The organism is Vibrio rhodolitus (assembly GCF_003350325.1).
Classification (GTDB): domain Bacteria; phylum Pseudomonadota; class Gammaproteobacteria; order Enterobacterales; family Vibrionaceae; genus Vibrio; species Vibrio rhodolitus.
Genome location: NZ_QLYZ01000001.1, coordinates 1 through 230,686, shown reverse-complemented (window position 1 = coordinate 230,686; position 230,686 = coordinate 1). Strand labels below are relative to the sequence as shown.

197 protein-coding genes, 4 tRNA genes, 2 pseudogenes and 1 riboswitch (1 of these 204 cut by a window edge) are annotated in these 230,686 nt (G+C 45.1%); of the genes and pseudogenes, 101 read left to right on the top strand and 102 right to left on the bottom strand.

Annotated features, from left to right (window positions below; genetic code table 11):
- On the top strand, positions 1-1,080 hold the 3' portion of the coding sequence (gene purT / locus DPF93_RS01010; protein WP_114764355.1) for a formate-dependent phosphoribosylglycinamide formyltransferase. The gene continues 96 nt to the left of window position 1, outside the view; only the last 1,080 of its 1,176 coding nucleotides appear in the window; its start codon lies beyond the left edge, outside the window; it ends in the stop codon at positions 1,078-1,080.
- 116 nt (positions 1,081-1,196) lie between these two features.
- Here the strand turns inward: purT and DPF93_RS01005 are convergent, their stop codons facing one another.
- Positions 1,197-1,844, bottom strand: coding sequence for a thiopurine S-methyltransferase (locus tag DPF93_RS01005; protein WP_114764354.1), 648 nt, complete (start codon positions 1,842-1,844; stop codon positions 1,197-1,199).
- A 1,586-nt stretch (positions 1,845-3,430) separates the two neighbouring features.
- Between DPF93_RS01005 and DPF93_RS01000 the strand changes: the two genes are divergently transcribed.
- A complete protein-coding gene (locus DPF93_RS01000) occupies positions 3,431-4,207 on the top strand; it encodes a nucleotidyltransferase family protein (RefSeq protein WP_114764353.1) in 777 nt (258 codons plus the stop codon).
- A gap of 106 nt (positions 4,208-4,313) precedes the next feature.
- Entirely contained in the window at positions 4,314-5,300 is a 987-nt protein-coding gene (locus DPF93_RS00995) for a DUF3187 family protein (RefSeq protein ID WP_114764352.1), read from the top strand.
- Here DPF93_RS00995 and DPF93_RS00990 read toward each other — a convergent pair.
- Entirely contained in the window at positions 5,297-6,040 is a 744-nt protein-coding gene (locus DPF93_RS00990; RefSeq protein WP_114764351.1) for a sporulation protein, read from the bottom strand. The genes DPF93_RS00995 and DPF93_RS00990 overlap by 4 nt on opposite strands.
- A 210-nt stretch (positions 6,041-6,250) precedes the next feature.
- Between DPF93_RS00990 and hutC the strand changes: the two genes are divergently transcribed.
- The 6 genes from hutC (at position 6,251) to DPF93_RS00960 (ending at position 13,666) form a co-directional block, all read left to right on the top strand.
- Positions 6,251-6,961 carry a histidine utilization repressor gene (hutC, locus tag DPF93_RS00985; RefSeq protein ID WP_114764350.1) on the top strand — a complete coding sequence of 237 codons (711 nt, stop codon included), beginning with the start codon at positions 6,251-6,253 and terminating at the stop codon, positions 6,959-6,961.
- A gap of 230 nt (positions 6,962-7,191) precedes the next feature.
- Complete coding sequence (hutI, locus tag DPF93_RS00980) at positions 7,192-8,430, top strand: imidazolonepropionase (protein WP_114764349.1); 1,239 nt, start codon at positions 7,192-7,194, stop codon at positions 8,428-8,430.
- Positions 8,423-9,421 carry a formimidoylglutamase gene (gene hutG / locus DPF93_RS00975; protein WP_114764348.1) on the top strand — a complete coding sequence of 333 codons (999 nt, stop codon included), beginning with the start codon at positions 8,423-8,425 and terminating at the stop codon, positions 9,419-9,421. Before hutI ends, hutG begins: the two co-directional genes overlap by 8 nt.
- 21 nt (positions 9,422-9,442) lie before the next feature.
- Positions 9,443-11,140: a urocanate hydratase gene (gene hutU / locus DPF93_RS00970; RefSeq protein WP_114764347.1), complete on the top strand. Its 1,698-nt coding sequence runs from the start codon at positions 9,443-9,445 to the stop codon at positions 11,138-11,140.
- 10 nt (positions 11,141-11,150) lie between these two features.
- The gene (hutH, locus tag DPF93_RS00965; protein ID WP_114764346.1) at positions 11,151-12,683 is read left to right on the top strand and encodes a histidine ammonia-lyase; all 1,533 of its coding nucleotides are present in this window, start codon (positions 11,151-11,153) and stop codon (positions 12,681-12,683) included.
- 257 nt (positions 12,684-12,940) lie between these two features.
- A complete protein-coding gene (locus DPF93_RS00960) occupies positions 12,941-13,666 on the top strand; it encodes a DUF3581 domain-containing protein (RefSeq protein ID WP_114764345.1) in 726 nt (241 codons plus the stop codon).
- Positions 13,667-13,741: 75 nt separating this feature from the next.
- On the opposite strand, the gene DPF93_RS00955 is transcribed toward DPF93_RS00960, so the two are convergent.
- Positions 13,742-14,656, bottom strand: coding sequence for an alpha/beta hydrolase (locus tag DPF93_RS00955; RefSeq protein WP_114764344.1), 915 nt, complete (start codon positions 14,654-14,656; stop codon positions 13,742-13,744).
- A 318-nt stretch (positions 14,657-14,974) separates the two neighbouring features.
- Here DPF93_RS00955 and artP point away from each other — a divergent pair, with 318 nt between their 5' ends.
- The 4 genes from artP to artM all read left to right on the top strand — a co-directional run bounded on the left by artP (position 14,975) and on the right by artM (position 17,868).
- Entirely contained in the window at positions 14,975-15,703 is a 729-nt protein-coding gene (gene artP, locus DPF93_RS00950; RefSeq protein WP_114764555.1) for an arginine ABC transporter ATP-binding protein ArtP, read from the top strand.
- A gap of 71 nt (positions 15,704-15,774) precedes the next feature.
- The gene (locus DPF93_RS00945) at positions 15,775-16,512 is read left to right on the top strand and encodes a lysine/arginine/ornithine ABC transporter substrate-binding protein (protein ID WP_114764343.1); all 738 of its coding nucleotides are present in this window, start codon (positions 15,775-15,777) and stop codon (positions 16,510-16,512) included.
- Between the two features lies 1 nt (position 16,513).
- The gene (artQ, locus tag DPF93_RS00940) at positions 16,514-17,203 is read left to right on the top strand and encodes an arginine ABC transporter permease ArtQ (RefSeq protein WP_114764342.1); all 690 of its coding nucleotides are present in this window, start codon (positions 16,514-16,516) and stop codon (positions 17,201-17,203) included.
- Positions 17,200-17,868, top strand: coding sequence for an arginine ABC transporter permease ArtM (gene artM / locus DPF93_RS00935; RefSeq protein ID WP_114764341.1), 669 nt, complete (start codon positions 17,200-17,202; stop codon positions 17,866-17,868). The genes artQ and artM overlap by 4 nt, the downstream gene beginning before the upstream one ends.
- Before the next feature lie 83 nt (positions 17,869-17,951).
- On the opposite strand, the gene DPF93_RS00930 is transcribed toward artM, so the two are convergent.
- Both DPF93_RS00930 and ydiJ read right to left on the bottom strand, forming a co-directional pair.
- Positions 17,952-18,413 carry a methyltransferase family protein gene (locus DPF93_RS00930; protein ID WP_114764340.1) on the bottom strand — a complete coding sequence of 154 codons (462 nt, stop codon included), beginning with the start codon at positions 18,411-18,413 and terminating at the stop codon, positions 17,952-17,954.
- A complete protein-coding gene (ydiJ, locus tag DPF93_RS00925) occupies positions 18,413-21,439 on the bottom strand; it encodes a D-2-hydroxyglutarate dehydrogenase YdiJ (protein WP_114764339.1) in 3,027 nt (1,008 codons plus the stop codon). Before ydiJ ends, DPF93_RS00930 begins: the two co-directional genes overlap by 1 nt.
- Before the next feature lie 268 nt (positions 21,440-21,707).
- Here ydiJ and DPF93_RS00920 point away from each other — a divergent pair, with 268 nt between their 5' ends.
- From DPF93_RS00920 to DPF93_RS00900, 5 genes are all read left to right on the top strand, one after another.
- Positions 21,708-22,388: a DUF3334 family protein gene (locus DPF93_RS00920; protein ID WP_114764338.1), complete on the top strand. Its 681-nt coding sequence runs from the start codon at positions 21,708-21,710 to the stop codon at positions 22,386-22,388.
- Between the two features lie 184 nt (positions 22,389-22,572).
- Complete coding sequence (locus DPF93_RS00915; RefSeq protein ID WP_114764337.1) at positions 22,573-23,256, top strand: DUF2786 domain-containing protein; 684 nt, start codon at positions 22,573-22,575, stop codon at positions 23,254-23,256.
- A 274-nt stretch (positions 23,257-23,530) separates the two neighbouring features.
- Positions 23,531-24,199 (top strand): YiaD family glycine zipper/OmpA-like lipoprotein, encoded by a 669-nt coding sequence (locus DPF93_RS00910; protein ID WP_114764336.1) that lies wholly within the window; start codon positions 23,531-23,533, stop codon positions 24,197-24,199.
- An 81-nt stretch (positions 24,200-24,280) separates the two neighbouring features.
- Complete coding sequence (locus tag DPF93_RS00905; RefSeq protein WP_114764335.1) at positions 24,281-25,312, top strand: J domain-containing protein; 1,032 nt, start codon at positions 24,281-24,283, stop codon at positions 25,310-25,312.
- Positions 25,313-25,488: 176 nt separating this feature from the next.
- Positions 25,489-25,674, top strand: a complete 186-nt coding sequence (locus DPF93_RS00900) for a hypothetical protein (protein WP_114764334.1) — start codon at positions 25,489-25,491, stop codon at positions 25,672-25,674.
- Positions 25,675-25,734: 60 nt separating this feature from the next.
- On the opposite strand, the gene maiA is transcribed toward DPF93_RS00900, so the two are convergent.
- Genes maiA through hppD form a run of 4 tightly spaced genes read right to left on the bottom strand, consistent with a single transcriptional unit; the run spans position 25,735 to position 29,610 of the window.
- On the bottom strand, positions 25,735-26,397 hold the full coding sequence (gene maiA, locus DPF93_RS00895; protein WP_114764333.1) for a maleylacetoacetate isomerase: 663 nt from the start codon (positions 26,395-26,397) through the stop codon (positions 25,735-25,737).
- On the bottom strand, positions 26,394-27,404 hold the full coding sequence (locus DPF93_RS00890) for a fumarylacetoacetate hydrolase family protein (RefSeq protein WP_114764332.1): 1,011 nt from the start codon (positions 27,402-27,404) through the stop codon (positions 26,394-26,396). Before DPF93_RS00890 ends, maiA begins: the two co-directional genes overlap by 4 nt.
- Positions 27,405-27,410: 6 nt before the next feature.
- Positions 27,411-28,544, bottom strand: a complete 1,134-nt coding sequence (locus tag DPF93_RS00885) for a homogentisate 1,2-dioxygenase (protein WP_114764331.1) — start codon at positions 28,542-28,544, stop codon at positions 27,411-27,413.
- The gene (gene hppD, locus DPF93_RS00880; RefSeq protein ID WP_114764330.1) at positions 28,537-29,610 is read right to left on the bottom strand and encodes a 4-hydroxyphenylpyruvate dioxygenase; all 1,074 of its coding nucleotides are present in this window, start codon (positions 29,608-29,610) and stop codon (positions 28,537-28,539) included. The genes DPF93_RS00885 and hppD overlap by 8 nt, the downstream gene beginning before the upstream one ends.
- 380 nt (positions 29,611-29,990) lie before the next feature.
- On the opposite strand from hppD, the gene DPF93_RS00875 reads away from it, so the two are divergent.
- From DPF93_RS00875 to copI, 6 genes are all read left to right on the top strand, one after another.
- Positions 29,991-31,097, top strand: a complete 1,107-nt coding sequence (locus DPF93_RS00875) for a M20/M25/M40 family metallo-hydrolase (RefSeq protein WP_114764329.1) — start codon at positions 29,991-29,993, stop codon at positions 31,095-31,097.
- A gap of 137 nt (positions 31,098-31,234) precedes the next feature.
- Positions 31,235-31,639 carry a hypothetical protein gene (locus DPF93_RS00870; protein ID WP_114764328.1) on the top strand — a complete coding sequence of 135 codons (405 nt, stop codon included), beginning with the start codon at positions 31,235-31,237 and terminating at the stop codon, positions 31,637-31,639.
- Positions 31,640-31,787: 148 nt separating this feature from the next.
- A complete protein-coding gene (locus tag DPF93_RS00865) occupies positions 31,788-33,158 on the top strand; it encodes a TolC family protein (RefSeq protein WP_244204651.1) in 1,371 nt (456 codons plus the stop codon).
- Positions 33,159-33,168: 10 nt separating this feature from the next.
- The gene (locus DPF93_RS00860) at positions 33,169-34,872 is read left to right on the top strand and encodes an efflux RND transporter periplasmic adaptor subunit (RefSeq protein WP_114764326.1); all 1,704 of its coding nucleotides are present in this window, start codon (positions 33,169-33,171) and stop codon (positions 34,870-34,872) included.
- Entirely contained in the window at positions 34,869-38,057 is a 3,189-nt protein-coding gene (locus DPF93_RS00855; protein WP_114764325.1) for an efflux RND transporter permease subunit, read from the top strand. The genes DPF93_RS00860 and DPF93_RS00855 overlap by 4 nt, the downstream gene beginning before the upstream one ends.
- Positions 38,058-38,060: 3 nt before the next feature.
- Positions 38,061-38,603, top strand: coding sequence for a copper-resistant cuproprotein CopI (copI, locus tag DPF93_RS00850; RefSeq protein WP_114764324.1), 543 nt, complete (start codon positions 38,061-38,063; stop codon positions 38,601-38,603).
- 155 nt (positions 38,604-38,758) lie between these two features.
- On the opposite strand, the gene DPF93_RS00845 is transcribed toward copI, so the two are convergent.
- The 4 genes from DPF93_RS00845 to DPF93_RS00830 all read right to left on the bottom strand — a co-directional run bounded on the left by DPF93_RS00845 (position 38,759) and on the right by DPF93_RS00830 (position 40,996).
- Positions 38,759-39,322: a dienelactone hydrolase family protein gene (locus DPF93_RS00845; RefSeq protein ID WP_114764323.1), complete on the bottom strand. Its 564-nt coding sequence runs from the start codon at positions 39,320-39,322 to the stop codon at positions 38,759-38,761.
- Positions 39,323-39,355: 33 nt separating this feature from the next.
- A complete protein-coding gene (locus DPF93_RS00840; RefSeq protein ID WP_114764322.1) occupies positions 39,356-39,784 on the bottom strand; it encodes a VOC family protein in 429 nt (142 codons plus the stop codon).
- A gap of 148 nt (positions 39,785-39,932) precedes the next feature.
- On the bottom strand, positions 39,933-40,322 hold the full coding sequence (locus tag DPF93_RS00835; RefSeq protein ID WP_114764321.1) for a ribosome recycling factor family protein: 390 nt from the start codon (positions 40,320-40,322) through the stop codon (positions 39,933-39,935).
- 92 nt (positions 40,323-40,414) lie between these two features.
- Positions 40,415-40,996 carry a TfoX/Sxy family DNA transformation protein gene (locus DPF93_RS00830; RefSeq protein ID WP_114764320.1) on the bottom strand — a complete coding sequence of 194 codons (582 nt, stop codon included), beginning with the start codon at positions 40,994-40,996 and terminating at the stop codon, positions 40,415-40,417.
- 373 nt (positions 40,997-41,369) lie between these two features.
- Here DPF93_RS00830 and DPF93_RS00825 point away from each other — a divergent pair, with 373 nt between their 5' ends.
- The 5 genes from DPF93_RS00825 to DPF93_RS00805 all read left to right on the top strand — a co-directional run bounded on the left by DPF93_RS00825 (position 41,370) and on the right by DPF93_RS00805 (position 46,748).
- Positions 41,370-42,290 carry an HDOD domain-containing protein gene (locus DPF93_RS00825; RefSeq protein ID WP_114764319.1) on the top strand — a complete coding sequence of 307 codons (921 nt, stop codon included), beginning with the start codon at positions 41,370-41,372 and terminating at the stop codon, positions 42,288-42,290.
- 16 nt (positions 42,291-42,306) lie between these two features.
- The gene (locus tag DPF93_RS00820; protein WP_114764318.1) at positions 42,307-43,212 is read left to right on the top strand and encodes a LysO family transporter; all 906 of its coding nucleotides are present in this window, start codon (positions 42,307-42,309) and stop codon (positions 43,210-43,212) included.
- A 66-nt stretch (positions 43,213-43,278) separates the two neighbouring features.
- Positions 43,279-43,791 (top strand): hypothetical protein, encoded by a 513-nt coding sequence (locus tag DPF93_RS00815; protein ID WP_114764317.1) that lies wholly within the window; start codon positions 43,279-43,281, stop codon positions 43,789-43,791.
- 170 nt (positions 43,792-43,961) lie between these two features.
- The gene (gene panP, locus DPF93_RS00810; protein WP_114764316.1) at positions 43,962-45,611 is read left to right on the top strand and encodes a pyridoxal-dependent aspartate 1-decarboxylase PanP; all 1,650 of its coding nucleotides are present in this window, start codon (positions 43,962-43,964) and stop codon (positions 45,609-45,611) included.
- Between the two features lie 282 nt (positions 45,612-45,893).
- The gene (locus DPF93_RS00805; protein ID WP_114764315.1) at positions 45,894-46,748 is read left to right on the top strand and encodes a MurR/RpiR family transcriptional regulator; all 855 of its coding nucleotides are present in this window, start codon (positions 45,894-45,896) and stop codon (positions 46,746-46,748) included.
- Positions 46,749-46,798: 50 nt separating this feature from the next.
- Here DPF93_RS00805 and DPF93_RS00800 read toward each other — a convergent pair whose 3' ends face one another.
- The 3 genes from DPF93_RS00800 to DPF93_RS00790 form a co-directional block, all read right to left on the bottom strand.
- Positions 46,799-48,049 carry an iron-containing alcohol dehydrogenase gene (locus DPF93_RS00800; protein WP_114764314.1) on the bottom strand — a complete coding sequence of 417 codons (1,251 nt, stop codon included), beginning with the start codon at positions 48,047-48,049 and terminating at the stop codon, positions 46,799-46,801.
- 372 nt (positions 48,050-48,421) lie between these two features.
- Complete coding sequence (locus tag DPF93_RS00795) at positions 48,422-48,958, bottom strand: hypothetical protein (RefSeq protein ID WP_114764313.1); 537 nt, start codon at positions 48,956-48,958, stop codon at positions 48,422-48,424.
- 49 nt (positions 48,959-49,007) lie between these two features.
- Positions 49,008-49,550 carry a hypothetical protein gene (locus DPF93_RS00790; RefSeq protein ID WP_114764312.1) on the bottom strand — a complete coding sequence of 181 codons (543 nt, stop codon included), beginning with the start codon at positions 49,548-49,550 and terminating at the stop codon, positions 49,008-49,010.
- A gap of 330 nt (positions 49,551-49,880) precedes the next feature.
- Here DPF93_RS00790 and DPF93_RS00785 point away from each other — a divergent pair, with 330 nt between their 5' ends.
- The 4 genes from DPF93_RS00785 (at position 49,881) to DPF93_RS00765 (ending at position 53,296) form a co-directional block, all read left to right on the top strand.
- The gene (locus DPF93_RS00785) at positions 49,881-50,351 is read left to right on the top strand and encodes a TetR/AcrR family transcriptional regulator (RefSeq protein ID WP_114764311.1); all 471 of its coding nucleotides are present in this window, start codon (positions 49,881-49,883) and stop codon (positions 50,349-50,351) included.
- A 170-nt stretch (positions 50,352-50,521) separates the two neighbouring features.
- Positions 50,522-50,722 (top strand): hypothetical protein, encoded by a 201-nt coding sequence (locus tag DPF93_RS00780; protein ID WP_114764310.1) that lies wholly within the window; start codon positions 50,522-50,524, stop codon positions 50,720-50,722.
- Between the two features lie 414 nt (positions 50,723-51,136).
- A complete protein-coding gene (locus DPF93_RS00770) occupies positions 51,137-51,400 on the top strand; it encodes a GrxA family glutaredoxin (RefSeq protein ID WP_075648868.1) in 264 nt (87 codons plus the stop codon).
- A gap of 213 nt (positions 51,401-51,613) precedes the next feature.
- Positions 51,614-53,296, top strand: coding sequence for an aspartate:alanine antiporter (locus DPF93_RS00765; protein WP_114764554.1), 1,683 nt, complete (start codon positions 51,614-51,616; stop codon positions 53,294-53,296).
- Positions 53,297-53,395: 99 nt separating this feature from the next.
- Here the strand turns inward: DPF93_RS00765 and metE are convergent, their stop codons facing one another.
- Positions 53,396-55,678: a 5-methyltetrahydropteroyltriglutamate--homocysteine S-methyltransferase gene (metE, locus tag DPF93_RS00760; RefSeq protein WP_114764308.1), complete on the bottom strand. Its 2,283-nt coding sequence runs from the start codon at positions 55,676-55,678 to the stop codon at positions 53,396-53,398.
- A 256-nt stretch (positions 55,679-55,934) separates the two neighbouring features.
- Here metE and DPF93_RS00755 point away from each other — a divergent pair, with 256 nt between their 5' ends.
- Complete coding sequence (locus DPF93_RS00755) at positions 55,935-56,846, top strand: LysR substrate-binding domain-containing protein (protein WP_114764307.1); 912 nt, start codon at positions 55,935-55,937, stop codon at positions 56,844-56,846.
- Positions 56,847-56,894: 48 nt separating this feature from the next.
- Here the strand turns inward: DPF93_RS00755 and DPF93_RS00750 are convergent, their stop codons facing one another.
- Together DPF93_RS00750 and DPF93_RS00745 are read right to left on the bottom strand one after the other, a co-directional pair.
- Positions 56,895-57,095, bottom strand: a complete 201-nt coding sequence (locus DPF93_RS00750; protein WP_114764306.1) for a DUF4250 domain-containing protein — start codon at positions 57,093-57,095, stop codon at positions 56,895-56,897.
- Between the two features lie 106 nt (positions 57,096-57,201).
- Positions 57,202-57,879 (bottom strand): hypothetical protein, encoded by a 678-nt coding sequence (locus DPF93_RS00745; protein WP_114764305.1) that lies wholly within the window; start codon positions 57,877-57,879, stop codon positions 57,202-57,204.
- Positions 57,880-58,135: 256 nt separating this feature from the next.
- Here DPF93_RS00745 and DPF93_RS00740 point away from each other — a divergent pair, with 256 nt between their 5' ends.
- The gene (locus tag DPF93_RS00740; RefSeq protein WP_114764304.1) at positions 58,136-60,535 is read left to right on the top strand and encodes a YgiQ family radical SAM protein; all 2,400 of its coding nucleotides are present in this window, start codon (positions 58,136-58,138) and stop codon (positions 60,533-60,535) included.
- Between the two features lie 399 nt (positions 60,536-60,934).
- Positions 60,935-62,554 (top strand): methyl-accepting chemotaxis protein, encoded by a 1,620-nt coding sequence (locus DPF93_RS00735; RefSeq protein ID WP_114764303.1) that lies wholly within the window; start codon positions 60,935-60,937, stop codon positions 62,552-62,554.
- 98 nt (positions 62,555-62,652) lie between these two features.
- Here DPF93_RS00735 and DPF93_RS00730 read toward each other — a convergent pair whose 3' ends face one another.
- From DPF93_RS00730 to DPF93_RS00720, 3 genes are all read right to left on the bottom strand, one after another.
- On the bottom strand, positions 62,653-63,231 hold the full coding sequence (locus DPF93_RS00730) for an HdeD family acid-resistance protein (protein WP_114764302.1): 579 nt from the start codon (positions 63,229-63,231) through the stop codon (positions 62,653-62,655).
- Between the two features lie 296 nt (positions 63,232-63,527).
- The gene (serC, locus tag DPF93_RS00725; protein ID WP_114764301.1) at positions 63,528-64,610 is read right to left on the bottom strand and encodes a 3-phosphoserine/phosphohydroxythreonine transaminase; all 1,083 of its coding nucleotides are present in this window, start codon (positions 64,608-64,610) and stop codon (positions 63,528-63,530) included.
- A gap of 264 nt (positions 64,611-64,874) precedes the next feature.
- On the bottom strand, positions 64,875-66,143 hold the full coding sequence (locus tag DPF93_RS00720; RefSeq protein ID WP_114764300.1) for a DUF945 family protein: 1,269 nt from the start codon (positions 66,141-66,143) through the stop codon (positions 64,875-64,877).
- 216 nt (positions 66,144-66,359) lie between these two features.
- On the opposite strand from DPF93_RS00720, the gene DPF93_RS00715 reads away from it, so the two are divergent.
- The 3 genes from DPF93_RS00715 (at position 66,360) to DPF93_RS00705 (ending at position 69,521) form a co-directional block, all read left to right on the top strand.
- Positions 66,360-68,303, top strand: coding sequence for an ATP-binding protein (locus tag DPF93_RS00715; RefSeq protein ID WP_114764299.1), 1,944 nt, complete (start codon positions 66,360-66,362; stop codon positions 68,301-68,303).
- Between the two features lie 3 nt (positions 68,304-68,306).
- Positions 68,307-68,804, top strand: a complete 498-nt coding sequence (locus DPF93_RS00710) for a response regulator (protein ID WP_114764298.1) — start codon at positions 68,307-68,309, stop codon at positions 68,802-68,804.
- A 171-nt stretch (positions 68,805-68,975) separates the two neighbouring features.
- Positions 68,976-69,521 (top strand): hypothetical protein, encoded by a 546-nt coding sequence (locus DPF93_RS00705; protein WP_114764297.1) that lies wholly within the window; start codon positions 68,976-68,978, stop codon positions 69,519-69,521.
- Between the two features lie 69 nt (positions 69,522-69,590).
- Here the strand turns inward: DPF93_RS00705 and DPF93_RS00700 are convergent, their stop codons facing one another.
- Positions 69,591-70,331 carry a chromosome partitioning protein ParA gene (locus DPF93_RS00700; RefSeq protein WP_114764296.1) on the bottom strand — a complete coding sequence of 247 codons (741 nt, stop codon included), beginning with the start codon at positions 70,329-70,331 and terminating at the stop codon, positions 69,591-69,593.
- A gap of 18 nt (positions 70,332-70,349) precedes the next feature.
- Complete coding sequence (locus DPF93_RS21225; protein ID WP_164675278.1) at positions 70,350-70,508, bottom strand: hypothetical protein; 159 nt, start codon at positions 70,506-70,508, stop codon at positions 70,350-70,352.
- 249 nt (positions 70,509-70,757) lie between these two features.
- Between DPF93_RS21225 and DPF93_RS00695 the strand changes: the two genes are divergently transcribed.
- A complete protein-coding gene (locus tag DPF93_RS00695; protein WP_114764295.1) occupies positions 70,758-71,096 on the top strand; it encodes a 50S ribosome-binding protein YggL in 339 nt (112 codons plus the stop codon).
- Between the two features lie 332 nt (positions 71,097-71,428).
- A riboswitch (glycine riboswitch) is annotated at positions 71,429-71,526 on the top strand.
- Between the two features lie 118 nt (positions 71,527-71,644).
- Positions 71,645-73,015, top strand: coding sequence for an alanine/glycine:cation symporter family protein (locus DPF93_RS00690; protein ID WP_114764294.1), 1,371 nt, complete (start codon positions 71,645-71,647; stop codon positions 73,013-73,015).
- A gap of 81 nt (positions 73,016-73,096) precedes the next feature.
- Here DPF93_RS00690 and DPF93_RS00685 read toward each other — a convergent pair whose 3' ends face one another.
- Complete coding sequence (locus DPF93_RS00685; protein WP_114764293.1) at positions 73,097-73,726, bottom strand: LysE family translocator; 630 nt, start codon at positions 73,724-73,726, stop codon at positions 73,097-73,099.
- Positions 73,727-73,850: 124 nt separating this feature from the next.
- On the opposite strand from DPF93_RS00685, the gene DPF93_RS00680 reads away from it, so the two are divergent.
- Positions 73,851-75,341 (top strand): carboxypeptidase M32, encoded by a 1,491-nt coding sequence (locus DPF93_RS00680; RefSeq protein WP_114764292.1) that lies wholly within the window; start codon positions 73,851-73,853, stop codon positions 75,339-75,341.
- Positions 75,342-75,441: 100 nt separating this feature from the next.
- On the opposite strand, the gene DPF93_RS00675 is transcribed toward DPF93_RS00680, so the two are convergent.
- The 3 genes from DPF93_RS00675 to DPF93_RS00665 all read right to left on the bottom strand — a co-directional run bounded on the left by DPF93_RS00675 (position 75,442) and on the right by DPF93_RS00665 (position 77,728).
- The gene (locus DPF93_RS00675; RefSeq protein ID WP_114764291.1) at positions 75,442-75,909 is read right to left on the bottom strand and encodes an ASCH domain-containing protein; all 468 of its coding nucleotides are present in this window, start codon (positions 75,907-75,909) and stop codon (positions 75,442-75,444) included.
- Between the two features lie 112 nt (positions 75,910-76,021).
- On the bottom strand, positions 76,022-76,615 hold the full coding sequence (locus DPF93_RS00670; RefSeq protein ID WP_114764290.1) for a hypothetical protein: 594 nt from the start codon (positions 76,613-76,615) through the stop codon (positions 76,022-76,024).
- 378 nt (positions 76,616-76,993) lie between these two features.
- On the bottom strand, positions 76,994-77,728 hold the full coding sequence (locus DPF93_RS00665) for a hypothetical protein (protein WP_114764289.1): 735 nt from the start codon (positions 77,726-77,728) through the stop codon (positions 76,994-76,996).
- 451 nt (positions 77,729-78,179) lie between these two features.
- Here DPF93_RS00665 and DPF93_RS00660 point away from each other — a divergent pair, with 451 nt between their 5' ends.
- A complete protein-coding gene (locus DPF93_RS00660; RefSeq protein WP_114764288.1) occupies positions 78,180-78,698 on the top strand; it encodes a lactoylglutathione lyase family protein in 519 nt (172 codons plus the stop codon).
- A gap of 66 nt (positions 78,699-78,764) precedes the next feature.
- Here DPF93_RS00660 and DPF93_RS00655 read toward each other — a convergent pair.
- Positions 78,765-80,876, bottom strand: a pseudogene (locus tag DPF93_RS00655) (methyl-accepting chemotaxis protein).
- 361 nt (positions 80,877-81,237) lie between these two features.
- On the opposite strand from DPF93_RS00655, the gene DPF93_RS00650 reads away from it, so the two are divergent.
- Positions 81,238-82,266 (top strand): metal-dependent hydrolase, encoded by a 1,029-nt coding sequence (locus DPF93_RS00650; RefSeq protein ID WP_114764287.1) that lies wholly within the window; start codon positions 81,238-81,240, stop codon positions 82,264-82,266.
- 55 nt (positions 82,267-82,321) lie between these two features.
- Here DPF93_RS00650 and DPF93_RS00645 read toward each other — a convergent pair whose 3' ends face one another.
- The 9 genes from DPF93_RS00645 to DPF93_RS00610 form a co-directional block, all read right to left on the bottom strand.
- Positions 82,322-93,664: a retention module-containing protein gene (locus tag DPF93_RS00645; RefSeq protein ID WP_114764286.1), complete on the bottom strand. Its 11,343-nt coding sequence runs from the start codon at positions 93,662-93,664 to the stop codon at positions 82,322-82,324.
- 383 nt (positions 93,665-94,047) lie between these two features.
- The gene (locus DPF93_RS00640) at positions 94,048-94,671 is read right to left on the bottom strand and encodes a LysE family translocator (protein WP_114764285.1); all 624 of its coding nucleotides are present in this window, start codon (positions 94,669-94,671) and stop codon (positions 94,048-94,050) included.
- A gap of 151 nt (positions 94,672-94,822) precedes the next feature.
- Positions 94,823-95,221, bottom strand: a complete 399-nt coding sequence (locus DPF93_RS00635) for a VOC family protein (RefSeq protein WP_114764284.1) — start codon at positions 95,219-95,221, stop codon at positions 94,823-94,825.
- Between the two features lie 150 nt (positions 95,222-95,371).
- Positions 95,372-95,521, bottom strand: coding sequence for a hypothetical protein (locus tag DPF93_RS21220; protein ID WP_164675277.1), 150 nt, complete (start codon positions 95,519-95,521; stop codon positions 95,372-95,374).
- Positions 95,522-95,670: 149 nt separating this feature from the next.
- Positions 95,671-97,296 (bottom strand): acyl-CoA synthetase, encoded by a 1,626-nt coding sequence (locus DPF93_RS00630; protein WP_114764283.1) that lies wholly within the window; start codon positions 97,294-97,296, stop codon positions 95,671-95,673.
- 55 nt (positions 97,297-97,351) lie between these two features.
- Positions 97,352-98,722 (bottom strand): solute carrier family 23 protein, encoded by a 1,371-nt coding sequence (locus DPF93_RS00625; RefSeq protein WP_114764282.1) that lies wholly within the window; start codon positions 98,720-98,722, stop codon positions 97,352-97,354.
- Positions 98,723-99,056: 334 nt separating this feature from the next.
- Positions 99,057-100,280, bottom strand: coding sequence for an ABC transporter substrate-binding protein (locus DPF93_RS00620; RefSeq protein ID WP_114764281.1), 1,224 nt, complete (start codon positions 100,278-100,280; stop codon positions 99,057-99,059).
- Entirely contained in the window at positions 100,277-101,686 is a 1,410-nt protein-coding gene (locus tag DPF93_RS00615) for a sigma-54-dependent transcriptional regulator (RefSeq protein WP_114764280.1), read from the bottom strand. The genes DPF93_RS00620 and DPF93_RS00615 overlap by 4 nt, the downstream gene beginning before the upstream one ends.
- Positions 101,670-103,394 carry a sensor histidine kinase gene (locus DPF93_RS00610; RefSeq protein ID WP_114764279.1) on the bottom strand — a complete coding sequence of 575 codons (1,725 nt, stop codon included), beginning with the start codon at positions 103,392-103,394 and terminating at the stop codon, positions 101,670-101,672. Before DPF93_RS00610 ends, DPF93_RS00615 begins: the two co-directional genes overlap by 17 nt.
- A 233-nt stretch (positions 103,395-103,627) precedes the next feature.
- On the opposite strand from DPF93_RS00610, the gene DPF93_RS00605 reads away from it, so the two are divergent.
- Positions 103,628-104,173: a DUF2301 domain-containing membrane protein gene (locus DPF93_RS00605; RefSeq protein WP_114764278.1), complete on the top strand. Its 546-nt coding sequence runs from the start codon at positions 103,628-103,630 to the stop codon at positions 104,171-104,173.
- Positions 104,174-104,252: 79 nt separating this feature from the next.
- Here DPF93_RS00605 and DPF93_RS00600 read toward each other — a convergent pair whose 3' ends face one another.
- Positions 104,253-105,461, bottom strand: a complete 1,209-nt coding sequence (locus DPF93_RS00600; protein WP_114764277.1) for a NupC/NupG family nucleoside CNT transporter — start codon at positions 105,459-105,461, stop codon at positions 104,253-104,255.
- 456 nt (positions 105,462-105,917) lie between these two features.
- On the opposite strand from DPF93_RS00600, the gene DPF93_RS00595 reads away from it, so the two are divergent.
- From DPF93_RS00595 to DPF93_RS00580, 4 genes are all read left to right on the top strand, one after another.
- Positions 105,918-106,826 carry a glucosaminidase domain-containing protein gene (locus DPF93_RS00595; RefSeq protein ID WP_114764276.1) on the top strand — a complete coding sequence of 303 codons (909 nt, stop codon included), beginning with the start codon at positions 105,918-105,920 and terminating at the stop codon, positions 106,824-106,826.
- 84 nt (positions 106,827-106,910) lie between these two features.
- Positions 106,911-107,336, top strand: coding sequence for a DUF3429 domain-containing protein (locus DPF93_RS00590; RefSeq protein WP_114764275.1), 426 nt, complete (start codon positions 106,911-106,913; stop codon positions 107,334-107,336).
- Positions 107,329-107,709 carry a thiol-disulfide oxidoreductase DCC family protein gene (locus DPF93_RS00585; RefSeq protein ID WP_244204648.1) on the top strand — a complete coding sequence of 127 codons (381 nt, stop codon included), beginning with the start codon at positions 107,329-107,331 and terminating at the stop codon, positions 107,707-107,709. The genes DPF93_RS00590 and DPF93_RS00585 overlap by 8 nt, the downstream gene beginning before the upstream one ends.
- 101 nt (positions 107,710-107,810) lie before the next feature.
- A complete protein-coding gene (locus DPF93_RS00580; RefSeq protein ID WP_114764274.1) occupies positions 107,811-108,161 on the top strand; it encodes a rhodanese-like domain-containing protein in 351 nt (116 codons plus the stop codon).
- 101 nt (positions 108,162-108,262) lie between these two features.
- Here the strand turns inward: DPF93_RS00580 and DPF93_RS00575 are convergent, their stop codons facing one another.
- Both DPF93_RS00575 and DPF93_RS00570 read right to left on the bottom strand, forming a co-directional pair.
- Positions 108,263-108,646 (bottom strand): DUF2541 family protein, encoded by a 384-nt coding sequence (locus tag DPF93_RS00575; RefSeq protein ID WP_114764273.1) that lies wholly within the window; start codon positions 108,644-108,646, stop codon positions 108,263-108,265.
- Between the two features lie 282 nt (positions 108,647-108,928).
- On the bottom strand, positions 108,929-110,041 hold the full coding sequence (locus tag DPF93_RS00570; protein ID WP_114764272.1) for an NADH:flavin oxidoreductase: 1,113 nt from the start codon (positions 110,039-110,041) through the stop codon (positions 108,929-108,931).
- Positions 110,042-110,573: 532 nt separating this feature from the next.
- Between DPF93_RS00570 and DPF93_RS21215 the strand changes: the two genes are divergently transcribed.
- Positions 110,574-110,738: a hypothetical protein gene (locus DPF93_RS21215; RefSeq protein WP_164675276.1), complete on the top strand. Its 165-nt coding sequence runs from the start codon at positions 110,574-110,576 to the stop codon at positions 110,736-110,738.
- Positions 110,739-110,968: 230 nt separating this feature from the next.
- On the opposite strand, the gene DPF93_RS00565 is transcribed toward DPF93_RS21215, so the two are convergent.
- Positions 110,969-111,298: a DMT family transporter gene (locus DPF93_RS00565; RefSeq protein WP_114764271.1), complete on the bottom strand. Its 330-nt coding sequence runs from the start codon at positions 111,296-111,298 to the stop codon at positions 110,969-110,971.
- Positions 111,299-111,368: 70 nt separating this feature from the next.
- Positions 111,369-111,665, bottom strand: coding sequence for a hypothetical protein (locus DPF93_RS00560; protein ID WP_114764270.1), 297 nt, complete (start codon positions 111,663-111,665; stop codon positions 111,369-111,371).
- Positions 111,666-111,894: 229 nt separating this feature from the next.
- Here DPF93_RS00560 and DPF93_RS00555 point away from each other — a divergent pair, with 229 nt between their 5' ends.
- Positions 111,895-112,227, top strand: a complete 333-nt coding sequence (locus tag DPF93_RS00555; protein WP_114764269.1) for a PBPRA1643 family SWIM/SEC-C metal-binding motif protein — start codon at positions 111,895-111,897, stop codon at positions 112,225-112,227.
- 96 nt (positions 112,228-112,323) lie between these two features.
- Here DPF93_RS00555 and phnR read toward each other — a convergent pair whose 3' ends face one another.
- Both phnR and DPF93_RS00545 read right to left on the bottom strand, forming a co-directional pair.
- The gene (gene phnR, locus DPF93_RS00550) at positions 112,324-113,022 is read right to left on the bottom strand and encodes a phosphonate utilization transcriptional regulator PhnR (protein WP_114764268.1); all 699 of its coding nucleotides are present in this window, start codon (positions 113,020-113,022) and stop codon (positions 112,324-112,326) included.
- A 151-nt stretch (positions 113,023-113,173) separates the two neighbouring features.
- A complete protein-coding gene (locus DPF93_RS00545) occupies positions 113,174-113,530 on the bottom strand; it encodes a DUF3316 domain-containing protein (RefSeq protein ID WP_114764267.1) in 357 nt (118 codons plus the stop codon).
- A 608-nt stretch (positions 113,531-114,138) separates the two neighbouring features.
- On the opposite strand from DPF93_RS00545, the gene DPF93_RS00540 reads away from it, so the two are divergent.
- Positions 114,139-116,136 carry a methyl-accepting chemotaxis protein gene (locus tag DPF93_RS00540; protein WP_114764266.1) on the top strand — a complete coding sequence of 666 codons (1,998 nt, stop codon included), beginning with the start codon at positions 114,139-114,141 and terminating at the stop codon, positions 116,134-116,136.
- Between the two features lie 112 nt (positions 116,137-116,248).
- Here the strand turns inward: DPF93_RS00540 and DPF93_RS00535 are convergent, their stop codons facing one another.
- The 8 genes from DPF93_RS00535 to DPF93_RS00500 all read right to left on the bottom strand — a co-directional run bounded on the left by DPF93_RS00535 (position 116,249) and on the right by DPF93_RS00500 (position 124,337).
- Entirely contained in the window at positions 116,249-117,310 is a 1,062-nt protein-coding gene (locus tag DPF93_RS00535; protein ID WP_114764265.1) for a YjhT family mutarotase, read from the bottom strand.
- Positions 117,311-117,312: 2 nt separating this feature from the next.
- Positions 117,313-118,473, bottom strand: a complete 1,161-nt coding sequence (locus DPF93_RS00530) for an N-acetylneuraminate epimerase (RefSeq protein ID WP_114764264.1) — start codon at positions 118,471-118,473, stop codon at positions 117,313-117,315.
- Positions 118,474-118,633: 160 nt separating this feature from the next.
- Positions 118,634-119,467, bottom strand: a complete 834-nt coding sequence (locus DPF93_RS00525; protein WP_114764263.1) for a MurR/RpiR family transcriptional regulator — start codon at positions 119,465-119,467, stop codon at positions 118,634-118,636.
- 97 nt (positions 119,468-119,564) lie between these two features.
- Complete coding sequence (locus tag DPF93_RS00520; RefSeq protein ID WP_114764262.1) at positions 119,565-120,434, bottom strand: N-acetylneuraminate lyase; 870 nt, start codon at positions 120,432-120,434, stop codon at positions 119,565-119,567.
- Between the two features lie 102 nt (positions 120,435-120,536).
- A complete protein-coding gene (locus DPF93_RS00515; RefSeq protein WP_114764261.1) occupies positions 120,537-121,433 on the bottom strand; it encodes a dihydrodipicolinate synthase family protein in 897 nt (298 codons plus the stop codon).
- 60 nt (positions 121,434-121,493) lie between these two features.
- Entirely contained in the window at positions 121,494-122,777 is a 1,284-nt protein-coding gene (locus tag DPF93_RS00510; RefSeq protein ID WP_114764260.1) for a TRAP transporter large permease, read from the bottom strand.
- Between the two features lie 6 nt (positions 122,778-122,783).
- Positions 122,784-123,305: a TRAP transporter small permease gene (locus tag DPF93_RS00505; protein WP_114764259.1), complete on the bottom strand. Its 522-nt coding sequence runs from the start codon at positions 123,303-123,305 to the stop codon at positions 122,784-122,786.
- Between the two features lie 66 nt (positions 123,306-123,371).
- Positions 123,372-124,337 carry a sialic acid TRAP transporter substrate-binding protein SiaP gene (locus DPF93_RS00500; RefSeq protein WP_114764258.1) on the bottom strand — a complete coding sequence of 322 codons (966 nt, stop codon included), beginning with the start codon at positions 124,335-124,337 and terminating at the stop codon, positions 123,372-123,374.
- 220 nt (positions 124,338-124,557) lie between these two features.
- Here DPF93_RS00500 and DPF93_RS00495 point away from each other — a divergent pair, with 220 nt between their 5' ends.
- The 3 genes from DPF93_RS00495 to nagA are packed head-to-tail and all read left to right on the top strand — an operon-like array spanning position 124,558 to position 127,285.
- Positions 124,558-125,283: a putative N-acetylmannosamine-6-phosphate 2-epimerase gene (locus DPF93_RS00495; protein WP_114764257.1), complete on the top strand. Its 726-nt coding sequence runs from the start codon at positions 124,558-124,560 to the stop codon at positions 125,281-125,283.
- On the top strand, positions 125,283-126,158 hold the full coding sequence (locus DPF93_RS00490) for an N-acetylmannosamine kinase (RefSeq protein ID WP_114764256.1): 876 nt from the start codon (positions 125,283-125,285) through the stop codon (positions 126,156-126,158). The genes DPF93_RS00495 and DPF93_RS00490 overlap by 1 nt, the downstream gene beginning before the upstream one ends.
- Positions 126,152-127,285 carry an N-acetylglucosamine-6-phosphate deacetylase gene (nagA, locus tag DPF93_RS00485; protein ID WP_114764255.1) on the top strand — a complete coding sequence of 378 codons (1,134 nt, stop codon included), beginning with the start codon at positions 126,152-126,154 and terminating at the stop codon, positions 127,283-127,285. Before DPF93_RS00490 ends, nagA begins: the two co-directional genes overlap by 7 nt.
- A gap of 56 nt (positions 127,286-127,341) precedes the next feature.
- Here nagA and DPF93_RS00480 read toward each other — a convergent pair whose 3' ends face one another.
- From DPF93_RS00480 to DPF93_RS00465, 4 genes are all read right to left on the bottom strand, one after another.
- Entirely contained in the window at positions 127,342-127,950 is a 609-nt protein-coding gene (locus tag DPF93_RS00480; RefSeq protein ID WP_114764254.1) for a sugar O-acetyltransferase, read from the bottom strand.
- 39 nt (positions 127,951-127,989) lie between these two features.
- Positions 127,990-128,556, bottom strand: a complete 567-nt coding sequence (locus DPF93_RS00475; RefSeq protein ID WP_114764253.1) for a GNAT family N-acetyltransferase — start codon at positions 128,554-128,556, stop codon at positions 127,990-127,992.
- 69 nt (positions 128,557-128,625) lie between these two features.
- Positions 128,626-129,327, bottom strand: coding sequence for a DUF4336 domain-containing protein (locus DPF93_RS00470; protein WP_114764252.1), 702 nt, complete (start codon positions 129,325-129,327; stop codon positions 128,626-128,628).
- 89 nt (positions 129,328-129,416) lie between these two features.
- Positions 129,417-130,361: a LysR family transcriptional regulator gene (locus DPF93_RS00465; RefSeq protein WP_114764251.1), complete on the bottom strand. Its 945-nt coding sequence runs from the start codon at positions 130,359-130,361 to the stop codon at positions 129,417-129,419.
- Between the two features lie 123 nt (positions 130,362-130,484).
- Here DPF93_RS00465 and DPF93_RS00460 point away from each other — a divergent pair, with 123 nt between their 5' ends.
- The 3 genes from DPF93_RS00460 (at position 130,485) to DPF93_RS00450 (ending at position 133,459) form a co-directional block, all read left to right on the top strand.
- Positions 130,485-131,813 (top strand): MATE family efflux transporter, encoded by a 1,329-nt coding sequence (locus tag DPF93_RS00460; protein ID WP_114764250.1) that lies wholly within the window; start codon positions 130,485-130,487, stop codon positions 131,811-131,813.
- Between the two features lie 78 nt (positions 131,814-131,891).
- Complete coding sequence (locus tag DPF93_RS00455) at positions 131,892-132,341, top strand: hypothetical protein (RefSeq protein ID WP_114764249.1); 450 nt, start codon at positions 131,892-131,894, stop codon at positions 132,339-132,341.
- Positions 132,342-132,529: 188 nt separating this feature from the next.
- Positions 132,530-133,459 (top strand): DUF7916 family protein, encoded by a 930-nt coding sequence (locus DPF93_RS00450; RefSeq protein ID WP_114764248.1) that lies wholly within the window; start codon positions 132,530-132,532, stop codon positions 133,457-133,459.
- A gap of 36 nt (positions 133,460-133,495) precedes the next feature.
- On the opposite strand, the gene DPF93_RS00445 is transcribed toward DPF93_RS00450, so the two are convergent.
- Entirely contained in the window at positions 133,496-134,494 is a 999-nt protein-coding gene (locus DPF93_RS00445; RefSeq protein WP_114764247.1) for a LacI family DNA-binding transcriptional regulator, read from the bottom strand.
- A gap of 237 nt (positions 134,495-134,731) precedes the next feature.
- Between DPF93_RS00445 and DPF93_RS00440 the strand changes: the two genes are divergently transcribed.
- Positions 134,732-135,652 carry an aminoimidazole riboside kinase gene (locus DPF93_RS00440; protein ID WP_114764552.1) on the top strand — a complete coding sequence of 307 codons (921 nt, stop codon included), beginning with the start codon at positions 134,732-134,734 and terminating at the stop codon, positions 135,650-135,652.
- 63 nt (positions 135,653-135,715) lie between these two features.
- On the opposite strand, the gene pheT is transcribed toward DPF93_RS00440, so the two are convergent.
- Both pheT and pheS read right to left on the bottom strand, forming a co-directional pair.
- Positions 135,716-138,121: a phenylalanine--tRNA ligase subunit beta gene (pheT, locus tag DPF93_RS00435; protein ID WP_114764246.1), complete on the bottom strand. Its 2,406-nt coding sequence runs from the start codon at positions 138,119-138,121 to the stop codon at positions 135,716-135,718.
- Positions 138,122-138,139: 18 nt separating this feature from the next.
- Positions 138,140-139,123, bottom strand: a complete 984-nt coding sequence (gene pheS / locus DPF93_RS00430; RefSeq protein WP_075649911.1) for a phenylalanine--tRNA ligase subunit alpha — start codon at positions 139,121-139,123, stop codon at positions 138,140-138,142.
- 250 nt (positions 139,124-139,373) lie between these two features.
- On the opposite strand from pheS, the gene DPF93_RS00425 reads away from it, so the two are divergent.
- Positions 139,374-139,856, top strand: a complete 483-nt coding sequence (locus tag DPF93_RS00425) for a GNAT family N-acetyltransferase (RefSeq protein WP_114764245.1) — start codon at positions 139,374-139,376, stop codon at positions 139,854-139,856.
- 54 nt (positions 139,857-139,910) lie between these two features.
- Here the strand turns inward: DPF93_RS00425 and DPF93_RS00420 are convergent, their stop codons facing one another.
- The 5 genes from DPF93_RS00420 to DPF93_RS00400 all read right to left on the bottom strand — a co-directional run bounded on the left by DPF93_RS00420 (position 139,911) and on the right by DPF93_RS00400 (position 146,563).
- On the bottom strand, positions 139,911-141,026 hold the full coding sequence (locus tag DPF93_RS00420; RefSeq protein WP_114764244.1) for a GGDEF domain-containing protein: 1,116 nt from the start codon (positions 141,024-141,026) through the stop codon (positions 139,911-139,913).
- Positions 141,027-141,194: 168 nt separating this feature from the next.
- Positions 141,195-142,406, bottom strand: coding sequence for a hypothetical protein (locus DPF93_RS00415; RefSeq protein WP_114764243.1), 1,212 nt, complete (start codon positions 142,404-142,406; stop codon positions 141,195-141,197).
- A 6-nt stretch (positions 142,407-142,412) separates the two neighbouring features.
- Positions 142,413-143,210: an outer membrane lipoprotein-sorting protein gene (locus tag DPF93_RS00410; RefSeq protein ID WP_114764242.1), complete on the bottom strand. Its 798-nt coding sequence runs from the start codon at positions 143,208-143,210 to the stop codon at positions 142,413-142,415.
- A 39-nt stretch (positions 143,211-143,249) separates the two neighbouring features.
- Positions 143,250-145,616, bottom strand: coding sequence for an efflux RND transporter permease subunit (locus DPF93_RS00405; protein ID WP_114764241.1), 2,367 nt, complete (start codon positions 145,614-145,616; stop codon positions 143,250-143,252).
- A 164-nt stretch (positions 145,617-145,780) separates the two neighbouring features.
- Positions 145,781-146,563, bottom strand: a complete 783-nt coding sequence (locus DPF93_RS00400; protein WP_114764240.1) for a TetR/AcrR family transcriptional regulator — start codon at positions 146,561-146,563, stop codon at positions 145,781-145,783.
- Positions 146,564-146,798: 235 nt separating this feature from the next.
- Between DPF93_RS00400 and DPF93_RS00395 the strand changes: the two genes are divergently transcribed.
- A complete protein-coding gene (locus DPF93_RS00395) occupies positions 146,799-147,875 on the top strand; it encodes a PQQ-dependent sugar dehydrogenase (RefSeq protein ID WP_114764239.1) in 1,077 nt (358 codons plus the stop codon).
- Here the strand turns inward: DPF93_RS00395 and DPF93_RS00390 are convergent.
- The 9 genes from DPF93_RS00390 to uvrY form a co-directional block, all read right to left on the bottom strand.
- Complete coding sequence (locus DPF93_RS00390) at positions 147,851-149,356, bottom strand: sensor domain-containing diguanylate cyclase (protein WP_114764238.1); 1,506 nt, start codon at positions 149,354-149,356, stop codon at positions 147,851-147,853. The two genes, DPF93_RS00395 and DPF93_RS00390, sit on opposite strands and share 25 nt — an antisense overlap.
- A 20-nt stretch (positions 149,357-149,376) precedes the next feature.
- Positions 149,377-149,889, bottom strand: a complete 513-nt coding sequence (locus tag DPF93_RS00385) for a hypothetical protein (protein ID WP_244204647.1) — start codon at positions 149,887-149,889, stop codon at positions 149,377-149,379.
- 362 nt (positions 149,890-150,251) lie between these two features.
- A tRNA-Gly gene (locus DPF93_RS00380) sits at positions 150,252-150,327 on the bottom strand.
- Between the two features lie 30 nt (positions 150,328-150,357).
- Positions 150,358-150,444 (bottom strand) — tRNA-Leu (locus DPF93_RS00375).
- 88 nt (positions 150,445-150,532) lie between these two features.
- Positions 150,533-150,608: transfer RNA gene (locus DPF93_RS00370), tRNA-Gly, on the bottom strand.
- A 4-nt stretch (positions 150,609-150,612) separates the two neighbouring features.
- A tRNA-Cys gene (locus DPF93_RS00365) sits at positions 150,613-150,686 on the bottom strand.
- A 264-nt stretch (positions 150,687-150,950) separates the two neighbouring features.
- Entirely contained in the window at positions 150,951-151,508 is a 558-nt protein-coding gene (gene pgsA, locus DPF93_RS00360; RefSeq protein WP_114764237.1) for a CDP-diacylglycerol--glycerol-3-phosphate 3-phosphatidyltransferase, read from the bottom strand.
- 74 nt (positions 151,509-151,582) lie between these two features.
- Positions 151,583-153,415: an excinuclease ABC subunit UvrC gene (uvrC, locus tag DPF93_RS00355; RefSeq protein WP_114764236.1), complete on the bottom strand. Its 1,833-nt coding sequence runs from the start codon at positions 153,413-153,415 to the stop codon at positions 151,583-151,585.
- Positions 153,415-154,059 (bottom strand): UvrY/SirA/GacA family response regulator transcription factor, encoded by a 645-nt coding sequence (gene uvrY / locus DPF93_RS00350; protein WP_114764235.1) that lies wholly within the window; start codon positions 154,057-154,059, stop codon positions 153,415-153,417. The genes uvrC and uvrY overlap by 1 nt, the downstream gene beginning before the upstream one ends.
- Before the next feature lie 363 nt (positions 154,060-154,422).
- Between uvrY and DPF93_RS00345 the strand changes: the two genes are divergently transcribed.
- From DPF93_RS00345 to DPF93_RS00335, 3 genes are all read left to right on the top strand, one after another.
- Positions 154,423-154,908, top strand: coding sequence for a DUF3015 domain-containing protein (locus tag DPF93_RS00345; RefSeq protein ID WP_114764234.1), 486 nt, complete (start codon positions 154,423-154,425; stop codon positions 154,906-154,908).
- 129 nt (positions 154,909-155,037) lie between these two features.
- Positions 155,038-156,891, top strand: coding sequence for an Lnb N-terminal periplasmic domain-containing protein (locus DPF93_RS00340; protein WP_114764233.1), 1,854 nt, complete (start codon positions 155,038-155,040; stop codon positions 156,889-156,891).
- Between the two features lie 170 nt (positions 156,892-157,061).
- A complete protein-coding gene (locus DPF93_RS00335) occupies positions 157,062-159,425 on the top strand; it encodes a DNA polymerase II (RefSeq protein WP_114764232.1) in 2,364 nt (787 codons plus the stop codon).
- Here the strand turns inward: DPF93_RS00335 and DPF93_RS00330 are convergent.
- Both DPF93_RS00330 and DPF93_RS00325 read right to left on the bottom strand, forming a co-directional pair.
- Complete coding sequence (locus DPF93_RS00330; protein WP_244204646.1) at positions 159,411-161,492, bottom strand: EAL domain-containing protein; 2,082 nt, start codon at positions 161,490-161,492, stop codon at positions 159,411-159,413. The two genes, DPF93_RS00335 and DPF93_RS00330, sit on opposite strands and share 15 nt — an antisense overlap.
- A gap of 152 nt (positions 161,493-161,644) precedes the next feature.
- The gene (locus DPF93_RS00325) at positions 161,645-162,412 is read right to left on the bottom strand and encodes a nucleotidyltransferase domain-containing protein (protein WP_114764231.1); all 768 of its coding nucleotides are present in this window, start codon (positions 162,410-162,412) and stop codon (positions 161,645-161,647) included.
- A gap of 169 nt (positions 162,413-162,581) precedes the next feature.
- On the opposite strand from DPF93_RS00325, the gene efpL reads away from it, so the two are divergent.
- Together efpL and DPF93_RS00315 are read left to right on the top strand one after the other, a co-directional pair.
- Positions 162,582-163,151 carry an elongation factor P-like protein YeiP gene (gene efpL / locus DPF93_RS00320; RefSeq protein ID WP_114764230.1) on the top strand — a complete coding sequence of 190 codons (570 nt, stop codon included), beginning with the start codon at positions 162,582-162,584 and terminating at the stop codon, positions 163,149-163,151.
- Positions 163,152-163,153: 2 nt separating this feature from the next.
- On the top strand, positions 163,154-163,474 hold the full coding sequence (locus tag DPF93_RS00315) for an HI1450 family dsDNA-mimic protein (RefSeq protein ID WP_114764229.1): 321 nt from the start codon (positions 163,154-163,156) through the stop codon (positions 163,472-163,474).
- A gap of 138 nt (positions 163,475-163,612) precedes the next feature.
- Here DPF93_RS00315 and ihfA read toward each other — a convergent pair whose 3' ends face one another.
- A complete protein-coding gene (gene ihfA / locus DPF93_RS00310; protein WP_114764549.1) occupies positions 163,613-163,909 on the bottom strand; it encodes an integration host factor subunit alpha in 297 nt (98 codons plus the stop codon).
- A 609-nt stretch (positions 163,910-164,518) separates the two neighbouring features.
- Between ihfA and DPF93_RS00305 the strand changes: the two genes are divergently transcribed.
- From DPF93_RS00305 to DPF93_RS00275, 7 genes are all read left to right on the top strand, one after another.
- The gene (locus DPF93_RS00305) at positions 164,519-166,999 is read left to right on the top strand and encodes a hybrid sensor histidine kinase/response regulator (protein WP_244204645.1); all 2,481 of its coding nucleotides are present in this window, start codon (positions 164,519-164,521) and stop codon (positions 166,997-166,999) included.
- A gap of 104 nt (positions 167,000-167,103) precedes the next feature.
- Positions 167,104-167,325: a hypothetical protein gene (locus DPF93_RS00300; RefSeq protein WP_244204644.1), complete on the top strand. Its 222-nt coding sequence runs from the start codon at positions 167,104-167,106 to the stop codon at positions 167,323-167,325.
- Between the two features lie 114 nt (positions 167,326-167,439).
- Positions 167,440-167,979 (top strand): septation protein A, encoded by a 540-nt coding sequence (locus tag DPF93_RS00295; RefSeq protein WP_114764227.1) that lies wholly within the window; start codon positions 167,440-167,442, stop codon positions 167,977-167,979.
- A 132-nt stretch (positions 167,980-168,111) separates the two neighbouring features.
- Positions 168,112-168,510 carry an acyl-CoA thioester hydrolase YciA gene (gene yciA, locus DPF93_RS00290; RefSeq protein ID WP_114764226.1) on the top strand — a complete coding sequence of 133 codons (399 nt, stop codon included), beginning with the start codon at positions 168,112-168,114 and terminating at the stop codon, positions 168,508-168,510.
- Between the two features lie 105 nt (positions 168,511-168,615).
- Positions 168,616-168,912, top strand: coding sequence for a YciI family protein (locus tag DPF93_RS00285; RefSeq protein WP_114764225.1), 297 nt, complete (start codon positions 168,616-168,618; stop codon positions 168,910-168,912).
- Between the two features lie 2 nt (positions 168,913-168,914).
- A complete protein-coding gene (locus DPF93_RS00280) occupies positions 168,915-169,304 on the top strand; it encodes a GspS/AspS pilotin family protein (RefSeq protein ID WP_114764224.1) in 390 nt (129 codons plus the stop codon).
- Between the two features lie 282 nt (positions 169,305-169,586).
- Positions 169,587-169,808, top strand: a complete 222-nt coding sequence (locus DPF93_RS00275) for a hypothetical protein (protein ID WP_114764223.1) — start codon at positions 169,587-169,589, stop codon at positions 169,806-169,808.
- A gap of 11 nt (positions 169,809-169,819) precedes the next feature.
- Here DPF93_RS00275 and DPF93_RS00270 read toward each other — a convergent pair whose 3' ends face one another.
- Entirely contained in the window at positions 169,820-170,077 is a 258-nt protein-coding gene (locus DPF93_RS00270) for a DUF1289 domain-containing protein (protein WP_114764222.1), read from the bottom strand.
- Between the two features lie 144 nt (positions 170,078-170,221).
- Between DPF93_RS00270 and DPF93_RS00265 the strand changes: the two genes are divergently transcribed.
- From DPF93_RS00265 to DPF93_RS00245, 5 genes are all read left to right on the top strand, one after another.
- Positions 170,222-170,668, top strand: coding sequence for an META domain-containing protein (locus tag DPF93_RS00265; RefSeq protein WP_114764221.1), 447 nt, complete (start codon positions 170,222-170,224; stop codon positions 170,666-170,668).
- Between the two features lie 192 nt (positions 170,669-170,860).
- The gene (locus DPF93_RS00260) at positions 170,861-172,003 is read left to right on the top strand and encodes an ABC transporter substrate-binding protein (protein WP_114764220.1); all 1,143 of its coding nucleotides are present in this window, start codon (positions 170,861-170,863) and stop codon (positions 172,001-172,003) included.
- A 33-nt stretch (positions 172,004-172,036) separates the two neighbouring features.
- Positions 172,037-173,737 carry an ABC transporter permease gene (locus DPF93_RS00255; RefSeq protein WP_114764219.1) on the top strand — a complete coding sequence of 567 codons (1,701 nt, stop codon included), beginning with the start codon at positions 172,037-172,039 and terminating at the stop codon, positions 173,735-173,737.
- A complete protein-coding gene (locus tag DPF93_RS00250) occupies positions 173,703-174,383 on the top strand; it encodes an ATP-binding cassette domain-containing protein (protein WP_114764218.1) in 681 nt (226 codons plus the stop codon). The genes DPF93_RS00255 and DPF93_RS00250 overlap by 35 nt, the downstream gene beginning before the upstream one ends.
- Entirely contained in the window at positions 174,373-175,005 is a 633-nt protein-coding gene (locus DPF93_RS00245; protein ID WP_114764217.1) for a CDP-alcohol phosphatidyltransferase family protein, read from the top strand. The genes DPF93_RS00250 and DPF93_RS00245 overlap by 11 nt, the downstream gene beginning before the upstream one ends.
- Positions 175,006-175,050: 45 nt before the next feature.
- On the opposite strand, the gene DPF93_RS00240 is transcribed toward DPF93_RS00245, so the two are convergent.
- The 8 genes from DPF93_RS00240 to DPF93_RS00205 form a co-directional block, all read right to left on the bottom strand.
- Complete coding sequence (locus DPF93_RS00240) at positions 175,051-175,986, bottom strand: class I SAM-dependent methyltransferase (RefSeq protein WP_114764216.1); 936 nt, start codon at positions 175,984-175,986, stop codon at positions 175,051-175,053.
- A gap of 8 nt (positions 175,987-175,994) precedes the next feature.
- Positions 175,995-176,690, bottom strand: a complete 696-nt coding sequence (locus tag DPF93_RS00235; RefSeq protein WP_114764215.1) for a TIGR01621 family pseudouridine synthase — start codon at positions 176,688-176,690, stop codon at positions 175,995-175,997.
- A 59-nt stretch (positions 176,691-176,749) separates the two neighbouring features.
- Complete coding sequence (locus DPF93_RS00230; protein WP_208638740.1) at positions 176,750-178,366, bottom strand: methyl-accepting chemotaxis protein; 1,617 nt, start codon at positions 178,364-178,366, stop codon at positions 176,750-176,752.
- Positions 178,367-178,635: 269 nt separating this feature from the next.
- A complete protein-coding gene (locus DPF93_RS00225) occupies positions 178,636-179,490 on the bottom strand; it encodes a LysR substrate-binding domain-containing protein (RefSeq protein ID WP_279628039.1) in 855 nt (284 codons plus the stop codon).
- A gap of 376 nt (positions 179,491-179,866) precedes the next feature.
- A complete protein-coding gene (locus DPF93_RS00220) occupies positions 179,867-181,306 on the bottom strand; it encodes a Na+/H+ antiporter NhaC family protein (protein WP_114764213.1) in 1,440 nt (479 codons plus the stop codon).
- 63 nt (positions 181,307-181,369) lie between these two features.
- Positions 181,370-182,389: a D-cysteine desulfhydrase family protein gene (locus DPF93_RS00215; protein WP_114764212.1), complete on the bottom strand. Its 1,020-nt coding sequence runs from the start codon at positions 182,387-182,389 to the stop codon at positions 181,370-181,372.
- A 49-nt stretch (positions 182,390-182,438) separates the two neighbouring features.
- The gene (locus DPF93_RS00210; RefSeq protein WP_114764211.1) at positions 182,439-183,179 is read right to left on the bottom strand and encodes a sulfite exporter TauE/SafE family protein; all 741 of its coding nucleotides are present in this window, start codon (positions 183,177-183,179) and stop codon (positions 182,439-182,441) included.
- Between the two features lie 209 nt (positions 183,180-183,388).
- Positions 183,389-184,198, bottom strand: a complete 810-nt coding sequence (locus DPF93_RS00205; RefSeq protein ID WP_114764210.1) for a sulfite exporter TauE/SafE family protein — start codon at positions 184,196-184,198, stop codon at positions 183,389-183,391.
- 161 nt (positions 184,199-184,359) lie between these two features.
- Here DPF93_RS00205 and DPF93_RS00200 point away from each other — a divergent pair, with 161 nt between their 5' ends.
- Entirely contained in the window at positions 184,360-184,989 is a 630-nt protein-coding gene (locus DPF93_RS00200) for a Crp/Fnr family transcriptional regulator (RefSeq protein ID WP_114764209.1), read from the top strand.
- A 109-nt stretch (positions 184,990-185,098) separates the two neighbouring features.
- On the opposite strand, the gene DPF93_RS00195 is transcribed toward DPF93_RS00200, so the two are convergent.
- Positions 185,099-186,529, bottom strand: a complete 1,431-nt coding sequence (locus tag DPF93_RS00195; protein ID WP_114764546.1) for a sodium-dependent transporter — start codon at positions 186,527-186,529, stop codon at positions 185,099-185,101.
- Positions 186,530-186,945: 416 nt separating this feature from the next.
- Here DPF93_RS00195 and cls point away from each other — a divergent pair, with 416 nt between their 5' ends.
- On the top strand, positions 186,946-188,400 hold the full coding sequence (cls, locus tag DPF93_RS00190) for a cardiolipin synthase (RefSeq protein ID WP_114764208.1): 1,455 nt from the start codon (positions 186,946-186,948) through the stop codon (positions 188,398-188,400).
- Between the two features lie 295 nt (positions 188,401-188,695).
- Positions 188,696-189,901 (top strand): cystathionine beta-lyase, encoded by a 1,206-nt coding sequence (locus DPF93_RS00185; RefSeq protein ID WP_114764207.1) that lies wholly within the window; start codon positions 188,696-188,698, stop codon positions 189,899-189,901.
- Between the two features lie 128 nt (positions 189,902-190,029).
- On the opposite strand, the gene DPF93_RS00180 is transcribed toward DPF93_RS00185, so the two are convergent.
- From DPF93_RS00180 to pspA, 7 genes are all read right to left on the bottom strand, one after another.
- Positions 190,030-190,587, bottom strand: coding sequence for a DNA-3-methyladenine glycosylase I (locus DPF93_RS00180; protein WP_114764206.1), 558 nt, complete (start codon positions 190,585-190,587; stop codon positions 190,030-190,032).
- A gap of 31 nt (positions 190,588-190,618) precedes the next feature.
- Positions 190,619-193,717 carry an efflux RND transporter permease subunit gene (locus tag DPF93_RS00175; RefSeq protein WP_114764205.1) on the bottom strand — a complete coding sequence of 1,033 codons (3,099 nt, stop codon included), beginning with the start codon at positions 193,715-193,717 and terminating at the stop codon, positions 190,619-190,621.
- Positions 193,710-194,792 carry an efflux RND transporter periplasmic adaptor subunit gene (locus DPF93_RS00170; RefSeq protein ID WP_114764204.1) on the bottom strand — a complete coding sequence of 361 codons (1,083 nt, stop codon included), beginning with the start codon at positions 194,790-194,792 and terminating at the stop codon, positions 193,710-193,712. Before DPF93_RS00170 ends, DPF93_RS00175 begins: the two co-directional genes overlap by 8 nt.
- 1 nt (position 194,793) lies before the next feature.
- Positions 194,794-195,828 carry an efflux RND transporter periplasmic adaptor subunit gene (locus DPF93_RS00165; protein WP_279628036.1) on the bottom strand — a complete coding sequence of 345 codons (1,035 nt, stop codon included), beginning with the start codon at positions 195,826-195,828 and terminating at the stop codon, positions 194,794-194,796.
- A 154-nt stretch (positions 195,829-195,982) separates the two neighbouring features.
- Entirely contained in the window at positions 195,983-196,399 is a 417-nt protein-coding gene (gene pspC / locus DPF93_RS00160; protein WP_208638739.1) for an envelope stress response membrane protein PspC, read from the bottom strand.
- Entirely contained in the window at positions 196,362-196,595 is a 234-nt protein-coding gene (gene pspB / locus DPF93_RS00155) for an envelope stress response membrane protein PspB (RefSeq protein ID WP_114764202.1), read from the bottom strand. Before pspB ends, pspC begins: the two co-directional genes overlap by 38 nt.
- A 76-nt stretch (positions 196,596-196,671) precedes the next feature.
- Positions 196,672-197,340: a phage shock protein PspA gene (pspA, locus tag DPF93_RS00150; RefSeq protein WP_114764201.1), complete on the bottom strand. Its 669-nt coding sequence runs from the start codon at positions 197,338-197,340 to the stop codon at positions 196,672-196,674.
- Positions 197,341-197,524: 184 nt separating this feature from the next.
- Here pspA and pspF point away from each other — a divergent pair, with 184 nt between their 5' ends.
- From pspF to DPF93_RS00120, 6 genes are all read left to right on the top strand, one after another.
- Positions 197,525-198,517: a phage shock protein operon transcriptional activator gene (gene pspF, locus DPF93_RS00145; RefSeq protein ID WP_114764200.1), complete on the top strand. Its 993-nt coding sequence runs from the start codon at positions 197,525-197,527 to the stop codon at positions 198,515-198,517.
- A 122-nt stretch (positions 198,518-198,639) separates the two neighbouring features.
- Positions 198,640-200,256: an ABC transporter substrate-binding protein gene (locus DPF93_RS00140; RefSeq protein WP_114764199.1), complete on the top strand. Its 1,617-nt coding sequence runs from the start codon at positions 198,640-198,642 to the stop codon at positions 200,254-200,256.
- Positions 200,257-201,219 (top strand): ABC transporter permease, encoded by a 963-nt coding sequence (locus DPF93_RS00135; RefSeq protein WP_114764198.1) that lies wholly within the window; start codon positions 200,257-200,259, stop codon positions 201,217-201,219.
- Entirely contained in the window at positions 201,206-202,093 is an 888-nt protein-coding gene (sapC, locus tag DPF93_RS00130; RefSeq protein WP_114764197.1) for a putrescine export ABC transporter permease SapC, read from the top strand. The genes DPF93_RS00135 and sapC overlap by 14 nt, the downstream gene beginning before the upstream one ends.
- Positions 202,093-203,088, top strand: coding sequence for a peptide ABC transporter ATP-binding protein (locus tag DPF93_RS00125; protein WP_114764196.1), 996 nt, complete (start codon positions 202,093-202,095; stop codon positions 203,086-203,088). The genes sapC and DPF93_RS00125 overlap by 1 nt, the downstream gene beginning before the upstream one ends.
- On the top strand, positions 203,085-203,870 hold the full coding sequence (locus DPF93_RS00120) for a peptide ABC transporter ATP-binding protein (RefSeq protein WP_114764195.1): 786 nt from the start codon (positions 203,085-203,087) through the stop codon (positions 203,868-203,870). Before DPF93_RS00125 ends, DPF93_RS00120 begins: the two co-directional genes overlap by 4 nt.
- A gap of 93 nt (positions 203,871-203,963) precedes the next feature.
- On the opposite strand, the gene DPF93_RS00115 is transcribed toward DPF93_RS00120, so the two are convergent.
- From DPF93_RS00115 to DPF93_RS00100, 4 genes are all read right to left on the bottom strand, one after another.
- The gene (locus DPF93_RS00115; RefSeq protein ID WP_114764194.1) at positions 203,964-204,512 is read right to left on the bottom strand and encodes an RDD family protein; all 549 of its coding nucleotides are present in this window, start codon (positions 204,510-204,512) and stop codon (positions 203,964-203,966) included.
- 153 nt (positions 204,513-204,665) lie between these two features.
- Positions 204,666-205,151, bottom strand: a complete 486-nt coding sequence (locus DPF93_RS00110) for a porin family protein (RefSeq protein WP_114764193.1) — start codon at positions 205,149-205,151, stop codon at positions 204,666-204,668.
- Positions 205,152-205,319: 168 nt separating this feature from the next.
- Entirely contained in the window at positions 205,320-209,249 is a 3,930-nt protein-coding gene (gene hrpA / locus DPF93_RS00105) for an ATP-dependent RNA helicase HrpA (RefSeq protein WP_114764192.1), read from the bottom strand.
- A gap of 107 nt (positions 209,250-209,356) precedes the next feature.
- On the bottom strand, positions 209,357-210,676 hold the full coding sequence (locus tag DPF93_RS00100; protein ID WP_114764544.1) for a MipA/OmpV family protein: 1,320 nt from the start codon (positions 210,674-210,676) through the stop codon (positions 209,357-209,359).
- A gap of 98 nt (positions 210,677-210,774) precedes the next feature.
- Between DPF93_RS00100 and DPF93_RS00095 the strand changes: the two genes are divergently transcribed.
- The 4 genes from DPF93_RS00095 to DPF93_RS00080 all read left to right on the top strand — a co-directional run bounded on the left by DPF93_RS00095 (position 210,775) and on the right by DPF93_RS00080 (position 215,661).
- Complete coding sequence (locus DPF93_RS00095) at positions 210,775-211,170, top strand: VC1380 family protein (RefSeq protein ID WP_114764191.1); 396 nt, start codon at positions 210,775-210,777, stop codon at positions 211,168-211,170.
- A 31-nt stretch (positions 211,171-211,201) separates the two neighbouring features.
- A complete protein-coding gene (locus DPF93_RS00090; RefSeq protein ID WP_114764190.1) occupies positions 211,202-213,127 on the top strand; it encodes an alkaline phosphatase D family protein in 1,926 nt (641 codons plus the stop codon).
- A gap of 57 nt (positions 213,128-213,184) precedes the next feature.
- Positions 213,185-213,640 carry a tellurite resistance TerB family protein gene (locus DPF93_RS00085; RefSeq protein ID WP_114764189.1) on the top strand — a complete coding sequence of 152 codons (456 nt, stop codon included), beginning with the start codon at positions 213,185-213,187 and terminating at the stop codon, positions 213,638-213,640.
- A 317-nt stretch (positions 213,641-213,957) separates the two neighbouring features.
- Positions 213,958-215,661 (top strand): methyl-accepting chemotaxis protein, encoded by a 1,704-nt coding sequence (locus DPF93_RS00080; RefSeq protein WP_164675273.1) that lies wholly within the window; start codon positions 213,958-213,960, stop codon positions 215,659-215,661.
- Between the two features lie 86 nt (positions 215,662-215,747).
- Here DPF93_RS00080 and DPF93_RS00075 read toward each other — a convergent pair whose 3' ends face one another.
- Together DPF93_RS00075 and DPF93_RS00070 are read right to left on the bottom strand one after the other, a co-directional pair.
- Entirely contained in the window at positions 215,748-216,278 is a 531-nt protein-coding gene (locus DPF93_RS00075) for a 3'-5' exonuclease (RefSeq protein WP_114764187.1), read from the bottom strand.
- A gap of 97 nt (positions 216,279-216,375) precedes the next feature.
- A complete protein-coding gene (locus DPF93_RS00070; RefSeq protein WP_114764186.1) occupies positions 216,376-217,905 on the bottom strand; it encodes a sensor domain-containing diguanylate cyclase in 1,530 nt (509 codons plus the stop codon).
- Positions 217,906-218,207: 302 nt separating this feature from the next.
- Here DPF93_RS00070 and DPF93_RS00065 point away from each other — a divergent pair, with 302 nt between their 5' ends.
- From DPF93_RS00065 to DPF93_RS00045, 4 genes are all read left to right on the top strand, one after another.
- The gene (locus DPF93_RS00065) at positions 218,208-218,840 is read left to right on the top strand and encodes a DUF2760 domain-containing protein (protein ID WP_114764185.1); all 633 of its coding nucleotides are present in this window, start codon (positions 218,208-218,210) and stop codon (positions 218,838-218,840) included.
- Positions 218,840-220,783 (top strand): Hsp70 family protein, encoded by a 1,944-nt coding sequence (locus tag DPF93_RS00060; protein WP_114764184.1) that lies wholly within the window; start codon positions 218,840-218,842, stop codon positions 220,781-220,783. The genes DPF93_RS00065 and DPF93_RS00060 overlap by 1 nt, the downstream gene beginning before the upstream one ends.
- A gap of 57 nt (positions 220,784-220,840) precedes the next feature.
- Positions 220,841-223,654 (top strand): Hsp70 family protein, encoded by a 2,814-nt coding sequence (locus DPF93_RS00055; protein ID WP_114764183.1) that lies wholly within the window; start codon positions 220,841-220,843, stop codon positions 223,652-223,654.
- Between the two features lie 536 nt (positions 223,655-224,190).
- Positions 224,191-224,790 (top strand): thiol:disulfide interchange protein DsbA/DsbL, encoded by a 600-nt coding sequence (locus tag DPF93_RS00045; protein ID WP_114764181.1) that lies wholly within the window; start codon positions 224,191-224,193, stop codon positions 224,788-224,790.
- A gap of 64 nt (positions 224,791-224,854) precedes the next feature.
- Here the strand turns inward: DPF93_RS00045 and DPF93_RS00040 are convergent, their stop codons facing one another.
- Positions 224,855-225,316 carry a DUF2938 family protein gene (locus tag DPF93_RS00040; protein ID WP_114764543.1) on the bottom strand — a complete coding sequence of 154 codons (462 nt, stop codon included), beginning with the start codon at positions 225,314-225,316 and terminating at the stop codon, positions 224,855-224,857.
- A 93-nt stretch (positions 225,317-225,409) separates the two neighbouring features.
- On the opposite strand from DPF93_RS00040, the gene DPF93_RS00035 reads away from it, so the two are divergent.
- The 3 genes from DPF93_RS00035 to DPF93_RS00025 all read left to right on the top strand — a co-directional run bounded on the left by DPF93_RS00035 (position 225,410) and on the right by DPF93_RS00025 (position 227,818).
- Positions 225,410-225,817, top strand: a complete 408-nt coding sequence (locus DPF93_RS00035; protein WP_114764180.1) for a helix-turn-helix domain-containing protein — start codon at positions 225,410-225,412, stop codon at positions 225,815-225,817.
- A complete protein-coding gene (locus DPF93_RS00030) occupies positions 225,814-226,500 on the top strand; it encodes a DNA-3-methyladenine glycosylase I (protein WP_114764179.1) in 687 nt (228 codons plus the stop codon). The genes DPF93_RS00035 and DPF93_RS00030 overlap by 4 nt, the downstream gene beginning before the upstream one ends.
- A 130-nt stretch (positions 226,501-226,630) precedes the next feature.
- Positions 226,631-227,818 (top strand): alpha/beta hydrolase, encoded by a 1,188-nt coding sequence (locus DPF93_RS00025; RefSeq protein ID WP_114764178.1) that lies wholly within the window; start codon positions 226,631-226,633, stop codon positions 227,816-227,818.
- A 50-nt stretch (positions 227,819-227,868) separates the two neighbouring features.
- Here DPF93_RS00025 and DPF93_RS00020 read toward each other — a convergent pair whose 3' ends face one another.
- Positions 227,869-228,354 (bottom strand): VOC family protein, encoded by a 486-nt coding sequence (locus tag DPF93_RS00020; RefSeq protein ID WP_114764177.1) that lies wholly within the window; start codon positions 228,352-228,354, stop codon positions 227,869-227,871.
- A gap of 257 nt (positions 228,355-228,611) precedes the next feature.
- Between DPF93_RS00020 and DPF93_RS00015 the strand changes: the two genes are divergently transcribed.
- From DPF93_RS00015 to DPF93_RS21420, 3 genes and pseudogenes are all read left to right on the top strand, one after another.
- Entirely contained in the window at positions 228,612-229,451 is an 840-nt protein-coding gene (locus DPF93_RS00015; protein WP_114764176.1) for an AraC family transcriptional regulator, read from the top strand.
- A 49-nt stretch (positions 229,452-229,500) separates the two neighbouring features.
- A complete protein-coding gene (locus tag DPF93_RS00010) occupies positions 229,501-230,139 on the top strand; it encodes a LysE family translocator (protein WP_114764175.1) in 639 nt (212 codons plus the stop codon).
- Positions 230,140-230,566: 427 nt separating this feature from the next.
- Positions 230,567-230,686, top strand: a pseudogene (locus DPF93_RS21420) (IS4 family transposase); the annotation flags it as partial.

Sequence of the window (230,686 nt, the reverse complement as noted above, 5' to 3'; positions counted from 1 at the left end):
GGCTTGGAAGTCATTGCCTGTGACCGTTATGAAAACGCCCCTGCAATGCAAGTCGCACACCGCAGTTACGTATTGGACATGCTCGATGGCGATGCACTAGCAGAAATCATTGCCAAAGAAAAACCAGCTTACGTCGTACCAGAAATCGAAGCCATTGCGACTGGCAAACTGGTAGAGCTCGAAGCTAAAGGACTAAACGTTGTTCCGACAGCGAACGCGACCAAACTGACCATGAACCGTGAAGGCATTCGCCGCCTTGCTGCTGAAGAGTTGAAGTTAACTACCTCCCCTTACCGCTTTGCTGACAACTATCAAGACTTTACTGCGGCTGTAGAAGCGGTTGGCATTCCATGTGTGTGCAAGCCAGTAATGAGTTCATCAGGTAAAGGGCAAAGTGTTATCAAAAGTGCAGACGATGTCGAAAAAGCATGGCAATACGCACAAGAAGGCGGACGTACTGGCGCAGGACGCGTTATCGTTGAGGGCTTTATCGACTTTGATTATGAGATCACTCAGTTGACTGTACGTGCCGTCGATGGCGTGCATTTCTGTGCACCCATTGGTCATCGCCAAGAAGATGGTGACTACCGTGAGTCATGGCAGCCACAAGTGATGTCAGATAAAGCTCTGAGAGCGGCACAAGATGCGGCAGAAAAAGTGGTTAATGCGCTTGGTGGTTATGGCATTTTTGGTGTTGAGCTGTTTGTTAAAGGTGACACTGTCATTTTTAATGAAGTCTCTCCTCGCCCACACGATACTGGTTTGGTTACACTGCTTTCACAAGATATGTCTGAATTTGCGCTGCACGTTCGTGCTTTTACTGGCATGCCGATTTCTGCGATTACCCAATACGGTCCTTGCGCCTCTGCGGTCATTTTAGGGCAAGGCACTTCAAGCAATATTCGTTTTGAAGGCTTGGCTGATGCGTTAAATGCACCACAGACTCAAGTGCGCCTATTCGGAAAGCCTGATATTGATGGTCGCCGCCGACTAGGTGTGGCGATTGCACAGCGCCCTACCACAGAGCAAGCGATCGAAGATGCCATCACTGCGGCAAACAAAGTTAAAATAATTTACTAGACTCACCCTATTATCCTAAGCACTTAGGGTAACGTGAATCTATCAAAAAACGCTTGGCGACTTATCATCACCAAGCGTTTTCTACATTTTTATATATACCGAAAAGTGGTCAGGGATTAACTCTCAATCAAATACACTTCTTCGGCAAATCGACTTAAACCATTGCGTACGATACGTGGGTGGTTTTCATCCCCTTCGTCACGGTAAAGCTTGGTAATTTTGTAATCGGCAAAATGACGACGCACTTCAAGCTCAGGTACAGAGAATGGGGGACCTGCCATTTCCTCTTGTACATAATCTAGTGTGACAAGCAAAATACGCGCACCGGGGTTTAGTAAACTCTTAAGACGGGCAACATAATCATTACGCATCTCTTCCGGTAGCGCCACCAGCGCCGCGCGATCGTAAACAATGTCGACAGGTTTGATCGGCGCGGTGAAGTAGTCACCCACGTAAATCGAGAGCTCATCAAATTGGAACAACTCATGCTGACCATTGATTGGCATCACCATTGGTGTATAGAAATGTTCGGCGAAAAACGCACGTACGGCAATGTTGCTCAGCTCAACGCCCTGCACATCTTCATGCTTGGTTGCAAGCCATACCAAATCTTCTGACTTACCACACAACGGGACAAACACTTTGTCACTGTAGTTCGGCTTAGTCTCTTGCCAATAGTTGATCAGCAGCGGATTCACGTCTTCAAGGTGGAAACCAATCTGGTTGGCAGCCCATTTGTTGTGCCAAAATTCACTGTGAGCCATAAAAGATCCTGTTTCAAAATATAATACTCTTATGGTACATCAAACACGGGCTAGATACATAGGAGGGATAGGTTTACTCCGTCCTTAGCTTTTTAGTTCATTGTATGAATCACATTCATCAGCCCACCTTTCAGACTCGGAAACAGCGGAAAAGCGATCTGAGCATGTTCTAGTTCAATATTAAAGTATTACGCCAAAGACCTCGCCCCTTTGTAAAGAAAGCACACCAACTTGGATCTGTATCAGGGCTATTCTTTAAGAATGGAGCAAACATTGATTTATTCACAGTAAATGATGAAATTTCAGTCAACCCATAAAGCCCCCATGGATGAGCTAAGTTCATGCATTTTTAGGAGTAAATCAGTGCTGAACTATTGCTCCTTCCTACCGCACATAAAAACTGTAAAAGCAGTATTTGAATACAACCAGTCTACCTATTGGCTCACATATTTTAGAGCCATGATTTGACTAACTTTTTTTGCCTAAGATCAAGATATTTTTTTTTCGTTATGGTTAACAAAGAACCGAATCCAAAACTGATTAAACATACAGTCTTAGTACGTCTCGCTCCATCAATTAGTATTCACTTACAGATTTTTTTAAATTCACTAGTTATCCACAGGAACTGCAAGATCTTGAGCTTGAAAACCTCTGTTTATACCACTAATCTGGCTTCCGGAGTGAAAACAACCGCTTTGAAACCAATTGTTGTATTTACGTTAATAAACACACTAATAAGTATGGTGTATTTGAGAGCTACGCAATAAAGATCGCCTAATGTTTAAAAAAAAACATTCAAGCGAGAAAAATGCTTGTAAGATCAAATCAAACTTCAGGAGGGACAATGTTAAAATGCAGATAAACAAAAGCCTCAAGTGATACGCCAATATCAAATGAGGCTTAGATGAACAACTCGGCGCTGCGTGCTGTCCATAACTGTCATGTGGTAATATAGCACCCATCGTCGATTCTCGTAACCACTAAAAGAAAAAATGTGACCTAATAGTCACTAAGGAATATTTATGAATCGACTAAAAACACACCACTGGGAAGTTATCAGGCTTGTGGTTACAGCCTTAATCCAGTTGATTAGATTATAGTTACGAGGGGTGTTCTCACCCCTTTTACTTTACCCTACTAGCTACCACGTAAACCGAACTCATTCCCGTCTGTAGGATCTGCTCGTTCTTGATGTGCCCCTCCCCCCAAAAAAACTCGCCACACTTGTCAATTTCGAAACACAGTTTATATACATCTCACCCCAACTCCATTTGTTCGTTCTTAAGAACTGAGTTGCCACTGTCCGTATACAGCCCAACAAAATTAAACATAAATTCAGATTAGGTTCATTTTCGTTCGATATACTTAGTTACATCTTAAGGGTGAACTTCTGCAAATAAAGCCACTCAAAATCAGTACCAATAGTAACAACTGAGATCTAGTTAAAACTTTTGAACTACGACTATTTGCTAGGATTGAGTTTGCTCAGTCAGCCCCCATAACTAGGGTAACGAACTGTTTTGTTTAGGCGTAATTACTTTTTTAATTCCCTTTTTTCTAAGCAACGACAATTCTGAGGAGAGTGAATGAGCTTATTCCTACGCACCACGGCACTAATGCTTTTGATGCTGAGCCGTTCTCCAGCTTTTGCCGCGATGCCGATGCCATCTCCAACCAATGATGGCAGTCGAAGTGCAAACCAAGATCAGGTTTGCTCTAAAGCCTTCAAACACAATTTAAGTGGTTTGTATGGCATTTCTTCAACCGATACTCAACCACTACAGCCTTACTCTGATTTCGATGTGCTTTACAGTAAAGCGCACCAAGCTCAATTCGAGCTGGAAACTATCTGTAAAAGTACTGCCCTACTCACTGGCACCGACGCTTACTTTGCAGGCGTAAAATCTTCGCTGCGTGCCCAAGAAAAAATTGCCTTAGAACTGGACGGTCAAGTGAACCGTATCACCGACTTGGCTCGTGCAACGATTGTTGCTGATGATGTAGCGAGTTTAATGGAAGCGTACGAAGTGTTAGACCGCGAAACCACTATTGTTAAGGTAAAAAACCGCTTTAAGAAACCAGCACAATCAGGCTACCGTGACTTGAACGTGTTAGTAAAATTGCCTAAAACCAACTTAGTCGCTGAAGTACAACTGCACTTAAAAGCAATTGCTGATGTTAAATCAGGCCCTGAGCACAGCCTATATGAACAAATTCAGCGAATTGAACGAACTGCCGATACCGAGCAGCGCGCCATGACTGAATTTGAAACTGCGCAAATTGAGAATATGCGTCGTCAATCTCGTCAGCTCTATCAAGATGCTTGGCAACCCTACATAACAACGCACCTAAGCGCTGCATAATCCAGAATCAGGCTGATCACTCAGCCTGTTTTTTTATCTGCGACATTCCACTCTTTTATCTTTACTAAACTATAGTTTTATCAAGAACAACAATAATAAGAATGATATGGATAAAACTCTACTCTGGGCGGGCGCGCCGTTAGTTTTCGCACTCAATGCATGGGCAAGTCCCTCCCAACAAGCGCAATATGGACCGTTACAGACCTATGCTCAGTCGCCGTTTATCACCAATGGGCTCGCACCGCAGCTTCGTTCTGGTTTTTCTTTACCACAAGAGCAGATTGAATTGTCCGCCGCTTTAACCGCAGCAAGCATCTGGGCAAAAAACGGGCTTTATGAACTTGATTATTACCAAAACCAATTACATCTTGGTGCCAAATGGCAAGTGAGTGCACATTGGCAATTTGAATTAGGTTATCGCTGGAATTACGCCGCCGATAATGGTCTCGACTCACTGACTATCGCATTTCACGATTGGTTTTCTATCGATCAAAATGGGCGCGATCAGGTCGACAATGATCGCTATATCATCGATGCACCTGAGTTTGGATTTGATGAGCGAGATTTTCGCAATGAGATGCTCAGCCAAGGGCTTTACAGCTATCTACAATACCAGCTGTATCAAAGTGAGCGCCACGGTTTATCTGCGGGGCTAAGTCTCTACTACAGTGACATCGGCAGTGGTTTTTTCACCCATAGCGATTGGGAACAAGCGTTACAGCTCAATTATGGCTACTTGAATGGCAACCATGGTTTTGATGCAACCATTAGCCAAACCTTTCGTGATACACCCACCAACTTTGAACAAATGCCCTATCGAGCCAGCAATTGGTTTGTTGGTAGCAGCTACCGCTATCAGTGGTTAAGCAATCATTATCTGGTTTTACAACTAGGGATTTACCAAGGCATTTCAACAGAGGAAGATGATTTTTCGAAAGTCGCGACAGAAGTAACGCTTGGCTATCGCTATCAGATGGAGCAATCTGCGTTGGAGTTTTCCGTAATTGAAAATATGATCAACGCAGACAACAGTACCGACATCGCGTTTACTTTCGCTTACCGGTACCGTTATGGTGCTGGGGGTAAAGATTAGATAGACAGTACGCGAGCTACCGCCGATTTTACTTCAGCGTCTGATGCGCCGCGCGATAGCGTAAATGAAACATACTGATCGCCACGTAAACCAAGTGAACGGTCAACTTCCGCTAAACAATGAACCACGCTGCCTTCCAGCACAAATGACAACTCAATCTCTTTTTTATTGATAAAGCTGCCGCCTCTAAACTCGATCTCTTGGTAACAGCCCGATTTCGACGCAAAGTTACTGCCACGTAAATAGCCTTTTTCTACATCCGCCTTAACCATTTCAAAGCCATTGCTTTGGATCATACCAATCACTTTTGCCACTACCGGCAATGGCTGCACTTCGACATAGTCGCGATCTTTTGGGTCAATCGCAAAGTCGATGTCCAAAGTGGTCTCAACCCACACGTGACACTGGTTTTTAATTGCATTAAGCGCGGTTACCGGCGTTTCGTCATGCAGTTTAAACTCAAATGGGACCTGCTTATTCTCGTTTGGCGCGATAACAAATGGTTGCACTGCTTGTAACTTACCAAGGATAAACTCTTGGTAACTCACGCCATTGTCAGACTCCACTTTCATTTCGGTACAAAGTTTTAAGTTAATCGCATCGATCTGCTGCTCTACATCGCCGCCTTGGATATGCACTACACCCTTGATGCTCTCGCCCTGCATAACCGCCATGCTATCTAAAACCGTATCAACTTTTGCTGCACCAATACCCAGCGAAGCTTTTAACTTTGCAAACATTCGAATTTCCTTTTGTGACTTTTTATTCTGCCGCTTAATTGACTGCGGCACTTATATCATCGGTATCTCATATCCAACGCTTATCTATCAAGTACTTTACTTACAGATTGCGCCCTATCTCATTCGTTTGCTTGGATTTTAATCTTCCCTTGCAATTTTAGCGCTATTGCCATTACATTTGTATATACCTAAATAAGTTAAGATCCTCTTATGACTGCAGCTCCGCTCTATCAGCAAATTAAGCAATATATCGTTGACCAAATTGAGTCGGGCAAGTGGTCTGTTGGACAACGTATCAGCACCGAATTAGAGCTGACTGAACAGTTTAGTGTCAGCCGCATGACGGTAAACAAAGCCATTCGCGATTTAGTAACGCAAGGAAAGCTTGAACGAAAACCTCGCTTAGGAACTTTTGTTTGCCAGACGCAAGATAAAGCCGAGTCACCACTGCTGGACATTCGCAACATTGCACTGGAAGTTGCAGAACGAGGTAAGCGCTACAGCAACAAAGTATTGGTACAATCACAAATCAGTGCCGATGAGAAGATCGCGACTCAGCTTGGTGTGATGCGTGGTAGTAAAGTGTATTACAGTGAAATTATTCACTACGCAGACGAAATGCCAATACAGCTTGAGTTACGTTGGGTAAATCCGGAGCATGCTCCCGATTACCTCAAACAAGATTTTAACCAGCAAACACCAACCCAGTATTTGTTTGAAGCTTGCCCACTGTCGGCAATTGAACACAGCGTAGAAGCTGTCATGCTCGATGAATCAAAGCGACAGCAACTCAATCTACAAGAGTACGAACCATGCCTGCTGCTCAATCGTCGTACTTGGAGTGGCAATTATTTAGTCAGTAGTGCGCTGCTTTACCATCCTGGCTCTCGCTACAAACTCAGCTCAACGGTTAACCTTTAACCCTGCATTTTCACGCTATAGTTCCGCATTGTGGTAAGCGAGCAATAGTGCACCATCAAACCCATATAAAAATCAATTAGTTAACCCTCTAACCTAAAATTCGCGACTCTTTTGACGTCGCATTTCAGATAATAACTCCATAATTTGATCACAATTCCATTACATAATCGTTGATAAATCACCCACCACCAACCATTATTTGTATATACATTAAATAATGGATTGTAACGATGACCCTCTCAACACAAGATTTTGCATCACCTCAGTACGACTTACATTTAGCCAATGTACGTTTTGTTTCTATGATGCCTAATGATGAGGGCTATCAAGTTCAACAAGGTCATATTTATATTACGCAAGGTAAGATTGCCGCGATTTGCTCATCTCCTTTGCCAGACAAAGCCCAACACTCTCTGGACTGCCAAAATAAGTTGGTTACTCCGGGCTTGATTGATTGCCATACCCACTTAATCTACGCTGGTAATCGCGCCAATGAGTTTGAGATGCGCCTTAACGGCGTTCCGTATCAAACAATTGCCAAGCAAGGCGGTGGTATCCTCTCGACGGTAAAAGCGACCCGTCAAGCCAGCCAAGAGCAATTAACCGAACTCGCCCTACCTCGTCTTGATGGTTTGCTGGCGAGCGGTGTGACCAGCATAGAGATCAAATCTGGCTACGGCTTAACGCTAAAAGATGAAGTCAAAATGCTGCGCGCGGCAAAAGCATTGGAAAGCTATCGCAAAGTGCGTGTCTCGACCACATTATTGGCTGCACACGCGGTACCACCTGAGTTCACCCACGAACCCGATCAATACATTGATTTAGTCTGTAGCGAGATTATCCCTTATGTTGCGCAAGAGAAACTTGCCGACAGTGTTGATGTGTTCTGCGAATCAATTGGTTTTGATCTTGAGCAAACTGAGCGTGTATTCCAAACCGCTCAGCAGCACGGGCTCGCTGTCAAAGGTCATACTGAGCAGCTTTCTAACCTTGGTGGTAGCGCGCTAACCGCTCGCTACGGCGGCTTGTCTGCCGACCATATCGAATTCCTTGATGAGCAAGGCGTTCAAGCGATGGCAAAAGCAGGCACCGTAGCCACCCTCTTGCCTGGGGCATTTTACTTTTTACGTGAAACGCAATTACCACCGATTGACTTGTTACGCCAGCACCACGTGCCTTTGGCTCTCTCCACCGATCTTAACCCAGGGACTTCACCGTTCGCAGATTTGACTATGATGATGAATATGGGCTGCACCTTATTTGGCTTAACGCCAGAGGAAACGCTCAGAGGCGTCACCTCGGTTGCGGCTCAAGCACTCGGAGTGAGCAATAGTCGCGGGCAAATCGCGCTTGGTTTTGATGCCGATCTGGCGATCTGGGATATTGAGCACCCCGCTGAATTAAGTTACCTGCAAGGCGTAAAACGGCTCTACGCTCGACTCATTCAGGGAGAAGTCAGTTATGTCTAACTTACCGATTACCCAGCAAGATTTTCACTGGCAAGGTCGCATTGACGAAGAAGATGGCGCAGCGGGTAAACGCGTGCATAGCGTAATCAAAACCATGCAAGTGAGTGAGCTGCAGCCCTATCGCAACGCCGTCAGTCTACTCGGTTTTGCCAGTGATGCAGGGGTTGCCAGAAATAAAGGACGCATTGGCGCACGCAAAGCACCAGATTTAATTCGACGTGCGCTCGCCAATATGGCGTGGCACAAAGAGAATCATTTAATAGATTTAGGCACTGTGGTGTGTGATGACGATTTGCTTGAACAAGCACAATCTGATTGCGCGAAGATCATTGCCATTGCATTGCGCTCAACCCCAGTTATTACTCTCGGTGGCGGGCACGAAGTCGCTTGGGCATCGTTTCTTGGCTTGGCGCGCTACTTTGAGCACATCAACCCAGCTCAGCCCCCACGGATTGGGATTATTAACTTCGACGCCCATTTTGATTTGCGAGCTTTTGAGCACAGTAGCATCAATATAAAACCCAGCTCAGGTACGCCATTTAATCAAATCCAACAGTATTGCGAAGAGAAACAGTGGCCATTTCACTACGCTTGTTTGGGCGTCAGTCGCGCCAGTAATACTGCTGCGCTGTTTGAGCGTGCCGATGAGCTCAATGTTTGGTATGTAGAAGACAAAGATCTTTCTCATCTCAATCACGTTTACCACCTCACTCAGTTACAGCACTTTATCGACAATTGTGACTACATCTACCTGACCATTGACTTAGATGTATTTCCAGCAGCCATCGCACCGGGGGTGAGTGCCCCCGCAGCCCGTGGTATCAGCCTAGATACCATCAACCTCTTTTTAGAGCGCATCTTGCACTACAAAAACAAATTGGTGATCGCTGATATCGCCGAATATAACCCGACATACGATGTCGATAGCCAAACCGCTCGGCTTGCCGCCCGGTTGTGTTGGGATATCGCCAACGCATTTTCAGAGAAATAGTGAAACACAAGGAGTCTTCTTATGACGGAACGCAGCAGTAACGACACGCGTCTCGACACTCAACGAACCATTCGTGCTCCCCATGGAACGCAGCTGCGTGCTCGTTCTTGGTTAACCGAAGCACCTTTGCGCATGTTAATGAACAATTTAGACCCAGAGGTTGCTGAGCATCCCCACTCACTTGTGGTATACGGTGGAATTGGTCGTGCAGCGCGTAACTGGGAATGTTTTGATAAGATCGTTGAAGTGCTTGAACGTCTCGAAGAAGACCAAACCTTGCTTGTGCAATCAGGTAAACCTGTTGGCGTATTCCCAACTCATAAAGATGCACCTCGCGTGTTGATTGCTAACTCAAACTTAGTCCCGCACTGGGCAAATTGGGAGCACTTTAACCAGCTCGATAAACAAGGGTTAATGATGTACGGTCAGATGACTGCCGGTAGCTGGATCTATATTGGTTCGCAAGGCATTGTCCAAGGTACTTATGAGACCTTTGTTGCGGTCGCTAAACAGCATTTTCAAGGTGAAGCCAAAGGACGCTGGATTTTAACTGGTGGGCTTGGCGGTATGGGCGGCGCACAGCCGCTGGCGGCAACTATGGCAGGTTTTTCAATGTTAGCAGTTGAATGTGATGAATCACGCATCGATTACCGACTACGTACTGGTTATGTCGACAAAAAAGCCACCAGCTTAGATGAAGCTCTAGAAATCATCTATAGCACAGAGACGCCGGTTTCAGTCGGTTTACTTGGCAATGCCGCGGATGTATTCGCCGAATTGGTCGAACGCAATATCACCCCAGATGTGGTTACCGACCAAACTTCTGCCCATGACCCGCTTAATGGCTACCTCCCACAAGGCTGGAGCATGGAGCACGCGGCAGATATGCGCGCCGTCGACGAAGCTAAAGTGGTTGCTGCAGCAAAGGCGTCAATGGCAATTCAAGTAAAAGCAATGCTAGCACTACAATCTCGCGGCGCAGCTACACTCGACTACGGCAACAATATCCGTCAAATGGCGCTCGAAGAAGGCGTTGAGAACGCGTTTGACTTCCCTGGTTTTGTTCCTGCTTATATTCGCCCGCTTTTCTGTCAAGGCATCGGGCCATTCCGTTGGGCAGCACTGTCTGGCGACCCAGAAGATATCTACAAAACCGACCAAAAAGTCAAAGAGCTGATCCCTGATGATCCGCATTTACATAATTGGTTAGATATGGCTCGTGAACGGATTCAGTTCCAAGGGCTACCCGCGCGAATCTGCTGGGTGGGGTTAAAAGATCGAGAGCGCCTAGGTCAAGCGTTTAATGAAATGGTGAAAAATGGCGAGCTAAAAGCACCAATCGTAATTGGACGTGACCATCTCGATTCTGGCTCGGTAGCCAGTCCAAACCGCGAAACAGAAGCCATGATGGATGGCTCGGATGCGGTATCCGATTGGCCATTGCTTAATGCGCTGCTCAACACCGCTGGCGGTGCAACTTGGGTTTCACTACACCATGGTGGTGGCGTCGGTATGGGCTTCTCACAGCACTCAGGTATGGTCATTTGTTGTGATGGCAGTGATGACGCTAGCCGTCGTATTGCACGCGTACTGCACAATGACCCTGCAACTGGCGTGATGCGCCATGCCGATGCGGGCTACGATATAGCCAAACAGTGTGCAGCCGAGCAGCGCCTCGATCTGCCGATGCTTAATCAAGAACTGGCTAAACTGCGTTAGGAGAATAAAGATGTTAAACCTCGTTTTAAAGCCAGGTCATTTAAGCCTGAACCAGCTGCGCCAAATTAGCCGCTCACCAGTCAACCTCAGTTTAGACAGTGCGGCATTTGAGGGTATTAACCAAAGTACCGCTGTAGTCGAGCAAGTTATTGCCGAAGACCGCACCGTATACGGCATCAATACTGGTTTTGGGCTGCTGGCTAATACACGTATCGAGCCGCAAGATCTTGAAGTTTTGCAAAAAAGTATTGTCTTGTCTCATGCGGCAGGCATTGGCAAATTTATGTCCGATGAAACCGTACGTTTGATGATGGTACTAAAAATCAATAGTCTCGCTCGCGGCTTCTCAGGTATTCGCCTCTCTGTGATTCAAGCATTGATTGAGCTGGTTAACGCACAAGTGTATCCATGTGTCCCGCAAAAGGGCTCGGTTGGCGCCTCCGGCGACTTAGCTCCCCTCGCCCACATGAGCACCGTGCTGCTTGGTGAAGGTCAAGCGCGCCACAATGGCAAAATTCTCTCAGGCGTTGAAGCATTGGCGATTGCAGGGCTAAAGCCGATTACACTCGCGCCAAAAGAAGGCTTAGCGTTGCTTAATGGCACGCAAGCCTCTACTGCCTTTGCCTTAGAAGGTCTGTTTGCCGCAGAAGATCTTTATGCCTCAGCCACGGTGTGTGGTGCGATGTCGGTTGATGCCGCCCTCGGCAGCCGCCGCCCGTTTGATCCTCGTATTCACCGTGTGCGTGGTCATCGCGCACAAATGGACGCAGCAAGTGCCTATCGTTACATGCTGGATAACACCAGTGAAATTGGTGAATCACATACTGAATGTGAAAAAGTGCAAGACCCTTATTCACTGCGCTGTCAGCCACAAGTGATGGGCGCATGCTTGCAACAGATCCGCAATTCAGCAGACATTCTTCAAGTCGAAGCCAACTCGGTATCTGATAACCCGCTGGTGTTTGCCGATGATGGTGACATTATCTCCGGCGGTAACTTCCATGCAGAGCCCGTTGCCATGGCAGCTGATAACCTAGCCTTGGCGATTGCTGAAATTGGCAGTTTATCAGAGCGTCGCATGGCGCTGCTGATTGATAGTGCACTGAGTAAATTGCCGCCATTTTTAGTCGATAATGGCGGGGTGAACTCAGGCTTTATGATTGCTCAAGTGACCTCAGCAGCATTGGCGAGTGAGAATAAAACGCTGGCACATCCAGCATCGATTGATAGTTTGCCAACATCAGCGAACCAGGAAGATCATGTATCGATGGCGACATTTGCGGGTCGGCGCTTAAAAGATATGGCAGAAAATACTCGCGGCATTTTGGCGGTTGAATATTTAGCGGCTGCGCAAGGTCTAGATTTTCGCGCACCATTAAAGTCATCAGGCAGAGTTGAGATTGCCAAGCAAAGACTTCGTGAGAAAGTGCCGTTCTATGATAAAGACCGTTACTTTGCACCTGATATTGAACAGGCCAACAGCTTACTCAAACAAGCAATCCATAATGACTTGATGCCATCTGGCACCCTAACCAGTATTTAAGGCTGAAATCAGATAACCAATTAAATTAAAAACATCGCGCAGTGAAAGCTGCGCTTTGTTGTTTTTGTCAGACGGTAATTTTTGAATTGCATAGACCTATCAATAACCACTTACTGAGATCGACGCTTTCCTCGTTAATTGCGTTTTCTCACCAAATGCGCCGCCACTCTCCTCGCGCAAGCGTTGTCACTGGATTGACCAGTCAAAAAAATAACTCATATATAATCGCTGGCAGTTTTGGCTACTAAGCGAAAGATATGTTTCTAACACCTTATTTTTCTTCACAAGAAGAACAGTTCCAGTTCACTCGTCTACAAGCAAGTCACTTTGCTAAAAAGGTCGCAGGCGATTTCAACCCAATTCATGACGAAGACAGCAAACGCTTCTGTGTACCGGGCGATTTACTCTTTGCTGTGCTTCTTAGCAAGCAAGGCATTAGTCAAAAAATGCGCTTCGATTTTTCTGGAATGGTCAGTGATGGTGTTGCTCTGCATGTGGAAAATAAATGCAGTAAAGAAGCCTCTGTAGTCGATGCCAACGGTAAAGAATACCTACACATGAGCCGTGAAGGTGAAGTTAACCTAAACCCTGAGTTTATCGAGCATGTTGTGACTAACTATGTTCAATTCTCTGGTATGAACTTCCCACACATCATGGTACCGCTAATGGAAGAAAAGCAGATGATGATTAACTGCCAACGCCCACTAGTGATCTACGAAAGCATGGAAGTGGAATTTTCTCGCTTAGATATCTCTGCACCAGAAGTAAAATTTGCTGGCGCAACGTTTGATGTTGAAGGTAAACGCGGTTTGGTTACGCTTAACTTTGACTTTATTCAAGATGGTGAAATCGTGGGTAACGGTATCAAACGCATGGTGGCAAGTGGCTTAAAGCCATACACCCAAGAGGATATTGACGACTTAGTTAATCGCTTCAATGAACGTAAAGACAATTTTCTAGCCCAGTTTGATAAAGCGGCTTGAAAGTAACGTTCTGCCTCACACAGAATATTAGCGCCCCGCAAAATGCGGGGCGTTTTTTATGTAGCAACCGGTCACTTAGCTACAAATATCAGCCGCCACACTAAGTAGGCAGCGCTGAGCTGATACGCTAACCGCGCCGAGTTGGAAAAAGCCGTGAATCGTCCCTAAATAACGCTGACAGTAGACCTCGACACCTTGTTGACGCATAAGACGATAGAGCAGCTCTCCCTCATCGCGCAAAGGATCAAATTCCGCAGTAATTATGCTGGTTGCGGGCAGCCCTGAAAAATCGGCTTCGAGAAGGTTGAGCTCTCGGCAACTACGCAAAAGGACATCATCGCCTGCATACATCTCAAACCCAGACAATAACATTCGTGCAGTAATAATGTAGTCCGAACCATTATCCTTGTAACTTTGTGAAACTCCTTGAGTATCGAGCATCGGATAAATCAATATCTGCTTTTTCGGCAACCAGGTTTGATGCTGCTTTAAACGTAAAGTTGTCGCCAAGGCAAGTTGCCCTCCCGCGCTATCACCGACAAAGTAAATCTTGCTGTTATCGCCACCATACTTGTATCCATGCTGATGAATTCTCAGTGCCGCTTGATATACATCGTCGTGCGCACACGGATAAGTGTATTCAGGCGCTAAACGATAACCAATACAGAACACGATTGATTGAGATTGATGCGCAAGATTTCTCAACTGAACATCATGGGTATTAAATCCCCCACTAATAAAACAGCCCCCATGAAAATAAACCGTAATTGGAAGATTCGTTCCAGCTGTCGGTTTATAGATCTTCACATTAATTCCATCGAGGTCTTCAACGAACTCTTGATGCATTTTTACATCATCCCCTGCCAACACAGTGCTAGCGACATAACCTTCGCGACGACTCGCTATATCCATATTCGCAGGGCACAAGGCACCATTGGCAACAAACTCTTCTACTAGCTCTTTTATGCCTGACTCTAAGCTATTTATCATTTCATCACTCGACCAATACTAAACCGCGAACATAATAGTTAGCAGGTCAGAGCTGTATATAAAAACAGTCCAATTATGTGACTAAAAATTAAATTAGCTATTTCTTATACACAAATTATCGCAAGCAAAGTCACCCCTACAGACTCTCGCCTTCAAAAAAAACACATAGTTGCATATCATCGGTCAGTGAGATCTATCGGTTCAACGCTCAATAATTATACATAACTTCGACAAAATAAATTTATATACATTTTTATTGCATAATTCGTCAGTTTAGGTAGTATGAATGCCATGTGGTAATTAATGCAGTTTTTAAGCATGAGTATTCAAGTAAAACAAATCAATAAATCTTACGGTACGACCCAAGTTCTGCACGATGTGAGCTTCGAATGCAACAATGGCGAAACCTTAGTACTGCTTGGTCCAAGTGGTGCAGGTAAAAGCTCACTACTCAGAGTACTGAACCTGCTTGAAAGCGCTGATAACGGACAGTTGTCGATTGCAAAACATGAGTTTGATTTCGCGGCACCAATTGCTGAAAAGCAACAAATGGAATTGCGTCGTAAAGTCGGCATGGTATTTCAACAGTACAACTTGTGGCCGCATATGACCGTAATGCAAAACTTAATCGAAGCTCCGGTTAAAGTTGCCGGCATGTCTGTTGAGGATGCTAAAAGCCAAGCGATAGAAATACTTACCACGCTCCAGCTTGCAGATAAAGCCGACACGTGGCCATTGCAACTCTCAGGTGGACAACAACAGCGTGTGGCGATTGCTCGCGCACTGATGATGAAACCCGATGTGCTGCTGTTTGATGAGCCAACTGCAGCATTGGATCCAGAGATCACCACACAAGTGGTCGAGATCATAAAAAAATTAAGTGCCACTGGCATTACTCAGGTTGTCGTAACCCATGAAGTCGATTTTGCTAAGAAAATTGCTTCACACGTACTTTACCTAGAAAAAGGTCGCATCGTAGAACACGGCACTCATGACGTATTTACCAATCCGCAAACCACACAGTTTGCTGATTATTTGAAACACTAATTATTCATTTTTAGTCACACGTTCGCTGCCCATTGACGGAGTCAGCAATTGTAATTTTATGGAGTAATACAATGAAAAAAGTTCTTCTCGCTTCGTTAATCGGTTTAGTTTCTACTCACGCTTTAGCTCAAGATGAAATCAAGTTTGTGATGGAAGCGACCTACCCTCCGTTTGAGTACATGGATGAAAACAACCAAATCCAAGGCTTTGACGTTGATCTTGCTAATGCGCTTTGTACTGAGATGCAGGCAAAATGTACTTTCCATAACCAAGCATTTGATAGCTTGATCCCTGCACTGAAATTCAAGCGCTACGATGCGGCAATTTCAGCAATGGACATTACTGATGCGCGTCTTGAGCAAGTGGCTTTCTCTAACGCTTACTACGACAACGCAGCAGCGTTTATTTCGCTGAAAGGTAAAGTGGCGGATCAAGCGGCATTAGAAGGTAAACGTGTTGGCGTACAAAACGGTTCTACTCACCAAAGCTTCCTTATTGAGCAAATGCCTGGTGTGACAGCGGTGCCTTACTCAAGCTACCAAGATGCATTTATTGATATGAAAAACGGTCGTATCGATTCTGTCTTTGGTGACAACGCAGTCGTTGCTGAGTGGTTCAAAGGCGACAACGGCAGTGAACTGGCTTACGTAGGTGACAACATCACTAACGCTAAATACTTCGGTAATGGTTTTGGTATCGCGGTTAACAAAGATAACCAAGCGTTGGTTGAAAAGCTGAATAAAGCGCTAGAAAAAGTGGCTAGCAACGGCGTTTATCAGCAGATCCACACTAAGTACTTCGGTAACTAATATGGCATTAACGGGTTATTCTCTATCGCTCGTTCAGGCAAGCTGGATGACTATCCAGCTCGCTTGCGCAAGCTTAGTTGTTGGGCTAGTCCTTGCGGTTCTTTTTGCCACTGGTGAAATGTCTCGTCGAGTTGCCTTCAAATGGCCAACAACTGCGTTTGTTACCATCGTTCGTGGTTTACCTGAACTGCTGGTGGTTCTGTTTATCTATTTTGGCTCAACCCAAGTACTGTTTCTTATTACTGGTGAGTTTATTGAGATAAGCCCGTTTATCTCTGGTGTAATTGCTCTTTCGCTGATCTTCTCTTCATACGCCTCACAAACTATTCGTGGCGCATTAAAAGCAGTCAATAGAGGACAAAGAGAAGCGGCATTAGCCCTTGGCATGGGACAAACCCATACTTTCTTTAGAATTGTATTACCGCAAGCGGTACGTCATGCCCTTCCGGGTTTAACCAACCAATGGCTAGTACTGCTTAAAGATACCGCACTGGTATCATTGATTGGTGTCACTGACTTGCTTAAACAAGCTCAGCTAACCTCCGCGTCGACCCATGAAGCCTTTACGTGGTACGCAACCGCAGCTGCCATTTATCTAGTGATCACTCTGATTACTCAATATTTGGTCAAAATCATCGACAACAAATTTGCCATCAAAGGCATGGGTGAACTGAAAGGAGCCAAAGCATGAATCAAGCGCATCTAATGCAAATGCTAGACGGGTTGGTCACCAGTTTCCAACTTACCGTGGCTTCACTACTTGTTGGCTGCTTACTTTCTCTTTTGATGACGGTTATCTTGGTGATGAGCACGCCAATACTCCATTGGCTCAGCCGTGGTCTCATCATCCTATTTACTGGCACACCGCTATTAGTACAAATTTTCCTGGTCTACTACGGTCCCGGTCAATTTGAATGGATACGTGAAAGTATACTTTGGACTTGGTTAAGCCAACCCTGGTTCTGCGCGATGTTCGCATTGGCACTCAATACCGCGGCATACAGTACGCAACTGTTTAAAGGCGCGTTTAACACCATTCCAAGTGGTCAATGGCAAGCGTGCAAAGCCCTTGGCATGAGCAAAGCACAGAGCTTGAAAGTACTGTTGCCTTACGCTCTGCGCCGCGCCGTGCCAGCTTACTCAAATGAAGTGATCTTAGTATTTAAAGGCACATCACTCGCCAGTACCATCACGATTATGGATTTGATGGGTTATGCGCAGCGTATTAACGCGCAAACCTACGATACGTTAACCGTATTTGGTATCGCTGGTTTGTTTTATCTAGTCGTCAATGGCGTACTTACTTTGTTGTTCCGCCAACTGGAGAAAAAAGCCCTCGCATTTGAAGCGGCATAACGCTGCTTATTTACGATGCATCGCTTTTTAAACCACCAGATACGAGAAGAGCCGCATAATGCGGCTCTTCTTATTAGCAATCACTATATCCAGCGCCTGACGCGCTTTTTGTAGTCGAGATACTGCTCACCAAATAGATCTTCCAAAGCTCGCTCTTCAGGTAAAATCTGAAAACGATTCATATAGAAAACAAAGCCAATTGGCAGCAGTAGACAAACCATATTTTGCTGCCAGTAACCAATACCAAACAGTAAAATCAGCAGCGCTAAATACATAGGATTACGGGTATAAGCGAAAATACCCGTATCAACCACTGTGCTCGCACTATCAACTTTAACCGGGTTGACCGTGGTTTTCGCTTTGCGAAACTCGTTAACACCAGCAAGTCCGATAAAGCCGGACAGCAATATCGAAGCTATCAGCACCCACCATGGAAAAGGCAATACCGCCGCAAAGCTCAAGAGCAAGTGATCAAATCGCACCATCACCACAATAAAGATGATAAATAGTGCGACCGGTGGGATTTTCCTTTCCAATACTTCCATTAAATAATCTCTAGCAATGCTTGCAGTGGATGTTTAGTTTTAATGTGTTCGAAACGTTTAACCTGACTACGGCATGAGTAACCCGTAACTAAGCAGCGCTCAGCAGGCAATTCTTCCAAGCGTGGTTTCCAACTTAATCCATAAATATCTTTCGACATTTCCAGTTTATCTACTTCATGACCAAAAGTACCCGCCATACCACAACAGCCAACCGGAACCGTATTTAGCTTAGCACCAAAGTGAGTAAAGATAGTGCCCCACTCTTTCTCTGCATTCGGCAATTTGGTCTTTTCTGTACAGTGCGCTAATAAATGCCACGGCTCGCCTTGCGTTTCGATTTGTTCAAACTCACTCAGTCTTGGCAGTAGCCATTCATGCACAGTTAAAACATCGAATTCGCCGCGCTTATCACCCAGTATTTCGCTGTATTCATCGCGATAGCACAGTACTAAGGCAGGGTCGACCCCCACCATTGGAATTGACAGATCGGCAACTTGTTCAAGGAACATTGCGGTGTTTTTCGCACTTTTCGCGAACTGCGCCAAGAAACCTTTGATGTGTTGCGCTTTACCATTTGGCTTAAATGGCAACAGCACTGGAGTTTTGCCCAGTTTGATAATTAACTTGGCAAAATCATCAACCACATCTGCGTCATAATAGGAGGTAAATGGATCTTGGACGATAAGTACATGATCCGCTTTCTCTTCTTTCGACATCGCGGCTAATGCTTGCATGTCGAATGGCTTAAGCTGTTTAACACGTTTGGCTAACGTAGGCACCGAAAGCAAAGGTGCGTCAACATAACCAACGGTTGATGCCGTCAGGCTCTGTACCCATTTTTGCTTTAAGACCCCATTCACTAACGTTGGCGCTTTTGCCATCATTGGCAGCATGGTTTCAATGTTTGCCACCAAGTAATCTTTTGCCGGACGTTGATAACGGCTGTAATAGATATTTAAAAATCGCGATCGAAAACTTGGCACGTCCACTTTAATCGGACACTGGCTTGCACAAGCTTTACACGCCAAACAGCCGTTCATCGCTTCATAAACTTCGTGCGAAAAATCGTAGTGATGGCGTTTATTAAAGCTATTGCGCACACGATCAAGCATGGTTTTTACCGACGCCGTTTTAAGTGCTTGTTGCTCTAAATCGAGAATATCAATGCCTTGCTCTGTTAGTTGGCGCAACCACTCACGCACCAGCCCCGCTCGTCCTTTAGGTGAGTGACGGCGATCGGCTGTCACCTTCATCGACGGGCACATTGGTGAAGCCGTGTCATAGTTAAAACACAAACCGTTGCCGTTACACTCCATCGCTTGCTTAAAGCTATCGCGCACCTCAACATTGATTTGACGATCGTAGAAACCGCGCTTGGTGTCGGTGACTTTAACCAACTCATCGCCACTTTCTAATGGTGTACAAATCTTGCCCGGGTTCATTTTGTTGTGTGGGTCAAAGGCAGACTTCACGCGGCGAAGCTCGGTAAACAACTCTTCACCAAAGAACTCAGGTCCATACTCAGAGCGGAAGCCTTTACCGTGTTCGCCCCACATCAGACCTCCATATTTTGCCACCAGCTTGACGACTTCATCAGAGATCTCATGCATCATGCGCTCTTGCTGCGGATCGCACAGATCAAGTGCCGGTCTCACATGCAGTACCCCAGCATCAACATGACCAAACATCCCGTATTGCAGTTGCTTGGCGTCTAACAGCTCGCGAAACTCAACGATAAAGTCAGCCAAATTCTCCGGTGGCACACAAGTATCTTCCGCAAACGCCACTGGTTTCGCTCGACCTTTTGCCGCGCCTAATAAACCCACCGCTTTTTTACGCATGTTGTAGATCTTGCCGATGCTGGCAACATCGCTGCAGACTTGATAGCCGATAATGCCAGCCTCTTCTGCTTCAAGCATTTGCTCCAAACGGGCAGTTAACAGCGATACTTGCTGCTCAACTTCTTGGATATCTTGTCCAGCAAATTCGACCATATTGATACCAAGCATTTCTTTGCCCGGAACATCAGTTAACAAATCACTGACCGTGTGCCAAACAATGTCCTCTTTGGCAAGGTTTAGGACCTTTGAGTCAACTGTTTCAACCGATAGCGCGTTAGCCTCAACCATTAATGGTGCATTACGCAGAGCGGCATCAAAGCTGTTGTATTTGATGTTCACTAGCGTACGCGCTTGCGGGATTTTGGTCAGATTGAGCTTCGCTTCAGTGATAAACGCCAGTGACCCTTCCGCGCCGCAGAGTACGCGGGTGAAATTGAAACTATCATCTTGTTCATTAATGGCATTTTTTAGATCGTAGCCCGTCAAAAAGCGGTTAAGTGGCGGGAACTTATCACAGATTTGCTGACGCTTATCGCGGCAAACTTGCTCAGTCACCTTAAGCGCTGTCGCGGCATAACTGCCTTCATCCGGTATGCCATGAGACAAGTCACTTTCCAAAATCGAGCCATCGGCAAATACCGCTTGCAGAGACAAAACGTGATCAGAAGTTTTACCGTATTTCAGTGAACCTTGCCCAGATGCGTCAGTATTTATCATACCGCCCAAAGTAGCACGGTTGCTGGTAGAGAGATCTGGCGAGAAGAAATACCCGTAAGGGCGAACAGCGTCATTAAGTTGATCTTTGACTACGCCGGTTTGTACCCGTACCCAACCTTCTTGCTCATTAACCTCAAGCACCTTATTCATATGGCGCGACAAATCCACCACTACGCCTTGAGTCAGTGACTGACCGTTAGTACCAGTACCGCCGCCGCGAGGAGAGAATTTTACCCGTTCGTAAACCGGTTTAACTGCGATTTTGCCAATCAACGACACATCGTGGGTATCACGCGGATGAACCACCGCCTGCGGTAATTGTTGATACACGCTGTTATCGGTCGCGACAGCAAGCCTGCTTGAGTATTGAGTTTCGATATCGCCGCGAAAACCTGCGTTTTTCAGTTCATCTAAAAAACTCAGTACAACATGGTCAATATCTTGATGAGAATGAAGTCTTGGTAACATTGCGTCCTGCCCCTACAACACTGATCCAATCAGCTTTGGGTTGTTATTCTTTTGAATTTCGTCACTTTACAACATTTAAAAGCGTGATTAAAACAGAATTACAGTGCCAAAATAGAATTTATGGCGAATACTTATGCCCAACTTTTGTCGCCTTGTATTCAAAGGACTTTCAAACTAACCGCAATGACCTTTTTTGTGAAAGCTGCTCCAAAAATCAGGGAATTAGATTGCGGTTGGGTAAATCTTCAGCAGCGTTAGAACCGAGCAAATGAAAAAGAGCAAAATCGTTACTACAGAAGACATCCTTCTTAAGCTATGTCAGTCGGTGTCTGGGGTGCTAAGTTCAGCAACGGACTCCAACGTTTCCTACTCTGCAATGGTACAGAAAATCAACAAAACCAGCCTGAAACCTGACTTTGGTTGCTTTGTACTATTCGATGGTGGTTTCTCTGGCTTGGTTGTCATTAACTTTACTGCCAAAGCTGCCTTAGAGTTATATACGAAGTACATGCAGCATATGGGCATCCCAGCAGAAGAGTTAGCCATCGCCCATACTTCTGACGAAGTGGGTGATGTACTTGGTGAACTGATGAATCAATTAGTTGGCGATTTCACCAATAAGATCCGCAAAGAATTGCAAACGCATATCACCCAGAACCAGCCGAAGATGCTATCACTGAACAAACAAGTGATTTTGTCAGTCGATACCAACTTAGATCGCCCACAGGCGCGTCGCGTTACTTTCTCAACCGAAAACCACAATATCTTCTACCTTGAACTGGCGATGGATAAAACCGAGTTTATTCAGCTAGAAGACTTTGAAATGGACGATGAGAATCCTGATGAAATTCTAGAAAAAGCGCAGCAACAAATGCGCGAAAAAGAAGAGAAATCTAAAGCAAGTAGCCACTCTGATGCCGACGATCTTCTGAGTGAACTTGGTCTGTAACCCAACTAGTTCTTTTCCTAAGCCCCTATTTTTTGGGGCTTTTCAATTCTTTGCTTCCTACCTCTTTAGCTATCCACAAAATAATCATTAATCCATTAATTGATCGGCACTAAGGTTGCGACTGACGGCAAGAACACGGTAAAATAGCCGACTTTGTTATTTTTAATGAGTTTTGTCGCTGTCAATGGATAAACAAAAAGCCCTTAAAAAGATTGCTAAGTGTCTAGAACTTGGTAACTCAGCCAACGTAAACGAAGCTGCGAATGCGATTAAAATGGCGCACCGCCTTATGCTCAAGTATGGCTTGGATAAGGATGATATTGAGTTTATCAAGATGGGCAAAACCCAATCGACTCACCTTCTGCCAACGAACATTAGCTCAACCTTACTGCGCGTTATTCGCGGTATTAACACCCGCTTTGGTGTAGAAGCTGTGCTGCTTAATCACAAAGGCTTAAAGCGTGTCGAGTTTATTGGCGAGGCAGATCGCGCCATCTTTGCCGCGTTTGCGTTTGATATCGTCTATCGCGAACTCAATGAACATACTGGGAAATTCCGCAACAGCTTTGCCGGCAGTGGTACTTCTTCGATGGAAGTAAACCGCCGCGTTAACTCATTTGTTTCCGGTTGGGTGGAAGGCGCGCTTGAAAAGCTGCCTGTTATCTCACCAGATGAAGAATCAGCTAACAAAATTGAAGATTACATCGATAAAGAGTTTAAGAACATCGATCGTGAAACCTTCAAACAGCAATTGCGCGAAGCGATGAAAAACCTGACCGACGACTACGAAGTCGGACTTAAAAAAGGTCGAACTCTGTCTGTTAGCCGTCCAATCGACGGTGCGCAAGCGCCAAAACTCCTGCGTTAAGTTACCCTCTACCGCTTTCAGTTGGCAGGCAAATTTTGTCTGCTAATTGTAGATTTTTGATTTCTAAATGAACACTTCATTCAGCACTTGTTAATCTTACGTCAAATATAGTGATAGCTGTTTGACATAAAGCACGCCATGGGGTTTATTGGCACCCATCAATTTTCCATATGTATAAACAAGCTTTTAACCTTTCTTGTGCTGAGCATTACGCTCGAAAAGAAACGCTAAATTACTTGGGAACATGTAACACTTTCACACGGAGAGATTTTCTGTGAAAAAACTTACTCTAGCACTTGCACTAACAGTGGCTCTAACTGGCTGTCAGGCAACTCAACGTCAAAACGCGACTACTGGCGAATCTGAAACTAACTCTGCAACTAAAGGTGCGCTAATCGGCGCTATCGCGGGTGTTGCGGTTGGTCTAGCAACGGGTGACAACGCAAAAGAGCGTCGTAAGAATGCTCTTATTGGCGCAGCAGGCGGCGCAGCCATCGGTGGTGGTGCAGGTTACTACTTTGACCAACAAGAAGCTGCTCTGCGTAAGCAACTGTTAGATTCTGGTGTACAAGTTGAACGTGTGGGCGAAAACCAACTGCTACTTCGCCTAGAAAATGGCATTGGTTTCCAATCAAGCTCATACCAACTAGACCCTACGATTCACCGTACTCTAAGCGGCGTGGCACGTATCTTAGTTGAATACCCAGATACTAGCTTAGTGATCGAAGGTCACACTGATAGCACGGGTAACGAATCGATGAACCAAACGCTGTCAGAGCGCCGTGCAGAAGCGGTTCGTAGCTACCTTGTTCAACAAGGCGTAGCAGCAGGACGTGCAATTTCTCGTGGCTACGGTGAGCGCTTCCCACTGTGTTCAAATGACACAACTGCTGGACGTGCGTGTAACCGCCGCGTTGAGATTCAGATCCTGCCTCTGAAATAATCATCCTGTTCAATATACCCAAGTAATCTTGCTGTTACTTGGGTATACTTGTCTCCTCTTTTGGATAGGATTCCGCGAGTTATGATCAAATTACTCTCTACCTTGTTGATGGTTGTTTCGTCATTCGCCTTTGCACAGAATTCTCACTCGTCATTTTCTGACTTACTCAGCCAAGCGGAGCTCAATAATCCTCGCGCTCAATACCAAGTTTCGCAAGCCTATCTTTCAGGTGATGGCGTCAAGCAATCTGAACAAGAAGCCTTCTACTGGCTAGAACAATCCGCACTGAATCACTACAAGCTTGCCCAGTATGATCTGATTGAGCAATATCTTATTGGTGGACTTATTGAACCCAATTTAGATAACGCCATATATTGGTTAACTAAGTTGGCGATCTCGGGTGATGACAAAGCGCAGTTTGAACTGGGACAGCTCTATGAAAAGCGTGCTCAGCTTGTCGATACACAATCCCAAGCCAAACTCTGGTATCAAATTGCCTCTGCAACCAACCCAGATGCCGAACAAGCCTACACCAAGCTGCTAGAAAAAGAATTTAACCAACAAAGAGCTAAGCAGCTCGCTCAGTTTGAAAAGCTTAATCAGCAAAGTGCAGATTCAGCAGCAAACAATGCGGTCTCTTTGAGCACCTCGACGCTATTTGGATTAGTGGGGCTTGTGACATTAAGCTTAAGCTCGGCAATGTGGTTTGGCTATCGCAGTAAGAAGCAGCAAGTGTCGGTCAACAATGCTGCTACAACGCAAATCGACCATCGTTTGGAAGAAAATAGAAAGCTTAAATCTCAACTTGCGCAGCAAAGCCAAGCAATGCAAAAGCAAAAACAGCAACTCGAACTGCTGTATAGCGAGTTTAAGAAGCAGCAAGCCGAAAACAAACAGCCACTACAACCACAAGTCAGTGCCCCCTCTTCACTAGCGCTGGCTTGCTCGATGTTTGGCTTTGAAAGCCAACATATACCTGACGTCGCTAAGGTGAAACATCGCTACAAGCAATTATGTAAGATCTATCATCCTGATCTTAAGGGAAGTGACGATGAAATGAAGCGACTCAATCACGCACTGAAAGTTATTCTTGCATACAAAAAACAAGGTTAACATTTTGTTGCAATTTAATCTCAACCCCTAATGACATCGGCGACAAAGCAGACAAACACTTACCTGCGCAATCGATAACCCTCTCGCTTCAAGTAACAAATAGTTAACGTCTAATAACTATATGTGTCATAATGCACCCATAGAATAACTCTTGGTGATAACGGTAGGAGCGTTACATGTACACGATTGAAGGCATTTGCGACTGGTGTAAAAAACCAAGCTTACTAACCAAACATGAATATGTTGATGGTTTGTGTCACCACTCCTGTAAAGAGTGCTATGACTTCGCAGTAATGGATGTACGTGAATTTAATATTGGTGAACTACAACAAAGAGAACGTCAATCTCAAGCAATGCGCTAAAAGATTCTCGTCTGCATTTAGTCAGCATCACCAATATACCAAGGACGATAACTAAACCACCTACTCAACTAGGTGGTTTTTGTTTTGTGGCGAGTCAGGTTGATGCTCCGGAGCAGCAAGATTAAACGCCGGATGCTCGTTGAGCGAAAAATAGAGCCTTTCGATTGTTGGATATTGGCTAATATCAACATCAAAGCGCAATGCATTATAGACCTGTGGCACGAGACAAACATCCACCAGCGAGACCTCAGAACCCACCGCATAAGCCCCAGACGTATCACGTAACTTGTCATCTAAAGCCGCAAAACCAACGGTGATCCAGTGTCGCAGCCAATTAATTTCATCTTCTTTATCAAAATCGTATTGATTGATTAAGTACTGCTGCACACGCAAGTTGTTTAATGGATGAATATCAATTGCGATATCTTGCGCGAGTTCTTTGATTTTATAGCGCCGCTCGCCACTAAGTGGCGTTAACAGTGGCTCTGGATAATGGTCATCTAAGTAGTCAATAATAGTCAAAGACTGACTAATGCGATTTGAGCCATCGAGCAAGACAGGAACGAGCTCATTAGCATTGATACGGTGAAACTCTTCAGTGTGTTGCTGACCGCCATCTTTCAATAGATCGACCGCGAAGTAGTCATAACGAATCTGTTTTAAGTTGAGTGCAATTCTTACTCGGTAAGCTGCTGACGAACGCCAATATCCATATAGTCTCATCGTTTCTCCACCACTTTCTGTTGTATGGCACCAAATAAGCTATTGCCCTGCTCATCAAGCATTTCAATTTTGATCGTGTCACCAAAGCGCATAAACGAGGTGCTTGGCTTGCCATCTCGGATGATCTCTATCATGCGTATTTCCGCAATACACGAATAGCCAACGCCACCTTCAGCAATAGCGGTACCAAAATCGGTGCCTTGTTTATTTGATACCGTACCTGACCCAATTATAGTCCCTGCTGACAATGACCGAGTCTTCGCGGCATGTTGGATAAGCTCGGCAAAGCTAAATGTCATATCTTGACCCGCGTTAGGAAAGCCAAAGGGAGTTTGGTTGTAATGGCTAATCAGCGGTAAATGAACTTTGCAATCGCGCCAGGCATCGCCCAATTCATCAGGGGTAATCGCAACCGGTGAAAATGCCGAAGATGGCTTAGATTGATAAAAGCCAAATCCTTTGGCGAGCTCTGCCGGAATTAAATTTCGTAGCGACACATCATTGACTAACATCACTAAGCGCACGCACTGCGCAGCTTGATCTGGAGAGCAGCCCATCTGCACATCATCGGTGATCACCGCTACCTCAGCTTCAAAATCAATGCCCCACTCTTCACTCAAACACTCGATGTCATCTGTCGGTCCGATAAAGGTATCTGAACCACCTTGATACATGAGTGGATCAGTCCAAAAGCTCTCTGGCACTTCTGCACCTCGCGCCCTGCGTACCAACTCAACATGATTCACATAGGCACTGCCATCCGCCCAATGGAATGCTCTTCGAAGCGGTGATTCACAGTGGCTCGGTTCAAACGCCATCCCCTCAATCACGCCTTGGTTTAAATCTTGATAGATCGCTTCCAACAAGGGAGCGCAGTGCGCCCAATTATCCAAAACATGCTGCATCGTGTTGGCAATATTAGGCGCAGCGACACAACGCGTCATCGCACGGTTAACCACTACAAGCTGACCATCTCGGGTTTGATTTTTTAACGTCGCAAACTTCATCTTGCCTCACTTTTTCTCTCGCCAACTGTAGACATACTCCGCCCACTCAACTTGCTCTGCCTGCTCAGAAAATTCCAGCGCATGTCGCGTATCTATCATTACTGCGACTTCGTCGGTTTGCTTTTTCTTGTGGGCAAGACCTGCAGCAAAGGCTTTGGGATGAGGACCATGGGTAAAGCCAGCCGGGTGAAATGTCACCATGCCTGCTTCAATATTGTCACGGCTAAAAAAATCCCCTTGGTGATAAAACAGCACTTCATCATAGTCATCGTTGTTGTGGTAAAACGGCACTTTCAACGCGCCGGGATCACTCTCTATTGGGCGCGGCACAAAAGTACAAACGACAAAACCATCACCCACAAAGGTGGTATGTGCGGAAGGCGGCAGATGATAACGGTGCGACATCAGCGGACGGATATCTTGCCAATTCAAACGCACCACGGAAAGATCACCATGCCAACCAATCGCATCAAGCGGATTAAATGGATAGATAATGGTACTTATCTCACCATGACGTTTAACCTTAACTTGAGTCGTTCTCTCGCTGTATTGCGCTTGAAACTTTGCATTAATCGCAGGAACATCAAGTGCAGCTGGGTCAAACACGGCATGCTGGCCGACGATGCCTTTGTCAGGGAGGTTATACTCGCCGTCAGTATTTTCAATCATCAGAATGAACATCGGCTGATGGGGTTCTAAACGCCAATTGGTTGAGCGCGGGATCACCACATAGTCACCAGTGACTAAAGTTAAGTGCCCATAGTCACAAAACAGTTCTGCACTACCTTGGTGAATAAACAGCAGCTCATCACCATCAGCATTGCGGGCGAGAAATTCCATCGATTCATGCAACTGCCAAACGCGGATTTTGCAATCTGAGTTAGAGAGTAAATCCGGCACATCCCACGGCGAACTTTGCTGGCTAGCATCAACATGATTGAAGTTAAACGCGCGTGGTCTGAGTTTTCCCTGCCATTCACTCCAGCCGGTCGGCGCATGACGATGATGAAAGTGACTCGCCGGTCCAAAAAAACCAGCACGCCCAGCCTCTCGCTCATAAATTCCTTGCTCAGGAAAGTCAGCGTGAGCTTGTTTTGAACAGGTACCTTCACGATGAGGGTAAGTGATCCGTCTACGCATCTTTTAATACCCCGCGCCTGATCTGATCTTCCTCTATCGATTCAAACAGCGCTTTGAAGTTGCCCTCGCCAAAGCCTTGATTCCCTTTGCGCTGAATAATTTCAAAAAACACCGGACCTATCACCGTTTGAGTAAAAATCTGCAGCAGGATGCCATCCTTCATTGGTGCGCCATCAATTAAGATCCTAAGAGCCTTAAGATGCTCAAGATCTTCACCGTGACCTTCGACCCGTTGATTGACCTTCTCATAGTAAGTATCCGGCGTTGGCATAAATTCCATGCCCCGTGCGCGCAGCGTTTTCACCGTGTGATAAATATCATCGGTGCTCATCGCGATATGTTGGATGCCTTCACCGTTATACTCGCGAATAAACTCTTCAATCTGCGATTTGTCATCAGAGGATTCATTGATTGGAATGCGTATTTTGCCGCAAGGTGCAGTCATTGCGCGGCTGACAAGCCCAGTTAGTTTGCCCTCGATATCAAAGTAGCGAATCTCTCTAAAATTACCGATACGCTCATAAAAGCCCGACCAAGTATCCATATGACCTTGCTTTACGTTATGGGTTAAGTGGTCAATTTCGAGCAGCCCAACTGAGCACTCATCCCGCTGTTTTTGTGCGTCATCATAGAAGCAAAAATCGACATCATAGATGCTCTGTTCACCATAGCGGTCAACAAAATAGATCAAGCTGTCACCGATCCCATAAATTGCCGGTATCGAAAGCTCCATCGGTCCCACCTCAGTGACGTATCTGCTTGCACCATTCACCAGTGCATGTTCCATCGCTTTCCCACTGTCTTTGACCCGAAACGCCATGCCACACACCGAGGGACCGTGCTCTTTGGCAAACGCCTCCGCTTGGCTATCAGGCTGTGCATTGACGACAAAACTAATGTCCCCCTGCTGATAGAGCCACGCCTGTTTTGAGCGATGTTTTGCCACTTCAGCAAAGCCAAGTGACAAAAACAGATCCTTCAACGCAGCAATACCCTGATCATCTGCCGCGGTATATTCCACAAACTCAAAACCGTCAGTCCCTAGTGGGTTTAGGTACTCATCCATAATCACTCCTTGCGGTGTTGCTTGATATGCCAGTAACGCACAGGTACTGATATAAACATGAGCAATAACAGCCAATAAGGGTAATTTTCGGGCAAAAAAGCAGCGCTATTAAAATCTTATCTCTGTGTAAAACTGCGCGTTTAATTTTTATAAATTTATACTAAGCATCTCATTATTAAGCTAAAGCTCAATCTGAGCGATGTAACAATTATTTTACATTTGATTTTTGACTATCTCGTTCGTCGAGAATCTAAACGCACAAGGATTAACCAATGGAACAGGCTAGTTTGCTTTTACACGTGAAAATTGATTTACCGCAGGTTTGAGCTCAAGACTTAGCGGTATGTTAACCGCCTCTGTTCCTACAGTAAGGTATAACAATGACACAAATTAACCGTGAGCGATTGGTCGAGCACTTCTGCGAACTAATCAAAATTGATAGTGAAACTGGCTTTGAAAAAGAGATTGCTGAGACTCTTGCTGAGCAACTTGGCGAGATGGGTTTCACTGTGCACAAGCTGCCAGTGCCAGAGCAGTACACCAACGGCTTCAATGTTTACGCTCGCCTCGATGGTAAAATCGAAGACAGCGTTGTACTAAGCTGCCATATGGACACGGTAACGCCGGGTAAAGGCATAGAGCCTGTTATTGAAGACGGCATTATCCGCTCAAAAGGCAACACAATTTTAGGTGGTGATGATAAATCTGGCATCGCAGCTATCATGGAAGCGGTTCGTTGTATCCAAGCTGAAAATCTTGACCACAAGACCATCGAAATCGCGTTCACTGTTCATGAAGAAGGCGGTCTACACGGCTCTGAACACTTCGATATGAACATGATTAAATCAAACAAAGCCATCGTGCTGGATACCGGTGGTCCTATCGGCACTATCGTTAATGCCGCGCCTGGTCAGCAAAAGATCGTTGCGACGATCAAAGGTCGCCCTGCTCACGCAGGTCTTGCACCTGAAGAAGGCATTAGTGCGATCAGCGTAGCTGCAGACGCGATCACGCAAATGAAACTACTACGTATCGATGAAGAAACCACCGCCAACATCGGTATTGTCGAAGGCGGTAACGCGACCAACATCGTTATGCCTGAACTAAAAATTGTTGCTGAAGCGCGCTCGCTAAACGATGACAAGCTGACTAAACAAGTTGATCATATGATTGAGACTTTCCAAGCAGCAGCGGCAAAACATGGCGCAGAAGTGGAAATCGAATCAACCCGTGCTTACAACGCATTTGTTCTTGCCGACGATCACCCGCATATTGAGCAAGTAAAAGCGTCGTTTAGCGCAATCGGTGCAGAGCCATTCACCAAAGCAACTGGCGGTGGTAGTGATGCGAATAACTTTAACAAGCTTGGCTTAACCACAGTTAACATCTCAACCGGTATGGCAAAAGTGCACACCACTGAAGAGTTCATCGCTATCGATGACATGGTAAAAGTAACTGAGTTTGTTAAGCATTACTTAACGCACTAATACGCTTACAACGTATACGAAAAGCCTGATAGATTAATATTTATCAGGCTTTTTTATTGACCTTACCCCAGGGGTAAGGATTAAGCTTAACGCTCACACTCGGTTAATTTTTCATTTGAAGTAGAATTGGTATCCATATGCACGCGACCTCTCTGCGTACAATTTGGTTAGTCTTGCTTACGGCTTTGGCGCTGGTTGCGTCAAATATGGCGTCAAGCAAAACTCTCATGCCACTTCAAATGCTGCAAATGAGCCAGTCAGCCAGCAGTCATTGCTCAGATGAAATGATGCCTAATATGGATATGGCGGCTATGTCTCACCATGTCTCTGGCGAAAAGCTGGCAAATATTGAGATGGATTGCGCGAGCGGAAGTTCAATGCAGCACGAATGTTGCGATACCACTTGCGTGACCGTAGTTGCGACGCTCACGGCAGATCTACCAAGCTTTAGCCCTTCATTTGATATCCAAACCTATCCTATCGAACCAACCCGCGATACTGTCGAGATCTTGAGTTCGCTCTATCGCCCGCCTACTGCTTAACTTCAATTCATACATTAGACATTTAGCAGCACCCCTTACCTGCTAATTACTATCAGCCTGATAGCGACTCCTCGCATCAGCAAGATCAATATTCCAACCGCTCGCTTAGCGATGAGTCGGCGTTTGGTATTTGAAAATGGATTGTAATGTGAAAGCAAAATACAACTTCCTCGCGCTCAGCCTATTTTTGGCTTTCAGCGCACCTGCGTTGGCACATAGCACACTTGAACCAGCGACAAATTCAGCTCAATCAAACACTGCGTTGCAAGACTCTAGATTGACGCTAGAACAAATCATTTCGATTGCTTTGCAACAAGATGCGAGTCGCGAGCAACTATTCGCTCAGTCTCAAGCGACCCTCAGCAGTGGCAAAGCAAAAGCAACACTAATGGACCCGACAGTAAAATTTGGTTTTGGCGGTGTGCCTGTCGATAGTTTTCGCCTCGATCAAGACCCTATGAGTAACATCTCATTAGGCGTGATGCAGAAGTTCGATCGTGGCAATACCATCGAGTTACAAGCATCTCAGGCAGAGCAGCAATCTCAAGCGGTGCTGCAACAAGCTAAAGCCCGCGAGCACGAAGTGATTACAGCCGTGACCGCTCTGTGGCTTGAACTTGGTTACAACCAGAAAGCCAAATCACTGCTACTTCAGCAAGAGAAATGGCTGACGCAACTCATTGATAATCAAGACTCCAACTATGCGCTTGGTATTGGCGAGTCCCAAGATGTGATTGCCGCACAGCTTAAGTTGAGCCAATTACAACAAAAGCTGGTTAACAACTCGCAAATGCAGCTTAAATTAGCCGCCCAGTTATCTGAATGGTTGGGTAATGCGTGGTTTGAACAAAATGGTGCTTTACACGCTTCCAATCAATTGGATTGGCATGAGTTACAACAAACGCTAGCAAGTAACACAACGTCACAGTTGCGTTATCAGTTACTAATGCGCCACCCAGTGATTCAATCTTTAGATTCATCGCTGCAGAGCGCGCAAACGCAAGTCTCCATTGCTGAAGAAGCATATGCGCCTCAATTTGGCGTCGAGGTGATGTATGCGCACCGTGAGGCAAACAATATGCGCGGTGACCCTGCTCCGGATATGGTGAGCGCCTATTTAACCGTCGACATCCCTCTTTATACCGGTAGTAAACAAGATAAGTCACTAGAAGCGGCGCAGTATCAGGTTGGTGCAGCGAAATCCCAGCGGGATGCATGGCTTGCTCGCATGGGTGCGCAATTGACTGGGCTTATTTCTGATAAAGACCATCTCCAACAGCGTATCTCCCACTATCAAAGTCAGTTACTCAAGCAGGCAAAAGCACAACTAGCGGCGGTTGAGCGCGGGTATCAAAATAACAGCGCCAGCTTTGGTGACATTGTCACGTCATCCATTACTCAGATCACTATCGAGCTAGAGCTTGAGCGCCTAATCACAGACCTCAACCTAACCAATAATCAGATCGCTAACCTGATTGGCGATTATGCAACAGACAGCCTCAATAAAGCCCAGCGCTAGGAGAAAAATAATGAAAACAATCAAAGTTGCGACTGTTGCCCTTGTTGTGGGCACGGCTTTAGGTTTTGCGGGTAATCAATGGCTTATGCCTGCCCATACTATGACGTCATCGCCAGCAACTAGCGCGGCATCTGATGAGCCTTTGTATTGGGTTGCACCAATGGATCCAAACTATAAACGTGATAAACCGGGCAAGTCTCCGATGGGGATGGATCTTATTCCTGTCTACGCCGAGGACCTTGACGGCAGTGTGCAAGAGGCTGGCACAGTGACCATTTCAGCGGCAGTAGAAAATAATCTTGGCGTAAAAACCGCTCTTGTTACCAAACAACCACTACAACCCATCATTGATGCGGTTGGCTACATCGCCTTTGATGAAAGTACGCTGTGGCAAACCAACGTACGCACCAGTGGTTGGGTCGAGAAGCTCTACGTCAATGCAGTGGGAGAGAAAGTCTCGCGGGATGATGTCTTGTTTACCTTCTATTCACCGGATCTCGTCAAAGCACAAGAGGAGCTGCTCAATGCCAAGCGCACTGGTAGAAAAACGCTCATCCAAGGGGCGAAAGAAAGGCTGTCATCACTGGGCGTTGACCAACAGCAAATTGAACAAATTTATCGCTCCGGTCAAGCCAAACAGCAAGTCGAGATTAAAGCGATTGCTGACGGTGTCATTGCGAGTTTGAACATTCGCGAAGGTGGTTATCTGTCCCCTGCTCAAACCGTGATTAGTGCAGGTCCACTTGGTCATGTCTGGGTCGATGTTGAGCTATTCGAACGCCAATCTCATTGGATTAAAGCTGGTAGTGAAGCGGAGATGATTCTTGAGGCATTACCCGGCAAAAATTGGCAAGGTCAAGTTGATTACGTCTACCCTATCCTTGACCCACAAACTCGTACGCTACGCGTACGCCTGAAGTTTGACAACCCTAATGGCGAGCTGAAGCCGAACATGTTTGCCAATATCAAACTTAAACCTATCAGCGATCGAGCGGTTCTTACCATTCCACGTTCGGCGGTGATCCGCTCAGGAGGGATGACTCGTGTGGTACTCGCTTTAGGCGACGGCAAATTCCGTTCAGCACGCATTGAAGTCGGTCGAGAAGCTGGTGAACAGGTTGAAGTTTTACAAGGACTCACAGAGCAAGACCGAATCGTTACATCTGCGCAATTTATGCTTGATTCAGAATCTAGCCAAAGTGCCGACCTATCACGGATTAATGGTGTTGAAGGGCCAACCGAACGCGCATGGGCATTTGGCACGATTAACGACGTTATGGTCGATCATCGCATGCTGACTATCAACCACCAGCCAGTGCCCGAGTGGAATTGGCCCGGTATGGTAATGAACTTTACTTTAGCCAACGGTGTTGAATTGCACGCATTTAAAGCGGGTGACACGATTGAATTTGAAATGGAAAAAACCGACCAAGGTCAGTATCAAATCACCGAGATTAAACCAGCGGTAGCTGCTGCAAGTGAAATGTGGATAGAGGGTGAAATCACAATGCTGATGGCTGATTTCGGTATGGTCACGCTTTCTCATCAAGCCGTTCCTGAGTGGCAGTGGCAAGCCGGCGAGCAAAACTTTTCTGTTAGCGATAACTTTGAGCTTTCACCTTTTAGTGAAGGGGAAAAAGTCCGGTTTCTAGTCGAAAACCACGCTGGTGAATGGACTCTCAAGCAAATTGAGACCCTAGGAGGCGAACAATGATTAGCGCGATTATTCGTTGGTCAATCAACAATCGTTTCTTGGTCTTAGTCGCTTCAGTTTTGCTGACGTTAGGCGGTTTGTATAGCGTGAAAAACACGCCTGTTGATGCGATCCCCGATCTGTCAGACGTACAAGTGATCATCAAAACCAGCTACCCAGGACAAGCGCCGCAAGTGGTTGAAGATCAGGTCACCTACCCGCTTACTACCGCGATGCTCGCCGTACCTGGTGCTGAAACTGTACGAGGCTACTCGTTCTTTGGCGACTCCTACGTTTACATCATCTTCAACGATGATACCGATATGTATTGGGCTCGCTCACGTGTATTAGAATACTTAAGCCAAGTTGCGCCCAATCTGCCCTCCCAAGCCAAACCAACTTTAGGACCAGATGCAACAGGTGTGGGCTGGATATACAGTTATGTTCTGCAAGACAAAACCGGACAGCATGATTTAGCGGAGCTACGCAGTTTACAAGATTGGTTTTTGAAATATGAACTGCAAACGGTCGCGGGTGTTTCGGAAGTAGCAACCGTCGGTGGTATGGTCAAACAGTATCAAGTACAAATTGATCCAGCCAAGCTACGTGCATACAACCTAACGCTGCAACAAATCAATGCCGCGATTAACAATGGTAACCAAGAGACTGGCGCATCGGTTATTGAAGTCGCTGAAGCGGAACATATGGTTCGCACCTCAGGGTATCTAACCAGCATCGATGATCTGCGCGCTCTGCCTTTAAAAGTCACCAAGAATGGCACACCATTGTTGCTGGGTGATGTAGCCGAGATTAACCTTGGTCCACAGATGCGCCGCGGTATTTCAGAGTTTAACGGCGAAGGCGAAGCTGTCGGCGGTGTTATCGTGATGCGCTTTGGCGAGAACGCAAGCCAAGTGATTGATAACGTCAAAGCCAAGCTAAGTGAACTACAACGTGGTTTGCCTGCCGGCGTTGAAATTGTCACTACCTACGATCGTTCGACTCTAATTGACTCAGCCGTCGATAACCTGTGGCAAAAACTCGCTGAGGAATTTTTGGTCGTTGCTGTCGTTTGTGCCCTCTTCCTATTTCATATTCGCTCTTCACTGGTGATTGCGATCAGCCTGCCGATTGGCATTCTATCTGCATTTATCGTCATGCACTGGCAAGGCATTAACGCGAATATCATGTCGCTTGGCGGCATCGCGATTGCGATTGGTGCCATGGTCGATGGCGCAATTGTGATGATCGAAAATGTCCACAAGCACATTGAACGCACACCACTTAATGATGACAACCGCTGGCAAGTGATTGGCAAAGCAGCAGAAGAAGTGGGTGCGCCGCTGTTCTTCTCACTGCTTATCATCACATTGAGTTTTGTGCCTGTGTTTGCGCTACAAGGGCAAGAAGGCAAGATGTTCTCCCCGCTCGCCTTTACTAAAACCTATGCCATGGCTGCGGCAGCCGGGCTTGCCATTACGCTGGTTCCCGTATTAATGGGTTACTTTGTACGCGGTAAGATCCTACCTGAGCACAAAAACCCAATTAATAAAGGGCTGGTTGCGCTTTATCGTCCCTTGCTAAACCTTAGCCTTCGTTACCCGAAAAGCATGATTACGCTCGCGTTGCTGCTTCTGGCGTCGTCTTACTATCCCGTCAAACAGCTTGGTAGTGAGTTTATTCCTCCCCTAGATGAGGGGGACTTAATGTATATGCCAACCACCTATCCGGGTATTTCGATTGGTAAAGCGCGAGAATTGCTGCAACAAACCAATAAGCTAATCAAAACCGTACCGGAAGTGGAAACGGTATGGGGCAAAATTGGACGTGCCGAAACGGCTACCGACCCTGCGCCGCTGACAATGATTGAAACCACAATTCAATTAAAGCCTCGAGATCAATGGCGTGAAGGTGTCACCACAGAGTCATTGCGTAAAGAGTTTGATGAACTGGTGCAGTTCCCTGGGCTAACTAACGCGTGGGTAATGCCCATTAAAACCCGCATCGACATGTTAGCTACCGGTATCAAAACGCCTATTGGTATCAAGATCGCGGGACCAGATCTCAAGCAAATTGAGAAAATTGGTGCGCAAATCGAGCCGATCTTAAGCCCAATTAGCGGCACAACGTCAGTTTATGCTGAGCGTGTCGCTGGCGGGCGTTATGTCACCATTGATATTAAACGTCGCCAAGCCGCACGTTATGGTCTCAATATCAAAGATATTCAACAAGTCATTGCCACTGCGGTCGGCGGCATGAAAGTAGGTGAAACCGTTGAAGGTTTGGAGCGTTACCCGATTAACGTTCGCTACCCGCAAGACTACCGTGATTCCGTGGTGAAATTACAAAACTTGCCACTAGTGACACCGAACGGTGCGCGCATTGCCCTCGCGGATGTGGCTGATGTGCGCTATGAAGACGGTCCGCCAATGATCAAAACCGAAAACGCGCGTCCAAATGGTTGGGTATTTGTTGACATTGAAGGTCGCGATCTCGGCTCTTATGTAGTGGAGGCACAACAAGCAGTCGCTGAACAATTGCAGCTACCGGCTGGGTACTCACTCACTTGGTCTGGTCAGTATGAGTATATGGAACGTGCCAAGCAGCGCCTATCCGTTGTGGTACCAATTACCCTCGCGATCATTGTTCTGCTGCTGTACATGAGCTTCCGCCGAGTTGGCGAGGTAATGATCATCATGTCGACCCTGCCGCTTGCGATGGTTGGTGGTGTATGGCTGATGTACGCACTTAAGTTCAATTTCTCTATCGCCGTCGGCGTTGGTTTTATTGCCCTAGCCGGTGTTGCTGTTGAAATTGGCGTAATTATGTTGGTTTACCTCAACCAAGCATGGGAACAACAAAAACAAGACTCGCGTGATAATCAACAAGCGCTTGCTAGCGCCGAACTTGATACTGCCATTAGCCAAGGTGCAGGCTTGCGTGTGCGTCCAGTGATGATGACGGTTAGCACGGTGATCATTGGTCTAATTCCAATTATGTACGGTCATGGCACCGGTTCTGAAGTGATGCAACGTATCGCCGCGCCGATGATTGGTGGCATGGCGTCTGCGCTTGTGCTGACTTTATTAGTTCTGCCCGCCATTTTCAAACTATGGAAGCTACATGAACTCAAACGCTTAAGTACAAAACATTCAAATAGACAACTAACTGATTTAACGATTCAAAAGCCAGAAAAGGAAATTTAGACAATGAAAAAATCGCTGATTATTACCCTAAGCTTAGTTTCAAGTATCGCGTTCGCCGCGAAGGACATGCAGCACGACAATATGGATCATGACAGCATGGGACATGGAAAAATGGACCATAGCCAAATGGAGCACGGCAAGATGGACCACAGCATGATGAATATGTCTGGGATGTCAGCCGTCGGCATGCAAGCTAAGGGAGCAAAAGCCGATAAAGTGGTCCACGTGATCTTAAGCGATGACAAACCGATTCAATTTAAGAAATCGCTCGATATCAAGCCAAATGATGTGGTGCAGTTTGTGGTCATGAATACCGGAAGCAAAGCGCATGAATTTGCCATTGGTTCGGAAAGTGAATTAGCGAAACATGGTGAGATGATGCAGCAAATGGCGGGGATGGAGCACGACACCAACAGCTCCATCATCGTCGAACCTAAGAAAGCACGCCAGTTTATGTGGCATTTCCATGGCGACAATCAAGTGCGCATAAATTGCAATATTAAAGGTCACGACCAACATGGTCAGCCATTAGAACTCACGCTCTAGCTTCCCGCGAAAGCATTCAATCAAGTAACGACAAACACCGCCAACGAAAGAAGGCGGTGTTTCTCAGATGAACAACTTGGATACGAAGCCTATTTGGTAATACTGCCTACTCATAGCAATCATCCCGAAGCGCTACCTTCAATCACATAAATAAACTAAGTTATTGATTTAATGCATTGTTGAAGCAGCTTAAACCCCGTTTTTTCACCTTCACAATCGAATGCTGGTGAGCAACGATTCATAAATCCATGTTGATACGGCAATACATGAGTACGGACTGCTGGTAGCAAAGAAATCTGCTGGCTGATTTCTGTCACATCAAAGCTCATCTCACTTTGCGGGAAAACCACCTGAGTGGGAACTTTGGGCTGAACACTGAGATAGTGCCTTATTCTGGAGGGATAAAAACAGAGGATTTGTTGAAGATTATCGCTGGCGTGATTTGAAAGCCGCCACACTGCGCTAGCACCCGCACTAAAACCGATTAGTAGCTCAGGTTTGATTTCTTCCACTCGCTCCTTCAATAGCGTGAAGTATTTTTCATGCCCACATTGATCAATAAATGCAGAATAAGCTTGCTGCTCATTATTGAATTCTTGAGCAACACCTTGGTATGGGTCTAACACTATGACTTGCTCTATCGCCTCATTGAGTAGCGAGACCACTCTATCCATCGACGAACATAAACCAAAGATATCCGTAACAACAATCGCTCTCATCAATCACCTCGTTATATTCCCTAGCGCCAAACCTTATAGCGAGTAGTCGTTACGCTCTGCCGCCACATCGGAAATGTATTCGACAAACTCGATTTGAATGCCGTGTTTATCCATGTAATAAGCGCTTTTTCGATGTGGATGTTCGCTGCCCCAGTGGTCCATATCAAAGCCAGCCTGTGTTAGCCGCTCAATCGTCTTATCAAGGTTTTCAACCACAAAGCCCAAGTGATTTAAGCCCGTAAAACGTGAAGTCCAATAAGGGGCATCCCCTTTACCCAAACTATCAATTGCGATGTAAAACGTCTCATCACCGACGTGAAACCACTCAATTTTTTCATTTTGAGCATTGAGGTACTCACCTTGTCCACGTACAGACCAATTTGGCATTGCTGATAAGATCAATTGAATCGTGTTATGCGGTTCGACAACCGAGATGTTGGTGTGCTCTAAGTAGTTTTTCATCACTTTACTTCCCTGTTTGAATTAATCAATTCACTGTAAAACCTCAAGTAAGGTAGAGGTAAAGGGAAATATTACTTATTTGTTGGATAAAAATTTGTTTTGGAAACACTGCACACTTTTTTGCTACAAATACGAGGCAAACAGATAATCAAAACGTGTCATTTTTAAAACGCGCGACTCTTGCCTGCGCAATTTCACACGAGGTCGCTTCCATCATTTCAGCCAGCGTTATATTGGGACTATCTTGTAAAAGCTGTTGTAGTTGCTCTTCAATAGACAAAGGTGGCTGGATTTTTGTTAAAGCCGCTGAGAGTCGAGACAATGCAAATTGATGTGTTAACGAGTCCCTTACCTGCAGCTCATCACTTAACGATCGTAACCCATGAAAGTCGCCTTGCAGCTGCCAGTTTCTTGAGCGGCGAATGCGTTTACACTCACAGCCAAAGTTCGCTGCAAGTTGGCGAAGCTCAGCCGCTTGCTCTCTGCCGGTTTTTTGAATCAAAGAAGGTAACGGTACGGAAATTAAATCGTCGGACATAACATATCTGCTAATGATTGAAGCGCTTACTTTACTTCAACGCAGATAAAAAAACACCGAGCAAATCGCTCGGTATCTCGAATTTGATATGTTTACGCGCAACTATCTAACAGTTGACGTTTTTGTGGTTCTTGGATCAGTTTCCAGTGAATACCGTCGATTGCACCGGCAAACTTCCACAATAGTTTGACATCAACATCACTACCGTATGTCTGCTTAACGCGCGAGAATACTTGCGCTGCGCCCAATTCAATGAACTCATCGACGTCATCAATACCCGCTTTCTTAACCATGCGCTCCAAGGTTAATTGCATATTAGGTAGATCTCTCAAACGACGGTTAGCAGAAGAACGTTTGAACTTACGCTGTGACACAGAATAATCGATAGATTGCTTTACCAAGCTATCTAACATGTCATCACGAGAAACAAAAATATGCGTAATATCGTAATAGTTCACCGTGGCTGTCGTTTGTTTTTTAACATGACGGTATTTTTCACATCCTAGGTCGCATAGCTCTTCGTCTAAATTATCACCACCACGGATAAATACACGTTCGTTACTAATTAGCGCGAACATTGCGTCATCTTTGAATAAACCAGTGCCACCGAACATTGAACGTTTTTGGAAGTCACCGAACTTAGTCACGTACTGAATAAAAGATTGCTCTGTCATATCCTTTGATCCTTTCTAATCTTCCCCGATTATTGGTGATCTCCAGACTGCAGCGTATAAAGCGAAAAATAAAAATTTTTTGTCCTGCCAATTATCTAATGTTATGCAATGCGGCAGTGATTTGTTATCTCAAATGATAGTTAACGAAACGAATTAAGTCTGGTCAAAGTTCACATCAATCGAGCGAAAAATCGGCTTTTATGAGACCAGTATCACACACAAAGAAAGTCATGCCATACAAGCCGTCAAAATTTTTACTTTTCGGAGCAAGGTAAAACTATTTATTGAAATATCACTGGATAACATTCTCCCATTGCTTGATTACTCATAGAAACGGTACACTGGCGAGTATAAAACACATTATAAATTTGCTATGACCCATTTATCTTTTTACTGGCTGCCAGAAAACCGTGCTTTGATTGAAAAAGGAATTGAGACTGAGTTCGCATCCTTCCTTGAAAGCTCAATTGAGTCCGGAAAAATTGCTCTCCCACCCATTCCAGAAGTTGTCACCAAAATTCAAAGACTTTCTACGCAAGACTCCACAACCGTGATGGATATTGCCGATTGCCTTGTCGAAGACCCAGGCTTAACCGCTGCCGTTATCCGCGTAGCAAACTCAGTCATCTTTAATCGACGCAACATACAATGCACCGAAGTGGTCACCGCAGTTTCACGCCTTGGTATTATTCGCGTTCGCGATATCGTGACAGCACAAGCGATTGAACAACTAAAAAATTCGGTTAACTTGTCCAAAGAGTGCGATCGTATTCTTCGTCAAAGTGCGCACTCTTCTAAAGAGCTTGCGGCGACCATGGTTATGGTCACTAAACAGTTTCGAGAAACGAAATCACCGGACTACATGCACCTCGTGTCTGATAAAGCCCTTCTTACTGGCTTATTAGCGGATATCGGACTGTTTTGCATTATTAATGAATATTACCTCTATCAGGAACGCGGTAATTACCTTGATAGCGAGTTGGCACTACGAATTTTTGACGCCCTTTGTCCAGCCGCTAGCAAAATGGTGCTTGAAAAGTGGGGGTTTGACGCAGACTTCATCGATATTGCGATGAATGAAAATAGTCAAACATCGAACGTAGAAGTCTCTTATTTAGACGTAGCACGTATCGCCAACCACATTTTAATGTTCCGCAGGCAAGACGAAAACATCGATGAACATACTGTTGAAGTCGATATTACCGGTGCAGATATTCTGTACAATCTGACTAATTTAAGCGATAGTGAGTTCAACACAAAAATACAAGAATTAATCAGAGCAAGCGGCTTATAAACCGTCAGGAAGTTGTATGTTTTCAGGGATGTTATTTATCTTTGCCCCACTGGTTGTGGGGTACTTAATTGCTGTTTCCAACCAAAAGTTACTCGACCAAATTAACGCAACGACTTCTCGTCTTGTGTTCGTTATTCTTGCGTTGATGGGGCTAAGCCTCGCCTCGTTAGATAACTTAAGTCAGAACTTACAAACCATTTTAAGTTACACCGCGACCTTCTTTGTCTGTCTTGGTGTTTGTAACATTGCGGTTCTGCCGCTAGTCGATAAATTTCTTCCGTTAGAAACCGACGCTAAGCAATCTAACTTACCGCTTTCTACCATGGCGATGGAATCGCTCAAACTCATTTTAGTAGTGGGCGGTGGTTTGGTTATTGGCTTAATGTTGCCGTTTGATCTTTCATGGGTTGATACAGCCAGCGAATGGATTCTGTTCGTGCTGCTGTTCTTTATCGGTATCCAACTGCGCAACAGCGGTTTAACTCTCAAGCAAATCTTAATCAATAAGCAAGGTATGTGTATCGCGGCACTGATTATTGCCAGTTCGATGCTTGGTGGTGCAATCGCGGCGATGATTTTAGATATTGATATCTATCGCGGCTTTGCCATGGCCTCAGGGTTTGGTTGGTATTCTCTTGCCGGCATTCTGATGGGCGATGCATTTGGTCCGGTTTACGGCGGCGCCTCATTTATGCTCGAGTTACTGCGTGAGTTGGTTGCACTGGTACTGATCCCTCTAGTTATTCGCACCCGCCCTTGCACAGCCATTGGCTACGCTGGCGCTACTGCGATGGATTTCACGCTACCGGTTATCCAAACCACTGGTGGTGTGCGCTGCGTACCCGTTGCGATTGTTAGTGGCTTTATCCTTAGCCTGTTAGTCCCTGTACTGATGCTGTTCTTTGTCTCACTTGCGGGCTAGATCGCGGGAATAGATTTAAAATTCTCTTAAACTACGCCGACAATAAATAACAATTAGGAAGTTCTTATGAAACGTACGTTGCTTGCGCTGCTTTTGAGCGCGACATCTACGGCGGCTCTAGCTGCAGATAATGTTTGCCTATCAGAAAAATACGACGCTTACGTCGAAGCCTCAATGCATTGGTATGAAGATTTAACGAGCTTAACAAGTGAGCAGTACCCGGAATTAAAAGAAGTGAGCCAGTGGTTTCTTGATGGTCGCCGCAATCACTTCGATCTCAACGCTGCCGCAGTGAAATACTATTTAGATAACGATCCTGCTAAAATTGCACTGCAAAAGCCGGTTGAAGCTTGGCTACAGCTCGAGCAAAAAGAGATCAAAATACTGGCCTCTCGCTCAGATGAACTTGGACAAATCGCGGCTAAATCATTTGCCGACCGCCAGTCCAAACAGCACCCTAAAAACTATGAACTGCGCTCTGCCTTTGCTGATCTTCTCAGTCACCCAACCAAGATTGATAGCGCACTAAAACGCTACAACAGCTCTATTGCTAAAGTCGAATCAATGACTTGCCCTTAGGTTTAATATGGTTAATTGGTCAATTTCGACCAATTAACCATCACTTAAGCGACATTTTCATCAACAGTCGAAGTTACAATCTAAGATTCTTGAATTAAGACGGGACATTGCTGGTATTTTCGTTTAGATTGTTCGGCTGCAACAAACTATGATAAGAGCAATGTTATTGCATGGTATCGGAACAAAAAACGGCCGACGCTAGCTTCGAAAGTTTACTTCGAATCTTTACCGTCCCAGAAGGCCCAGACTCAACACTTACTCAAATCGAAGCTGAATTGTCACGCAACTTAAATAAGTTCTTGCGTGAGCATATCGTCGCGGAAGAAAAACCTCTTAAAGAGATCGAGAAAGACTTCTCCTCTCCTGCTATTCCAGAACAGCCAGAGTTCGTCTCCGATCACACGCAACATTTACTTGATACCTTAGTGTCTCACTCCGTGCATACTTCTGCGCCGAGCTTTATCGGTCACATGACCTCTGCACTACCATATTTCTTGATGCCGCTATCTAAGATCATGATCGCGCTCAACCAAAACTTGGTAAAAATCGAGACTTCTAAGGCATTTACCCCACTTGAACGCCAAGTGCTGGGTATGCTTCATAGATTGATCTATTCGCAACAAGATAGTTTCTACAGCCAGTGGATGCACAGCGCTAACCATTCTTTGGGCGCATTTTGCTCTGGCGGCACGATTGCAAATATCACTGCCCTTTGGGTTGCGCGTAATAACGCACTGCGCCCACAAAACGGTTTTCGTGGTGTAGAAAAAGAAGGTCTTTTCAAAGCCATGAAACACTATGGCTATGAAGGCATGGCGATTCTTGTTTCTGAGCGCGGTCACTACTCGCTGAAAAAAGCCGCTGACGTTTTGGGCTTAGGTCAAGATGGTTTAGTCGCGGTCAAAACTGACAGCAACAACCGTATTTGTCCTGACAGCCTAAAAGCGAAGATTCAAGAGCTTAAAGCAAAAAGCATTAAGCCATTTGCCGTTGTCGGTGTGGCAGGTACGACTGAAACTGGTAACATCGACCCGTTACGACAAATTGCTGCAATCTGTGCAGAAGAGAACTGCCACTTCCACGTCGATGCGGCTTGGGGCGGTGCGACTTTGATGTCGAACAATCATCGTCACCTTCTAGATGGTATTGAGTTAGCCGACTCAGTGACTATCGATGCGCACAAACAGCTCTATATTCCAATGGGTGCTGGTATGGTTCTGTTTAAAGACCCTAGCGCGATGAAATCTATTGAACACCATGCGCAATATATTTTACGTAAAGGTTCTAAAGACCTTGGCAGCCACACGTTAGAAGGTTCACGCTCAGGCATGGCGATGTTGGTTTACGCTGCAATGCACATTATCAGCCGCCCGGGTTACGAGCTTTTGATTGATCAAAGCATTAGCAAAGCGGCTTACTTTGCTGACCTTATCAAGCAACAAAAAGATTTTGAGTTAGTCTCAGAACCTGAACTTTGTTTGCTGACCTATCGCTATGTACCAGAGCATGTGCGTCAAGCACTTAGCATTGCCTCTAGCGAGCAAACTGCTGAGCTTAACAAGCTGCTCAATGAACTGACCAAGTTTGTACAAAAGCGTCAACGAGAAAATGGGCGTTCATTTGTTTCCCGTACCCGACTTAACCCAGAGCAATTGAATGGTTTACCAACTATTGTGTTCCGTGTGGTACTGGCGAACCCATTGTCGACTTGTGAGATTTTGCAAAGTGTTCTTGAAGAGCAAAGAGAGATAGCGCAAAACGGCGCACCGACCTTGCTGACCAAGATTAATCAACTTGCAGACAACATTTTGGCAAACTGAAATTTTCTTTCTTTTTTAGTGTAATTTGTTATCAGTAGCGGCTAGATTAGCGACAGATCGCGCCAATATGAACCGAATTTTTGTAGTTTTCACAAAATTTTGTTTGATGCCTGTCATATTCTAGCCAATTAGCCTGTGTAAAAATTACTGTAATACCAAAGCTTAGGTTTATACTGGTCCAACGGCGCTATCGTGCGCTTCTCGTAGGTTTAGTGCCAATATCTAGGTTTAAAACTTGAGAAGCCCGTTGAGCGAGTTGTTCTCTATACCCTTGTGAACACTATGAATACATTAGAAAAAATACAGAAAAATTTAGAGAATTTCAGTAAGTCTGAGCGTAAGGTCGCAGAAGTGATCATGGCATCGCCACAAACTGCAATTCACTCTAGCATTGCTACACTGGCAAAAATGGCCGATGTAAGTGAGCCTACCGTTAACCGTTTCTGTCGCCGATTAGACACCAAAGGTTTTCCTGACTTTAAACTGCACTTAGCGCAGAGCCTTGCTAATGGAACTCCTTATGTAAACCGTAACGTCGAAGAAGATGACGGTCCTGATGCTTATAGCCACAAGATTTTTGAATCAACCATGGCGTGTTTGGATGTGGCAAAAAATAGCCTAGATCCAATGCAAGTAAACCGTGCGGTTGATTTGTTAACGCAAGCTAAGCGTATTTCATTTTTTGGTTTGGGCGCTTCATCTGCTGTTGCTAAAGATGCACAAAACAAGTTTATTCGCTTTAATATTCCAATCACGTGTTTTGAAGACATCGTGATGCAACGTATGAGCTGCATCAACTGTACTGACAATGATGTAATCGTCTTAATTTCTCATACGGGACGTACCAAGAGCCAAGTTGAAATTGCGAACCTAGCACGTGAAAACGGCGCAACTGTTATCGCAATTACCGCGAAAGACTCACCGCTCGACAAAGCTGCGTCTTTAACTATTTCTCTTGATGTTCCTGAAGACACAGACGTATATATGCCAATGGCAAGCCGTGTAGTACAGATGACAGTGATCGACGTACTGGCAACCGGCTTTACTCTGCGTCGTGGTACGGGTTTCCGCGAAAACCTACGTCGCGTCAAAGATGCGTTGAAAGATTCTCGCTACGACAAGCTATCGCACTTCTAAAAAAAGAGGCTATCAAGCCTCTTTTTTATTGCTCAGCGTTTATAACAACATCAGGTTTGCTGAAATAGTGATGCGCCGCCCTGCCCTGATTCTTCGACCACCGAAACTTGAGTTTGATTGTCAAAGTAAGATTCATCTTCGCAGCTACCATTACACTGACAAACCTGCTGTAAAATGTGCATTAAGCGATCTTTGGTTAACGGTAGAGGGTTACCCTTTATCGCCACCGATTTAAGTGCGTCATCTGCCACTTGCTCAAATGAGGTGCGACACACGCCAAACTCATTCAAGTTTGGCAGTTTGAGCTTCTCTAACATCATATTGACCCACAACACCGAATCATCTCGACAGGCATTGGTTCTGCCAGTAAGTAGATAAGCCATTTTACGATAGCGCGACAACACATCAGCTCTGCCCGCTTGCTCGGCTGAGCGAATGTTTTCCTGCATCACAAACGGCGCAAGACGTGCAGTAATCACGCTGTGAGGAGCCGCAAGTTTACCCCCCAAAGCAGACGCTAAGCCGTGCGCAGCGCCCAGTTTGGCATTGGTAATTGCCATACCACCTAACATCGCCGCAAATGAAAGATCGGCGCGAGCGTTAAAATCGTCTTCTAGGCAACCAGCAATAACGGAGCCACTCAGGCGTCTAAGCCCCTCTTCACAAATCATATCGGTAATTGGATTTGGCTCCCCGCATACATACGCTTCCATTAAATGGGTAAATGCATCCATTGCTCCGCGCCCGGAAGTATAGGAATCTGTGCCATAAGTCAGCGTTGGATCAACAATAGCAACATCAGCCAGCATCTCGGGGCTACGAAGGCTTACTTTGACTTTATCTTGTCCTGAACGCAGCACTGCGTTGCGGGTTACTTCAGAGCCAGTACTGGCGGTAGTGGGAATGGCAATAAAAGGAATGGGTTTGGTTTTAAGGGGAACATTTCTACCAACGACTTCGACATAATCATAAACGTCGCCTTGGTTGGGGATGATGGCGGCAAGGGCCTTGCCCATATCGATTACACTGCCTCCTCCGATTGCAATCACCATATCGGGTTTAAATTTGCGCCCGTTAAGAGCTGTCTCTTCGACCATGGTAATATTCGGTTCACCAGAGATAGCGACGTGCTGATAACGCATTCCCTGCATTTTTATGTATTGAATTATTGGCGAGGCGCGTTGGGTGTTCTTCCCTGACACCAACAAAACACTGTAGCCAAATTGATTGATCACTGAGAGAGAAGATTGCAGCGCACCTTCACCAAAAATTATGCGCGTGGAGGTCATAAACTGGAACATACATAGGACTCCATTCTATTTTTCACCCCTTTTATTTCAATGATTTATGACACTTTCACTCTTACTACACAAATCAGTGGCGGCAAAGTGGCGACAGATTCAAAAATATTCATTGCTATGCACTAGTGAACAGAATAGCAGCGAATCATTCCTTGTCTTAAATCATTTTGTTTTGGCTTATGTGAAATGAGTTGATTAAATTTTGAGTGGGTGCACGGATTTTCTCGTGGTTTAGAGACATTCTCTGCGTGGACAAAAGAAGCATTCTAGCATCAATGTGTTGTCATGATTTTTGACAAAGAACTCAGGATCTTTGTTTCATTTGATAAAAAGCCACTGATTAGGTGGCTTTGGTAATCGCTTTAAATGTGATTAGTCTGCGGCTTTAAAGCATCTATGAATTTGACCGTAGTCCTCTATACACATTTTAGAGTCAGAAGAAAAGACATAATGCGTGTTTGGCCACTTTGGATTGTAAATTGCAAATTTATCATCTTCACGTTCTTGAACTGCCCAGGCAATAACCTTTCTCTCATATGATGATGTACTATAGTTGTACTCAGTAAAACCATCATCATGGAATGTCCTTGTTACTGCTTCTGGATTCGCTTCAAACAGTGCCTGTTCATTTGCCATCCATGTGTCAGTGGTGTAATCGGGTTCGAATGTTTGACCATCAATATCGCTTAAAGACGTACCTCCTGTTCCAAACATCAACCCCAATACAAGGACAGCGGCTACAGCAATACCACCAAGAACTTTGGGATCTTTTGCTCTAACACCAGACTCAACAACATTTTTTAGTTTTTTTGCCTGCTCTTGTGCTTGCGCTGCTTTCTCTGATGCTATCACCTTAGCTTTGTCAGCTTGATCTCGCAGCTCTTCTTTATTTAATTTGTTGTCACTCATTAAACTCACCTAAATAGCTAATGATATTCGTCGATATGACTAATCTTAGTTATGATTTACATTTCGCGTTTTGAGCTGCTTTAATAGACTCTTTTGTTGCATTTAGTGTGTAAACAAAAGGGTTTTCAACATTTGGGTTACGGAAAACTGGTAGAGGTAGAGTAAACTTAAAGGTTTTTGTTACTTCATCATATTCCTCACCATATAGACGGAATTCAAATCGATCATCAGAGATTTGTGTGAATTCAAACATTTGACCACCACGAGCATCACGATGAGCACGATGAACTCGTTCGTGGAAACGAGTAACATTGTCTTCAACACTTGTGTCGACCATTTGAATTGTGCCTACAAGTTGCCCTTGGCTTCGAACTTCCAATGAAAGGTTGTGGTACGGTGCAAAAGTAATGTGTTTTAGCATTCCTTTTGGATCTTCTGTTTCAAGGACTAACCCGTTTAGTGGGCTTGTGCCAAGTTTTTCTGAGTACTTCGCTAAATCATCACAAGTGATTTCTGGGTATTCAAGAGCTGATACAGAAGTAGCAGAGCATACCAATACGGCTGCAAGAAAGGTTTTTGATATATTTTTCATCACTGAATTACTTATCCATGTTGTTTAATAATTAATCGAAATGTACTGGCAGTTAATCTATTTGCATAGCTTATATTTAGACTGTTCTTTAAGTTTTGTGACGACAAATGCAAAATGTTGCATTTACAAGAATCCTACTCAAACATGGTACCCATAGCTTGATAAACTAACCCTTCGTTTTCTTATACACGCACTCAAATAGCTCAGAAAGAAGTAACTGCTTTAGATATCAGAAGTTGGATAAAAGTAACTCTAATGGTCGAGAAGTTCATATTCATGTACGCTATGCAGTCAATAGTGATTCCAGTATTTAGATAGTCCAAGGCACCAATGGCGAAAATAACAGCGCAAGAAAAAGAGAGAAAAAAAGCGATACTCGATGCCCACATCTATGAAGTGTTTATCAATGAAGGATGGGATGCACTCTCGTACGAAAGAATCGCAAAAGACTTTGGCACTCGTAAATCAAGCATTCAGCGCTATTATGAGAAACGCTTGGACTTTGGCATTGCGTTACAAGGTAAGATATTCCCTATCATTGTCGACCTACTCGATTTTACTGATGAAGCAAGGTTTATTGCGTCTTGGGTCAAGGCATTAGAAAACCAGACGTTTCGCGAAGTTAACAAATTATTAATTGAAAATGCTACTGGTTCAGGAACAGGGGGAAGAATCGGTGTTAGCAAGCTACTCAACAAGATGCAAGCAACAATGTCCAATGACGAAGCGAATGCTGCGTTAAAGACATGCCTTGGTGAATCTGTTTTGTTTTTCTTAAACCAGTCACTTGCTGAAAACTAGATTCAAAAAACACATTGCGAACTGATATGCAATAATTTAGGATTCCTAATGTGCCACAGGGAATGTTTATATTCCCTATTCTTTTGCCATCAATGCGTACACGTATGCATTATATAAGCAGAGAAGCACGAAAAATAGTGACGATAAAAAGGACAATAAGGATATTTAATATGAACTTAAACGCTTGCAGGATAGTACAAAATAACTTTCAGAAACTCGACTTCGCCAGCGTCGAAGATGCGCTAACTTGGCTTGAAGATAATCAAGATGTTATTCGTGTCGAAATAGATGCTATCGATTCTAAGTCGACCATTTATACATACACCTTCACCTCTATCGAAGAGTCGATCGAAAATTTGATGCACCTTTGAGCAATAAGAGGAAATGATGGAAAGAACTTACCGTTTGAAGTTGTACTCTAAAGTTAACCTTGGCGAAGGTATTGAGTTAGGTTCATTAGAAAGAAAATGTAACGCGGACGTCATAACACAGTGGCTTCTGACCCCCAGAGCAAAAAGAAAATCACGCTTCTTCCTCGTGTTAGTCGATCAGGAAGACAATTGTATCGATGCTAAATACATATCCAAGCAAACGATGTTGGTCTGCCTAAATCAATATCAAACGGTTAACTGACCCATAGATAGCGATATACAGGATATTACTCGATAGTTTTGTTCATTTTTTTAGCGATAGATTTTCCCTATTGAATCAAGAGGTAATTGGCTCTTTATTTTCGATAAGCTTTGCGGCATAGTTGCTACATCAAAATAAAGGAGAAAGATTCTATGTTCGTAGTTATTTTCGGTCGCCCAGCATGTCCATACTGTGTTCGCGCTAAAGAGCACGCTGAAACTCTTAAAGCAAAGCGTGATGATTTCAACTACCGCTATGTTGATATTCAAGCAGAAGGCATCTCAAAAGCTGACCTAGAAAAAACTGTTGGTAAACCAGTTGAGACAGTTCCACAGATCTTTATTGATCAAACTCATATCGGTGGCTGTGATGACTTCGAAGCATACGCAAAAGAGAATCTAGGTCTGTTTGACTAATTCCTCATAAAAGCTCAACGAAAACCGCTGTCTACCAGCGGTTTTTTTATATCTGCCAATTAGTTAATCTCAGCTAAGACGATTGACCGCTAGCGATAAAAATAATAGTAGTTTCTGCTTAAGTTTTTTTATTAATCAGTTACAATTTGCAAAACTTAACCCGATACTCAGTATACTGAGTATATGGCTGGCATTGATACAAGAACTGCCCCTGTGAATATTGACGTCGTACTCTTGCTCCAACAAAATCCTATCCTGCTTATCTTTGTGGTATTGGCCATAGGTCTTGCCATCGGAAAAATTCGTTTCGGTAACCTGCAATTAGGCAACTCGATCGGGGTGCTTATCACCTCGCTGATTATGGGTCACCTTGGCTTTACCTTTAACCCTGACGCATTAACCATCGGCTTTATGCTGTTTATCTACTGTGTCGGTATCGAAGCGGGTCCAAACTTCTTTGGTATCTTCTTTAGAGATGGGAAGCACTACTTTGTGCTCGCCTCTGTCGTTCTCGGTACCGCTCTGCTTATCACGCATTTCAGTAGCGAACTGTTCGGGCTCGATTTTGGTCTGGCTGCAGGCATGATGGCGGGTGCATTAACGTCGACGCCAGTGCTGGTCGGCGCGCAAGACGCGCTTAACTCAGGTTTAGCAGAAGTGCCGCGCAATATGGATTTCGGCTTAGTGCTGGAAAATCTGTCGGTTGGTTACGCGATGGCTTATTTGATTGGTTTGATCAGTATGATCATGTTCGCCAAACTACTGCCGAAACTGCAAAAAGAAAACCTGTCCGATTCGGCGCAGCAAATCGCTCAAGAACGAGGCTTAGGTGGCTCAGGTCAACGCAAGGTTTATCTGCCGATCATCCGTGCTTACCGCGTAGGTCCGGAGCTAATTGACTGGACAGACGGCAAAAACCTACGTGAGTTGGGTATCTACCGTCAGACGGGTTGTTATATCGAGCGTATCCGCCGTGGCGGCATCTTAGCGCACCCTGATGGCGACGCCATCTTACAAGAGGGTGATGAGATCGCATTGGTTGGCTTCCCTGATAGCCACGCACGTCTAGATCCAAGCTTCCGAAACGGCAAAGAAGTGTTTGACCGCAACCTACTTGATTTGCGTATCGTTGAGGAAGAAATCGTCGTAAAGAGTGACGCTATTGCTGGCAAACGCCTATCGGATCTCAATCTATCTGAATATGGCTGTTTCCTTAACCGCGTAGTACGTGCGCAAATTGAAATGCCAATGGATCTCGATATCGTGTTGGCTAAAGGTGACGTACTGCAAGTCAGTGGTGAAAAGAGCCGTGTCCATGGTCTGGCTGAAAAAATCGGTTTTATCTCGATTCACAGCCAAATGGCGGATTTGCTCGCCTTCTGTAGCTTCTTCATTCTTGGTATTTTGTTTGGCTTAATTACCATGACATTTGGTCAAGTCTCTTTTGGTCTTGGTAATGCGGTAGGCTTACTATTATCCGGGATCACCTTGGGCTTTTTGCGTGCCAACCACCCTACTTTTGGTTACGTACCGCAAGGTGCGTTGAATATGGTCAAAGATTTAGGTCTGATGTTTTTTATGGTCGGCATTGGTTTGAGTGCTGGCGGAAAAATGTTTGAACACCTTGCCCAAGTCGGTCCTCAGGTGATCGGTTTAGCATTTATCGTCAGTGTGGTGCCCGTTGCACTCGCTTACTTAGTCGGAGCATATGTTCTGAAAATGAACCGTGCACTCTTGTTTGGTGCGATTATCGGCGCGCGTACTTGTGGTCCTGCAATGGATATTGTGAATGAGTATGCGAAGTCGACCATCCCTGCTCTGGGTTATGCGGGTACTTACGCCATTGCCAATATCTTGATGACGCTTGGCGGTACGATATTAATCATTCTTAGTTAATCGCAGTCCAAATAGAAATCCCCACTTGGTAGTGGGGATTTTTGTTATGTATTTAAACAAGCGTCGCTGTTAAGCAAAGAGATTTTTGCCAGAAAGTTTCTAAGCGAATTCTTTACGCAACTTCTTCGCTGCCGACACCATATTAGCCAGTGACGCCTCGGTTTCAGCCCAATTACGCGTCTTAAGACCACAGTCTGGATTAACCCACAAACGCTCTGCCGGAATTTTCTTCGCCGCGGTGTTGATTAAACCTTCAATCCACTCTTCGGTAGGAATGTTTGGCGAGTGAATATCATACACACCCGGACCAATTTCATTTGGATAGTTGAACTCTTCAAATGCTTTTAGCAATTCCATGTTTGAACGCGATGTTTCAATGGTGATCACATCTGCATCCAATGCGGCGACGGATTCAATGATCTCATTGAACTCTGAGTAACACATATGGGTATGAATCTGAGTTTCAGGCTTGGCACTGGCCGCAGAAATCTTAAACGCATCAACTGCCCACTCTAGATATGCTTTGTGATCGCGTTTTTTCAGCGGCAAGCCTTCACGGATAGCTGGCTCATCAATTTGGATAATATTGATGCCGGCATCTTGTAGATCAGACACCTCATCACGCAGTGCAAGTGCTAACTGGTTCGCGATTTCTTTACGCGTGATATCTTCACGGGGGAATGTCCAACATAAAATAGTAACAGGGCCGGTTAGCATCCCTTTCATCTGTTTAGTTGTCAGTGACTGCGCGTACGTTGACCAACCAACCGTCATTGGTTTCTCACGCTCAATATCCGCCACTACGATAGCTGGTTTGACACAACGTGAACCATAGCTTTGTACCCAACCAAACTTGGTGGTTTGGAAGCCCGCTAAATTCTCAGCGAAGTACTCAACCATATCGTTACGCTCTGCTTCACCATGTACCAAGACATCCAGATCCAACGCTTCTTGGCGCTTTACTGCATCTTCAATGTGCCCTTTTAATGCCGTCTCGTATTCCACTTCGCTTAGCTTTCCGCTGCGAAAAGCACTGCGCTGCAAACGAATTTCACTGGTTTGAGGGAATGAACCAATAGTCGTGGTTGGAAACAGCGGTAAGCCCAGCACTTCAGCTTGATGTGCGGCGCGCTCTTTGTAAGGTGCACTTCGCTCGGCTAGTGCTTTATTAATGCTATTGAGGCGCTGCTGAACTTGCGGTTTGTTTACATGGGTCGCACTCTTACGCGCCTGAATTGGCGCGCTGTAGGTTTCGCACGCCAAAATTGCATTCTGATCGCCATCAAGTGCTTTACCGAGCAATGCAACTTCCGTCACTTTTTGTTTCGCAAAAGCAAACCAACTACGCACTTCTTCACTCAAAGCAGGCTCTAGATCTAGATCAACCGGACTATGAAGTAGCGAACATGAACTTGCCACCCATAACTTATCGCCAAGCTTAGCTTTTACAGACTCAAGCAGTGCTAGCTGTTTGGCAAGGTCGGCACGCCACACATTGCGCCCATTTACAACACCCGCCGAAAGCACCCACTCTTGTGGCAGTTTCGCCACAATCGCTTCTAACTGCTCTGGCGCGGCAGAAAGGTCAACGTGTAGACCATCAACATTCAACTCGACAATACGGTCTAATGACTCTTCTACTGAGTCAAAGTAAGTTGTTAGTAGCACTTTTACATCGCTGCGAATCACTTGGTATGCAAGCTTAAATGAATCAGCCCAACGTTTTTCGAGTTCTAAACCCAAGATCGGCTCATCAATTTGTACCCATTCAACGCCATGCTTAGCCAGCTTGGCTAAAATAGCTTGATAAGCCGTCAATAAGCGAGGCAACAAGGTTAAACGGTCGAAACCTTCATCAACTTCTTTACCCAAGTATAAGTAACTAAGCGGTCCTAATAATACAGGTTTAACTTTGTGCCCCGCTTTGGTCGCTTCATTTACTTCTTCGAACAGTTGTGGCCAGCTCACCTCAAACGAATCATCTTTAGTAAATTCAGGTACGATATAGTGATAGTTGGTATTGAACCACTTGGTCATATCCGACGCAGCACTGCCCGAGCAGCCACAGTTGGCTTGTGATTGGCCGCGACCAACGCGAAATAGTGTATCTAGATCCGGAAAACCCGTGTTGTGACGTTTAGGCACATGCCCGAGTAACAGCGTTGTCGTGAGCACATGGTCATACCATGCAAAATCACCCGCGGTTACAAAGCTAAGCTCGGCATCAGCCTGTGTCTGCCAGTTCTTGCCGCGCAGCTCTGCCCCTACTTGCTTAAGCTCTTTTTGCTCAATTTCACCGCGCCAATATTTCTCGAGAGCGAATTTAAGTTCGCGTTTCTCGCCAATGCGTGGGTAACCTAGAATGTGCGTTGTCGTTGTCATGATACCTAGTCCTTGTAATTAGTTAACGTGTTGGACAGATTAAGATGTCCAGATGGCTAAACTATCTCGCTTCTCGGCATCATGAACAATGTCCAATTATTCAACTTGTTTATTAAAAAAATTCATGATTACGCTGCAAACGCGCAGTATCCCTGCGGTTCATCTTGCACATTTAGCCATCTAGACGTTTACATTGAGCTAAATTGACGTTACGTTAATATCATTCATGGATTGAATCGAGAGATGAAGGGAACTCATGATCGAGCTTAAACATCTACGTACTTTAACTTCTTTACGCGATACCGGGTCGTTAACCGCGACCGCAACTGCGCTGCATTTAACTCAGTCAGCCCTCTCTCACCAGATAAAAGATTTGGAAGCTCGCCTTGGCGGACAGCTTTTTTTACGTAAGACGCGCCCGGTTAAATTCACCTCAGAAGGTGAGATTTTGCTGCGCGTTGCAGATGATATATTGCCGCGCCTTGCCAAAGCAGAAAATGAACTGGCAAGCTTGAAAGAAGATGTTAACGGACGTCTACACATGGCGATTGAGTGTCACTCTTGTTTTCAGTGGCTCATGCCCGCGCTTAAAGAGTATCAAGTCACTTGGCCAAGTGTGACTTTAGATTTTTCATCCGGTTTTGGCTTTGAACCTCTCCCGGCGCTAATGAGTGGTGAGTTAGATTTAGTGATCACCTCTGATATCCAAGCTCGCTCGGAAGTCCATTTTGAGCCGCTGTTTGATTTTGAAATGCGCTTAATCACCGCCGTCAATCATCCTCTGGCGAACCAAGCAGTGATTGAGCCGCAAGATCTGGCGGCGCAAACCATGATTTCCTATCCAGTGCAAAAACAGCGCCTCGATGTAGTTAAGCACTTTCTGCAACCTGCCGGCGTTGAACCGGCTAAATGGAAACAGTGCGACAATACACTGATGCTGGTGCAGATGGTGTCTGCTGGGCTTGGGGTTGCTGCACTGCCTAATTGGGCAATCAGCGAATTTTCGCGTCAGGGATTAATCACCAGTATCCCTCTTGGTGAAGGGCTATGGCGGCGTTTGTTTGCTGCGACACGCAACTCGGATAAAGAAAAACGCTATTTACAAGCCTTCTTCACTACGGCGAAGCAACAATGTAAAAGTCATTTAGAAGGGATTAAACTGGCGTAAAGAAAAAGCCCCATCAATTACTTGATGAGGCTTTAGTATTCTTGTCTGCTAGCGCTGATAAGCTTTAAATTGATTGGTCAATGGATCGTATTGATAACCAAGTAAATCGAGTTTTCCGACTACTTGCTCCACATCCATTTCATACATACTGACTAACTCGTCAAAGCTATCACATTCTAAGCGCAGCTTCTCATTGACGATGCCTAGTAGAATAATGCTATCTAGGCTACGAACATTGCTCAGATCCATATCTCCACTCCAATTTGAATAGGCTTACTACAAGCCTAGACGCCATTGAGTGAATTAACAGTGAACAAGATCGAATTCGTGAGAATTTACCCTATCAGCAATCTACTTAAGCAAAAATCGGCTGACTTATCACCGTCGCGGCAACTAGTAGCAAAGCTGCTACGCCTAATTGCACTTTATGTGCAGGCTTACCGCTAAACATGTGCCAACACCAAACCACCACACCGGTGATCATAACCGCAAATGCGGTAAGCAGCGGTGCAACCAGCAGTTCTAATTGCGCTTCTGGTAAATCGTAAACGTGCAATAACACCGTCACGCTAGTGAGCATCGCTGCAATCACGCCAGTCACTGGTAAAATACGTTGAAACGCTTGTAGGCGCGAGCGAGCAATAAGCAGTAAAAACTGTGCAAAACAGCCACCTAGCAAAAAGATCTGCATAAAGACGTTGGCACCTGCAGCAATAGTGCTCTGCTCGCCAATCATGATTGCGACGTACGCCAGTGCAAGACCGTTCGCTAGGTAAAGTACCCATATAGGACCTTGTTCACGGGTCTTTTTGGTTTGTACTTGAGAGAAGAAATACATTAATGCTGCTGAAACCATAAAGGCTTGGATTTTTAGCGAAGCGACCGCTAACCACATTACCGCTAAAGACGGCAGTAGTTTATGTACACGACCACGCTGCCCTGGGCAGATTTCGCCCTTAACTAATACTAGCGTCAAAATAATTTGCGTACCTAGCAGCATAGGCGCAAACGTGGCTAACAAGTTTTGAATCATAACAATGTTACTAACGGGAAGTTGAATTGGTACGGATGATACCAAACTGACGCGTTTTCGCTATCTTAATCAAAGCATAACCAAAGCAATAAATGTAAAACTTTCCTGCCTAGCCAACCTTCTCTAACCCCTGTATTTATTGGGGTTTAAGTAACTCGCCCCCTATTGACAGAATGGCAAAATAACCCGGTAGAGACTATAGATAGATAGTAGATAAGCCGCTATAATTCGCGCTCACTGGATCTAAGAGCAAAATATGTACAACGATATTACCCCTATTCACGAGCATAAAAAGTACTGGGCTGAGTGCTTTGGTACTGCGCCTTTTTTACCGACTAGCCGTAAGGAAATGGATGCCCTAGGATGGGATAGTTGTGACATCATCATCGTGACTGGTGATGCTTACGTCGATCACCCAAGTTTTGGTATGGCGATTATTGGTCGTCTACTGGAATCACAAGGTTTCCGCGTGGGTATTATTGCTCAGCCAGACTGGAACAACAAAGACGCCTTCATGACGCTAGGTAAACCAAACCTATTTTTTGGTATTACCGCGGGTAACATGGACTCTATGATCAACCGTTATACGGCAGATCGCAAATTGCGCCATGATGACGCCTACACGCCGAACAATGAAGGCGGCAAACGCCCAGACCGCGCAACCCTCGTTTACTCACAACGTTGTCGCGAAGCCTACAAAGGCGTGCCAATCGTTCTTGGCGGTATCGAAGCAAGTTTACGCCGCCTAGCGCATTACGATTACTGGTCAGACAAAGTTCGCCGCTCAGTATTGTTTGACGCTAAAGCTGACATTCTGCTGTTTGGTAACGCAGAGCGTGCCTTAGTGGAACTGGCGCACCGTTTAGCGGATGGCGAAGACATTTCGACCCTAACCAATATTCGCGGTACGGCAGTAAACCTTGCAGAAGCACCAGCGAATTACAACGTTATCGATTCATCCCGTATTGAAAAACCACGTAAAGAGGCGTTTATTCCGCCAAATCCTTACGCGGTCGAAGAGCAGTGCGAAACAAAAACAGAAGAGAAAGCGGAAGCTCAGCCAATTACGATTCGCCCTTCTCGCCACGATGCAGCAACCACTGCGGTACGTTTACCTCCGTTTGAGAAGCTAAACAACGACCGCATTTTGTATGCTCACGCGAGCCGTATCATGCACCTTGAGACCAACCCATACTCAGGTCGTGCATTGATCCAACGTCATGGCGATCGTGAATTGTGGATCAACCAACCACCAATCCCTCTTACCACTGAAGAGATGGACTTTGTATTTGGTTTGCCTTTTGCTCGTGTACCACACCCTGGCTACGGCAAAGCGAAGATCCCTGCCTACGACATGATTAAAACGTCGGTCAACATCATGCGTGGTTGTTTTGGTGGCTGTTCATTCTGTTCTATTACCGAACACGAAGGTCGCATCATTCAAAACCGTTCGCAAGAATCTATCTTGAATGAGCTAGAAGAGATCCGCGACAAAGTACCAGGCTTTACTGGCACTATCTCCGATCTTGGTGGTCCGACTGCGAACATGTACCGTCTTGGTTGTAGCGATCCGAAAGCAGAAGCGAACTGTCGTCGTCCTTCATGTGTGTTCCCGGGCATCTGTAACAAACTCAATACCGACCATAAACACACGATCGATCTCTATCGCGCAGCGCGCCAAGTCAAAGGCGTGAAAAAAGTGATGATCGCATCCGGCGTGCGTTATGACTTGGCAATCGAATCGCCAGAGTATGTGCGTGAACTGGTCACCCACCACGTTGGTGGCTACTTGAAGATTGCGCCTGAGCATACTGAAAAAGGTCCGCTCGATCTGATGATGAAACCGGGTATGGGCACCTACGATCGCTTCAAAGAGATGTTCGAAAAGTACAGTGCTGAAGCGGGCAAGAAACAATACTTGATCCCATACTTTATTTCAGCGCACCCGGGTACTGAAGATGAAGACATGTTGAACTTGGCGTTATGGCTAAAGAAAAACAACTTTGAGTGTGACCAAGTACAGAACTTCTATCCATCGCCAATGTGTAACGCAACGTCGATGTACTATTCAGAAACTAACCCGCTTAAACGCGTGAAGTACAAGCAGCGTGAAGTAGTGCCAGTTGCTAAAGGCGAACGTCAACGTCGTCTGCACAAAGCGCTATTGCGTTACCACGATCCAGCAAACTGGCCGATGATTCGTGAAGCACTAATTGAGATGGGTAAAAAGCATCTGATTGGTGATAAACCTAACTGTCTAGTGCCTTCTGAAGACCAAGATGTACTGACTCCGGCAGAACGTCGTAAGTCAGGTCGTCACGGTTCACAACGTTTTGCTACCAAACACACCAAGAATCAACCGGGTTTTGGCAACCAAAACCATGGTAATCGAGGTGACAACGGCAAACGTGGTGAAAGCGGTAAGCGCGGTGAAAGTGGCAAACGCTCAGGCGGTCAAGCACCAGCAAGCAAAGGCGGTTTTATCAAACCAAATGGGAAAAAGCCGGGTAATGGCAAGCCTGGGCAGCGCAGCAATGAGCAGTCATCCAACGGTTCGAGAGGCACTAACCAAAGCAACAATGGCTCTCGTAATCAACGCGGGCAATCAGGTAACGGAGCTAATAATCAAGGCTCGCGAAAACCTAAACGCCGTTAAAGCATAATAGAGGTGGGGGGCCTTCCCCCTCACCTTTAAATATATTACCCAAACGTAAAGTGTTGAATTTACGTTCTTATATAGTTAACTCCCCCTATCAAACACTCGCCATAAGGCTTTCTAGAGTCATTACTTCATTAATCTGTACTTCATACGCTAAAAACAACCAGCAAATCCAATTAAATTAGAAAGTTACATATAGATTTATAATTACCAAACTGGAGAACTCAATATTTATAACAGCGCAACAGCTTGCTGTTTATACATAACGATCCAAAGCAATTAATTTAAATGCAACATAATGTATACATTACTTTTATGATTTGTATCATTTGTGTTCATGGTGAACTTGCTAAAGTGGCTCCGAACAAAAATAAACTAATAAAGAGTCGGTTAGCCATGAAGTTAAGTAATTTAAGAATTAAATTTAAGCTCGCTTCCATTGTCATTTTATCGGTCTTTTTGATAGCAATGGCCTGCTTATTCAATCTGCTACAACAAAAGAATTCATCCTTACAAGAGCGTCAAGATAAACTCAGCGCACAAGTCGAAACTGCAATAAACCTTGCTCACTACTACTACGAGCAGCGAGAAAACTTAGGTGACAGCGTCGCGCAAGAGCAAGCCTTACAGGCAATCCAAGCCCTCAGATACGATGACACAAACTATTTCTGGATCTTAGATCAGCAATTACAAGTAGTGATGCACCCACTCAAGCCCAATCTCAATGGTAAAAATGCCGAGAACTTTAAAGATGGTGCAGGCAAATATCACTGGCGAGAAATGGTTTCTATCGCCAAAACGCCCGAGCAAAAAGGCTTTCTGGACTATCAATGGAAGAGCCCGCAAGGCGATCTAAAAGATAAAATTTCTTACGTTCAACTGATGCCCGAGTGGGGATGGATTATTGGTTCGGGTATTCTGGTTACCGATATTCAAGAAGCGTTTTACGCACTAGCAATCAAAGAAGCCATCGTCGCGACTGTATTGTCTGCGCTCCTTTTTGCTTTGGGTTACGCTATCTCCAACAATATCCTTATTCCGCTCAATAAGCTGATTGATAGCACGCACAAGATTGCCGGTGGTGATTTACGAGTGCGCATGAATATGAAGCGCAAAGACGAACTGGGTGAAATGAGCACACAGATAGATCAGATGTTGGATAAGTTACAAGATACCCTCGCTACAGCGAATGATTCAGCGCTGCAGTCGAGTAATATGGCAAGCAACATCGCTCAAGCCAGTGAAGAAGCCGCCACCAGCGTCAACTCACAACATGCTCAACTTGAACTGCTCTCTACAGCTATGACAGAAATGAGTGCCACTATCTCAGATGTTGCCTCTAACGCAGAAAGCACCTCAATGAGCACGAATAAAGTGACTGAACATGCGCATCACAATGATCAAACCATGGCGCACACTTCGCAAACTATTGCGGAAGTATCAGAGAATACCTCTACCGCTAATCAACTGATTCAAGAGTTGCAGACCGGAGTGAATGAGATCAGCAACGTTGTCGATGTGATTCGTGATATATCCGAGCAAACCAATTTACTCGCGCTTAACGCAGCCATTGAGGCAGCTCGCGCAGGAGAACAAGGTCGTGGTTTTGCTGTAGTGGCCGAAGAGGTACGTAACCTTGCTAGTCGTACACAAAACTCCACCGATGAAGTTCAACACACCATCGAAAAGCTAACTGACCAAGCAGAGAAGACCTTTGCCGCGATGCAAAATAGTCACGAGAAAGTCAGTCAAAGTGTACAAGCCTCTGAAGAAACGCGTGCTCAGCTCAACGTGATTGTCGAAGAAATGCAAAAAGCCAATGATATGGTGGCGCAAATTGCAGCTGCATCTGAGCAACAAAGCACTGTCGCCAATGAAATGAACCAGAATGTGGAAAGTGTGCACCTATCCGCGACTGAGATCCTGCAAGCTTCACATTCACTCGCCACCGACAGCCAAGAAATGGCTAACACGGCGGAGCATCTGAGTGATCAACTCAAATATTTTAAAGTGTAATTGCAGCGTTTAACGCCAATTAAACTAACGACTAAAACAACAAAGCCCCAAAGCGTCTACTTTGGGGCTTTCTGCTCTTTAAGATAGAAGGAGTGCTATTACGCCTGAACGGCTTTTTTCATTTGCAAGCCTAAGAAGATAAAACTCACACCTTCAAACAACAGCGAGATACCAACGAATGTTCCCAACAATGAGAGTGAAAATGCAGGATCATCAAGTAACGAGAAGAAATAGCCGCCAATAAGCAGTGATATCAAACCACTGACAATAATCCAGCTACTACCTGGAAGCGCTCGACTACGTAAGCCAAAAATCATTCGAGTCGCACCGTTAAACATCATCACTACAACCATCAACATGGTCATGGTAACTAAGCCTGCAAATGGCTTAAACAGAATGAATAGACCACCGGCGATATAGAGCACCGCGCTCAATACATACCAAAGTTTATCTTTCCAAGCAGGAATGCTAAAGGTGTGATATGCCTGCACTAAACCACTAAATAAGAATACCCCACCCACAATAGTCGTGATTGTTACGCCTGCTGCTACGGGTAAACTGAGCGCACCAAAACCTGCTAGCGCGATCAACACGCCAACTATGGTGAACCATTTCCAACCTTTTGAAAGTAAAGTTTGTACCGCTGCTTGAGGAGAATCTTGTTGAATATTACTCATATTGATTTCCTAATTTGTAATTTGTTTTTAAGTCCAATGACTTAGCTACTTTTACTTTAATCTACGCCTTTAATGAAACCTCGCAAGCATCGATTGCAAAAGCAAAAATTCCATTATTAATCGTTGATTATTTGTAAGCACCCAACCATCGCTACAAACAAATAATGAACTTAAAGAACCTTAACTACCCTATTGCTAGCCAATGTCTCTTCGTGCGCTAAGTGTAGTTGATGAGTAACAAACAGAGACAAAAAAGCCGGCTAAGTGCCGGCTTTACGCAAAATCAATCGCTACTATTACGCGTTTTGTGCTTCAAACTCACGCATAAAGTCAACTAACGCTTGTACCCCTTCTAGCGGCATCGCGTTGTAAATTGACGCACGCATACCACCAACAGCGCGGTGACCTTTCAGCGCAACCAAACCACGCGCTTTGGCTTGCTCAAGGAACAAGTCGTCCAACTCAGGCTTAGCTAGCTGGAACGGTACGTTCATGCGTGAGCGGTTATCTGAGTGGATGTTATTACGATAAAAGTCTGAAGTATCAATGTAGTTGTAAAGCAGTGATGCTTTTTCACGGTTAACTTGTTCAACCGCTTCAACACCACCTTGCTGCTTCAACCACTTAAAGACTAGACCCGATAAGTACCAAGCAAACGTCGGTGGCGTGTTAAACATTGAGTCTTTTTCTGCCAAAATTTTGTAGCTTAAGAAGCTTGGCAGAATATCGCTTGCAAGATCTAACAAGTCATCACGAACAATCACAATGCACAGACCTGAAGGACCAATGTTCTTTTGCGCGCCAGCGTAAATTACACCGTACTTAGAAACATCAATCTTACGAGAGAGAATGTTTGACGACATATCCGCGACAATCGGCTTATCCGTTTGTGGTAATTCGCTAATCTCAATCCCGTCAATAGTTTCATTTGGGCAGAAGTGAACAAATGCCGCGTCATCAGCATATTTCCATTCGCTGACTGGCTTAACCGCAACTTTACCGTCAATTTCAGTTTTCGCATCGAAAACATCCACTTCACAGTATTTTTTAGCTTCATCAATCGCACTTTCCGCCCAGTAACCTGCATCTACGTAACTCGCTTTGTTGCTGCTACCTAAGAGGTTTAAAGGTACTGCGGCAAACTGGGCACGCGCACCACCGTGGCAAAACAGTACTTTGTAGTTATCTGGGATGGATAGCAGATCACGTAAATCTTGTTCTGCTTCTTCTGCTACTTGAATAAACTCTTTACCACGGTGGCTGACTTCCATCACTGAGGTTCCGAGTCCATTCCAATTGATCAATTCAGACTGGGCTTGCTCCATTACCGCTTTCGGTAAAGCCGCAGGTCCGGCGCTAAAGTTAAAAACGTTGTCCACGGTTTCTTTCCTTGCTCATGCTATAGATATGACTGGTATACCGAAAAAACCTCAAGCAACTAATGTGGCTGGTGCTCGCCGTTGGAATCGTAAACCACGACTTTGCCTTTGAAGCGCCGCGCCGATAAACACTCAGTTTCTTAAAGTCATTTGGGTATCATTCATTAATAACACTTTTTCTTAGTGAGCAAAAGTGACAAAAGAGGTCTTAAGACCTCTTTTTTATCGATAGTGTAAATTTCTTTATACTAAGGAAGCGCTACGCTACATCATAAAAGGCAGTAGCAAGCTCATTAGTGGCACTTTTTGCCCACCTTCAAAAACGATATTGCCTTCTTTGATTTCCGCTTTTACTTGGTAACCTGTGTCAGTCTGCTTAACAAACTCCATGATCATCCCTTCATCAATGGTCTGTTGGATGGCTGGGTATTGTTCAACCAAAGCATTAGAGATAAAGCTATCAAAGTGACCTTCTAGGGCTGGCATCACTTTCATCGGGTTTTGCGAAACATTGTCTGTTCCCTGTGGCACGGTAAGTTTCCAGTTCGATGTAAACTCACCATCACCAACATTTACCACCATTTTATCGCTAGAGAGATAAAAGCCTTTAGCAAACAAGGTATCAACGTGCGGGATCATTTGTTGCAAATCTTGCGCAGTCAACATTGGCGAGTTTTGGTAAAGCGTAACAAGCTGTTCAAAGGACACCGCGTCCAGATCGCCAAAGGCAAAATCCAATTCTAGATTGTCTAAGCTTTCTTGTTCAACCGCGACCGCACCGACGCTAACTGCATGTTTGCTGGCTACGCGCTGCGTCGCTTCTGCGTATTCCGCTTGGTACTTATACTCGCCGTTAACGAAGTTAAACATGGTCGTTTGATCTGCTGCGTAAACAGAGAAATCACCTACCTTCATCGCTTGTTCGCCAATCCAGAAACTGTTTACTTTCTTGCCATTACCTTTGCCTGAGATATTCTCGATTAGCAGTTTCTCGCCACTGTTAAAATCAACTTCAACCGATGGCACGCTCAATTGGTAATCAACTTGACCAAGTACAGTCACATGACCTTTCAAACTTGAAGGCGTGATCAGCATCATTGCTCCGCCCTCGCCTTCTGTCGATTGGCGCCACGTATCCAGTTTAAAATCAAAATCGGTATTGCCATTTAACTGCGTCACCGTGTGCAACGTTAAAGGCAGCTCTTGCCAGTTGGCGAGCAAAGAGTCCGCAGAAATGCTGAATAAACCGTGTGATAATTCACTTTCGACAATAATCTCATCTGGCACACCGTCAGCTTTCAACTGCGCCGCCATTACAGGATCTTTTACTACATAACGGGTAGTAACACTCGACGATAGGTAGCCGCGATCATAACTTACGATCTCAGCTTGCAGCGCAGCGGAATTGAGATTAGCAACACTGTCTTCAATTACATTTTGACCAATTTGTCCTACTGCCAGTGGCCAACATAAAGCCAAAGACACAGCGCCACCAATAGCAGCCATTTTCTTAAGTTGTTGCATCGAACTCATTCTGTAACTATCCGTCTTTTACAAATTATAGCGTTTGCACAAATCCCTTCTTGCGAGGGATGTTTATCACTAAAGTCTACACTAAAAAAGCTTGAGATAAATCAGAGTATTGGCTGAATTAAAATTTGTTGGGAGTTTCTCTAACTCAGCTCTCAGCACATTGGCTTCTAACTTGTTAGCCTAACGCTTCGGCACGATAACACTTTGGAAGCGAGCTTGAACCAATACGCCATACTCTGCCTAGACAACAACGTTGAGAGCATTGAACAGATAAGCAAAGAACTGAGCATTTTTGCGGCTAAATTTGATATTCATAGCGCGCAAACCATCGAAAGTGCTCACGCCTCTCTTTTACATTGTTTGGAAAAAAATCAGCCCGTTGCACTAGTCATCGCCAGCCATGACGAAACATTTAATGGCGCTGAGTTTTTGATTGAGCTCGATAAATCCCCTATCACGCAAAAAGCGCGCAAAGTGTTGGTGAGTTGCGGTCAAGACATCCACGCGATTTTAAATGCGGTCAACGAAGGGCGTCTTGATCACTGTTTAACTAAGCCGCTGCAAAACAATTTGGTCTTTAAAACCGTACAAAACGAGCTAACCAACTTTGTCGTTGAAGAAGATAAAGACAACCTACTGAACTACAGTTTAATCCTCGATCAGCAGCGCCTTTTGCGCGCTCACATCGACCAAAAGATGCGTAGCTATCAAGCGGGCTTTATCACTGATCACCACAAAATGTCAGATGCAGACTTAGCAGAGCAAGTGATCAGTGCCTTAAAACAATTTTTTGCCAAAGGCGATGAAACCCAAGCGATCCGCCATTACTCCAGCGACCATCTGTTAACCGTCGAAGGTGAAGATAACCACTTCCTGTGGTTTATCATTTCAGGGGAAGTCGCGCTGTATAAAAAAGATGAGCTTGGCATACAGCGTGAGGTGGTTCGGCATAGCAAAGGTAACTTAGTCGGCGGGATGTCATTTGTCACGGGCGAGCCTTCCTTTTCGACCGCGTTAACCCTAACCAACGCCGACGTAATCAAATTGGATAGAGAAGTGTTCAGTAAGGTCATGTATTCCGACACCGCCTTGCTGCCACTATTTACCAACCTTTTGCTGCGTCATTTTAACCGTCGCTTGCAACGTAATATCAACACCAAGCTTGAGCTGCAAAAAACCTTAGAATCACTCGAATCTGCCCACCATCAATTGATCGAAAGTGAAAAGATGGCGATGCTCGGGCAGCTTGTTGCGGGTGTAGCTCACGAACTCAATAACCCTATTGCGGCAATCTTGCGCGGCACAGAGACGCTTAACGATAACATTCTTCACTTAGTCAATGGCGAGCGACACTGTGCCCCAGAGTTAAGCAGTCAAATTCTCAACCGCGCTCTCGCGTCGCGACCAAGTTCCACCGCTGAAGAGCGGCAAAAAACCAAAGCAGTTGAAAAGATTGTCGGTGACCGAAGAGTGGCAAAAAAATTGGTCAAGCTTGGCTTAAACCAAGATGAACAGTGGTTACAACGGGCGCGTGCAAACAAAGACCAGCTCAATACCCAACTCGCAGAGCTGGAAAACTATCATTTGGCAGGCGCCACACTGCGCTCTATCAATGTCTGCGCCCAGCGCATTGCTGACATGGTCAAAAGCCTTAAAGGCTATGCTCGTCAGGATGACGAGACTTTCCGCTACGTCGATATCCATGAAGGCATTGAAGACACCCTAGTGATATTTGAAAACAAACTTAAACTGCACCAAGTTGAAAAACATTACGCTAACTTGCCTGAGGTACGTTGCTTACCCATCGCATTGCAACAAGTGTGGACCAATCTTATTTCCAACGCGATAGACGCCTTTCCCGCCCAAGGTGTGCTTGCGATAACCACTCACCTAACCAAAAAAGACAATCAAGACTGGGCAGTTATTGAAATTAAAGACAATGGTTGCGGTATTTCGCCGGAGCTACAAAAACAAGTGTTCGCCTTAAATTTCACCACCAAGAGAGAAGGAAACTTTGGACTAGGTATCGGTTTATCGGTTTGCCAGCAGATCATTCAGCAACATGGTGGCATGATTGAAATAGAGTCTGAAATTGAACGCTATACCAATATGCTGGTTTGGCTACCCCTAGAATTTCCATCTGACAACAGCGAGGAATAAACCATGAATAAGTACCTCATTTTATGTGTAGACGACGAACGTGAAGTATTAGACAGCGTTATTCAAGACCTCGACTGTTTTGAAGAACATTTTGTGTTAGAGGGTGCTGAGTCTGTCGCTGAGGCGAAAGAGATCATCGCTGAAGCGGCGCAGGATGATATCCCACTCGCGCTTATTTTGTGTGACCATATTATGCCTGAACAAACGGGCATCAGTTTTCTGATTGAGCTTCACGAAGATAAACAAACCGCCAAGGCTAAGAAGTTGCTGTTGACCGGTCAAGCGGGGCTCGAAGATACCGTAGAAGCGATTAACCACGCTAGCCTCGATTTTTATCTATCAAAGCCGTGGCAAGGGGAACAAATTCGTGCCACCGTCAAAGATTTGCTCACACAATACATGATTGAACATGAGCCAGAACTCATGCCGTGGGCTCAAGTGCTCGATACGGAAAAGATTTTCAATGCTATTGCGGAAAATCGCATCAGTTTTGGTGAATAAACGCACAGTTTGAGCGTAGGCTTAGGCATGTAAATTGCTTAAAATAAAACTATCGACAAAACAATGACATTTTTACCTAGTGATACTGGGCAAGTATCAGTAATATGCACTAGGTAACCCGGCTTAATGTCGCCAAAATACAGACTAAATAACTTAAAGGTTCTTTTCCTTATGCGTAAAACAATCTTAGCTGCAGCGCTAGTGCTTGTATCTGGTCAATCTTTTGCAATGACTGATCCAAACAGTCCAACCGTTATGAGTAACTTTAGCTACGATTATCTTGAAGCACGTATTGGTGCTAGCCCTGGTACGTTCGGTGCGGGTATGAGCAAATCAATCCACCCTAATGCACACGCGGTAGCTCGCATCGACTCAGAATTTGAAGGCGATTTTGATTCAGCAGCAGGTGTTGGTTTCCACGCACCAATCAACAACTGGGCTGACCTAACGGGTGAAATCCTATTCCGCATGGTTGACGCTGACAACATCGGTACTGAAACTGGTATGGAACTAAACCTTGGCGTTCGCCAATGGCTTGGTCCACAACTAGAAGTAGGCGGTAAAGGCGGCTACGTTTCAATCGATGATAACGAAGATTGGATTGCATCTGCATACGCTCGCTTCCACGCAACTGAACTATTCTCTCTAGGCGGTGAAGCTCGCTTTAACGAGTTCTACGGCGACCAACTAATGTTCAGTGCTCGTTTCAAGTTCTAATTGAAACTCAGCTAACAGACATAAAAAATCCCGGCACTGCCGGGATTTTTGTTTGCATAAAATCTTTGGCTATTCGAGCCCAAGTTGCTCTGATATTACCTTTATCTGCTCAAGATCCATCTCATGCACGCGGATCATTTGATTGATTTGGCTAACACGTGAGTTGGCTTCATCTTGTCTATCACACGCATCAGATTTCGCATCCCAAGATGTGCCGTCTAAATAAGCGTCACACTCTTTTTTAAGCGCCTTAAGCTTTGGCTCTAGTCCATTTAGCTCTTTGTTCAGTTGTTCAAGCTCTTGTTTAACCTTAAGCTCGTGCTGGAATAGCTCGCGCGAACGCTCCAATAGCGAAACCTGCATATCTGCTTGTCGATTTAACTGAGTATTGGCTTGTGCCGCTTGCGACAACTCACTTTGCTGTGACTCAATCTGACTAGCCAATTGCTTATTCTTGTCGGTTAACTGCCCTATCTGCTCATTCAACGCTTGCAACTCTGCTTGATGGTTTTGTTGCACTTGCGCCAATTTCGCTTCCAGCTTTTGCTCAACTTCGTAATCTACGTTGGCAACGCGCTCTTCAACCTTAGTAACTAATTGCTTCTGCTCTTGTTGAGTGGCTTGATACTGTTGTTGCAACTCGATATAAGTCGCTTGCCATTTGTTTGCGGTAACTGACGAGCCAACCAGCCCCCCAAGAGCAAGACCTAAAACACCAGCAATAGCGATATAGAGGTAGCTGCGTTTATCGCGCTCCTCAATTACTACTACATCATCTTCGCTGTTATCTAAATCGGGCGATTTGTTCACTGTTGGCTCCTAAGACAGCTAACGCATAAGTTCGGTAACCATGATGCTGGCAGTGTAGACTAAAAAGCCGGAGAGCAAAGTAATCACGACATACTTTTGCAGCTTTTCGTTGGTTCGGTAACGAACCAGCACAAATGCAAGAGCAATAAGAAATACAATCGCAATCAATCTTGTCATAACTTCTCCTTAGCTAGACTCTGCGCTAGGCACCATTAGTTCTGGATTCTAAACATCTCTTTTATACCATTTTTTTGCCATAAAAGGTCAGAGCAAGGTAGTTTTCTCCGCTTAAATATAGCGCACTCAACAATTAGGCTGGGCGATTGCTTAAGATCCACACGATCAAATCAAATTATTGGTATTATATTTGGGTGATGACAATATTTACTGTATAAACAGGTTGTCCTAATTATTCGAGGCAGAATCATGAAACCATTTAAACAAGAAAACAAAAAACGTCGTATCTTAAAGAAAATGTACCTTGGCGAGTTTGCGATGCTAGGTTTCGAAGTAAGCTGCAAAACTAACATTGCAGACTTCGACCGTTACGACGTATTCGTTGACGAGTTCATCGACTACATCGACAGCCTAGGTCTATGCTTTGGCGGCGGCGGTCTTGAGCTATTCGAAGGTTTCATCTGCGCATCTAAACGCTACGTAAACGTAACAGAAGAGCAAAAGGCGCAAGTAACAGCTTGGCTAGAAGCTCGTGAAGAAGTAACTGAAGTAATTTCAAGCGAACTAGTAGACGCTAACTACTTCTAAGCACACGCATATTTATGCTGCAAACGCCCCTTCTTGGGGCGTTTTTGTTTGCTAAACCTCCACTTTTCTTCCACTCAACCACGATTTAAAACCAAGCAAAGGTTTTCGTTAATTTTCTGCTTAAAAACCTATTGAATTGTTCAAAAAAAGTGATAAAGTCCCACTGTCGATAGCAACCAGTGCTAACGACTAGCATTTACTCACTATATGAGTAATTGTTCCGATGAAGACTGCAGGAGAGTGGTTATTAACCAAATTTTAACATTTGGTTAGATTAACCTACCGAAGAAGTAAATCTTTCAGGTGCTACCTAGGTAGCGGGGACTGTAGTTGGAGGAACCTCTGGAGAGAACCGTTAAATCGGTCGCCGAAGGAGCAAGTTTTGCGCAAGCAAAGTGAAACTCTCAGGCAAAAGGACAGAGGAGTGGAAAGAAACATCCTGTCACTTAGATTCGTCTAAGTGCTCTATCTATTGATCGTCCTTTTTCATATTGGGCTGTCATGCCTTTCCCTCTTCTCCTTAAAGCTTTATTAATTAAGGGGAAACCATGGATAACCTTCATACATTACTAAAAACTATCGACGACTTTGTCTGGGGTCCACCACTACTGATCTTATTAGTTGGTACCGGTATATACTTCACTTTTCGTCTCGGTCTACTGCAATTTAGATACCTACCAACCGCGTTTAAAATGATCTTCAGTAAAGAGGATTCCGACAAACAAGGTGATGTATCAAGCTTTGCCGCGCTGTGTACTGCACTGTCTGCCACAATCGGTACGGGTAACATCGTAGGTGTTGCGACTGCCATCAAACTTGGTGGTCCTGGTGCGCTATTTTGGATGTGGCTTGCTGCCCTATTCGGCATGGCAACCAAATACGCTGAATGTCTTCTGGCAGTAAAATATCGCCGTATTGACGACAACGGTGAAATGGTTGGTGGTCCAATGTACTACCTGCAATACGGTGTCGGCTCTAAAGCACTCGCGATCATGTTTGCCATCTTCGCACTGGGTGTGGCTTGCTTTGGTATTGGTACTTTCCCACAAGTTAACGCGATTCTTGACGCGACTGAAATCTCGTTTGGAATCTCACGTGAAATCGCAGCCAGCATTCTGACGCTACTAGTGGCATTTGTAACCCTTGGTGGTATTCAATCTATTGCCAAAGTAGCAGGTAAAGTGGTTCCAACCATGGCGCTATTCTATGTGTTGGCGTGTTTGAGCGTGATCATCATGAATGCCGACCAATTGCTGCCTGCGGTTGAACTGGTACTGACTTCTGCGTTTACCTCAACAGCAGCAACGGGTGGTTTCTTGGGTGCAAGCATTATGCTGGCAATCCAATCCGGTATTGCGCGTGGTGTGTTCTCGAACGAATCTGGTCTTGGTAGTGCGCCAATGGCAGCAGCGGCAGCGAAAACTGACTCTTGTGTAAAACAAGGTTTGATTTCGATGACGGGTACATTCATTGACACCATCATCATCTGTACCATGACAGGTCTGGCTCTGATCCTTACTGGCGCATGGCAAAGTGATTTCGCAGGCGCTGCAATGACGACTCATGCGTTTGCAGTTGGCTTGAACATGGACACTTTTGGTCCAATGCTGATCTCGATTGGTTTGATGTTCTTTGCTTTTACCACCATTTTAGGTTGGAACTACTACGGTGAACGTTGTGTGGTATTCCTACTTGGCACTAAAGCGGTACTGCCATACAAAATCATCTTTGTCGCACTCGTTGCATCAGGTGCTTTCCTTCACCTCGATATGATTTGGATTATTGCAGATATCGTTAATGGCTTAATGGCAATTCCAAACCTTATTGGTCTGATTGCTCTGCGCCAAGTGGTGATTGAAGAAACTAAACTATTCTTCTCAGCTCGCAACGAAGAAGCACTAAATTCTGTTAAAGCCTAAGCGCTAGCAACAAGCTCGATCAAAAACGCGGCTCTTAAGCCGCGTTTTTATTACTACTCTTTTTGCAAATCAAGTTCTGCGCTATTTGTCATCCAACAAAAGCTTAACGCCTAAAGCCACCAGCACAACGCCAGTTGTCGCTTCCATCCAAGTCATAAAACGGCTACTTTTCAGTAAGCCTTTGGCAGTATCTAATGCCCCAGCTAAGCCGCACTGCCAAACCATCGCAATAACAAAATGGATTGCTGCCATTAGTAGTGATTGGGCAAACGCCGAACCTTCTGGGTTAATAAACTGCGGCAAAAAGGCAAGATAGAACACCGCAGTTTTCGGGTTCAACACGTTGGAGAGAAAGCCTTCACGTAGCGAACGTTTTAAATTCAAACTTTGCTGATTTAAAGTAAGCTCTGAGGGCATCGCCTGCCCTTTCATTAGCGCACGTAAGCTAGAAAAACCAAGCCAGATCAGATACGCCGCACCAACCATTTTCACTGCCGCAAATAGCTGCGCAGATTGTGCCAACAGCGCAGAAATGCCCACGGCAGAAAACGTTGCGTGAACAAATAGCCCTAAACAAATACCTAAACTGGTTGTCGCGCCATCCACGACACCACCTCGCGATGAGTTGCGGATCACCAACGCGGTATCCACCCCCGGGGTTAAAGTTAAAATAGTAATCGCGATTAAAAATGCTTCAAAATTGACAATCATACTGCTGCGTCCTTGTAGTTGTTCTTTCTTTATACCGCCAAGTCGATATTGCAACAAACAATTTATCTTCCTCGTCGCTATTGCTAGACTGATCTTTCCTAACATTATCAGAAGGCTGACTTGGATGAGCGCATTCGAAAAACTGGTTTCCCACTCAAAGAAAATTGCCCACTTTAATCACCTCGCTGCTATTTGTGGCTGGGATCAAGCCTCCATGATGCCAAGCGGCGGTAATCAAGCCCGCTCTGAAGCCATGGCTGAGCTTTCTGTTCATATTCATTCGCTGCACACCCAACCGCAACTAGCCGATTGGTTTGCCCAAGCTGAGCAAGAGACGTTAACTGCCGAGCAAAGCGCTGGGCTACGTGAACTAAAACGACAATGGCAACAAGCAAACTTACTGCCTGAAGATCTCGTGCAAGCCAAATCACTAGCTGGCTCTAAATGTGAGCACGCATGGCGCTCACAACGCAAAGAAAATGACTGGCAAGGCTTTGAGAAAAACTGGGCCGAAGTGGTTAAGCTCTCTCAAGAGGAAGCGCAACTGCGCGCAGAAACAAACAACCTTTCGCCTTATGATGCCATGCTCGACATCTACGAGCCGGGAACTTCCTCTGCATCATTAGATACCTTGTTTGCCGATGTAAAGACTTGGCTACCTGAGATGATTGACCAAGTGATCGACAAGCAAAAATCTGAATCCTTCATTGAACCAAGCGGACAGTTTGCCACTGAAAAACAAAAAGCGCTTGGCTTGGAAGTGATGCAACTGCTGCAGTTTGATTTTGAACACGGTCGACTGGATGAAAGTGTTCATCCATTTTGTGGCGGCGTACCAAGCGATGTGCGTATCACGACTCGATATAACGAAAATGAATTTGTCCAATCACTGATGGGCATCGTGCATGAAACAGGCCACGCTCGCTACGAGCAAGGCTTACCGAAATCCCTTGCTGGCACACCAGCAGGTGAAGCGCGCTCAATGGGTATTCACGAATCACAATCGCTATTTTTTGAAATGCAGGTCGGTCGTAGCGATGCCTTTATCGCCCATCTTGCTAACCTAGCCGGCAAGCACTTTAGTGGCGCAAACCCCGAGCTTTTCTCTCAGCACAACTTCCAAAAGCTCTACACCCGAGTGAAAAAAGATTTTATCCGCGTTGATGCCGATGAGCTTACCTACCCTGCCCACGTTATTTTGCGCTACGAGATTGAGCGCGATCTGATAAATGGCAACATCAAGCACACTGATGTACCAGAACTTTGGAACCTAAAAATGCAGCAATACCTTGGCTTATCGACCGAAGGTAACTACACCAATGGTTGTATGCAAGATATTCACTGGACAGACGGCGCATTTGGTTACTTCCCTAGCTACACATTAGGCGCTATGTATGCTGCGCAATTTATGGCAGCAATGAAAGCAACGGTAGATGTAGATAGCGCGATCCGCTCAGGCGATCTCTCACCAATCTTTGCATGGCTGTCAGAAAACATCTGGAGCAAAGGCAGCCTTCTCACCACTAATGAATTGGTTAAAGGCGCAACCGGTGAAACGTTAAATGCCAAGTTCTTCCAAGAGCATTTAAGAAATCGTTATTTAAATAACGCGTAGGCGGAAAGCTTGAAAATAAATTGCCTGATTGATAAATACTTTCAGGCAATTTTTATCTGGTATTAGCAAGGTAGGTGAAACCTTGGGCTCAGGCTAAATACTACTTATAAACCAACTCGAAGGTTACTAGTACCAACTCTGTCGAGTCGTTAAATTCAATGCCGTAGGCCGATTCGCAGTCTTTAGTGAAGAAATCTTTGTGAGCGCTATACCACCACTCATAAGTACCGTCCCCCTCACCTTCTGATTCAGCGAACTCTCGGCTCACTTCACCAAACGGACAAAACTCCACTTGAGTTATTTTGACGATACAAACGGGATTTTTATCCCAGTCTAAGACAATTTGGTGCAGACCTACTTGGGGGAATTCTTCACCTTCAATTCGGTATGCTTCTTTAACGCTGCAAGTTGCGCGTTTTTGACCAATCGAGACAAGCCGAGCACACTCATTGGTATTGTATTCATCGTCACAAAAGTATGTCGTTTCAACGCCTTTCACCAGCTCCAATTGAGTCTTAGGTAGTGTACTTAGGTAGGCTTGAAAATACGCCTCATACCTCGTATCCATGATAACTTCTCCATTCATTTCAATACCACACTAAATAATGCGGTAGTACTACCCTGCGAACCACGCTGACAAGCGTTAAAACTTGCTGTTGAACAGTTTGTATGTGCTTTTACTAGAACAGATCAACTTTTTTAGATGCCGAGTTAGGAATATTGTCATCAGAAAACTTTCCACATATAGATGCCATTCCGAGCTTTCTAGCGTCATTAGGTAAACCGTATCTAGCGGAAACACGACTCACAGCATCATCACATCTATGCCACTCATCTTTATCACCGAGTAAATATGCCATACGAGCGTAGAATAGATCATATACATAAGGGTAGTCTGGCTTTCCATTTTTACCGACTGGCAACCCCAAAGTTAGAAGACTTTGATTTATCTCTGTTTCTTCTATTTCCAATCTAGATCTTGTAACACCATCTTTTTCTTGAACGACAAAATTAAATGCGTATGCATCAATTTCATTTGCTACTACGTAATAACCAAGTGATGTTCTTGTTGCATTAAATCCATCCCTTGTATTTTCAAAGTTGACATCGCTTGGATCTGAAAGGCGAATAACTTCTCGTGCAGCTGCGATTATTTCCTCTTTATTGTGGTTCTTATATTCCCTTAGTTTCCACTCTTCCAGTGAAAGATCTGGACGTTGGCTCGCACAGCCAACTAATAAAATAACTGATGCAGCTGCTAATGTTCTAACCATTTACTACTCCTTGTTTTTCTTGGTCATTATAAAATTCCTGATTGTATATCCGTGCCTTAGCACATAACGCCTGCAATAAGGTGCCCCACACTTAACCAACAAAGCGCACCGAACTCCATACCAAAACCGCCGAGTGTAATGGGTCACCTTGATTGCTTTGTTAGTTGTCGGTCCGCAATGCTTGCTTGTACATCCTATTTAAATGTGCCCATTATTTCGATAATATCCGTTACTTCAGCACTTTACGCAAAGCGCCGAAACAAAAATATGACATCATAAATTCCAGAATATTACACAACTGACAGAAGCCTCCATATCAAACGACTATTCGAAAGAAAACTGATGGAGGCATCTAGTTCATGTAAAAAGACTAAGTACTTAGTTTAACGAAATAGACTTAAATGTCATGATAGCGTCTGGACTCATGCAGCCACTTCCAACAGCAATTTTAAGAGCAGACACCCCAGTTATATCATTGCTTGGAGAGGCGAAAGAATATTTGAATTGGGTGTTTACACCTTCAATAAGCGGAAACTTGATGGAGCAGTAGCCGTCTGGTGAGATCACTTTTCCGTTGCTTGCAACATATGATTTTACCCTAGCATTGTTTCCGAAGTCGTCGAAGATTTCGGTTTGTGGTCTGACATGAACAGTTCTATCACCTTCGACAGATCTCATTATAACGTTACAGTCAATTCGTGAACCATTTTTCTCGCAGTCTTTTACACTGAATGCAACGCCTTTGTATTCCTTTGCTTCTAGTTTTTCGAAACTTTTATTTAACTCTAGGCGAGCTTTCCGCGCTTCATTTTCACGCGTTAACTCCAGCACTCTTTCTCTTTCTGCGTTCAGAAGCCCTTTTGCCAATTGGTTATCTTCTTCTATTTTTTCTAATGTAAACATTAAAGATTCATTCTTAGCGCGTAACTGAGAGCTCTCGTTTTTTAAGGCTGCCACCTCCTTCTGCAACACTTCAAGCTGTGCAACTTGTGGCGAGTAAAACTCCTTCATAGTATCTTGACCCGTGTCGAATGCTAACTTCATTACACCACCTACGGTTCCAACTGCCACTACAAAACCAACCCCTTTAATAGCACCACTTAGTAAGCTCATTCATTTAGCTCCTTCATTGAAATTTTTGTTTAAATGACAATATCATAGCTTTATGCTTATTTATTTCTTAAGCACATCACTCAAATTAATTAATGTGAGTACATTTAAAAAGTTAGTTAAACCCTAACTCTCATTGACAACTAACAGCGTATTAGGCTGAATTCTCGATAAAGCACCTCAGCCTTTACTAACTTATCGAACAATTTTCCCGCAATAGATTTTGATAATCAACACGTTGCACCTCTGTACTCTACACTTTGTGACTAATGCCTAGGAGTAAAAACGAGAACAGCGATTTATAGAGTTCTCATATAAAAACTAGCATTCGAATATACGCAAAACTTTTCAATTACTTAAATAGCATGAGGCATATAAAAGTAAGAATGAGTTAAACGGTAGTCTATTCTTTGTGCATGGATTACTTCCTATCAAACGCATGGAGATATCAACGATGATCACACCACCGAACACCAACCATACCTATCCGCGTTCTTTTAGCCATATCGGCATTTCCGTCCCTGACTTAGATGCAGCAGTAAGGTTTTACACAGAGGTGCTTGGTTGGTATCTCATTATGAAACCTACCGAGATTCTTGAAGACAACTCAGCGATCGGTGAAATGTGTACCGACGTATTTGGCGCTGGATGGGAACGGTTCAGAATTGCTCATTTATCTACTGGTGATCGTGTCGGCGTGGAGATCTTCGAGTTTAAAGATCAAGAAAACCCCGAAGATAATTTTGAATATTGGAAAACGGGTATTTTCCATTTTTGCGTACAAGACCCTGATGTAGAGGGGCTAGCCGAAAAGATTGTTGCCGCAGGTGGTAAAAAGCGTATGAAAGCGCCGCGCTACTATTACCCAGGAGAGAAACCTTATCGCATGATCTATATGGAAGACCCTTTTGGTAACATTCTAGAAATCTATAGCCACAGCTATGAGCTGCACTATTCTGCCGGCGCGTACTAACCTCTCTCCGATAGAACAAGCCCCTAAACAGGGGCTTTAGTTTGATAAAATAATATGAAGCGTTTTCTAGACTTCAAAACGCCCGACAAGCTGATCCAGTCGAGCTATCGAACTTTGCATCAATGACGTTCTGCGCGCTAACTGCTTAGATTGATACTGAAGTGAACTTGTGGATTCTGCCGCCAGCTCAGCCGTTCTTGAGTTTGTACTACTCATGCCTGCTAAACCTGAAATCGCATCAAACAGTGAATTAACTGACTGCTGCAACTGCTCACTCTGTTTAGAGCTATCCGTGATATAAACATTGCTCTCAACATTCTCTATGCCTGTTTGCATTGTAGCCACTGCGCGTTGAGATTGTTGTTGTAACTGATCCATAAGCTGACCGATATTTTGAGCCGCTTGCGCTGTCTTATCGGCTAGCGTTCTTACTTCATCCGCTACCACGGAAAAGCCTCGCCCGTGTTCGCCAGCCCTTGCAGCTTCAATCGCGGCATTTAACGCAAGCAAATTGGTTTGCGCAGTAATATCAGTGATAAGCGTGGCAATGCTGCTTATTTTTGCCATTTCTCCGTTGATGTCATTCACCGTTTCGGCAGATGCTTGAACCGTTTCTTTGATAGTCTCGGCACTGTTTCTGGCATTTTCGTACTCCTCTCTGGCCTGACTCACAGACTGCTTCATTAAATGGGGCATTTCATGAGCATTGTCGTTAGCTAGCTGGATTTCGCCGACTTGCTTGTCTGAAAGCCCAATCAACTTTGCTATCGACTATGAAGTATCTTGGCTAGATTGAGATAGGCGTTGACTGCATCTGAACATTGATTCAGACACTTTATTCACTTCTCGGCTGGCGAATACTAACTCTGACACCACCGTTTCTAAATTGTCTATAAAACTGTTGGTCCAGCGCCCCAAATCCCCCGTTTCATCAGCGATAAACTTTGATGCATCGAGCCGTTGCTTTAGATTTCCATCGCCTTCTGCCAATACTTTCATCACCCCAGTCATCTGCTCTAAGCTGCGAGATAACGGTTTGGCTGTGACTTGGCGAAAGAAGTAAGTGATTAAAAAAGCAAATAGCAACGAAATGCCAGCACTAGTAAACGCGCTGAGTTCTAGAAAATACTGAAGTGCTAAAGGCAGCGATGCCACCATCAACGCAGACGCCATAAAGCGATTCGTCAACCGACCAACCAATGAACGATGTCTATGAACTTCTTCCAGATCTGATTCACACATCATGCCCCAGCGATCTATCGAACCGGGAAGTTGAAAGGTTACACCTTTGCCTATTACCGGAATGTGTCGATAATCGGAGTAGCCGGGGTAATCAACAAAGATATTACTGCCATTTTTTATCGTTTCTCTAACGCCCGGGTGAAGTTGATTGGTCGCTGGATCATTAAACAACACTTCAAACTCCGTGTGATTGCGGATTTTTACCGTTCCCCAATCAGTCGATATTCCCTGCTTCAAATTCTCTCCATGAGAAAACGTGCTGTCTTCAAAGCGGGAGCGTGATAGCGCCACACCTTGAGATATCGAAGGATCAAAGTTCGACTCCACCATAAATAGGTAGTTATCTCCAGACTCACTGTAAATGTGTCCCGCTTCTCTTTGTATTAAATCCCCCAGCACATCGTTTGGCACCCGACCACATAGCACTAATGTCTCTTTAGACCCAGCATCAATTGGTTGGTAAAACATAAGAGTCACAGCATCATGAAATTTTGAGGAAGAAGCCCCCAGCTCTAGAGTCTTGTTGTCGATATATGGTCCATGAAGAAACGGCTTTGACTGCGCCATTTTGAGCGATTTCTCTGAGAAAACAGGTCGCCCAACCTGCTCTTGGCTAGTCGAACTTACAATAGTACCTGACGTTTCAACCAAAAAGAGTTCTGTAAAATCTTCTCCTCGTTGCAACAGTAGATTTAACGATTCAACACGCTCAGTTTCCGACTTAGACGATAAATAAAATGCAGCATCTTGGAGAAACTGCCATTGGTTACGCGTCCATGTATCCAACAGTTTCACTCGAGTTTGCGCAATACTTTCAAACGTTAGCTCTAGCTCTCTTATTCGGCGTCGATTAGCAAAACACGCCGCACGCATCGCTAATTTCCCCGTACTACCAAACCATGGTAACCACCGCTTTTCTTGAGATGTCAACTCCATTTTCAATCCTTCTAACTTATTATTATGTTGATATAAAAGGCAATTTACGTACCAATTTAAAAATTGCTGTCATCGACTCAGCGCTATCGAGCTTTTACTTTATTATTCGACCAACTAATCAGAAAACACGCAGCTCATGCGCACCAATAACGTGCAGCGAGAGCACCAAAAAGGAGAAATGCATTCTGTTTGGGCTGATGTTTGCTCTTGATACTTCTTGCCAAAAAGAAACGTAAAAACAAGTAAATGTTTTTAACTTAGTTCCTACTTGGATTGACTTAGATGTCGCATTCCCTTTATTTTGTGACGCTATGTTTAACAAGCGATCTAAAGATAATCTAGGAATACGAGATAGCCACTGATGGATTCGATCACTCAAGCTGCGCTAGGCGCAACTCTTGCTGGTGCGATTGCAGGAAAACGCTGCAATGCAAAAGTTTTATTAGTTGGTGCCGCACTTGGCACATTACCCGACCTTGATGTAATACTCGATTATGGCGATGCGGTGAGTAACACAATCAAACACCGTGGGTTTAGCCACTCGCTTCTTTTGCTTCCCCCTTTTGCACTGCTGATTTCTTGGATTTATGCTCGCTTGCGACCTGATAGTTTTTGGAGTTTTGGGCGCGTTGCACTTCTAACGACAGTTGTCCTTGTTACCCACCCTCTGCTAGATGCGATGACAACTTACGGCACGCAACTGCTGTGGCCAATAACGGGCTACTTTGAAGTACGTAACATCTTTATTATCGACCCGCTTTATACTCTGCCTTTATTAATCGCGATTGTGGTTGCTCTATTTAGCAAAAGCCGTGGTGGAAGATGGTGCCAAGCTGTGGTTTTGCTTTCAACGCTCTACCTAGTATGGGGCTATGCGGCGCAGCAAAGCATTACCGATCGCACCGAACAAAACTTAATCGCGCAGAACTTACCAACCGATCGTGTGATCGTAATGCCTAGCCCATTTAATACTGTTTTATGGCGAGTGGTTGTGTTAGATGACGGCAAGTATTGGGAAGGATTAGCTTCACTTCTCGATAAAGATGAGCGCATTGATTTTATCTCACATCCTTTGGGGCAATGGCCGTTAGATAAAGAGCCGCAAACGCTTGTTGGGCTTAAAGCCTTTTCACATGATTTTCTCAACTACCGTGAAGAAGGTGACGCGTTGATCGTCACCGATCTACGTTTAGGCATGGCGGACAATCTTGCTTTCCAGTTTGTCTTTGCTGAAAAAGACCAATCAGGTAACTGGCAGCTACTTAACGCGCCGACTCGCCATCCCACTGAGCGAGAACTTGAACAACTCAGCACGCTGTGGGAGCGATTAAAAGGCGATCAGAGCATTGATGCTAACCTGCAAAGATTAACGCTTAGCGCTTCAGAATAAAGAAAAGCCAGTGGTGTGTTTGCACCGCTGGCTTTTTACCTAGGTAGCTAAGAGGTTATTCGCTTTGCAGCTTGATAAGTTGCGAATCAACTAAATCTTGCAACAAACTATTGCTACCGCTATCAATGCCATTGGGGCTCTCCAATACAATGGTTTGCACCACATTCTCATTGTCATCTCTAATATCAATGTTGATATTGTCACCTCTGACGTTCGCTAATATGTCATCCATCGTGATTTGATCATCAAAGATTTCACTTAGATCAAGAATGTCTTCCGAGGCATCAAAGTCTAACACTTTATCTATCGATGGCTTCCCTTTTACATCACTCACATCTTCAGCGTTCCATTTAAAGGTATCGCTACCTGAGCCGCCAGTCAGAATATCATTTCCTAGCCCACCGATAAGTAGGTCGTCACCAGAACCACCTTCAAGCACGTCATTACCCGCACCAGCAATAAGTTCATCATTGCCTTCGCCGCCCAGCAAAATATCGTCTTTAATGCCGCCAATCAAAATATCGTTGCCGTTACCACCAGAGAGCGTAAGGTCATCAACGTCGAGCAGATTGTAAAGGTAGTCATCATCGCTAGAACCGATAATCGTCCCTTTGTCTTCTGGTGACTCTGTATTAACGGTAATCGTGACAGGGGTAGAAAATGCAGGTAATGCACTGCCATCGACTGATTTCGCAGTCACGGTTAGATCAAATGAGCCAAGCACTGAGTTTTCTGGTAGCTCTAATGATACCTCGGCGTTACTGGTATCCACATTTTCTACAATATATTTGCCGTTACTACTGTCAAGTGTCGCCGCAACACCGCCGACTTTGATGATCGCGCCATCTGGCACACTATCAAAGACCAGAGATAGCGTTTCTTTGCTATCAGTCAATGCCGGAACTAACCCTAAGAGTGGGATACTCACTGTGGCACTATTATCCATCGCCACATAGAAACGGTTCTTATCCACCTGCAAGGTCGGCTCATTACTTATCGGTGCCACATTGACTGTAATTGTCTCTGTAGTTTCACCGCCGTTGCCGTCACTGATGGTATAAGTGATGGTCTCAGTGCCACTAAAGTAGTCTGCCGCGGTATAAGTCAGTTTTCCGTCTACAATAGAGAGCGTTGCACCCTTGTCACTGCTAAAACTCGATACGACAACATCTGCCGGAGTTTCCACATCGCTTACGCCACTTAGCAGGTCAAAGATGTAAGTGCCCTCTTCATTAATATCAACAGCTTCAATTTTAGGTACGCTAGGATCATCGTTGACCGCATTGATGGTGATATCGATTTCCTGAACCGTGGTGTGTGAGGCATCTCCTGTACCGATGTTACCAAGATCGTCGACCGTAACCGTTATTTTACCTGCCCCTGATTGGTTTTCCGTTGGCGTATAAATAACGCCATTAGCCAGCATGGCATTGATATCGGCAAGCGTTCCTGTCAATACAACGTTGCCGGCAACTGTCGCTTGTGCAACATCATCGTTCGGTGACTTAAACTTAATCGCGCCAAGCACTGTGGCAAGGGTCACTTCTATTTCTGAGGAGCCATCTGGCAGAATATCAACATCACCCACTTTGATAGTGGTAATGATAAAGTCTTCTTGATCTTCGTTGATGGTAAACTTTGTTGGAGCACTCACTGTTGGCGTATCATTCACTGCCGTGACATCAATGTTTATGGTCAATTCATCGCTAATGGATGGCTCATCTAGCAATCCATTATTGCCATTATTACCGTTATCATTCACCACAACGGAAATTGAAGCTTCTCCAACATAATTATCGTCAGGCTTAAATTGCAGGCTACTATTTAAGTCCCCTGCTGCACCTTTAAGCAATTGATTAATTTGGGCAATAGTTCCTGTTAATTCAAGCCCGCCATTGCCTTGGGCTAAAACAGCAACAAGGCTGCCGTCAAGTACGCTTTGCGCAAAGCTTAAACTACCATTGGCAGTGGTCAGTGTAACGGTAACCAAAGCATTCGGATTATCACTTTCATCCTTGTCCGATATTGTAATATCAGTGATCGCGACTGCCGTATCTTCCTCGATACTTCTCGTCGCGGTGTCAGCAATAACCACAAAGGGTTTATCATTGATAGGAATAACATCTAAACCCACCGTCTGCTGAACAACTGATTCACCCAATGCACCATTATCATTTGAGCGCACTGTCACCGTCACATCCGCGTCTCCTCCGAGCCAAAAGTCTTCGTTGTAATCCGTGTCGGTCAAATCTAAACGAATCGATTCAACGGCTTGAACTGTTGTAGTCACTACCCATGTGTATTGACCTGTAGCGGTCATTGTTTTGGTCGCAGTATATTGATCATCCTCAAGGTCAGGGATGGCAACTTCCACGCCTTCAGGAACATTGTCCACTTGGATATGTACTGTTTCAGCACTATTTTCAGTGTGTCCATCTGCCGCATTGATTGATAACGAGCCATCCAAAATGCGGGCATCGAGAGTGATGTCTACATAACCTCCCTCAACTCCACCAGCCCTCTCAGGGATTCGCGTATCGACAATATCGCCTTGCGGCGTAACGGTTAAGTTGATACTACCTTGCTGACCAATCGGTGTTTGCGTATCTTTCTCTTGAGTAAAGACGATATAGTTGATTGTTGTAGTGCCACTAAAACCTTCCGCTGGAATGATATTAATTCCATCTAGGGTCGCCGTTTCATCTAGGCTGCCTTTGATCTTAATGCTCCATTCACCATCACCATTGTTACTTACGGCGAAATTTTGAGAGGTAGATTGAACAAGAAAATCTTCCGGTAAACCCGTCAATTTAAACGAGACAAACTCTTCAGAGCCATCTTGATCTTGTAACTCAAAACTTAAGCTAGATAGAGAAAGCACCGTATCTTCTGGCGTAGAGAGATTTAACTCATCTCTCATGTCACCCGGAGCCATTCCTTCGACAACATTGTCGTGATCAATCGTGCTGCCAACTACACCATCGACTTGTGAAGCGATATTCACCACAACTTTGGATTCAAAACTACTAGCTTCTGATGTAACACCAACTGTTGAATCAACCACCTTACCCGTAACACTGAGTTCAACTTGACCAGAATAATGCTCTGGCGGGTGGTAAGTAATGCTCGCCAACACATCATCGATAGTGACGTTATCAGGTAATTGACTCGCTACGATATGAATCACACCATCGACAAATGTCACACCCGATGCGTAGTCACCACTAATATTTCCAAGGTGACCAATTGGCTGGCTCTCGTCATCTAAAGGAGGGGCAATCGTGACTTCTGTAAACGACTCAACACCACGGTTTGCATCCGTGTCTTCGTCCTTAAAGCCAAGCTGGTTGATATCGATTGAAATACCACCAGCCACATCTTCAACGGCATTAACTTGCATTTGAGCATTAACGCCATCGACCTGCGGGGTAACTTGAACCTGTATTCCATTCAAACCAAAATCAGTCACTAACTCATGACCAGATTTTATGTTGGTTGTAACTATACTAACTGGAAGAGAAAAATTCCCCGAAAAGTCTACGTCAGGTCGAAGTGTAATAGCAGATAATGAGTCATCCATTAATAACTTACCATCACTACCAAACTTCAACTCAATAGATAGTTTACCATTAACAAAATTTAGATAACCATCCGCTGCTGTTATAGTTACTGGCAATGAAGAATCTGACAAATCAAGCACGAGAATATATTGATTATCAACTCGTGAGTTAGGTTCTCCGAGAGTAAGACTCGATTGTAAATAATCTAATAGATTATAAGTACCATCCTCATCAAATACTATTGGTGTCTGTGATTCAATTATAGGAGCGCTAGCCTTGTCATCAGTTTCGACATATTTTTTAAATTCCAAGATCAAAGAAGTCGTTTTTAAGACAACCACACTTTTTTCAGACTCATCGTTCTCGCTATTATCGATATTGCCTCCGTCCTCGCCAAAATCGACCACCTTAGCAGTGATATTTACATTAAGTGGGTCATCCAAACCGTTCGGCGCTTTAATCGAAAATTTGGCTTGATCAACTACAGTCCAAGTACCATCACCATTGTTAATCGCCCCTGTAACCAATATTTTACCAAGGATATCGATTTCCGCGTCTGATAGGTTTTCTCCAAATCCAAAATCCACGACAAGTTGCGTGATAATTTCGTCTTGAATTAACTCGCCTTGGGAATCTATGTCTAGATCGCTAAAGCTCAATGAAAAATCTGAAGCCCCATAAGTATCGGATAGCGAGTCAGAATTTATATAGAAGGTCGCCGTATCATCAACTTTCTGTATTTCTCTATCAAAAACTATTTTGTTCTCATAATCCCTAGTTTGCAATTTACCATCGACTTCCACAACCGGCTTAATAACAACACTCAATTGACCATCAAATTCCTTTGACACTTTAACGCTAGGGTCATCCACATCGATTTCATTGACCGTAGCCTTACTATTTAAAGAAAAGTCTGCACTTGAGTCTTCCGGAACTTTCGCACTTAATATAAAGTCATCGGAGCTTAGTGCTTGACCATTTTCTTTTGAAATCGCGATTGATTGAGTGCCATCGAATATATAAGTTTCACCCGCCGAATACGTTACCCCATTAATAATGATAGGATTGACAACTTTGAGCTCTAGCGAAACACTACTGTCAGCGCCACCAAGAAGTTTAAACTCTGTAATATATTCGCTATCAAAGCTATCCGTTTGATCTGCTAGAGTATCTGGATACCAATTTATTATAGAAATCTCATCTTCAAATCTAGTTAAATCATCTTCTAGTACGTTCGTTCTGACATCAAACCTGGAGTTCTCTTTATCTTCAGAACCCCCTGAACCATCACCGCCAGATCCGCCGCCAGAACCTCCCCCGCCGGTCCCTCCTCCAGGATTTCCACCATTGTCTTCATCAGTATCGTCATCTTCTTCAAATCCCGTGATTTTCGGTGTGACTTCAATAGTGATATCCGTCTCCGTGATCTTTTCATTGCCATCACTTTCGGTAACTACGACCTTTGCCACAAGGTGGATATCTTTGGTACTGTTCTCAGCAGGAACAATCTGAATACCACTTAGATCGAATTCATGTCGTCTATCTGGGCTTGTCTCATATTCGAGTTCAATTTCATATTGGGCTTGACCATTTTTGATACCAACATAAGTCAATTTCAACTCATTACCTTGAGTATCTACGATGGAGTAATCCCCTTTATTTTCAGCAGCGCTATATATTACTAAAGTGATTATCTCTGACTTATCAGTGAGATCAATCTCACCCCCAATGATTGAAAAATCTAATGGAACCCCATTTGAATTCTCCTCAACTGACGTTTTAATCTGCGTGATCAAAGTTGTATCTGTTGCGTCACCTTTAATGATTTCCCACCCAGAACTATCACTTTTTTCAAATTTTGGATTATCAGCCACACCTTTGATATCGACGGCAATACTTTTTCCATCAACTACCTTCATATCGTATACGGGTGCAGACTCGTCGCCATTAATGTCGGTATATTTAGCTTCATCAATGACAATAGCTGTTACGTCAAAGTCAAAATCAACGTTGCTGTCTTGGGCTGGAATAATGCCCGTTTGAGCATTTTCAATGAGTGTGTAATCAATCACCAGAACAGTATCGTCTGGCAAATCTATTTGACCATTGGTTGGGTTAAACAACTCTAAAGGCGTTGCTACATAGCTGCCATCATCATTCATTAGATGCGCCAAGCCATCAACAATAATGACGCTATGTCCAAGGTTATTGATATTAGTAACAATTGTCCCGTCAGGTAAACCTTTTAAGCAGATAAATCGAGACTCTGAATTATCACTATCTCCTAACTCATTTACTTTAATATGTTTTTGTAACTTAAACTCGGTATCTTCTTTTACGCGTACACGCTCAACGTTAAGCTCAAATTTTCCCGTCGCAAACTCATCAACAATGGGGGCAACATCAACAATAATTGAACTTGATTGCGATGCAGTATCATCACTGTAGCGTTCATGCGAAGTTGCGGTCACATCTACTTCAACTGAGCCACTGAAGTCCTCAATTGGTTTGAGATAAACTTCTGACAAGTTCTCAAGCTTATTAATGCCAGCAAGGTTTTCTGTCGGATCAAATAGGGTAATTTCACTATTTTTTACAAATAGGTAATTACCGTTAGCATCTTTACTGAACTCTACACCGCTGGCATTGACTAAGATGTGTCCATCTGGCACTGACAGCGTATAAACGATAGTTTCTGGCGTGTCGTCTGTGGTGTCATTGTCGGTGTATTTTGCTTGGTCTTGAGTTTCGTGAGCAAAGTTAAGTTGGATTAATGTATCCTCATCTCCAGATTCTTTATCTCGGTAATATGGATCATTATCATTGGTTGGATCATCATCCGTTTTTGGATCCGCGACCTTAGTTGGGTCATCTGCCACACCTTGAACCACAATATTGAGGGCGTCGGTGATATCATGTTTTGTATGATTCTCGCCGTTCATCGTGACCGTTACAACAGCGTCAATTCCTGTATTATCTGTCGAGAACTCGGCATCAGGCTTAAAGTAGATGTTAGTTATTTGAATTGGGTCGCTATCTAGAGTAAGGTCCAGTTTTTCGGCAAGAACATTCGTGTTCGGAGTAATCTCAACATAACTATTGCTTTCACTGTCGAGGTAGTAGAACACCCCTCCCTCAACTGGTCCTATTTTTAGTGATTGTACTGTTTCACCATCTTTATCTGCCAAGTCGACTTTAATAACTACTAAGCTGTGTCCGGCATCTTCTAGCACCGGTAGTAACTCAACCTCCAAATTCGCTTTGGCGTCTTTAATCTTAATCTGGATCGAACTGGTATCTGTATCACCATCTTTGTCAGTGGCTGTAACATTGAAGTCTACATTGTAAAGACCCGTATCATGGGTGATAAAGTCTTCGGCAGTAAACTTGACCCGCACCTGCTCATTCCACTTAATCAGCTCTAAGATGCCGATAGCAACTGCGGGATCACTACTGGTATCCCAAACGATCTGAGACGATATTACACCTTTATTCGCCGTTGCCGCTATGTCGTCACTATCAATTGTTAACGAATCCACTAAGCTCGTGTTTGTCTCACCAAATGCCCACTTATCACTAGCGTCAGGCACTTCGATTTTTAATTCTGCTAACCCATCCCCGTTGGTGAAGTTAACGATATCTCTTTTGGCTGAGTCTCCCTCAAATTTATTAAAGTTGAAGTCTTTTAGTACCGGTACGGTATCTTTAATTTCAATGTCGAGGTACTGAACTTCACTCACATCACCATCATAATCGGTAGCAGTGATTGGCAACTTGATGGTTAGCCAATCTTTTCCTAGATCGCCTGACCCCGCCACTGGGTGATCGATAGGTTGTTGCAAATCAACATCAATTTTACCGAACTCGCTACTGGCAGGATCTGAATCTATCGTAATGGCAATAATCGTTTTTTCATCGCCATTATCAGAAATGTAACCTTCATAACCCGAATCGGTCTCTCGCCACTCAATTTCGTGACCAGCCGACTTCAACGGCATAGGCAGTTCCGCCCCATTACTCATCGCTTGGATTGGATCATTACTGTCCTCATGAACAACCTGTATTGATTCAATCTCGTCAGTTCTATCTCCAAATTGGATCTCTATAGAACCGGATTCTGATTTATTTTTATCACTATCAAGCCCAACTTCATTTACCGTGACCGAACCAATACTAATTTGAGGGGCAATACCATCTTTAAGTACTACGTTGATCGGCTTTTCGACGTGGTCATTGTCAGAATCAGTTACAGCGACATTAAGAACAATTGTGGTTTGATTGTCATTACCATCACTATCTGAGTTATTGTCAATTGGCTTATATTGCTTAACGGTTAATTCCCCGTCATTTTCAACCGTGATATTTAGAGCTTCTTCACCTAACTCTCCTGTAGCAGGGTCTTTTAAATAGAGAGAGAAACTAGAGTCTTGAACGACGGCGACTAGCTCTTGTCCACCGCTAGTGAGTCCTTGTGGCAAAACAATGTTATCCATAGCAAGGGCAACATTTGTAACCACATCGCTACCATCAGCGATAACAATTGAGCCAGTTTGTACCAATGGATTACTCGCTGACATAGCAACGGTTTCTGTTATAGGTCCGAAGCTGATACCCTCAATATTTGGGGTCGCACCATCTATTAAGATGACTGAACTCGTCGCTGATGTCTTGTCACCATCGACATCCTCTGCAATCAAAGAAAGCTCTAGAACATCACGATCGCTATTGGTATTGTCGATTGGCAAATATTGAGTCACGGTATACTTGCCGCTGTTATCTGCATTAAGTTCAATCTTTAATACATCAACCTTTTCGTTGTTCTCGTTGTAAGTGAAGACATGTATCGTACTATCACTAAGCTCAAGCTCGACAGATTGACCGTTGCTTTCAATAGAACGTAACGCGTTTTCTAGTTCTGTAGAAACCTCCCACTTAACGGAACGGATCGCATCTGACTCTTGCGAAAACTCAACACTTGTCGATTTGCTTATTGCATTGCCTGCCGTACCATCTAAATTAACGGTTTCAATCAACTCTACTCTTGAGTTTTCATTGCCGACGCTAATATTGTTTCCATCAGCAATCGTCACATTGATATTAGTTGGTGTTACATCACCATCGTTGTCGATAGCTGCAATGGGGAAAACGAGCTGAACTGTGTCGGTATTATTGTTGTTATCAAATGACTGATACTGCGTGATAGTATATTCGCCATTGCGATGACCTTGAGCATCCTCGACAAATTCTGCCTTCAATACATAAGAAGAACTATCAGTCGGATCAGAACCCAAGTAAACGATATAACTCTTGCCGTCATCAGTAACAAATGAGTTTGTAGCAACACCTGCAACCGTAATACTGTTCAATGCTGATGAATTTTGTGTATCTTCTACAAAATAGACACTCTTAATTTTGTCGCTGCCCTGCACTAAGCCGACACTAAGCGGTTTACCATTAACGTCTTGGTTAATTATCTGAGTATCTTTTATTTCTTTAAATGCCACATCTAATTGACCATTAAAGCCAATATCATCACCATCTTTAATCTTTAGGGTAACATCCGTGGAGGCAACATCACCGTCGCCATCTTTGGTAAAAATTTCCAGTTGTGCAGTAAGGATATCTTCCGCTAATCCGGTGTGATCTACGTCGGAATTCGGCTTAAAGGAAATGTCACCATCTTTGTTAACGTAAAGCGTGCCTATTTCATCCCCTGCCTGATTCGTTAAAACAAAATCATATAGGTGATCGGCGTCTTTACCATCATCACTTGGCATTCGATACTCGGTGCCATCATAGATAAAGTGCGTAACTTCCGAGCCATCTTGACTCACATCAGTGAAGACATTTTGCACTGGCGTTGTATCGGCAGATTGCCCAACAATTGGCTCAACAACGGTGTCAAATAGCACTTTATCTTTCAAAGTCGAGACATCATCCACTACTTGAATCGTTAGCGTGGTAGCTTGATCGCCATCCAGAGATGTATCTGAATCAGACTTATCACCATCGGTATCAACTGCAAAAATCGGGAAATCAAGAGCAAACGAGTTGTTGTCAGAAGTGTCGGGCGTTTGCGGCTCTAGATGATCAAGCGGTTGAAGCAGCTCAAAGGTATAGTTACCGTCAGGCTTAAGAACAATTGTAAAAATCGTCTCACCGTCACTGTCTAGGGCTGTATACGAACGAGTAAAGCTGCCTGCCTCACTGGTATCAGACAAAGTCACTGGTTTGCCATCACTTGTAAGCAAGCTTTTGTAGATTGCATTAAACTGAGCGGTATCGATTTCAAAGTGCTGTACCTTATCGACGCTCTCCGCCCCTAGTTTACCCCCTACTATGGGCTTATCATTTTGATCCAACTTGCTTTCGTAAACTTCTTTACTGGCAGGCTTCCCAATAGATGGTACGTCACCATCAAGTACTGAATAGTTAATTACATTAGTGACAACGTCGCCGTCATAATCAATTGAGGTAACAGGAAAAGCGAATTCCAATGAGTCAGCTGAATTGCTCTGCTCCAAAAGCAAGTTTTGGGTTATCGAGTAGGTGCCATCTTCGTCTAGCGTTACTTCGAGGATAATTTGGCCTGGACTGCCTTTGATCGATAAGGTTAGTGTTTTGCCATCATCAGATAAACGAGCTTCAGTCTCTTGGTTATTTGACAGCAGCCCATCAAGTTGCTCCAGCGCACTGCTGTCAAAGCGAACCGTTTCTAGGGCATCTGAGCCAATTTCAAACGCGCGTCCTTCCACTTGATAGGGGTTTTGTGCACTTAAATTGTTTGATTCTGTGTATTGCTCTTTCACTTCGAGCGCAGCTTGATTGATTCCATCAACAATAGAAACCGTCACCTCAACTGGTGATCTTAATGGCTTGCCGTTGCTATCCTCACCTTGGATGGATAGGTCGATTTGCAACAAGTTGTCGCTAAAACGAACTAGTCCTTGGCTTCCTGTTTCAACATCGTGATCAATCGGCTTCTCAAGCGTAGTCGTCAACGTCAGAATAACGTCTTTACCCGATGAAATAGCGTCAATATCGATGGTGAGTACTGTTTCTCCATCTTGCAGACCAATGATAGTATTTGTGCTGCTGTCATAACTAAATACAACGGGTTTTCCTGAAGAAGTAACTTCAGCATTAAGTTCATTAAGAACTGCATTTAGGCTGGAAGCGATAGGTGCAAATGAACCGGGCTGCAAACTTAATGTTGCCGCAACAACTCGCGCTTCTGTGACCGTTTGTTGTGGGTAGGTTCCATCGGTTTGATTGCCTTCGGAAACCGTCGTATTAATAACCTGTCCACCTAGAGCATCATAGACACGCGAACCACTAAAAAACTCGAACTCTTGCTCTTCATTACTTTGTCCTTGAGTGACAAAGCGAGTTGCAGCAATGGTTTCCGCAAGATTAAGCACTACCGTGGCAGTGGTTCCAATCGCTGACCCTTGAGGCCCGGCACCCGCAGCCGTTGCTTCTAAAATCTGGGTAGGATCGACGCCATCTAGAATTGCGGCTTGAATCGCATCAATATCCAGTATGTCGTCGCTTGGGTCGTTGCTAAATTCCAATTCAGCACTCAATTGCGCAACCGCTAAATTTGGAGAACCATCAAATGGCACATCTATACAACCGACACAGTTTTCGTTAACTGCAATGATTTGATCGTTTAACGACACCGCCATTTCTGCGCCTGCCGGTATAAACAACAGATCGTTAGCTTGCAACGGCAAACCAGCTTCTGCTTTTATCGGTTTCTCACCGTTTCGTGCGACGACGGCTTCTCCAGTTACGCTTGTGATCGTTCCCGGTTCAGAAATGGTTTTATCGTTCATGTTTGAGAGTCCCTAGCCAAACTTTTGTTATGTAATTGTTTCTTATATTTACATTTCGAATGATAGGCTGGATTTATAAATACTTATATTGGTCATGGTCAATTTTGTGACTTTCGTAACGTCAATATATCAACACTAGTCAAACTGTGGTTATTCAGGCTTACAGATCAAGTGCACATCCAGCTATTTACAAATACATCAATTAAATTGAGTGGAATAATCTCATACACTTATAAACATTCATGTATCAATAAGGAGACATGGCGTCTAAGACTACTGATTGATTTGAGGGAAATACATTTAGAAATAGAGCGGCAACGTTATTTATTTGACGCTCATAAAATGGAATAAACGAGTAGATAAACAGCAAAAAACACGTCTTGCTACCGCTCAGACAATACGACTTTGCCAGCTAAAGAAATGAGTAAAATACCGGAAAAACCTTCCATTATCCTCATATAACGTTTGGATTTTTTCCGACCAAATAGCCAACTACCAATAATTGCATAAGCAAGATTACATAGTGTTGCTAAGCAACTAAACAAAACACCAAGCGCTAGTAACTGGTATGACACTGACGAAACCGATGGGTCAATAAATTGTGGCAAGAATGATAGATAGAACAGCGCAACTTTAGGGTTAAGTGCGCTTACGATGATCCCTTGCAATAATATATTTTTGCTCTCTTGTTTTAGTTCAAGGTTGGGTTGCTCACCAGCTCGTGACATAGAGACAAGTGCTTGCACCCCTAAATACAGCAAGTAAGCAGCACCAACCCATTTAACCACGCTAAAAGCGACTGACGAGCTTAGCACAATTGCTGACAAGCCAAGTACCGCTGCCAATGTATGCAGCAAATAGCCGACGCCCAAACCTATCGCTGCTTTAATACCCGCCGTCATTTTTCCTTTCATTGTATTTGAGACAATATAAACCACATCAGGTCCTGGGATTATATTTATTGCAAGGCAAGCAACCACAAATAGCATTAAAGTTTGGGGATCCATTTCCTTTTCTCTCCTTTGATTGCAGTAAATAAGCAATATCAATTCTAATTATTGAGGCGAGGAATTGCTGTAAACAAATAGATAAAACCTGAGCATCCTCCCACAGGCTTGTAACTATCACTGTAATCTCAGGAGATATGGATCTATTTTATTATGCCCCCGCCCAAAAACACTCAATTCGAACTCCACTTGGGTCATAACACATCATATGTTTTGCCGGACTCTCCCCAACATGTTCTGGGGCAAATTCTATTTCGACACCCGACTGGAGAAGTTGTTGATAAAGTGACAATAGTTCAGCTTCTGTCTTAACCACCAAGGCAATATGATGTAATCCGACATTACTCTTTCTATCAAAGCCAATCGGCGTTGGGACTTGAGTCGCCCATAGCGTTAACATAATATTTCCATCACTCACGAATATCGCTGGATAATCGGGCTTACGCTTGATTTCACGCCAGCCTAATTGCTGCACAAAAAAATTGGCGCTCTCCTCAAGCTTTGAAACCGTTAAACCAATATGGTGTATGCCACTTGTCATTACCGTCATGTCTTCCCTTATCCTTGTGTTTAATCACTGCATTTGATAATCCGTGTTTAATATTCAAACATTAAGCAAACACCTAATAAGCAACAACACACATAAATTGAACAAGTTGTTCGAATTATTTGTGGTTTAGAAGCGATATGAAATTTTTTACTACAGCAACGCTACAACGAAAATTGACACTATAATACCACCAGCAAAACTTGGCATATGAAAGCTTTGTCGACGACTTCTGTAATACTCTTTTTGCAGATCTTCTTGATAGGTTTTAATGGCTAACTGTTTAATATAGATATTTTGCATATTCACTCTCCTTGTGTTTGAAAGAGAGCTTAGAACCTCAAGTTACATTGAGGTCAAGATAAAACATCAAAAAAAAGAGAACTACCCCACACTCACCAAGGTAGTTCTCAAGCACAATCCTACTGCCAAAGACAATGGATCACAGGGAGCTAGTCATTAACGCGCTCACGTAAAACGTATTTCTGTACTTTACCTGTTGAAGTTTTTGGCAGCGCAGTAAAGATAAATTTCTTCGGCACTTTAAAATGCGCCATTTGACTACGACAAAATTCGACAAGTTCGGCTTGAGTTAACTCGATATCGTTTTTGGTTTTGACAAAGGCACAAGGCACTTCACCCCACTTTTCATCAGACATCGCAATAACCGCGACCTCTTCGATGTCTTGATGGCGATAAAGTACATCTTCAATCTCAATACTAGAAATATTTTCACCGCCTGAGATGATGATATCTTTTGAGCGGTCTTTGATTTCAATGTAATTGTCTTCATGCCAAACCGCTAAGTCGCCAGTATGGAACCAGCCTTCAGCTAACGCTTCATCTGAGGTGGTCGGGTTTTTCAGATAACCTTTCATCACAATGTTGCCACGTAAGAAGATCTCGCCCATCTCTTTGCCATTTTTCGCCACCGGTTGCATCGTGATTGGGTTTGCCACCATCAATTCGCCTTGCATTGGTGCGCGCACCCCTTGGCGCGCTTTCATTCGCGCACGCTCGGTATTATTCAAATCATCCCAATCACGTTGCCAATCGCACACTACGCATGGTCCAAAGGTTTCGGTTAAGCCATAAACATGGGTCACTTCAATACCTAGCGCTTCCATTCCTTCAATCACCGATGCCGGAGGCGCAGCACCTGCGGTCATTGCCTTGATCTGATGGTTGATATCCGATTTCAAATCCACATCAGCGTTATTCATCATATTAAGCACGATAGGTGCGGCGCAGAAATGCGTCACTTTGTTCTGTTTAATTGAATCAAAAATGGCATCAGCACGCACATGACGCAAGCTCACGCTTACGCCCGCAGCAGCTGCAATCGACCAAGGAAAACACCAACCGTTGCAGTGAAACATCGGCAATGTCCAAAGGTAGACAGGGTGAGATCCCATGTCCCATGACATAATATTGCTCACCGCATTAAGATGCGCGCCACGGTGATGATACACCACCCCTTTTGGGTTGCCTGTTGTACCTGATGTGTAATTCAGTGAGATAGCTTGCCACTCATCACTAGGCGGCCAATATTGATATTCAGGATCACCATCAAGAATAAACTCTTCATACGTCAGTTCGCTGATGAGCTCTCCCTCTGAATAAAGTGGATCATCAATTGAGATCACAATCGGTCTATGGGCGATCATCTTTAACGCCTTCTTAACCACTTCAGTAAACTCTTTATCAACGATAACGACTTTGCTCTCGGCATGCTGAAAGATAAAGGCAATCGCATCAGCATCTAAACGGGTATTGATTGCGTTTAGTACCGCACCAGACATTGGCACACCAAAGTGCATCTCAAACACTTCAGGTAAGTTTGGCGCAATCACTGACACCGTGTCGCCTTCACCGATGCCTTGCTTTTGTAGTGCAGAGGCTAACTTACGACAACGCGTTTCTGTCTCACGCCAAGTCTTATGGATATCACCATGCACAGTTGCGGTGTAGTTAGGATAAACACTTGCCGCCCTTTCAAGAAAGCTCAGGGGGCTCAAACTCTCATAGTTAGCCGGCGTTTTTTCTAAACCAATGTGATAGATATTATGTTTACTCATAGCCATTTCTCCTTAACGCCCAGCCAAAAGCCGGGCGAACACATTCCTTGCTTGATCAATCTTCGAGAACTTCAATGGGCTCTTCAGCTTCCATCGGTTCGGCATTTTTACGGCGGTATTCAATAAGGAAATACAGAGCAACACCCGCCAACAGACCGTAACCTGCACCATAAACAGCCAGCACGACCCCCATAGTGCCTGCAACGCCCATTTGAGTTGCATTGCGCACTTGCTCCACACCCACTGAAATACAGAGGTAACCCGTGATGAGCAGTGTGATAGAAAGAGCAATCGGCAATACAGGTTTAAACAAGGTGATCAAAGGTAGTGCAAACAAAGCGATAAAGCCCACAATCCAGAACACACCCGCACCACTGTAAATGCTATCCATTGCGCTGCGACCATGGCGGTAACGCTCGGCAATCGTCGCCATCGCACCGGTGAATAAAGGACCAGCAAGTCCTGGATATGGGGCAAAGAATGAGTGAATTAGGTTACGCAGTGCGGTGACTAAGTGAACTCGGTCAACGTTAACCTCAATCTCTTCGTCTGGGCGCAGATGGTCAACACGGTCAAGCAGGCTTTTGCCCACAATGATGTCACCAAAGGCAATCACGTAAGCGATCAACGCCGTCGGAATCGCCATCCAAAGCATCTCCATGCTCGGTAGACCGACGGTAAATGGTAGGTAGTTGATCATCTCACCAAACGCAGGCGCAGAAACACCAAATTGAATATCAGGCAATGGGTACTCGCTTACTGCCCAGCCAACAGCCATAGCGACCAGTGTGCCCGGCACCATGCCGTAACCCGCGATCACTTTTGCCCACTTATGGCTATTGACGTAATCGCGAAAGTTGAGCGAGAAAAGCACGTAAGCCGTTACTAAAAATCCAATAATCAGTGACACCGGAGTATTAGCTAGACGCCCGCCTTCACTGATTTCGCCGGTCAATGCGGCGATACCTGCACCGATCAAGATACCGGCCTTGATTGAGTCAGGGAAAAGGTCGACCAACTTACTGCCTAAACGGGTGATGCCAAGAATGAAAAAGATAGCAGTAACGATCAGTTGGAGCCCCACCAGTGCACGAATCGCTTCAGGTCCTGGCTCAAAATTGCCTAAAAACAGCAGTACCACTGGAATCGCTGGCGTGATCCAGCCGGGAACCATAGGCACACCCAAGAGGTTTGGTAACATAAAGCCAATACCACACACCACGACATAAGCCAGTGCGACGTCATAAGGCAGACCAAGGTATTTCTCAAGTAGTGGAATCATTGCCATCCCGACCACAAACATGATCATTCCTTGGATGGTTTCCGCCATTTCCCAGCGGTAATGAATAAATGGCAAGCGAATCTTAAAAGGTCCAGCAGGCCAGTATGGCTGCTCCTTTCCATGAGAGCGTTTAATGACTGACATAGGTACTCCTATTTTTAGTTGGTATTACTTGTAGGTATCAGTTAGTAAGTTTTGTTCTTGCAACTCACTTACAGCAACCGCAATGCCAGTGTTAACAAAAGGTATCCGTTAAATTTTGTTAGTTCTAAAAATAGCAAGCACCCTCGTTTTAAAATCATCACAACCTCATGTAATAATTAAATTAAAACAAGAAATCTCGTTAAATTAAAACGTGGTACGACCAGAGTTAAATGTTAACCAAACGTGAATTTTCACTTGCACAGATTGGCTAAAACATCGCCTTTGAGCGCCTTGCGCTCATTGCCTTGAGCGGTTTGCGCTCGGAGCGCTCACTTTATTTACTGTGTGCTGGTGGGTAGGTGTACCAATCACCTAACATTCGGGTCGCCGGAGCAAAGCCCGTGGTATGTTTGGTTTTACCAATCGCTTGGTATTGCATGATCTTGTGGGTCTTTGGGTCAATGTAGGATTGGAATCCTTGCGGATCTTCTGGTAGTGACACCCTTAAACCGGGTAAGGCTTGTCTCAGTCCTAACAAACTTTGCGGTTCAGCCTGTCTCCATGCCGCATCAAGAACTTTCATCACGGTATAGGCGTCTTGCGCTATAAATGTGGGAAAGCGTTTAGTTCGCTCAAAAAACGCCGCAACATAGCTGTGATTGCGCGCAGTTTGCGGCCAATTGAGATGTGATCGCCCAGAGAGTACAACGCCTTCAGGTAGTGTATCTCCCAACCGAGAGAGCACAAAATAGCCACCACCGGTATCAAAATTTACAAAGTGAGTTTGCTCAAGTAGTCCCGCGCGTGCGGCTTGCTCTAAAAAGCTAACCAAATCACGCGTCCAATGCCCACTTATCAGTACATCTGGCGGATCAGCCAACAAGGCTTCGATATATAGGCGATAGTCGGTTTCACCAAGCAAGCTATAAAATTCATCCTTAATTTGATAGTCGACCCCATGCTGAGCAAGACTCGCCATCATGGTTTGCCAGATCTGATGACCATACTCATAGTCAGGTCCGATATAGGAAATGGTTCGCCAATCCAACTCTGGTTTAACATCGCGCAGATAGCGCGCACCGGCATCACTTGACTGCGAGGCATCATTGTTCAAATGAAAATACCACGGGTGTCGCTCATCTTGCGTCAGCCTTGCTGAGCTATGGCCCGCGCCGAGAAACAAGATCTGATGTTGCTTAGCAAGCAAAGAGACCTCTAAGGCGATATTGGAATTGACCACCCCACACAATACATCGACGCCTTGGTCTACAAAATTAGTGGCAATTTCACGCGAGCGAAACTGCTTACCCATGGTATCGGCTACATACACGCGCATTTTCGGCGCGCCGGGTAAAGCATGAATTTCTTCTAGCGCCATCTCCAACGCCACTACTGCATCGTTCCCCCACAAAGCAGACGGACCGGTGAGTGGATACATGCACCCGACTTCAAAATCCGCCTGCGCCTTGCTCACACCAAGGATTACTTGGCTTTGGGTTGCAAAACTTGCTAACAGACATAGCAGTAAAGCCAGCTGTCGCGTCACTGAGCTTGTCATATCTCTATACCCAGTTTTTGTAACCGCCGCTTAAGCGCGTGGCGTGAGATATTAAGCAACTTCGCCGCGTTCCCTTTATGACCGCCGCTCTCCTCTAGTGCATTGAGAATTACACGTTTCTCTTCATCAGCAAGTCGAGCAGATATTGCCTCTAAAGGTTCTTCTTTAGGGTCCTCACAGATAAAAGAGTTAGCCGTGATATTGTGCTGCTGGGAAAATTGCTGTGACGATGAGCTTTGGGGTGATCTTGGCGAGCCAAACTCATGCGGTAATTTATCTGGCTCAATCTCGCCAGCGCTATACAACACCGACAAACGCTCGACCAAATTTTTAAGCTCACGAATATTTCCGGGCCAAGTGTAATCGATCAGTCTGTCTAGCGTTGCGGGTTGAAAGCGAATCGCATCACTCTTGCCTGCATACTGCTTGGCAAAGTGATTTAATAACAGAGAGATATCTTGCTGCCTCTCTGCAAGGGATGGCAAGGTGAGCGGCATAACATTAAGCCGGTAATATAGGTCAGCACGAAAGCGCCCTTCTTCGACGGCACACGCTAGGTCGCGATTGGTCGCCGCAATCACTCTTACATTGGCTTGTCTCTCTTTGGTTGAACCTACTGGGCGATAGCGCTGACTTTCAAGAAATGAAAGTAACTTTGCTTGTAGTGCCAAAGTTAACTCTCCCACCTCATCAAGAAACAGCGTGCCGCCATCAGCGCTATCAATTAGCCCTGCTCGCGACTTATTCGCCCCAGTAAACGCGCCTCTCTCTACCCCAAATAGCTCTGATTCGAGCAGACTTTCCGGCAAAGCGGCGCAGTTCACTTCAACAAATGCCTGCTTGGCAAGATCACTTTGGCGATGGATTTCATGCGCCGCAGCCGTTTTACCCGTTCCTGACGCGCCAAGCAACAACACTGTTTTCGCTTGGCTTTTCGCCACCAAAGCCAACTCACTGACTAACTTATCCATAATCGCGGTTTGCCCAATCAGACCTTGAGATTCTGCCTTTGAATCGATAAGAAATGGGCGCAACTGCATTTTTAGCTCAGTAATATCAAATGGCTTAGTGATAAAGTCTTTCGCCCCGTTCTTGACGGCTTCAACCGCCGTTTTTATATCGCCATGCGCCGACATCATAAACACAGCGCTATCTGGCAGCATGGTATTGAGTCTTTGCAGCGGTTTAAGATCTTCGCAATCGGGTAGTCTCAAATCGAGCAAAATCGCACTTGGGCGCATTGCATTGGCTTTGCTCAACCCTTCTGCTGCATTGTGAGCAATCTCGACATGAAACTTGGGATCACGTAAGGCAATTTGCAACGAACGGGTTAGCGCCAACTCGTCGTCGATAATCAAAAGCGTTGGCTTTTTATCAGCAAGAAAATGATCAACTGTTTGATTCACAAAGAGACTCCCTATCAAACCTTAACACTGCCTGAGTGCCCATCCCGGGCTGGCTGTAGAATTCCAACCTAGCTTGGTTCATCTCAGCCAGACGCTGTGAGACTGAAAGACCTAAACCAGTACCGGTTGTTTTTGTTGTATAAAATGGTTGGCTAATGGTAGAAATTTGCTGCTCGGTCATGCCACACCCTTGGTCACTGACTACCAACGATACGCTGTTACTCGTTACCTCAATAGCCAACTGAATCTCACTGCCTGATTGAGAAGCTTCTAGCCCGTTAATCAACAAATTCATCACTATTTGTTGCAGTTGGTTCTCATCGGCTTCAATACATAATTGGTTTTGCAAGCAAGTGTCATCTAACTTAACGCTTACCCCGCGCTCTTTTGCCATCGGTGCAATCAGCGACGCAAGCCGCGTTACCAAGTTAGCCAATTGGACTTGTTTGGTTTGTGGATCTGGCGGGCGAGCATAATTTAGCAAACTGGAAATCAATTGATTGATACGGTCAATCTCGCCCACCATCAAACTTTGCAGCTCTCTATCTTCGGCTTTATCTTGCGACAGGGTTTGGACACAAACTTTTATCGTCGCCAATGGATTACGGATTTCATGTGCGATACCTGTAGCAAACTCACCCCAGACCGCTTTGCGCTCAGCTTCACCCCGCGCAAGCATTAAGGAGTCTAAGTGAGAGGTCATCCGGTTAAACGCACTCGCAAGAAGAGAGATTTCATCATTTCCTGACACAGGGATCTTAGCCGCCCAGTTGCCCGTTGAGACAGCATTGGCGACATCAATCAAAGGAACCACCCGGCGGCGAACTCGTTTAACGAGGAAATAAAAGAAAGTGGTGACTAAAGAGAGAACTAACACCGCCATAAGTAACACCAATAAACGCTCATGCTCTCTAGCGAGTAGCGGCTCACTGCGAGTGGAGTTAATTAAACGCCAATCCGCAGTAATACTCTCTGTTGCACCGACAATACTTGGCTTCGCAACTTCTCTACCAAGCGCGTCAAAGCAAGGCTGATTAGCACTCGCCAGAGGACAAAGCATGGTTTCGTCATAACCGTTTGCCGAAAGATAATAGGTCAAACTGGCGAGGCGCAATTGAAACGCCAGATAGCCGACTAACTGCGGGTTGCTGCCGGAGGCATAAACAGGTTGTGCCATTAAATACCAAGCTGATTTTCCCGGAGTCGCCAATTGCGGTCCGATTAAATACGCAGAACCAAACACCTGCTTGCTCAATGGTGAAATATCAAACTCACCTTTTCCCCAGTAAGGGTATCCACTCGCGCTTTGCCCTGGCAGCGCATTCACCAATTGCCAGTTTGCATCAAAGAACAGCGCTCCGTAGATTTCAGGTCGGTCAATATCAAAATGAATTAAACTCAATGTGGTTGAGGAATGACGGCTACTTTGTTGTGATTCGAATAGCTTTGTAATTTCGGGGAGTTCAGAAAGCGCTTCTAGCGCATGCAAATGCTGTCTGCTGTAGTGATAAATGCTGTTTTTGATTTGCAAAAGATTTTGCTGAGATCGCTCGGTTGCCATCTCAGTCACCAGCCCAGCGGTTAAGCGATCATACACCACTATCGTCACCAACAATGGCAAGCTGGCAACCAAGAGTGATAGCAGGAAAAAGCGTCGAACGAGGCTATTTTTCCAAAATCGGATCGATTGTCTTCTGGTGTAAGCCATAATGCCGCCTAGCAAGCCTAAATTAGGGACCTCTCCTGCTTAATTGTTGTTTGATAAATGTTCTATGCAGGTTCATGGCTAACGTTAGCATATTGCAAACAGACCGTTAACACGACTTATGTCGAACATATCACTGTGTCGCTAGTTGGTTGATAATGGCTAAATGACTGTCTAAAAAGAGACAAAGCGGTGTATCCTCAAGCTATTATTGTCCAATTCATCAAGGAAGCAATATGGCTAATCCTGAATACCAAGAAACGCTCGATACCCTCGATAAACTGAGTGTTTGCCTCTATCGCACTGGCATCAGTGTGTTTTCTCTGGCGCTAATTGGACTAGCAACAACATTAAGTGGCTTAGTACCAATTGATTGGTTGCCAATAACCTTGTTAGTGACTTGCGTTGCAACGGCAATGTCGGCGGCTAATCTGCATGTTTACAACAAATTGGTTCGCACTATCATCGTTTGGGCAGCTTGGATTGGGATTCTATTAATGCTAAGTGACGGGCAACAAAGCCATATTTGGCTCTCGCTGGGCTTTTTGTTTATTACCTTTTCCGGCATTGCACTCAAAGAGTCGTTTTGTTTTAAAGTGATGGGATTGAAACTAGTGCCACTTTTGCTTGCGAGTACCGTGCTGTTACTTTGGCTCGATTTAACCTTGTATGCAGCAATATTGATGATGGTTGCCAGCTTAATAATAGGTTATCTGTCGTATCAGAAATGGCGCATGCCACTGCACTTTGATATCGGCATTAAAGCCAATTATGAAGTTTAGAAAATGCATCTTTCTAGAAAGATGAAATAGCAAAAAGCCCACTAAAAAGTGGGCTTTAAAATTCTGAGTGTAATGTACATTACAGCGCGATAAATAGACCCGCTAGTGCTGCACTCATCATGTTAGCCAGCGTTGCCGCCGTTACAGCGCGCACACCCAGTTTCGCTACATCTTGGCGACGTTCTGGCGCCATTGCACCAATTGAACCTAATTGGATTGCAATTGAGCCAATATTAGCAAAACCACACAGAGCGAAAGTAATGATGATTTGGCTGTGTGCTGATAGCGTCTCTTTCACTGCAACGAAATCTAGGAATGCAACGAACTCGTTCAATACAGTCTTTTGACCGATAAGTGCGGCTGCAGCAAATACTTCATCCATTGGGATACCAGCAAATAGCGCTAACGGTGCAAATAGGTAGCCGAAAATGGTTTGCAGAGTTAGGTTTTGCACGCCAACCAATTCGCCAAGCATTTCAAAACCAGCGTTCACCATCGCAATCACACTGACAAACGCAATGAGCATCGTACCTACTGCAACAGCAACACGCACACCATTCATTGCACCTGAAGCAAGCGCATCAATAATGTTACTGTCGGTACTCTTTTCTAGCTCGATTTCATCTTGCGCCGCTGATGCTTCACGCTCTGGCACCATCATTTTAGCCATCAATAGACCACCAGGCGCTGCCATAAAGCTTGCTGCAATTAGGTATTTTAGCTCTACACCAAGTGCCGCATAGCCACCCAGTACCGAACCTGCAACCGATGCCATACCACCAACGATAACCGCAAACAGTTCTGAACGAGTCATCTTCGCAAGGAAAGGACGCACAATGAGCGATGCTTCGCTCATTGATAAGAAGATGTTACTTGTTGCTGCCAATGACTCAACTTTTGATGTGCCAAGTGCACGTGAAATCGCACCACCAATCACTAAGATTAGCTTTTGCATGATGCCAAGGTAGTAAAGAAGAGAAATGATCGCAGAAAGGAAGATAATCAGAGGGAGCACGCGAATCGCGAAAATAAAACTGCCTGATGCTAGTTCACCAAACACAAAGCCAATGCCTTCGTCAGCGAATGCCAAAATACCAGAAACGCCGTTACTGATAGAGCCGAGTAGTGATTGACCAAGAGGGAAATAAAGGACCAGTGCGGCAAAACCTGCCTGAAGTGCGAATGCGCCTAAAACAGTGCGCCAATTGATGTTCTTGCGACTTTCTGAAAGTGCGAATGCGCACGCTAAAATCGCGAAGATGCCAGCCAAGCTGTAGATGATTTGCATTTTGTTACCTTGCTATGTATCTGTGCTAAATATCTGTATTAAGGCGGAACCAAAAATCAGACGCGCACGCGCGCAGGCAACATCGCAAAATGTTGTCTCGCCCGATAGCGGATTTATGGCCCGTAAACGCTCACAGTTACGCTGGGCCCTGTTCCTTGGGGCAAGTTTCCATTTTGCAGCTGATTGAAAGCCGACTAGGTAAACGTTTTCGTCCCCAGTCGAGCGCGGAGTATAGTGACTCCAAATAGATGTGACAATGATCACTTTTGTTAAATTTGCCACTTTCAAGTTCGTTTAGTCAAAAAACAATCAAATCGATAAATTAAGTGTGCAATCTTAATGTTTGATTTTGCATGCTGGCTTAAACAGAACATGAAACCATATACTAACAAGCGATAAATCCTGGATGTTTACCTCTATCAACACGGATTTAACCTCTTAAATGGAGAAACCCGAATGCCCTATTTACCACTTTCTCGCTTAGCCAGATTTAGCCTTCTTACACTGTTCACTTTTTCTGTACATGCAACAGAGCCACTCCCCCTCCCTCCAGAACAGATAGCTCAACCTTACCCAAAAGCGCAACTCACAAAACTAGATTCAGCCAAACAGCTGATTAGTGATTTTGAGCATCACCATTATCAACTGGATAAAGTCGCCAGCAGTCACACCTTGCCTAGCTATTTCGTTGAGAATCTACCAACCGATTTAAATGCTCTTCCTGTCGAGCAGAAAACATCGGGCTTTATTCGCCTGTTGCTGCCAACGATTAAAGCGGTCAATCAGCAAATCCTTACCGTTCGCAGCGAAGTGGAGCGCCTAGCTGGTAAACCTAAATCCGATTGGACAGTGCAAGAGCAAACTTGGCTGGATAAGTTAATGCTCTCTTACGATGTAAAATCCAAAGACATTAACGACCTACTGCTGCAAGTCGACATCATCCCAACTGGCATGGTACTCGCTCAAGGTATTGATGAGAGTGGTTGGGGCACCAGTCATTTCGCGGTTCAAGGTAACAGTTTGTATGGTGAACACCTTCCTGCTCATGGCGGGAAATTCCTCACCACACCAGGCGGTCATGTCAAAGTTGCTGCGTTTGACAACCTCTATGCTGGCACAGCAAGTTATATGCACAACCTTAATACCACTCGCGCTTACCAAGAGTTATGGAAGATGCGCAAACAACTGCGTGCACAAGATGACCTTAATGGTTACCAATTAGTGGCGGCACTTTCTCACTACTCCACACGTGGCGAAGCCTATGTGGATAATTTGCGTGCATTAATCCGCCATCATAAGCTAGATAACTTTGATAACGTGACACTAGAACCAAACCCAAGTTACCTTATTCGGTTTAATCACTAAGTCCACGCATAAGAGCCAAGCTTAAATTAATCGGCAATATCAACCATACTTGATCGCAACACTGGTCAATACGTAGATAACAGCATGATTAAAAAGCTTGGTTACTTAGGGCTCATCCCCTTTTTGGTGCTTCCCCTGTTGTTGCTCACACCTAACATTGTGACGCCGTCACTTACCGTTAAGGCATTTACCGCCTACAGCGTGTGTATTGCTGCTTTTATGGCAGGGACGTTATGGGGACGAGAAGTCGACAAACCCTGCGCAAAACCGTATATGTTGATGGTCTCCAACGGCATAGTCCTGTGCGCTATTGCTTTTGCGTTGATTGCTAACGTGAAAATAGTTGGTGCCATCTTAGGTTTAATGCTAACCCATTTGATGAACTTTATTAGTGAGCGCAAACGACGTAACCAACGCTACTATAATTTACGTAAAGTGCTGACCATTATCGTTATAGGTTGTCACGCTTTGATGATCCTTTTGCTTTCTTGGAGTGTAAGCGTTGAATAATATCGCTGTGTTTTACGATGCCAGTTGCCCACTGTGTGTAAGAGAGATGAGCTCTCTAAAATCACACCTCGCAGACCAAGTCACTTTTGTGAACGTGCTCGATAACAACCTGATGACAAACTATCCAGAGATTTCCATTGCCGAAAGTAAGCGTGTTTTGCATGTTATTGATGAGACAGGTTCATTGCGCTTGGGGGTCGACGCCAATGTTTACCTTTGGGAGCTTACTGGAACTAAACGCTACTTAACTCTACTCAGGCTGCCAGTTATCCGCAGCATAGCGAATGTAGGCTACTGGGTTTTCGCACGTAACCGTTATCGCTTATCGCGCCTCCTCACGGGAAAATCTAAGTGTGAACAATGTGATATCTAGAGTTTTTGCTTAGTAAGGTCACCAAACGAAAACAAAATACTCATCACTAATGAAAATCCGTTGGTATACTTTCTAAACTAAACATTCATCATGGAAGAGTTATGAGAAAAGTTTTCCATTTATTGGCACTATCGTTGTGTTTAAGTCTATCGGTGTTTGCTGTACACGCTTCAGAACGTGCGCAAATTGGTTGGGAAAAGATCCAACAAGGGGCAATGGTCGTCGACGTGAGAACACCGCAAGAATTCGCCGCAGGACACCTTGATAACGCCGTCAATTTTCCGCTAGCTGACTTGGACAAGCACTTCGCTAATATGGATAAGAACCAACCGATCGTGGTGTACTGTCGTAGCGGTAATCGCTCAGGCATTGCTTACGACTATCTCGTTGAGCAAGGCTTCACTCAAGTACATAACGGTGGCGGTTTAGTTGAAATGCAGTCGGCAAAATAAATATCGCTCAATCAAAGTTATCTGATCAACTACCTAGAAAAATCGCCCTCAAAGGGCGATTTTTTGTTAGGCAAAAGTCTGCAAGCAAGTCCAAGGTATTACTAGTCTCTTTCCTTACCGTACACTCGTACTCCAGCTTTAGATCCTTCTGAATTACCGTAAACATCAATGCTCTTAACACAACGACGCTTTCCGAAGTAGCGCCAATCGCTGAATTCATCTTTATCAAACCCACGATAGAAGTTAAATGTTTTGCTTTCACCATTTTGAAACTTCACCACCGCTTTACGCAGGTCAAGGTCCTTTTCTGCTTTGATTTTTATCGCGTTGGTATTTCGACAAACCAGCAGCGGGATCTTCGCAGCATGCTTACCATGCTCAAGCAATAGCGTACGACCCAGAGTAAATTTGTCGTCCGCGTGCGCATTTGCGCTAAGCATTAGTGCGCCCAACAGAGCGCTAAGGATTAGAGATTTCTTCGCCATTTCACATAAACAATTAGTATTAAATCGGCGCGCATTCTATGGATAACTGACCAAATGTGTTAGCTCTTTTTTTATCAAATCGACAAAATTAGCAAGCCGCTGACACTGCGCTTTCACAAAGTCATTGTTTGATGTGAAATTACTCAACACGCTTACCTAGCCTTTACGCCCGCCTGTTCAATGAGTTAACCAATAAGCTATGTGATTTGCGTTAGACGAGCGCTGTACTCGCCTATCAAAAAGCTCCCTTATTATCGGGAGCTTGCTGACAAATAAAACGAATTATGCTGCTCGATTACGTTGATTAGGCTTGTTATAAACAACGCAGAAGTTACCTCGCTTAGTTCGGCATTTTGAGCAACGTTCACAATCAACGGGCTTTTTGTCCTCTTCCAGCCAGCGTTTAATCAATAAAGGCTCTGCCATTAAAGGACGTGACAACGCAAAATATTGGATATTGGTGCGCTCGGCAATCTCTTCAATCGCGCAAATATCACCTAAACCACCAACAGTAATCACTGGCACGTTCACTTCTTGGCTGATCACATCACCATATTCGTGGAAATAGCCTTCCGCTTGTAGTGTGTAGCCATCAAATTTTTCGCCAATCATGGTGCTAGCATTGCCGTGAATATTGCCGGAAATGATGATCGCATCCACACCTAACTCTTCTAGCTTTTTACACACTACGCGGGTTTCGTCGAAAGTTGCGCCACCTTCAAAAAATTCAGTGGCAGTAAGTTTTACTAGGATCGGGAAATCGTCACCAACAAGTTTACGCGTCGCTTGGTAAATCTCGACTAAGAAACGCATACGGTTTTCTAAGCTACCCCCGTATTCGTCTTCGCGCTGGTTGTAGTATGGGCTGAGAAATTGGTTGATCAGGTAAGTGTGCGCCGCATGAATTTCTACGCCATCAAACCCTGAGTCTTGCGCACGCTTACTTGCCAAGGCAAATGCTTCAACAATGTAGTCAATTTCCGCTTTTGTCATCGCCTTGCCCTGCGTTTTAGTGCCACGCTCAGGCACTTCACTTGGAGCAAAAATGACGCGCTCACCCACGTTATACGTGGTTTTGGTGCCGCCATACGCAAGCTGCATAACAATTTTTGAGTCATATTGATGCACAAGATCCGTCAGCTTTTGGTATTCAGGGATAAATGAATCGTTGTACATCCCCATCATGCCTGCATTTGGCTTCTCTTCTTCAACAATGTTGGCATAACCTGTCACGATCAGACCAACTTCGCCCTGTGCCAGTTCTTCATAAATCGCATAAAGGCGATCGGTCATATGACCATCTTCTGTTGCTAGGTTTTCCCAGGTTGCGCTGCGCACAAAACGGTTCTTCAGTGTCATATTGCCGATACGGCTTGATGAAAATAGGAAGCTCACATCCAATCCTCTAATGTTTATTATTTTTATTGCTGTGGTGCCGCGTTAAGCATCAACTTAATGGCTTTCAGCAAGAACAAAAAAGAGAACAGCCATACATTGCTGTATAGCTGTTCTCTTTTGCGCACTTTAGACCACAAAGCTAACGGGGATGATACGCCCAATCGACGACAAAACCTTAATCTAGATTAACTAAATGTGTGATTTTAACAAAAGACAAAGGTAAGCCGATTGAAACTCACAACTGCCTGTTAATTTACTATTGTTGCTGTCTCTTGCTCGCCTTACGCGCTCTATCAAATCATCCTTTATAAGCATGCAATATATAGTATTTACATGTAATTTTATAAATTACATGTCCAGTGATGTAAATAATGTAAATTTACCAACTTCTATAAGTAAACAAATTAAAAATACTAATCTCTCCACATGAAAAAATATTGTAATTAAACAACCAAATTAATTTGACGAAGCTCACAAAATTGCTAAAATTAGCCCGTCTTTTGAAACTTGATTACATAAGGTGGAGACTATGAACTCAGCACTACTATCAATGTTGGACACTGAAAAAACTGCTCAAACTGAAACCGAAAGCAAGCAACAAGTATCGACTCTAGAAGAAGTTGTTACGCTTGCAGTCATGTTCCTAGCGACTTCAGCAGTAGTTTTGTTACTTAGCCTATCTTGGGTTTTGTAACCAGCCTTTCATGGAATTGAAAAGCGATACTCCAGCGAATATCGTCGAGGAGTATCGCATTGACCTACCAATCTAATTCAACCTCGTAAAAGATCCATTAGCTTTCAAATACGACTCACCCAAAACTCAGCGCAACAAATATTAGTAAGAAATCGAAACGAACTCTTCTCTTACAATAAGACGACGCAACAAGCTATTCTTCGGTTAGAGATACATTGCAACCAAGAAATTTAGTGCGTTGATGTATTTGAAAACATGTTTATCACTATCACGCCGCTCACAATCAAAGTCATACCTACTATTGCTGCCATATCTAGCTTCTGCTTAAACACCACTGCAGCAACGAGAGAAATCAGTACCACCCCTAGACCTGACCATATCGCATAAGCGATGCCAACCGGAATCGTGCGCAAAACCAGCGAGAGAAAGTAAAAAGCGACGCCATATCCGACCACGACCAAAAGACTTGGTGCAAGCTTGGTAAAACCTGCCGACGATTTAAGCGCGCCCGTCGCAATCACTTCCGCAATAATCGCAATGGTGAGGTAAACATATCCCATAAAGTTACCGATCCTTTTGATTGAATTACACCAATACCGCTTAACTGAGCGTTAAGCTATACGATGGCGATTATGCCATCGAGGCGCCCAAGAGCATAATCACTCCCGCTGAAACCAATTTGGTAAATAGTACTACCCAAATACAGTCGCCAAAACTGGCATTTGCAGCTTTGCTTAACAGGTAGATAAACAGAACGAGCCCTGCAACCCAACCCACAACCGGTATTAAGGAAACAAGAGAGACGATCACCGCGATAACTAGCAACGCACGAAACTCGACCGAAACAAAAGAGAGCTTTGAAGCAATAAAAATACAGAAAGTGGTAACAAATACATCTAGCGAAAATATCAATACATCCAATCCCATAACTACCTCAAAGTCTTCTAGAAATTGCTTAAAATACTACTGAAACTAATGTGTTTTTTCAGTGACCTTTCGCATTAATTATGCAACTAAACGCTTTGCGGTAGGCTACCCTTGTTTGGTGTACTGACAATGCTTTAGCCATAGGAATGAGCACATATTTCTTTATCATTGTTCAATGATACGTATAATCCCCTGCTCTTTTATCCCACACTCAAATAAGAGTTAAAGCATGTCAAAACTGTTTTTTAAAGGTCGCATTGACGCAAGACAGAACCACGTAATTTCTGGTTATAACGTAAACCGTGATGTGAAACCTGGCAGTGAAGAAGCGCCAATCTCAGTAACCGTCGCAAGTGAAGCGCGTAAAGCAGAGATCGAAGCCATTGTTGGACAACACGCTCTCTTTGCCAACATCGTGGTTGATGCAAGTAAAGAAGAAAACACTATTGAGCTGGATACGGTACTAAACAAGCCAGCAACAACTGTTTTTGAAAAGACACCAAACCGCAACGATCCATGCAGTTGTGGCAGTGGTAAAAAATATAAGAAGTGCTGTGCTTAATTAAGCAAGCCAACGCAGTGGGTGAAGCATCGCTCGCCCACTTCATCTTTACTTTGCGCTAACGTCTTTATTATCACTCAGCAGAACGCTTTTAGCTCACTTCTCAACCACAGACTTTATACTGATAGCGTCATGACGCCATGACTCAATCACACAATCAATCAGCTCACCGTGGCGGTCATAGTTGACGCGCTCAACGACGAGCGCAGGCGTGCCTACTGTTGCTCTCAACGCCTGTGCCGTGTCGCCAAGCAAAGATGTGGTTGCAATGCGGTAACTGGATGTGTGATAGCTCACCGCAAACGAATCTAGATAAACTTGAGTTATCGGCTGCCTAAGATCGTACTTTAACAAATTAGGGAAACGGTCTGAGCGGATGTATTTGGTCACATAGGCAACTGGACGATCTTCTAAATAGCGAACCTGATCAATGCGATAGACATCAGTAAAGGGAGGCAACTTAAGCAGTCGAGCAGCCAGCTTATCGGCCAAAATTCCCTTTGCAGTGATCAACTCGGTTTTAGCCGAACGGTTCTGCGCTTGTGCCATATCGGCAAAGTTGGGCGCTTGACTCAAGTCATAACGCAAAGGCTGCGGTGAGATAAACCAACCACGACGATCTTCACGGTAAATTCGACCTTCAGCTTCAAGTAGGGACAAAGCTTCACGCAAGGTAACCCGCGTAGTATCAAACGACTCAGCTAGTTTACGCTCTGCGGGCAGTTTCTGCCTCGGTGACAACATACCAGCTTCTATCTGCTCCACTATCGATTCTTTTATCTTTACGTATTGCACTTACTGCCCTTCTTTATGTCATCAGTTGCTTTGCACGCCCAGTAAAGCGAGAAACACATATTACCTGAGAAAAAGTGCTAATACATTGATTAATAGAAAAGAGAGCCGCAGCTCTCTTTGGGATCTCTCGCACTTTGGTTGGCATCCACCTCTAACGGCTTCCCGGCTCACGCTTTCTATATTCATAACGCACATCGAGCACTGGTTGATAAGCGATTTGACCATCACCTTGTAGAAACTCATCTACGGTCACTTTCGTGTCGGTAATGGTAAATGAGTTACGGTCAACATAATCAAAGGCAGATGAGAACTCATTGCGCAACTCACGTGAAGACTTGCTGCGGTAATCGTTTATCATCATTAATCCCGCATCATAAGCTGCTTGTTTTGAGGCGACGACATCACCTTCAATACTGGTCACTTTGCTTTGCCAATGATAACCACCAGCAAAGACACTCGAAGCCGCCGTTAAAGCACATAGTGCTGCGATTGTTGTTAAGCTTTTCATCGTTATTCCCTTCCTAGATCATTTGACTAGATTTGAGAAGGGACAAGCATATTTCGATTTGTCCCTTCACACCAAAACTCGCATTTACAAGTTTGTTGCCGATAAAGACCTCGCTCTCTTCGAGCACATTTCAGGGGAATTTATAAAATAATTTAGCGTTTATTACGGAACTTTTACTGGATTAAAATTTGCTTTCTCTAGGCTATGAGATAAGCCTTTGTTTCTTTTCATTGCCTAATGCACAAGGCAATTTTCCAAGCTCATGCGTTGTCCATTCTGAGTACGTTTATAGAACCTTGGCTTATTAGACAGAACTGATAAGAATATAAATATACAAATAATCCTCGCTAATTCAGACAACCGAATTGCCGTTTTTTAACGATATTTTAGTCATAAATCTTCAACTGATTTTTCCCCCCATTTTTATTTTTTCCACCGAAAAACGCACAGAATCTAACCGCAATCACTAACAACCTTCATATTTGTACAATATTTACACCGTTCATCACCATTTGATAATTTACTGATTAACAACACTTTTACATCAAAATATATACAACTACACTAATAAAGATTTTGCTTGCTAATGCGTCAGGGAGACAACAAAAATGCAGTCAATACTACGTCGGTTCCCACTCTATCTTATCGTCAGTTTGTCGGTGGCTATTCCCGTCACTATCGCGGTTGTACTGGCAGCGCTTGATATTTTCGCTCTTAATAACAAATCGCACACCACACTTCGCGACGAACAACTCGTCAACCTTGTTATTCACTACGACAACCTTGCGCATAACCTTGCGGTTGAACGTGGTCTCACTGCCGGCGTACTTGGCAGTAAAGGTAATCCTGAAATTGTTAACAACCTATCAAAGCAACGAGGACAAGTTGATCAAGCAATCCAAGCTCTGACCCAATTTCAATCCAACGTTTTGTCGGCAAGTTTAACTGATGCCTTATTACAAGACGTTGCATCGCAATTGAGTAAACTGCAAGAAGTTCGATTGGGTGTCGATCGCCTGCAACCAAAAATCGCTCCATTTGGTTATTACTCAAACCTCAACCAACTTATCATCGATAACATTGATGTATTAATCAGTGAAACGCGTAGTCACGAGCTAAGCTCGCTAAGCAAATCTCTGGTTTCGGTGGTGATTATGAAAGAGCGCGCTGGACAAGTGCGCGGCGCGTTAAATGGCGTGTTTGCCCGTGGTAGTGCCACTCCTGTTGTCTATGCCGATATCAACAGTTACATACAATCGGGCGACTATGCTCTGCGCAGTGCACAAATTGTTATGCCCGCTGAATTTCTCAGCCAACTTAACCAATTGCAGCAAAATAGTGCGTGGCTAGATGTCGAAAAGGTGCAGCAGCAATTTTTGGCTCAAAGTGGTTCTTTAGACGCTATAAAAGGTCCAAAAGCGACAGATTGGTTCCCAATGGCGACCAAGCGTATCGGTCTTTTAAATCAACTACGCAATTCAATTCAAGACGATATGCTGAGCTATGCCTCTCAAGTCTCAGCACAGTCGGTATTGAATCGTAATATCTTGGTCGCGGTGACTGTCGTCGGCACACTATTGATTTCACTGCTGCTGGTATCTGTAGTGTCAGGGCTACGATACCGAGTTGGCAGCATTCGCTCTGAGCTTAACTATATGTCAGAGAAAAAAGATCTCACCTGTCAGTTAAAAGCCGGCGGTAATGATGAGATCTCTTCCATCGCCCGTAATATCAATAAACTGATTGGCAACCTAAAACACCTACTGCTAGATGTGACCAAGACCAACAACCACAACACTGAAAGGTTGGTGCGCATTGTTGATTCATCTCAACAGCTAGAACAGAGCAGCCACTCAACCATTGCGAAATGTGACAACATAGCAACGGCGATGACTGAACTTGCACAATCGAGTGTCGGCATTGCTGAGTCAGCAGAACGCGCTATGGATGACACCAATGCCATGAATGACCAAGTGCAAGCGTGCCAACAGCAAAGTGAGCGCTCGTTTAAATCGGTACAGAGCTTGATAGATCAAATCAATGCTACCGAAAAATGCATGGCAGAACTCGCCTCTGATACACAGAGCATTGGTCAAATTGTCGAAACCATCAACGGGGTGTCAGAGCAAACGAACTTGCTGGCACTTAACGCCGCCATAGAAGCAGCGCGCGCCGGAGAGCATGGTCGTGGCTTCGCTGTCGTATCATCTGAGGTGCGCGATCTTGCCCAACGTAGCCAAGAAGCGACGGAGAACATTGAAAAACTTTTAGCGAAGATCAGCGAGAAAACTCGCTTCTCGGTTGAAAGCATGGCAAGCAGTAAAAAAGCCAGTGACGATACTTTTGATTCGGTAAAACATGTTAATGAGAGCGTTGCCATGCTTGAAGAGAGTATTGAGCAAGTAAATAGCCACATTAGCTCAATCGCCCAATCCACTATCGAACAGTCAAAAGCGTGTGAGGCAATTGATAAAGACGTCGATATTCTCAATGAGATCGCCCATCAAACCAGTAGCCAAGCGGATGACCTTAACCAGATCGTAAATGGTTATCAGGCAGAAGCGGATGAACTAAAAGAGCAGCTCGACCAATTCCGATTAGGTTGATTTGCCTGCAAAGAAAAGCCCGGCGTTTATAAGCGCCGGGCTTTATTTAGATTAACTTTGCAGTTTTCACCTTGCCAAAAACTTATCTAGCCAGACAAACATTCGCAAGTCGCTAACTATTCAAACACAAGTGGCTATCACAAAGTGCCTCACCTTGCGAAGACTCCCCTCCGATTATCGCTAGCCCATGAGGTGTGGTTATTGCAACTCCGTAAGCACAACCTTGTGGCATTTTGCCAACGCGTTGCCATCTATTGCCATCAAAGCACCAGATATCATCAGTAAATGTTTTGGTCAGACCTTGATGACTGTAGAATTGCTCGCTGCGGTAATTGTTTTGACTACCAACAAAGTAAGCACCACCCGCGACAATTGGCATTGCGTCAACTTCACCACAAAATGCGCCCGCTAGCCCCTCATGTTGAGAATCAGACTCGACGATGGCAGGCAAGTAACTTGTTTCCACCAATTGGCTAGCAGCAAATCTTAGTTGCTTGGTGTGCAAACTACGCAGCCCAGGTTTCACCTCTCCTTCGACCAGGATCAGGCTGTCTTGGCGGCGCAAAACGCCTGCACCGCAATTAGCTTGAAACGGATTCTCTGCTAGAGGCTGCCACTGCTTAGCTGAGAGATCAAAACGATAGATCATCTCATTCCATTGATAAGCTTCAATTGGACGTGACATAAACTCAACTAAGGTTGCCTGCTTGAGATCAGCATCAGCGGCAAGCTCTGGTGAACTAAGCTGTGCCATTAAACCGTCAAATTGCGCTTTGTTGTATCCGCCAACAAAGTACAAATTATCGTCCATAGCAAAGCCTGCTCCGCCAAGTAGACCAACCGGAATGTCATCAGTAACTAAACTCCATGAATCTTGCGCACAATCATAGTAGTAGCCATCAACCAAAACCGTAGTATAGCCGAGCTCAGGTGTTGTGCCCGCGCCGGAAAAGACGTAACAACCGCCTTCAACCGGTACACACACCGCATCGTTTCTCGCCACACCCGGAAAAGCCGATTTTTCTTGCCAGCTTTGTTGCTCATTAAGATCGAGCATAAGCCATTTATTACCTAGACTACCCAGCCCTACATAGAGTCTATTTTGGTGACCAAATCCGACACCATTCTTTAATCCACTAGGCAAAGAAGGCAAGGGTGAAAACTGCATATTCATGATTAATCCTGTTGTTCGACTTGTTTGCCATCCCAAGTCAGCATTGCGACTTTGGTGCTGGCTGATTTATCGGCTTTTTCACCGCCAACAATCAAAACGCCTTCTGGCAGCGTAAAGGAAAGTCCGTACGCGACACCTTCAGCAAGATCGTTACCTTGCTTCCATGCGCCATCTTTAAACACGTAAGTTTCGGCGTTGAATGCTTTTGGTAAACCGTTATGAGCAAACATATTGCCTTTGTCAAAAGCGTGTTTTGCGCCATGGAAATTAGCACCACCGGCGACAATCACCGCGCCATTACTCACCCCGGCAAACGCCCCCGCGACACCTTCTTGCAGAGGTTGAGATTCAGGCGTTGGCAATGGATGCTCACTCACCCAAGGTTGCGATTGTCCAAATTGGTAAGTTTTCACTTCGTCGGTACGTAGACCCGGCTTGATCTCGCCACTGATTAGCAGTGCATTTTGTTTATCTGTGACTAACGCCGCGCCACAGTTCGGCAAATATGGCGATGAACCAAGCTCTTGCCACTGATTTGTTGCAGGGTTAAAGCTCAAGACTTGTCTATTCCATTGGTAGTCAGCAGGTTTTAGCCCCATATAGTCATCAACAATCTTCTGCCATTTTTTTGGTTCGGCTTTTTGATCGGTGGTTAAGATGTCCGACAGATATTGGTCAAATAGAGGTTTGTTGTAGCCACCAAAGAAAACAACTTGCTGATTATCTGGTGAGTAAGACGCGGCACCTAGGAGCCCAACAGGCGCCGTTGTGTTCATCCGTGACCAGCTATTATCTTTTGAATTGAAGCGATAAACGGTATCAAAAATCACTGGCGACTTAGCTTTGGCATCCGCTTTACCTGAACCACCAAAAATATAGATATCGTCACCAATTACCGAAGCTGTCGCACCATCACGCGCCGGACCAGTAAACTGGGCTTGTTTTTGCCAACCTTTATCAAGTTGCTCTAAATCCAGCATGTAAAAGTCTTGTCCAAGTGAACCTAAGCCAACGTAAACCTTGGAGTCCACTTGTGCACCTACACCATTCTTCACGCCCTGCGGTAAATCAGGCCACGTTTGACTAGCAGAGGCAGAAAAGGCAGCAAGCAAAGATGCCGTAATTAATGTAGGGTATAGCGTTTTGAAGTAACAGGGTTTCATGTTCGTTATTTCCTTATTAAGCGCGGGGATTGACCTCTAACGGGTTTTATCAACCGCAAAATAAAACAAAAATATTTTCCACTACTAGATCTTTATAAAAATATTTCCTTTATAAAAATTCCAAAATAAAGCCCGCACAATGCAGGCTTATAAAATGTGTTTATTTCAGTAAAGGCATTACCACTTGTGCAGTATCCAACACTGACTCAGAGTACTCTGGGTAGCTCTCAATCAAGTTGTTCACCAACACGTCGACCAATAGTAATGCGCCTACTTTTGACGCAAATGCACCGCCGGTTAACGGTCCTTCCGGTCTTGCCGCAACCAACATCTCACTGCAAATCGTACTCAGCGGGCTATGGCTAATGTTCGTTAAGGCGATAACGGGTACATCTCGCTCATGAGCTTGTGTTACCGCGTGGATCACTTCACGAGTTGAGCCCGAACTTGAGATCGCAAACCACAGATCGCCCTGTTCACTGCGTACCGCATTCATTGCCGCAAGGTGCGTGTCTTCAAACATGGTGACTTTCTTACCAATACGCAGTAAACGATACGCAAGGTAGCGCCCCACAATACTCGACGCGCCAACACCAACACAGTTAATAAACTTAGCTTGATGCACACGCTCGCTGATCTTCGCTAAGGCTTTGCGATCGATGAGTTTTGCGGTGTCGAGTAGACCCGCAGCAGCATTTTGCGCCGACACATCACAAATATCGCCTTCGATATCTTGTACGCTTTGAGCCTGAGTTTGAGAAAGCTCAACCGCCAATGCCATACGAAAATCGGAATAACCTTTGTAACCCATGTCGCGGCATAAGCGAACCACGGTCGCTTCACTGGTCGCGGTATTACGCGCCAAGTCAGTAATGGTTTGATACTGAACCTCATTGGCGTTTTCTGAAATGTATTCCGCTACCACTCGCAATTTCTTGCTTAACGGCTCGATATTCGAACGTAGTCGAACTAATAAATTTTTAGGTGAGCCCATACGTTGCCTCATGACATCATCATTTTTGCTGCGGCAAAAATATCAAAAACGGCGTATTATTGACACTGCTGTCCAGCAAAACGCCTTACAATTCATGTTACTTGAAGTAAATATCGTCTATTACGCGAGCGAGTAGACCTTTTTGCTGACTCGATAACGGTAAAAATGGCTCACGGCAATGCCCGTAATCCACGCCTTTCTCGTGCATTAGGAACTTGATCGACTGATACACCCCGTGCTTTAGCAGCTCTGCGGTTACACGATTCACTTTACGTTGCAGCGCCATCGCCGTTTCAGTATCCCCACTTTGCATCGCTTCGAATATTGCGACATAGTCAGCCGACATTATGTTATAGGTGCTACCGATACCGCCACTTGCGCCCATCTGCAAGCCATTCACCAACATAGTATCTTCACCGTGGAAAATCACACTGGTGGCAAAACGTTGACGCAGTTGCTCGATAAAGAACATATCGCTGGTAGTGTGCTTAAGCCCAATCACATTCGGCAGCTCTGATAACTCAAATAGCTCTTGATGGGTGAAATTGACCCCTGTCGTGCCTGGGATGTTATACAAGAGTAGCGGCAATAACGAATACTCAGCAATGCTGCGATAAAAATGCCCCACTTCGGCTTTAGTGAAACCGTAGTAAAATGGCGGTGTGGCAGAAATCGCGCTGTACTCAGCAGTCACCGCGCTGTCGATTAACTGCTTCACTTCAAATAGAGAGATAGCCCCAACATGGGCGATAAGCGGCACTCTACCGCGATTGATTTTAGCAATCTCGCCAAGTAACCGTTGGCGCTCTTTAATCGACATCATAAAACATTCAGAAGAGCTGCCACCGATATAAAATCCGTGTACGCCTTGACGAATATGATGTTCAAACATCGCTTCTAAACAACCAAAATCAATCTCACCACTTGGTTTAAATGGTGTCATTAACGGCAGGTAGATCCCTTGCATATCGCACTCCAACGTTCGATTTTCATGCTAGTTGATATCGAAAACCCGCAACAAAGAGCCTTGCCCTTTGTTGCGGCTTAAACGGATTACATATTTATCCGATTACATGTTGAGAAAACCTGCATCGCGCATTTTCGCCACAACATCTGCTTTTTGAGCTTCAGTCAGAGAACGGATTGGTGTACGTGGGTTACCCGCGTCAATACCGTGCAGTTGCATTGCTGCTTTACCAGCCGCCACACCGCCGTATTCCACTAGTACGCGAATGATGGCAATAACGTTATCCATTAACGAAGTAACCGTTGCTTGGTCACCTTTGTTAAACGCTTTAATGATCTTGAGGTAAAGAGGTGCTGCGTAGTTGTAGGTACTACCTACCGCACCGACCGCGCCTACTGCGAGACCTGCAGGTAAGAACTCATCAACACCAAATGGCACGTCAAACTTACCGCCACAAGCGCGTACAGCACGTTGGTATTCATACAGATCTGAGTTATTGAATTTCGCACCAGTTAGGTTTGGAATGCGTTGTTCACCTTTAATAAGGAACTGCTCTAAGTCTAGGTTCACGCCAGACATACCTGAATGGTAGTAGTAGAAACCTTTTGAAGGCGCCGCAGCGGCAATTTGCGCGCAGTATTCAACTAGATCATCAACACTACCTGGTTTAAAGAAACATGGACCAATTGCAGAAGTTGCAAGAATATCAAGAGTTTCTGCATGTTGAGTTAGCTCGATTGAGTCTGCAATACTCAATGCACCCGTATGAAGTACGATATCAAGTTTGCCGTCAGCAGCTTTAACCCAGCGCTCAGCAATGGCTTTACGCTCTTCAACTGAACAGTGGATACCTTCACCTGTGGTACCACACACATACGCACCTGTTACACCTTGAGCAATCAGCAGCTCAGCGATTTGATCGATCGCGCCAAAGTTAACTTTGTTATTTACATCAAACGGAGTATGTGGAGCAGCAATCAAACCAGTTAATTTGTTCATTTTTACATCCTACTTAATCGGAGCCACCGCAGTGGCTCACTTGTTGTTTTAATCTAAATTTTATTGTCCGTAACCAAGGAATAGCTCAGGTAAGAACAGAGTGAACTGAGGGAAAATCGCCACTAGCGCAAGTACAATAAACAGTGGTACTAGTAGTGGAATTACACCACGAGTAAGCACGTGGAAAGGAATGTCACCTACCCTTGCCACCACGAACAGCGCCATACCCATAGGCGGAGTCAAAATACCAATCATTAGGTTCAAGATAGCCATTACACCAAAGTGAACAGGGTCAATACCAACAGATACTGCCACTGGCACTAGGAATGGAACGAGAAGTAATAGCAGCGCTAACGATTCAATAAAGGTACCCAAGAACAACAGCAGTAAGTTGATCAGCAGTAGCAGTACTAGTGGGTTATCACTGATGCTTAGGAAGAAATCAGCCAGCATTTGCGGCAACTGCTCGCGAGCTACGATCCAACCAAATACAGTCACACCCATTACCATTAGTGCCACAACCGCCGTGTTGTTAACAGTCTCTTTTAAGATATCAACAAACCCTGCTAGCGTTAGCTGTTTGTAAACCACAGTGCCTAAGAATAGAGCGTAAAGTGAAGATACTGCAGCCGCTTCAGTCGGTGTAAATTTGCCCGAGAAAATACCGCCGATAATGATGATTGGTGTAAGCAGCGATAAGAAAGCTTCTTTAAACGCAACTAGACGCTCACGACCACTCGCTTTTGGTAACACCATGTAGCCGCGCTTTTTACAGATAAAGTAACTCATGATCATCAAAGCAAGACAGCAAAGAATGCCTGGTACTGCACCTGCTAAGAATAGTGCACCAATCGAAGTACCTGATACCACACCGTAAATAACCAGCGGTACTGAAGGTGGTACTAGTGGACCGATGATACAAGACGCCGCTGTCAAACCGCCTGAGAAGTCGTCATCGTACTTCGCATCACGCATCGATTTGATTTCAAGCTGACCAAGACCGCCGGCATCTGCCAACGCTGAACCTGACATACCTGAGAACAGTAAGCTTGCCATGATGTTTACGTGACCCAAACTACCAGTGATATGCCCTACCATCGCTTTAGCGAAATTGAAAATACGCTCTGTAATACCAGCACTATTCATTAAGTGACCGGTTAGAACGAAGAATGGTACAGATAACAGTGTAAAGTTATCGACACCAGTGATCATTTGCTGCGCTGCAAAGTTAATACCTGTACTACCGGTTAATAGAAGGAACAGCAGCGCGACGAAAATTAGGGAAAACCCTACTGGCATACCTGCAAACAGCAGACCTAGCCAACCAAAAATAGAAGTTGCCATGATTTACTACCTCTCAGCCATCTGAGAATCAGATGCTACTAACTCTTTATCGCTATGCGAAAACTGCTTCGCGATACCCACCATTTTCTGTACTTGACGAAAAACCATAAAACAGCCGCCAATCGGTAAGGCGTAGGTTTGCCATTTACTAGAAATGCCGAGTGTAATTAGTTCAAAAAACGCGGTACGTTGAACGTGCTGATAACCAAGATAGATAATGGCGAAAATCGATAGAAGAACAGCAAACTCAAGTGAAAGAATTAAAGCAATACGCGCTTTTTCAGGTAACTTGTCAGAGAAAAAAGTAATGTTGACGTGCGCACCGCGTTTGATTGCCATAGAACAGCCAATCATACACATGTACATGAATAGAACCCTTGCGAGTTCCTCACTCCATAGTGAAGGATCGTTTAGCATCCAACGGCTGACAATTTGCCATGTAAGCACCACTAACAAAGAAGCCATTAGCGGTACGGTGATGATCTCTTCTATATTATCGATAATCTTGCGTAACATTTTGAGCTCCATGGCTGGCCGCAAGTGGCCAGCCTAGAAATTAACACTTAAATTCGAGCCTTAATGGGCTCAGGATGCTTACATCGCTGCAAGTTTCTTCACTACAGGCTCACCTAGTTTTTCTTCAAACTCAGTGTATAGAGGCTGCATTGCTTCACGGAACGGTGCTAGATCTGGGTAAGTTACGGTTACACCTTCGGCTTCGAAGAATTCAATCAGCTCAGCTTCTTGTTTCTTAACAAATGCCGTGTGTGCTTCGCCCGCTTTTGCTACCGCTTTATTCACGATTTCACGTTGCTCTTCGCTTAGACCTTGCCAAGTCGTTTCAGAGATGATCACCATTTGGTCGTTAACGATGTGGTTAGTCATCGCCAAGTTCGCCTGAACTTCATAGAACTTCATGGTTTTAATCGCTGGTAATGGGTTTTCTTGACCGTCTACCGCGTTAGTTTGTAGCGCTAGGTAAACTTCAGAGAACGCCATTGGTGTTGGTGACGCGCCAGATAGACGAGCAAAGTTTAGGTTCGCTTTCGCGTTTGGTACGCGTAGTTTTAGACCTTTAAAGTCTTCGATACTGTTTAGAGGACGGTTAGAAGAAGTTTCACGAGTACCATTGTACCAAGTGTCAAGCGCACGCCAGTTAAACTTGGTTAGCATCTCTTCACGTACACCCTTACCGAAGTCTGAGTTAAAAATGGTTTGTAGGTGTTCAAAGTCACGCGCTACGTAAGGAAGCATTACCGCTTCGGCACGTGGGATCCAAAGACCCATACGACCAAACTCTGCATAAGTAATATCAAGGTCACCCATTGATAGTTGCTGTAGCATCGCGCGGTCATCACCTAGCTGTGCACTTGGGTAGATCGCAACTTTCATTTCACCGTTACTAAGTTCTTCAATGGTGTCTGCCAATAGTTTTGCAGAGTTATATTCCACTGAACCCACTGATGGTTGCATACCCATTTTCAACGTAGTCGCAGCTTGAGCGGATACTGATAGTCCTAAAGCAAGCATAGCGAAGGTAATCTTGTTCATGGCTTTCATAGTGTTCCCTTTTTGTTGTTCTCTACCTAGTTTCACGGATTTCAAAAAAATTTTTATTTTGTTTGAAAATTATTTTCGTTATGAATTATTATGGTGGTGAAGATTATTTTCAAACCAACTTTTTTTGAAATGTGATCGCGGACAAAAATTCGCCAGAGATATGTTTTCTACCTGCTTACTCGACGAATTGTGTAAGGCGTTAATTTGCCTTCACTCCGCTATGGAAAGTCTTTTTGAGAGGCCAAGCGTGAGAACAAATAAATTAAATATCAAACAGTTAAAAGAATCACTACAAGGTCAAACTGTCGTATCTATTCAGCCAGTTCCCGGTAGTCCTTTAGAGAAAACCGAGTTTATCGTGGCAATGGCACAAGCAGCAGAGCAAGCAGGAGCAAAAGCGTTACGCATTGAAGGTGTTGATAACGTAAAAGCGGTATCTCAGGCGGTAAATGTACCAATTATTGCCATTGTTAAACGTGATTTAACGGACAGTCCTGTGCGCATTACGCCGTATCTTTGTGATGTTGCTTCCTTAGCTGAAGCAGGCGCGACAATCATCGCTTTTGATGCGACCAATCGAGCTCGTCCTGAAAGCCGTGATGCTATCGCTAAAGCAATCCAAGCGACTGAGTGTTTCGCCATGGCAGACTGCTCAAGCTTTGAAGATGGTCTTTGGGCAAATGAAGTTGGCGTTGAGATTATTGGCTCGACCTTATCTGGATACGTCGGCGGTGAAGAGCCAACAGAACCGGATTTGCAACTGGTCGAACAGTTTTCTAAAGCCGGTTTCTTTACTATGGCGGAAGGACGCTACAACACACCAGAACTTGCCGCGCAAGCCATCGCTCACGGCGCAACCGCAGTCACTGTCGGCTCGGCATTAACTCGACTTGAAGTGATGATCGGGTGGTTTAACGCACAAACTCAAAAGGCAGGAGCACACTAATGTCTACATTGGCGATTGATATCGGCGGTACAAAAATCGCAATCGGGTTGGTAGAGAACGATGCTATTGTCGAGCGTCGCCAATTCCCAACACCAATCGTGCAACAAGCAGAACTGTTTGCGGGCACGATTTTGGAGCACGCAACAGATTGGATGGATAAAGTCAGCCGTATTGGTATTTCCACTACTGGCTTAGTCACAGAGCAAGGGATCTCAGCGGTCAACCCAGATACCCTTGCCTTTCCTGCGCCATTTCCACTCGCTCAAGCTCTGGAGTCATTAACAAATCTACCGGTCGCGATGTTAAACGACGCTCAAGCCGCCGCTTGGTATGAGTACACCAAACTTGGCGCTGATATTCGCAATATGGCGTTTATTACCGTTTCAACTGGTGTGGGTGGCGGCATCATTATTGATGGCAAATTACACAGTGGAGCCAGCGGCTTAGCTGGTCATGTCGGGCACTTTTCTATTGATCCACACGGTCCACATTGTGGCTGTGGTCAAATCGGTTGTGTGGAAGCTATCGCCTCTGGTACGGCAATTAAACGCTTTAGCGATGAGGTTTTTACACCCAATATCAGTAATGTTGAGCTGTTTGAGATCGCCAGCATTAACCCTCAAGCCAACCACATCATCGAGCAAAGCGCTAAAGCCATTGCAACTTTATGCTGCAATTTGAAGGCAACGTTAGATTTAGATATGGTAGTGCTCGGAGGCGGCGTGGGATTAGCCACCTCTTATCTAGATCGAGTGACACAAAAAATATTACAACGTCCAGCCGCGTTTCAAGTCCCCGTTATCGCCGCGCAAGGTGATTACGATGCTTGCTTACTGGGCGCCGCTTTTCAGTTCAACAAGGAAGAATCATGGTAATGAAAGCCATCTCAGCTCCACGAATATTTGATGGAGATAATTATCACCAAGATGCCGCGCTGGTTTGGGAAGATGAGCGTATCCATGCCATTATGCCGATTAACGAACTGCCAGCAGACATCGAACGTCAGCACTATGCCAATAGTCTCATCGCACCGGGTTTTATCGATATTCAAGTTAATGGCGGCGGGGATGTCATGTTTAACAATGACGTTGGTCCTGCCGCAATCGAAACGATTTGCGCCGCGCATCGAACACATGGCACCGCTTACTTGCTACCGACACTGATCAGTTCAACGCCCGAGAGCATCGCCAAAGCGTTAGTCTCAGCCGAACAAGCGGTCAACGACAAGATCGCGGGAATGCTTGGCGTACATATTGAAGGTCCTTGGCTCAATGTCGCTAAAAAAGGCGCGCACAACGCCGAGCTGTTTTATTCGCCGAGCACTGCCGACCTTGACGCTTTCCCTTGGCCAAAGAACGCCAAGGTGTTGGTCACTGCGGCAACAGAGAAGATGTCTCTTGAAGCCCTTAACTACTTGCAGCAAAAAGATGTCATCATCTCTTGTGGTCACAGTAATGCCACCGCTAGTGAATTAACACACGAAAAACTGTCAAAGGTAAACGGCTTTACTCATCTGTTTAATGCCATGTCACCCTTTGAAGGTCGCGAGCCGGGCGTGGTAGGAACGGCACTTAACAGCGACCATGCTTGGTGCTCAATCATCACTGATGGCATACACGTGCATCCACAAAGTTTTTTGCTTGCCCACAAAGCTAAACCGCAAGGTAAACTCCTGATTGTGACTGACGCAATGGCAACCGTTGGCAGTAAAACCAATCGCTTTGAGCTCGATGGTCAAATCATCGAAGTTATCGATAATATGCTAGTGAACGCTGAAGGCAGTCTAGCTGGCGCGCATATTGGCATGGATGAGTCTGTCGCCAATGTGATTGCCTGGGGTATTGCTGAGCAAGAAGCACTGAAAATGGCGTCGAGCTACCCAGCCCAAGCGATGCAAATCGATAACTTAGGTAAACTGCAACAAGGCTTTAGAGCCGCTGCCACTGTGTTAGATGACAACTATCGCTCGCAGGCGGTACTGGTCGACGGTCAGCTTTTTTAACTCCTTGGCAATTCAGCCACCTTTGATGGTGGCTGAAGAATACCTATAGCTTGACGTTACCCCAAAACAACGTCATATCTATAGTCACGAAAGTAATACTCTTTATCTCTTGCGGATATCTCTCTTAATACCCGACAAGGGTTACCGACGGCGACTACGTTTGGCGGAATGTCTTTCGTCACGACACTCCCAGCCCCTACCACACTGTTTTCACCGATCGTGACACCGGGAAGCACCACAACATTGGCGCCAATCCAAACATTATCTTCAATCGTGATCGGAATATTAAACTGCGCCACTTTGCGCCTTCTTGCTGGGTCTATGGGGTGACCTGCGGTAGTCAGAACCACATTGGGACCAAACATCACATGGTTACCAATGGTGATGGTGGTATCGTCCACTAAGGTCAAATTGAAATTCGCGTAAAAACTGTCGCCAATATGGGTATGCTTACCCCAATTGGCACGCAGCGGCGGCTCGATATAGCACTCTTTGCCCGCACTACCCAATAGCATACGTAGAAGAGCGTCCCGCTCAGCAAACTGACTAGGGCGACAGTGGTTAAAGTCATACAGGATTTCCAAACACGCTTGCTGTTCGGCGATCAACTTCGAATCATCACAATGGTAGACTTGCTGAGAGTGCATTTTCTGTCGCGTTTCCATAGCTAGCTCTTACTCCATTTGTAAATCAACTGCCAGGTGTTAAATCGCGCCGAGCGCATTAGCTGACAGCAGGGTTGTCTTATCTATACGGTATAGACAATGACGCTCCAGCGGATGTCCTTGCGGCAATTTGGGATGGTCAAAGTCGAGCCTTGTATCAATCATGCCTAACCGCTGCATCACTTTTTGCGAAGGCAGATTATCTTTTGCGGTAAACGCGTAAACATCATCCACGCCTAAAACAAAAAAGGCGTAACGCATCGCTTGATCTGCAGCTTCGGTGGCATAGCCTTTGTGCCAATATTGCTTGGCAATACGCCAACCAATTTCAAGAAATGGCGCTCTGGGGATACCACTTTCGCCATCAATAGTATTGAGCCCAACAAAGCCAATAAACTCACCCGTTGCTTTGATTTCAACAGCCCAAAATCCCCAGCCATGGAGATCGATTAATGCTTGCAACCGGTTAGCTAACTGCTCACTTTCCGCCTCACTCAATGTGGCAGGAAAATATTGCATTACCTCTGGGTCTGCACACATACGTGCAAAATGTTTAAAGTCCGCTTGTTCCCACTGGCGAAGGATAAGCCTTTTGGTCTCTAACATGCTTGCCTCTTCAATTTGTGGTAGATGCCAGCCCAGCGAATGAGATGTGTTAAGCCAGCAACTCGATAATTATTGGGGTGCAAAACTGCCAAGCCAATTAAATGAACGCCTTAAGAAGGTGTCGGCATCTTGCTCAATCATTTCACCGTGCGCCATAACAACTCGCTGTGGCTGCCACGCGAGTATGTGCGCCATATGGGCTTTTGCCTCCGCCTTATTAAATTGGAAGGTGAGTCGCCAATCCAAAGGCATCTTGCCATTTGGCGCTAGAATACCAACCACTTTGGCGATGTTTCTTTGTAAAGGGCTAAAGTGTTGCGGCGCAAAATTTTCAATCAAGTCGGTTACGATTAAAGTGCGAGACGCTTGGTGAAAAAACACACTTTCTTGCATCACTGCAGAGCCAGTAAACAGCAAGTGATCAATGTCATCCTCCCATGGTAGTTGTGATGAGGCAGCTAGACAGTTTTCAAACTTAAGATCTTGTCTTTTTTTGATCACCTGCGCGGTACCATAGGTTAGCGCATCTGGGTATTGCTCTTGCCATTGCTGAATAAATAGGTGATGCAAATGATTTGGCGCCACCAAATAGCCTACCTCCCCTAGCTCATCGATTTGCTGCTGCAGCGAACTAGACAATTCGATTGGACTATGGACCCACAGTCGACCATCACTTAAACGGACAACCGTCATGCGAGTGGAAAATGGAAAGCTTAAAAACGACACATTGCCGCCATTAAATACCCATAGGTTTGAGTCAATTTCGATCATCTGAGCCGCCTTACTGAGAGCCTGTAACATCAATCATACCTATGCTACAAATTAAGTGTTCGAGCATCTGCACACTTTCGGCATTCACCCTAGTGTTCAAGGCGCCATTGATGTTTATCCGCCAACCGATGAAGACGCTCGAGATGTTGGTCAAAGAGTTGCTGTAGCCAAGTGAGTAGATCTAAAGCTATCTCACTTTGTTGCGGCAGATAAGCGTAGTATTGCCACGGGCTGCTGCGCACAGGTGCACAGTTAGGCGTGCGTAAAAAACCGCGCTCAAGCTCTGGCAATACCAACAGTAAGTCGGTCACGGTGGCACCATGCCCGGCTAAACTGGCGCTGATCGCTAAGTCTAGGCTAATAAATGATGTGTCGCGGCTGGGCTTGATGGCAAGACCCTCTTCTTGATTAAGCCATGTATGCCAATCTAAATGGTCGTCAGTTGCATGCAGACGCGGCATTTCAAGAACCTGCTTTATATCCTTTTCACTCTGCTCATCACTTGGCGTGTAGATTGGCGCCATGTATTCGTCACGCAAAAAAGTCGCTTTGGGATGCCCACGATAAAGCTCTGGCTGTCTGGTGTTAATAATCGCCAAGTCACTTTGCTCTGCCGATAAATCCCAATCGCCTTCAATTAAAGGGATAATAACAATCTCATAGTCAGGATAACGTTCATTGAGCTCTCTTACTCTTGGGATCAATATTCGGGTAGCAAAACTAATTGCACTTTTGATCACCAAACGTTTCTTCTCTGGTTGGCTCCATTTCTCCAGCAGCGTTTGCAACTCTAAGTAGTTGTTTCTCAGCACCTGAAATAACGCCATACCTTTTTCCGTCAGCTCAATCGAGCGGTGCTTGCGAATAATCAAAGTGGCATTAACTTCATCCTCTAATGCTTTTACCTGGCGACTCACCGCACTTTGCGTGACGTTAAGCTCATGCGCGGCTTGGGTAAAGCTCAACAAACGCGCGACAGTTTCAAACACTTTCAAACTATTGTGGCTAAACGGCAGATTCGGATACGCTTTCATAATACTTTTAGTATGATTTCAGATCATGCCAGAGTGACATATTAATCATTTGATAGCGAATAAAATTCAGCGTTTAATGAGCGAAAATCACAATACACTTTACAGAAACAAACTTGAGCCATCATGAGAAAAATTCTCTCTTTAGCATTCCCTCTTATCATCTCTCAGCTCATTGCCATGGCGTTGGTTTTGACCGATGTTTGGATGATGTCACGCCTTAGCATTGCCGCGCTCGCTGCGGGTGGGCTCGGTGCATCCATTTTTAGCTTTATCTTTATTGTCGCCAGCAGCACTGTCGGTTGTGTGGCAAACCTTGTCGCCATTGCTTACGGGCAAAGAGTGGCAAGACCTGAGTTTGGCAATCAACAAATTCGCTTTGCCATCAAAGGCGCGGTGTTGTTGACGCTGATTTTGTCGGCTTTGCTTATCAGTTGCTTCTCCTTTGCTCCGCATCTGTTACGCATCGCTCAACAACCTGAAGAGGTTATTGCCCCTGCGATGCAGTATGTCGATGCCTTAAAATGGACCATGCTGCCATCGCTATTGCTACTTATTTTACGCGGCTTAACCAGCGCATTTGGTAACGTTCGCTCTATTTTAGTGATGTCTGTGGCGAACATTGTGCTTAATGTGCCAATTAGCTATGTGCTTGCCTTTACCTTTGAGCTGGGTCTAACGGGCTTAGGTGCGGGTACTGCTCTATCGTCCTTGATAGTAATGATTGGTTATGGCTACTGGGTCTTTAGCCGCAGCCATTTCTCTGAATTTGCACCGTGGAAAAATATTGATGAATATTCGCTACGCTTAACTTTACCGCTGCTAGCGATGGGTTTGCCAATTGGTCTTGCTGCACTACTTGAGCATGGTTTGATCTATGGCGGAACCTTAATGGCAGGTACTGTTGGCGTCGCAGCTCTAGCACTGCATCAGATCTTACTACAATGCCTAAGCTTTACATGGAATATCAACTTTGGCTTTTCGCAAGCTGCTGCAATTTTAGTCGGGCAAGACTTTGGTGCCGAGAACTACTCGGGGATCAAGCAAACCGCAATTCGCAGCTTTGCCATTACCACAGTAATTAGTATTGTGCTTGCGGGCGGGTTTATTCTCTATCCCGAGTTTATCGCCGCAATTTTCAATCTCGATGCTAATCTCACTCAGTTACTTACTTCGGTGCTTTGGGTGGTTGCCCTTGCTTTTATCGTAGATGCTTGGCAGCTTCTCGCGATCAACCTGCTGCGTGGTATGAAAATAGTTATGCTGCCGACCGTGATGACTGCCATTGGTTATTGGACGTTTGGTATTCCTGCCGCATGGCTGCTGCTTGAAAGCTACCAATTAGGCGGCATTTGGGCCGGGATCGGCATCGGACTTGCGGTAACCGGGGTCTTATTGCTTGCTCAGTTGCTGGTTTCAGTACGTAAACATCAACCTGTCACCTGCCTTAACTAATCCATATTTATAGCGAGTCTATCAGACTCGCTTTTTTTGCTTCATAATATCGTCCGTAATACACCAACTGCGGCAACAATGCATAATACCGACCTTGAATTTGAACACTTAATGCTCGAAATCAGTGCCCAGCGCTGGCACATGCTTGAGCGTTTTTTGTTTAGCTATTTCTGTATGCGAGAAAACTATTTATCGAAAGCTGGCGCTCCTGACTGGCAAATCGCGCGTGAACATTGTCCTCGTTCAACACAAGTATCCAGTACGAAACATGCTGAGCTTGAGCCTATCGTGCCGCTCTCTGCAATTATTGGTGAGCTCAAACGTTACGAGCGCGATGGTGAACTCTCACGGCAAACTGTTAAGCGCATTCTTGATAGCTTGCTCCATTACGTGGTGATCAGCAAAGACGAGAAACAGCGACTCAAAGACCGCGCTCTGTATGATGCAATGCCCAAGGAGTGGTATCGCTCTCGCGACAAAGATCCCTACTCTCGACTCGCCAAAGTTTCGATACATATCAGCCTGTAGCACAACGTAATAGTATACTGTTTTGATTAAACTAATAGTTACATGAACTAACACTGATAGCTGTTTCTAAAATGGCGCATTTGCATCATTTTCTTAGATAAACCCCTGATAACATGCGGACATCTTTCGTAATCATTGCTTGGCGACGATTCAATTAACGCCAAGCTAAGTTGTAAAAAAGGTGTCGTATGACTAAACGTTATTTAGATTGTTCCGCTTCTGAAATCGCTCATCTTCAAGGGCAAGACTTACTCGATTCATTACGCATGAGTGAAGGGCGTATTTTAATGGCAGAAACCATTGGTGCGCTGCAACCGATGTTAGTTTCAGTAAGCAATGCCGAACTGGCGGCCAGCCAAAGTGCCGATTTGTTATTGCTTAACCTATTTGACGCTGACCAGCCTGAGATTAACGGCATGCCCACTAACATCGAAGCTGATAATCTACTCAAAGAACTCGCTCGATTTACCGGACGTGCTGTGGGCGTCAACTTAGAAGCGGTAGCACCGGATTATCAACCTAGCCACCAAGATTTCTGGCAAGTCTCACCGGGGCGTTTAGCCACCGGAGAAAACGCACAAAAACTGTATCAAATGGGCGCTCGATTTATCACCATTACCGGTAACCCTGGCAATGGCGTCAGTAATGAGGCGATCTCCAACAGCTTGCGCTCAATCAGACAAGCCGTCGGCAAACAAATGGTTTTGATCGCCGGCAAAATGCATGCAGCCGGAATCCTTCGTTCCGGCAGCGCGAAAATCATTACCAAAGCTGATGTCAAAGAATTTGCCGATAATGGCGTAGACATCGTATTACTGCCCGCTCCCGGCACGATTGCTGGCATCAGCCAAGATTACGTCGCTGAACTCATCGACTACGCCCATGAACTTGGAATTATGACAATGACGGCGATTGGTACATCTCAAGAAGGAGCGAGTGTGGAAACCATCCGTCAAATTGCACTCATGAGCAAGATGGCAGGTGCCGACCTACATCATATTGGTGACACTGGCTGCGCGATTGGTATTGCCGCACCAGAAAACATCCGCGAATATAGCATTGCTATACGTGGTGTGCGCCATACTTATGCACGGATGGCGCGCTCTGTTTGCCGCTAATCATGGTATAAGGCTTGGGAGCATTGTCTCCCAAGTCTAGCGTCTGAAATGAATGTTGGCGTAAAGCTCAACCGTTGCTGGCTCGTACTGCGGATTTTCTAGCAACTTGTTCGACAATCGAAACAACGCCTTCGCCATGGCTTCACTATCTTGTTCGATTGAATCTATCTTAATTGGTAAGCAATCTAGGATGGCGTAATTATCAAAGGTGCCTAAAGAAATCACATCATTCAATAATTGCTGCTCGGACAAATAGCGAAGCACCCCTTCTAACAAAGAGTAAGACGCAGTAAACACCGCTTGTGGCAGGCGACCTAATTGCGCCACGGCTTCTGCCATCAGGTCATAACCTGATTGTGGTTGGTAATCTCGGCTAAAAACCATCGTATCGTTAAACGCGACACCAGCTTGCTCTAGCCCTGCTTGGTAGCCATCTAAACGCTCTTGGCTTGGTGATAAAAGCCATTGCCCGCCAATATAAACACATTCATCAGCCCCTTGAACCATACGAGCCACCAGCTGCTTAGTTGCTGTATAAGCATCAGTTTTGACATTGATAAACTGGCTACGGTGAAATGTGCGGTCAAAGAAAATAACCGGCGTCGAGTTTTTCACGCTATAATAAAACTCTTCACTCGGCATGGCAGATGCCACCAACAATAAATCAACCTGACGTTCAACCAACCCTTTAACCACCAGCTTTTCTAACTCTTGATCATCGTTTGAACAAGCGATCAGAAGTTGGTAGCCACTTTCTCTCAGTAATTTTTCTAATGCTTTGGCGGTGTTGGCAAAACCCATATTAGCAAGATCAGGGATCACCAACCCAATGGTGTAAGTTTTGTTTGATTTAAGCGCACGAGCGTAAACACTTGGCGTGTAATTATGCTGTTTGGCAATACGCTGCACTTTCTCAACCGTTTCTTGGTTAATACGGTGCTTTTCTGCATGCCCGTTTAGCACAAAACTTACGGTAGATTTAGATACCCCAGCCAACGCTGCGATATCAGCAAGTTTCAGTTTTTTCTGACTCATTCTATATCCATATGAGTGTAATTTGGGTTGCGCGCCGTGGATGCCAATCCTACCTGCTTAGCGCATCGCTGTCAGTCAGATTAAGGTTTTCCCTAACGATTCTATGATCGTTAAAGATCGCTTTTGATCACACTTTTTAGCAAATTCCATCACTGAACAAACAAGGTGATTGATTTGCTAAACCGTTTTAGCAATTATATCAGCAAAGCGAAATTTAACCAATTTAAGGTACAAACTATGAGCAAAGTATGGCTAACCGGCGACGCGGTTGTTGACCTGATCCCAGATACAGAATCCACCTATCTAAAATGCCCTGGTGGCGCGCCTGCTAACGTTGCAGTCGCGATCGCTCGCCTAGGTGGTAATGCGGCTTTCTTTGGTCGCGTTGGTCAAGATCCTTTAGGTCGCTTTATGAAGCAAACACTAAGCGATGAAAAGGTAAACACCGACGCTATGCTACTTGATGAGGCTCATCGCACATCAACGGTAATTGTCGACTTAGATGACTCTGGCGAGCGTAGCTTCACTTTTATGGTAAAACCAAGTGCAGACCAATTCTTAGAGCAGGCAGACGTACCAAGTTTTGCTCAAGGTGAATGGCTACACGTATGCTCAATCGCTTTAGCGAATGAGCCAAGTCGCAGTACAACACTTGAAGCAATGCGCTTAATTAAACAAGCCGGTGGTTTTGTGAGCTTCGATCCGAACCTACGTGAAGAAGTGTGGGCAAATCCTGAACAGCTGATCCCAGTGGTGCGCCAAGCGATCGCTTTAGCGGATGTGGTGAAGTTTTCCGACGATGAACTGATGCATCTCACTCAAACCTCTTCTCTAGAACAAGGTTTAGCTGCGCTAAACGAGTTTAACAATACGCTTGTGCTTGTAACTCAAGGCGCGAAAGGTGCACTAGTGATCTTTGATGGCAAGCAAGAGCTAATTTCAGGGCAAGCTGTTAAACCGGTTGATACTACCGGTGCAGGCGATGCTTTCGTAGGTGGCTTGCTGGCAAAACTTGCGCAACATTTAGAGTGGGCAAATGATGACGTGATCCGCCAAGCAGTAAGCTGGGCAAATGGCTGCGGCGCACTCGCCACTACGCAAAAAGGTGCGATGACCGCACTGCCAACCCAAGCAGCACTAAACGAATACATTGCTTAGTATTGAATTCGCATAAAAAAACCTGCCGCTTGGGCAGGTTTTTTGTATCAGTCTATCTGATGATTAGTCGCGAAGTGTCGCGCCAAATTTTTCAGATACGTGAGCAACGATAGCTTCAACCGCACCTGCGATATCTGCATCTTCAAGTGTGCGCTCTAGGGACTGTAGCGTCAGTGCGATAGCTAGGCTCTTCTTGCCTTCTTCTACGCCTTTACCTACGTACACGTCAAATAGACGCGCGTCTTTAAGGAACTCACCACCTTGCTCTAGACAAGCATTTACGATATCGCCAGATGCCACTGCTTCGTCTACTACTACCGCGATATCACGACGGTTTGCAGGGAACTTAGACAGTGCTACTGCTTCTGGGATTACGCGAGTGTTGATTGCATCCCATTCGATTTCGAATACGATTGTACGACCATTTAGACCGAACTTGCGCTCTAGCTCTGGGTGTACAGTACCAATCACACCGATCTCTTTGCCATCTAGCATGATAGCTGCAGATTGACCTGGATGTAGTGCTGGGTTAGCTTTTTTACTTTCAGGTGACAGTGCAACGAAAGAGTAGGCTTTAGCGTTTGCTGAAAGCTCAAGTACCGCTTCTAGATCCGCTTTAAGATCGAAGAAGTCAACCGTCGCTGTCGCCATATCCCAGTGCTCTTCACCGCGAGTACCTGCGATAACACCTGCTAGCATAGGCTCTTGACGCATGCCGTTTTCTGCTGCTTCACATGGGATGAAACGTAGACCGTATTCGAATAGACGAACACGTGGTTGCTGACGTTTTTGGTTGTGAACCACAGTGTTTAGCAAGCCTTGGATTAGACCTAGGCGCATTGCTGACATGTCTGCTGAAATTGGGTTTGGCAGTACAAGTGGTGCAACGTCTGGCACGATCAGTTTTTGTTGCTCAGGCTCTACAAAGCTGTAAGTAATCGCTTCGTGGAAACCACGGTCAACTAGCAGATCACGCACGCGTTTTAGAGGTTGGTCCGCTTCAACGTGGTTGTGCATAGTCAGTGCAGCAATTGGATGTTGATTTGGAATGTTATCGTAACCGTAGATACGACCTACTTCTTCAATCAAGTCTTGCTCAATTGCGATGTCGAAACGCCATGTTGGTGCAACAGCAACCCAACCTTCAGCGTTTGCTTCAACTGTCATACCTAGACGCTCTAGGATCTCAACCACGTCTGCATCAGCAATGTGGTGACCTAGTAGGTTGTCTAGTTTAGTGCGACGAAGTGCAACTTGGTTTGGCTTAGGTAGGTCAGCTTCTGACTCTACTGCCACAACTGGTGCTACTTCACCACCACAGATTTCGATTAGAAGCTGTGTTGCACGCTCAACTGCGCTGAATTGTAGTGCGTAATCCACACCACGCTCAAAACGCATAGATGAATCAGTGTGCAGACCGTAGCTACGAGCACGACCACGGATGTGGTCTGGTGCAAAAAATGCACACTCAAGCAGTACGTCTTTAGTTTCAGTCGTTACGCCTGAATCTTCACCACCAAAGATACCAGCAATTGCTAGTGCTTTGTTGTGGTCAGCAACCACTAGAGTATCAGCATTTAGCTCAGCTTCGCTGCCATCTAGCAGTGTTAGCTTCTCGCCTTGCTCAGCTAGACGAACAACGATACCACCTTCGATCTTCGCTAGATCGAATGCATGCATTGGTTGACCTTGCTCTAGCATTACGTAGTTAGTTACGTCTACTACTGGGTCAATTGAACGCATACCACAACGACGCAGTTTTTCTTGTATCCATAGTGGCGTTTCAGCTTGCACGTTTACGTTTTTGATCACACGACCAAGGTAACGTGGACACGCGTCTGTTGCTTTGATTTCAATTGAAACCGTATCAGCAATAGTTTCTGCCACTGCTTCTACTGATGGTTCAGTTACGTCAGCACGGTTTAGAACGCCTACTTCGCGCGCTAGACCGCGAATGCTGAAACAGTCAGCACGGTTAGCCGTTAGGTCAACGTCTACAGTTACGTCGTCTAGAGCTAGGAATTCGCGGAAGTCTGTACCAACCACTGCGTCTTCTGCTAGTTCCATGATGCCGTTTGACTCAACATCGATACCTAGTTCAGAGAATGAACAAAGCATACCGTGAGAAGGCTGACCACGTAGTTTCGCTTTCTTGATTTTGAAATCACCCGGTAGAACAGCACCAACTGTTGCTACTGCGACTTTTAGACCTTGGCGACAGTTTGCAGCGCCACACACGATGTCTAGAAGTTCTTCTTCGCCAACGTCAACTTTCGTTACACGCAGTTTGTCAGCATCTGGGTGTTGACCACACTCAACAACGTGACCAACTTTCACGCCATTGAAAGTACCGGCTACAGGAAGAACGTCATCAACCTCTAGACCAGCCATAGTAATTTGGTGCGTTAGTTCGTCAGTGGTAATCGCAGGATTCACCCACTCACGAAGCCATGATTCGCTGAATTTCATTGTGATTGATCCTCTGGATTACTTGAACTGTTTTAGGAAACGAAGATCGTTTTCGAAGAACGAACGTAGGTCGTTTACACCGTAACGAAGCATAGTTAGACGCTCGATACCCATACCGAATGCAAAACCAGAGTATTTCTCAGGATCGATGCCTACGCTACGTAGTACGTTCGGGTGAACCATACCGCAGCCTAGTACTTCTAGCCATTTACCGTTTTTACCTTTCACGTCCACTTCTGCTGAAGGCTCAGTGAATGGGAAGTATGAAGGACGGAAACGAACTTCTACTTCTTCTTCGAAGAAGTTACATAGGAAGTCATGCAGCACACCTTTAAGCTGTGCAAAGTTCACGTTCTCATCAACTAGAAGACCTTCCACTTGGTGGAACATTGGCGTGTGCGTTTGGTCGTAATCGTTACGGTAAACACGGCCCGGTGCGATGAAACGGAATGGTGGTTTACCATTTTCCATCGTACGGATCTGAACACCAGATGTGTGAGTACGCAGCATCAAGTCAGGGTTAAAGAAGAAAGTATCGTGATCAGTACGTGCTGGGTGATCCGCAGCAATGTTCAGTGCGTCGAAGTTGTGGAATGCATCTTCGATCTCTGGACCAGCTTCAGTGCTAAAGCCAAGCTCGCCAAAGAACTTCTCGATACGCTCAACAGTACGAGTTACTGGGTGTAGACCACCGTTCTCAATGCGACGACCTGGTAGAGTCACGTCGATTGTTTCAGCTGCTAGTTTCGCTTCTAGTTCAGCACTTTGTAGTGCATCTTTACGAGCTGCGATTGCTTGCTGTACTACGCCTTTTGCTTTGTTGATCTCTTGACCAGCTTCGCGGCGTTCTTCAGGTGGCAGTTTACCTAGGCTTTGAAGTTGAGTCGTTAGCTCACCTTTTTTACCTAGATACTGAACACGCACTTCATCAAGTGCGACTAGCGATTGTGCAGCTTCAATTGCTGCGCTCGCATTAGCAATGATCTCTTCTAGATGTTGCATCGTTTCCTCATCTACCTACGCCCTCTTTTGAGCAAAGCTCAAACCGAGTGACATAAGTGGTAGTATCCATAAGCGTCCCAATAGGGATCTTGGGTCTTTAAATAGCTGTACATAGTAACGAATGCCAAGTCTAAATCCAATCTGAAATCACTATTCTCACTGTCTTTGCGTAAAAATTCGGCTCTAATATTGATTGTTGGAACTTTCATACCCACATCTTAAGATGAATGTCTGTTTAAAGGGAGCTTGTATGCCATTACATATCGCGCCTATCGTTGCGGCGCAAAACAGTGAAATCTGCAATATTATCAAGGATGTGGGCAAAGAGTTTGGAGCTATTGGCGAAGGCTTTGGTCCTTCAGACGCTGAAGTCGAAGCAATGAGCTTGCATTACACCCACGAGAACAAAAGTCTATATTTAGTTGCCACGCTGGATGGAAAAGTAGTTGGCGGCTGTGGTTTAGCGCCGTTCAACGGCTCTGATGAAGTATGTGAGCTAAAAAAACTGTTTCTTTTACCGCAAAGCCGCGGGCTCGGATTAGGCAAAAAGCTCACTTTAGAATGTTTGGCGTTCGCCCAGCAACAAGGTTTTAGTCAATGCTATTTAGACACACTAAGTTCAATGCAATCGGCAATTGCACTGTATGAAAAAGTCGGCTTTAAACACCTAAGCGCACCAATTGAAAGTACGATTCATGGCGGGTGTGATGTGTGGATGCTAAAACAGCTATAATATCGTTAGCTGGTGCTACCGAGATTGCCACCAGCCAACTTTAACCCGCTTAACTTACTCAACGCTGAGCCAGGCCGACACTCGGTTGCGCCCTTCCGCTTTGGACATATAAACCGCATTGTCAGCCACTTTGATTAAGTCGTGATAACTTTGCATATAGTCAAGACGTTCAGCGACCCCCACACTGATACTGCCACGCCAAAACGCTTTACCTAGATCCAGTTGCAGCTCAGATATAGACTCTTGGGCTTGTCGCGCGACATACACCCCGCCTTCTTGGTCGGTATTCGGGCAGATAACAAAAAACTCGTCGCCACCCAAGCGGCACACCACGTCGTCGTTACGGAAATGGTGCTTAAGCAAAGTCGCAATCTCTTGCAAAACGAGATCGCCAGCATCATGCCCTGCACTATCGTTGACATCTTTAAAGTGATCAACATCAATCATGATGGCGACCAGCGGCTCATTTTTCACCATCGCCACTTCCCATAACTGTTTGAGTTGGCGCATGGCACAGCGGCGGTTAGGCAATTGCGTGAGAGAATCGGTTAGCGAGAGCTCTTCTAATTGCTCGTTTGCTTTGACTAGCTGCTTAGTTCGTTCTTGAACCATATCTTCAAGGTTTTGGTTTAACTCTAGTAGTGCTTTGTTGCGCTCAGAAACTTGCTCAAACAAGCCAGTTAACGCCGCTAGAAGTGGTTCTGTGCTGCTATCCGAGCCGCGCTCTTCCTCTTCAAACGCCACGCGAGGGTCTATCCCCTTGTCAATCTTGGCTAATTGGCGCGACATATTCTTATCGATACCCAAAATATGATACGCCAGCCAATGAATCAGGAAATTAAGTAATAATTCAGAAGCACGTTTATTTTCCGCCGAGACAAAAGCCTGCATGCTAATAATCTCTGTCATAAACGCACGGTGAACCTTGATATGCTTTTCCAAATGCTGAGGATAGATACCTTTTTTGCGCATCAAAGCTTCTTCTTCGCGAAAATGAAATTCCGAATATTGGGAGAGCTCAAATAATATGGTACGGATATCTTGCAATGAAATATTGTTTTCTGCGACTAGAGCACCATAACGATTAATGATATCAACAAGTACTTGGTGCTGCTCATCCACTTCATCAATGCCAGTTTCATAACAACTGTCCCATTGGAATGAATTCATTAGCAAACCTCTAATTTGCGGCTACTTTTTAGCCAAATAATTTATAATAATCGTTAACATTCTATCTAAATCGCTTAATAACTCATGCTTAATATGTAAAAAAAGGGAGCTTGATCTGCTCCCTGATTTTATTTTTTGGTTAAAAATAAGTTCTATTCCATCAAACGACTAAAAATAGTACTCCAATGATATTTCAACAAAATCATCATCACGAGCAAAATAGAGCAGATCGTTCGGTGTTTGGTTTTCAAACAACCAAGCATCTAGGCGCCATTTAAGATGATTACTTAATCGACTTGAGGCTTCTAGTTTGGCGCTCAATACATCGCTATGGTCAAGATCTTGCGTTACGCCAACTAGCACTTCCGTGCCTGCTTCATCATTCAGCACAAAGCGGCTACCGAGGAATAAATCATTTTGCCCGACCGATTGCGCGTTAGCGCCGCGACTGTCATATAAATACTCCATAATTAAGCCGATATCCCATATCGAATCAAAAACTCCCACTGCGGTGTATTCGTATCCCCCCACTAACCCGGTATGGTGATCTAGACTGTCTCGGTATATGCCCTCAAACTTCCATAACCAATCACCGACAATACCTTGCAAGTCCACGCCAACTTGTTTGGCTTGAGCGTAATATGGCGCAATCGCCAGTTGGTTAGTCTCGCCTACTACACGGAAATATGGGTCTCGGTTAGTCCCTTGAAAGTAGCTAATACCGACATCCCAATCATCCAGCATAACGCTGTAACGAAGCGCATAATCAATATGCTGCTGATCTTTGGAGGACTCATATATCGCATCGGCAGAAACCGGTAATGTCGGTCGAAGACGACCATCTTCACCAGCAAAGGTGCGTTCCCTAAAATAGGGTAACAATAAGGTATCCAAGGTGCCCCAGTCCTTAACGGCAGTAAAGTGAAGCATCGGCTGCCCCAGTTTTTGCTCACCATCAACCGACTCAATCGCATCCGTTTGATTGACGATATCCACCAAATGAGCGGATTCGGTTACGCCCCAGAACACTTTCCCCACTCCGGCGCGCAACTCATAATCATCCCAGTAGGTGAGAAATAATGCTTCACGAATGTCACCATGACTACGCTCTTTATCTAAACTGTCCCAACGATAAAAAGGTGTAAGGGTAAAACTCGCCTCCCCATCCATTAAAGACCAATATAGCTCGGGTTTAACCACAATCGAACTCTGTTGGCGTTGCTGTCCTTGCGCACCTTTTTCGACAAACTGTCGATGCTCAAGGTTCACTTGTCCACCCAACTCAAGCGCGAAAGCACTTGAGCTTAGCGCGCTGCTCAAGGCACTCCCCAGCAACGCGGTCACGACGATAGAAGGTAAGGAGATACTGCTGACTCTCATCACACCCTACCTTATGCGTTTTAACACATTTTTTTGGAAGTCTTTTTCCGACAGACCAGTTTGAAACTGCATATCACTGGTATTTAACTCTGTGCTTTTGCCAGACAAATGATTCACCATCACCATTTTATGCGCGCGCCAAAACTTGCTGAGATACTGCTGATAGTCACTAAATGTCAGTGTTTTTAATAGAGCTCCGCGACGGTCGTAAAACTCAACTTTTAATGGTCGGTAGTGCTCGGTATCCAACCAAGCAATTTGTTTGGTATAACCTGAGTGCTTGTCGGTTGGGATCTGTTGCAGCACAAACGTCTCACTGTCATTAAGCTGTTCTTGCTTGAGGTAGGTAAAACGGTATTTTTCCAATTCAAACGAGCTTAGGTCTTCGTAAGAAAATTCACTGCCCATGAAAGGACCAGATTTATTGCGCGAGGAAATCCGCTTCACACGTTTAAGCGCCGGCAAGTAAAGCCATTGATCATCCGCTTCGGTAATATGAGAGTGATTAAGAAAAGCGGTGCCTTTTACATCGCGAGGCTGGTCAAAAATCGTCAACCCTTTATCGCCATCACCATCGACTTCGAGACTTTTTAAACGCATCAGTCGTGTGCTGCTTGCCCCTTGAGAATCGGTTAAGATCATCTCCATCGTAGAGAGTGAGTCCACCCAGCCTTGGTCACGCAACTTTCGTTCCTGCGCAATTTCAAGCCCACGCTGCTCATCAGCTAATGCAACGCTACTCGTACCAATTAGCGTCAGTGCAAGTACGGCTGCAGTTTTCCATTGTGATAATTTTTGATTCATCGTTGTAATTCCTTGTCTAAATAATGCTTTCTTAGCGAATTAGTGACTTTGATTGGCAAGCTCCGCTGACTGCACGTCCTGCTCTGGCACTTCTGCTGGGTAATGAGCTTTATCAAATTTCATCAGCAAGGCGGGCAAGAACACGAAGTCGACCACCAAGGCGATGAAAATAACAATCGCGCTAAGTAACCCCATATCGGCGTTTAATCTAAAGCTCGACATCGCCAACACCATAAATCCAGCGACCAGCACCACGGTGGTGATCCATAACGCGCGCCCCACTGTCTGGAATGCATAGCGCACTGCCTGTTCAGCGTCTTGCCCCATTTTTCTTGCTCGCTGATATTTCGATAAGAAGTGCACGGCATCGTCGACCACAATCCCAAGTGTTAGCGTGACAACTACCGACAAGCCAAGATTGATCTCACCAGAAATCAGCGCCCACAAACCAAATCCAATCACCGCTGGCGCGACATTGGGCATTAAACTAATCAAGCCTAAGCGCATTGATTTAAGTGCAAAAATCATCAATGCGGAAATCAATACCAAAGTAATTGGTAATGTCGTCAACATGCTTGCCATGTTCGTTTCACCGATATGGGCAAACATCAGATTGGGGCTTGAGGCGACAACCTCATACTCAGGAGCATTGGCTGCAAACCACTGGTAGATGCGCTGCTCGATATCAACCAGTTCGACGCTGCCTAGGTTTTGCGTTGTGGCAACTAACTTAACTGATGACTTATCGATGTTAATTTGGTTATTCAGATCGAGCCCAAATGGCAGTGACATTTCATACAGCAACAAATACTGCGCGGCTAATTCGCGATCTTGTGGTAAACGGTAATAACTAGACTGGTCACCGTGCATGTTTTTATTTAAGCGCTTGTAGGTATCCGATAAGGTCGCGACATGGTCGACCTCTGGCTGCGCCCTTAACCAGTCACTAAAGTCCCCCAAAGTTGAGATAAAGTCCGGCGAAGCGATACCTTGTGATTGTCCTGTTTTTATCGCGATACTGAGGTTGGTCATACCGCTGATATTCTCTTCCATAAAATCGACTGCTTGGCGAAACTCACTCGTTTGATCAAAGTAACGCACCGACTCATCATTGACCTTATTAAGCGGAATAGCGGCAGCAGCAAGACAGATAACAACCACTGAGGTAGGAAGTAGCGCTTTACGGTACTGAACAACAAAGCTGGCTAGCCAATCGATCACTCCATTGTTTGCCGGGTCACGATTTTGTGTCACGGCAACCTTGATTGGTAACACCTGTAATAAGGATGGCAATAGCGTTAGCGACAACAAACAGGCCAGCATTACCCCAAGAGCGGCAAAGTTACCAAAATCCCTTAACGCTGGAGAATCAGACATATTCATCATAAGAAAGCCGATGGCAGTGGTTACCGAAGTGATCAGAATCGGCATCGCGTTAACCAAAATACTATGATTGATGGCCTCTGCTTTACTTTGTCCCAGCAGCATTCTTTGTCGCATAGTCGCGATAACATGAACACAATCGGCAACCGCCAATGTCATCACCAACGTCGGGATATTGACCGTTGCCGTTGTAATAAACATGCCAACCCAACCCGTTAGCCCCATGGTTGCGGCAACCGAGCCAACAATAACAATCAAGGTCGCTAATACGCTTAGAGGAGAGCGCAGCATTATCATAAGGAAAATGAGGATCACTAAGAACATGGCTGGAACAAGTGTTGAGCTATCTTGTTGAGCAGCCGCCATAAATGCGCCATTGAGGGCAATGATGCCAGCTTTGTGAAATTCAACTTCCGGGTAGGCTTGACGGTATTGGTCAATCAACTGATCAACATAGCTGTTAACTTCTACCGATTCAGCCGTTTTGTCGATTTCAGGCATTTGGATTGTCACATTGATGACCGAAACATGCCCATCCGAAGAAATCATTGAATCAACCAAAGACGGTTCACTTAAAGCGATCTTCTTTACGTAAGCAATACGCTCAGACGTAAGCGGATAGTCCTGATAGAGAAGATCTTCTACTAATAAATCATCTTCAATCGCTTCGGTATGCTGGTAGTTCGCTAGAGAATCTACTCGGCTTGAATAGGGAATTTGCCAAGCGTCTTCTGTCAGTTGCTGAAGTAAGGCAAGATAACGCTCGGAAAAGATATTCTGATCTTGCGGAGCAATCACAATGGAAACATTGTCAGATTTTGAAAATGTAGCCTGAATTTCGTCAAAGGCTTGCAACTGCTTATTTTCACCATCAAAGAAAACTTCATAGTCGCCTTTGAAATATAGATTTTTACCACCTGCGGCTGCAACAATAACAAACAAGATTGACAGTATTAATGTTTGCCATGTCAATCGAGTCGGCAGCGAAGTCCAGCTTTTTACTTGGGACGGATTGGATTTCATCACACTCTCCATTTGTGACGTTTCGTCAAAATAGTTCAAAGAAAAACCAGAATTACTCTGGTTAACAATAAACTGACTGATGAGGTCACCCTGATGTTGTGACCCTATCAAAAATGACGATTCGTCAGGTTCGTGCAATTAAAAAGCCCTAATGGGCTTTATCATCAACGACCAACGGAGTCGAGATAAGCAATCTCTTGCTCAAACAGCTCTTGCTCCACCCGCTGCCACGTTTTCCGGTAATCCCACTCACTCGAGAGAGGTTGCCAGTTTAAACCATCAAGCAGCATGTTGGCATTATTGAGAACGGTAAATGGGTCTTGCAAGCGACTGATGCAGTGGCTCTGCGACGCATTTTGCGCTAAGGCATTCGAGCCAAAAGCAATCGACCAGTTAGCGAAAACAATAGAGTCAGAACCAATACCTGCTGAGAATTTCAGATCGCCCGCAGCAACGGCTTCTTGCACCAGTCCGTCGGCATACGCGACAACCTGCTCTTCCAACTCATTCATTTGCTTCACCCTTTCAGATGACGCTTTTTCTAGAACCCAAGGGCTCTTAGCCATGATCGCACAAGTGGATAACACAGGCTCCATACGTGCATATATACGATAGCTAACGTGCATCGCAATCACTTGCTCTCTGCTACTACCATCAAATTCTGCCGCTCGGGCAAACAGTAACGCTTCTGATTTAAGTGAATGAATACACAGTGCAATAATCACATCTTCTTTGCTACAAAAATGATTGTAGATCGTCCCTTTCGAATAAGGGCTTAAGGCAGTTAACTTATCCATGGTTAAGTTACTGAAGCCTTGTTCCTGAACGAGAGATTTCGCTAGCAAAATCAGTTCTACTTCGCGATCTGCAATAGCTTGCTGTTTTTTCGTAAGACCGAATGTACAGCCACCAGCTTGCTCTTTTTTGTTACAGATAAAACCAAACATGATTATCTACGCCCGTATATGTTGTTCTCCCTGACCAAATGATTATATCACGAATCAAATTCTCTACCGAACTCATTTTATGACGCATCGTCATTTTTGACGCATCGTCAGAATAGTGTATATAAAACCCAACTGCAAATGTTTTTATAAATATTTTTAATCGTTTCAAACACGAAACATTGATGTGCGTTATTTGCTAGGATAAAGATAAGAGCGGATTAAAGCAGTGTTAACTATGAAAGGAATCATTTATTTATTGACCATTTTATTTAGCCTGGGTGTGATGGCTAAACCCTGGCAGACTGAAAAAATAGTCTCAGGTCTCAATGTGCCCTGGGGCATGGCAGTGATTGATAACCAGCGTATTTTAGTCACAGAACGTCATGGTCGGCTAGGGATTCTCAATCTTGCCTCTTCGAACTACCAAAACATTTTCGAATTTCCAAATGTTAGTCCCATTGGTCAAGGCGGCTTGCTCGATGTTGCCCGCTCCCCTTTTGCAGATCAGCACTACTATTTCACCTATAGCCGTGATACAGGTGAAAGCATCGAGACCGTCCTCGCAATTGGCAAGTTAGTCAACGAGCAAATCGTCGAGCTGAAAGATCTTTTCGTGACTCAATCCGGTGCATCATCTGGTCGACATTTTGGTAGCCGAATAGCATTTGATGACCAATATGTTTACTTTTCGGTTGGTGATAGAGGTGAGCGCGCAAACGGTCAAGATCTCAATACACACGCAGGATCGATTCTACGCTTATTGCCCGATGGTTCGATTCCCGCAGGCAATCCGTTTCACGCACCAAAAGAGAGTGCGAATGCAATTTGGAGCTATGGTCATCGTAATCCTCAAGGGCTGTATTACGACAATGGAAGCCAACAATTATGGTCGGTAGAACATGGTCCCCGCGGCGGTGATGAAGTTAATATTATTGAGAAAGGCAGTAATTATGGCTGGCCAATTACCTCACACGGTAAAGAGTATTGGGGGCCAATCAAAGTTGGTGAAGCTGAAGAGATGGAAGGCATTCAGTCGCCTAAATACGTTTATGTGCCTTCAATCGCCCCCAGCAGTCTGGTTGTTTATCGCGGCAAAAACTATCCTGAATTAAATAATGCGCTGTTGATGGGTTCACTCAAATTCACCCATATTAATGTCGTACATTGGCAGCAAGGGCAACCTTATAAGGAGCAACGAATAGCGGGAGAACTAGGCGAGCGAGTGCGAAGTTTACTCGTCACACCCGATGATAAAATTCTGTTCTCAACAGACAGCGGCAATATCTATTATTTGCTTCCGCGCACAGAGTGAATAGGGGTAAGCTGAGCACTAAATACATTCGCCCAAGCGGTGCGATTTCGACCGGCCGCTTTGCATTCATACAACGCTTTATCCGCTGTGGCAAAAAGCTCACTGGTAAGCAATTCGGCATTGACCTCAGATTTTTGCTTGCATTCCAACTGCGTCATTGCACCACCAATCGAGACTGTCACCTTGTTATGATCGCTATTTCCGCTGTGTATTAAGCTCAAACTCTCAACCGCGCGTCGCAATAACTCTCCTACCCGTTCCACTTCTTCTTGATTGTGGCGCCAACAGAGCACGACAAACTCTTCGCCACCATAACGATACGCCAAGTCGACATTGGTTAATGATGCCTCTAACTGAGCGGCAACTTGCACTAGTGCTTTGTCTCCCTGCATATGACCGTAGATATCGTTATAAGCTTTGAAATTATCAATATCACAAATCATCAGAGCTACGACTTTACCATCGCTCAAGTGACGCTGAATATAGGGAGAAGCGGTGCGGGTATACTTATAACGGGAACCTAGTCCCGTAAGGGAATCGGCATCAGACTTAGCCCGTAGTGAGTCTAACTGCTGGGCTATTTTGAGCAAGAGACCTTGATAAGCTTGCGCAAGCTGACCGATTTCATCATTGCGCTCTAAGGCAGGAATGACCTCTAAACTACGATAATTTACCGGGTTGGTCATGCTTTTAGCGAGATTCTTAAGCGGGTTAACTATCCAATGTGCGACCCAATAAACCACACCCATTGTCAGTAACAGCGCCAACAGTGCTTCAAGAGCAATATCACGCATCAGTGTTGCTTTAAAGTCAGCCAACTCATGTGCATTAAACACCGCCCATACTCCGCCACCATTTAGATTACGAAGCGGCAAGAAAATATGCATAACAAAGCGTTGTTCATCCAAAACGTAGTGCTTGTCAAAGTGAGTCGGTCGTTGCCATGTCATAGAAAACTGCGATTGCATTGTAACACTTCGCTCAAGCAGGCTGTGTTGCGCCTGTGCTTTTTCAAGTAAGTAGCTTAGTTTGCGTACTTTAATCGTGTTATTTGCCTCTACTTGAGCCAGCTGATTCTGTAATCTGGTTAAATTTAACTGTGATTGAATTAATTCATCTTGTGACACATCACCACGCCAAACCGCTTGAGCACTGGGTAAATAACGAATCTGCAACTCTGTTTTCGAGTAATCTGAGATGCCACTCACTTCGACAAAAAGCGCATTATCAATTTCAGAGATGGTTGCCACATTGGCAGGTAGAGTCATGGTCGCATAGTTAATACCAGAAACAGCAGAAGAGAACATCGGAATATGCGACTGCAGAGATTGCTTGGCTATCGCGGCAGAAAACTTAACTTGGCGATGCCACTCACTGTCGTATCGCGCAATACTCATCCCCGAGATAATAATCAAAGAGAGCAGTAAATGAGAAATGAGCAAGGTTTGACTAACCGTTAACCTCTTGAACAATCGAATCATAATTTCCTGCCCAACTCCAACTATTTACCATGACCAGAAGTCATCGAACACACCCCGTGCGAACAGTGCTCGCGATAACTGGTATGGCACCGATGGCAACTTTCTGGCTTTAACTCAGGATGGCGATGGCTGATATCTTGACCCGCCGTATCATAGCTACCATAAATGGCTTGTCCGGCTATATGCTCAATAACAAAGATGATTTCCGCATCTTGAGCAAACGCTACCATTGTCGCGCCATCACTAAATGGTCCGCCTCCAAGGTACTGTTCTCGCTTATTTGGATGAACTCTTATACTGACCGATGAGCCTTCTCCATTGTTGAGCCAGTTAAAAGAACGAAATACCTCTTGCGTAAAAAGTGATGCGTCCTGAGGCAACTCACTGGCGGCTGGATAGATCATTACTTGTTTTACTTCCTGCCAAGATTCCCATCCAGGTGGGTAAGTGGCGATTGACTCAGCCGAGGAACAGGAAACAAACAACAAACAGAAGATCGAAGTAACGAGAGCACTAAGATTAGACTTTCTCACTTATGCCACCTCCAAACTCACCATAATGAGCATGGTTGCATATTGACTACAAACAGTAAAACCCTGATTCAATAAATGTTATTTCAATCTTATTTGGAATGACAACAGTTTATCTTACTTTACCGTCTAATATTCTGATCATGCGTCGTGAATCAAATTCTTCTGCCGCCATTACAAGCATTGCAGACAAGAGTGAGCTTAGAAAGGAGGTTACATTGGGGAAAGGAAGGAGTCAGATAGCGAATTTGGTTGTATGAATAGCAAAAAGCCCCGACATTTCTGTCAGGGCTCTTGTATGTTTGAAGTGACTCAGCTGGATTCAGTCACGAGGTTCTCGTGTTAGCTGATCATTCCAAGAAATTTGGAGCGACACACGAGGTTCGAACTCGTGACCTCAACCTTGGCAAGGTTGCGCTCTACCAACTGAGCTAGTGTCGCATTTTTCTGTTACTGTCGTAACGAGTTAGATGGTGCCCCGGGCCGGACTTGAACCGGCACAGCGCGAACGCCGAGGGATTTTAAATCCCTTGTGTCTACCAATTCCACCACCAGGGCACACAAATCTAAATTTGCGATGCCTTTACTGAAAAAGTAAAACACCATCCACAGAACCAGCTTTGGTCGACTCATTCTGTTTATAATTTGGAGCGACACACGAGGTTCGAACTCGTGACCTCAACCTTGGCAAGGTTGCGCTCTACCAACTGAGCTAGTGTCGCAAGATGGAGGCGCCTCCCGGAGTCGAACCGAGGTCCACGGATTTGCAATCCGCTGCATAGCCACTCTGCCAAGGCGCCATCTCTATCACCCTTCAAAACTTCGTTGAGTTCCTCTTGGGTACGGGATGCATTCTACGGATTCGCTCTAATGAGTCAACACTATTTTTTGTTTTTTAAATCGTTTGGCTAAAATACATTCAAAACCAACCAATTTGATTACTTTTCTTGCAATTCAACTGGTTATTCTCGGGTCATTTGACGCCTATTGCCATTAAACATCACTCTCTCTTCATGATGTATAGCGCGAAACTATAAAAAAACGGGCTTACGCCCGTCTTTCAATCAGTGATGCTCTTCGTTGAGCAAGTCATCTTTAGCAGCCATCAAATACTGTGCCATCGACCAGTAAGTCAACACCGTCGCAATGTACAACGCGGCATAGCCTAACCAAATCATCCAGTCGTCATAACGCCAAATCAATACCCACAGGGCAAACATTTGAGACACTGTTTTAACTTTACCCACCCAAGAAACGGCCACGCTGGCACGTTTACCAATTTCCGCCATCCACTCGCGTAGGGCAGAAATAATAATTTCACGTCCAATCATGGTCACGGCAGGAATCGTGACCCAAATACTGTGGTAGTGCTCAGTGATAAGAATTAACGCGGTAGCAACCAGCACCTTATCCGCAACAGGGTCAATGAAAGCACCAAAGCGAGACGTTTGCCCCAGCTTTCTCGCTAGCATGCCGTCTAACCAATCGGTAAAACCGGCAACCCAAAAAATCATAGCTGCCGCAAATGGCGCCCAACTGTAAGGTAAGTAAAACGCTACAACAAAAACTGGAATAAGAAAAAGTCGTAGTAAAGAAAGAATGTTAGGGATGTTGAAACGCATATTTATTGGCTCTTATGTTTGCGTATTGCGCTGTTTGCTGCCTAAAAACAGGTCCTTATGGTGCTGGATTTTTGTTATTGTTTCAATGCTTGATAAATGTTTTCTGCTAAAGAATGGCTAATGCCTGGCACTTTGGCTATTTCTTCAACACTTGCTCGTTTTAGCTCCTGTAGCCCACCCATGTATTTTAAAAGGGCTTGTCGTCGTTTAGGACCCACACCTTCTATTCCCTCCAAGGCACTCGTGCGACGAGTTTTACCTCGCTTAGCACGATGTCCGGCGATGGCATGATTATGGCTCTCATCGCGAATATGCTGCATTAAGTGCAGCGCGGGCGCATCACTTGGAAGATGAAACTCGTCCCCTTCGGTAGTGATCAATGTTTCTAAGCCCGGCTTACGCGTGACACCTTTAGCAATACCGATCAGGCGCGGGCGCTTTGGCCAATCTCCCCAGTATTGGCTGATGATCTCATGGGCACGATTAAGCTGTCCTTTACCACCATCAATAAAAACAATATCGGGGATCTTTTCTACATCCAGTTGTTTCGAGTAACGACGCTCAAGGGCTTGCCCCATCGCTGCATAGTCGTCACCACCTGTAATACCGGTGATATTGTAACGACGATACTCCTGCTTGACTGGACCTTCTTGGTTGAACACCACACAAGAAGCAATTGTACTCTCCCCCATCGTGTGGGAAATATCGAAGCACTCCATGCGTTGAATCGCTTCCAAGCCAAGTAAATCTCTTAGCTCTTTGAAGCGCTGAGAGATAGTCATCTTGTGGTTAATCTTGGTGGTAATCGCGGTGAGCGCATTGGTATTGGAGAGCTTCAAATAGCGCGCTCGCGTACCTGTTGGATTAACGTGGAACTGCACCTTACGCCCAGCAATAGATGATAAAGCTTCTTGAATCGATGCTGTGTCGTCGAGTAAGCCATCGTTAAGAATAATGCGAGTTGGCACTGTTCTCGCTTCATTATGACTGAGGTAGTACTGACTCAAGAAACTGTAGAAGACTTCTTGCTTGGTAGTGTTGTTTGGTATCTTAGGAAAATGACTGCGGCTACCAAGCACTTTACCTTGACGTATCATCAAGATATGGATGCAAGCGATGCCATTTTCCTGTGCAAACCCAAGTACATCGAGGTCATCCATCGAGTCTTCAGAGACAAACTGCTGCTCTTGCACTCGGCGTATTGCTTGGATTTGATCACGAAACTTCGCCGCGTCTTCAAATTTCAGCTGACGACTGGCTTGTTCCATTTTAGCGATGAGCGTTTCCAGTACCTGTTTATCTTTACCACGCAAGAACAGGCGTACATAGTCCACCAGCTCTTGATACTCTTCATCGGAGATGATCGTGCTAACACAAGGACCAGCGCAACGACCAATTTGATACATCAAGCATGGACGCGTTCGATTGGCATAGACCGTGTCTTCGCATTGGCGTACCGGGAAAATCTTTTGGATAAGATGTAAGGTTTCACGCACCGCACCAGAGTCGGGATACGGACCGAAGTACTCACCTTTGCGTTTTTTGGCACCACGATGCATCGAAACACGCGGATGCTTATGCGCACTGATAAAAATATAAGGATAGGATTTGTCATCGCGCAGCAACACATTGTATTTCGGCAAATACTGCTTAATGTAATTGTGCTCGAGGATCAACGCTTCCGTCTCAGTATGAGTCACTGTGACGTCAATTTTGGCTATATGACTAACCAAGGCGCGCGTTTTTTCGCTATCGACCTGCTTACGGAAGTAGCTGGAAAGGCGTTTCTTTAGATCTTTTGCTTTACCGACATAAATAACCACCGCCTCGGCGTTATACATACGATAAACGCCGGGTTGGTTAGTTACAGTCTTTAAGAAAGAGACCGAGTCGAAGGAAGAGCTCACTACAATGTCTCGGTATCTAGCATCCCATGTCGGATAGCAAGGTGAGTTAGCTCTACATCACCACTGATGCCAAGTTTGGCAAAAAGTCGGTAGCGGTAGCTATTCACTGTTTTAGGACTTAGGCTGAGCTGCTCAGAAATGTCAGTCACCTTCTGTCCTTTGGTAATCATCATCATGATTTGCAATTCACGTTCAGACAGATCGGCAAAAGGGTTTTCCGAAGCCGGTGAAAATTGACTTAACGCCATCTGCTGAGCAATCTCAGGTGAAATATAGCGCTGACCGCTATTTACCACACGAATTGCATTAACCATCTCATCAGGACCTGCACCTTTGGTTAAGTAACCGGCAGCCCCTGCTTGCATCACTTTAGTTGGAAACGGATTTTCCGTATGAACAGTTAAAACGATGATTTTTACATCTGGGTTAAAACGCAGGATTTTCTTGGTCGCTTCTAAGCCACCAATACCCGGCATATTCATATCCATCAATACAACGTCAGCATGGTTGCTTCGGCACCATTTCACTGCGTCTTCACCGCTTACAGCTTCCCCTGCTACGTTCATGCCACGGACGTCTTCAATAATACGTCGTATCCCTGTGCGAACCAGCTCGTGATCATCTACAAGGAAAACACTAATCAAACTTGTATCTCCACACTATTTTATTTGGCTCTGCACCCACCGAGGACAGTGGATAACAACTTGGTTGCTTAGTTTAACCCAAAATTTGGGATTTCATCACATCGAATATGTGCGCAAACGCAAAGTTTAGCAAGTACTAATTTTCAGATATCTATACTCGCTTACAAATATGTTTCATATCATTGGGTTAATGAGCGAAGATGACAAAATAAGCTAATTCACCTTACACCGTGTTTTATTTTGTTACATTGATTGAAAATGAAACCAATTTCATTTATTTTTCACTGATTGATAATTTCACGGTTATCAATACACAACGCTAACTAGTTAATGTTAGCTCTGAATAATGATTAAGGACATATTATGAAAAAGCTTCTAGCAGTGGCGGCTCTAGCTGCAACTCTTCCTCTGTCAAACGTTGCTATGGCTGACCAAGACATCGGTTGTGGTCTAGGTACAATGATTTTCGATGGTAAATCAGGCAAAGTATTTAAAGTACTAGGCGCGACTACCAACGGTACTTCTGGTAACCAAACTTTCGGTATCACTTTTGGTACTCTAGGCTGTGACGGCAACGGCACTATCTCATCTTCTGAGAAACTAGCTCTATTTATCGATGGCAACATGGATAACCTAGCTCGCGACATCGCTAAAGGTGAAGGCGAAACTCTAGCAACTCTATCTGAAGTATGGGGCGTTCAAGAAGCTGACAAAGCAGCTTTCAACACGCTAGCTCAAGAGAACTTTGCAGAAGTATTCAAATCTGAAAACGTAACTTCTCAAGAAGTATTTGCTAACCTAAACAACCTAGTAGCTGAAGATGCAGCACTAGCTGGTTACGCAATCTAATTCAGCTCTACTCGAGTTCAAAGTGCCCTTTATGGGCACTTTTTTGTAACTGTCTAGATAGTTAAGTGTTTTGTCACTTAAGCGCAAAATACTCAACTATCTAAATACAAGACATCTCTACGGATCTGAATGAAACATTCTCTGATTTCTAAAGTGCTGCTCGCTGGATGCGGGCTAAGTGCGACCTCGTCCACTTTTGCAGCCACCTCTTTTGATATTGAAACCCTCGCGCAAGATCCATACTGGCTCAAGCTAGGACACTACATTCCAACATCTTTTTCCGGCTATAAAGGCACGGTAGACAGTGAAGAGTTCTACCTTTCTCCTCAAGGTGCCCGCTCGCCTGAAAAAGAGCTGCAAGCCACAATTGATGCACTCTATCATTCAGACCCGTCTGTCGCTTTACAAAAGCAGTGTGAATATCCTGCACGCTACACTTGGCTAGAAGCCAAGCAAGGGAAACAAGCGGAGCTTAACTGCCCTGAGCTTGAGACATGGCGTGAAGTGCTTGACCCGCAGGGAATGACTTTGGTTTTCCCAACAGCATTTATGAACAACCCTTCGTCGATGTTTGGTCATACCTTACTTCGCATCGACGCCAAAGATCAAACCCGCCACAAGGAGTTGGTAGCCTTTGCAATCAACTTTGCTGCCGAGCCTCAAACGCAAGATAACGCCGCTCTGTACGCCATCAAAGGGTTAGTCGGAAGCTATCCAGGTCGTTTCACCGTGATGCCTTACTATCGCAAAGTGCGAGAATATAATGACATCGAATCGCGTGATATTTGGGAATACAAACTCAAACTCAACGAGCAAGAAGTTGAGCGTATTCTATTGCACCTTTGGGAGATGCAACGCGCAGAGTTTGATTACTATTTTCTTGATGAAAACTGCTCATACCAACTGCTCGCTTTGCTCGAGCTTGCGCGGGACGACTTACAGCTCATCAACCAGTTTCCGCTGCATGCTATTCCGTCTGACACGGTAGAAGCGTTGAACAATGCCGATTTGCTTGAGAGACCCGCGTATCGAGAGTCATTTGGTACGCGCCTTTTACATCAAGCCAACGAAATCGATCCTGAGCTGTTTGACGCTGCGGTTCGCGCCAAGCAAGGTGAATTCCCAACCGATGAGCAATACAGCGAAGAAGAACGAGCGGCAATCCTTGAATTTGCGTATGAGTGGCTTAATTTCGAGTTGTATGATCTCGGATTAGAGCGAGATCCAACCGCCAAACGACTGACCGAACTGCTTTATCAGCGTAGCCGTATTAAGGTCGACTCACCGTTTAGTGAAGTCCCTACCCCGCAGATATCACCAGAAAAAGGGCACGCCTCTGCGAGGGCTGGTCTTGGCTATCAGTACAGTGATACTTATGGCTCGATGATGACCTTTGAAGGTCGGATTGCCTATCACGATTTGCTCGACTCACAACAAGGTTTTATTCCTGGCGCCAAAATCAGCTTTTTAGATACACAGCTTAGCGTCGATGAGCAAGGTACCTCGCGTCTAGATCGCTTCTACTTCATTGATGCCATGGCACTGGCACCAAGCAATCGGGTTTTTGATAGCTTGGCGTGGAATGCCCGTATTGGTTACGACCGCATGCCAAATGAAGGTAAACTACAAAGTCGTTGGTTTGGACAAGGTGGCTATGGTAAAGCTTGGGGTGATGCAGAGTCACTGCATTTTTACGGCTTACTCTCAGCAGAAGTCAGCGGGGGTGAACTAACCGACTATGATGCAACCATTGGTGGAGGTGTTGAAGCAGGTCTGATTTATCAAATTGCTCAACATCATCGCGTCGGTATCCAAGGACAGTATTTAGCCCTTGTTGACAGTGACGCCGAGCAAAACGCCAAAGCAACCGCTAGTTGGCACTGGCAAATCGATCGCAACTTTGCTCTGCGCAGTGAAGTAAGCTATTTGCATTGGGGTGAAGAAGAAGTGTCTGGCAAACTAAACGCTTACTTATACTTCTAGGCTGTACTTACGAGTCATACCCTCCAAGCCAATTTATCAGCCATCGCACTCTGCATCTTGGCACAACCAGTATATACTAGGGCGAGCAGTCGCCCTTTTTTACACCCGTTTAAAACTCGTACGAGCAACACTGCCAGATCTTCCACTCCATATCAGCACAGGATTTTTCTTTGACGATTCAGCAAGGGTTTTTACTTACCCGACAATCTCGCGACGTATTTGGTAAAACGCAGATCGAATTGTGGGTCACTGGAGACAATGGTCCAACTCAATTGCTGATCGATGGAGAAAAACCCGTCTTTTTTATTGAGCAACAACATCAGCACCAGACGCAACAAGTCGCAGCTCAACAGGGTATTCCGTGTGAGATAAAAAACCTGCCACTGAAGCACTTTGATCAATCGCCTCTATCGGCGTGTTATTGCACCAGCATCAAAGAAGCTCAGCGTCTATCCTCTCTGTTAGAACAACATGACATCACGCGTTATGAAGATGACATTCGCCTTGCCGACCGATACTTAATGGAACGTTTCATTCAAGGTGGGATTGAATACACGGGTAACTTTAAGGCAAAGACAAACTACCTCTCGGCGACACAAGTAAAGTGCCGTAAATCCGATTACACGCCACAGTTAAAAATTGTGTCACTTGATATCGAGTGTTCTGAAAAAGGGATTCTTTACTCTATTGGTCTTGATAGCCCAATGGATAGCCGAGTGATCATGATTGGCTCTCCCGAGCCAAGTGAAACGACCATTGAATGGGTCAGCGATGAAAAAGCGCTACTCGAAGCCTTAATCGCGTGGTTTAACCAATTCGATCCTGATGTGGTGATTGGCTGGAACGTGATCGATTTTGATTTCCGCCTACTGCATAAACGGGCAGAATGGCACAAGTTAAAACTGCTGATAGGTCGCGCGAATCAAGCCAGTTTCTTTCGCACCTCCAACACCACCCAGCAAGCCTTTATCTCTATCCCTGGGCGAGTGGTGATGGATGGGATCGATACACTCAAGACCGCCACCTATCATTTCCGCAGTTGGTCACTAGAATCAGTATCTCGTGAATTGCTTGGCGAAGGTAAACAGATAAATAACGTTCATGACCGTATGGCTGAAATAAACCATATGTTCCGTAATGATAAAACTGCCCTCGCCCGCTACAACTTGCAAGATTGCGTGCTGGTAAATCGCATATTTGCACACACACACTTGATCGAGTTTGCTATCGAGCGCGCTAAGCTAACCGGGGTTGAGCTCGACCGCGTTGGCGGCTCAGTGGCGGCGTTTACGAACCTCTATCTACCTCAATTGCACCGCGCTGGGTATGTTGCGCCAAATCTTCATCCAGAAAACTGGCTAGCCAGCCCTGGCGGCTATGTGATGGATTCGATTCCTAACTTGTACGACTCGGTGCTGGTACTGGATTTTAAAAGCCTCTACCCCTCAATCATTCGCTCTTTTCTGATTGACCCAATGGGGCTGATTGAAGGGCTAAAACTTGAGATTGGCATTGGCGAAAACCAAGCCGTCGCGGGTTTTCGTGGTGGACAATTCCATCGCACACAACACTTTTTACCGCAAATGATTGAAACGCTTTGGGCTGCGCGCGATATTGCCAAACGCAACAACGAAAAAGCCTTCTCACAAGCGATAAAGATCATCATGAACTCGTTTTATGGCGTGCTAGGCTCATCAGGGTGTCGTTTTTTTGATACGCGACTTGCCTCAAGCATCACGATGCGCGGGCACGAAATCATGAAACAGACCAAAGCCTTGATTGAAGAGCGCGGTTTCCAAGTTATCTATGGTGACACTGACTCAACCTTCGTTTCCCTAAATGGACAGCTCTCGCAAGCTGAAGCGGATAAAGTTGGGCATGAGCTGGTCGGCTACATTAATCAATGGTGGCAAACCCATCTTCGTCAAGAGTACGCGCTTGAGTCGATGTTAGAGCTTGAGTATGAAACCCACTATAAAAAGTTCCTGATGCCAACCATTCGCGGTCAAGAAACCGGGTCGAAAAAGCGCTACGCCGGGTTAATTGGCGAAGGCGAGAGTGAGCGGATCATTTTCAAAGGATTAGAAAGCGCGCGTACCGATTGGACACCACTGGCACAGTCGTTTCAGCAGCAGCTCTACACATTGGTTTTTCACGGTGAAGATCCGGCGAGTTATGTTCGCCAATTTGTCGAAGATACGTTAGCAGGGCGATACGACGAACGCCTCGTTTACCAAAAAAGACTGCGACGCAAGCTAAGCGAATACCAGAAAAATGTGCCGCCACAAGTGAGAGCGGCGCGCTTAGCCGATGAGATCAATCAAAGTTTGGGTCGCCCGTTGCAATATCAAAACCGCGGACACATTGAATACTTGATCACGCTAAATGGTCCAGAACCCAAAGAATACCTGAAGAGCGGCATCGACTATCAACACTACATTGATAAGCAGCTCAAACCCGTTGCTGAAGCCATTTTGCCGTTTATAGGTTTGGATTTCAAAACCTTGAGTGAGCCTCAATTAGGTCTGTTCTAGCTCTATACTCATAGTGGATTTATTGTGTGTGGCAACATAGCGCTTTAATTGAGACATAGGGATAGATTTACTGTAATACCAGCCCTGAATCGATAGATGATTGCGCAGCGGAATGCATTCTAGCTGCGCTTCTGTCTCAACGCCCTCCACAACCACCGCCAAATCGAGATCTTGCGCCACACTAATCAAGCCATTAAAGACTTTTTGCCCTTTGACGCTTTCAAGCGTGTGAATAAAACTACGATCAATTTTTATCGCGTCCACCTCAAAACGAGTCAAATAACTTAACGAAGAAAAGCCCGAACCAAAGTCATCGATGTAAATTTTCGCACCAACTTTATGTAGCTCATGCAGCGAAGATGCGACTACTTCGTAATCTTTTAACAACGACTCTTCAGTGATTTCAATATGGACATACTCACCAACTCGACTGACATAAGCAGCAATTTGGCTCATCAATTCTCGGTCGAGAATAGTTTCAGGCGTTAAGTTAACACTAGTGGGGATTGCCCAGCCCTCCGCTATGGCAATCTTCAAATCATGCACCACTTGGATCACCGCCCAGCGGTCAATGTCTTTCATCAACCCCGCTTGTTCAAACGCCGGTAAAAAGCTGCCTGGATAGTGCAAGTTGCCCTGCTTATCCATCGAGCGTATCAGTGCCTCACAGCCAATCACTTGCCCTGACACTCGGCAAACTTGCGGCTGATACTCCATACAAAACTCTTTTTCACTAAAGGCATGCAGTGTCAGTTCGAGATCATCTTGCTGTTTTTGCGCATTAACCAACTGCCCAACCTTATCGTCACTCAAGGTATGTGCTTCCTCCGCTCGGCGCGAATACGTGGTATCCAAAGAGGAAAACAGAATCGTTTTATCTCCAGTGCTGCGATTAAGAAAAAGCACAAATGGCGTATAAACCAAACAAGAAAGACCAATATTGAACAGCTGCAATAGCGCAGCATTCATATCCCCTTGTGTCACGATCCAAGCATTAACAAAGACCGGACTGCTAAACGGCATGCCCGTAACTGGGACCGAAACCCAACCGTTTCCGACGACAAAATACGCAACCACGGTATTGGCTACAGGCGCGAGCAAAAACGGTAGAAATAAACGCGGGTTGAAGATAATCGGCAAGCCAAACAGCAATACTTCGTTGATGTTGAGCATCCCTAAAGGCAGGCTCGCGAGCGCAATCAAACGATAGGCACGGTTATTACTAAACAGTAGTAACGCGACTACCAGCCCTAGAGTAGCGCCAGCACCACCAACAAAGGTGAAAACCGCCATAAAGGAGTGATTGAGGAAATGGTCTGTGGTGCCAATGCTTGCCATTTCCAGTTGAGCAATGTCGACAGCGTTTTGCAACACATCCACCAGCGGCAAGAGCGCATAGTAGCCGTGGATACCTAAGAACCAGAATAACGAGTTTACCATGGCGAAAATAGCGCCGAACTCGATTGGCGAGCTGCGATAATCAATCTCAAATAAGGTTAAGATCTGGCTCGACTCAATCATAAGGATGATTGTCGCATTAACCGACAACACCACTAGACCGACCAAGATACAAGGTAATATTAAGTTAAGCGATTCTTTAACGATGCGACCAAGATGATTGTTGGTGACAAACTTAACCCAAGACAAACTGTAGATTTGAGCAATCAGTGGAACTGCATACAAAGGAGTGATAATCGAGATCAGCAGTTCAAACACCACTGTGCTGCCAGTGACACTAAAAAGCTGATTAAAAAGAGAAAGATAAACGATTAAAACCAGCGCAATCGGGGGGCGTGGCAAGCGCCATCGCATCGCCAAAATATACGAAAGTGCTGCAGTCAGTAGAATGGGAAACAGATCATTAACGAAGTAATAGAGCTCAAAAACCGTTTGAACCCAAGGCTCATTTTTACCAAATAGAAACTCGCCAAGTGAAGCAACAAAGAGCGTAAGTGAGATGATCATTAAGCATGGAAGAATCCACAGCAAGCTCTCACGAATCGCTTGCAGTTGATCTGCCATCAACTTAGAAAATTTAGCAAGGTACTGACCGAATATAATCGACAAACTAGCAGCTCATCCATGAACGACACATAATTTGATTATAAATCAGCTAATTGTATCTGGTTGTGAGTCGAATCAATTTAAAGTGCGGCTCTTCACACTTATATTGATATACACATTAGTTGCGCTAATTTGTGCGACTCACTTCAAGGCGACTATCCGATCCTAAACTCAGTTTTTTTGTATTGCTTAACCAACCATTCGCCGAACGTATCAATCATGCCAATAATCGACCGCTTAGCTATTACACGTGACGAGAGCATGATAACAAGTCGCTCGATCTCTACTTGCATTTCAGGGTGATAACGCAAAAAGTGCTTACCACATTCAATCGGTGAATCGTACCAACCGCGATCTCGTGGAATAACCAGTGAGTAACTGGCTCTGAGCATTTTTTTAGCAATGATCCGCTGCGCTTTAAGCAGCTCTTCAGCATCGTTGGCGCGCGCGATGCGGTTGCGATAGACGGCTAACCAGTCCTCAACATCCATATTCCAATGTTTGGCAATTTCCCAGCTCGGCTCGTAATCACCAAAGCACTCTGAAAGATTCTCGCCATACACGCACACCGCGCAGTGACGCAGCATAAAGCCCCACGAGAAAATACTCTCCAGTGACGCGACTTCGTTGACCAGCGCCGTCTTAAAATTTAGCTCGGTAATGTGCGGGTAATCTTTTTGAAAACGCCATTTAATGGTATTCAAAAGTGCAGTTCGTTGCTGGGCAAAACTTTGTTTGGTGACAATGATAACGTCCAAATTTGAACGAGATGGCGTCGCAGTTTTGCGCGCAACACTGCCATAAATATAAACACTATGCAGGTTATCGCTGAGTCCTGAACGCAAGAATCTCACAAGTTCTGCGATCGCTTGGCTATAATCTGATTGGAATGGTTGTTTGGGATCAATTGCCGATAAAATCATCAAAGAATCTGAAGCTAATTCACTTGGTCGGACATAATCCCCTACTGCGCTGATTCAATCAAGACTATCAAGCGGCTAAATCGATATTAGATGCGATTTCAGTTATTGTCGGCGCTCGCATAACGAGGATATAATGCCGCCCTTATAACTCATATGAAGGAAATTGTTCATGCCTAAGGCAAGTGAGCTAAAGAAAGGTTTTGCTATCGTTGATTCAAACGGCAAAACACTGCTAATTAAAGATATCGAAGTAACGACTCCTGGCGGTCGTGGCGGCGCTAAGATCTACAAACTACGTTGTGTAGACCTAAACACTGGTGCTCGTGCTGATGAACGCTACAAGTCTGACGACGTTGTTGAAACTGTTGATATGTTCAAACGTGCGGTATCTTTCTCTTACGTTGATGGCGACGAGTACATCTTCATGGACAATGAAGACTACACTCAATTCAACTTTAAAAAGTCTGATATCGAAGACGAACTAATGTTCATCACTGAAGATATCCAAGGCGTAATGGTAGTACTAGTAAACGGTAGCCCGGTTGCTATCGAACTGCCAGCAGCAGTTGAACTTGTTATCGAAGAAACTGACCCATCAATCAAAGGTGCTTCAGCGTCTGCGCGTACTAAGCCAGCTCGTCTATCAACAGGTCTAACAGTACAAGTTCCTGAATACATTGCTCAAGGCGATCGTATCATCGTGAACACTGCTGAACGTAAATACATGAGCCGTGCATAATTATGACTGAACTGATTTCTTTCGATGACGTCATCGACACCGCTTATGACATTTTCTTGGAAATGGCGCCTGACAACTTAGAAGCTGCAGATGTCATTCTATTCACTGCTCAGTTTGAAGACCGTGGTGCAGCCGAATTGGTTGAAACAGGCGATGATTGGGTAGCTCACGTTGGTTTTGACGTTGACAAAGAAGTGTATGCCGAAGTGCGTGTAGGTCTCGTTAACGAAGAAAACGATGTGTTGGATGATGTGTTTGCTCGACTTCTTGTCAGCCGCGATCCAGACAACAAGTTCTGCCATATTTTATGGAAACGTGATTAATTACGTTTGCTAGATACAAAAACACCCAAGCATGCTTGGGTGTTTTTTTATTACTTGCTGTATCAACACACAATAAAAGTTGCGGCTAACATTTCCCCCGAGCAAGTAATAAGGAGAATCGATCCGTCGACTGCGTTATTAATTTTCGCCTTTAATTGTCTCTACACGAGCTTTTAGTTTTTGCCCTGGGCGGAAAGTAACTACGCGGCGTGCGCTGATTGGAATATCTTCGCCAGTCTTTGGATTACGACCAGGACGTTCATTCTTTTCACGCAGGTCAAAATTACCAAATCCTGAAAGTTTGACTTGCTCGCCGTTTTCCAGCGCCTTGCGAATCTCTTCAAAAAATGCCTCAACCGTTTCCTTGGCATCGCGTTTACTGTATCCAAGCTTTTCAAACAGGTTCTCGGCCAAGTCGGCTTTTGTGAGCGCCATAGAATTATCCTCAAAAGCTGTGTTAAACATCACTGCCGTTAGGCAGCGCCAAAGCATTTCGCCTAGCCAATCAATGACATAGGCATATCAATTGGAAGTGTATGCCAAGCTTATGATTTTCGCCAACTTTTTTATGTTAAGATAATGAAAATTCTTAGAAAACATGTAGATAGAATCTCCAAATCAGGCAATATATTGAAATAAAAATCAATACAAGCATGGTTTGACAGGAAATTTCTCTAAGTTTTTAGATAATGGCGAAATTTACAACCAATAATAAGGGTGAAAAATTTTGTTAGTGATTTCTCATTTTGAGACAAAAAGAACCCTATCTATTTGTAATAATTAGACACTCACTGGTCATGGTTCTCCTACCGAGCCGAAACCAAGCTCTGCTTAGCCACACCTCCATTGTGTATAAAAAGTCTTACAGAATGCGACATGGCGCGCGTGACAGTGGTTTACAAAGCCCAACCAAATATGGGTTAATTTATCATCAAACTTCGTAAATTAACGTAATTCTGAATCATATGGACGTTGTAACAGAGTTCACCCACATAGCTAACTTTGTAAATCGCTTCTCTTCGCTTGCTCTTTTGAATGGGGCATATGATGATTGATTCGGTGTTACACCCGATTTTTGTCCTGCTTCTCGGCGTTGCAAGCGTTGTCGCTGGCTGGATCATTTATTTTATTCGTTCGACTCGTTTGTCTTATTCTGGGTTTGATCACCGAATTGGCACGCCTTATTTACTCTATTCCACGTCACTGCTGCTTTGGGTACTGAGCAACGCATTTTTCTACTCGCCGTATATTACTCGCGTTTCGGAGTCGCTTGCGGTCAGCATGGCGCTATTTGCCAATCTAGCTTCTTTTTCGGCTTTTGTATTTGCTTGCTTAATAACCCGAGCATTAGTTTGGGAGCTAGAGAGTGCCTTTACCAAATATCTACAAAACATTTTGCTATTTAGTACAACCCTGCTCGCTATCTACTTCAACTACGTTCCAGGGGATACCGTTACTGGTATTACTATTGCTGAGATTGGGCACTTTCAGATCCATTTTGGTCCACAAACCAAGTGGTTTTTGGGCTCCATCATTATTTTGCTCGGACTAACGCTACATAACATCATCCTCTACTCTCGAAAGGCGCGAGCTCTGCAGCAAGTAAAGTCTATGTACATGCTAAGCGGTATTTGCATTTTTATGTTCGCGACCATACTGCTAAATGGCTTGATACCGTTATTATGGCATGATTTTTCATTGACTTGGCTTCCGCCAGCATTTGCTATCAGTGAAATGTTGTTGATCGGCTACGCACTGTTGACCTCACGCTTTTATAGCAACAGGTACGTGATGCATAAGCTACTTTCAATCGTCCTTACTTGTTCATTGATCATTGCTCTAATTAGCCCATTGGTTGGCTCATTAGCGAGTTACGGCTTCACCTTCGCTGTGATAGTGACATGTGTGGTAACAGGCTTGCTTTGGACCAGACTATTAAGCGTTGTTTCTCGTTACACAAGCCAAATGATCTTTGGTCAGAAGCACACACCAGATTCTCATATTCGCCAACTCGGCGGCGAATTCCAAAAGTCGACATCCCATGCATTTAGTCAAATTGCGCAGACGCTTGGTATCGAAAAGAACGATCTCCAACTCGTTTCTAACCTTCAAGATGAGAAGCTTTATACCTCCCAGCTCTATCAACAAGAAAGCGTACTTATTTTCGAAGAAATCGAAGATTATGTACTTAGTAACGCGGCCGTTGGAAAGGTGCTTAAGAAAATTTATTTTCGCATGAAATCTGAGCAGGTATCCCTTGTACTGCCCATTTTTGATTACAACAATAAAATGAGCCACTTGTTGCTCGCTAAGAACAAGCGAAATGGCAGCATCTACTTTTATGAAGAAGTGCGCGCACTGCAGCATGTATTAGTCCAAGCCCAAGGCTACATCAATGCAGACCGCAAAATGCATCAATCACAAGCATTGGCAAATTCCATCGCGCACGAAATGCGTAACCCTCTGGCTCAAGTACAACTCCAGTTTGAACTTCTTAGCAGTAAGTTGCAGCAAAACGTGGCGAGAGAAGAGTTGGAATACGAGTTAAACCGCGGCAAAGCAGCCGTCACTCGTGGTACACAACTGATCGACATTATTCTGCGCGAAGTGAACGAGGCATCGCTTGAGCAAGAGCCAACGTGTGAAATGTCGATTCATCAAGCTGTGGAGCAGGCTATTGACCGCTATGCTTTTGACTCTGAAAAAATTCGTCAGCGGATTGATATTGATATCGCGACAAACTTCAGCGCCAAAGTAAATGAAACCCTATTTAACTTTGTGGTGTTCAACTTACTGCGCAATAGCATTTACTATTTTGACTCGCATCCTGACTCCAAAATCAAGATCACAACGCTAGTCGGTAAATATGAGAACTTCCTGATCGTGCGTGATACAGGACCTGGCATTCCTTCATCATTGCTCAATCGTATTTTTGATGACTTTTTCACCTACAACAAAGCGGGTGGCAGTGGGCTTGGGCTCGGTTACTGCCGCCGCGTGATGAAATCATTTGGCGGCTCGATTCAGTGCTACTCGACGTTAGGTGAATACACTGAGTTTCACTTATCTTTCCCGGCAGGCGTGCTCTCTTCTGCCGCTCCGGCATTACCTGATAGTGAAGAAGGCGAGCCACTCACTCCCCCACTTCAGTCACTAAACAACCAAACGCGCAAACTCACGGTTATGGTGGTTGATGATAAAGAGATCCAAAGGCAACTCGTTAAGTTATTGCTCGGTCAGTTGGGCTATAAGGTGGTGCTCGCCAATAACGGACAAGTCGCAGTGGATATGCTGGAAGAGTGCTCCATAGATTTTGTGTTTATGGATGTCCAAATGCCGGTAATGAATGGCTTTGAAGCCGCGTCTATTATCAAAGCCTCCCACCCTACATTACCGATCTACGCCCTTTCTGGAGAAGCCGGTTTGGTCGAGCTTGAGAAGATACGCCAAACCATGGATGGGCGATTAACCAAACCAACCACTAAACTTGCTCTGCAGCAAGCAATTGAATCTGCGTTTAGCTAATATTGAGAAAATGAGCCACCAGCGACATTCTCTCAACAAATTGGCATTTAAAATGCTTCTTTCAGATTATGGCGATACTTGTCGTAGTCGATGGGAGGCTCATTATGAATCGCAGTACCTACTACAATCTTATTCACCATGGCATCGAAAGTATGCTGACTGACCGCTTCGGGCATTTTTCCGAGCCACAATTTCCTGAATACCTCAGCGCGTTGAGCGGCAAGGAAAGCTGTTTGGCCATGAGCGATGAAGAACTCATGTCAGCGGTAGACAACCTACGCTGTGAAGGTTACTTGGAAGATATTAAGTCTTCGATTCCCGATTAGTTAACCCCAAACTCGATACCGCATATTAGGCGAAACGACAAACTCAGTTTACCCGTTTGAGTTATATGAAAAATTAGTTAGACTGGCTGAATTCCCAGTCTACAAGCTCATGTCATGAAACAACTGCTCGACTTTATTCCGCTCATTGTCTTCTTTGCCCTTTATAAACTCTTTGATATCTATGTCGCGACGGGAGCGCTTATCGTAGCAACCGCAGTACAAGTCATCGTTACTTTTCTACTCTACAGAAAAGTAGAAAAGATGCAGCTCATCACCTTTGTGATGGTCACTTTGTTCGGTGGAATGACGCTATTTTTACACGATGACAACTTCATAAAGTGGAAGGTAACCATCGTTTATGCCTTGTTTGCTATAGGTTTGACGGCAACTCACTTAACAGGGAAATCAGCTATCAAAGCAATGCTTGGTAAAGAGCTGACGCTACCCGAAACAGTCTGGGCAAAACTTACATGGGCATGGGTGGCATTTTTTAGCCTCTGTGCAGGTTTAAATATCTATGTTGCCTTTAACCTGCCGCTTGACACTTGGGTTAACTTTAAAGTGTTCGGACTGCTTGCGGCAACTTTCATCTTTACGATTTTATCCGGCCTGTACGTATATAAGCAGATGCCTAAAGCAAACGATGAAGAATAAACGTTTGCCTAACTGATGATTTTCCTTTGTTGTTAGGTATAATCTAAAATTAAAGTGACCATGAGTGGTCGCTTTTTCGTTTTAACCACCGTTCACTCACTGAAGTGACGTCATTATGTTGTGGATGTCAAAATGAGTCAGGATATTTGCTCACCTCGCGGACAGCTTCTTCTTCGTACCCTTGCTATGCCAGCCGATACCAACGCCAATGGCGATATCTTTGGTGGTTGGATTATGTCGCAACTCGATTTGGCTGGAGGTATTCTTGCCAAAGAAATTTCCGGTGGTCGTATTGTGACCGTGTCGGTCTCTAGTATCACATTCAAAAAGCCCGTCAGAGTCGGCGACGTTGTCTGCTGCTACGGTGAGTGCACTAAAATTGGTCGCACTTCGATGAGCATTGATCTCGAAGTCTGGGTAAAACCTGTCAAAGAACACGGCTTGGAAGACAGGTTTATGGTTTGTGATGCCACATTCAACTATGTCGCTATTGATGGCAATGGTAAGCCGCGTGCAATTCATTGCGGCTAAGATCTCGTTAAGGTCACAGCTTCAATAACACAAATTTCTTCCTACTCTAGATTAGGCTAGAGTTTTGTCACCAAACTGAAAGTATCGTATTAAAAGGAAATCCGCATGTGGTATGTCATTTTCTCACAAGATGTTGAAAATTCTCTTGAGAAGCGTATGAGCGTTCGACCAGAACACCTTGCTCGCCTACAAACTTTGCAAGATGAAGGTCGCTTGCTAACAGCAGGTCCAATGCCAGCGATTGACTCAGAAAACCCACCTGAAGCCGGTTTCACAGGTTCAACAGTGATTGCTAAGTTCGACTCTTTAGAGGACGCACAAGCTTGGGCAGACGCTGATCCTTATATCGCTGCGGGCGTTTACCAATCTGTGATTGTTAAGCCATTTAAGAAAGTGTTCTAATAATGAAAAAACACGTTTTTTCAAGCTTAGCGCTACTGGTTGCTCTAGTTGGTTGTGCCAGTAATTCAGAGCAAAAGCAGCTAGAGCTACTCGCGAGCAACCGCACTAGCATACTGTCCGGTGAGCTGCCATTAGAAGCGGGACCATTATCGATTATGCGTGCCAATGCCAAAGGCACCACCATTGAAATCATGATGGTTTATAACCAAGACCAAGCGGGTGCAAAACCCATTGAACAAGTAATGCAAGCGGGTATCGGATACTATTGTTCCAACAAAGATACCAAAGCAAACTTAGAAGCTGGGTTGAGCTATCGTTTGAAAATGCGTAATACGCGAGGGCAATTGATGCTTGATCAATTCGTCACTCTTGATAGCTGCACCACTCGCTAAGTCGAGGCGGTAAGCAAACAATGCCTTGGTTATTCCAAGGCATTTTCATATCCAATTCGCTCCCATCTACTACGTTATGATGATATTAATATGAAACTTTCATTGCAGTATTAACTGACTCACGTTCAGTTTAATATTTTGAATTCAAGCAATTAACTACCAACTCACCGCCATAAAATTTCATCAAACAAGCTAAATCAAAGAAAAAACATCTCTTTCCTAATTGACGCAATTTCTAAGCAGTTCTAAGTTTTGTAAAGGCTCACAACAAAGGACACCGCTATGAAACGTGCAAGCAATTCTTATCGCCTTCAACTGATCAAAGAAGTCGCAACGCGACAGGAGCGATTGCACAGTGGTGATCCGCTGGCTACTTATATTCAGAACTTGTTAGACGAACAACCTGATATCGATAAAAATATTGAAAATAATCAACGCTTTTCTGGCTGTCATTTCGATGACCATGCCGGGGGATGGGTCAGTGATAAATGGGGAATGAAATAGTACAACAGTACTTAATCAAATAGGCTCTGCTGCGGTGATGAAGGCGGTGTACCTTCGCCATTTTCTTGCATCGCAGTTTTGGCTGACACTTTTCTTCTATAACGCTGACGACAGAGCTTCAACACATGCAACTGCTGTGCAGAAGACATAGATAACCAATTAAAACGCTCTTCACGTTTGCGCATACAGCCTTGACAGTAACCCTTATCATCAACACTGCATACTCCCACACAAGGACTGGGGACAGTAAAAAACTCTAGCTGCTCCATTTTCCCTCCGTGGTTTTAAAAAGAAATCAATAAACTATGACTAAATACTGACACAAATACCAACTTGTTGCCTATAATAAGTGACGATGAAAGTTCATCGTGGGGTACAAGTGTATACCTTATTGTTTTTTGGAGTTTAATACTATGAAGCTTAGTTTAAAAACGTTACTTGCGGCGGTTTCTCTTCCTGTTCTTATGACTGCTTGCGCATCTAATGGTGACAACGTGAAAACTATTACTCAAGCTGATCTACAACACCATAACTGGGAATTGGTTCAAATCGACGGTAAAGCAATTACTGTGGCTGAAGGCGAACAAGCTCCTAATCTAGAAGTCGGCGAGAAAATGACAGCTAGCGGTAACGCGGGTTGTAATACATTTTTTGGTCAAGCTGAACTTAAAGATAACCAGTTCCGCATCGAAAAAATGGGCATGACCATGAAGATGTGTATGGGTGAAGCGATGAACATTGAAAACGCTTTCTCAAAAACACTGTCTGATTGGAGCGACATGACTCTAACTAAAGATAGCCTTGTTTTGAAAAACGACGCGCACACTTTAGAATTCAAACTGAATGATTGGAAAAACTAATTCCACATCGAATTGAATAAAGAGCAGCACTAAGCTGCTCTTTTTTATACGCCGCACACTTTCAATACAACTAAGTAACAATAAACACAAATATCTAATAAATTTCAGTTTTTTTAAGTCATAATGAATGAAATCATGCTTAGACTCGGTCTAGCATTGTAGTTCATCCTTTTAATTTCAATAGGAATCATTATGACAAGGCTGTTTACTCTCCTCTGTGCTTTGTTGTCCACCTATGCCATCGCGGCTGGTGACAATTGGCAAACCGTAACTGACAAAGCGAAAGGTCAGACTGTCTACTTTCATGCATGGGGCGGAAGCCAAGAGATCAATAACTACCTCCGCTGGGTCGCCAGCGAGATGGAAGCGAAATACGACATTAACCTACAACATGTCAAAGTCACCGATATTGCTGAAACAACCGCCCGCTTGATTGCTGAAAAAGCGGCAGGTAAAAACAGTGGCGGCAGCGTAGATATGGTTTGGATTAACGGTGAAAACTTTAAATCCATGAAAAGTAATAACCTACTCTACGGACCATTCGTTGAAAAACTACCGAGTTGGCAATTTGTTGATAAGTCTCTACCCGTTGATAGTGACTTTGCTGAGCCAACTTTAGGTCTTGAGGCACCATGGGGGGTCGGACAATTGGTATTTATTCATGATACGGCTCGCGTCAATAACCCACCACAATCTTTCGCAGAGTTACTTAGCTACGCACAAGCTTATCCAAATCGAGTCAGCTACCCTCGCCCACCACAGTTTCACGGCACAAGCTTTCTAAAAGCCTTGCTCATTGAGCTAAGCAACAATGATCCTAGCTTAGGTCTACCTGTGGCTCAGGCAGATTTCGCGCTAGTGACTGAACCGCTTTGGCAATATTTGGATAAATTCCATCCTGTTGCATGGCGCCAAGGCAAGCAGTTTCCAGCTAGTTCATCTGAAATGACCCAGTTACTGGATGATGGACAGCTTGATCTGGCGGTAACATTTAACCCTAACGCCGTTTTTTCAGCTCAAGCGATGGGGACTTTAGCGCCAACCACAGCGGCTTATGCGATGGAAGCGGGAGCTTTGTCTAATATCCATTTTCTTGCTATCCCATGGAATGCCAACGCCTCAGAAGGCGCTCAAGTGGTGATTAACTTCTTGCTAAGCCCTGAAGCTCAATCACGTAAAGGTGACTTAGATATCTGGGGAGACCCTTCTGTCTTGGAAAACCAATACCTAAACGGCACAGCGAAAAACACTAAGTTGTTTAAATCAATTGCTGAACCTCACCCGAGTTGGCAAGTTGCCTTGGAAAAAGAGTGGCTACAAAGATATGGCAACTAAGTTGTGCGATAAACCATCTGTCTTGAGTATTTGATGCTAAACATTAGTTATTTATTATTAATTATCGTTTGTTGTTTACCTCTGGTCCCCGGCTTAGCCGGGGTCGTGGTGTCATCACTCGGCTTTATACCGCCGCTCGATATGACAGAGTTTTCGCTACATGGCTACCAACAGATGTTGCAGTGGAGTGGGCTTGAACAGTCGATTGCAACCTCACTGCTAAGTGCATTGCTGAGTACCTTTATTGCGATGGTGTTCTGCTTTGCCATCCTTCAACGTCTATGGCTGAGCCGATACTGGTCCCGAGTCGAAAGCATGCTCGCACCACTCTTGGCGCTCCCGCACGTTGCATTTGCAATTGGCTTTGCCTTTTTGTTTGCCCCAACAGGCTATATCGCTCGATTAGCTTTTGAAGCTCTCGGTTGGCAAAGTGATACCAGCGCTCAAGCGCTACTGGTTAATGACCCGCTCGCGTTAGGTTTGACACTCGCCCTCGCGTTCAAAGAGCTGCCGTTTCTGCTGCTGATGAGCATTCCCGTCATCCAGCAACTCAAATTAGATCAGACCTTTAAGGTTGCCACTATGCTGGGCTATTCACCGACGCAAATGTGGCTAAAAATTGTCATGCCGCAATGGCTAAGCAAAATGCGTTTTGCCCTATTTGCGGTGATCACTTACGGTATTTCCGTGGTTGATGTCGCGCTTATACTCGGACCAACCAATCCCCCAACCTTTGCCGTCTTGGTTTGGCAATGGTTTAACGATCCCGATTTAAACTTGCTGCCGCGCGCTTCAGCCGGAGCCGTGCTGTTGTTTGGCTTAGCCAGCCTTATGATGCTGTTTGTCGTATTGGCGGAAAAAGTTGTGGTTAAGTGGTGTAATCAATGGCAATACTCAGGTCGTTTTGGCTTTGCCCTTCCGGGTATAACGATATTGTCGAGCGCCCTTCTACTTGGCAGTGCGATTATCCCTCTTCTTACGGTGTGGACATTTGCCCAGCGTTGGCGCTTTCCAGACCTCTTTCCAAGTCAGTTTAGTCTCCGCTTCTGGCAATTTGAGTGGCAAAATATGCTGCCTACGCTGTCAAACAGTATTATGTTAGCCGTGATTGTTGCCACTATCACACTCATGCTTGGCTTGATCGCGCATGAATTTAAACTCAAGCAGCGTTGGCACTTACCTGATTACGCCATTGCGCTGCCAATGTTGATTCCTCAGCTCTCCATGCTATTTGGCATCCAAGTCATGGCGCTGTACATCTCCGCCAGTCATTTCTCGCTCTGGGTAACGTGGGCTCATATCTTTTTTGCCTTCCCATTTGTTTATCTCGCGCTTGATGGACCATGGAAAAGCTATGACAACCATTACACCCAAGCCGCTTTAAGCCTTGGTAAGTCACCATTGCACGTGTTTGTCCGGATAAAAGTACGCCTACTGTTACCCGCGATTCTTTATGCCTGGGCGGTAGGCGCGAGCGTCAGCCTTGCACAATACCTTCCAACATTGATGTTAGGTGGTGGTCGTCTCGCCACCATCACCACCGAAGCCGTGGCACTTTCCAGCGGCTTTGATCGCCGAGTCACCGCAATATATGCACTTTGGCAAGCCTTTTTACCACTCGTGTTCTTCTCTGCGGCACTACTTATTAGCCGCCTAACCACGCGACGATCTCTACCTGTAGTTAAGGAGTCATCTCTGCATGACGCTTTTATTAAGAAACCTCACGGTTTATAAACAAAACCAAGCGCCTCTCTTTGAGCCACTAAACCTAACCATCAAACCGGGTGAGGTTCTTGCGGTCATGGGACCTAGCGGTTGCGGTAAATCAACTTTGCTTAACACAATTGCAGGGCATCTCAATAACGAGTTTTCTTATTCAGGCAGTATCCATCTGTCACAGCAAAGCATTGATAAACTTCAGCCTCATCAACGCCAAATAGGCGTATTGTTTCAAGATGACCTGCTATTCCCACACTTAAATGTCTGGCAAAACTTAGCCTTCGCCCTGCCCAATCACGTTGCAAAAGCCGAGCGCAAAGCAAGAGCGTTGGCGTGTTTACAGCAGGTCAACTTAGTTGATCTGGCTGAGTCCTACCCAGAACAAATATCTGGCGGACAAAGGGCGCGTGTTAGCCTTCTGCGCATGCTGCTTGCTGAACCTCAAGCCGCCCTACTCGATGAGCCATTCAGTAAATTAGATAAAGCGCTGCGAGGGCAGTTTAGAGATTGGGTATTTGAACAACTTAAACAAGCTAATGTGCCAACCCTGTTGGTTACTCACGACATTGATGATGTGCCTGTTGGCGCAGCATTGCTTAACTGGCCATGGCAAACTACCTCACAACAGAACGACCATTTAGAGAATCACCATGCTAGATAAATTCACTATCAAGCTGATCCGTGCCCCGCTTACACAAACTGCGGAGCTATTAAGTCGTAAAGGCATTACCGCCAACCAAACCACGGTTTTTGGTTTTATCATAGGCTGCCTTGCCTTACCTGCATTAGCACTAGAAGCATACAACTGGGCGCTTTTATTTATTGTCATCAATCGAGTGTGTGATGGACTTGATGGTGCGTTAGCTCGGATTCACGGCATAACAGACGCAGGGGGGTTTCTCGATATCAGCTTAGATTTTCTGTTTTACTCGCTAATTCCTTTTGGCTTTGTCATCGCTAATCCTGAGCAAAACGCGGTCGCAGGTGCATTTTTGATATTTGCATTTATCGGCACGGGTTCAAGTTTTCTTGCCTTTGCGGTCATGGCGGGAAAACGCGGCATTGAAAACCCCGTTTATCGTAACAAGTCGCTCTACTATATGAGTGGCTTAACCGAAGGGACAGAAACCATTGCCTGTTTTGTCTTGTTCTGTCTGCTTCCCCAGCACTTCGCCGTCATCGCCTATATCTACGGTACCGCTTGTTGGTTTACCACCAGCACCAGAATTTGGGCGGGTTACAAAACTTTAAGTAGCGAGCCGCAACATGCTGACTCACCATAGCAAAAAAGCCCCTTTCGGGGCTTTTTGTTGTATTGATGCCTAGATTTATTTCTTAAAAACCAAGCACTTTAGCGCAGCTTGCTCATCAATATCGGCAAACTCATCAGGGTTTGCCAGTCGCTCAACAAATTGCAATTCTGGCGCCGCTTCTGCCATACCATCAATGAGGAAATTGCAATCAACGGCTGGAGAGTTAACGCATGCTAGCACCTGACCATTGTCACTCAGCAAGTCTGGTAAGCGACGTAAAATTTTGGCGTAATCTTTGGTCAGGGCAAAACTGCCTTTTTGAAATGATGGCGGATCGATAATGATCAAATCATAAGGTCCTGATTTTTTGATCTTGCCCCATGATTTAAAAATGTCATGCCCCATAAACTTCACTTGATTCAAGTTATGACCATTGAGTTTATGGTTTTCACGCCCCTTGCTTAACGACGCTTTCGCCATATCAACGTTAACCACTTGGTCTGCACCACCAGCAATAGCAGCAAGCGAAAAACCACATGTATAAGCAAACAAGTTTAATACATTGGCATGCTTGGCGTGGTCACGTGTCCACTCTCGACCAAGACGCATATCAAGGAAAAGACCGAAGTTTTGATTGCGCCCGATATCCAGTTGGTATTTTAAGCCCAGCTCTTCGACAACAGGTCTTGAGTCTAACTCACCCAAAAGAACTTCTGATGGCGCACCATCAGCATAGCGATGCTGCAACAGAATGACTCGACCTTGGCGATCGTGCCACACTTGAGATTGGGATAATAACAATAGACCTTGTTTCAGCTGTTCGATAAATGGCTCATCAACCGCTTTAAACAGGTTCACGATAAGCTGCCCTTGCAGCCAATCGCATGTCAGTTGCTCTAACCCTTGCCAACACTGACCACGACCATGGAATAGACGACGCACTTCATTAGGCACAGTCTGTAGCTGCTGCTCAACATGGTTTAGAAATACTGGGATCTGTTCTACTTGCATTACTGTTGCTACTTTTTAATGTTAGGCCAAGCCAGTTGCCAAGGTTGCAACCAAGCTTCGATGCCTTGTTGAATTTCGGTTTCTTGCCACTTTTCACCAAGAGCTAAGTGGTCTCTTGGATCGCAAAGAAATTGGTGGGTTTGTTCTTGATACGGAAACGCCAATGCAAACGCGTGTAAGTAACCTCGATCAGCTTGACTTGCTGAGTTGTAAATTGGGTCACCAACAATCGCCGACCCTATCGATTTCAAAGCAACGCGAATTTGGTGAGTTTTACCTGTATGCGGTTTACATAAGAAAAGTCGCTCACCGGGTTTTGCACTGGCAGAAAAAAACTGTGTAATCGCTGGATTGTGGTGGCTATTGATTAACTTCCACGCCGAGCGACGCGAGCGTTCCATATCCCCACTGACCAAGCCTTGTTTCTTTTTCGGCTTCTTAGTACCAATCGCAAGATAGAACTTTTCAACCAATCGCTTAGCAAAAGCTTGAGAAAGCTCACTGGCTGCTTGTGAGTTACGAGCAAGCAACAAGATCCCTGAAGTCATCTTATCTAAACGGTGGACAAGATAAAGCTGACTATCGCCACTAGCTTTTGCCACTTCTGCCAACAGCATAGTGTCACCGTCGTCCTTATGGACCGAGACGCCCGGGTGTTTATTGATGATAAGAAAATCGTTGTGCGTATATAAGATATCAAACATGAAAAACGGCTCCGTTGAGGAGCCGTGAGTATATACTTAAATCTTCAGTGTCTAAACCGTTAAGCGAGGCGGAATTTCGCCATTAACTGTTCCAGTTCGGTGACCTTGTCGTTGAGACGCTGAATATCCGTCGAGCTATCGCTTGCAAGCTGCAGCGATTGAGAAGAAATGTCACTGATCATCGTAATATCTGAAGTAATTTCGCGCGTTACTGCCGTTTGCTCTTCAGCAGCCGTTGCAATCGAGTTAATCATGCTCTGAACATGTGACGCCCCGGCAACAATTTCCTCAAGTGCACTTACCGCACCTGTACTCTGGCTAACGCCAATTTCCACCAAACGACGGTTGTCTTCAGTAAAGGTGACAGCTTCTTGGGTGCCAAGCTGAATCGCTTGAATAATACCAGCCACTTCTTTGGTCGCGTTGGTGGTACGTTCAGCCAGTGCGCGAACTTCATCGGCAACAACTGCAAAGCCACGGCCAAACTCACCAGCGCGCGCCGCCTCAATTGCCGCGTTAAGCGCTAATAGGTTAGTTTGCTCCGCGATATCTTCAATCACCTTAATAACAGAGCCAATTTTTTCGCCATGCGAACCCAGTGCACTCATTTGCGATGACATTTCTGCCATCTGCGTGCTGACCTGCTCGATGCTGCTAACCATTTCAACGATCACTTCACGACCAGAGCGAGCCGCCCCTTCAGAACTGCGAGCTTGTTCAAATGTGGTGCTACTTTGATGCGCCACTTCAGCGATGGTTTGGCTTAACTCTTCAGAAGCAGTAGCAATCAATTGTGCTTTATCTGCTTGATCCGATGCGCCTTTGACCATGTTTTGGCTAACGCTCATAAGCTCTGACGTCACCGATTTCACTTCACCCGTTACAGTGTTAATGGAACCGATAAGCGTCAACAAAGAGCCCTGCATACGATTGATCGACTGCGCTAAGCTTGCCAATTCATCGCCAGATTTATCATTGATCTCATTTGCCGTTAAATCGCCTTCAGCAATGCGCTGCGCAACGGTATCTAGATGGGTTAAACGTGTCGTAATTGAGCTGGAAAGCCAGTAAGCCACACCGCAAGTAAAGGCGATGGCAATTACCGACATCACTAAAATGGTGGTTTCAATTTTACCAAAAGAGTCACTTAATCCTTGCAAAGACTCTCCTGATTCGCGTATTTCACCTGTAGCTACTTCATCAAGTAAGTTTTCAATTGGGATCAAATACTGGTCGTAGTAAGAGCGGAGCTCGCGTACCGTAACTTCAAATGCGTAATCTGTCTTGAGTAGCGGCACGATATTGCTTTCGTACTTTTGAATAAATTGCTCAATGTAGCTTTCGATTTTTAGTAGGCGTTGGTAGTCACCTTGACTGCTTTCCTCTAAGCGCTTTAACTCATTCAGAACGGTGAAAAATTCATCTTTGTTCTGGTAGTAATCATTAAGTGAGCCTGCGCCGCCAGAGACCGCGCCCACCGCATCACGATAAACATCCCCTGCTTCATCCACCAAGATTAGGTAGTTGATCACTTCTGGGAAATCATCGGTTCTAATTTCTTCTGCAACATCATGCGATGTTAAGACTTCTGTCCAGATAATACTTACCATTAATAGTAAGATGGCTAAAATAGCGCCAAAGCCTAAATACAATTTTTTCCTGACAGACAGTGCCACGATTCACCTTCCAATGTTTATATCGTTACAAGCCAAACGAACGGCGTTCGTTCGGTAAAAGGTAATTATTCTATCAGTAGCGCATCAGATACAATCATTAATCATTGTTTTGTTACGTAATTTTGGCAGTTTTATAACCATATATTCTGTAATGAGATATTTATCACACAAATAGTAAGGTTAATTAATAATCAAATCCATAATCTGTCGTTTTATTACTCAGCACCGAAAGGTTATACCTCTAAAGGCTTTCCCCTTTCGTCACTAGTCTAAAACCTTTCTTCAATAATTTTGGTAAAGGTGGCGCTAAGCCCTGAGTCTGGTTTGGCTTTGAGGGTAATAATGGCATATGTCCATGTGACTTGAGGTTCAAATGGGATCAGTACAACTTGGCTTGGGTCTACGTGCACTAACTCATCAAGAATTGCCGTGCCAACGCCTTGACGAACAAGATTATAGATATGTCGTTGTGAGCGAGCTTCTAACACAATGTTACGGTTGATTTGCTGTTTCTCAAATACCAGCTCTACTTTGGTTCGAAATGGGCTGCCATAACCGAGAACTATAAATTTTTCGTCTGCCAACTCTTTTGCTGTCAGTGAGGCTCGATTCGCCAGCGGGTTTGAAACATGCATGGCAACATAGGCTTGATGGATACCAATGGTATTAATAGACAGGCTTGGATCATCAAAAGTGGGTTCAGCAGTAATCGCCAAATCTAGCTTACTCGACTTCACCATCTCTTCTAAATCAGCTCGACCTCCTGGTTCAAGCTCTAAACAGACGTTCGGATGTTCGTTAAGAAACTCAATTACAACATCGGTGATGAAGTCTTCCACCACATGCAGAAAGCCAATTCGCAAGCGACCGGTATTGTTTCTCGCAATTGAATCGGCACTTTTCATCAAGGAATCTAAGCCGATAAATACGTTCTGCACTTCATTAAAAAACAAATGTGCCTCAGGGGTCGGGCTCATTTTATTACGCGAGCGATTAAATAGACTAAAGCCTAACTGCGATTCCAAATCCACTAACAACCTGCTCGTCGCGGGTTGGGTAATGTGTAACAGCTCGGCAGCACCGGTTACTGAGCCGGTGATCATAAAGTATTTGAACGCTTCAATCTGGCGAACCTTGATGAGTTTATTACTAGAAATACCGCACCTCTACTGGGTATAAATTGGTGACGTTAGTATATTTAATCCCTCATGTTTTAACTCTAAGGCACTCTTTATTATTCACATTTAGAGTCGTCGACAGATCACTAATCCATCATTTAAAATCGAACGAAAACAATGCATTTTTAACAAGTCTTCTTAGTAAATCGATCGTTTAAACAACATCTAGCAGGACGAATACGCTTGCGGAACGTAAAAAGGTCACCATTGGAGATGGTGACCTTTAATTGCCAGTAGAAACAAGCGTCGAATATGACCCGTGAAGTAAGCTTAATCCAACTGACTGTCTATTCTAGCCAAACCTAGCGAAATTAAGCTTTGATTACGCTGCCGCTGTTGGTTGTGCAACTTTTTCAACAGGTTGCTTGTCTTTTGTCGTACCGCGTTTCCAACCGGTGAAGATTGAGAACATGAATACGATAAACAACGCCCAAGGGTAAGGAGCAATAAAGCTAATTGCTGCTGAAGGAACTGGGATGTTCGAAGTAATCGCTGCCGTTTCGATTGCTGAGTACCAAACCATTACCGCAAGACACCAAGGCATCATGTAGAAGATTGAACATACCGCTGCTGACATTAGGTTACTGCGACGCTCTGGTGAAATATCCTGAGCTTCACCAATTGGTCTAACGATTGTAGGACCAACCAAAAGCTGTGACGGCGCGTTAGAGCTAACCAGCAGTGAAGAAGCAGCGGTCGAGAAGAAAATCGTCAACTCACTCTTAATACGGCTGTTACCTAGGTTGCGTGAAATCATCTGCAGGATGGTATCCATCAAGCCAGAATCCATAAAGATACGGATAATGCCAAGCAGAACCAGAACAAACATTACTGCACCTGTAACACCTGCCATTGCGTTTTCAATAATACCGTTACTCTCACCGCGAACTGAAGGGATGTGGAATAGATCCGATACCGCAAACTGTCCAAGTGCTAAACCAACCACCATCGCAGTAATGATACCGTAGCTTAACGCTTCAATTAGGTGACGCCCTTTCAGCGCAGTGATCACCACCGCAGCAACGGCTAACAACATAAATAGGTTTACAGGAGACAGAGTACTAACATCGACTTGATTTGCCGCTTGAATGCTTTCACCACTACCACCAAATGTAACTAACGCAATCAGAGCCATAGTCCCTGCGGTAATCGCAAGTGGGAAACGCTCTTTTACTGTTTGACCCAAGTCTGCGCCCTGCGTTGTACAACCAACGATAGTTACATCAGAGATTGGCGCAACGTTGTCACCAAAAACAGCACCCGATAGAAGAGCAAGAGCAGCCCAAACTGGGTCAGCACCTAAGGCGACAGCCGCTGGGAAAAGAATCGGGGCAAGCGCTAAGTTTGCACCATTTGATGAACCCGTACCTGATGCAAAAAGTGCATTGGAAGCAAAAACGATGACTAAGAAAGCACTACCTTCAATGCCTGTTGACAGACCGAACCACAAAATACCGTCAACCAGACCACCAGCTTTCATTAACGCGCCAAGTACTGCGGCAAAAATCCATGCGGTAATCACTACCACGCCTGTTTTGTTCGCGATACCGTCCAAAATTGAACGACAGTAATCACCTTTATTCTTAACCAGCACTAAACCGACTAGAATGGCAAAAAAGCCCGGAGCCCATGCGCCTTTTGGACCACCCATACCATAGGCAGTTAAAAGAAGCATCATACTAATCATTAAGAATAAAGGGATAATCCCCCCAATTTTACCGACGTAAAACTCGAGTTTGGGTTGTTGAATTTGTTCAGACATACTTTAATCCTTTAATCAAAGGGAATTCCGATAAGGAACTCCCTTAAAAAGCTAACAGTTCAATTACTTGCCTTCGATTAATTCTGGGTAACCAAATAGAGATGGGGTACCGCCAGTGTGGATGAACACAACGTTATCCGTATCTTTAAACTTGCCTTCTTCAATCATGCCGAACAAACCGCACATTGCTTTACCAGTGTATGTCGGGTCTAGCAAGATACCTTCTTCAAAAGCTGTGGTATGGATCGCTTCTACTACCTTCTCACTTGGCACGCCGTAACCTGGAGCTAACACCCAATCAAAACATTTAACCATGCCAGGTTTTAGTGCTTCTTCGTCGATATCCAACATCTTCAACACTTTGCGTGTTTTCACTTCAACACGATCGGTTTGTGCTTCTTGGTTACGACGTACGCAGAAACCATACACCGGGATGTCTAAACCTAGCGCTACAACACCAGCCATTACACCTGCGTGAGTGTTGGCAGAACCAGAGCCAAGTACGATAGCGTCAATTTTTAAGCCGCGAGCTTGAGATTGCAGGTATAGCTCTTCTAGACATTCAACATAACCCAATGAACCCCATGGCACCTGGTCAGTCGCACTTAGTGGAATGACGAACGGGTTGTAGCCTTCTTCTTTTAGCTCAGCAGCGCGGTTGTACATTGCTTTGTCCGCACCATCTTCATCTTCACCCACATCATAGGTATGGATCTTGGCACCCATTAGGCGGTTTAGGTAAGGGTTACCACTCTCTTGGTACTCTTTTGAGTGTGTATCAACACGATGTTCTAACTGAACTTCTACGTGCCAACCCATTTTGCGTGCTGCCGCTACAGTTTGGCGTACGTGGTTAGACTGAACTGCGCCGGTAGTTAAAAGTGCATCAGCATTTAAGTCCATGGCACGACCAACATAGTATTCAAGTTGGCGAACTTTATTACCGCCGAAAGCCAGACCCGTTGCATCATCACGTTTAATATAAATGTTTGGACCTTTAAATTTCTTTGTTAAATTTGGCATCAATTCTAAAGGTGTAGGAAGGTGTGCCAATTTAGCCTTGGTATAGTTTTTAGTAAGCATATTTTTTATTTCCGTAATACGTAGAGTAATTATGAGTAAGATTTGTTACTTATAGGGTTATCAGAATATTCACACCACTTATAAGCAGTACCACTAGGGTGATATTTTTAAATAAATCAGGGTTAATAAACTTAGAAATATATTCTCCAAAAAATAGACCAGCAAAAGTTGCAGGAAGTAACATTAAAGAATATTCCCAAGTTTGTTCATCAACCCCAAATAAATACATTTGTAGAACCAGCGCGACTGCGTAAGAGACTGTCGATGTGGTAATCGTCGCTGCTCGAATCACATTTTTTTCTAGTTCACATTGCGTGAGATAACCAACTACAACCGGTCCCGGCATTGCCATAGCACTCGCCATTGCGCCCGATACTGTACCTACGCTGGCGCAGTATCGTTTGTTCATTGGTAGGAAGCGTTGATTTGCAGCGCTTCGAGCTCGATAACGTTCATAGCCATTTTGCGCTGTCATAACCAGAATCAAAACCGCTACCGCTATTTTCAACATGGTAATATCTGCTACATAAAACAAAAGACTACCTAGCGGATAACCTATAACGCATCCCATCATTAAACGTTTTACTAAATCCATAGGAACGTTAGAGCGAATTTTGAAAAAGTGTGCAATTGACATTGCAAAAGTAATAATAATTACAATCTGAACTGCCGATGTTGATTGAAAAATAATTAAAAATGCAGTTACCGCTATTATTCCAAATCCAAACCCGGTAGCAGCCTGAAGAGTTGCCGCAAAGAAAGTAATGCCAAATAATAATAAGTTATCCATTTCAAATATTGCCTCTTTGAACTTGGACTTATTATTTACAATCAATAAAACAATAACAAATGCTTATTAAAGCAGCGAGTATAACAAAATGTGATAGTGACTTTTTCAACCCACTTATACCCTTTAGTTTCGGGCATTTGACGCACTCAAGTTTCGTTAGCGCCGCGACGGTTAAAATACTTTTATGTGATCCAGTCGATAGAATGGCATCAGTTAAGTAAGGTGAGAGACAAACTCACAGCAATGATGGTTAACGTTAATCGATACACGCTTGAATCCGACATTTTAGCCAGTAAACGCGAAGCAAGCGGCGCACCAAGTAGCGATGCAAAGGTAAATAGAGCCGCCGCCCCCATATCAACCTGTCCGCCTTGTGCGTAACCAAAAGCCGTTATGCCAGATAGGAGCAGCGACAACACGACCGAGGTCCCAACAGCCTTTTTTATCTCTATGTTGAGCAGCGAGTTAAGTAGCGGCAATAAGAGTACGCCACCGCCAACCCCGGTAATACCAAGGGAGGCTCCGCATAACATCCCCGCGCCAACAGCCTTCTTACTCGAAAAACGATGCACTGCTAGCTGCTTTTTATTCTGCTTAACCATTTTTAGCAGGACGGAAATAAGTGCAGCGATCATCACCATAACAATTAATCCATCAACAAAATTTTCCAACTTCGGTTGTAAACTCGGCTGTTGATGACAATAGACCACTAACTGCGTGGCAAGAACCACCAGCGGCACTGCGCCAATCAACAAATAACCTGTTGCGGGTAACGAGAGATTCCGCGCTTTGATATGCCCAAAAGAAGCAGAGATTTTTACCAACGCCGAAATGACACTGGCAGTCCCTACAGCAAGCACGGTATGCATATCAAACAACACTTGCAGTAGTGGTATAAGTAAAACACCACCGCCCACTCCCGTAAGACCGACGCATAAGCTATAAATTAACCCAGCCAACACTTTAAGACCCAATGCCTCAGTTGCGAATAACTCAGTAAACAAGACCGATAATTCCATTCAAATAAACCTCTTCAACCGTTAGACCTTTTCCCGAACCAAGATGGGAAACACGGCACTACTGTATTCACTGAGTGGACATTAAATTTATAGCAGCGATCATATTTTTACCGAATATCTTGTTGTAATCTCAGCGCATCTTTTTTGACTCGTGATTGAAAATGGAACGTCAATTCGCTCTAGGATCATTAACTGCCCTGCAAAGCTTTCAAGTACATAAACGCGACAGTATTTATCGTAATGGCACACCAGCCAGCGGCTTTTACTATGTAAAAAGTGGTCAGATAGGTCTTTATCAAGTATCAGAAATCGGTAAGGAGAGTTTGTTGAGGATTTATGGTACCGGCTCTTTTTTCGGCTATCGGTCTTTGTTTACTCAACAAAAATACCCCGCAACATCACGTGCGATGCTAGAGAGTGAAGTAGTGAAAATCCGCATCGATAGCATGCAAGAGCTAGAGCGCAACGCGCCAGAATTAGCGCTAACGCTAATGCAGGAAGTGTGTAAAGAGTTGGGAGAAGCGGAAAAGCGGCTATTGCAATACAGCGCCTTTAGCTCTAAGAAACGCATCCTTGATGCCTTAATCCATCTGTTCAGCCACTACCCCAATTATCCTTGGACTTATCGTGAAATTGGCGAATTCAGTGGTACTGATACCTCAACGGTGATCCGTTACTGTAATAACTTAAAGCAAGCTAACTTGTTACTCAGCGATAGTCGCAAACCTCGCCCTGTAGACGTTACACAGTTGCAAGATTATCGAAACTCACTGGATATTCATCCCAACTGATCGCGCTATCTTCTTGTGCTGACAGAGTCCTCGTCATTTAGACGATAAAAAAGCCCACCGGATCGCTCCGATGGGCTTAGCTATTAGATAGTTAATCGGCAATTAACGGCTATAGTTTTTTCGATAGCAACGCGGCAACACCAATGATTGCTAAACCAAGTACCATGATCTCGCCTTTGCCACTGTCAAAACCGGCTTTAACACCTGCGAAAGCAACAATAGCAACAGCAAATGGGATCACGTATTTCACTAGGTTGTACCATACACCGAACAGTGGGAATTTCACTTCACCATCATTAGTGATTTCTTTTTCTAGTTCATCGCGGTTTAGACGCCAGCCAGCGAAGATACATACGAACATACCACCCACCGCTAGGAAGATCTTATCAGTAAGTAGGTCGAAGATATCAAACGCACCTGTATCGAACAGTTTCGGACCGGTGCCACCTAGCGATAGCGATGCAAACACACAAAGAGTTGCCATTACCGCACTGGCACTTAATACTGCTGTTGGACGCTTCATACCCTTTTCATCAATAAGGTAAGAAACCACCACTTCCAATAGAGAAACCGATGATGTTAGCGCCGCAACACTCAAGCCAATAAAGAACAGTAGCGCTAGTAGTAGACCAATCACACCACCCATTTCAGCAAACAGTTGTGGAACAACTACGAACACCAGCCCAGGACCCGCTGCTGGTTCCATGCTGAATGCGAACATCGCTGGGAACATCGCGATACCGGCTAGCAATGCCACACCCGTATCCATTGCCGTTACCATCGCCGTGGTTTGCACCAAGTTCTCTTTCTTGCGTAGGTAACTACCGTAAGTGATCATACAGCCCATACCTAGGCTCAATGAGAAGAACGCTTGCCCTAGAGCAGCCAAAACTACACTGCTATCTACTTTTGAAAAGTCTGGTTTAAATAGGAACTCAAGACCTGCCATCGCACCAGGTAGGCTTAAGCCTTTAACCGCGACTAGGATCAGGATCATAAATAGCAAAGGCATTAAGATTTTGCCTGCTTTCTCGATACCACCTGATACGCCGCGAATAACGACGAAGATGTTAAGAATGAGATATAGCCCCATCCACATCAGTGGCTGAACTGGATCAGAGATAAAGCCGCCAAAGCTATCCCCAATGGCTTCTGGAGTGCTAAGAAGCCCCGTGGCAATCTTGTAAATGTAAGCAATTGCCCAGCCACCTACTACTGGGTAGAAACCCATGATAAGTAGACCACTCAACACGCCGATTACACCGACAAATGTCCAGCGACGATCAGTCGACTTAAATGCACCAACGGCTGATACACCTGTCTTACGACCAATGGCAAACTCGGTGAGCATTACGCTAAAGCCGATAAAGATAACGAAAAGAAGATAGATCAATACGAAAGCACCACCACCACTCTCCCCAGCGGTGTATGGAAACTTCCAAATATTACCAAGACCGACTGCAGAACCTGCAGCGGCCATAACGAAGCCTAGTTTAGACCCCCAGCTATCGCGGGGTTTAGTGCTAGTAGTTGTAGCCACATTATCACCATTCATTTTATTGTTGTGTTTGCTTAATGTCGGCGTCTTAAAAGTTGCATGTGTAGCCAAATGTTTACACTGCAGAAAAGTTTGTGTGACGCTCTGTGCATGGAAAGTAAATCAGTTTGCAATTAAAATTGGAAGCGCGTCAGACTATATTTCCATCATATAGCGCATTTTTACATCTTAATCGCTGCTTTTTTACTCAATCTAAACATTTTATAACAAATCAACAGCATCAGCATGCACGAATATTTCAATTTCTCGTCGCAATTTATCTACATTTCTCTCAGCACACATTCAATTCAAGCAAAAAAGGTTAGCAACGTTTGTTTGCGCTTTTTTCACTATGATGAGTTGTTAACTACTCTCAATTCGGCTTAGTATTTAACTAGTTGTTCTGATTAGGATCATTGATGGAAAAGTTTTACCATTTCGTTACATTAGCCAGCATTGTGCTGTATTGGATTTTGGTCGCTGGCGTAACATTACGCGTCGTGTTAAAACGCCGAGCCGTCAGCGTATCGCTGGCTTGGCTGATGGTGATTTACATCATTCCAATTGTCGGCGTAGCCTGCTATTTCTTGTTTGGCGAGCTCAATCTTGGACGTAAACGTGCAGACCGAGCCAAAGAAATGCTGGCTCCTTTTGTCGATTGGTTCTCTAAATTGAGTGATTGTCATGCCCACTCGCCAGAGAACTTTGGTCGCCACATCTATCGCATCGATGAACTGTGTAACAATCGCCTCGGCTTACCTGCACTAAGTGGCAATGAGCTCTCTTTGCAAAACTCCCCTGAAACTATTATGCGCTCAGTCATCGATGATATTAATCAGGCTCAGCACAGCATTCGCATGGTTTTCTATATTTGGCACCCGGGAGGGATGGCTGACGAAGTCGCTAACGCGCTGATTCTTGCTGCCGCTCGCGGCGTAAAAATCAAACTTCTGCTTGATTCTGCAGGCAGCCCGCGTTTTTTCCGCAGCCCTTGGGTTGCAAAAATGAAGCAGGCTGGGATAACGGTCGTACAGGCGCTCGAAGTCAAACCATGGCGGATCTTCCTCCGCAGACTGGATTTGCGTCAGCATCGAAAAATCATCGTCATTGATGAAAAAGTGGCTTATACCGGTTCAATGAATATGGTCGATCCTGCCTACTTCAAACAAGACTCCGGTGTTGGGCAGTGGATTGATATCATGGTGCGCGTCACCGGTCCCACGGTAAACGTCCTGTCGGCAATTCACTGCTGGGACTGGGAAGTTGAGACTGGCGAGCGTGCCTTCCCAACCCTACCTGAATGCAGTCTTGAACCAAATAGCCCTCAGCATCCTGTGCAAGTTGTGCCATCCGGTCCGGGTATGCCTGAGTACCTTATCTACCAAGTTTTGACTCTGGCGATCAATCAGGCGAATAAGTCAGTGCGCATCACTACTCCTTATTTTGTGCCAAGTGCCGACCTGCTTGAGACACTAAAAATGACGGCACAGCGCGGCATCAAGGTTGAACTTATCATTCCACATAAGAACGACTCATTGATGGTGCAGTGGGCTTCACGCGCGTTTTACAGTGAGCTGATGCAAGCTGGCGTTAAGATTTACGAGTTCTATGGTGGCTTATTGCACACTAAATCCGTTGTGATTGATGAGCAATTTTGCTTAGTTGGGACGGTAAATATGGATATGCGTAGCTTATGGTTAAACTTTGAAGTGACCTTGGCGATCGACGATCAAGAGTTCACCCGGCAGATGCATCAATTACAAGATGAATACATCGCTAAATCCCATACCGTTTCATTAGAGGCATGGCGCGGACGTTCAATATTCTCACGTTTTCTTGAACGCACCTTCTACTTGTTTAATCCACTGCTCTAATCGTTCTACCCATCTATTGAGTCAAAAATGACCGAGTTTGCCCTCGGTCATTTTATCTTATCGCAAATCTCTCTAAGCCATGGCTTGCTTTGTTGATGCCAGCATGTTTTATATATAGCCATCAAGTCTAAACCCAAACTACTTGGAGATGCCGCTAGGCGACAAAGGAGCAAAGCCTCTACGCATAGATGGTCTATGTGATGAGGTTTGTGAGTGCCAGTCCCTATGTAAACCAATAAAGCGCTGCAACTTCAATTAGGACGGGTATAAACGCCCTAAGAGACAAGGAATTAATATGTCAGAAGGCAAACAAACCAAATACATCAACGCTGGTCGTGATAAAAAATGGACTAACGGCGTCGTTAACCCACCAGTACAGCGCGCTTCAACCGTGGTCTTTGATAGTGTGGCGGAAAAAAAACACGCTATTATCAACCGCACTAACAAAACCCTGTTTTATGGACGTCGCGGCACGCATACCCACTTTGCATTGCAAGAAGCAATGGTGGATATAGAAGGAGGCGCAGGTTGTGCTCTTTACCCGTGTGGCACAGCGGCCATTTCAAACTCAATCTTAGCCTTCGTTGAGACTGGCGATCACGTTTTAATGGTCGATACCTGCTATGAACCCACTCGTGATTTTTGTGAAAAAATCTTGAAGAAGTTAGGTGTAGAGACCACCTATTTTGAGCCAACGATTGGCGCTGAAATTGAAAACCTGATTCAACCGAATACTAAGGTGCTCTTTTTAGAATCACCGGGGTCGGTGACAATGGAAGTACAAGATGTCCCAACACTTGCCGCCATTGCGCACCAACATAACATGATTGTGATGCTTGATAATACTTGGGCAGCAGGGGTGAACTTCTCACCGTTTGAGCATGGTGTCGATATCTCAATCCAAGCCGCAACAAAATATATCGTCGGTCATTCAGACGTTATGCTTGGAACTGCCGTTGCCAATGAAAAATGCTGGGACCACCTACGCGAACAAAGTTATTTAATGGGACAATGTGTTTCTGCGGACGATGCTTATCTGGGATTACGCGGCGTTCGCACCCTTGACGTGCGCCTGCGTCAACATGCCGAAAGCAGTTTAAAAGTCGCCAAATGGCTGCAAACTCGCCCCGAGGTTGACCATGTTCGTCATCCTGCACTCGAAACATGCCCGGGGCATGAGTATTTCAAACGTGATTTTACCGGTGGTAATGGTCTGTTTTCATTTGTCTTGAAAACCGCCAATAGCGTTGCTACCACAGCGCTGTTAGATGGCATGAAACACTTTAGTATGGGCTACTCATGGGGCGGTTTTGAAAGCTTAATCCTCGCCAATGAACCAAAGAGTTTTAACAGTTTACGAACTGTTGCTCACCCACACTTTACAGGCACATTGATCCGCGTTCACGTTGGTCTGGAAGATGTCGATGACTTGATTGCCGACCTTGAGGCTGGGCTAGCGCGTTATAACGCAGTGATCCTCGAAGAAGCCACCTCACTGTAGCAACATTAACCTTGCCCTAAACACACAGCCCGCGAAGTAGCGGGCTGTTTTACTCGGTCTTGCTAACTAAACGAAATCACCAAAGCAAGATAGCTAAACAAGGTAGCTAAACAAGGTAACTAAGCACATTAACGCTTAATTGGGCAATTCACCAAGTGATCATCAACCATGCCAACGGCCTGCATAAACGCATAACAGATCGTCTCACCTACAAATTTAAAGCCGCGTTTTTTCAAAAACTTACTCATCGCTTTCGATTCATCAGTTGAAACAGGCACTTGCGACATCTCCTGCCAGTGATTGACGATAGGCTTGTGCTCAACAAACTGCCACAGCGCATTTGATAAGCTGCCATACTCATCAATCAATTCGAGCGCCGCTTTAGCGTTACCAAACACCGATGCGATTTTGCCGCGATGTTTAACCACATCAAATTGCGCGATGATCTCTTCAATCCGCGCTTCACTTTGCTGGCTCAACTTCACCAGATCATAATCTTCAAACGCAAGTCGATACCCTTCGCGCTTTTTCAAGATTGTAATCCAACTCAAGCCTGCTTGAGCGCCTTCCAAAGTGATGAACTCAAACAATTTCTTATCATCATGAACTGGCACGCCCCATTCAGTATCGTGATATGCCTGCTCTAAAGGGTCCTTTAGCGCCCATGCACAAGTTTGTGTTTCCATAATCATCTCAAACCGTTACCAACGCCACAGCTTAGCTTGGAACCGCTACTTTATGGAAGAGGCGATATAACACTGGCACGACAATCAAAGTGAGCACGGTAGCAAAACCTAAACCAAACATGATAGTCACTGCCATCGGCTTAAAGAAAATATCCGGTAACAATGGCACCATGCCTAAGATCGTTGTAATGGCCGCCATACATACTGGTCTTACACGGCTCAGCGCTGCTTCGACCACGGCGGTATAAGGCTCTTTGCCGGCGCTAATTTCAATATTAATTTGATCAAGTAACACAATACCGTTTTTCAGTACCATGCCTGACAAGCTCAAAAAGCCTAGTAGCGCCATGAAGCCAAACGGAGTATTAAGTGCCAATAAGCCGGTCGTCACACCGATAATGGCCAATGGCACCGTACACCAAACTATCAGCGGCTCTTTGACGGAGTTAAATAAGAACACCGTAATGAGGAACATAAACAGGTAACCCAGCGGCATAGTGGTAAACAAGGAAGCCTGCGCATCGCCTGATGATTCATATTCACCGCCCCACTCTAAGCTGTAACCAGGAGGCAGTTCAATCGCCTCAATTTGGGTTTGAATCCGCTTTTGCAGCGTTGCGGCCGTTTCTTCACCCAATAGATCAGGGTCAGCCATGATGGTCAGCATCCGCTTGCGATCTTTACGCACGATGATCGGGTCTTCCCACAGCATTTCGTAACCCAGCGTGACTTGCTGCAAAGGAATATACTCGCTCAGTGCCGGGCTCCAAATTTTCATCCCTTCGATATTACGAATATCTACTCTCTCTTCTTCAGGCAGGCGCGCCACAATCGGCATTAAGGTGGTGCCATCACGATAGATACCCACCGCTTTGCCAGCAAACGACATCGCAAGAAAATCATCAACGTCGGATTTGGTAATGCCGTAACGACGAGCCTGACTTTCATTAAACTGCGGCTCGAGTATTTTGGTTCGCTGACGCCAATCGTGGCGTATATTCGTCGCTCCCGGATCGGCATGCATAATGGCTTCGACTTGTGCGGCAATGGTGCGCAGCACAGTAGGATCGGAGCCAATAATGCGCGCTTCAATTTTCGCGCCGCCCCCCGGTCCCAATTCAATTTGCTTGAGCTTGTAGTTTATCTCCGGGAAATTCTCTTCAAGATGTGTACGAAAACGGCTCATTAAATCTGCCAGCAGGTCATAGTTCTCCACCCGCGTGGTTATCTCGCCATAGGCTGCATAACTCTTTTCTGGCGCGTAGGTGAGCATAAAGCGTTGCAAGCCTTTACCCGCGGTCGTTGTAACATGCTCAACACCCGACTGCTCGGCAATCCACGCTTCCAGCGCTTTGAGCTTGGTATTAGTCGCGCGAATGTCCGTACCTTCCGGTAGCCAAACATCAACTTGGAAAATCGGCGTTGTCGATGATGGGAAAAAAGATTGTTTCACATGGGTAAAGCCGTAAATGCTCGCGACTAGACCAAGTACCAACACCGCCATGGTTACCCATGCACGCTTCATGCAAAATTCGAGAAAGTTCTTGTAGACAACAAAAATCACACCATTGTATGGGTCACTGTCTTCATCGCCTTGCGGAGCTTTTTGCCCACGAAAGAACAAGTCAGCAAAGAATGGCGTTAAGGAGATCGCCGTAAACCAACTGAGCATCAACGAAATCAACAACACGGTAAACAAGGTACCACAGTACTCACCCGTCGAGTCTTCTGACAAGCCAATCGGGGCAAATGCCGTTACTGCAATCACCGTTGCGCCAAGCAGTGGCCATTTGGTTTGGGTAACGATATCGGTGGCGGCTTGCAGCCGCGTCCTCCCTCGCTGCGTACCGATCAATATCCCTTCGACCACTACTATTGCGTTATCCACCAACATCCCCAGAGCAATCACCAAAGCACCCAATGAAATACGCTGTAAATCAATTTGATAGTATTTCATAAAGATAAAAGTACCGAGCACGGTTAGCAGCAGAATGAGACCGATTAGTAGACCTGAGCGCAGCCCCATAAAAAACAGCAGCACAATAATAACGATCGCCACTGCCTGCCCTAAGCTCACCACAAAACCGCGAACCGATTTATCTACCTCTTTAGGCTGGCTGTAAATCTCTGAAATTTCGATACCAACTGGCTGTTGGTATTTCAGCTCAGCCAAGCGGCGGTCAAAACGCTCGCCCACTTTCACTACGTTCACACCTTGTGCAAACGATACGCCGACGTTGAGCGCAACTCGACCATTAAAGGTGATCACATTAGTCGGCACATCAATATAACCACGTTTAATTTCGGCAACATCTCGCAGGTAAATCAGCCCTTGAGCACCACTTTCGGTAATGATTAAATCACCTAGTTGGTCAACATTTTGAAACTCGCCAGTTGGGTGTATACGAATGTACTCGCTGCCAATACGCACGGCACCAGCACTTGATACCACGTTCTGTGTAGATAAAAGATTGAATACTGTGGTGGGTGCTAAGCCAAGGCTACTCAAGCGTTTCATGGAGATTTCGATGAATACCTGTTCTTGCTGTTCACCCGTCACCGAAATTTTGCTGACGCCATCAACCAGTTCGAGTTCGCGGCGTAGGTAATCAACATAATCGAGCAGCTCTTTATAGCTATAACCCTCACCAGTAACGGCGAGCAAAATCCCGTAAACATCGCCAAAATCATCGATAACCTGGGGATCATTCACTCCCGGAGGCAGAGAGCCTTTGAGATCATTGACCTTGCGGCGCAACTCATCCCAAATCTGCGGCAAGTCATCAGGTCCGTAATTATTTTTCATCGTTACGGTGATCTGCGATAAACCACGACTGGAAATAGAGTTTACCTCATCAACATAAGTTAGCTGTTGGATCGCTTTTTCCAGCGGATAAGTAACTTCTTCTTCCACTTGTTGCGGGGTGGCTCCTGGATAAGAGGTGACCACCATCGCGTCTTTAATTGTAAACGCAGGATCTTCCAGACGACCAAGACCAAAAAACGATGCGACACCGCCAATTAAAAAGATCAATGCAATCATCCAACTGATAACTCGATTGCGGATAAAGTAGGCAGCGATGCCCGTGACATCCTCGTCAGATTGAGGCGCTTCCGTTTGCTTATTCATTATTTGCCTCCTTGTCGACGATTTGGACTTTGGCTCCATCGGTTAAACGAGATATGCCGCCAACCACCACTTTTTCTCCCGGCTCAATTCCGGACAGGATCTGAATTGCGCGTTTGGTTGCTTTGCCTATGACAACTTGCTGTTTGGTTACGGTTTGGTCTTGGTTGAGCAGCCAGACAAATTTGTTTTCTCGCGCTAAATCATCACCGTCTTGATTAAAAATCGCTTCAATTGGCACCTGCACGCCTTTTTTTAGATCAAGCCCTACTTCTTCATTGTTCGAGGTCACCTCAACTGCCATGCCATCGAGGATGTATTCGTCATCCGGCATCGGTAGTGACAGGGTCACATTAAACGTTCCAGTTTCAGGATCGGGCTCAGTGGTAAACTCTTTGATCGTCGCGTGGTATTCGTTACCACTGGGAACTTTGACAATGGCATCAATCTGCGCAAGTTTGTCCTGCTCAGGTTGATTGACATAGATGCGATCTGGCAATTGAATCAATATCTCAACACTGTTGAGACTGTGGATATTAACGATGTTTTGCCCAACTTGAATATTCTCAAATTGATCGACAGAAACGCGCGAAATGATCCCTTCAACTGGCGCTTTGAGTTTGGTAAATGACAAGCGTAATTTGGCTAATTCAAGCTCTGCCAGTGCGATACGTCTTTGCGCGGCGATTTCGTCAAATTGCGACTTAGCTAATAGCCCTTTTTTTACCAATGGTTGGGAGCGGCGATATTGGCTATTGATCACCGAAAAACGGGCTGCAGCATTATCCACCTCAAGTTGATAATCCGTTGGTTCAAGCTCAGCGATTAAGGCGCCCTTCTCAACCTTATCACCTTCTTTTACGTACACGCGTCTTATCTCACCTGCCACACGAAAGCTCAAATGCGATCGTTCAGCGGCATTGGCAACCGCAGGGAAATACAAGCTGTCGCTAGGAGGATCTGACGCTACCTGCACCACCTCTACTTTGGGCAAGCCAAAATCGGTGTATGCAGCTTGTTCGCCGCACCCTATTAGCGTGAGTCCACTCAGCCAAGCGAGTAATAATCTGTTGTTCATCTTACAGCCCTCGCTCTTTAATCCATTCGCGCACTTTGATGCCGCGTTCAATGCCATTGACGCCTGAGATGACAATTTGATCGCCATCATCCAGCCCAGACACCACTTGTTGGCGATCGTTAAGTTCAATCGCCGCTTTCTCGACAATCCCATCCTGATTAACTCGCCATACGCACGTTTTTCCATTTTCTTTAAACAGTGCTGAGGTAGGAATACTGGTGGCTGTTGAGGTGGCAGCCACCACACGAATCGTGCCCGACATACCCGGCAAAATGCCTGTGTCCTCTGGTCGCTCCATCACCATGGTCACTTTATAAGAACCGGTTTTCGGGTCCGCTTCGGTATCGATCTCTTGAAAAGTCAGTGGGTATTCATTGCCCGGAAAGGCATCGAACGACATGTAAGCCTCTGGGTTTGCTCCTGCTGAAAATCGATTGAGTAGATGATCAGGCAGTTGAAAAAACACCTTCATCAAACGATTGGTTTGGATATTCATCACCCCTTTTTTAGCTTCAATGTATTCATGATTTTCAGCGGGAATAAGTGAAATGGTGCCATCATATGGCGCGACGAGCTTGGTGTAACGCAGGTTCGCATTGGCTTGGTCAAGCGTTGCTTTAGCGGAGTTTCTGTTGGCTTTCGCTTGGTCAAAATCTTGTTCGGAGACCACCTTATCTTGTCTCAACTTCTTATTGCGCTGGTACTGCACATCAGCAAGTTGATATTGGGCTTGGGCTTGCTGCGCAAGTAACTCGTATTGATCTGGGTTAAGCGTTGCGAGAACCTGACCTTTAATCACTGGTTGCCCAGCTACTACATCTATGGTTTGCAGCAAACCTGGTACCCGAAAGGCCAGCACGGCGCGATCACCCGCTTCCGTCGTAGCAGGAAAGCGACGTTCGAAGGCGGAATTGCCGACAGTCACTGAAAACAGTTTAGCGGGTCGAGATTCTGGTTCAGGTACGGGAGGAAGTTCTTTCTCGCAGCCAAAAAGAAACAGTAACGGCATGGCGAGGAGCGGAACAATCTTGGGCATAATCAATCATCCATTTGCTTTGCTTGGCTTAAGCGCCTTTAACAAAAGATAGATGACCGAACTCTACTCTGCCACTTTGCGTGCTTGTATTCGTTAATAAAATGAAAGGCTTGAGAGGTCGTAACAACCTCTCTTCGACTCGATAGCAAGATGATTAAAGTTTGCTGAACTCACGTTGAACTTTAAATGTATCTGAAGTGACATACGCTTCCATACGACGCACTTTGCCTTCAAGTTGGGCAAAATCTTTATCAAGCGTGTTGAGAAGCTGCTCGGGAGATTGTCCCGCTTGCCAAGGCTTACTTTTTAGCGTGTGTTCTTGATGCGCTTTAATGCTTTCACCATAATTTGCAGGCTGCTTTTCGAGCATCAAGGTTAGCGCCACGTAGGCGAGCAAGACCAAAAATGAACCGCCAAGTAGTGCGGCAGAAATCACTAAGATTCGCACTAGCCAAACCTCAGCGCCAATGTAGTTAGCTAAACCAGCACAAACGCCGCTTAACTTACCATTAATCGGGTCGCGATAAAGCTCTCTACTCATAATTGCGCCTCCAAGTTGGTGACTCTGCATCAAGAATGCGTTCTAACGTATCAACACGTTTTTGCATTGACTCTGCACGTTGTGACAACGCTTCTAAGCGCTGAAAATCTTCTTGAGACAAACCACCGCTGGTTTTACGTTTGCTGCGGTAATGAAGAATTAACCAAAGTGGAGCCACAAAAATCAGGAAGACGATCAGTGGTCCTGCAATCCAAAACGAAGACATAAGTAACTCCTAAATTAATCGATATAAGGCAGACATTGGTCTGCCTATTAAGATGCATTGAGCGGGAAAAGCGCAACTATTTCTTTTCTTCCATCTGCTGCTTAAGTTTCGCTAACTCTTGCTCAATTTCATCTTGTGCTTGAAGCTCTGCAAATTCTTGATCCAGTGACTTGCCTTGACCTGTTTTTGCATAAAGATCCGCTTCCGCTTCAAGTTCATCTATCTTACGCGAGTATTGGTCAAATTTCGCCATCGCTTCACTAGTACGTGCAGTATGCAGATGACGTTGAACATCACGACGGTTTGACGCGGTTTGGCTACGGATCGCTAATGCCTGTTGCTTGGCACGCGTTTCGGTAATCTTGCTCTCTAGTTTACCGATCTCACCCGTTAGCTTATCAATGGTTTCTTCAACCAATGTTTGCTCAGTGTGCAGACCTTTTAACACATCTTGTAGCTTCTGCTTTTCAATCAATGCCGCACGCGCTAAATCTTCACGCTCTTTGGTCAATGCTAATGTAGCTTTTTGCTGCCACTCGGCAACTTGCTCTTCAATCGCTTCCACTTTACGCGCCAACTCTTTTTTGTCAGCAATAGCTTTTGCCGAATTGGTACGCACTTCAACCAAAGTGTCTTCCATCTCTTGGATAATCAAGCGGATCATTTTTTCTGGATCTTCTGCTTTATCCAGCAAGGCACTAATGTTTGAATTCACGATATCGGCAAAACGAGAAAAAATACCCATGGACGACTCCTTTACATTTCATCTATTTGAGTGTGGACAGAGTTATATAATCAAGTCTTGTGCCAACTTTATAACCTTTTATTTTTCAATAAGATAACTAAAAACACCGCAATAAACCCTTGTATGAATGACGAATTTGACCAACTATAGGTTAAATTTACCAACTCGATAAGCTAAACCGACCATGAAGCAAAACTTGATTGGCGAATCGCCTGCTTTTCTCGCAGTACTCGACAAAGTATCTAAGCTGGCGAGCATTGAACGACCTATACTAATAATTGGTGAACGCGGTACCGGTAAGGAGTTGATTGCACAGCGACTTCACTATCTGTCAAAGCGCTGGGATCAACCGCTTATTACACTCAATTGTTCGACCTTGAGCGAAGGTTTGATTGATTCAGAGTTGTTTGGTCATGAATCGGGCTCGTTCACTGGCTCAAAAGGGCGCCATAAAGGTCGCTTTGAGCGCGCCGAAAATGGCACGCTATTTTTAGATGAGTTGGCAACCGCTCCGCTGCTTGTGCAAGAAAAACTGTTGCGTGTTATCGAGTATGGTCAATATGAACGGGTTGGTGGGCATGATTTACTTAGTGCGAATGTCCGTTTGGTTTGCGCGACTAACGCAGATTTGCCGTCAATGGCACAGCAAGGCACATTTCGTGCTGATTTACTCGATAGACTGGCATTCGATGTCATCCATCTGCCACCACTGCGAGAGCGACAAGAAGACATTTTGCTCTTAGCTGAATATTACGCGATAAAGATGTGCCGAGAGTTAGGCTTTGAGTATTTCGTTGGTTTTACTCAACAGGCGCAGCAAAGCTTGCTCGATTATCCTTGGCCCGGAAATGTTCGTGAGTTAAAGAATGTCGTTGAGCGTGCGGTGTATCAGCATGGCGAGACCGATTATGCAATTGATGAATTGGTGTTTGACCCATTTGCGCGCGCCCTACCGAAGGAGCAGATTACCGAAGCGACTGAAGCACAACGTTCAAATGAGCTGGTATTTCCTCTCGATTATAAAGAGTGGCAAGAGCAACAAGACAAACAACTGTTACAAGCTGCGTTACAACAAAGTAAATTTAACCAGCGTAAAGCTGCAGAGTTGCTGGGATTAAGTTACCACCAGTTACGAGGCATGGTAAGAAAGTACGATATCAATCGGGAAAGTAAATAATCCTTACACTGTGGCTATTTATCTATACATTTGGCAAGCAAGCTTTGACAAACAATTAGTAGTCAAGGCTATTGCCGTTAGGCATAATTAAGAGTTCCATTGCGCTATAAACGCTAAATCTTATGAGAGCATTCATTCAATTGACAATCAGTTTCTTCGCTGCCAGTTTTTTAACCGGTTGTGGTGAAGAAATCAGTCACGAGAAAGCACGCCAAAACGGGTTTGTTTTTTGTGGTCAAGCAGGACCAGCAACCTTTAACCCGCAATTGGTCGACAGCGGGATCACGTCTGAGACGTTAAGCTCGCAACTTTTCGATACGCTGCTAACGCTCGATCCTACCACTTACAAGCCACAGCCTAGTATTTCAACAAGTTGGCAGGTCAACGCTGCTGGTACTGAGTATGAGTTTACTTTAAAGCAAGACGTTCAGTTTCAAACCACAGATTGGTTTAAGCCTTCGCGCCCTCTGAATGCCGACGACGTGGTGTTTAGCTTTCGCCGCATTATTGACCCGAACCATCCATTTCATCTGGTAGGTAATGGCTACCCTTGGTTTAGCGGTATTGATTTTCAGAATTTGCTAGTGAGCGTCAGCGCAGTCGATAAATATACGGTTAAGTTTACGCTTTCTAAGCCAGACAATACCTTCTTGTCGAATATTGCCACCAGCCATGCGGTAATCCATTCCAAAGAATACGCGGATCAATTGCAAATTAGCGACGAGCTAAACGCTTTGGACAGCCATCCGGTTGGCACAGGACCTTTCTACCTAGATGATTATCAAGTCAACGACTTAGTGCGTCTAAAGCGCCACGATAATTATTGGGCAGGTAAAGCTAAGATGCGCCAAGTGGTATTTGACATCTCGCATCGCGGTACCGGTACACTGGCGAAACTACTGCGCAATGAATGTGACGTACTGACCTCACCGCGTTCAAGTCAAATTCCAACCATCAAAGCGCACGATGAATTGACCCTCACCGCAAAACCGGCGATGAACATCTCCTATATTGCGGTCAACACCTCTCACCCTGCGCTGAGTGATGTTCGCGTACGCCGCGCGTTAAACCATGCGATTAACCGCCAAAATATTCTCGATTCGGTCTATTACGGCACTGGTAGCCAAGCTTTTTCAGTGTTACCACAAAACTCTTGGGCGTATAATGGCGACAGTATCCAAGTTCGCTACGATAGAAACTACGCGATAGCCCTGTTGCGTGATGCTGGCTTTAGCCAAGGCTTAACCCTGAATATGCTGGTTCCACTTGAACCGCGCTCATATAATCCGAGCCCACGTAAAACAGCAGAGCTTATCCAAGCCAATCTTGCAGATATCGGCATTACACTTAATTTGCTGACTGATGATCGCTTTAGTGGTCTAGCTCCAGGCAGTAAAGATAAAGTGGACCTTTACTTGACTGGCTGGATTGCAGATACCGGCGACCCGGATAACTTTTTACGCCCGCTGCTTTCGTGTGATTCAGAACGAGCAGGCTTAAATATCTCCAGTTGGTGTAACCCTGATTTTGACTTCTTGCTTGATTTGGCTTTAGAAGTGGAAACACCGCGTTACCGGATCAATTTATACAAACAAGCGCAGAACATCCTCAATTCTGAGTTTCCAGTCATCCCACTAAACCACGGGATGCAGTTCCAAGCGCACGACAGTTCGTTAGTAGGTTTTAAAATGAGCCCATTCAATGCTCAGCCATTCGACCAAGTAGAGAGGGTTCGCTAAATGTTTCTCTACACGGTTCGACGACTGAACTTATTTATTATCACTTTGCTGATCTTAACCATCGTCGGCTACAGTCTGCTGCGCCTTGACCCGACCTCTCACTGGGCAATGCAAAGCTTTTGGGGCGGCTGGACCAGTTACATCGGCGAACTAACTCACCTTAACTTTGGCGTCAACAAAGCGGGCGTGCCGATCATTGACGAGCTCAAAACCGTCTTCCCGGCAACATTAGAACTTGGGCTTATTGCGTTTTTAATCTCGCTTATCATCGGCATTCCGGTAGGCACTATTGCCGGTATGAAGCAAGGTAAGTGGGTCGATACCATCATCTCATTTACCTCAATGTCGGGTTACTCGGCACCAATTTTCTGGGTTGCACTGCTGATGATCATGGTGTTCTCCCTGCACTATCAGGTCTTTCCTGTCGCTGGGCGATATGACCTACTTTACCAAATTGATCATGTGACGGGCTTTGCTCTTATCGATGCGTTTTTAACCCAAGGTCCAGACCGCGCCCATGCGCTGCAAAGCGTGATTGATCACCTAATCTTACCGTGTTTTGTCTTGGCGCTGGCGCCAACCACACAGGTTATTGGTTTGATGCGCGCATCCGTGTCTGAAGTGATGAGTAAAAACTACATCCGCGCGGCGCGAATCAAAGGTCTATCCACCCATGAGATTGTCACCCAGCACGTATTGCGTAATGCCATTCCGCCAATCATTCCGAAAATCGGTGTACAACTTTCCAGTATGTTGACTCTAACCATCGTGACTGAGTCAATTTTCAACTGGCCTGGTATTGGTCGTTGGCTTTTAGACGCACTATCCAATCAAGATTACGTTTCAATTCAGGCGGGCGTCATTGTGGTGGCAACTTTGGTTCTCACTGCCAATATTCTCTCTGATTTGATTGGTGCGATGATCAACCCGCTAGTAAGGAAAGAGTGGTATGCTAACCGATAACGTTTATCAAGAAGAGCGCATCCCTACTCAGTTCGAGCGCTTTTGGCGTAGTTTCCGCGCAAACAGCCTAGCGATGTTTGGTCTTTGGTGTTTGATTTTTATCATCCTACTGACCATCATTGCACCTTGGATAACGCCACACGATCCACAAGCACAAAGTGGCGAGCTACTACTGCCGCCATCATGGAGCCCGGCGGGTACTGTCGAGTACTTTCTTGGAACTGATGACTTAGGTCGCGATATTCTTTCACGCTTGATTGTTGGCTCTCAACCGACATTTGGTGCGGCAATATTGATCACTGTGATTGCAGCGGTGATTGGCTGTCTTATCGGCACGCTGGCAGGCATGACCAAAGGACTAGTATCAAGTACCTTAAACCACTTACTTGATACTGTAATGTCGATCCCTTCCCTACTGCTGGCGATCATCTTTGTTGCTTTTCTCGGCTTTGGTGAGTTCAACGTACTGCTGGCAATTTGTATTGCCTTGATCCCGCGCTTTATTCGCTCGATTTATATCGCCGTTCACACTGAAGTTGAAAAAGACTACGTTATGGCAGCGCGCCTAGATGGTGCTAACAACTTCTATCTGCTGTGGAACTCGATTTTGCCAAACGTGTTAGTCGTATTTGCCTCTGAGTTTACCTTGGCACTCTCGATTGCCATTTTAGACATCACCGCGCTGGGCTTTCTTGGCTTAGGCGCGCAAGCACCAAGCGCTGAATGGGGTGCTATCTTAGGTGATTCTGTAGAACTGATTTATTTGGCACCTTGGACAGTAACACTGCCGGGGCTAGCGATCATGTTTACCGTTGTTGTGGTTAACTTAGTGGGCGAAGGCGTACGCCAAGCTCTAAATGCCGGGGTAGAATAATGCCGTTACTTGATATTCGACACCTGACGATCGAAATTGAAACGCCACAAGGTCGCGTAAAAGCGGTCGATCGTATGAGCATGACGCTAAATGAAGGTGAAATTCGCGGTTTAGTAGGCGAATCAGGCTCAGGTAAGAGCTTAGTGGCCAAAGCGATTGTTGGGGTTTGTAAAGATAACTGGACCGTTACGGCTGACCGGATGCGACTTGGCAACATCGATTTGCTTCAGTTAACGCCTCGCGAGCGACGCCGCGTTATCGCGCGTGATATCGCCATGATTTTCCAAGAGCCTTCAACCTGTTTAGACCCATCGGAAGAAGTGGGTAAACAGTTGATCGAGTCCATCCCTTCTCGTTCATTTGAAGGAAAATGGTGGCAGCGTTTTCAATGGCGCCGTAAGCAAGCTGTTGCTTTGCTGCATAAAGTTGGCATTAAAAACCACCGTCAAATTATGAGCAGTTATCCTTATGAACTGACCGATGGTGAGTGTCAAAAAGTGATGATTGCCATGGCGATTGCCGCTAAGCCAAAACTGTTGATTGCCGATGAACCGACTAACGATCTTGACCCAATCACTCAGTCACAGATTTTACGTCTACTTAGCCGCATGAATCAGTTGCACAATACCAGCATCTTGCTGATCGGGCATGACTTAACCACCATCACTCAATGGGCAGGTCGAATCACGGTTATGTATTGCGGACAATCCGTAGAATCAGCAGATACCGATAAAATTCTTGCTAAGCCGAAGCACCCCTATACAGCGGCACTACTGAAAGCGATGCCAGATTTCTCCGAGTGGATTCCACATAAAGAGAAGCTGCAATCACTACCGGGCAGTATTCCCCCACTCCAGCATCTACCAATTGGTTGCCGCCTTGGTCCTCGCTGCCCATACGCACAACGTCAATGCGTGGAAATACCAATGCCACAAAGAATTAAAAACCATAAGTACGCTTGCCACTTCCCATTGAATACGGAGAAGAAAGGATGAGTGCATTATTAGAAGTTACAGACCTATCGAAGGTATTTATCAGCCGTCCTGGTCTGTTTCGGAAAAAAGAGCACGTTGCTGTTCAACCGGTGAGCTTTACCCTAGAAGCGGGTCAAACCATTGGCTTTATTGGACAAAATGGTTCAGGTAAATCGACTCTAGCACGTATGCTTGCTGGAATGGTCGAGCCAACTTCAGGCGAAATCCGCGTTAATGGCGATTTACTCGAGCACAAAGATTATGCGACGCGTTGTAAGCTGATCCGCATGATTTTCCAAGATCCTAATACCTCCCTGAACCCTAAAATTCAGATTGGTAATATTTTGCAAGGTCCGCTTAAGCGAAACACCAATATGTCGCCAGAAGCGCGTATTAAGCGCGTAAAAGATACCTTGCTGCGCGTGGGTCTGTTACCCGAGCATGCCTATTTTTATCCGCAAATGTTGGCAACAGGTCAAAAGCAGCGTGTCTGCCTTGCTCGTGCGCTAATACTGCAACCCTCGGTGATTGTTGCCGATGAAGCATTAAACGGCTTAGATATGGCAATGCGCTCGCAAATCATCAACTTGTTTCTAGAGTTGCAAGAAGAGATGGGCGTGTCCTTTGTTTATGTGTCGCAGCATATCGGCACTATCAAGCATATCACTGACAAGATCATGGTGATGCATGAAGGTGAAGTGGTAGAAGCGGGTGAAACTCATAAGGTGCTGAGCGATCCGCAAAGCCCAATCACTCAACGCTTAGTGGAAAGCCATTTCAATAAAGCGCCAAGCTTTAAATAAGCGAATGACGTGGTAAATGCAAAGATAGGCGCAAGTTGTCTATCTTTGCCGCTAACTTGGAATGAAGGATTTTCGAAGACGTAGCAAGTAAAGCTACAGCATATAGGAATTCCGTGTTTTCACCACCACCGTTCCGCCAATAAAATCATGCAGCGCACGCTTTTTACCCGTCACGATTAGGCACAGTGTCGAAATGGCAAACCAAACCAAAGCAATAATTTGAACTTTTTGATGCCAATCGAGCATATTCTCTTCCACTAAGCTTTCGCGCATATACCATTCTAACGCTAAATACTCGCTTGCCGAGATGCCTTGAAACGCCAGTATTTGTAGATACCCCATCGCCAGTGCGTACAGCACATACACCAATCCGCGCAACAATGAATGACTAAAGTTTATCGAACGTTCCGCGTATTCTGTCACCACCTTAAGCTTCATTAAGCGCTTACCGAGTGTGGCACCAAACCACCAATGGGCCAGAATACAATATACGGCAAACACCATTGCAGCAGGTATGGCAAGTAATATCCCTAGTTGTTGCGAAAAGCCCTGCGCATAAACCACCGCCATGGTGATCGGCAATACAATTAGGCTATCAATCAAACTTGCAGCGAAACGGCGCCAAAAGCCTCCATACCTCACTTTATTCACTCCTTGGAAAAACTAAGCGCCAAAGGTTAGCACCCAATTGCGATAAAGACAGTGAAGTAACAGATCTTTTGGGTGAAAGTCGCACAATATTGTGCAACAAAAAAGCCCGACACATGGTCGGGCTAATCGATAATATTCAGAGACTTATAGGAAGTGGAATGTCGCGTTTAGCGATAGTGTCTTCACATCTTCTTTGTCCATGTTAAATACGCTGTAGCTTGCGCCGACTGAAACTGGACCTAATAGGAAGTACTCAGCGCCAACACCGTACATAATATCAACGTCATCGTTATTGTAACCAGCAGGACCACTCATATCCCACTTGTGCAGACCGCCTTTTGCGTATACGTGCAGTGGACCAAGGTCGATACTTGGCTTAACCGCAAAATAAACTGAATCAGCTTCAACCTTCGCACTGGTACCAGCGATATCGAATTCACCGTGGTTTTGGTAACCCGCTTCAAGACCGATAAGCGGCAGAATACCTGTACCAACATGCACCCCGTAAGAAGTAGCGTCTTCGCTACCAAAATCTGATTGACCTACGTTTGCACCACCGTAGATCCAAGAATCAGCTGAAGCTGTCGCAGATGCACCAATTAGGGCTAAAGCGAGTAGTGTCTTTTTCATAATTAACCTTCTCTTATAATTTTATGAGCACGGCAAAGGGTTGCCAATACTCTGACAGTTCTGCATTTTGGGTTAATTTAATGCAATTTATATACCGCTGTGTAAGCGACAGGTAAAAATAAACCCCACAAACGAAAAAACATTCATGGGGTTAATAGGTTAGCTTACTTAGCAAGCATCAATCGCGTTCTTCACCCGCTTATCTGACACCGGATATGGCGTCCCGAGTTGCTGAGCAAAGAAACTGACACGCAACTCTTCCAGCATCCAGCGTATTTCTTTGACGTTATCCGGCACTGCCATGCCTTTCGGGATCTTATTCAAGAGCTCTTTATAATCACTCGCTACTGATTCAATCTTGAGCATATGCAGACGGTCTTTGTTTGGATCGATTGGCAGCTTCTCCATTCGACGCTCAATAGCACGCATGTAGCGCAGAATGTCTGGCAAGCGCTTCCAACCGCACTCAGTAGCAAAGCCTTTAAAGATCAAACCTTCAATTTGCGCTTTGATATCCGATAGCGCAAACGCCATAGTGAAATCAATCTTGCCTTTCAACTTCTTATTAATGTTGAACGCTGTAGTAAGAATGGTTTCTACTTGCTGAGCAATATCAACCACAGTATCACCAAGTTCGGCGCGAACATGCTCTTTTAACGCTTCAAACTTATCCGCTTCCCAAACTAAGCCGCCCTGCTCTTCGATTAGCTTATCAACACCACAAGCGATACAGTCATCAATCAAGTCCATCACTTTACCGTAAGGGTTGAAGTACAGACCAAGCTTAGACTTGTTCGGCAAGTTTGTGTGCAAGTATTTGATTGGCGATGGTACGTTTAGCAGCACTAGGCGGCGCTGACCGGCGCGCATCGCAGAGATCTGCTCTTGCTCGGTTTCGTAAAGCTTAATCTCAACACTGTCTTTGGCATCAACAATCGCAGGATATGCTTTAACGTCATAACCGCCGCGTTTTTGTTGGTACACTTTTGGCAGCTCACCGAAACTCCAAGTGTGCAGTCCTTGCTGCTCGATGTCATCATCAGCCACTTTTGACAGCGTTTCTTGCACTTTATCTTTCAAGCTCTCTTTCAGCTCGTGCAGATATTTGTGCTCTTTCAGCTTACGGTTACGATGATCGACGGCGCGGAATGTCACTTTCAAATGCTCAGGTACCTGATCGAGTTTCCAATCTTCACGCAGCAGTTCCACGCCCGTCATGCGGCGCAGTTCTTTTTCCAACGCGTCAAGCAATGGCATTTCCATTGGCGTCACGCGAGCTAAGAACGCATCGGCATAGTTTGGCGCTGGCACAAAGTTTTTACGCAAGGTTTTTGGCAGCGACTTGATTAGGCTCACCACTAACTCATGGCGTAAACCTGGGATCTGCCAATCAAAACCTGCGGTTTCCACTTGGTTAAGGATCGGTAGCGGTAAATGCACCGTGACACCATCACTGTCATCACCCGGTTCAAACTGGTAGCTTAATTTGAGCTTGATACCATTTTGGAACCAGAAGTTCGGGTAATCCAAATCGGTGACATGGCTGGCATCGCCTCTAAACAGCATCTCTTTTTCAAAGTTGAGCAGTTCAGGCTTCTCTTTCGAGGCTTTCTTCCACCAAGTATCAAAGTGCTTGCCCGATACCACTTCAGTGCCAACGCGCTGATCGTAAAAATCAAACAGCTCATCATCATCAACCAAAATATCGCGACGACGAGATTTGTGCTCAAGCTCTTCGACCTCTTGCAACAGCTTACGGTTTTGCTTGAAGAATGCGTGTTTGGTTTCCCACTCACCTTCCACCAGTGCACTGCGGATAAAAATCTCGCGACTAATGTTTGCATCAATGTTGCTGTAGTTGACCAAGCGTTTAGGAACAATAGGGATTCCGTATAGCATCACTTTCTCGTACGCCATGACTGCCGCACGCTTCTTCGACCAATGTGGCTCACTGTAGCTACGTTTGATCAAGTGCTTCGCTAAAGGCTCAATCCACTCAGGTTGAATCTTAGCGATAATACGACCCCAAAGTTTTGAAGTTTCCACCAGCTCAGCGGACATCACCCATTTAGGCTGCTTCTTAAACAAGCCCGATGCAGGGAATATATGGAAACGAGCGTTACGCGCACCTTGGTACTCGTTTTTCTCTTGGTCTTTAATACCAATATGAGACAGCAAACCAACTAAGATAGCGCTATGCACACCTTGATAGCCCGCCGCTTCGGTGTTGAGCTTAAATTCCATCTCACGCATTGATTGGTGGATCTGGAAGTAAACATCTTGCCACTCACGCACGCGTAAGTAGTTTAAGTAATCTTCTTTACACTGCTTGCGGAACTGGTTACCAGACAACTGCTTCTGTTGCTTCTGGATGTAATCCCAAAGATTTACAAAGGTCAAAAAGTCCGACTCTTCATGGAAGAAACGGCGATGCTTATCATCTGACGATTGCTTTTTCTCACTTGGTCGTTCACGTGGATCTTGGATCGACAATGCAGAAGCAACAATCATCACTTCTTTCAGCGCGCCATATTTTGGTGCTTCTAACACCATACGCGCTAAGCGAGGATCGATAGGCAGACGCGCTAATTGACGACCAATTGCGGTCAAACGCTTCTTGCTCTCTTTGACTTCAGAGTTGATTGCGCCAAGCTCTTCAAGCAGACGCACACCATCTTGAATGTTGCGTTTATCTGGCGCTTCGACAAACGGGAAGGCTTCAATATCACCCAGACCAAGGGCGGTCATCTGCAGGATAACCGATGCGAGGTTAGTACGCAGGATCTCTGGATCGGTAAACTCAGGACGTGAGTTAAAGTCCTCCTCAGAGTAAAGGCGAATACAGATACCTTCTTCCACACGACCACAACGACCTTTACGTTGATTAGCACTCGCTTGAGATACTGGCTCAATCGGTAAGCGCTGCACTTTAGTACGGTAGCTGTAACGGCTGATACGAGCCGTACCAGGGTCAATAACGTACTTGATACCCGGAACAGTCAGTGAGGTTTCTGCCACGTTGGTTGCCAAAACGATACGGCGACCAGCATGTGGTTGGAAGATCTTGTTCTGCTCACCTGCCGATAGACGGGCGTAAAGCGGCACAATTTCGGTGCTCTTGAGCTTACGTTTGGCTAGCGCATCAGCCGTGTCACGAATTTCACGCTCACCGTTCATGAAGATCAGGATATCGCCTAGCCCTTCATCGCACAGCTCATCAACCGCTTCAAAGATACCTTCAAGCTGATCGCGATCGTCGTCACCTTCACCACTGAGTGGGCGATAACGCGTTTCTACTGGGTAGGTACGACCAGATACTTCAATAATTGGCGCATTATTAAAGTGATTTGAAAAACGCTCTGGGTCAATGGTTGCCGAGGTAATGATCACTTTTAGATCAGGACGACGTGGCAGTAACTCTTTTAAGTAACCCAAGATAAAATCGATGTTAAGGCTACGTTCGTGCGCCTCATCGATAATGATGGTGTCGTACTGGTTCAAGTAACGGTCGTGTTGAATCTCAGCCAGTAGAATACCGTCTGTCATCAACTTGATTTGCGTATTGTCTGAGATTTGGTCGTTAAAGCGAACTTTGTAACCAACAAAATCACCGAGTTGAGTTTGCATCTCTTCTGCAATACGGCTGGCAACAGAACGCGCCGCAAGACGACGTGGCTGCGTATGACCAATTAAACCAAACTTACCACGGCCAAGCTCAGCACAGATTTTCGGTAGCTGAGTGGTTTTACCCGAGCCCGTTTCACCCGCGACGATCACCACTTGGTTTTCTTCTATGGCTTTAGCGATATCGTCGCGTTTTTGGCTAACCGGTAAGATTTCTGGGTATTCGATGGTAATGTGCTGCGCGCTGCGCTGCTCCACTTCCATCATTGATTTGGCGATATCTAGTGCGATCTCATCGAACACCGCATTACGCGATGCTTCTTTCTTAATTTTACTCGCACCAGCAATACGCTTACCTAAGCGGAAGCGATCGCGCAACATACATTGTTGCAATGCCTTGCGCAAAGCGGCTGGGCTATTTGCCTGCGCTTGCTGCTCTTTCGGCGAATTATTTTTCGGCTGTGACGAAGTCAAAGCGTGTCCTATTCTTTTTATCTATCAAAACTGCGCGGATTGTATCACAAAAAAGCCTATCTACATGCGCTGTAGATAGGCTGTTAAAGCGATAAATTTATCCGCGATTAAAAGTTAAACTGCACGTAAACCGTGTTGTAGTTACTGCCACCTTTAATGCGCCCAAACTGGGACGCTTTCTCAAAAATCGCGCTACGGTGATGAAGCGAATACCCCACCCAGACATTTTTCCAATCTGAATCGTTGACCAAATCACCAATATTCACATCCAAGGAGAAATCGAGGTAGTTGAGCAAGTGGCTTGGTGTGTAGCCTTTTTCAGCCATTTCTGTTGCTTCGATATAAGTGATGTTGTCGATGTAAGAGATACCTTCAGCAAAACCAAATCTCCAACGCGTTGGCCAATCAAAATTGACATAAGCTTTAATCGCCGCAACGTATTCTGTACTGGCATTTTGTACGTCAGACGACCAGTGATGCACCAAACCTGGCGTAAAATAAATATCGACAGGCAAACCAAACAGCTCATCCGTTAAAGGATGACCATAAAACACCGACGTCAACTGGTTGTTATACGGATCTTTTACGCGTTCAAAGGCAAAGATATCACCAATATTCGACTCAGTTGCCCAGCCATGGGCAATGCGTAAGTAGCGCTTGTTGGTTAACTCAGATTTACGTGGTTTGTCTTTATCTGGAAAAAAGCCAAAGCCGACAAACACTTCACCTTCAAAACGGTCTTCCACTGCCGCGGAATTGTATGCATTGTCATCTAAGCGCGTAATACTGGTACTACCGAGCAAATAGAGATTCGACGTTACATGATAGCGAGCATCAACGCCAATGTTCACATCAACACCTGCGCCGATGGTTTGTTGGGTAAACTCACTAAACGCGTAATACTGGCTGTTAAAATCGGCGTCTTTGTAACGCAGCGTCACGTGAGGTTTTAGTTCCCAATCGCCAAACTCATATTCAGCCGTAGCACGCAAATTTGAGTGTAAACGAGTATCTTCATCCCCCATTACCTCCCAATCAAAATGCCAAGTCTCGTTTAACTGATAACGAAGCTGAAAACCGAAATCTGCCGTATCACCTTGGTTGGCATTTTGAATCGAAGCTGGAAGGTCGACAAAGCGCATCCGAGTCAACGCATTGAGTTTAAACGCATCATCTTGCCATTTGGCTAGATGAATCCCCCCTTCGAGACCATCGACAAAAATATATTCATTATCAAAGTACATCATAGGTACAAACGTTGAGACGGTTTGATCCCCTACTGATGTATCAAAAGGTACACTTGCCACACGGTACATGGCGGCAATACCCCAATCTTGTTCAGATTGAGTTACATTTTCAGCCATCGCGTTAGTGCAAAAAGTGCTTAAAATTACCGCTAAAAGCGGAAGCGGGTTTGGAATTGTCATTTTTTTAGCCAAAAAATTGGGGAATTTATTTGAATCAGCGACTTTGTTCTTATGTTTCACCGACATTCGACGTTAATATAAGAACATACATCCTATGAATGCAAAAAATTGTGAAAGTCTCTGAACTTAAAAATTTACTCGATAGCCTACCAGATACGCTTGATGTCGTAACTGGTGATGAATGGTTACCTGAACAACTGGTCTCAGCCTCAACGGTTGGCGATATGCTTTTCCTTGAGTTTGATAATGCACCAGAAGATATTCAGGGAGATGAAGCTCGCGGTTTCGTTGAACATGAAGTTGAAATGATTCGTGACAAGTTCGAACAGATCATAACTGAAAATTCAGACGCAAAGAGCAAAGCCGACGCAATTTTAGCACTATTTTTACTTGGGCATGAACTGAGCAGTTGCGAAGTAATTGAAATCCTAGAAGAAAGTGAACAAAATCACCAAGCACAGTTCGAGCCATCGCAAGAGGCAGAAACTGTTTAATACAAACAACAAGGTGTAACTGAATTTCTGCATGAGCAACAAGCAAACTTTACCGCTAGTTTTAGCCGGTCCCATTCTTCGCAAAACAACTCAAAATGAATTGGTCTTCTGGCTAGTCACGCGCGAGCCTCTTAAAGGAACTTTTCAATTATTTGCTGAAGCAGATAACAGCGTAATTTTCTCAGCTCCGCTGGATAGTTGTCAGCAAGTACAAGTCGGAGAGCGCGCGTTTATCGTGTTGGCACAGTTTAAAGGGCAGTTCCCTGCCAATGTTGCTCTTAGCTATGAATTTTGCACCCAAGATGGTGAACTATCGAAACTGCAGCCTGAGTGGCTCTACCAAGATGAAATGCGTCCGACTTTTCGCATTTCTACCAAAGCAGATTACTTGCTACATGGCTCATGTCGCAACCCTCACCATCCTGCGCCAGATGCATTAATTCAAGCCGACCTTAAAGTGAGCAAACTTGCGTTAGAATCGCGCCCTGACATGCTAATGATGAGCGGCGATCAAATCTATGCCGATCATGTCGCAGGTCCAATGCTTAGCGCTATCCATCAAGTTTGTCAGTTGCTCGGCCTACGCAGCGAACAATTTTCCCAAGCACCGATTGCATCAAGCCAAGCGCTGTTTGACCATCCATATTGTTACTATCAAAGAGATAAGCTGCTACCAAGCTACAACGATGAGAGTCATTGGTTAAACCGTTTAATTTTACCTAAACACACGCCAATCTTTAGCTCGCGTGAATGTGAAAACCACCTCATCACATTCAGTGAGTTTATCACAATGTACTTATTGGTGTGGTCTCCTTCGCTATGGCGCTGTGTCGATATTAATCTACTTGATCAGCAAGATTTTTGTCCGTCCGGCGAACGCTTCTCGGCGACAAACATCAAGCACTGGCATGAAGAAAAACAGCACATCGAGCGCTTTGTCTCTGGTTTGTCTCATACCGCGCGTCTAATGGCACATATCCCTACCTATATGATTTTTGATGATCATGACATCACTGATGATTGGAATTTAACCGTTGGTTGGGAAAAAGCCGCCTATGAGAACTCTTTTGCCAAACGCATTATCGGTAATGGATTGCTGAGCTATTGGCTGTGTCAAGGTTGGGGTAATGAACCAGATAACTTCCCAAGCGAACTTTGGCAATTAGCAAGCCACTATTTTTCTAACAGCAGTGATGAAGCTGACGATCAGCGACGCCAAGACGATCTTATTCAATATCTCTACAGCTTTGAGAAATGGCACTATACCATCCATAGCTCACCGAAAGTTGTGGTGTTGGATACCCGTACCCGTCGCTGGCGCTCTGAGTCGCGAATGAACAAACCTTCGGGGCTTATGGACTGGGAAGCGCTGATCGAATTTCAGCAAGAGTTAATGCACCAAGACAAAGTCGTGGTAATTTCTGCCGCGCCCATGTTTGGCGTCAAGTTTATTGAAGCGCTACAAAAGAGTATGACCCTTCTTGGTCAACCACTGCTTATTGATGCTGAAAACTGGATGGCGCACCCCGGCAGTGCCAATACGCTTTTGAGTATCTTTACCCATACTAAAACGCCGACCAACTTTGTGATTTTGTCCGGAGATGTGCACTACTCTTTTGCTTACGACATCAAACTAAGATTTAGAAAATCGAGCCCGAACATTTACCAAATCACCTGTAGTGGATTTAAAAATCAATTTCCTGAGCCGCTATTGGGAATTTGTGACCGGATTGACCGTGCAATTTATTCACCGCGTTCACCACTTAACTACCTCACCAAACGTAAGCGTTTAAAGGTATTTAAACGCGATCCTGATATTCCCGGCTCTCGCCGTTTGGTCAACACCAGTGCCGTTGGCGAACTAAAACTGGACTCACATGGAAAACCGAGTGAAATCTCCATCTTAACCGGCAAAGGAGAAAGTATTCACTTTCCTCCGATTGAGCAAAGCTTGTGATCTAAGTCAAATGCCACTATGTATAGAACTATGATCTAAACAAAAGTGGCAATGTCTATGCTCAACTCTATTACTAAACTTTTTAAACAGTTACTTGAAGGCAGCGATCTTGGCGAGCAGCACAAAGCAGATCCAAACCTAGCGATCGCTTGCCTGTTATGTGAAGTCGCCGGTGCGGATCACCAAATCGACCCTCAGGAAGCAATCGCTAAGCAGCAACTTGTTAGCCGCTTACTCAATTTAGACTCGGCGCAAACAGAAGCTCTGCTCAGCCGAGCTCAAACCAAAGCGAATGAAGCTGCGTCACTGTATGACTTCACTTCTCAGTTGCGTGAATTAAGCCAAGAGACCCGCTATGAGCTGATTCAGGCGATGTGGGAAATCGCTCATGCTGATGGCGAAATAGATCCGCTAGAAGATGCGGTGATCCGTAAAACGGCAGAACTGCTCTATGTAGATCACAGCGAATTTATCCGCGCAAAATTGTCGGTCACGGAAAACAAAACGAACTAAAGCGCCTTTCCAAGCTTTGCGCGAGCAAAGCTTGCTCCCTTTGAAGCGCGTCACTACTCATCCTTAGTCTCGATTAAACCTTGCCTGAGTATACTATTGCAGCTGCATATCGACTCGATAAGCACAATCTAAATTTACATAACTATTTCAAATATTTAGATTCGATACCCAAAAATAAATTTGTGCACTTTTTGCGCATTGTTATTAGGTTCATCACATACAAAGACAAAATGCCTAATTATGCTATCTATCAGTTAGATATTATATGGACATAGGCAAATATGAAATCACGGTCGTTTAAGACAAAGCTCTACTGTATGGTAGTGTCAATCATTACCGTCACCATCGTCACTTGTTACATCAGCGCCAACAATTTTATTGAAAACTATATTGAGGCAAGTGATCAACAAACCATCAACGCGCAAATGCAATTGGTCAATAGCGGTATCTCGCAAAATATTGCAGGAAATATCCGACTCGCTGAATCACTCGATGTGAGCTTGCTTCAAGTCGCTGGCATCATTGAGAAAACTGACTTCAGTAACATCATAAAAATCAATTTTGGTGTGATATTTGACAAAGATGGCATGCTCGACGACCAAGCCAGTGGCGAAAAATATAAACAAATGGTGGCGCAAACCAATGGCAAACTCAGCGTTGGTGATGTGTTTTATCAAGATGATAAGCCGCAAATTCATATCATAGTGCCCGAGAACGCAGAAACGGGAACCGTCTATGTACTCGATTTGCAGTTTCTCACCGACGCTCTAACTAGCGCTGCCGTTCCTGGCACGTATATGGAGCTGTATGATGCTAGCAACAACAATGTCTTCTCTAACTTACAAACTGGCGATCTAATCGAACAATCGATGCCAATTAAAGTACATGACAAAGACTGGACGCTTAAAGCCTTCGTTAACCAAGACTATACCGAACAAAACGCAGCTGCTGTCAGCCAAAAAATTACTTACGCCTTGCTCGTTGCTGCTCTAATTATTGCCCCGCTGAGTATGTTCTCGATTCATCTGCTGTTTAAACCTATCACTTCACTGAGAAAGGTCGTCAACGATCTCGCCAGTGGCGAAGCCGATCTGACCCAAAGGCTACAAGTGGTATCGAACGATGAGTTTGGTGCGATCTCGAAAGACATCAACACCTTTATTGCCCAACTACAAGAGCTTGTCGGCAGCGTAGTTCAGTCTTGTCATGAAACCAGCAGTTCAATCAATGAATTAGAGCAGCAGGCGAAAGAAAACCAAAAACTGTTCCAGTCTCACCAAACCGAAATGGATCAAGTTGTCACCTCGATTCATGAAATGAGCGCCTCTTCAGATGCGGTGACTAACGATGCGCTGCAAGCATCTAATCATACCGAAACGGCAAAAGAAGCCAGCAACCGCTCGAAACAGGTGATGCAAGATGCCTTATCGAGCCTACAAGCTTTGGTCGACGAAGTGGATAAAACCTCTGAAGCCGTGATTGCGATGAGTAAAGATACGCAAAAAATCGGTGATACTTTGGTGGTGATTGGTGATATTGCCGAGCAAACCAACTTGCTGGCGCTCAATGCTGCAATCGAAGCGGCGCGCGCGGGTGAACAAGGGCGCGGCTTTGCTGTGGTGGCAGATGAAGTGCGCGCTCTAGCCTCACGTACTCGTCAAAGCACATCAGAAATTAACGACATGCTCAGCAAGTTGCAAACGGGCAACGACGCGGTGGTGGCGAATATGGAGTCAACCAAACACCGTTGTAAACTTTATGAAGACCAAACCAGCCATGTGACTCAATCATTGGATTCAATGATGACCTTTACCGACGACATCAATAATCTCGTCGCGCAAATCGCTTCTTCTGCTAAGGAGCAAAGCACCGTCTCAGAGGAGATCAATAAAAACATGGTGCGCATTCAGGAGATGGTAAGAATATTGGTCAGCAATGGCGATCAGACAACGCAAAACGCCAATGAGCTAAACGGTCGCAATCAAACACTGCTGGCTACCGTAGAGCAGTTTAAAGTCTAACTGCCGCCAGCATCTTAAAACACAAAGCCCCACTCGTTGAGCGGGGCTTTGCCATTAATGTCAGTTGTCTGTTGGAACATAGTCCATTAGAACATGGTCAGAGCCAGCTTTGCGAGATTATACGCATCAACATAGCCTGAATGCTGACGACCTTCCCACTCAATGTTCTTTGCTTCTTGCGCGGCTTTGTGACCAATACGTTTATCTTTTAAACGATTTTGAATGCGATACAAAGTTGCCAAATTGAGGTACTCATTAAATGGCATTTCCAACCCTTTATCAGCACACTCTTTTGCCAAAACTTGGTCGTCACGACCCCATGCCGCATAGATTTTATTCGCCCCACCAAAGTTCTTGATCATCGACTTGATCACTTCACCAAGGGGACGACCTTGCTTTTCAATTTTGCGCGGGGTAATACCCGTTAACTCAGCGCAAAATAGCGATACTTCATCATGCTCAGGCTTAACGTAATACTGGGCGCGTTTAACAATTTCACCTTTCACAAGATCGATTTCTGCTAAACCAATCTCGATGATTTCGCCTGTGGTGCCCACGCCATTCTCATTCCAGCAGCACATTTCTAGATCGAAACAAACAATACGGTTGTGATTCATGACTCGCCCGGTAGGTTGTAACTAAAGGGCGAAATTTTACCGTAAAGCGCTGGCTAACCCAAGCCTAACCACAATGCATTGCTGACTGTTCGTCGAGTTATTGGGCAATTGTGACACGATTTCGCCCTGCTTTTTTGCTCGCATAGAGTTGTGCATCGGCGAGTTGCATTAATTGTTCAGCATCTTCCCCATTACGAATCGCGGCGCCAATACTTAAGGTACAAGCAACCTCTTGCTGGTTGAGAGAGATATAGCTGTTACACACCCCTTCACGGATACGATGCAAATATTGCTCTAGCTGTTGGGTATTCGCCACCGAGCTAATAATACAAAACTCATCTCCGCCCAAGCGAATTAAGCGATCACCTGCCTGCAAATAGCGGGTAACAGTATTGGCTACATGCGCCAGCATTTGATCGCCACCGGGATGACCAAAGCTGTCGTTGATCTGTTTGAAATTATCGATATCAAAACCAATCAAACTAAACGGCTCTGCGGCATCAATCGCCTGTGCGATAAAGTCATTAAATGCTCGTCGGTTATACAAACCTGTCACTGTGTCATGCTGCACCAAAAAACGCAGCTCTTCGGTGCGCTCTTCGAGCAAAGACTCAAGGTGAGCCTGCGCCCGCACCTGCATAAACACGATATAACTCAATAAGCCAGCAATCACCACACCGCCAAAGGTGATAGCGATAAGGATCAATTCATCGTTCGCGGTAATATCTTCCGTTAAACGAAAGCTGAGCGACCAAGAACGATTGGGCAAATCAATTTGGGTATTGATCTCATGACCTTGCGATTGGCTCCAGTTTTTACTTTCAAACAGAATTGGGTCATCTTCAGCATCGAATCCCAAGTCCACCACTCTTACTTCGAGTTGAGTTTTCGCCGCGGTGCGCGTCATTAAGCCATTAAAGTATTGCGAGGTACGAATCACCCCAATCACCACACCAATCAACTCTTGTCCGTTATTGCGGTCAAAGACTGGGTGATAAACCAAAATGCCATCTTTTTTGGTGCTGCGCTCATGCCCATCTTGCAGCAAACGTACCTTGTCAGAAACGCTGACTTTATGCTGAATACGCATGTTGTCGAGAATCAGTTGAAAGCGCACTCTGGCATCATAAAATCCCAAAACTTTTTGGTTGATGGCATTGTCTGGGTAAATATCACGCGCAACGAAAACCGGCTCATCATTTGGCATCATGTAGCCATAAGTAATCGGCTGATCTTTTGGAACGGTATACAAACGAAAATCAGGATGCTGCTGACGCACTTGCTCGATAAATTGCGGGATTTGGTGCTTCTCGACTTTTTGCATCCACTGCAAGGTGATCAGCGTGTCTGAAGCGGCAATGACTTCATTGGCAAACGTCGGAAACTGCGACCATTGGTTTGAGTCGACTGAATAAAAGAAGTTGGCACCGGTGCCTATTTGGTCCAGATCGTTGTCGAGGAACTCTTTTAGGATCTCGGTTTGTCTCTCAGCTAGGCTTTCAAACATCCGTTTGCCGTAGCTAACTTGCATTTGATAGGAATAAAACGCGACGAAAAAGGTCACCAACATGGTGATAAGAAACGCACTACCACTATAGAGCCACTTCTTGTCTAGTTTAAACTGCATGCATATCGTATTCTGTTCACTTAATTACATTGCGCATACTAACCTTAACTTCACATCGACTAAATCTTTTCTTGCAAGCATTTGCTTCAAGATGAGAAATAGACACTGAATTTACCACAAACAGCAAAAATCTTGCTCAAAAACAAATCAACTGACGCTGTCTATACTATTTCTAGTGTGTTTTCTTCAAGCTTCGCGACTTGAATGTGTTACCATCCACCCCAATTTACTTATGATTACTGGCTATTAGCCCAAGTTTTGTTCAAGCAAAACTTGAACTCTAACCAAGAAAGAGAATTGTCATGACGTTCGATTTACAAATGATTCCTCAAACGTTCGATATGTTGCACGCAGGTCTTGCGGCTTCTAGTGTTCTATTACTTCTCGTTGCCGTTTCGCGCAAATCCAAAGTGATTGAGAAAGTGGTCGAAAAACCGGTTGAGAAAATCGTTGAGGTTGAAAAACCAGTCGAAAAGATCGTTGAAGTAGAAAAAATTGTCGAAGTTGAAAAAGTGATTGAGAAAGTTGTCGAAGTTGAATCAAAACTGGCAACTGCAAACACAGATTCAGCAATGCAATTGCTTTCTATCATGCAACAAGAAGCGCGTTTGATTGACTTCCTAAAAGAAGACCTAACCTCATTCTCAGACGAAGAAGTGGGCGCGGCGGCTCGCGTTATCCACACTGGCGGTCAAAAAGTACTGGCTGACTACGTAACGCTAGAGCACATTCGCAACGAAGAAGAAGAAACTCGTATCACCGTTGAAGAAGGCTTCAACCCACAACAAGTGCGCCTAACTGGCAATGTAACGGGTCAAGCGCCATTCAACGGCACGCTAGTACACAAAGGTTGGAAAGCAACCGACATGAAGCTGCCTAAACTGGCTGAAAACTACGACGCTTCAGTAATTGCTCCAGCTGAGGTAGAGCTGTAATGGAACACCAACAAGCAACAACTGAATCTGCAGCAGCTGAGCAGACTCATCCAGCATTTAGCGTCGGTATCGACTTAGGTACCACGCACTGTGTGATGTCTTTCTTAGACACGCGCAACGAAGACGCGCAAGTTGAAGTGATGCCAATCCCTCAGCTCACCGCGCCAGGTACTGTGGAAACTCGTAGCCAACTTGGCTCGTTCCTATACCAACCACACGAACATGAGATGGACCCATCATCTCGCGTCCTACCTTGGTCAACCGAGCCAAAAGCACTGGTTGGTGCAATTGCACGTAACCTAGGTTCTAAAACGCCAATTCGTTTGATCGCAAGTGCTAAATCATGGCTTTGCCATGGTGGTGTCAACCGCCGTGATGCTTTCCTTCCTGCGGGCAGCCCAGAAGAAGTAGAAAAAGTATCGCCACTACGCGCAACTGAGTTGTACCTAGAGCATCTAACTGCCGCATGGAATCACGCTCATCCAAATGATCCGCTGCAAGAGCAAGATGTGACGATCACTGTTCCTGCATCATTTGACCCAGCAGCACGTGACTTAACCGCAGAAGCGGCGCGTAATGTTGGTCTTGTGCACCTTACTCTGCTAGAAGAACCACAAGCGGCACTTTACAACTGGATCGACAACAGCGGCGATAAATGGCGTGAACAAGTTGTCGTCGGTGACATCGTACTTGTGGTCGATATCGGTGGTGGTACCACTGACCTTTCTTTGGTTGAAGTAACTGAAGAAGATGGCAATCTAACGCTTAACCGTATTGCAGTAGGTGAACACATCCTACTCGGCGGTGACAACATGGATCTCGCGCTGGCTTACCGCCTAAAAATGAAACTAGCGCAAGAAGGCAAAGAGCTGCAACCATGGCAAGTTCAAGCGATGACTCACGCGTGTCGTGATGCAAAAGAAGCACTGCTTAACGATGCAGAATTGCAATCAGTGCCAATCGTAGTACCAAGCCGTGGTTCAAAACTGCTTGGCGCAACGCTGAAAACTGAGCTTACTCAGCAAGAAGTACTACAAACTCTGGTTGATGGCTTCTTCCCGAAAGTAGCGATCACTGAGCACCCGGTACAACGTAACCGCGGCGCATTAACGCAAATGGGTCTGCCTTACGCACAAGATGCGGGCATTACTCGTCATATTGCGGCTTTCCTATCTAAGCAAGCTAATGCCCTTTTAGCTTCAGGCGACGCTGCACCAGCGCAAGAGTACAACCCATTTGCTGGCATGCCAGGCATGGGCGGTGATGCGCCATCAGCGGACTTTATCAAACCAACCGCGATTCTATTCAACGGTGGTGTACTTAAATCAACACTGCTTGCAAACCGCTTAGAAGAAACGATTGGTGAATGGCTGATTGATGCAGACGCTGAATTGCCAAAACGCCTAACTGGCACTGATTTAGATCTTGCGGTGGCAAGCGGTGCGTCTTACTACGGCTCTGTACGTCGTGGTCAAGGTGTTCGTATTCGCGGTGGTATCGCATCAAGCTACTACGTGGGTATTGAAAGCGCGATGCCAGCGATTCCAGGCATGGCACCACCAATGGAAGCGCTTTGTGTCGCACCATTTGGCATGGAAGAAGGCTCAAGTGTTGATGTACCAAGCCAAGAGTTTGGTCTTATCATCGGTCAACCGGTTAACTTCCAATTCTTCGGTTCAACAGTACGTCGTGATGACCTAGCTGGTACTCACCTTGATTACTGGGCGCCAGAAGAGCTTGAAGAGCTGCCTGAAATTCAGGTGACGCTGCCAGTATCCGAGGGTCGCCGTGAAGGTGAAGTGGTTCCAGTAACCCTAGCCTCTCGCGTAACCGAGCTTGGCACGCTTTACCTTGAAGCGATTGCCGCAGACAACGGTCAAAAATGGCACGTTGAGTTTGACGTCCGCGAAGACGCGAAAAACGACGCAAACGAAAAACAATAAAAGACAATCTAACGGCATCCAATCGGGTGCCGTTTTTTGAATACACGAAGGTTTGTAATGGCATCTCCTCGTTTTCTCGTTGGTATTGACCTTGGCACCACCAATACTGTGGTGGCTTACTGTGAAATCACCGACGACCTACAACAATCCGAAGTCTCCCTATTTGCTATCGACCAGCTGATTGGCGCGGGTGAAGTGGTGCGTAAGCCGCTCCTGCCCTCTTTTCGTTACCATCCTGCGGTGGGGCAAATCTCACCAAGCGATCTCACCCTGCCTTGGCAAAACCAGCCAGTTGCCGGTGATATTGAACATGTGATCATTGGTGAATGGGCACGTGAGTTGGGCGCCAAAGTCGAAGGTCGCCAAGTTTCCAGTGCGAAAAGCTGGCTATCACACCAAGCAGTTGACCGCAGTTCAGACATTCTGCCTTGGGCAGGCGCTAGCGATGTTGAGAAAGTCTCACCGGTAGTCGCCAGTGCCAGCTACTTAAATCACATCCGCCAAGCGTGGAACTACCGCAACCCAAGCAACAAACTCGAAGACCAAGATGTGGTTGTGACAGTGCCTGCCTCATTTGATGAGACGGCGCGAAAACTCACCTTGGAAGCGGCAGCATTGGCAGGCTTAAATAAAATCGTCTTGCTTGAAGAACCGCAGGCTGTTTGTTACGACTGGTACGCTCGCCACCAGCAAACCGCTGCCGATGAACTGAAACAACTGCCGCTGATTTTGGTGTGCGACGTGGGTGGTGGTACCACCGACTTAAGTTTGATTGAAGCCAGTTTTGCTGCCGACAATGGCGATGAGCTCGCACTGAACCGTATTGGCGTGGGCGAACACTTAATGCTTGGCGGTGATAACCTCGACTTAGCTCTAGCTCACCTTGCGGAAAGTCGCTTCAATCAAAACAAAAAGCTTAATGCAGCCAGCCTTACCAAGCTAATTCAGCAAACGCGCAAAGCAAAAGAAAACCTGTTATCAGCTAACGCACCTGAGCAAGTGAAAATCACTATGCTCGGTAGCGGCTCTAAGCTGCTTGGCGGCACTAAAAGTATCGATTTGAACAAAGCCGAAGTGCACCAAATCGCACTGGATGGCTTCTTCCCTATTAGCGACTTTGCTGAACTTCCAGATAAACGCCGCAGTGCGGTGGTTGAGTTTGGTCTGCCTTATGTGGCAGATCCGGCGGTCAGTAAGCATGTGGCGGAGTTCTTAACTCAGCATCAGCAAGTGTCCCGTGCTGCGCTGGGCATTGAAGATGACAAACAAACCGCGATTCCAGTCGGCTTGTTGCTTAACGGTGGTGTATTCAATAGTGAACTCATTACCGATCGCGTCACTACCTTACTAGAAAACTGGCGCGGCGGTGACATCACAGTGCTGGATAACCCTCATCCAGATTGGTCAGTGGCACTCGGCGCGGTCGCCTTTGGTAAAGCTCGCCGTGGCGCGCAGCTTAAAATCGGTGGCGGCGCGGCGCGCTCTTACTTCTTGCACCTACAAGAGAAAAACAAGCTTGGTAAAGCGCTCTGTTTACTGGCTAAAGGCACTGAAGAAGGTCAAGAGATCCGCTTAAGTGGTCGCCGTTTCTCGCTAACACTTGGTGAGCCAGTACGCTTTAATTTGCTGACCTCGACTCACGATACGCTCAGTAACCAAACGGCAATCCAAAACGGTGTGATGGTTAACGTCGACCCAGACCTATTCCAGCCACTGCCGCCTTATATTTCGACCTTGGATAGCGAAGGGGTGGAACTGCACGCCAACCAAAAAGAGCGCGTTGAAGTTCTGCTTGCTTGTCAGCTTACCGAAGTGGGTACCTTGAAGATGGAATGCGTTTCAACTCAGGACGAAAGCAAACGCTGGGCGCTGGAATTTGAAGTACGCAACCAACAAGCTGCTGAGGAAGAACAGAATCTTCACCCGCGTTTAAGCGAGTGTAAAGAGCTGATTACCCGTATCTACAGCGCCAATAAAAAGAGCGCTGAAAACAACGAAATCAAGACGCTGGCTAAAGATCTGGAAAAACGCCTTGGTCAACGTGATGAGTGGGACTTCGCTACCCTGCGTCAACTGTTTGATGCTTTTGCCACCGGGCGTAAGCGTCGTCGCCGCTCTGAGCAACATGAGAAAAACTGGCTACGATTGGCTGGTTTCTCACTACGCCCAGGCTTTGGTGATGCCACCGATGGCTGGCGTATTGAACAGGTGTGGAGCCTATACCAACAGGGTATCCAGTTTAAAAACCATCAAGGTTGGACAGACTGGTGGGTGTTCTGGCGCCGCATTGCCGGCGGCTTAAATCAAGAGCAGCAAGAAAGCATCTTGGCAGATATCGCCAAATATCTGCACCCTGGCGCGATGAAAAACCCACAATCTGCCAAAGCGGCGCAAGATATGGGGTATGAATCCATGGTACGTCTCTCTGCCTCCTTAGAGCAATTGGATGTGAAAGATAAAGTGCTGCTCAGCAGTTGGTTCTTAAGCAAAGCCATCAACCACAATCAGTTCCAACAAGCGCACTGGTGGGCGTTAGGTCGCCTAGCGTCGCGCGCGCCACTTTATGGCAGCCAACACAATGTGGTAAGCCGTGAGCAAGCGGAACAATGGCTACCTAAGATACTTGAACAAAACTGGCAGAAAGAGCCGATGATTGCCTTCGCGGCGGTTATGATTTGTCGCAAAACGGGCGATCGCCTGTTTGATATTTCTGATGACTACCGCCAGCAAGTATTAGCGAAACTTAAGCAGAGTAAAGTGCCTGAGTCATGGCTAGAGTTGGTGGCTGAAGTCAAAGAGCTGTCTGCAACTGAGTCAAAACGCGTCTTTGGTGATGCTCTGCCAAGCGGCTTAACCTTAGTTAATCATTAATCGAACCAAGCCACCTGTTTAACAAGTTTGTAAACAAGGTGGCTTTTGTTTATCGACGCAAGTAATATGAGCAGGGATTGGAACAAGGTAGTGCATTGATGCAAAAAACAAATCGACAGTTATTGATCGCTCTGTTTAGCGCGTTTTGCTTGTTATGGCTTAGTGCCATCAACGCCGTTCAAGCCAGCACTCAAATACCAAACCACCCTGTAAGCGTGGAGCTAACCTCAGTCGAGTCTAGCGCTGAGCCTTTTTGCCCCGAGCAAGAAAACCAACCCCATTCGGCAAACCATCATGCCAAAGTCGAGCACCAAAGCTGCTCCTCATTTTGCGTAATGAAAATGCCCTTTGAACCGACCCACTACGCCCTACAAATCGCACCCAGTGCTATTGCCCCTATCGGTCAAGAGAGCGTAGGCAAAGCCATCAGTCGGATTCAAACTTTGTTTCGTCCCCCGATAAATTCACCCCTAATCAGAACACTTCATGCTTAACGCATGCGCATTAAATTAAGTTAAATATTAGGAATTCAAATCATGAAGAAACTATTTGCCCTATTCACCAGCTTAGTGATGGCATTTTCTGTCCAAGCAACGACTTTTACCGAAGGCGATTACTACACGGTTATCGACCAACCAAAAGCAGACAAGCCGACCGTCACTGAGTACTTCTCTTTCTACTGCCCACACTGCTACCAGTTCGAATCCATCGTTAAAAACCTCAAGCCAGCACTGGCTGACGATGTTACGTTTGAAAAAGTGCACGTTGGTTTTATGGGCGGCGCGATGGCTGAGCCTATGGTGAAAGCCTACGCAACCATGGTGCAACTACAAGTTGAAGACACCATGATCCCGAAGATGTTTGAGCAAATCCATATCCTGCGTAAAGCGCCACAAAATGAAGCCGAACTACGTCAAGTCTTCACTGACAACGGCGTAAGCAGCAACGCGTTTGATCTTGCTTACAACAGCAAAGCAGTAGAGCAAAAGTTAGCGGAATACAACGAACGTTTTAGCAATAGTACTCTGCGCGGCGTACCAGCAGTGGTGGTGAACGACAAATACATCGTGGTGGCGAATAAAATTAAGAGCTTCGATGAGTACAACCAGTTAGTCAATTACCTACTGACACTGTAACAACCACTCAACTACCTAAGCCAGAGCATCGCTCTGGCTTTTACTTTGCACTCTCCGGAATCTCTTATATCAGCCTCATCGCAAGATAAAGACCAAAGCCATAACTTAAATGAGTACAAAGTGACATCAACCGTGCGCGACTGGGATGCGGCACTTTACTCGCCGCAACACCAAACCCCAAACAAGGCTGCAAAAAGAAAAAGGGAAATACCAAAGTTACCATGCCAAACAGCAAAGCCAATTCAAGCTGAGCTTGCACACCAACACCCAGTATGTAAATCGCGGCAAAAACGCCACCGATGGCATAGTGCAACAACCAACCTAGCATGCGCTCACCTTTGAGAGTCGGAGTTTGCAGTATCGTATTATGCTGCCATTTCCCGCTGGGTAGCGATAGAAACCAGCGACCAACTAGAGCGTAATTTAAGCTTGGGATCTTAAGCACTTTCGATTGGAAAACACTCCACATATCCATCACTACCGTCGCGATTATCCCGATAGCTATTGCTTTTAATCCTAACCACATCAAATCCACCTACCTCTCCTTTTACTCTTCGCTTTAGGCTGTTATCTTAAACACAGCGTACAACTTGAAGTTGACTTTAAGTCAAGGTGGAATATGGATATTTCCGAGGTTGCTAAGCGTTCAGGCATCAAGGCATCCGCACTTAGGTACTATGAAAAGATCGGTTTAATCCGCTCACACGGGCGAGTTGGTCTACGCCGGCAATATCACCCTAGCGTGCTAGAAAAACTCAACCTGATCAGTTTAGGTAAAGCGGCAAACTTATCACTGGAAGAAATCAAAGCGATGTTTGATGGCGAAAAGCAACTTAACATCAATCGTCCATTGCTGGCAGCAAAAGCCGAGCAGCTTAACAGCGAAATTAAGCGATTGCTGGCAGTAAGAGATAGCCTTGAACACGTGGCTCAGTGCCCAGCAGAAAACCACCTTGATTGCGCATCTTTTCAAAAACTAATACGAAAAGTCAGTTTGACGACAAAATATAGTAAGGAAACGGCGTGAACTTAGAACATTTTGATGCCATTTATCAACGCGCTGCCGAGCGTAAAGGTGGCGCAGCGCAACTAGAAGCGATGTTAAGCACCCCACTTAGCAAGCAAGAGCTTATTGAAATCCCCGATGATCGTTGGCTATCTGCGTTTTCACAAAAAGTATTTCAAAGTGGCATGAGTTGGAAAGTCGTGCGCAACAAGTGGCCAAACTTTGAAGAGCTGTTCTTCGGCTTTAAAATTGGTCCACTTTTGATGCTCTCTGATGAGCAATGGGACATAAAGTCCACCGACAAACGAATTATTCGCCACCACAGCAAAGTGATGTCTATCGCGGCAAACGCGCAGATGATCTATGAAGCTGGCATCGCGCATGGCTCGTTTTCACAGATGGTTGCCAACTGGCCAATCGAAGACATTACCGGATTGTGGCTCTATCTGAAAAAACACGGTCAACGCCTAGGTGGCAACACAGGTCCCTACTCACTGCGCCAAGTGGGCGTGGATACCTTCATCCTCTCTGGTGATGTGGAAGCCTATTTACGTAGTTACAAAATTATCGAAGGTGGAAAAGACACTAAACGTTCACTTGCGCAATGCAATCAAGCGTTTACTCATTGGCAGCAACAAAGCGGTCGAAGTCTGACTCAGATCAGCCAAATAATTGCCTTTAGTAGCGGTGATAATCGCCTATGATTCAGCATTTCTAATGCGCACCTTTGCACTTCTTTACACAAGAAGTGCAAAGGCCATGATGGACGTTCAGAATCAATTCATCCAGATGAGGTAAAATCACTACTACCAAATTTTGCTATCTCTCCTTTTTATGCGAACACTACTGGCTTTACTACTTCCATTGATGACCGTTGCGTGTGCATCAAAGGATGTACATCCACTCTATACACCATCAGGCATTGAACCTGTCACCAGCTATGACAGCTTTGACGACTACGTGACCCAAACCAAACAGCAGCTTCTCGATAATCGCTATTTTCTTACTGATAATACCAACGCTGAGTTGCTTGCTAATATGCCCTCAGAGTTAAAACCAAACGGCAATAAAAACAACAAAGGCGTGTTGCTGATCCATGGTTTAGGTGATTCACCCTATTCATTTGTCGATATTGCTCAATCACTGCGAGCACAAGGCTTTTTGGTGCGTACGGTACTGCTAACAGGTCATGGCTCACGACCAGCCGATATGCTGGACGTCGATTATAAGCAGTGGAATCAGTTAGTTGAAAAGCAGGTCGCCCTGCTCGCACAAGAGGTTGATGAGGTTTATTTAGGGGGATTTTCTACCGGGGGTAACCTTGCGTACTCCTATGCCGCTCAAGATGAAGATATCGCCGGTCTGATGCTCTTCTCGCCGGGTTTTGTCTCCAACGAGCCGCTCGCGTTCGCCACTCCTTGGATAAGCTGGATCAAACCGTGGCTGATCGATGTCGAGCCGAGCAATGTTACCAACTATACGCGCTATTTTATGGTGCCGACCAATGGCTTTGCACAGTATTACAACACCAGTAAACAGGTGACGGATACGCTGGAGTCACAACCCTATGATAAGCCAGTATTTATGGTGCTGACTCAACACGATAGTGTGCTTGATACCCGAGCAATCAAGCAGTTATTCGACTCTCAGTTCACCAACCCAAATAACAAACTGATCTGGTTTGGTGATCAACTTTCATCAGTTGAAGGCAAAACCCGTTACATCAATAGTTATAGTAAAAAGCTACGCATTAGTAATATGTCGCACATGGGTATTCTCTATTCGCCGCAGAACCCTTACTACGGCATCAATGGCAGTGAGCGAATTTGCCGCAATGGTTCAGATATGACGGCTGACGATATCAAGCGTTGTAATGCAGGGGAAGAAGTGTGGTATAGCGCATGGGATGGAAAAGCGAACAAACATATTCACGCAAGGCTCACCTTTAACCCTTGGTACGACTTGATGATGGATGACTTAAAGGCGACCTTTAAGCTTAGCGAGTCGGCTCAAGCTCAGTAAGCAATTATAGATAGCAAAAAGACGGGCATTGCCCGTCTTTTTTATACTCATTACTCGTAATCAGATGCGTAAGTCTCTTCATAGGTGTGCGAGTAAAGTTCAAATAGGTTACCAAACGGGTCTTCCAGGTAGATCATTTGCGCTGGTTTGCTGTCGTCTTCTGGGTGGTAACGCATAATATCCATGCGCGCTTTGCCGCCGAACTCTTCAACGCGTTTGATCACGCCTTCAAAATCATCTGTTTGTAGACAGAAGTGGAAGATACCTAAGCGAGAGAAGTCGACTTCGTGGCGCTCTTGACGCTCTTTCATTTCAAATAGCTCTACACCGATACCATCTGTCGTAACCAGGTGCGCGATGTTAAAGCCCTTAAAACCTTCTCCGAATACTGCGATACACATACGACCAATCGCACTTTCACGCTCTTCAATCACTTTGGTGTTACCCATCACCACGCGCAAGCCCAAAGCTTTAGTGTAAAACTCAACCGCTTTGTCCATCTCGCCTACCATAATGCCTACGTGATTCATTTTCATACTGTGCTCCAATCTGTCTAATTTGATGTCGATGTTGTTTCGATGAGGAGAGTATAGGGAGATGAATCAATCACGTGAAATTATGATTAATTATAAGGATGATAATTTTATTTTATAATAATTTAGAAGCGAGAAGGAGTTTTAGTGTATGTCCCTAATCGCGTCTCCCATTGCGAACAACCATTTATGCTGCACTAGTTGCATAACGTAATTCAGTAAAATACGATGGTGGCAGAGTTTTATAGGATGTTTGCACTGTGGCTAATACTGTTCGTGAAATTAATCAGCATTTTTGGAGTAGCAAAACTATTCCACATCTGACCATCCGTACGACACGAGATAGTGTGTATGGTTACAAAGATCACAGCCACGCTGAACTATCAATTGGGATCATCGAGTCGGGCGTAACTCAATTGTCCATGCCTGAGGGAAAGATAGTTCTCAATAAAGGCGACGTTATTCTAATTGGTCCAAATATTGTTCATGCGTGTAATCCAGTAGAAGGTATGACACGCAGCTATCAGATGCTCTATATCGATAACACGTGGTGTTGTAACGTCCTATCAACTTTATATGGCTATAAGGTTACCCAATATACTTGTGACACTAGCGTACTGGCTTGCATGGCAGACGATACAAACCTAGCCGACTTGATTAGCTGCCTGATAAAGCAAGAATCTCAAGAACTTGCCGCAGAACTCGATAGCTTTTTGTTCAATATTTTAAGTCGCTACTGCTCGCCGCAACGTGCCGAGGAGAATGATGACGAATTGGCTCATAAGTTGAGAAGCACCCTATTGCAGGACATTGCGAACCCTCCATCGTTAGATATTATCGCTCAGGAGTTTGGACGCCCTAAAGAAACTCTCATTCGAAACTTTAAACGCCATTTTGGTATCACGCCTAAATCATTTTTGAACAATAATCGCGTTGAAAAAGCTAAGTGTTTATTAAGGTGTGGTGTAAGTATCGTTGATGCTGCCACTGAAGTGGGCTTTTCAGACCAAAGCCAATTGCACCGAGCATTCGTAAGTTATACCGCCTCAACACCGCGACAATATCAACAACTAACGTCAATTTTCGACAATAATTCTTAAATGTAAAAATCTATAGTTTGGCAACGATTTAGACTATAGGTAAGCATAAATGTTATTTTCGACCCTTCTCCCTGTTGTTTTTCCCGCTCTGGCATTAGCTCACTTCGTCGCACTATTAAGTCCGGGTCAGGACTTTTTCTTAATAGTTGGTCACTCAATCCGACATAAACTACAAGGCAGTCGATTTATTTGTCTCGGGGTCGCATTGGGCAATGCGATTTATATCGCGATCGCGATTTTTGGTTGGACAAGCATCCGTGATAATCCTGTTATTTTTTCAGTCGTTGAAATCTTAGGTGCGGGTTATCTTTTATGGATTGGCTCTAGGTTACTGAAAAGTAAAGCAAGCGATGCTGTTTTAGAGGCGGAACAAGAGCAAGTCCCTTCGGCAATAAAACAGCTGTTGCTTGGTTTAAACTCTGCTCTACTCAACCCCAAAAACGCCTTGTTCTATATGAGTATCATGGCCGTTATTCTAGGCAATGAAGTAACACTAGTGCAGCAAGTATTTTGTGGAGCGTGGATGTTTCTTGTTGTCCTACTTTGGAATCTGTTTATTGCAGCAACTATCGGACAACCTCGTGTACAAACAAACTTGAAGCACAGTATTCACCTAGTGGAGCGAGGCGCAGGAATCGTCCTTGTATTTTTCGGCATGGCACTTTTTATCGACTATATCCCGCTATAAAACTCGCACCTAGACGCAGCAGTCAGTACTAAAATACCACCTGCACAAAGCTAGCAATTATCTAAATTCGAGTTTGTGAGATTGGGGCTAACTTATTTATGCCCCTTTATGTGTTTATAAGTTTTTAACTGATACATTTCATCCCTAGGTTTCGAGCTTCCTCCACATGGCAGAGAGCACATGAGCGAAACTCCCAGAAGTCTGCCAAATAGTATTGTTAGCGTGTAATTATTGTATACATAAATATGCAGCCACATTTGGCAACTGTAGGCTAGATTATGTACTTCTAGCTCACTTAGTCTGGACCTTAAGAATCCCCTCATAATTTCCATATAAAACAATGAGTAGACGCACATCGCTCATTCTGATCTAATGAATTTCGCCAAAAACACACCTGATTAAATGGATTTAATAGGAATTCCTAACGATGCGCGATGTTCAAATTCTACAGCAAACTATCGAAAACCAGTGCCCAAACATTCACAAAAAACGACTTAGATCTCTGATGCTTGCAACTAAAACGGTACTCGATGGTTCGGACCTTACA

What these genes read in the sequence shown, in the direction of transcription:
- DPF93_RS00955 (WP_114764344.1), bottom strand. Translation starts at nt 14,656, where the DNA reads ATGATAAATAGCTTAGAGTCAGGCATAAAAGAGCTAGTAGAAGAGTTT.
- DPF93_RS00770 (WP_075648868.1), top strand. Translation starts at nt 51,137, where the DNA reads ATGTTCGTAGTTATTTTCGGTCGCCCAGCATGTCCATACTGTGTTCGC.
- DPF93_RS00800 (WP_114764314.1), bottom strand. Translation starts at nt 48,049, where the DNA reads ATGTTCCAGTTTATGACCTCCACGCGCATAATTTTTGGTGAAGGTGCG.
- DPF93_RS00065 (WP_114764185.1), top strand. Translation starts at nt 218,208, where the DNA reads ATGACGTTCGATTTACAAATGATTCCTCAAACGTTCGATATGTTGCAC.
- DPF93_RS00095 (WP_114764191.1), top strand. Translation starts at nt 210,775, where the DNA reads ATGCAAAAAATTGTGAAAGTCTCTGAACTTAAAAATTTACTCGATAGC.
- DPF93_RS00695 (WP_114764295.1), top strand. Translation starts at nt 70,758, where the DNA reads ATGAAACCATTTAAACAAGAAAACAAAAAACGTCGTATCTTAAAGAAA.
- DPF93_RS00120 (WP_114764195.1), top strand. Translation starts at nt 203,085, where the DNA reads ATGAGTGCATTATTAGAAGTTACAGACCTATCGAAGGTATTTATCAGC.
- DPF93_RS00280 (WP_114764224.1), top strand. Translation starts at nt 168,915, where the DNA reads ATGAAAAAACACGTTTTTTCAAGCTTAGCGCTACTGGTTGCTCTAGTT.
- DPF93_RS00785 (WP_114764311.1), top strand. Translation starts at nt 49,881, where the DNA reads ATGGCGAAAATAACAGCGCAAGAAAAAGAGAGAAAAAAAGCGATACTC.
- DPF93_RS00325 (WP_114764231.1), bottom strand. Translation starts at nt 162,412, where the DNA reads ATGATTTTATCGGCAATTGATCCCAAACAACCATTCCAATCAGATTAT.
- panP (WP_114764316.1), top strand. Translation starts at nt 43,962, where the DNA reads ATGGTATCGGAACAAAAAACGGCCGACGCTAGCTTCGAAAGTTTACTT.
- DPF93_RS00460 (WP_114764250.1), top strand. Translation starts at nt 130,485, where the DNA reads ATGAGAAAAATTCTCTCTTTAGCATTCCCTCTTATCATCTCTCAGCTC.
- DPF93_RS00045 (WP_114764181.1), top strand. Translation starts at nt 224,191, where the DNA reads ATGAAGAAACTATTTGCCCTATTCACCAGCTTAGTGATGGCATTTTCT.
- hutI (WP_114764349.1), top strand. Translation starts at nt 7,192, where the DNA reads ATGACCCTCTCAACACAAGATTTTGCATCACCTCAGTACGACTTACAT.
- DPF93_RS00535 (WP_114764265.1), bottom strand. Translation starts at nt 117,310, where the DNA reads ATGAATATGCAGTTTTCACCCTTGCCTTCTTTGCCTAGTGGATTAAAG.
- DPF93_RS00515 (WP_114764261.1), bottom strand. Translation starts at nt 121,433, where the DNA reads ATGAACAAATTAACTGGTTTGATTGCTGCTCCACATACTCCGTTTGAT.
- DPF93_RS00085 (WP_114764189.1), top strand. Translation starts at nt 213,185, where the DNA reads ATGCTCAACTCTATTACTAAACTTTTTAAACAGTTACTTGAAGGCAGC.
- ydiJ (WP_114764339.1), bottom strand. Translation starts at nt 21,439, where the DNA reads ATGTTACCAAGACTTCATTCTCATCAAGATATTGACCATGTTGTACTG.
- DPF93_RS21220 (WP_164675277.1), bottom strand. Translation starts at nt 95,521, where the DNA reads ATGCAAAATATCTATATTAAACAGTTAGCCATTAAAACCTATCAAGAA.
- DPF93_RS00525 (WP_114764263.1), bottom strand. Translation starts at nt 119,467, where the DNA reads ATGGGCTCACCTAAAAATTTATTAGTTCGACTACGTTCGAATATCGAG.
- DPF93_RS00060 (WP_114764184.1), top strand. Translation starts at nt 218,840, where the DNA reads ATGGAACACCAACAAGCAACAACTGAATCTGCAGCAGCTGAGCAGACT.
- DPF93_RS00720 (WP_114764300.1), bottom strand. Translation starts at nt 66,143, where the DNA reads ATGAGTTCGATGCAACAACTTAAGAAAATGGCTGCTATTGGTGGCGCT.
- DPF93_RS21215 (WP_164675276.1), top strand. Translation starts at nt 110,574, where the DNA reads ATGAACTCAGCACTACTATCAATGTTGGACACTGAAAAAACTGCTCAA.
- DPF93_RS00345 (WP_114764234.1), top strand. Translation starts at nt 154,423, where the DNA reads ATGAAAAAGCTTCTAGCAGTGGCGGCTCTAGCTGCAACTCTTCCTCTG.
- DPF93_RS00245 (WP_114764217.1), top strand. Translation starts at nt 174,373, where the DNA reads ATGCTAGATAAATTCACTATCAAGCTGATCCGTGCCCCGCTTACACAA.
- DPF93_RS00960 (WP_114764345.1), top strand. Translation starts at nt 12,941, where the DNA reads ATGTTTCTAACACCTTATTTTTCTTCACAAGAAGAACAGTTCCAGTTC.
- DPF93_RS00875 (WP_114764329.1), top strand. Translation starts at nt 29,991, where the DNA reads ATGACACAAATTAACCGTGAGCGATTGGTCGAGCACTTCTGCGAACTA.
- DPF93_RS00200 (WP_114764209.1), top strand. Translation starts at nt 184,360, where the DNA reads ATGGAACGTCAATTCGCTCTAGGATCATTAACTGCCCTGCAAAGCTTT.
- pgsA (WP_114764237.1), bottom strand. Translation starts at nt 151,508, where the DNA reads ATGCGTTTCAACATCCCTAACATTCTTTCTTTACTACGACTTTTTCTT.
- DPF93_RS00630 (WP_114764283.1), bottom strand. Translation starts at nt 97,296, where the DNA reads ATGAGTAAACATAATATCTATCACATTGGTTTAGAAAAAACGCCGGCT.
- DPF93_RS00870 (WP_114764328.1), top strand. Translation starts at nt 31,235, where the DNA reads ATGCACGCGACCTCTCTGCGTACAATTTGGTTAGTCTTGCTTACGGCT.
- DPF93_RS00580 (WP_114764274.1), top strand. Translation starts at nt 107,811, where the DNA reads ATGAGAAAAGTTTTCCATTTATTGGCACTATCGTTGTGTTTAAGTCTA.
- DPF93_RS00020 (WP_114764177.1), bottom strand. Translation starts at nt 228,354, where the DNA reads ATGAAAATGAATCACGTAGGCATTATGGTAGGCGAGATGGACAAAGCG.
- DPF93_RS00545 (WP_114764267.1), bottom strand. Translation starts at nt 113,530, where the DNA reads ATGAAAAGCTTAACAACAATCGCAGCACTATGTGCTTTAACGGCGGCT.
- DPF93_RS00090 (WP_114764190.1), top strand. Translation starts at nt 211,202, where the DNA reads ATGAGCAACAAGCAAACTTTACCGCTAGTTTTAGCCGGTCCCATTCTT.
- cls (WP_114764208.1), top strand. Translation starts at nt 186,946, where the DNA reads ATGGAAAAGTTTTACCATTTCGTTACATTAGCCAGCATTGTGCTGTAT.
- DPF93_RS00640 (WP_114764285.1), bottom strand. Translation starts at nt 94,671, where the DNA reads ATGGATCCCCAAACTTTAATGCTATTTGTGGTTGCTTGCCTTGCAATA.
- DPF93_RS00260 (WP_114764220.1), top strand. Translation starts at nt 170,861, where the DNA reads ATGACAAGGCTGTTTACTCTCCTCTGTGCTTTGTTGTCCACCTATGCC.
- DPF93_RS00275 (WP_114764223.1), top strand. Translation starts at nt 169,587, where the DNA reads ATGAAACGTGCAAGCAATTCTTATCGCCTTCAACTGATCAAAGAAGTC.
- DPF93_RS00890 (WP_114764332.1), bottom strand. Translation starts at nt 27,404, where the DNA reads ATGAAGTTTGCGACGTTAAAAAATCAAACCCGAGATGGTCAGCTTGTA.
- DPF93_RS00665 (WP_114764289.1), bottom strand. Translation starts at nt 77,728, where the DNA reads ATGAGCTTACTAAGTGGTGCTATTAAAGGGGTTGGTTTTGTAGTGGCA.
- DPF93_RS00175 (WP_114764205.1), bottom strand. Translation starts at nt 193,717, where the DNA reads ATGAATAAGCAAACGGAAGCGCCTCAATCTGACGAGGATGTCACGGGC.
- DPF93_RS00745 (WP_114764305.1), bottom strand. Translation starts at nt 57,879, where the DNA reads ATGATTCAAAACTTGTTAGCCACGTTTGCGCCTATGCTGCTAGGTACG.
- maiA (WP_114764333.1), bottom strand. Translation starts at nt 26,397, where the DNA reads ATGAGACTATATGGATATTGGCGTTCGTCAGCAGCTTACCGAGTAAGA.
- DPF93_RS00265 (WP_114764221.1), top strand. Translation starts at nt 170,222, where the DNA reads ATGAAGCTTAGTTTAAAAACGTTACTTGCGGCGGTTTCTCTTCCTGTT.
- DPF93_RS00565 (WP_114764271.1), bottom strand. Translation starts at nt 111,298, where the DNA reads ATGGGATATGTTTACCTCACCATTGCGATTATTGCGGAAGTGATTGCG.
- DPF93_RS00795 (WP_114764313.1), bottom strand. Translation starts at nt 48,958, where the DNA reads ATGAGTGACAACAAATTAAATAAAGAAGAGCTGCGAGATCAAGCTGAC.
- ihfA (WP_114764549.1), bottom strand. Translation starts at nt 163,909, where the DNA reads ATGGCGCTCACAAAAGCCGACTTGGCCGAGAACCTGTTTGAAAAGCTT.
- hutC (WP_114764350.1), top strand. Translation starts at nt 6,251, where the DNA reads ATGACTGCAGCTCCGCTCTATCAGCAAATTAAGCAATATATCGTTGAC.
- DPF93_RS00080 (WP_164675273.1), top strand. Translation starts at nt 213,958, where the DNA reads ATGGTAGTGTCAATCATTACCGTCACCATCGTCACTTGTTACATCAGC.
- DPF93_RS00905 (WP_114764335.1), top strand. Translation starts at nt 24,281, where the DNA reads ATGATCAAATTACTCTCTACCTTGTTGATGGTTGTTTCGTCATTCGCC.
- DPF93_RS00395 (WP_114764239.1), top strand. Translation starts at nt 146,799, where the DNA reads ATGAAAGGAATCATTTATTTATTGACCATTTTATTTAGCCTGGGTGTG.
- DPF93_RS00755 (WP_114764307.1), top strand. Translation starts at nt 55,935, where the DNA reads ATGATCGAGCTTAAACATCTACGTACTTTAACTTCTTTACGCGATACC.
- pspC (WP_208638739.1), bottom strand. Translation starts at nt 196,399, where the DNA reads ATGCAGAGTCACCAACTTGGAGGCGCAATTATGAGTAGAGAGCTTTAT.
- DPF93_RS00285 (WP_114764225.1), top strand. Translation starts at nt 168,616, where the DNA reads ATGTGGTATGTCATTTTCTCACAAGATGTTGAAAATTCTCTTGAGAAG.
- DPF93_RS01005 (WP_114764354.1), bottom strand. Translation starts at nt 1,844, where the DNA reads ATGGCTCACAGTGAATTTTGGCACAACAAATGGGCTGCCAACCAGATT.
- DPF93_RS00505 (WP_114764259.1), bottom strand. Translation starts at nt 123,305, where the DNA reads ATGGAGCTCAAAATGTTACGCAAGATTATCGATAATATAGAAGAGATC.
- DPF93_RS00440 (WP_114764552.1), top strand. Translation starts at nt 134,732, where the DNA reads ATGAGCAAAGTATGGCTAACCGGCGACGCGGTTGTTGACCTGATCCCA.
- DPF93_RS00555 (WP_114764269.1), top strand. Translation starts at nt 111,895, where the DNA reads ATGTCAAAACTGTTTTTTAAAGGTCGCATTGACGCAAGACAGAACCAC.
- DPF93_RS00510 (WP_114764260.1), bottom strand. Translation starts at nt 122,777, where the DNA reads ATGGCAACTTCTATTTTTGGTTGGCTAGGTCTGCTGTTTGCAGGTATG.
- DPF93_RS00845 (WP_114764323.1), bottom strand. Translation starts at nt 39,322, where the DNA reads ATGAGAGCGATTGTTGTTACGGATATCTTTGGTTTATGTTCGTCGATG.
- DPF93_RS00110 (WP_114764193.1), bottom strand. Translation starts at nt 205,151, where the DNA reads ATGAAAAAGACACTACTCGCTTTAGCCCTAATTGGTGCATCTGCGACA.
- DPF93_RS00100 (WP_114764544.1), bottom strand. Translation starts at nt 210,676, where the DNA reads ATGACAATTCCAAACCCGCTTCCGCTTTTAGCGGTAATTTTAAGCACT.
- DPF93_RS00455 (WP_114764249.1), top strand. Translation starts at nt 131,892, where the DNA reads ATGCATAATACCGACCTTGAATTTGAACACTTAATGCTCGAAATCAGT.
- DPF93_RS00415 (WP_114764243.1), bottom strand. Translation starts at nt 142,406, where the DNA reads ATGAGAGTCAGCAGTATCTCCTTACCTTCTATCGTCGTGACCGCGTTG.
- DPF93_RS00690 (WP_114764294.1), top strand. Translation starts at nt 71,645, where the DNA reads ATGGATAACCTTCATACATTACTAAAAACTATCGACGACTTTGTCTGG.
- DPF93_RS00025 (WP_114764178.1), top strand. Translation starts at nt 226,631, where the DNA reads ATGCGAACACTACTGGCTTTACTACTTCCATTGATGACCGTTGCGTGT.
- hutU (WP_114764347.1), top strand. Translation starts at nt 9,443, where the DNA reads ATGACGGAACGCAGCAGTAACGACACGCGTCTCGACACTCAACGAACC.
- DPF93_RS00390 (WP_114764238.1), bottom strand. Translation starts at nt 149,356, where the DNA reads ATGATTCGATTGTTCAAGAGGTTAACGGTTAGTCAAACCTTGCTCATT.
- nagA (WP_114764255.1), top strand. Translation starts at nt 126,152, where the DNA reads ATGGTAATGAAAGCCATCTCAGCTCCACGAATATTTGATGGAGATAAT.
- DPF93_RS00035 (WP_114764180.1), top strand. Translation starts at nt 225,410, where the DNA reads ATGGATATTTCCGAGGTTGCTAAGCGTTCAGGCATCAAGGCATCCGCA.
- DPF93_RS00490 (WP_114764256.1), top strand. Translation starts at nt 125,283, where the DNA reads ATGTCTACATTGGCGATTGATATCGGCGGTACAAAAATCGCAATCGGG.
- DPF93_RS00270 (WP_114764222.1), bottom strand. Translation starts at nt 170,077, where the DNA reads ATGGAGCAGCTAGAGTTTTTTACTGTCCCCAGTCCTTGTGTGGGAGTA.
- DPF93_RS00860 (WP_114764326.1), top strand. Translation starts at nt 33,169, where the DNA reads ATGAAAACAATCAAAGTTGCGACTGTTGCCCTTGTTGTGGGCACGGCT.
- DPF93_RS00400 (WP_114764240.1), bottom strand. Translation starts at nt 146,563, where the DNA reads ATGTTTGGTTTTATCTGTAACAAAAAAGAGCAAGCTGGTGGCTGTACA.
- DPF93_RS00205 (WP_114764210.1), bottom strand. Translation starts at nt 184,198, where the DNA reads ATGGAATTATCGGTCTTGTTTACTGAGTTATTCGCAACTGAGGCATTG.
- DPF93_RS00235 (WP_114764215.1), bottom strand. Translation starts at nt 176,690, where the DNA reads ATGTTTGATATCTTATATACGCACAACGATTTTCTTATCATCAATAAA.
- DPF93_RS21225 (WP_164675278.1), bottom strand. Translation starts at nt 70,508, where the DNA reads ATGACAAGATTGATTGCGATTGTATTTCTTATTGCTCTTGCATTTGTG.
- DPF93_RS00595 (WP_114764276.1), top strand. Translation starts at nt 105,918, where the DNA reads ATGCCCTATTTACCACTTTCTCGCTTAGCCAGATTTAGCCTTCTTACA.
- DPF93_RS00930 (WP_114764340.1), bottom strand. Translation starts at nt 18,413, where the DNA reads ATGGAAGTATTGGAAAGGAAAATCCCACCGGTCGCACTATTTATCATC.
- DPF93_RS00995 (WP_114764352.1), top strand. Translation starts at nt 4,314, where the DNA reads ATGGATAAAACTCTACTCTGGGCGGGCGCGCCGTTAGTTTTCGCACTC.
- hppD (WP_114764330.1), bottom strand. Translation starts at nt 29,610, where the DNA reads ATGGATGAGTACCTAAACCCACTAGGGACTGACGGTTTTGAGTTTGTG.
- DPF93_RS00070 (WP_114764186.1), bottom strand. Translation starts at nt 217,905, where the DNA reads ATGCAGTTTAAACTAGACAAGAAGTGGCTCTATAGTGGTAGTGCGTTT.
- DPF93_RS00480 (WP_114764254.1), bottom strand. Translation starts at nt 127,950, where the DNA reads ATGGAAACGCGACAGAAAATGCACTCTCAGCAAGTCTACCATTGTGAT.
- metE (WP_114764308.1), bottom strand. Translation starts at nt 55,678, where the DNA reads ATGACAACGACAACGCACATTCTAGGTTACCCACGCATTGGCGAGAAA.
- DPF93_RS00255 (WP_114764219.1), top strand. Translation starts at nt 172,037, where the DNA reads ATGCTAAACATTAGTTATTTATTATTAATTATCGTTTGTTGTTTACCT.
- DPF93_RS00740 (WP_114764304.1), top strand. Translation starts at nt 58,136, where the DNA reads ATGTACAACGATATTACCCCTATTCACGAGCATAAAAAGTACTGGGCT.
- DPF93_RS01000 (WP_114764353.1), top strand. Translation starts at nt 3,431, where the DNA reads ATGAGCTTATTCCTACGCACCACGGCACTAATGCTTTTGATGCTGAGC.
- DPF93_RS00420 (WP_114764244.1), bottom strand. Translation starts at nt 141,026, where the DNA reads ATGAATTCATTCCAATGGGACAGTTGTTATGAAACTGGCATTGATGAA.
- DPF93_RS00805 (WP_114764315.1), top strand. Translation starts at nt 45,894, where the DNA reads ATGAATACATTAGAAAAAATACAGAAAAATTTAGAGAATTTCAGTAAG.
- DPF93_RS00540 (WP_114764266.1), top strand. Translation starts at nt 114,139, where the DNA reads ATGCAGTCAATACTACGTCGGTTCCCACTCTATCTTATCGTCAGTTTG.
- DPF93_RS00575 (WP_114764273.1), bottom strand. Translation starts at nt 108,646, where the DNA reads ATGGCGAAGAAATCTCTAATCCTTAGCGCTCTGTTGGGCGCACTAATG.
- DPF93_RS00135 (WP_114764198.1), top strand. Translation starts at nt 200,257, where the DNA reads ATGTTTCTCTACACGGTTCGACGACTGAACTTATTTATTATCACTTTG.
- DPF93_RS00735 (WP_114764303.1), top strand. Translation starts at nt 60,935, where the DNA reads ATGAAGTTAAGTAATTTAAGAATTAAATTTAAGCTCGCTTCCATTGTC.
- copI (WP_114764324.1), top strand. Translation starts at nt 38,061, where the DNA reads ATGAAAAAATCGCTGATTATTACCCTAAGCTTAGTTTCAAGTATCGCG.
- pspF (WP_114764200.1), top strand. Translation starts at nt 197,525, where the DNA reads ATGAAGCAAAACTTGATTGGCGAATCGCCTGCTTTTCTCGCAGTACTC.
- DPF93_RS00705 (WP_114764297.1), top strand. Translation starts at nt 68,976, where the DNA reads ATGCGTAAAACAATCTTAGCTGCAGCGCTAGTGCTTGTATCTGGTCAA.
- DPF93_RS00660 (WP_114764288.1), top strand. Translation starts at nt 78,180, where the DNA reads ATGATCACACCACCGAACACCAACCATACCTATCCGCGTTCTTTTAGC.
- DPF93_RS00305 (WP_244204645.1), top strand. Translation starts at nt 164,519, where the DNA reads ATGATGATTGATTCGGTGTTACACCCGATTTTTGTCCTGCTTCTCGGC.
- DPF93_RS00920 (WP_114764338.1), top strand. Translation starts at nt 21,708, where the DNA reads ATGAAAAAGAGCAAAATCGTTACTACAGAAGACATCCTTCTTAAGCTA.
- DPF93_RS00405 (WP_114764241.1), bottom strand. Translation starts at nt 145,616, where the DNA reads ATGAAATCCAATCCGTCCCAAGTAAAAAGCTGGACTTCGCTGCCGACT.
- DPF93_RS00450 (WP_114764248.1), top strand. Translation starts at nt 132,530, where the DNA reads ATGACTAAACGTTATTTAGATTGTTCCGCTTCTGAAATCGCTCATCTT.
- pspA (WP_114764201.1), bottom strand. Translation starts at nt 197,340, where the DNA reads ATGGGTATTTTTTCTCGTTTTGCCGATATCGTGAATTCAAACATTAGT.
- DPF93_RS00825 (WP_114764319.1), top strand. Translation starts at nt 41,370, where the DNA reads ATGACCCATTTATCTTTTTACTGGCTGCCAGAAAACCGTGCTTTGATT.
- pspB (WP_114764202.1), bottom strand. Translation starts at nt 196,595, where the DNA reads ATGTCTTCGTTTTGGATTGCAGGACCACTGATCGTCTTCCTGATTTTT.
- efpL (WP_114764230.1), top strand. Translation starts at nt 162,582, where the DNA reads ATGCCTAAGGCAAGTGAGCTAAAGAAAGGTTTTGCTATCGTTGATTCA.
- DPF93_RS00425 (WP_114764245.1), top strand. Translation starts at nt 139,374, where the DNA reads ATGCCATTACATATCGCGCCTATCGTTGCGGCGCAAAACAGTGAAATC.
- DPF93_RS00125 (WP_114764196.1), top strand. Translation starts at nt 202,093, where the DNA reads ATGCCGTTACTTGATATTCGACACCTGACGATCGAAATTGAAACGCCA.
- artP (WP_114764555.1), top strand. Translation starts at nt 14,975, where the DNA reads ATGAGTATTCAAGTAAAACAAATCAATAAATCTTACGGTACGACCCAA.
- DPF93_RS00410 (WP_114764242.1), bottom strand. Translation starts at nt 143,210, where the DNA reads ATGAATCAAAAATTATCACAATGGAAAACTGCAGCCGTACTTGCACTG.
- DPF93_RS00185 (WP_114764207.1), top strand. Translation starts at nt 188,696, where the DNA reads ATGTCAGAAGGCAAACAAACCAAATACATCAACGCTGGTCGTGATAAA.
- DPF93_RS00710 (WP_114764298.1), top strand. Translation starts at nt 68,307, where the DNA reads ATGAATAAGTACCTCATTTTATGTGTAGACGACGAACGTGAAGTATTA.
- DPF93_RS00820 (WP_114764318.1), top strand. Translation starts at nt 42,307, where the DNA reads ATGTTTTCAGGGATGTTATTTATCTTTGCCCCACTGGTTGTGGGGTAC.
- DPF93_RS00635 (WP_114764284.1), bottom strand. Translation starts at nt 95,221, where the DNA reads ATGACGGTAATGACAAGTGGCATACACCATATTGGTTTAACGGTTTCA.
- DPF93_RS00605 (WP_114764278.1), top strand. Translation starts at nt 103,628, where the DNA reads ATGGCTAATCCTGAATACCAAGAAACGCTCGATACCCTCGATAAACTG.
- DPF93_RS00815 (WP_114764317.1), top strand. Translation starts at nt 43,279, where the DNA reads ATGAAACGTACGTTGCTTGCGCTGCTTTTGAGCGCGACATCTACGGCG.
- DPF93_RS00670 (WP_114764290.1), bottom strand. Translation starts at nt 76,615, where the DNA reads ATGGTTAGAACATTAGCAGCTGCATCAGTTATTTTATTAGTTGGCTGT.
- DPF93_RS00830 (WP_114764320.1), bottom strand. Translation starts at nt 40,996, where the DNA reads ATGACAGAGCAATCTTTTATTCAGTACGTGACTAAGTTCGGTGACTTC.
- DPF93_RS00685 (WP_114764293.1), bottom strand. Translation starts at nt 73,726, where the DNA reads ATGATTGTCAATTTTGAAGCATTTTTAATCGCGATTACTATTTTAACT.
- DPF93_RS00620 (WP_114764281.1), bottom strand. Translation starts at nt 100,280, where the DNA reads ATGACAAGCTCAGTGACGCGACAGCTGGCTTTACTGCTATGTCTGTTA.
- DPF93_RS00730 (WP_114764302.1), bottom strand. Translation starts at nt 63,231, where the DNA reads ATGAGTAATATTCAACAAGATTCTCCTCAAGCAGCGGTACAAACTTTA.
- DPF93_RS00295 (WP_114764227.1), top strand. Translation starts at nt 167,440, where the DNA reads ATGAAACAACTGCTCGACTTTATTCCGCTCATTGTCTTCTTTGCCCTT.
- DPF93_RS00470 (WP_114764252.1), bottom strand. Translation starts at nt 129,327, where the DNA reads ATGATCGAAATTGACTCAAACCTATGGGTATTTAATGGCGGCAATGTG.
- DPF93_RS00885 (WP_114764331.1), bottom strand. Translation starts at nt 28,544, where the DNA reads ATGCGTAGACGGATCACTTACCCTCATCGTGAAGGTACCTGTTCAAAA.
- DPF93_RS00855 (WP_114764325.1), top strand. Translation starts at nt 34,869, where the DNA reads ATGATTAGCGCGATTATTCGTTGGTCAATCAACAATCGTTTCTTGGTC.
- DPF93_RS00445 (WP_114764247.1), bottom strand. Translation starts at nt 134,494, where the DNA reads ATGAGTCAGAAAAAACTGAAACTTGCTGATATCGCAGCGTTGGCTGGG.
- DPF93_RS00340 (WP_114764233.1), top strand. Translation starts at nt 155,038, where the DNA reads ATGAAACATTCTCTGATTTCTAAAGTGCTGCTCGCTGGATGCGGGCTA.
- DPF93_RS00560 (WP_114764270.1), bottom strand. Translation starts at nt 111,665, where the DNA reads ATGGGATTGGATGTATTGATATTTTCGCTAGATGTATTTGTTACCACT.
- DPF93_RS00475 (WP_114764253.1), bottom strand. Translation starts at nt 128,556, where the DNA reads ATGTTAGAGACCAAAAGGCTTATCCTTCGCCAGTGGGAACAAGCGGAC.
- DPF93_RS00990 (WP_114764351.1), bottom strand. Translation starts at nt 6,040, where the DNA reads ATGTTTGCAAAGTTAAAAGCTTCGCTGGGTATTGGTGCAGCAAAAGTT.
- DPF93_RS00790 (WP_114764312.1), bottom strand. Translation starts at nt 49,550, where the DNA reads ATGAAAAATATATCAAAAACCTTTCTTGCAGCCGTATTGGTATGCTCT.
- DPF93_RS00315 (WP_114764229.1), top strand. Translation starts at nt 163,154, where the DNA reads ATGACTGAACTGATTTCTTTCGATGACGTCATCGACACCGCTTATGAC.
- DPF93_RS00240 (WP_114764216.1), bottom strand. Translation starts at nt 175,986, where the DNA reads ATGCAAGTAGAACAGATCCCAGTATTTCTAAACCATGTTGAGCAGCAG.
- DPF93_RS00780 (WP_114764310.1), top strand. Translation starts at nt 50,522, where the DNA reads ATGAACTTAAACGCTTGCAGGATAGTACAAAATAACTTTCAGAAACTC.
- DPF93_RS00180 (WP_114764206.1), bottom strand. Translation starts at nt 190,587, where the DNA reads ATGGAAACACAAACTTGTGCATGGGCGCTAAAGGACCCTTTAGAGCAG.
- sapC (WP_114764197.1), top strand. Translation starts at nt 201,206, where the DNA reads ATGCTAACCGATAACGTTTATCAAGAAGAGCGCATCCCTACTCAGTTC.
- DPF93_RS00075 (WP_114764187.1), bottom strand. Translation starts at nt 216,278, where the DNA reads ATGAATCACAACCGTATTGTTTGTTTCGATCTAGAAATGTGCTGCTGG.
- DPF93_RS00250 (WP_114764218.1), top strand. Translation starts at nt 173,703, where the DNA reads ATGACGCTTTTATTAAGAAACCTCACGGTTTATAAACAAAACCAAGCG.
- DPF93_RS00645 (WP_114764286.1), bottom strand. Translation starts at nt 93,664, where the DNA reads ATGAACGATAAAACCATTTCTGAACCGGGAACGATCACAAGCGTAACT.
- DPF93_RS00520 (WP_114764262.1), bottom strand. Translation starts at nt 120,434, where the DNA reads ATGCAAGGGATCTACCTGCCGTTAATGACACCATTTAAACCAAGTGGT.
- DPF93_RS00915 (WP_114764337.1), top strand. Translation starts at nt 22,573, where the DNA reads ATGGATAAACAAAAAGCCCTTAAAAAGATTGCTAAGTGTCTAGAACTT.
- DPF93_RS00610 (WP_114764279.1), bottom strand. Translation starts at nt 103,394, where the DNA reads ATGGCTTACACCAGAAGACAATCGATCCGATTTTGGAAAAATAGCCTC.
- artQ (WP_114764342.1), top strand. Translation starts at nt 16,514, where the DNA reads ATGGCATTAACGGGTTATTCTCTATCGCTCGTTCAGGCAAGCTGGATG.
- DPF93_RS00835 (WP_114764321.1), bottom strand. Translation starts at nt 40,322, where the DNA reads ATGTCCGACGATTTAATTTCCGTACCGTTACCTTCTTTGATTCAAAAA.
- pheT (WP_114764246.1), bottom strand. Translation starts at nt 138,121, where the DNA reads ATGAAATTCAGCGAATCATGGCTTCGTGAGTGGGTGAATCCTGCGATT.
- DPF93_RS00220 (WP_114764213.1), bottom strand. Translation starts at nt 181,306, where the DNA reads ATGTCTGAACAAATTCAACAACCCAAACTCGAGTTTTACGTCGGTAAA.
- DPF93_RS00650 (WP_114764287.1), top strand. Translation starts at nt 81,238, where the DNA reads ATGGATTCGATCACTCAAGCTGCGCTAGGCGCAACTCTTGCTGGTGCG.
- DPF93_RS00750 (WP_114764306.1), bottom strand. Translation starts at nt 57,095, where the DNA reads ATGGATCTGAGCAATGTTCGTAGCCTAGATAGCATTATTCTACTAGGC.
- pheS (WP_075649911.1), bottom strand. Translation starts at nt 139,123, where the DNA reads ATGCAACATCTAGAAGAGATCATTGCTAATGCGAGCGCAGCAATTGAA.
- DPF93_RS00040 (WP_114764543.1), bottom strand. Translation starts at nt 225,316, where the DNA reads ATGTGGTTAGGATTAAAAGCAATAGCTATCGGGATAATCGCGACGGTA.
- DPF93_RS00140 (WP_114764199.1), top strand. Translation starts at nt 198,640, where the DNA reads ATGAGAGCATTCATTCAATTGACAATCAGTTTCTTCGCTGCCAGTTTT.
- DPF93_RS00600 (WP_114764277.1), bottom strand. Translation starts at nt 105,461, where the DNA reads ATGCAAATCATCTACAGCTTGGCTGGCATCTTCGCGATTTTAGCGTGC.
- DPF93_RS00465 (WP_114764251.1), bottom strand. Translation starts at nt 130,361, where the DNA reads ATGAAAGCGTATCCGAATCTGCCGTTTAGCCACAATAGTTTGAAAGTG.
- DPF93_RS00165 (WP_279628036.1), bottom strand. Translation starts at nt 195,828, where the DNA reads ATGCCCAAGATTGTTCCGCTCCTCGCCATGCCGTTACTGTTTCTTTTT.
- hutH (WP_114764346.1), top strand. Translation starts at nt 11,151, where the DNA reads ATGTTAAACCTCGTTTTAAAGCCAGGTCATTTAAGCCTGAACCAGCTG.
- DPF93_RS00170 (WP_114764204.1), bottom strand. Translation starts at nt 194,792, where the DNA reads ATGAACAACAGATTATTACTCGCTTGGCTGAGTGGACTCACGCTAATA.
- DPF93_RS00900 (WP_114764334.1), top strand. Translation starts at nt 25,489, where the DNA reads ATGTACACGATTGAAGGCATTTGCGACTGGTGTAAAAAACCAAGCTTA.
- DPF93_RS00530 (WP_114764264.1), bottom strand. Translation starts at nt 118,473, where the DNA reads ATGAAACCCTGTTACTTCAAAACGCTATACCCTACATTAATTACGGCA.
- DPF93_RS00945 (WP_114764343.1), top strand. Translation starts at nt 15,775, where the DNA reads ATGAAAAAAGTTCTTCTCGCTTCGTTAATCGGTTTAGTTTCTACTCAC.
- DPF93_RS00055 (WP_114764183.1), top strand. Translation starts at nt 220,841, where the DNA reads ATGGCATCTCCTCGTTTTCTCGTTGGTATTGACCTTGGCACCACCAAT.
- DPF93_RS00500 (WP_114764258.1), bottom strand. Translation starts at nt 124,337, where the DNA reads ATGAAAGCCATGAACAAGATTACCTTCGCTATGCTTGCTTTAGGACTA.
- DPF93_RS00300 (WP_244204644.1), top strand. Translation starts at nt 167,104, where the DNA reads ATGAATCGCAGTACCTACTACAATCTTATTCACCATGGCATCGAAAGT.
- DPF93_RS00840 (WP_114764322.1), bottom strand. Translation starts at nt 39,784, where the DNA reads ATGAAAAACTACTTAGAGCACACCAACATCTCGGTTGTCGAACCGCAT.
- DPF93_RS00590 (WP_114764275.1), top strand. Translation starts at nt 106,911, where the DNA reads ATGATTAAAAAGCTTGGTTACTTAGGGCTCATCCCCTTTTTGGTGCTT.
- DPF93_RS00680 (WP_114764292.1), top strand. Translation starts at nt 73,851, where the DNA reads ATGAGCGCATTCGAAAAACTGGTTTCCCACTCAAAGAAAATTGCCCAC.
- DPF93_RS00010 (WP_114764175.1), top strand. Translation starts at nt 229,501, where the DNA reads ATGTTATTTTCGACCCTTCTCCCTGTTGTTTTTCCCGCTCTGGCATTA.
- DPF93_RS00210 (WP_114764211.1), bottom strand. Translation starts at nt 183,179, where the DNA reads ATGGATAACTTATTATTATTTGGCATTACTTTCTTTGCGGCAACTCTT.
- DPF93_RS00495 (WP_114764257.1), top strand. Translation starts at nt 124,558, where the DNA reads ATGGAAAGTCTTTTTGAGAGGCCAAGCGTGAGAACAAATAAATTAAAT.
- DPF93_RS00215 (WP_114764212.1), bottom strand. Translation starts at nt 182,389, where the DNA reads ATGCTTACTAAAAACTATACCAAGGCTAAATTGGCACACCTTCCTACA.
- DPF93_RS00625 (WP_114764282.1), bottom strand. Translation starts at nt 98,722, where the DNA reads ATGTCAGTCATTAAACGCTCTCATGGAAAGGAGCAGCCATACTGGCCT.
- hutG (WP_114764348.1), top strand. Translation starts at nt 8,423, where the DNA reads ATGTCTAACTTACCGATTACCCAGCAAGATTTTCACTGGCAAGGTCGC.
- artM (WP_114764341.1), top strand. Translation starts at nt 17,200, where the DNA reads ATGAATCAAGCGCATCTAATGCAAATGCTAGACGGGTTGGTCACCAGT.
- DPF93_RS00675 (WP_114764291.1), bottom strand. Translation starts at nt 75,909, where the DNA reads ATGGATACGAGGTATGAGGCGTATTTTCAAGCCTACCTAAGTACACTA.
- yciA (WP_114764226.1), top strand. Translation starts at nt 168,112, where the DNA reads ATGAGTCAGGATATTTGCTCACCTCGCGGACAGCTTCTTCTTCGTACC.